This is a genomic window from Leclercia sp. 1548, assembly GCF_050435045.1.
Lineage (GTDB): Bacteria > Pseudomonadota > Gammaproteobacteria > Enterobacterales > Enterobacteriaceae > Enterobacter > Enterobacter adecarboxylatus.
In genome coordinates, this window is sequence record NZ_JBNDJP010000002.1 from 631,812 (window position 1) to 859,737 (window position 227,926).

Annotated in this window: 220 protein-coding genes, 2 tRNA genes, 4 other RNA genes, 4 pseudogenes and 1 other annotated feature (2 of these 231 only partly in view); of the genes and pseudogenes, 129 read left to right on the forward strand and 101 right to left on the reverse strand. The window is 56.3% G+C overall.

Going from position 1 to position 227,926, the window contains the following annotated elements; genetic code table 11:
* From ABIE02_RS08250 to ruvB, 4 genes are all read left to right on the forward strand, one after another.
* Positions 1-359, forward strand: the final stretch of a protein-coding gene (locus ABIE02_RS08250) for a YebC/PmpR family DNA-binding transcriptional regulator (RefSeq protein WP_032611949.1). It extends 382 nt beyond the left edge of the window; only the last 359 of its 741 coding nucleotides appear in the window; its start codon lies off the left edge, out of view; the stop codon is at positions 357-359.
* Between the two features lie 34 nt (positions 360-393).
* On the forward strand, positions 394-915 hold the full coding sequence (ruvC, locus tag ABIE02_RS08255) for a crossover junction endodeoxyribonuclease RuvC (RefSeq protein ID WP_032611947.1): 522 nt from the start codon (positions 394-396) through the stop codon (positions 913-915).
* 82 nt (positions 916-997) lie between these two features.
* Positions 998-1,609, forward strand: coding sequence for a Holliday junction branch migration protein RuvA (gene ruvA, locus ABIE02_RS08260; protein WP_032611945.1), 612 nt, complete (start codon positions 998-1,000; stop codon positions 1,607-1,609).
* A gap of 8 nt (positions 1,610-1,617) precedes the next feature.
* Positions 1,618-2,628 carry a Holliday junction branch migration DNA helicase RuvB gene (gene ruvB, locus ABIE02_RS08265; RefSeq protein ID WP_032611943.1) on the forward strand — a complete coding sequence of 337 codons (1,011 nt, stop codon included), beginning with the start codon at positions 1,618-1,620 and terminating at the stop codon, positions 2,626-2,628.
* 89 nt (positions 2,629-2,717) lie between these two features.
* Here the strand turns inward: ruvB and znuB are convergent, their stop codons facing one another.
* Together znuB and znuC are read right to left on the reverse strand one after the other, a co-directional pair.
* Positions 2,718-3,503 (reverse strand): zinc ABC transporter permease subunit ZnuB, encoded by a 786-nt coding sequence (gene znuB / locus ABIE02_RS08270; RefSeq protein ID WP_032611941.1) that lies wholly within the window; start codon positions 3,501-3,503, stop codon positions 2,718-2,720.
* Positions 3,500-4,255 (reverse strand): zinc ABC transporter ATP-binding protein ZnuC, encoded by a 756-nt coding sequence (gene znuC / locus ABIE02_RS08275; protein WP_032611939.1) that lies wholly within the window; start codon positions 4,253-4,255, stop codon positions 3,500-3,502. The genes znuB and znuC overlap by 4 nt, the downstream gene beginning before the upstream one ends.
* Positions 4,256-4,333: 78 nt before the next feature.
* Here znuC and znuA point away from each other — a divergent pair, with 78 nt between their 5' ends.
* The 3 genes from znuA to lpxM all read left to right on the forward strand — a co-directional run bounded on the left by znuA (position 4,334) and on the right by lpxM (position 7,704).
* Positions 4,334-5,278, forward strand: coding sequence for a zinc ABC transporter substrate-binding protein ZnuA (gene znuA / locus ABIE02_RS08280; RefSeq protein WP_032611938.1), 945 nt, complete (start codon positions 4,334-4,336; stop codon positions 5,276-5,278).
* A gap of 15 nt (positions 5,279-5,293) precedes the next feature.
* Positions 5,294-6,616: a murein DD-endopeptidase MepM gene (gene mepM / locus ABIE02_RS08285; protein WP_032611935.1), complete on the forward strand. Its 1,323-nt coding sequence runs from the start codon at positions 5,294-5,296 to the stop codon at positions 6,614-6,616.
* Between the two features lie 116 nt (positions 6,617-6,732).
* Entirely contained in the window at positions 6,733-7,704 is a 972-nt protein-coding gene (gene lpxM, locus ABIE02_RS08290; RefSeq protein ID WP_059349894.1) for a lauroyl-Kdo(2)-lipid IV(A) myristoyltransferase, read from the forward strand.
* 72 nt (positions 7,705-7,776) lie between these two features.
* Here lpxM and pyk read toward each other — a convergent pair whose 3' ends face one another.
* Positions 7,777-9,219 (reverse strand): pyruvate kinase, encoded by a 1,443-nt coding sequence (gene pyk, locus ABIE02_RS08295; protein WP_032611932.1) that lies wholly within the window; start codon positions 9,217-9,219, stop codon positions 7,777-7,779.
* Between the two features lie 123 nt (positions 9,220-9,342).
* Entirely contained in the window at positions 9,343-10,248 is a 906-nt protein-coding gene (locus ABIE02_RS08300) for a MurR/RpiR family transcriptional regulator (RefSeq protein WP_071886436.1), read from the reverse strand.
* 321 nt (positions 10,249-10,569) lie between these two features.
* On the opposite strand from ABIE02_RS08300, the gene zwf reads away from it, so the two are divergent.
* From zwf to ABIE02_RS08315, 3 genes are all read left to right on the forward strand, one after another.
* Positions 10,570-12,045: a glucose-6-phosphate dehydrogenase gene (gene zwf / locus ABIE02_RS08305; RefSeq protein WP_059307635.1), complete on the forward strand. Its 1,476-nt coding sequence runs from the start codon at positions 10,570-10,572 to the stop codon at positions 12,043-12,045.
* Positions 12,046-12,276: 231 nt separating this feature from the next.
* A complete protein-coding gene (gene edd / locus ABIE02_RS08310; RefSeq protein ID WP_059307636.1) occupies positions 12,277-14,088 on the forward strand; it encodes a phosphogluconate dehydratase in 1,812 nt (603 codons plus the stop codon).
* A 39-nt stretch (positions 14,089-14,127) separates the two neighbouring features.
* Entirely contained in the window at positions 14,128-14,769 is a 642-nt protein-coding gene (locus ABIE02_RS08315) for a bifunctional 4-hydroxy-2-oxoglutarate aldolase/2-dehydro-3-deoxy-phosphogluconate aldolase (protein WP_106993318.1), read from the forward strand.
* A gap of 123 nt (positions 14,770-14,892) precedes the next feature.
* On the opposite strand, the gene purT is transcribed toward ABIE02_RS08315, so the two are convergent.
* The gene (purT, locus tag ABIE02_RS08320) at positions 14,893-16,071 is read right to left on the reverse strand and encodes a formate-dependent phosphoribosylglycinamide formyltransferase (RefSeq protein ID WP_336994510.1); all 1,179 of its coding nucleotides are present in this window, start codon (positions 16,069-16,071) and stop codon (positions 14,893-14,895) included.
* A gap of 149 nt (positions 16,072-16,220) precedes the next feature.
* Here purT and yebF point away from each other — a divergent pair, with 149 nt between their 5' ends.
* The 3 genes from yebF (at position 16,221) to ptrB (ending at position 19,484) form a co-directional block, all read left to right on the forward strand.
* Positions 16,221-16,574 carry a protein YebF gene (gene yebF / locus ABIE02_RS08325; RefSeq protein ID WP_032611916.1) on the forward strand — a complete coding sequence of 118 codons (354 nt, stop codon included), beginning with the start codon at positions 16,221-16,223 and terminating at the stop codon, positions 16,572-16,574.
* Between the two features lie 87 nt (positions 16,575-16,661).
* On the forward strand, positions 16,662-17,312 hold the full coding sequence (locus ABIE02_RS08330; RefSeq protein WP_077227049.1) for a tellurite resistance TerB family protein: 651 nt from the start codon (positions 16,662-16,664) through the stop codon (positions 17,310-17,312).
* 90 nt (positions 17,313-17,402) lie between these two features.
* Positions 17,403-19,484, forward strand: coding sequence for an oligopeptidase B (gene ptrB / locus ABIE02_RS08335; protein ID WP_059307639.1), 2,082 nt, complete (start codon positions 17,403-17,405; stop codon positions 19,482-19,484).
* On the opposite strand, the gene exoX is transcribed toward ptrB, so the two are convergent.
* The 3 genes from exoX to ABIE02_RS08350 form a co-directional block, all read right to left on the reverse strand.
* Complete coding sequence (exoX, locus tag ABIE02_RS08340) at positions 19,466-20,128, reverse strand: exodeoxyribonuclease X (protein ID WP_032611910.1); 663 nt, start codon at positions 20,126-20,128, stop codon at positions 19,466-19,468. The genes ptrB and exoX overlap by 19 nt on opposite strands.
* A gap of 24 nt (positions 20,129-20,152) precedes the next feature.
* Positions 20,153-20,809: a nitrilase-related carbon-nitrogen hydrolase gene (locus ABIE02_RS08345; RefSeq protein WP_144837106.1), complete on the reverse strand. Its 657-nt coding sequence runs from the start codon at positions 20,807-20,809 to the stop codon at positions 20,153-20,155.
* Positions 20,810-20,916: 107 nt separating this feature from the next.
* The gene (locus tag ABIE02_RS08350; protein ID WP_032611906.1) at positions 20,917-21,147 is read right to left on the reverse strand and encodes a DNA polymerase III subunit theta; all 231 of its coding nucleotides are present in this window, start codon (positions 21,145-21,147) and stop codon (positions 20,917-20,919) included.
* Positions 21,148-21,282: 135 nt separating this feature from the next.
* On the opposite strand from ABIE02_RS08350, the gene yobA reads away from it, so the two are divergent.
* The 3 genes from yobA to ABIE02_RS08365 are packed head-to-tail and all read left to right on the forward strand — an operon-like array spanning position 21,283 to position 22,884.
* The gene (gene yobA / locus ABIE02_RS08355) at positions 21,283-21,657 is read left to right on the forward strand and encodes a CopC domain-containing protein YobA (protein WP_032611904.1); all 375 of its coding nucleotides are present in this window, start codon (positions 21,283-21,285) and stop codon (positions 21,655-21,657) included.
* A 1-nt stretch (position 21,658) separates the two neighbouring features.
* A complete protein-coding gene (gene copD, locus ABIE02_RS08360) occupies positions 21,659-22,531 on the forward strand; it encodes a copper homeostasis membrane protein CopD (RefSeq protein WP_336994511.1) in 873 nt (290 codons plus the stop codon).
* A gap of 14 nt (positions 22,532-22,545) precedes the next feature.
* A complete protein-coding gene (locus tag ABIE02_RS08365) occupies positions 22,546-22,884 on the forward strand; it encodes a YebY family protein (protein ID WP_032611900.1) in 339 nt (112 codons plus the stop codon).
* A gap of 400 nt (positions 22,885-23,284) precedes the next feature.
* Here ABIE02_RS08365 and ABIE02_RS08370 read toward each other — a convergent pair whose 3' ends face one another.
* Positions 23,285-24,232, reverse strand: a complete 948-nt coding sequence (locus ABIE02_RS08370; RefSeq protein ID WP_032611555.1) for a VirK/YbjX family protein — start codon at positions 24,230-24,232, stop codon at positions 23,285-23,287.
* A 178-nt stretch (positions 24,233-24,410) separates the two neighbouring features.
* Between ABIE02_RS08370 and pphA the strand changes: the two genes are divergently transcribed.
* On the forward strand, positions 24,411-25,055 hold the full coding sequence (gene pphA / locus ABIE02_RS08375; RefSeq protein ID WP_077227054.1) for a protein-serine/threonine phosphatase: 645 nt from the start codon (positions 24,411-24,413) through the stop codon (positions 25,053-25,055).
* Here the strand turns inward: pphA and ABIE02_RS08380 are convergent, their stop codons facing one another.
* The 5 genes from ABIE02_RS08380 to yebS all read right to left on the reverse strand — a co-directional run bounded on the left by ABIE02_RS08380 (position 25,056) and on the right by yebS (position 31,099).
* Complete coding sequence (locus ABIE02_RS08380) at positions 25,056-25,247, reverse strand: YebW family protein (RefSeq protein ID WP_032611549.1); 192 nt, start codon at positions 25,245-25,247, stop codon at positions 25,056-25,058.
* Positions 25,248-25,350: 103 nt separating this feature from the next.
* On the reverse strand, positions 25,351-25,590 hold the full coding sequence (locus ABIE02_RS08385; protein WP_032611546.1) for a YebV family protein: 240 nt from the start codon (positions 25,588-25,590) through the stop codon (positions 25,351-25,353).
* Between the two features lie 103 nt (positions 25,591-25,693).
* A complete protein-coding gene (gene rsmF, locus ABIE02_RS08390) occupies positions 25,694-27,136 on the reverse strand; it encodes a 16S rRNA (cytosine(1407)-C(5))-methyltransferase RsmF (protein WP_222128264.1) in 1,443 nt (480 codons plus the stop codon).
* 77 nt (positions 27,137-27,213) lie between these two features.
* Positions 27,214-29,847 (reverse strand): PqiB family protein, encoded by a 2,634-nt coding sequence (locus tag ABIE02_RS08395; RefSeq protein WP_032611541.1) that lies wholly within the window; start codon positions 29,845-29,847, stop codon positions 27,214-27,216.
* A complete protein-coding gene (gene yebS / locus ABIE02_RS08400) occupies positions 29,816-31,099 on the reverse strand; it encodes a membrane integrity lipid transport subunit YebS (protein ID WP_059307645.1) in 1,284 nt (427 codons plus the stop codon). The genes ABIE02_RS08395 and yebS overlap by 32 nt, the downstream gene beginning before the upstream one ends.
* A 131-nt stretch (positions 31,100-31,230) precedes the next feature.
* Here yebS and ABIE02_RS08405 point away from each other — a divergent pair, with 131 nt between their 5' ends.
* The 4 genes from ABIE02_RS08405 (at position 31,231) to htpX (ending at position 35,655) form a co-directional block, all read left to right on the forward strand.
* Entirely contained in the window at positions 31,231-31,728 is a 498-nt protein-coding gene (locus ABIE02_RS08405) for a GAF domain-containing protein (protein WP_059307646.1), read from the forward strand.
* A gap of 97 nt (positions 31,729-31,825) precedes the next feature.
* Positions 31,826-32,512, forward strand: a complete 687-nt coding sequence (gene proQ, locus ABIE02_RS08410; protein WP_032611533.1) for an RNA chaperone ProQ — start codon at positions 31,826-31,828, stop codon at positions 32,510-32,512.
* Between the two features lie 19 nt (positions 32,513-32,531).
* Positions 32,532-34,580, forward strand: a complete 2,049-nt coding sequence (gene prc / locus ABIE02_RS08415; RefSeq protein WP_059307647.1) for a carboxy terminal-processing peptidase — start codon at positions 32,532-32,534, stop codon at positions 34,578-34,580.
* Positions 34,581-34,773: 193 nt separating this feature from the next.
* Positions 34,774-35,655 (forward strand): protease HtpX, encoded by an 882-nt coding sequence (gene htpX, locus ABIE02_RS08420; RefSeq protein ID WP_032611530.1) that lies wholly within the window; start codon positions 34,774-34,776, stop codon positions 35,653-35,655.
* Between the two features lie 47 nt (positions 35,656-35,702).
* Here htpX and ABIE02_RS08425 read toward each other — a convergent pair whose 3' ends face one another.
* Positions 35,703-37,076 carry an MFS transporter gene (locus ABIE02_RS08425; protein ID WP_336994512.1) on the reverse strand — a complete coding sequence of 458 codons (1,374 nt, stop codon included), beginning with the start codon at positions 37,074-37,076 and terminating at the stop codon, positions 35,703-35,705.
* A gap of 178 nt (positions 37,077-37,254) precedes the next feature.
* Between ABIE02_RS08425 and kdgR the strand changes: the two genes are divergently transcribed.
* Positions 37,255-38,046 (forward strand): DNA-binding transcriptional regulator KdgR, encoded by a 792-nt coding sequence (kdgR, locus tag ABIE02_RS08430; RefSeq protein ID WP_032611524.1) that lies wholly within the window; start codon positions 37,255-37,257, stop codon positions 38,044-38,046.
* 52 nt (positions 38,047-38,098) lie between these two features.
* Here kdgR and ABIE02_RS08435 read toward each other — a convergent pair whose 3' ends face one another.
* Entirely contained in the window at positions 38,099-38,338 is a 240-nt protein-coding gene (locus ABIE02_RS08435) for a YobH family protein (protein WP_032611522.1), read from the reverse strand.
* Between the two features lie 157 nt (positions 38,339-38,495).
* On the opposite strand from ABIE02_RS08435, the gene mgrB reads away from it, so the two are divergent.
* The 7 genes and pseudogenes from mgrB to rlmA all read left to right on the forward strand — a co-directional run bounded on the left by mgrB (position 38,496) and on the right by rlmA (position 43,723).
* Positions 38,496-38,639 carry a PhoP/PhoQ regulator MgrB gene (mgrB, locus tag ABIE02_RS08440; protein ID WP_032611520.1) on the forward strand — a complete coding sequence of 48 codons (144 nt, stop codon included), beginning with the start codon at positions 38,496-38,498 and terminating at the stop codon, positions 38,637-38,639.
* A 73-nt stretch (positions 38,640-38,712) separates the two neighbouring features.
* Entirely contained in the window at positions 38,713-39,003 is a 291-nt protein-coding gene (locus tag ABIE02_RS08445) for a YebO family protein (RefSeq protein WP_032611519.1), read from the forward strand.
* Positions 39,004-39,022: 19 nt separating this feature from the next.
* The gene (locus tag ABIE02_RS08450) at positions 39,023-40,012 is read left to right on the forward strand and encodes an MBL fold metallo-hydrolase (RefSeq protein WP_077227058.1); all 990 of its coding nucleotides are present in this window, start codon (positions 39,023-39,025) and stop codon (positions 40,010-40,012) included.
* Positions 40,013-40,538: 526 nt separating this feature from the next.
* Positions 40,539-40,677: pseudogene (locus tag ABIE02_RS08455) on the forward strand (DUF2627 domain-containing protein); the annotation flags it as partial.
* An 18-nt stretch (positions 40,678-40,695) separates the two neighbouring features.
* Complete coding sequence (gene cspE / locus ABIE02_RS08460; RefSeq protein ID WP_001062678.1) at positions 40,696-40,905, forward strand: transcription antiterminator/RNA stability regulator CspE; 210 nt, start codon at positions 40,696-40,698, stop codon at positions 40,903-40,905.
* A 217-nt stretch (positions 40,906-41,122) separates the two neighbouring features.
* Positions 41,123-42,841, forward strand: a complete 1,719-nt coding sequence (gene ftsI / locus ABIE02_RS08465; RefSeq protein WP_032611512.1) for a peptidoglycan glycosyltransferase FtsI — start codon at positions 41,123-41,125, stop codon at positions 42,839-42,841.
* 66 nt (positions 42,842-42,907) lie between these two features.
* Entirely contained in the window at positions 42,908-43,723 is an 816-nt protein-coding gene (gene rlmA / locus ABIE02_RS08470; RefSeq protein ID WP_059307651.1) for a 23S rRNA (guanine(745)-N(1))-methyltransferase, read from the forward strand.
* Here the strand turns inward: rlmA and mntP are convergent.
* The 5 genes from mntP to manX form a co-directional block, all read right to left on the reverse strand.
* Complete coding sequence (gene mntP, locus ABIE02_RS08475) at positions 43,720-44,283, reverse strand: manganese efflux pump MntP (RefSeq protein ID WP_032611566.1); 564 nt, start codon at positions 44,281-44,283, stop codon at positions 43,720-43,722. The genes rlmA and mntP overlap by 4 nt on opposite strands.
* 390 nt (positions 44,284-44,673) lie before the next feature.
* Positions 44,674-45,132 carry a DUF986 family protein gene (locus ABIE02_RS08480; protein WP_032611507.1) on the reverse strand — a complete coding sequence of 153 codons (459 nt, stop codon included), beginning with the start codon at positions 45,130-45,132 and terminating at the stop codon, positions 44,674-44,676.
* Between the two features lie 57 nt (positions 45,133-45,189).
* Complete coding sequence (locus tag ABIE02_RS08485; RefSeq protein WP_032611505.1) at positions 45,190-46,041, reverse strand: PTS mannose transporter subunit IID; 852 nt, start codon at positions 46,039-46,041, stop codon at positions 45,190-45,192.
* A gap of 12 nt (positions 46,042-46,053) precedes the next feature.
* Positions 46,054-46,851: a PTS mannose/fructose/sorbose transporter subunit IIC gene (locus tag ABIE02_RS08490; RefSeq protein ID WP_032611504.1), complete on the reverse strand. Its 798-nt coding sequence runs from the start codon at positions 46,849-46,851 to the stop codon at positions 46,054-46,056.
* Positions 46,852-46,897: 46 nt separating this feature from the next.
* Positions 46,898-47,872, reverse strand: a complete 975-nt coding sequence (gene manX, locus ABIE02_RS08495; protein ID WP_144837118.1) for a PTS mannose transporter subunit IIAB — start codon at positions 47,870-47,872, stop codon at positions 46,898-46,900.
* Positions 47,873-48,188: 316 nt separating this feature from the next.
* Between manX and ABIE02_RS08500 the strand changes: the two genes are divergently transcribed.
* Positions 48,189-48,347 (forward strand): protein YoaL, encoded by a 159-nt coding sequence (locus ABIE02_RS08500; protein ID WP_371320486.1) that lies wholly within the window; start codon positions 48,189-48,191, stop codon positions 48,345-48,347.
* Positions 48,335-49,894 (forward strand): CNNM family cation transport protein YoaE, encoded by a 1,560-nt coding sequence (gene yoaE, locus ABIE02_RS08505; RefSeq protein ID WP_032611501.1) that lies wholly within the window; start codon positions 48,335-48,337, stop codon positions 49,892-49,894. Before ABIE02_RS08500 ends, yoaE begins: the two co-directional genes overlap by 13 nt.
* Here the strand turns inward: yoaE and ABIE02_RS08510 are convergent, their stop codons facing one another.
* The 4 genes from ABIE02_RS08510 to pabB form a co-directional block, all read right to left on the reverse strand.
* A complete protein-coding gene (locus ABIE02_RS08510) occupies positions 49,895-51,487 on the reverse strand; it encodes an EAL domain-containing protein (RefSeq protein WP_336994513.1) in 1,593 nt (530 codons plus the stop codon).
* Positions 51,488-51,651: 164 nt separating this feature from the next.
* Entirely contained in the window at positions 51,652-53,016 is a 1,365-nt protein-coding gene (gene sdaA, locus ABIE02_RS08515) for an L-serine ammonia-lyase (protein WP_059307653.1), read from the reverse strand.
* Between the two features lie 183 nt (positions 53,017-53,199).
* Positions 53,200-53,778 (reverse strand): CoA pyrophosphatase, encoded by a 579-nt coding sequence (locus ABIE02_RS08520; protein WP_032611493.1) that lies wholly within the window; start codon positions 53,776-53,778, stop codon positions 53,200-53,202.
* Between the two features lie 3 nt (positions 53,779-53,781).
* On the reverse strand, positions 53,782-55,134 hold the full coding sequence (gene pabB / locus ABIE02_RS08525; RefSeq protein ID WP_144837123.1) for an aminodeoxychorismate synthase component 1: 1,353 nt from the start codon (positions 55,132-55,134) through the stop codon (positions 53,782-53,784).
* Positions 55,135-55,195: 61 nt separating this feature from the next.
* Here pabB and ABIE02_RS08530 point away from each other — a divergent pair, with 61 nt between their 5' ends.
* On the forward strand, positions 55,196-55,381 hold the full coding sequence (locus ABIE02_RS08530; protein ID WP_032611488.1) for a YoaH family protein: 186 nt from the start codon (positions 55,196-55,198) through the stop codon (positions 55,379-55,381).
* A 5-nt stretch (positions 55,382-55,386) separates the two neighbouring features.
* Here ABIE02_RS08530 and ABIE02_RS08535 read toward each other — a convergent pair whose 3' ends face one another.
* Positions 55,387-55,731: a RidA family protein gene (locus ABIE02_RS08535; RefSeq protein ID WP_032611486.1), complete on the reverse strand. Its 345-nt coding sequence runs from the start codon at positions 55,729-55,731 to the stop codon at positions 55,387-55,389.
* Positions 55,732-55,858: 127 nt separating this feature from the next.
* Here ABIE02_RS08535 and ABIE02_RS08540 point away from each other — a divergent pair, with 127 nt between their 5' ends.
* The 5 genes from ABIE02_RS08540 (at position 55,859) to rnd (ending at position 62,245) form a co-directional block, all read left to right on the forward strand.
* Positions 55,859-57,769, forward strand: coding sequence for an ATP-dependent DNA helicase (locus ABIE02_RS08540; RefSeq protein WP_117385407.1), 1,911 nt, complete (start codon positions 55,859-55,861; stop codon positions 57,767-57,769).
* Positions 57,770-57,835: 66 nt separating this feature from the next.
* Positions 57,836-58,531: a tRNA (adenosine(37)-N6)-threonylcarbamoyltransferase complex dimerization subunit type 1 TsaB gene (gene tsaB, locus ABIE02_RS08545; protein WP_103792063.1), complete on the forward strand. Its 696-nt coding sequence runs from the start codon at positions 57,836-57,838 to the stop codon at positions 58,529-58,531.
* A gap of 37 nt (positions 58,532-58,568) precedes the next feature.
* Positions 58,569-59,153: a Slp family lipoprotein gene (locus ABIE02_RS08550; protein ID WP_336994514.1), complete on the forward strand. Its 585-nt coding sequence runs from the start codon at positions 58,569-58,571 to the stop codon at positions 59,151-59,153.
* 204 nt (positions 59,154-59,357) lie between these two features.
* Positions 59,358-61,043 (forward strand): long-chain-fatty-acid--CoA ligase FadD, encoded by a 1,686-nt coding sequence (fadD, locus tag ABIE02_RS08555; protein WP_072250878.1) that lies wholly within the window; start codon positions 59,358-59,360, stop codon positions 61,041-61,043.
* A 74-nt stretch (positions 61,044-61,117) separates the two neighbouring features.
* On the forward strand, positions 61,118-62,245 hold the full coding sequence (rnd, locus tag ABIE02_RS08560; RefSeq protein ID WP_098946244.1) for a ribonuclease D: 1,128 nt from the start codon (positions 61,118-61,120) through the stop codon (positions 62,243-62,245).
* 90 nt (positions 62,246-62,335) lie between these two features.
* On the opposite strand, the gene minE is transcribed toward rnd, so the two are convergent.
* From minE to minC, 3 genes are read right to left on the reverse strand one after another with little or no spacing between them, the layout of a single operon-like run.
* The gene (gene minE / locus ABIE02_RS08565; RefSeq protein ID WP_032611475.1) at positions 62,336-62,605 is read right to left on the reverse strand and encodes a cell division topological specificity factor MinE; all 270 of its coding nucleotides are present in this window, start codon (positions 62,603-62,605) and stop codon (positions 62,336-62,338) included.
* Between the two features lie 3 nt (positions 62,606-62,608).
* Complete coding sequence (gene minD, locus ABIE02_RS08570) at positions 62,609-63,421, reverse strand: septum site-determining protein MinD (RefSeq protein ID WP_223610241.1); 813 nt, start codon at positions 63,419-63,421, stop codon at positions 62,609-62,611.
* Positions 63,422-63,444: 23 nt separating this feature from the next.
* Positions 63,445-64,137, reverse strand: coding sequence for a septum site-determining protein MinC (minC, locus tag ABIE02_RS08575; RefSeq protein WP_032611471.1), 693 nt, complete (start codon positions 64,135-64,137; stop codon positions 63,445-63,447).
* 125 nt (positions 64,138-64,262) lie between these two features.
* Here minC and ABIE02_RS08580 point away from each other — a divergent pair, with 125 nt between their 5' ends.
* From ABIE02_RS08580 to ABIE02_RS08590, 3 genes are all read left to right on the forward strand, one after another.
* Complete coding sequence (locus tag ABIE02_RS08580) at positions 64,263-64,538, forward strand: YcgL domain-containing protein (protein ID WP_032611469.1); 276 nt, start codon at positions 64,263-64,265, stop codon at positions 64,536-64,538.
* Between the two features lie 47 nt (positions 64,539-64,585).
* Positions 64,586-65,245 (forward strand): fumarylacetoacetate hydrolase family protein, encoded by a 660-nt coding sequence (locus ABIE02_RS08585; protein ID WP_032611466.1) that lies wholly within the window; start codon positions 64,586-64,588, stop codon positions 65,243-65,245.
* 93 nt (positions 65,246-65,338) lie between these two features.
* Positions 65,339-65,782: a YcgN family cysteine cluster protein gene (locus tag ABIE02_RS08590; protein ID WP_077227068.1), complete on the forward strand. Its 444-nt coding sequence runs from the start codon at positions 65,339-65,341 to the stop codon at positions 65,780-65,782.
* Between the two features lie 38 nt (positions 65,783-65,820).
* On the opposite strand, the gene dsbB is transcribed toward ABIE02_RS08590, so the two are convergent.
* Together dsbB and nhaB are read right to left on the reverse strand one after the other, a co-directional pair.
* The gene (gene dsbB, locus ABIE02_RS08595; RefSeq protein WP_032611461.1) at positions 65,821-66,351 is read right to left on the reverse strand and encodes a disulfide bond formation protein DsbB; all 531 of its coding nucleotides are present in this window, start codon (positions 66,349-66,351) and stop codon (positions 65,821-65,823) included.
* Positions 66,352-66,493: 142 nt separating this feature from the next.
* The gene (gene nhaB, locus ABIE02_RS08600; protein WP_077227069.1) at positions 66,494-68,032 is read right to left on the reverse strand and encodes a sodium/proton antiporter NhaB; all 1,539 of its coding nucleotides are present in this window, start codon (positions 68,030-68,032) and stop codon (positions 66,494-66,496) included.
* Between the two features lie 198 nt (positions 68,033-68,230).
* On the opposite strand from nhaB, the gene fadR reads away from it, so the two are divergent.
* On the forward strand, positions 68,231-68,950 hold the full coding sequence (gene fadR / locus ABIE02_RS08605; protein ID WP_032611456.1) for a fatty acid metabolism transcriptional regulator FadR: 720 nt from the start codon (positions 68,231-68,233) through the stop codon (positions 68,948-68,950).
* 71 nt (positions 68,951-69,021) lie between these two features.
* Here the strand turns inward: fadR and ABIE02_RS08610 are convergent, their stop codons facing one another.
* Positions 69,022-70,554, reverse strand: coding sequence for a SpoVR family protein (locus ABIE02_RS08610; protein ID WP_032611453.1), 1,533 nt, complete (start codon positions 70,552-70,554; stop codon positions 69,022-69,024).
* 323 nt (positions 70,555-70,877) lie between these two features.
* Between ABIE02_RS08610 and ABIE02_RS08615 the strand changes: the two genes are divergently transcribed.
* Together ABIE02_RS08615 and dadX are read left to right on the forward strand one after the other, a co-directional pair.
* Positions 70,878-72,176, forward strand: coding sequence for a D-amino acid dehydrogenase (locus ABIE02_RS08615; protein WP_280713336.1), 1,299 nt, complete (start codon positions 70,878-70,880; stop codon positions 72,174-72,176).
* Positions 72,177-72,188: 12 nt separating this feature from the next.
* A complete protein-coding gene (dadX, locus tag ABIE02_RS08620) occupies positions 72,189-73,259 on the forward strand; it encodes a catabolic alanine racemase DadX (RefSeq protein ID WP_032611448.1) in 1,071 nt (356 codons plus the stop codon).
* Positions 73,260-73,295: 36 nt separating this feature from the next.
* On the opposite strand, the gene ABIE02_RS08625 is transcribed toward dadX, so the two are convergent.
* On the reverse strand, positions 73,296-75,029 hold the full coding sequence (locus ABIE02_RS08625; RefSeq protein ID WP_032611445.1) for a potassium/proton antiporter: 1,734 nt from the start codon (positions 75,027-75,029) through the stop codon (positions 73,296-73,298).
* 98 nt (positions 75,030-75,127) lie between these two features.
* Entirely contained in the window at positions 75,128-76,042 is a 915-nt protein-coding gene (gene ldcA, locus ABIE02_RS08630) for a muramoyltetrapeptide carboxypeptidase (protein ID WP_059307662.1), read from the reverse strand.
* A gap of 113 nt (positions 76,043-76,155) precedes the next feature.
* Between ldcA and emtA the strand changes: the two genes are divergently transcribed.
* Positions 76,156-76,767, forward strand: a complete 612-nt coding sequence (emtA, locus tag ABIE02_RS08635) for a membrane-bound lytic murein transglycosylase EmtA (RefSeq protein ID WP_032611441.1) — start codon at positions 76,156-76,158, stop codon at positions 76,765-76,767.
* Between the two features lie 36 nt (positions 76,768-76,803).
* Here the strand turns inward: emtA and ycgR are convergent, their stop codons facing one another.
* A complete protein-coding gene (gene ycgR, locus ABIE02_RS08640) occupies positions 76,804-77,535 on the reverse strand; it encodes a flagellar brake protein YcgR (RefSeq protein ID WP_032611439.1) in 732 nt (243 codons plus the stop codon).
* Positions 77,536-77,741: 206 nt separating this feature from the next.
* Here ycgR and ABIE02_RS08645 point away from each other — a divergent pair, with 206 nt between their 5' ends.
* Complete coding sequence (locus ABIE02_RS08645; protein WP_032611437.1) at positions 77,742-77,996, forward strand: GlsB/YeaQ/YmgE family stress response membrane protein; 255 nt, start codon at positions 77,742-77,744, stop codon at positions 77,994-77,996.
* A gap of 471 nt (positions 77,997-78,467) precedes the next feature.
* Here ABIE02_RS08645 and treA read toward each other — a convergent pair.
* Positions 78,468-80,138 (reverse strand): annotated as a pseudogene (treA, locus tag ABIE02_RS08650) (alpha,alpha-trehalase TreA); the annotation flags it as partial.
* Between the two features lie 757 nt (positions 80,139-80,895).
* Between treA and ABIE02_RS08655 the strand changes: the two are divergent.
* From ABIE02_RS08655 to ABIE02_RS08665, 3 genes are all read left to right on the forward strand, one after another.
* Positions 80,896-81,693, forward strand: coding sequence for an OBAP family protein (locus ABIE02_RS08655; protein ID WP_032611435.1), 798 nt, complete (start codon positions 80,896-80,898; stop codon positions 81,691-81,693).
* A 12-nt stretch (positions 81,694-81,705) separates the two neighbouring features.
* Positions 81,706-82,542 carry an MBL fold metallo-hydrolase gene (locus tag ABIE02_RS08660; protein WP_270735916.1) on the forward strand — a complete coding sequence of 279 codons (837 nt, stop codon included), beginning with the start codon at positions 81,706-81,708 and terminating at the stop codon, positions 82,540-82,542.
* Between the two features lie 128 nt (positions 82,543-82,670).
* Positions 82,671-83,420: a phage antirepressor KilAC domain-containing protein gene (locus ABIE02_RS08665; RefSeq protein WP_032611432.1), complete on the forward strand. Its 750-nt coding sequence runs from the start codon at positions 82,671-82,673 to the stop codon at positions 83,418-83,420.
* A 17-nt stretch (positions 83,421-83,437) separates the two neighbouring features.
* On the opposite strand, the gene ABIE02_RS08670 is transcribed toward ABIE02_RS08665, so the two are convergent.
* Positions 83,438-84,394, reverse strand: coding sequence for an AraC family transcriptional regulator (locus tag ABIE02_RS08670; RefSeq protein WP_032611430.1), 957 nt, complete (start codon positions 84,392-84,394; stop codon positions 83,438-83,440).
* A 115-nt stretch (positions 84,395-84,509) separates the two neighbouring features.
* Here ABIE02_RS08670 and ABIE02_RS08675 point away from each other — a divergent pair, with 115 nt between their 5' ends.
* On the forward strand, positions 84,510-85,706 hold the full coding sequence (locus ABIE02_RS08675; protein ID WP_336994515.1) for an MFS transporter: 1,197 nt from the start codon (positions 84,510-84,512) through the stop codon (positions 85,704-85,706).
* Between the two features lie 49 nt (positions 85,707-85,755).
* Here ABIE02_RS08675 and hpaX read toward each other — a convergent pair whose 3' ends face one another.
* Positions 85,756-87,141, reverse strand: a complete 1,386-nt coding sequence (hpaX, locus tag ABIE02_RS08680) for a 4-hydroxyphenylacetate permease (RefSeq protein ID WP_059349897.1) — start codon at positions 87,139-87,141, stop codon at positions 85,756-85,758.
* Between the two features lie 311 nt (positions 87,142-87,452).
* Between hpaX and ABIE02_RS08685 the strand changes: the two genes are divergently transcribed.
* The 17 genes from ABIE02_RS08685 (at position 87,453) to catA (ending at position 101,391) form a co-directional block, all read left to right on the forward strand.
* Positions 87,453-87,917, forward strand: coding sequence for a MarR family winged helix-turn-helix transcriptional regulator (locus tag ABIE02_RS08685; protein WP_032611424.1), 465 nt, complete (start codon positions 87,453-87,455; stop codon positions 87,915-87,917).
* A gap of 335 nt (positions 87,918-88,252) precedes the next feature.
* Positions 88,253-89,377 (forward strand): amidase, encoded by a 1,125-nt coding sequence (locus tag ABIE02_RS08690; protein WP_336994516.1) that lies wholly within the window; start codon positions 88,253-88,255, stop codon positions 89,375-89,377.
* A gap of 106 nt (positions 89,378-89,483) precedes the next feature.
* Entirely contained in the window at positions 89,484-90,611 is a 1,128-nt protein-coding gene (locus ABIE02_RS08695; protein WP_234548769.1) for an acyl-CoA dehydrogenase family protein, read from the forward strand.
* Positions 90,612-90,632: 21 nt separating this feature from the next.
* Positions 90,633-90,989 carry a hypothetical protein gene (locus ABIE02_RS08700; protein WP_032611415.1) on the forward strand — a complete coding sequence of 119 codons (357 nt, stop codon included), beginning with the start codon at positions 90,633-90,635 and terminating at the stop codon, positions 90,987-90,989.
* 11 nt (positions 90,990-91,000) lie between these two features.
* Positions 91,001-91,513: a nuclear transport factor 2 family protein gene (locus tag ABIE02_RS08705; RefSeq protein ID WP_234548768.1), complete on the forward strand. Its 513-nt coding sequence runs from the start codon at positions 91,001-91,003 to the stop codon at positions 91,511-91,513.
* Between the two features lie 28 nt (positions 91,514-91,541).
* Positions 91,542-92,855 carry an aromatic ring-hydroxylating oxygenase subunit alpha gene (locus tag ABIE02_RS08710; RefSeq protein WP_144882879.1) on the forward strand — a complete coding sequence of 438 codons (1,314 nt, stop codon included), beginning with the start codon at positions 91,542-91,544 and terminating at the stop codon, positions 92,853-92,855.
* Positions 92,855-93,334: an aromatic-ring-hydroxylating dioxygenase subunit beta gene (locus tag ABIE02_RS08715; protein ID WP_059309093.1), complete on the forward strand. Its 480-nt coding sequence runs from the start codon at positions 92,855-92,857 to the stop codon at positions 93,332-93,334. Before ABIE02_RS08710 ends, ABIE02_RS08715 begins: the two co-directional genes overlap by 1 nt.
* A 10-nt stretch (positions 93,335-93,344) precedes the next feature.
* Positions 93,345-94,085: an SDR family NAD(P)-dependent oxidoreductase gene (locus ABIE02_RS08720; RefSeq protein ID WP_165718001.1), complete on the forward strand. Its 741-nt coding sequence runs from the start codon at positions 93,345-93,347 to the stop codon at positions 94,083-94,085.
* 9 nt (positions 94,086-94,094) lie between these two features.
* On the forward strand, positions 94,095-95,027 hold the full coding sequence (locus ABIE02_RS08725) for a PDR/VanB family oxidoreductase (RefSeq protein ID WP_151585068.1): 933 nt from the start codon (positions 94,095-94,097) through the stop codon (positions 95,025-95,027).
* 10 nt (positions 95,028-95,037) lie between these two features.
* Complete coding sequence (locus tag ABIE02_RS08730; RefSeq protein ID WP_059307674.1) at positions 95,038-95,532, forward strand: flavin reductase; 495 nt, start codon at positions 95,038-95,040, stop codon at positions 95,530-95,532.
* Positions 95,533-95,556: 24 nt separating this feature from the next.
* Complete coding sequence (locus ABIE02_RS08735) at positions 95,557-96,882, forward strand: MFS transporter (RefSeq protein WP_077227081.1); 1,326 nt, start codon at positions 95,557-95,559, stop codon at positions 96,880-96,882.
* The gene (locus ABIE02_RS08740) at positions 96,879-97,565 is read left to right on the forward strand and encodes a 3-oxoacid CoA-transferase subunit A (protein ID WP_077227082.1); all 687 of its coding nucleotides are present in this window, start codon (positions 96,879-96,881) and stop codon (positions 97,563-97,565) included. The genes ABIE02_RS08735 and ABIE02_RS08740 overlap by 4 nt, the downstream gene beginning before the upstream one ends.
* Before the next feature lie 9 nt (positions 97,566-97,574).
* Positions 97,575-98,237 (forward strand): 3-oxoacid CoA-transferase subunit B, encoded by a 663-nt coding sequence (locus ABIE02_RS08745; protein ID WP_165718000.1) that lies wholly within the window; start codon positions 97,575-97,577, stop codon positions 98,235-98,237.
* A complete protein-coding gene (pcaD, locus tag ABIE02_RS08750) occupies positions 98,238-99,017 on the forward strand; it encodes a 3-oxoadipate enol-lactonase (protein WP_117385420.1) in 780 nt (259 codons plus the stop codon).
* Complete coding sequence (locus ABIE02_RS08755; RefSeq protein ID WP_117385421.1) at positions 99,001-100,116, forward strand: muconate/chloromuconate family cycloisomerase; 1,116 nt, start codon at positions 99,001-99,003, stop codon at positions 100,114-100,116. The genes pcaD and ABIE02_RS08755 overlap by 17 nt, the downstream gene beginning before the upstream one ends.
* 12 nt (positions 100,117-100,128) lie before the next feature.
* Positions 100,129-100,413 carry a muconolactone Delta-isomerase gene (gene catC / locus ABIE02_RS08760; RefSeq protein WP_077227085.1) on the forward strand — a complete coding sequence of 95 codons (285 nt, stop codon included), beginning with the start codon at positions 100,129-100,131 and terminating at the stop codon, positions 100,411-100,413.
* A gap of 51 nt (positions 100,414-100,464) precedes the next feature.
* Positions 100,465-101,391 carry a catechol 1,2-dioxygenase gene (gene catA, locus ABIE02_RS08765; RefSeq protein ID WP_059307679.1) on the forward strand — a complete coding sequence of 309 codons (927 nt, stop codon included), beginning with the start codon at positions 100,465-100,467 and terminating at the stop codon, positions 101,389-101,391.
* A gap of 122 nt (positions 101,392-101,513) precedes the next feature.
* On the opposite strand, the gene ABIE02_RS08770 is transcribed toward catA, so the two are convergent.
* Positions 101,514-102,350: an AraC family transcriptional regulator gene (locus ABIE02_RS08770; RefSeq protein WP_254844086.1), complete on the reverse strand. Its 837-nt coding sequence runs from the start codon at positions 102,348-102,350 to the stop codon at positions 101,514-101,516.
* A 113-nt stretch (positions 102,351-102,463) separates the two neighbouring features.
* On the opposite strand from ABIE02_RS08770, the gene ABIE02_RS08775 reads away from it, so the two are divergent.
* The 3 genes from ABIE02_RS08775 to ABIE02_RS08785 all read left to right on the forward strand — a co-directional run bounded on the left by ABIE02_RS08775 (position 102,464) and on the right by ABIE02_RS08785 (position 104,054).
* The gene (locus tag ABIE02_RS08775; RefSeq protein WP_077227086.1) at positions 102,464-103,198 is read left to right on the forward strand and encodes an AzlC family ABC transporter permease; all 735 of its coding nucleotides are present in this window, start codon (positions 102,464-102,466) and stop codon (positions 103,196-103,198) included.
* A gap of 1 nt (position 103,199) precedes the next feature.
* A complete protein-coding gene (locus tag ABIE02_RS08780; RefSeq protein WP_059307681.1) occupies positions 103,200-103,523 on the forward strand; it encodes an AzlD domain-containing protein in 324 nt (107 codons plus the stop codon).
* 129 nt (positions 103,524-103,652) lie between these two features.
* Positions 103,653-104,054 (forward strand): YybH family protein, encoded by a 402-nt coding sequence (locus tag ABIE02_RS08785; RefSeq protein ID WP_032611372.1) that lies wholly within the window; start codon positions 103,653-103,655, stop codon positions 104,052-104,054.
* Between the two features lie 7 nt (positions 104,055-104,061).
* Here the strand turns inward: ABIE02_RS08785 and ABIE02_RS08790 are convergent, their stop codons facing one another.
* From ABIE02_RS08790 to ABIE02_RS08805, 4 genes are all read right to left on the reverse strand, one after another.
* Positions 104,062-104,757 (reverse strand): RES family NAD+ phosphorylase, encoded by a 696-nt coding sequence (locus tag ABIE02_RS08790; protein ID WP_051915991.1) that lies wholly within the window; start codon positions 104,755-104,757, stop codon positions 104,062-104,064.
* Positions 104,754-105,161 carry an MbcA/ParS/Xre antitoxin family protein gene (locus ABIE02_RS08795; protein ID WP_051915989.1) on the reverse strand — a complete coding sequence of 136 codons (408 nt, stop codon included), beginning with the start codon at positions 105,159-105,161 and terminating at the stop codon, positions 104,754-104,756. The genes ABIE02_RS08790 and ABIE02_RS08795 overlap by 4 nt, the downstream gene beginning before the upstream one ends.
* Before the next feature lie 106 nt (positions 105,162-105,267).
* Positions 105,268-107,541 carry an FdhF/YdeP family oxidoreductase gene (locus ABIE02_RS08800; RefSeq protein WP_336994517.1) on the reverse strand — a complete coding sequence of 758 codons (2,274 nt, stop codon included), beginning with the start codon at positions 107,539-107,541 and terminating at the stop codon, positions 105,268-105,270.
* On the reverse strand, positions 107,534-108,106 hold the full coding sequence (locus ABIE02_RS08805) for a HutD/Ves family protein (protein ID WP_059307683.1): 573 nt from the start codon (positions 108,104-108,106) through the stop codon (positions 107,534-107,536). Before ABIE02_RS08805 ends, ABIE02_RS08800 begins: the two co-directional genes overlap by 8 nt.
* A gap of 216 nt (positions 108,107-108,322) precedes the next feature.
* On the opposite strand from ABIE02_RS08805, the gene ABIE02_RS08810 reads away from it, so the two are divergent.
* Complete coding sequence (locus ABIE02_RS08810) at positions 108,323-109,759, forward strand: purine-cytosine permease family protein (protein ID WP_059307684.1); 1,437 nt, start codon at positions 108,323-108,325, stop codon at positions 109,757-109,759.
* A 23-nt stretch (positions 109,760-109,782) separates the two neighbouring features.
* Here ABIE02_RS08810 and ABIE02_RS08815 read toward each other — a convergent pair whose 3' ends face one another.
* Positions 109,783-110,178 carry a rhodanese-like domain-containing protein gene (locus tag ABIE02_RS08815; protein ID WP_032611361.1) on the reverse strand — a complete coding sequence of 132 codons (396 nt, stop codon included), beginning with the start codon at positions 110,176-110,178 and terminating at the stop codon, positions 109,783-109,785.
* Between the two features lie 109 nt (positions 110,179-110,287).
* Here ABIE02_RS08815 and ftrA point away from each other — a divergent pair, with 109 nt between their 5' ends.
* Positions 110,288-111,268, forward strand: coding sequence for a transcriptional regulator FtrA (gene ftrA, locus ABIE02_RS08820; RefSeq protein ID WP_165717996.1), 981 nt, complete (start codon positions 110,288-110,290; stop codon positions 111,266-111,268).
* Positions 111,269-111,310: 42 nt separating this feature from the next.
* Here the strand turns inward: ftrA and ABIE02_RS08825 are convergent.
* Positions 111,311-112,300 (reverse strand): annotated as a pseudogene (locus tag ABIE02_RS08825) (LacI family DNA-binding transcriptional regulator); the annotation flags it as partial.
* 340 nt (positions 112,301-112,640) lie between these two features.
* Here ABIE02_RS08825 and ABIE02_RS08830 point away from each other — a divergent pair.
* Positions 112,641-113,873, forward strand: coding sequence for an oligosaccharide MFS transporter (locus tag ABIE02_RS08830; RefSeq protein WP_051915985.1), 1,233 nt, complete (start codon positions 112,641-112,643; stop codon positions 113,871-113,873).
* Between the two features lie 11 nt (positions 113,874-113,884).
* Entirely contained in the window at positions 113,885-115,945 is a 2,061-nt protein-coding gene (locus ABIE02_RS08835) for a beta-galactosidase (protein WP_165717994.1), read from the forward strand.
* 64 nt (positions 115,946-116,009) lie between these two features.
* Here the strand turns inward: ABIE02_RS08835 and ychF are convergent, their stop codons facing one another.
* A complete protein-coding gene (gene ychF, locus ABIE02_RS08840; RefSeq protein WP_032611353.1) occupies positions 116,010-117,104 on the reverse strand; it encodes a redox-regulated ATPase YchF in 1,095 nt (364 codons plus the stop codon).
* Positions 117,105-117,230: 126 nt separating this feature from the next.
* A complete protein-coding gene (pth, locus tag ABIE02_RS08845; protein WP_032611351.1) occupies positions 117,231-117,815 on the reverse strand; it encodes an aminoacyl-tRNA hydrolase in 585 nt (194 codons plus the stop codon).
* Positions 117,816-118,089: 274 nt separating this feature from the next.
* On the opposite strand from pth, the gene ychH reads away from it, so the two are divergent.
* Complete coding sequence (gene ychH / locus ABIE02_RS08850; RefSeq protein WP_032611349.1) at positions 118,090-118,365, forward strand: stress-induced protein YchH; 276 nt, start codon at positions 118,090-118,092, stop codon at positions 118,363-118,365.
* Positions 118,366-118,485: 120 nt separating this feature from the next.
* A complete protein-coding gene (locus tag ABIE02_RS08855; protein WP_204231364.1) occupies positions 118,486-119,529 on the forward strand; it encodes a MerR family transcriptional regulator in 1,044 nt (347 codons plus the stop codon).
* On the opposite strand, the gene dauA is transcribed toward ABIE02_RS08855, so the two are convergent.
* The 4 genes from dauA to lolB form a co-directional block, all read right to left on the reverse strand.
* Entirely contained in the window at positions 119,515-121,191 is a 1,677-nt protein-coding gene (gene dauA, locus ABIE02_RS08860; RefSeq protein WP_032611399.1) for a C4-dicarboxylic acid transporter DauA, read from the reverse strand. The two genes, ABIE02_RS08855 and dauA, sit on opposite strands and share 15 nt — an antisense overlap.
* A 120-nt stretch (positions 121,192-121,311) precedes the next feature.
* The gene (gene prs, locus ABIE02_RS08865) at positions 121,312-122,259 is read right to left on the reverse strand and encodes a ribose-phosphate diphosphokinase (protein ID WP_003856663.1); all 948 of its coding nucleotides are present in this window, start codon (positions 122,257-122,259) and stop codon (positions 121,312-121,314) included.
* A gap of 123 nt (positions 122,260-122,382) precedes the next feature.
* Positions 122,383-123,249, reverse strand: coding sequence for a 4-(cytidine 5'-diphospho)-2-C-methyl-D-erythritol kinase (gene ispE / locus ABIE02_RS08870; RefSeq protein WP_163604524.1), 867 nt, complete (start codon positions 123,247-123,249; stop codon positions 122,383-122,385).
* Complete coding sequence (gene lolB / locus ABIE02_RS08875) at positions 123,249-123,860, reverse strand: lipoprotein insertase outer membrane protein LolB (protein WP_103792036.1); 612 nt, start codon at positions 123,858-123,860, stop codon at positions 123,249-123,251. Before lolB ends, ispE begins: the two co-directional genes overlap by 1 nt.
* Positions 123,861-124,129: 269 nt before the next feature.
* Here lolB and hemA point away from each other — a divergent pair, with 269 nt between their 5' ends.
* From hemA to kdsA, 6 genes are read left to right on the forward strand one after another with little or no spacing between them, the layout of a single operon-like run.
* Positions 124,130-125,386 (forward strand): glutamyl-tRNA reductase, encoded by a 1,257-nt coding sequence (hemA, locus tag ABIE02_RS08880; protein WP_336994518.1) that lies wholly within the window; start codon positions 124,130-124,132, stop codon positions 125,384-125,386.
* Positions 125,387-125,428: 42 nt separating this feature from the next.
* A complete protein-coding gene (gene prfA, locus ABIE02_RS08885; RefSeq protein ID WP_032611342.1) occupies positions 125,429-126,511 on the forward strand; it encodes a peptide chain release factor 1 in 1,083 nt (360 codons plus the stop codon).
* Positions 126,511-127,341 (forward strand): peptide chain release factor N(5)-glutamine methyltransferase, encoded by an 831-nt coding sequence (prmC, locus tag ABIE02_RS08890; protein ID WP_032611341.1) that lies wholly within the window; start codon positions 126,511-126,513, stop codon positions 127,339-127,341. The genes prfA and prmC overlap by 1 nt, the downstream gene beginning before the upstream one ends.
* Positions 127,338-127,730 (forward strand): invasion regulator SirB2, encoded by a 393-nt coding sequence (gene sirB2 / locus ABIE02_RS08895; protein WP_032611340.1) that lies wholly within the window; start codon positions 127,338-127,340, stop codon positions 127,728-127,730. Before prmC ends, sirB2 begins: the two co-directional genes overlap by 4 nt.
* A gap of 3 nt (positions 127,731-127,733) precedes the next feature.
* Positions 127,734-128,543 carry an invasion regulator SirB1 gene (sirB1, locus tag ABIE02_RS08900; protein ID WP_032611339.1) on the forward strand — a complete coding sequence of 270 codons (810 nt, stop codon included), beginning with the start codon at positions 127,734-127,736 and terminating at the stop codon, positions 128,541-128,543.
* Between the two features lie 36 nt (positions 128,544-128,579).
* Positions 128,580-129,434, forward strand: a complete 855-nt coding sequence (kdsA, locus tag ABIE02_RS08905; protein WP_059307690.1) for a 3-deoxy-8-phosphooctulonate synthase — start codon at positions 128,580-128,582, stop codon at positions 129,432-129,434.
* A gap of 94 nt (positions 129,435-129,528) precedes the next feature.
* Here the strand turns inward: kdsA and chaA are convergent, their stop codons facing one another.
* Positions 129,529-130,629, reverse strand: a complete 1,101-nt coding sequence (chaA, locus tag ABIE02_RS08910) for a sodium-potassium/proton antiporter ChaA (RefSeq protein ID WP_032611337.1) — start codon at positions 130,627-130,629, stop codon at positions 129,529-129,531.
* Positions 130,630-130,897: 268 nt separating this feature from the next.
* Here chaA and chaB point away from each other — a divergent pair, with 268 nt between their 5' ends.
* Complete coding sequence (gene chaB / locus ABIE02_RS08915; protein ID WP_032611335.1) at positions 130,898-131,128, forward strand: putative cation transport regulator ChaB; 231 nt, start codon at positions 130,898-130,900, stop codon at positions 131,126-131,128.
* Positions 131,129-131,321: 193 nt separating this feature from the next.
* Entirely contained in the window at positions 131,322-132,017 is a 696-nt protein-coding gene (locus ABIE02_RS08920) for a gamma-glutamylcyclotransferase (protein ID WP_130588657.1), read from the forward strand.
* Between the two features lie 42 nt (positions 132,018-132,059).
* Here the strand turns inward: ABIE02_RS08920 and ABIE02_RS08925 are convergent, their stop codons facing one another.
* The 3 genes from ABIE02_RS08925 to ychN all read right to left on the reverse strand — a co-directional run bounded on the left by ABIE02_RS08925 (position 132,060) and on the right by ychN (position 134,758).
* A complete protein-coding gene (locus ABIE02_RS08925; protein ID WP_032611330.1) occupies positions 132,060-132,302 on the reverse strand; it encodes a DUF1883 domain-containing protein in 243 nt (80 codons plus the stop codon).
* 210 nt (positions 132,303-132,512) lie between these two features.
* Positions 132,513-134,297, reverse strand: coding sequence for a methyl-accepting chemotaxis protein (locus ABIE02_RS08930; RefSeq protein ID WP_336994519.1), 1,785 nt, complete (start codon positions 134,295-134,297; stop codon positions 132,513-132,515).
* 107 nt (positions 134,298-134,404) lie between these two features.
* The gene (gene ychN, locus ABIE02_RS08935; RefSeq protein ID WP_336994520.1) at positions 134,405-134,758 is read right to left on the reverse strand and encodes a DsrE/F sulfur relay family protein YchN; all 354 of its coding nucleotides are present in this window, start codon (positions 134,756-134,758) and stop codon (positions 134,405-134,407) included.
* Between the two features lie 70 nt (positions 134,759-134,828).
* Here ychN and nasR point away from each other — a divergent pair, with 70 nt between their 5' ends.
* The 7 genes from nasR to ABIE02_RS08970 all read left to right on the forward strand — a co-directional run bounded on the left by nasR (position 134,829) and on the right by ABIE02_RS08970 (position 147,231).
* Positions 134,829-135,983 carry a nitrate regulatory protein NasR gene (gene nasR, locus ABIE02_RS08940; RefSeq protein WP_204231368.1) on the forward strand — a complete coding sequence of 385 codons (1,155 nt, stop codon included), beginning with the start codon at positions 134,829-134,831 and terminating at the stop codon, positions 135,981-135,983.
* 228 nt (positions 135,984-136,211) lie between these two features.
* A complete protein-coding gene (locus tag ABIE02_RS08945; protein ID WP_144837189.1) occupies positions 136,212-137,459 on the forward strand; it encodes a CmpA/NrtA family ABC transporter substrate-binding protein in 1,248 nt (415 codons plus the stop codon).
* Position 137,460: 1 nt separating this feature from the next.
* Positions 137,461-138,339, forward strand: a complete 879-nt coding sequence (ntrB, locus tag ABIE02_RS08950) for a nitrate ABC transporter permease (protein ID WP_336994521.1) — start codon at positions 137,461-137,463, stop codon at positions 138,337-138,339.
* A 9-nt stretch (positions 138,340-138,348) separates the two neighbouring features.
* Positions 138,349-139,137, forward strand: a complete 789-nt coding sequence (locus ABIE02_RS08955; RefSeq protein WP_336994522.1) for an ABC transporter ATP-binding protein — start codon at positions 138,349-138,351, stop codon at positions 139,135-139,137.
* A gap of 11 nt (positions 139,138-139,148) precedes the next feature.
* Positions 139,149-143,129 (forward strand): nitrite reductase large subunit NirB, encoded by a 3,981-nt coding sequence (nirB, locus tag ABIE02_RS08960; protein WP_336994523.1) that lies wholly within the window; start codon positions 139,149-139,151, stop codon positions 143,127-143,129.
* Positions 143,126-145,636, forward strand: coding sequence for a nitrate reductase (locus ABIE02_RS08965; protein ID WP_336994524.1), 2,511 nt, complete (start codon positions 143,126-143,128; stop codon positions 145,634-145,636). The genes nirB and ABIE02_RS08965 overlap by 4 nt, the downstream gene beginning before the upstream one ends.
* A gap of 191 nt (positions 145,637-145,827) precedes the next feature.
* On the forward strand, positions 145,828-147,231 hold the full coding sequence (locus ABIE02_RS08970) for a YchO/YchP family invasin (RefSeq protein ID WP_336994744.1): 1,404 nt from the start codon (positions 145,828-145,830) through the stop codon (positions 147,229-147,231).
* A gap of 2 nt (positions 147,232-147,233) precedes the next feature.
* Here ABIE02_RS08970 and narL read toward each other — a convergent pair whose 3' ends face one another.
* The gene (gene narL, locus ABIE02_RS08975) at positions 147,234-147,884 is read right to left on the reverse strand and encodes a two-component system response regulator NarL (protein ID WP_032611305.1); all 651 of its coding nucleotides are present in this window, start codon (positions 147,882-147,884) and stop codon (positions 147,234-147,236) included.
* Positions 147,877-149,673 carry a nitrate/nitrite two-component system sensor histidine kinase NarX gene (narX, locus tag ABIE02_RS08980; RefSeq protein WP_144882859.1) on the reverse strand — a complete coding sequence of 599 codons (1,797 nt, stop codon included), beginning with the start codon at positions 149,671-149,673 and terminating at the stop codon, positions 147,877-147,879. Before narX ends, narL begins: the two co-directional genes overlap by 8 nt.
* 309 nt (positions 149,674-149,982) lie before the next feature.
* Here narX and ABIE02_RS08985 point away from each other — a divergent pair, with 309 nt between their 5' ends.
* From ABIE02_RS08985 to narI, 5 genes are all read left to right on the forward strand, one after another.
* Positions 149,983-151,377, forward strand: coding sequence for a NarK family nitrate/nitrite MFS transporter (locus ABIE02_RS08985; RefSeq protein ID WP_032611300.1), 1,395 nt, complete (start codon positions 149,983-149,985; stop codon positions 151,375-151,377).
* A 382-nt stretch (positions 151,378-151,759) separates the two neighbouring features.
* Positions 151,760-155,503: a nitrate reductase subunit alpha gene (locus tag ABIE02_RS08990; protein ID WP_032611299.1), complete on the forward strand. Its 3,744-nt coding sequence runs from the start codon at positions 151,760-151,762 to the stop codon at positions 155,501-155,503.
* Positions 155,500-157,035, forward strand: a complete 1,536-nt coding sequence (gene narH, locus ABIE02_RS08995) for a nitrate reductase subunit beta (protein WP_032611297.1) — start codon at positions 155,500-155,502, stop codon at positions 157,033-157,035. The genes ABIE02_RS08990 and narH overlap by 4 nt, the downstream gene beginning before the upstream one ends.
* Complete coding sequence (gene narJ, locus ABIE02_RS09000; RefSeq protein WP_150871432.1) at positions 157,032-157,742, forward strand: nitrate reductase molybdenum cofactor assembly chaperone; 711 nt, start codon at positions 157,032-157,034, stop codon at positions 157,740-157,742. The genes narH and narJ overlap by 4 nt, the downstream gene beginning before the upstream one ends.
* Positions 157,742-158,419, forward strand: a complete 678-nt coding sequence (gene narI, locus ABIE02_RS09005; protein WP_032611294.1) for a respiratory nitrate reductase subunit gamma — start codon at positions 157,742-157,744, stop codon at positions 158,417-158,419. The genes narJ and narI overlap by 1 nt, the downstream gene beginning before the upstream one ends.
* On the opposite strand, the gene ABIE02_RS09010 is transcribed toward narI, so the two are convergent.
* Entirely contained in the window at positions 158,416-159,312 is an 897-nt protein-coding gene (locus tag ABIE02_RS09010) for a DMT family transporter (RefSeq protein WP_103793300.1), read from the reverse strand. The genes narI and ABIE02_RS09010 overlap by 4 nt on opposite strands.
* Before the next feature lie 107 nt (positions 159,313-159,419).
* Here ABIE02_RS09010 and ABIE02_RS09015 point away from each other — a divergent pair, with 107 nt between their 5' ends.
* Positions 159,420-159,863, forward strand: a complete 444-nt coding sequence (locus ABIE02_RS09015; RefSeq protein ID WP_144882857.1) for an Lrp/AsnC family transcriptional regulator — start codon at positions 159,420-159,422, stop codon at positions 159,861-159,863.
* Positions 159,864-159,992: 129 nt separating this feature from the next.
* Here the strand turns inward: ABIE02_RS09015 and ABIE02_RS09020 are convergent.
* The 8 genes from ABIE02_RS09020 to ABIE02_RS09055 form a co-directional block, all read right to left on the reverse strand.
* Positions 159,993-160,112: non-coding RNA, RtT sRNA (locus ABIE02_RS09020), on the reverse strand.
* Positions 160,113-160,157: 45 nt separating this feature from the next.
* A non-coding RNA gene (locus tag ABIE02_RS09025) (RtT sRNA) lies at positions 160,158-160,288 on the reverse strand.
* Between the two features lie 46 nt (positions 160,289-160,334).
* Positions 160,335-160,465: non-coding RNA, RtT sRNA (locus ABIE02_RS09030), on the reverse strand.
* Between the two features lie 46 nt (positions 160,466-160,511).
* Positions 160,512-160,596, reverse strand: a tRNA-Tyr gene (locus ABIE02_RS09035).
* A 34-nt stretch (positions 160,597-160,630) separates the two neighbouring features.
* Positions 160,631-160,762: non-coding RNA, RtT sRNA (locus tag ABIE02_RS09040), on the reverse strand.
* Between the two features lie 43 nt (positions 160,763-160,805).
* Positions 160,806-160,890 (reverse strand) — tRNA-Tyr (locus tag ABIE02_RS09045).
* 156 nt (positions 160,891-161,046) lie between these two features.
* A complete protein-coding gene (gene purU / locus ABIE02_RS09050; protein WP_032611289.1) occupies positions 161,047-161,889 on the reverse strand; it encodes a formyltetrahydrofolate deformylase in 843 nt (280 codons plus the stop codon).
* 46 nt (positions 161,890-161,935) lie between these two features.
* Positions 161,936-162,394 carry a YchJ family protein gene (locus tag ABIE02_RS09055; protein WP_071886439.1) on the reverse strand — a complete coding sequence of 153 codons (459 nt, stop codon included), beginning with the start codon at positions 162,392-162,394 and terminating at the stop codon, positions 161,936-161,938.
* Between the two features lie 114 nt (positions 162,395-162,508).
* Between ABIE02_RS09055 and rssA the strand changes: the two genes are divergently transcribed.
* The 3 genes from rssA to galU all read left to right on the forward strand — a co-directional run bounded on the left by rssA (position 162,509) and on the right by galU (position 165,627).
* Positions 162,509-163,411, forward strand: a complete 903-nt coding sequence (rssA, locus tag ABIE02_RS09060) for a patatin-like phospholipase RssA (protein ID WP_059307700.1) — start codon at positions 162,509-162,511, stop codon at positions 163,409-163,411.
* A gap of 93 nt (positions 163,412-163,504) precedes the next feature.
* Positions 163,505-164,518, forward strand: a complete 1,014-nt coding sequence (gene rssB / locus ABIE02_RS09065; RefSeq protein WP_032611283.1) for a two-component system response regulator RssB — start codon at positions 163,505-163,507, stop codon at positions 164,516-164,518.
* 200 nt (positions 164,519-164,718) lie between these two features.
* Positions 164,719-165,627 (forward strand): UTP--glucose-1-phosphate uridylyltransferase GalU, encoded by a 909-nt coding sequence (gene galU / locus ABIE02_RS09070; protein ID WP_059307701.1) that lies wholly within the window; start codon positions 164,719-164,721, stop codon positions 165,625-165,627.
* Between the two features lie 205 nt (positions 165,628-165,832).
* Here galU and hns read toward each other — a convergent pair whose 3' ends face one another.
* Entirely contained in the window at positions 165,833-166,246 is a 414-nt protein-coding gene (hns, locus tag ABIE02_RS09075; protein ID WP_032611278.1) for a histone-like nucleoid-structuring protein H-NS, read from the reverse strand.
* Positions 166,247-166,795: 549 nt separating this feature from the next.
* Between hns and tdk the strand changes: the two genes are divergently transcribed.
* Positions 166,796-167,410 carry a thymidine kinase gene (tdk, locus tag ABIE02_RS09080; RefSeq protein ID WP_130588666.1) on the forward strand — a complete coding sequence of 205 codons (615 nt, stop codon included), beginning with the start codon at positions 166,796-166,798 and terminating at the stop codon, positions 167,408-167,410.
* Between the two features lie 85 nt (positions 167,411-167,495).
* Here tdk and adhE read toward each other — a convergent pair whose 3' ends face one another.
* Positions 167,496-170,180 carry a bifunctional acetaldehyde-CoA/alcohol dehydrogenase gene (gene adhE, locus ABIE02_RS09085; protein ID WP_077227831.1) on the reverse strand — a complete coding sequence of 895 codons (2,685 nt, stop codon included), beginning with the start codon at positions 170,178-170,180 and terminating at the stop codon, positions 167,496-167,498.
* A gap of 477 nt (positions 170,181-170,657) precedes the next feature.
* On the opposite strand from adhE, the gene ABIE02_RS09090 reads away from it, so the two are divergent.
* The 6 genes from ABIE02_RS09090 to oppF all read left to right on the forward strand — a co-directional run bounded on the left by ABIE02_RS09090 (position 170,658) and on the right by oppF (position 177,663).
* Positions 170,658-171,305 carry a YchE family NAAT transporter gene (locus ABIE02_RS09090; protein ID WP_032611269.1) on the forward strand — a complete coding sequence of 216 codons (648 nt, stop codon included), beginning with the start codon at positions 170,658-170,660 and terminating at the stop codon, positions 171,303-171,305.
* Between the two features lie 771 nt (positions 171,306-172,076).
* A complete protein-coding gene (oppA, locus tag ABIE02_RS09095) occupies positions 172,077-173,708 on the forward strand; it encodes an oligopeptide ABC transporter substrate-binding protein OppA (protein WP_032611268.1) in 1,632 nt (543 codons plus the stop codon).
* Positions 173,709-173,793: 85 nt separating this feature from the next.
* Positions 173,794-174,714, forward strand: coding sequence for an oligopeptide ABC transporter permease OppB (gene oppB, locus ABIE02_RS09100; RefSeq protein ID WP_032611266.1), 921 nt, complete (start codon positions 173,794-173,796; stop codon positions 174,712-174,714).
* Between the two features lie 14 nt (positions 174,715-174,728).
* On the forward strand, positions 174,729-175,637 hold the full coding sequence (gene oppC, locus ABIE02_RS09105) for an oligopeptide ABC transporter permease OppC (RefSeq protein WP_032611264.1): 909 nt from the start codon (positions 174,729-174,731) through the stop codon (positions 175,635-175,637).
* 11 nt (positions 175,638-175,648) lie between these two features.
* Positions 175,649-176,662, forward strand: a complete 1,014-nt coding sequence (locus ABIE02_RS09110) for an ABC transporter ATP-binding protein (RefSeq protein ID WP_336994525.1) — start codon at positions 175,649-175,651, stop codon at positions 176,660-176,662.
* Positions 176,659-177,663, forward strand: coding sequence for a murein tripeptide/oligopeptide ABC transporter ATP-binding protein OppF (gene oppF / locus ABIE02_RS09115; protein WP_032611251.1), 1,005 nt, complete (start codon positions 176,659-176,661; stop codon positions 177,661-177,663). Before ABIE02_RS09110 ends, oppF begins: the two co-directional genes overlap by 4 nt.
* 58 nt (positions 177,664-177,721) lie before the next feature.
* Here the strand turns inward: oppF and ABIE02_RS09120 are convergent, their stop codons facing one another.
* Together ABIE02_RS09120 and cls are read right to left on the reverse strand one after the other, a co-directional pair.
* Positions 177,722-178,051: an HI1450 family dsDNA-mimic protein gene (locus ABIE02_RS09120; RefSeq protein ID WP_032611249.1), complete on the reverse strand. Its 330-nt coding sequence runs from the start codon at positions 178,049-178,051 to the stop codon at positions 177,722-177,724.
* 37 nt (positions 178,052-178,088) lie between these two features.
* Positions 178,089-179,549: a cardiolipin synthase gene (gene cls / locus ABIE02_RS09125; RefSeq protein WP_032611248.1), complete on the reverse strand. Its 1,461-nt coding sequence runs from the start codon at positions 179,547-179,549 to the stop codon at positions 178,089-178,091.
* Between the two features lie 142 nt (positions 179,550-179,691).
* Between cls and ABIE02_RS09130 the strand changes: the two genes are divergently transcribed.
* Both ABIE02_RS09130 and leuE read left to right on the forward strand, forming a co-directional pair.
* On the forward strand, positions 179,692-179,865 hold the full coding sequence (locus tag ABIE02_RS09130; RefSeq protein WP_098946243.1) for a YciY family protein: 174 nt from the start codon (positions 179,692-179,694) through the stop codon (positions 179,863-179,865).
* Between the two features lie 70 nt (positions 179,866-179,935).
* Positions 179,936-180,571, forward strand: coding sequence for a leucine efflux protein LeuE (gene leuE / locus ABIE02_RS09135; protein ID WP_032611246.1), 636 nt, complete (start codon positions 179,936-179,938; stop codon positions 180,569-180,571).
* Positions 180,572-180,606: 35 nt separating this feature from the next.
* On the opposite strand, the gene ABIE02_RS09140 is transcribed toward leuE, so the two are convergent.
* Positions 180,607-180,903 carry a YciI family protein gene (locus ABIE02_RS09140; protein ID WP_032611245.1) on the reverse strand — a complete coding sequence of 99 codons (297 nt, stop codon included), beginning with the start codon at positions 180,901-180,903 and terminating at the stop codon, positions 180,607-180,609.
* Between the two features lie 221 nt (positions 180,904-181,124).
* Between ABIE02_RS09140 and tonB the strand changes: the two genes are divergently transcribed.
* Positions 181,125-181,862 carry a TonB system transport protein TonB gene (tonB, locus tag ABIE02_RS09145; protein WP_336994745.1) on the forward strand — a complete coding sequence of 246 codons (738 nt, stop codon included), beginning with the start codon at positions 181,125-181,127 and terminating at the stop codon, positions 181,860-181,862.
* A gap of 43 nt (positions 181,863-181,905) precedes the next feature.
* Here tonB and yciA read toward each other — a convergent pair whose 3' ends face one another.
* From yciA to ABIE02_RS09165, 4 genes and pseudogenes are all read right to left on the reverse strand, one after another.
* On the reverse strand, positions 181,906-182,301 hold the full coding sequence (gene yciA, locus ABIE02_RS09150; protein WP_032611243.1) for an acyl-CoA thioester hydrolase YciA: 396 nt from the start codon (positions 182,299-182,301) through the stop codon (positions 181,906-181,908).
* 55 nt (positions 182,302-182,356) lie between these two features.
* A complete protein-coding gene (locus tag ABIE02_RS09155; RefSeq protein WP_336994526.1) occupies positions 182,357-182,896 on the reverse strand; it encodes a septation protein A in 540 nt (179 codons plus the stop codon).
* 56 nt (positions 182,897-182,952) lie between these two features.
* Complete coding sequence (locus tag ABIE02_RS09160) at positions 182,953-183,696, reverse strand: YciC family protein (protein WP_336994527.1); 744 nt, start codon at positions 183,694-183,696, stop codon at positions 182,953-182,955.
* 25 nt (positions 183,697-183,721) lie between these two features.
* Positions 183,722-183,811: pseudogene (locus ABIE02_RS09165) on the reverse strand (YkgJ family cysteine cluster protein); the annotation flags it as partial.
* A gap of 225 nt (positions 183,812-184,036) precedes the next feature.
* Between ABIE02_RS09165 and ompW the strand changes: the two are divergent.
* Positions 184,037-184,669, forward strand: a complete 633-nt coding sequence (gene ompW, locus ABIE02_RS09170) for an outer membrane protein OmpW (RefSeq protein WP_032611237.1) — start codon at positions 184,037-184,039, stop codon at positions 184,667-184,669.
* A 31-nt stretch (positions 184,670-184,700) separates the two neighbouring features.
* On the opposite strand, the gene ABIE02_RS09175 is transcribed toward ompW, so the two are convergent.
* The 9 genes from ABIE02_RS09175 to trpL all read right to left on the reverse strand — a co-directional run bounded on the left by ABIE02_RS09175 (position 184,701) and on the right by trpL (position 193,399).
* Positions 184,701-184,973, reverse strand: coding sequence for a DUF883 family protein (locus tag ABIE02_RS09175; protein ID WP_051915983.1), 273 nt, complete (start codon positions 184,971-184,973; stop codon positions 184,701-184,703).
* 156 nt (positions 184,974-185,129) lie between these two features.
* Positions 185,130-185,363, reverse strand: coding sequence for a sulfurtransferase-like selenium metabolism protein YedF (yedF, locus tag ABIE02_RS09180; RefSeq protein WP_130588714.1), 234 nt, complete (start codon positions 185,361-185,363; stop codon positions 185,130-185,132).
* Positions 185,360-186,571: a selenium metabolism membrane protein YedE/FdhT gene (yedE, locus tag ABIE02_RS09185; RefSeq protein ID WP_059307705.1), complete on the reverse strand. Its 1,212-nt coding sequence runs from the start codon at positions 186,569-186,571 to the stop codon at positions 185,360-185,362. The genes yedF and yedE overlap by 4 nt, the downstream gene beginning before the upstream one ends.
* Before the next feature lie 156 nt (positions 186,572-186,727).
* The gene (trpA, locus tag ABIE02_RS09190) at positions 186,728-187,537 is read right to left on the reverse strand and encodes a tryptophan synthase subunit alpha (RefSeq protein ID WP_117385501.1); all 810 of its coding nucleotides are present in this window, start codon (positions 187,535-187,537) and stop codon (positions 186,728-186,730) included.
* Positions 187,537-188,730, reverse strand: coding sequence for a tryptophan synthase subunit beta (gene trpB / locus ABIE02_RS09195; RefSeq protein ID WP_032611228.1), 1,194 nt, complete (start codon positions 188,728-188,730; stop codon positions 187,537-187,539). Before trpB ends, trpA begins: the two co-directional genes overlap by 1 nt.
* 10 nt (positions 188,731-188,740) lie before the next feature.
* A complete protein-coding gene (gene trpCF / locus ABIE02_RS09200; RefSeq protein WP_059307707.1) occupies positions 188,741-190,099 on the reverse strand; it encodes a bifunctional indole-3-glycerol-phosphate synthase TrpC/phosphoribosylanthranilate isomerase TrpF in 1,359 nt (452 codons plus the stop codon).
* Between the two features lie 3 nt (positions 190,100-190,102).
* Positions 190,103-191,698, reverse strand: a complete 1,596-nt coding sequence (trpD, locus tag ABIE02_RS09205) for a bifunctional anthranilate synthase glutamate amidotransferase component TrpG/anthranilate phosphoribosyltransferase TrpD (RefSeq protein ID WP_059307708.1) — start codon at positions 191,696-191,698, stop codon at positions 190,103-190,105.
* Complete coding sequence (locus ABIE02_RS09210; protein WP_059307709.1) at positions 191,698-193,260, reverse strand: anthranilate synthase component 1; 1,563 nt, start codon at positions 193,258-193,260, stop codon at positions 191,698-191,700. The genes trpD and ABIE02_RS09210 overlap by 1 nt, the downstream gene beginning before the upstream one ends.
* Positions 193,261-193,283: 23 nt before the next feature.
* Positions 193,284-193,378: a sequence feature (Trp leader region), on the reverse strand.
* Complete coding sequence (trpL, locus tag ABIE02_RS09215) at positions 193,355-193,399, reverse strand: trp operon leader peptide (protein ID WP_106993556.1); 45 nt, start codon at positions 193,397-193,399, stop codon at positions 193,355-193,357. (Overlaps the previous feature by 24 nt.)
* A 138-nt stretch (positions 193,400-193,537) precedes the next feature.
* Here trpL and rnm point away from each other — a divergent pair, with 138 nt between their 5' ends.
* The 6 genes from rnm to rluB all read left to right on the forward strand — a co-directional run bounded on the left by rnm (position 193,538) and on the right by rluB (position 197,647).
* Positions 193,538-194,419, forward strand: coding sequence for an RNase RNM (gene rnm, locus ABIE02_RS09220; protein ID WP_059307710.1), 882 nt, complete (start codon positions 193,538-193,540; stop codon positions 194,417-194,419).
* Positions 194,416-195,036 (forward strand): L-threonylcarbamoyladenylate synthase, encoded by a 621-nt coding sequence (locus ABIE02_RS09225; protein WP_032611213.1) that lies wholly within the window; start codon positions 194,416-194,418, stop codon positions 195,034-195,036. The genes rnm and ABIE02_RS09225 overlap by 4 nt, the downstream gene beginning before the upstream one ends.
* 199 nt (positions 195,037-195,235) lie before the next feature.
* Positions 195,236-195,757: a DUF2778 domain-containing protein gene (locus tag ABIE02_RS09230; protein WP_429211245.1), complete on the forward strand. Its 522-nt coding sequence runs from the start codon at positions 195,236-195,238 to the stop codon at positions 195,755-195,757.
* A complete protein-coding gene (locus tag ABIE02_RS09235; protein ID WP_059307711.1) occupies positions 195,732-196,004 on the forward strand; it encodes a hypothetical protein in 273 nt (90 codons plus the stop codon). The genes ABIE02_RS09230 and ABIE02_RS09235 overlap by 26 nt, the downstream gene beginning before the upstream one ends.
* 1 nt (position 196,005) lies before the next feature.
* Positions 196,006-196,497 carry an Hcp family type VI secretion system effector gene (locus ABIE02_RS09240; RefSeq protein WP_059307712.1) on the forward strand — a complete coding sequence of 164 codons (492 nt, stop codon included), beginning with the start codon at positions 196,006-196,008 and terminating at the stop codon, positions 196,495-196,497.
* A gap of 274 nt (positions 196,498-196,771) precedes the next feature.
* On the forward strand, positions 196,772-197,647 hold the full coding sequence (rluB, locus tag ABIE02_RS09245; protein WP_032611205.1) for a 23S rRNA pseudouridine(2605) synthase RluB: 876 nt from the start codon (positions 196,772-196,774) through the stop codon (positions 197,645-197,647).
* 32 nt (positions 197,648-197,679) lie between these two features.
* Here the strand turns inward: rluB and cobO are convergent, their stop codons facing one another.
* Together cobO and ABIE02_RS09255 are read right to left on the reverse strand one after the other, a co-directional pair.
* Positions 197,680-198,270, reverse strand: coding sequence for a cob(I)yrinic acid a,c-diamide adenosyltransferase (cobO, locus tag ABIE02_RS09250; protein WP_032611203.1), 591 nt, complete (start codon positions 198,268-198,270; stop codon positions 197,680-197,682).
* A complete protein-coding gene (locus tag ABIE02_RS09255; protein ID WP_032611201.1) occupies positions 198,267-199,028 on the reverse strand; it encodes a YciK family oxidoreductase in 762 nt (253 codons plus the stop codon). Before ABIE02_RS09255 ends, cobO begins: the two co-directional genes overlap by 4 nt.
* A gap of 249 nt (positions 199,029-199,277) precedes the next feature.
* On the opposite strand from ABIE02_RS09255, the gene sohB reads away from it, so the two are divergent.
* Positions 199,278-200,324 (forward strand): protease SohB, encoded by a 1,047-nt coding sequence (sohB, locus tag ABIE02_RS09260; RefSeq protein WP_032611199.1) that lies wholly within the window; start codon positions 199,278-199,280, stop codon positions 200,322-200,324.
* 34 nt (positions 200,325-200,358) lie between these two features.
* Here the strand turns inward: sohB and ABIE02_RS09265 are convergent, their stop codons facing one another.
* Positions 200,359-200,610 (reverse strand): YciN family protein, encoded by a 252-nt coding sequence (locus ABIE02_RS09265; RefSeq protein WP_032611195.1) that lies wholly within the window; start codon positions 200,608-200,610, stop codon positions 200,359-200,361.
* A gap of 396 nt (positions 200,611-201,006) precedes the next feature.
* On the opposite strand from ABIE02_RS09265, the gene topA reads away from it, so the two are divergent.
* The 6 genes from topA (at position 201,007) to acnA (ending at position 208,483) form a co-directional block, all read left to right on the forward strand.
* A complete protein-coding gene (topA, locus tag ABIE02_RS09270; RefSeq protein ID WP_032611192.1) occupies positions 201,007-203,601 on the forward strand; it encodes a type I DNA topoisomerase in 2,595 nt (864 codons plus the stop codon).
* 187 nt (positions 203,602-203,788) lie between these two features.
* A complete protein-coding gene (cysB, locus tag ABIE02_RS09275) occupies positions 203,789-204,763 on the forward strand; it encodes an HTH-type transcriptional regulator CysB (protein ID WP_032611190.1) in 975 nt (324 codons plus the stop codon).
* 335 nt (positions 204,764-205,098) lie between these two features.
* Positions 205,099-205,239 carry a YmiA family putative membrane protein gene (locus ABIE02_RS09280; protein ID WP_213019257.1) on the forward strand — a complete coding sequence of 47 codons (141 nt, stop codon included), beginning with the start codon at positions 205,099-205,101 and terminating at the stop codon, positions 205,237-205,239.
* Between the two features lie 38 nt (positions 205,240-205,277).
* Positions 205,278-205,412: a hypothetical protein gene (locus ABIE02_RS09285; RefSeq protein WP_072250830.1), complete on the forward strand. Its 135-nt coding sequence runs from the start codon at positions 205,278-205,280 to the stop codon at positions 205,410-205,412.
* Between the two features lie 129 nt (positions 205,413-205,541).
* The gene (gene ymiC, locus ABIE02_RS09290; RefSeq protein ID WP_032611183.1) at positions 205,542-205,640 is read left to right on the forward strand and encodes a small membrane protein YmiC; all 99 of its coding nucleotides are present in this window, start codon (positions 205,542-205,544) and stop codon (positions 205,638-205,640) included.
* 167 nt (positions 205,641-205,807) lie between these two features.
* Entirely contained in the window at positions 205,808-208,483 is a 2,676-nt protein-coding gene (gene acnA / locus ABIE02_RS09295) for an aconitate hydratase AcnA (protein WP_103793313.1), read from the forward strand.
* Between the two features lie 47 nt (positions 208,484-208,530).
* Here the strand turns inward: acnA and ribA are convergent, their stop codons facing one another.
* Complete coding sequence (gene ribA / locus ABIE02_RS09300; protein WP_032611178.1) at positions 208,531-209,121, reverse strand: GTP cyclohydrolase II; 591 nt, start codon at positions 209,119-209,121, stop codon at positions 208,531-208,533.
* 197 nt (positions 209,122-209,318) lie between these two features.
* On the opposite strand from ribA, the gene pgpB reads away from it, so the two are divergent.
* The 5 genes from pgpB (at position 209,319) to yciH (ending at position 212,964) form a co-directional block, all read left to right on the forward strand.
* Entirely contained in the window at positions 209,319-210,083 is a 765-nt protein-coding gene (gene pgpB / locus ABIE02_RS09305) for a phosphatidylglycerophosphatase B (RefSeq protein ID WP_032611176.1), read from the forward strand.
* Between the two features lie 151 nt (positions 210,084-210,234).
* On the forward strand, positions 210,235-210,543 hold the full coding sequence (locus ABIE02_RS09310) for a LapA family protein (protein ID WP_032611172.1): 309 nt from the start codon (positions 210,235-210,237) through the stop codon (positions 210,541-210,543).
* Between the two features lie 6 nt (positions 210,544-210,549).
* Positions 210,550-211,719, forward strand: a complete 1,170-nt coding sequence (gene lapB / locus ABIE02_RS09315) for a lipopolysaccharide assembly protein LapB (protein WP_032611170.1) — start codon at positions 210,550-210,552, stop codon at positions 211,717-211,719.
* A 181-nt stretch (positions 211,720-211,900) separates the two neighbouring features.
* Entirely contained in the window at positions 211,901-212,638 is a 738-nt protein-coding gene (pyrF, locus tag ABIE02_RS09320) for an orotidine-5'-phosphate decarboxylase (RefSeq protein WP_285125837.1), read from the forward strand.
* On the forward strand, positions 212,638-212,964 hold the full coding sequence (gene yciH / locus ABIE02_RS09325) for a stress response translation initiation inhibitor YciH (protein ID WP_285125836.1): 327 nt from the start codon (positions 212,638-212,640) through the stop codon (positions 212,962-212,964). The genes pyrF and yciH overlap by 1 nt, the downstream gene beginning before the upstream one ends.
* Before the next feature lie 113 nt (positions 212,965-213,077).
* On the opposite strand, the gene osmB is transcribed toward yciH, so the two are convergent.
* From osmB to ABIE02_RS09340, 3 genes are all read right to left on the reverse strand, one after another.
* Positions 213,078-213,296, reverse strand: coding sequence for an osmotically-inducible lipoprotein OsmB (gene osmB, locus ABIE02_RS09330; RefSeq protein WP_032611163.1), 219 nt, complete (start codon positions 213,294-213,296; stop codon positions 213,078-213,080).
* 261 nt (positions 213,297-213,557) lie between these two features.
* Positions 213,558-214,313, reverse strand: a complete 756-nt coding sequence (locus ABIE02_RS09335) for a DNA-binding transcriptional regulator YciT (RefSeq protein ID WP_059307719.1) — start codon at positions 214,311-214,313, stop codon at positions 213,558-213,560.
* Positions 214,314-214,381: 68 nt separating this feature from the next.
* The gene (locus tag ABIE02_RS09340; RefSeq protein ID WP_059307720.1) at positions 214,382-214,564 is read right to left on the reverse strand and encodes a hypothetical protein; all 183 of its coding nucleotides are present in this window, start codon (positions 214,562-214,564) and stop codon (positions 214,382-214,384) included.
* A 192-nt stretch (positions 214,565-214,756) separates the two neighbouring features.
* Between ABIE02_RS09340 and ABIE02_RS09345 the strand changes: the two genes are divergently transcribed.
* On the forward strand, positions 214,757-215,626 hold the full coding sequence (locus ABIE02_RS09345; RefSeq protein ID WP_032611157.1) for a crotonase/enoyl-CoA hydratase family protein: 870 nt from the start codon (positions 214,757-214,759) through the stop codon (positions 215,624-215,626).
* Here ABIE02_RS09345 and pdeR read toward each other — a convergent pair.
* The 10 genes from pdeR to pspF form a co-directional block, all read right to left on the reverse strand.
* Positions 215,623-217,614, reverse strand: a complete 1,992-nt coding sequence (gene pdeR, locus ABIE02_RS09350) for a cyclic di-GMP phosphodiesterase (RefSeq protein WP_032611155.1) — start codon at positions 217,612-217,614, stop codon at positions 215,623-215,625. The genes ABIE02_RS09345 and pdeR overlap by 4 nt on opposite strands.
* A 322-nt stretch (positions 217,615-217,936) precedes the next feature.
* Entirely contained in the window at positions 217,937-219,871 is a 1,935-nt protein-coding gene (locus ABIE02_RS09355) for an exoribonuclease II (RefSeq protein ID WP_285125834.1), read from the reverse strand.
* A gap of 88 nt (positions 219,872-219,959) precedes the next feature.
* Positions 219,960-220,967, reverse strand: coding sequence for a CMD domain-containing protein (locus tag ABIE02_RS09360; RefSeq protein WP_230430739.1), 1,008 nt, complete (start codon positions 220,965-220,967; stop codon positions 219,960-219,962).
* 179 nt (positions 220,968-221,146) lie between these two features.
* Positions 221,147-221,935, reverse strand: coding sequence for an enoyl-ACP reductase FabI (fabI, locus tag ABIE02_RS09365; RefSeq protein WP_032611146.1), 789 nt, complete (start codon positions 221,933-221,935; stop codon positions 221,147-221,149).
* A 123-nt stretch (positions 221,936-222,058) separates the two neighbouring features.
* Positions 222,059-222,865: a putrescine export ABC transporter ATP-binding protein SapF gene (gene sapF / locus ABIE02_RS09370; protein ID WP_032611145.1), complete on the reverse strand. Its 807-nt coding sequence runs from the start codon at positions 222,863-222,865 to the stop codon at positions 222,059-222,061.
* Between the two features lies 1 nt (position 222,866).
* Positions 222,867-223,859, reverse strand: coding sequence for a putrescine export ABC transporter ATP-binding protein SapD (gene sapD / locus ABIE02_RS09375; protein ID WP_032611144.1), 993 nt, complete (start codon positions 223,857-223,859; stop codon positions 222,867-222,869).
* Positions 223,859-224,749: a putrescine export ABC transporter permease SapC gene (gene sapC / locus ABIE02_RS09380; RefSeq protein WP_032611143.1), complete on the reverse strand. Its 891-nt coding sequence runs from the start codon at positions 224,747-224,749 to the stop codon at positions 223,859-223,861. The genes sapD and sapC overlap by 1 nt, the downstream gene beginning before the upstream one ends.
* Positions 224,736-225,701 (reverse strand): putrescine export ABC transporter permease SapB, encoded by a 966-nt coding sequence (sapB, locus tag ABIE02_RS09385; RefSeq protein WP_032611142.1) that lies wholly within the window; start codon positions 225,699-225,701, stop codon positions 224,736-224,738. Before sapB ends, sapC begins: the two co-directional genes overlap by 14 nt.
* Positions 225,698-227,338, reverse strand: a complete 1,641-nt coding sequence (gene sapA / locus ABIE02_RS09390) for an ABC transporter substrate-binding protein SapA (RefSeq protein ID WP_032611141.1) — start codon at positions 227,336-227,338, stop codon at positions 225,698-225,700. Before sapA ends, sapB begins: the two co-directional genes overlap by 4 nt.
* 88 nt (positions 227,339-227,426) lie before the next feature.
* Positions 227,427-227,926 carry the 3' portion of a phage shock protein operon transcriptional activator gene (pspF, locus tag ABIE02_RS09395; protein ID WP_164540546.1) on the reverse strand. Its footprint extends 493 nt past the window's final position, so only the last 500 of its 993 coding nucleotides appear in the window; its start codon lies beyond the right edge, outside the window; its stop codon occupies positions 227,427-227,429.

Below are 227,926 nucleotides of genomic sequence, written 5' to 3' on the forward strand. Positions count from 1 at the left end.
GTTCCGTAGCTTACCTGTTCAGCAAAAAAGGCGTGATCTCTTTCGAGAAAGGCGACGAAGATGTGATCATGGAAGCAGCGCTGGAAGCCGGTGCTGAAGACGTGGTGACCTACGACGACGGCGCGATTGATGTTTATACCGCATGGGAAGAGATGGGCGCGGTGCGTGATGCGCTGGAAGCGGCGGGCCTGAAAGCCGACGCGGCTGAAGTTACCATGATCCCGTCCACCAAAGCGGACATGGATGCGGAAACCGCACCAAAACTGCTGCGTCTGATCGACATGCTCGAAGATTGCGACGACGTGCAGGAAGTTTACCACAACGGTGAAATCTCCGACGAGGTTGCGGCAACGCTGTAATGGCTGAGCCTAAACCGACAACCGGAGAGGCGTGATGGCGATCATTCTCGGCATTGACCCCGGCTCACGCATCACCGGTTATGGCGTCATCCGCCAGGTCGGGCGTCAGTTAACCTACCTGGGCAGCGGATGTATCCGCACTAAAGTGGACGATCTGCCGTCACGCCTGAAGCTTATCTATGCAGGCGTGACGGAGATCGTCACTCAGTTCCAGCCGGATTTTTTCGCCATCGAACAGGTGTTTATGGCGAAAAACGCCGACTCGGCGCTGAAGCTCGGTCAGGCCCGTGGCGTGGCGATTGTCGCGGCGATGAATCAGGACCTGCCCGTGTTCGAATACGCCGCGCGACAGGTCAAGCAAACCGTGGTGGGCAATGGCGGGGCAGATAAAAGCCAGGTGCAACATATGGTGCGCACATTGCTGAAACTGCCGGCCAATCCGCAGGCGGATGCCGCCGATGCGTTGGCCATCGCGATAACCCATTGCCACGTCACCCAGAACGCGATGCAAATTAGCGAATCGCGGCTCAATCTGGCCCGAGGTCGATTGCGTTAAATGAAAAATCAGGCTGGATGTTTATCCAGCCTTTTTTTATGATGGCAGCGGTAAATTTTAGTTCTTAACGCAGGAGCGTCACGTGATAGGCAGACTCAGAGGCATCATCCTCGAAAAACAACCCCCGATAGTGCTGCTTGAGACCGGAGGCGTGGGCTACGAAGTCCACATGCCAATGACCTGTTTCTACGAACTGCCGGAAGTGGGTAAAGAGGCAATAATTTTTACCCACTTTATCGTGCGTGAAGATGCTCAGCTGCTGTTTGGCTTCAATGACAAGCAGGAACGAACCCTGTTTAAAGAGCTGATTAAGACCAACGGCGTCGGCCCGAAACTGGCCCTGGCGATCCTGTCCGGGATGTCGGCGCAGCAGTTCGTGAATGCTGTTGAGCGTGAAGAGCTGGCGGCCCTGGTGAAACTTCCTGGCATCGGCAAGAAAACGGCAGAACGCCTGATTGTCGAAATGAAAGACCGCTTTAAAGGTCTGCATGGCGATCTGTTTACGCCAGCAGCCGATCTGGTGCTGACATCCCCTGCGGGTCCGTCTGACGATGATGCGGAGCAGGAAGCGGTTGCCGCGCTGGTGGCGCTGGGCTATAAACCTCAGGAAGCGAGCCGGATGGTCAGCAAAATTGCTAAACCGGACGCCACCAGTGAAACCCTGATTCGTGAAGCGCTGCGCGCGGCGTTGTGAGGTAAAGGATGATTGAAGCAGACCGTCTGGTCTCGGCAGGCAATGTTCAGGCAGAAGATCTGGTGGACCGTGCGATCCGCCCGAAGCTGCTTGATGAGTATATTGGCCAGCCGCAGGTGCGCTCGCAAATGGAGATCTTTATCCAGGCAGCAAAATTACGCGGCGATGCCCTCGATCATCTGCTGATTTTTGGCCCGCCAGGATTGGGGAAAACCACGCTTGCCAACATCGTTGCCAACGAAATGGGGGTCAATCTGCGCACGACCTCCGGCCCGGTGCTGGAGAAGGCAGGCGATCTGGCAGCGATGCTGACGAACCTTGAACCTCACGATGTGCTGTTTATCGATGAGATCCACCGCCTGTCACCGGTGGTGGAAGAGGTGCTTTATCCGGCGATGGAAGACTACCAGTTGGATATCATGATTGGCGAAGGCCCGGCGGCGCGCTCGATTAAAATCGATCTGCCACCTTTCACCCTGATTGGCGCCACCACCCGCGCAGGCTCGTTAACCTCGCCGCTGCGCGACCGTTTCGGCATCGTACAGCGACTGGAGTTTTATCAGGTGCCCGATCTCCAGCACATTGTCAGCCGCAGCGCGCGCTACATGGGGCTGGAGATGAGCGAAGAGGGGGCTTTTGAAGTGGCGAAGCGTTCCCGCGGAACACCGCGTATCGCCAACCGTCTGCTGCGCAGGGTGCGTGATTTTGCCGAAGTGAAGCACGACGGCTCCATTTCGCTGGAGATCGCCGCCCAGGCACTGGATATGTTGAACGTGGATGCCGAAGGGTTTGATTACATGGACCGCAAGCTGCTGCTGGCGGTGCTGGACAAATTCTTTGGTGGGCCGGTCGGGCTGGATAACCTGGCGGCCGCCATCGGTGAAGAGCGGGAAACCATTGAAGATGTGCTTGAGCCATACCTGATCCAGCAGGGCTTTTTGCAGCGTACACCGCGCGGGCGCATGGCAACGGTGCGAGCCTGGGATCACTTTGGCATTACGCCACCGGCGATGCCATGACCCCGATGGAAAAGGCCGGATGGCGATAGCGCCTTATCCGGCTTAGAGCAATTGCAGGCCCGGTAAGCGAAGCGCCACCGGGCATCACATCAGCTGGCAGGTTTCTTCATCATACTGAAGATAAACAGCGTTGCCGCACACAGTACCACTGACGGCCCGGCGGGCGTGTCGTAAAACGCTGAGAAAGTTAACCCACCGGTCACGGCAATCATCCCCACCCCTACGGCAACACCGGCCATCTGCTCCGGCGTGCGGGCAAAACGGCGCGCGGTCGCGGCGGGAATGATCAGCAGTGAAGTGATGATCAGCGCCCCGACAAACTTCATCGCCACGCCAATGGTCAGCGCGGTCACCAGCATCAGCAGTAACTTCACGCGTTGTAACTTCACGCCGTCAACAAAGGCCAAATCCGGGCTGATGGTCATTGCCAGCAGGCTGCGCCACTGCCACAACAGGATAGCCAGCACGATCACCACCCCGATGGCGATGGCGATCAGATCGTCCGGCGTGACCGCCAGCAGATCGCCAAAAAGATAGGCCATCAGATCCACGCGAATATTGGACATCAGGCTGACCACCACCAGACCCAGCGACAGGGCGCTGTGCGCCATAATCCCGAGCAGCGTATCCACTGCCAGATGAGGTCGCTTTTCCAGCCACACCAGACCGGCGGCCAGCAGCAGCGTGACCGCAATCACCGCATAGAACGGATTCACATCCAGTAGTAAGCCAAATGCCACCCCCAACAGGGAGGCGTGGGCGAGGGTATCGCCAAAATAAGACATCCGGCGCCAGACGACAAACGAGCCGAGAGGACCCGCCGCGCATGCGAGCATCATCCCGGCCAGCCAGCCGGGCAATAAAAGTTCAATCATGAGTTACCGTTTCCCCGGCGCAGGACAATGCGTCCCTGCAAATCATGGCGGTGGTTGTGATGGTGGCGATAAATGCCCAGCTGTTCGGCGCCGCGAGGGCCAAACATCGAGATAAACTCAGGGTGCATGGAGACCACTTCCGGTGTGCCAGAGCAGCAGATGTGATGGTTCAGACAAAGCACTTCGTCCGTTTTCGCCATCACCAGATGCAGGTCATGCGAGACCATCAGCACGGCGCAGTCCAGCTCTTTACGCAGCTGATCGATCAGGTCATACAGCGCCACCTGACCGTTGACGTCTACGCCCTGCGTCGGTTCATCGAGCACCAATAGCTGCGGCTTGTTCAACAGCGCGCGAGCCAGCAGCACGCGCTGGGTTTCGCCGCCGGAGAGCTTTTGCAGCGGCGCATCTATCAAGTGCCCGGCCTGCACCCGTTTGAGCGCCGGCAGAATGTCCTCTTTACGCGTGTCGGGACGCAGACGCAGGAAACGGCTTACCGTCAGCGGCAACGTCGCGTCCAGATGCAGCTTTTGCGGCACGTAGCCGATGCGTAGTTGCCGGTCACGCTTGATAAGGCCGCTGTCGGGTGCTACCAGGCCCAGTACCACGCGCACCAGCGTCGATTTACCTGCGCCATTAGGACCCAGCAGCGTTAAAATTTTGCCAGGCTTCAAATCCAGCGAAACGTCAGAGAGGACGCGGCGCTGACCGAATGAAACCGAAATGTTTTCGAGAGATACCAGATTCGTCATATCAATTTTATGCTTGCAGAAGTCAACGAATGTTATAATATCACATTTCGCCCACTCATTACGATGAATAGTCGCATTATGTTACAGAAAAATACGCTTCTTTTCGCAGCATTATCCGCTGCCCTTTGGGGTTCAACAGCACAAGATGTTAACGCAGCTGTTGTCGCTTCGCTTAAACCGCTCGGGTTTATCGCTTCCGCTATCGCAGATGGCGTGACGGAAACCCAGGTGCTCCTGCCTGATGGCGCCTCTGAGCACGATTATTCCCTGCGCCCTTCGGACGTAAAACGCTTACAAAACGCAGACTTAGTGGTCTGGATTGGCCCAGAGATGGAAGCCTTCATGCAAAAGTCGGCAAATCAGTTGCCAGAGGCTAAAAAGGTTACCATTGCTAATCTATCTGGTGTGAAACCGCTTCTAATGAAAGGGTCTGAGGATGACGATCATGACCACGATCACGGTACAGCGGAAGGGGAAAAAGGTGACGAACATCACCATCATGGTGACTACAACATGCACCTTTGGCTGTCCCCAGAAATAGCACGGCTTTCGGCGGTTGCAATCCATGAAAAATTAGTGGAACTTATGCCGCAAAGTCGAGCCAAACTTGACGCCAACCTGAAGGATTTTGAGGCACAACTTGCCGCAACCGACAAGCAGGTGGGTACCGAGCTCGCACCATTGAAAGGTAAAGGATATTTCGTTTTTCATGACGCCTACGGGTACTACGAAAAACACTACGGTCTCACGCCGCTTGGCCATTTCACCGTCAATCCAGAAATTCAACCCGGTGCGCAGCGTTTACATGAAATCAGAACACAGTTGGTTGAGCAAAAAGCGTCCTGCGTTTTTGCTGAGCCACAGTTCAGGCCAGCGGTCGTTGAAGCCGTGGCCAGGGGTACGTCCGTGCGTATGGGCACCCTTGACCCACTTGGTACCTCTATCCAGTTGAGCAAAGCGAGCTATTCGCAGTTTCTCAGCCAACTGGCGAACCAGTATGCGAGCTGCCTGAAAGGAGATTAACGAGGAAGTGAATACGTGCAACAGATAGCCCGCTCTGTCGCCCTGGCATTTAATAATCTGCCCCGGCCCCACCGCGTCATGCTGGGGTCGCTTACTGTTCTCACCTTAGCGGTCGCCGTCTGGCGACCCTATGTTTACCACCCTAATTCCGCGCCAGTTATTAAAACTATCGAACTGGAAAAAAGTGAAATCCGCTCGCTGTTACCCGAAGCCAGTGAACCTATCGATCAGGCTCCACAGGAAGAAGAAGCTATTCCGCAGGATGAGCTTGACGATAAAACGGAAGCTGAAGTGGGCGTGCATGAATATGTCGTCTCCACTGGGGATACACTCAGCAGCATTCTGAATCAGTACGGCATTGAAATGGGCGAAATCAGCCAGCTTGCCGCGTCCGATAAAGAGCTGCGTAACCTGAAAATCGGCCAACAGATCTCCTGGACCCTGACTGACAGCGGCGATTTACAGCGCCTGACCTGGGAAGTTTCCCGTCGCGAAACCCGCACCTACGATCGTGCTGAAAACGGTTTCAAGATGACCAGCGAAATGCAGCAGGGCGACTGGGTTAATAGCGCTATCAAAGGTACGTTAAGTGGCGGCAGTTTTGTTGCCAGCGCCCGTGAAGCCGGGCTGACCAGCGGCGAAATCAGTTCGGTGATCAAAGCCATGCAGTGGCAGATGGACTTCCGGAAGCTGAAAAAAGGCGATGCCTTCTCGGTGCTGATGTCCCGCGAGATGCTGGACGGCAAGCGTGAGCAGAGCCAACTGCTGGGTGTACGTTTACGCTCCAGCGGGAAAGATTACTACGCCATCCGCGCTGAAGATGGCAAATTCTACGATCGCAACGGCACGGGGCTGGCGAAAGGTTTCTTACGCTTCCCGACCTCGAAACAATTCCGTGTCTCGTCGAACTTTAACCCGCGCCGTCTGAACCCGGTGACCGGCCGCGTGGCCCCGCACCGTGGTGTGGATTTCGCCATGCCGCAGGGAACCCCTGTTCTGGCCGTGGGTGATGGCGAAGTGGTGATGGCCAAACGCAGCGGTGCGGCGGGCTATTACGTAGCCGTGCGCCACGGGCGAACCTACACCACCCGCTATATGCACCTGCGTAAGCTGCTGGTGAAGCCGGGCCAGAAGGTGAAACGTGGCGACCGTATTGCGCTGTCAGGCAATACCGGCCGTTCTACCGGCCCGCATCTGCACTATGAAGTGTGGATCAACCAGCAGGCGGTCAACCCGTTAACGGCGAAATTGCCGCGTACCGAAGGGCTGACCGGCAAAGACCGCAGCGATTATCTGGCGCAGGTCAAAGAGGTTATTCCGCAGCTCAGTATTGATTAATTCTGCAGCGTCAGAAGCCGGTGCGTTACTGCACCGGCTTTTTCTTTTGTGCCTTGCGCATGGCCTCGCTAAACTAACGCATTACTCTTTTAAGCATCACCCGCCCTGGAAAAAGCATGGAAACCCAAAAAAACAACAGTGAGTACATTCCTGAATTCGAAAAGTCCTTTCGTCATCCGCGCTTCTGGGGCGCCTGGCTGGGTGTGTATGCCTTTGCAGGCCTGGCGATGCTGCCTGCGTCTGTGCGCGATCCGCTGTTGGGCAAAGTAGGGCGTCTGGCGGGCAAGCTGGGTAAAAGCGCCCGTCGTCGCGCGCAGATAAACCTTTTCTATTGCTTCCCGGAAAAGAGCGAGGCGGAGCGTGAAGCGATCATTGATGAGATGTTCACAACCGCGCCGCAGGCGATGGCGATGATGGGCGAGCTGGCGTTACGCGGGCCGGAAAGGGTCGCCAGCCGCGTTGACTGGAAAGGGCTGGAGATCATCGAGGAGATGCGTCGCAATGACGAGAAGGTGATTTTCCTGGTGCCGCATGGCTGGGGCGTGGATATTCCGGCGATGCTGATGGCCTCGCAGGGGCAGAAAATGGCGGCCATGTTCCACAATCAGGGGAACAAGGTTTTCGACTATGTGTGGAATACGGTGCGTCGCCGCTTTGGCGGCCGCCTGCATGCCCGTAACGACGGCATCAAACCTTTTATTAAATCTGTACGACAGGGCTATTGGGGCTACTATCTGCCAGACCAGGATCACGGGGCGGAACACAGCGAATTTGTTGATTTCTTTGCCACCTATAAAGCGACGCTGCCCGCCATTGGCCGGTTGATGAAGGTATGTCAGGCGCGAGTGATCCCGTTATTCCCGATTTACGACGGCAAAACCCATCGCCTGACGATTGAAGTACGCCCGCCGATGGACGATCTCCTTACCGCCGACGACAACACCATTGCGCGCCGCATGAATGAAGAGGTGGAGATTCTGGTGGGGCCGCATGCGGAACAGTACACCTGGATCCTGAAGCTGCTTAAGACGCGCAGGCCGGGCGAGAAAGAACCGTATAAGCGTAAAGAGCTGTATCCTAAAAAATAAAAAATCCCCCGGTTTCGGGGGATTTTTTTATGGCAAGCTATGTGCGCGCTTCTGGAAAGCCGCGCACAGGGCTTATTCGACGGTCATCACGCGGGTGGTGTTGGTAGAGCCGATGGTGCTCATCACATCGCCCTGGGTCACGATGACGATATCACCGGAAACCAGATAACCCTTGTCGCGCAGCAGGTTCACTGCGTCGTTCGCCGCAGCCACGCCGTCGTTGTTGCTGTCGAAGAACACCGGCGTTACGCCACGATACAGCGCAGTCAGGTTCAGGGTGCGCTCATGACGGGACATAGCGAAGATCGGCAGACCGGAGCTGATGCGCGAGGTCATCAGTGCGGTGCGGCCGGATTCGGTCATGGTGATGATTGCCGTCACGCCCTTCAGGTGGTTTGCGGCATACATCGCAGACATCGCTATGGCTTCTTCCACGTTGTCGAACTGAATGTCCAGACGGTGCTTAGAGACGTTGATGCTTGGGATCTTCTCTGCACCCAGGCAGACGCGCGCCATCGCGGCCACGGTTTCTGCAGGATACTGACCCGCAGCGGTTTCGGCTGACAGCATTACCGCATCGGTACCGTCGAGCACGGCGTTCGCCACGTCCATTACTTCCGCGCGGGTCGGCATTGGGTTAGTGATCATCGACTCCATCATCTGGGTCGCAGTGATCACGGAACGGTTAAGCTGACGGGCACGGCGGATCAGCGCCTTCTGGATCCCGACCAGTTCCGGGTCACCAATCTCAACGCCCAGGTCACCACGGGCCACCATCACCACGTCAGAAGCAAGGATGATGTCATCCATCGCGTCCTGGCTACACACCGCTTCAGCACGTTCCACTTTCGCGACGATTTTGGCATCGCAACCTGCATCACGTGCCAGACGGCGAGCGTAGTTCAGATCTTCGCCGCAACGCGGGAAGGAGACAGCCAGGTAGTCAACGCCGATCTCAGCCGCGGTGAGGATGTCGGCCTTGTCTTTTTCGGTCAGGGCTTCGGCAGAGAGACCGCCGCCCAGTTTGTTGATGCCTTTATTGTTGGAGAGCGGGCCGCCAACGGTCACTTCGGTGAAGACCTTCATGCCCTGAACTTCCAGCACTTTCAGCTGAACGCGACCGTCGTCGAGCAGCAGGATATCGCCTGGAACCACGTCAGCAGGCAGGCCTTTATAGTCGATGCCGACTTTCTCTTTATCGCCTTCGCCTTTGCTCAGGTTAGCGTCGAGCAGGAATTTATCACCGATATTGAGGAAAACTTTGCCTTCTTTGAAGGTCGATACGCGGATTTTAGGACCCTGAAGGTCACCGAGGATAGCGACATGACGTCCCAGTTTTGCCGCAATCTCACGGACCTTATCTGCACGTAATTTATGATCTTCCGGTGTCCCGTGAGAAAAGTTCATACGTACCACGTTGGCACCTGCCGCGATGATTTTCTCGAGGTTATTATCGCGATCGGTAGCCGGGCCTAAGGTGGTAACGATCTTGGTTCTGCGAAGCCTTCTGGACATGTAATACTCCGTTGTCTGAAACAACCTGGTGTTGCGTGAACGATGATTCGGCACGTTGTCCGCCGTAATACCAACAAGAAACTTACCGAATGCCGAAAAAAGTAACAACTTTATCAGTGACGATCAGGGAACTTCACCCTTAATCAACAACGCTTTATCAAAACGCGATTCCTTGAGCGCTTCTTTGACACGCTTCAAGTTATCTCTGAATTTTGCCCCACGGCGCAGGGTAAAGCCGGTGGCCAGGACGTCGATGACGGTTAACTGCGCCAGGCGCGACACCATCGGCATGTAAATATCGGTGTCTTCCGGCACATCGAGCGTGATCGCCAGTGTCGCTTCACGCGCCAGCGGCGTACCGGTGGTGGTGAGGGCAATTACCATGGCATCGTTTTCACGCGCCAGCTGGGCCAACTCCACCAGACTCTTGGTGCGCCCAGTATGCGATATCAACACCACCACGTCATCTTCGTTACAATTCATACAACTCATGCGTTGCAGCACGATGTCGTCGGAATAGATAACCGGGACATTAAAACGAAAAAATTTATTCATTGCATCATGTGCGACGGCGGCTGACGATCCGAGACCAAAGAAAGCAATCTTTTTGGCCTGGGTCAGCAGGTCAACCGCCCGGTTAACCGAACTCATATCCAGGGACTGACGCACCTGGTCCAGCGTCGCCATCGCCGATTCGAAAATTTTGCCGGTGTAGGCCTCTACGCTGTCGTCTTCATCGACATTGCGGTTTACATAGGGAGTGCCGTTAGCCAGACTTTGCGCCAGATGGAGTTTAAAATCCGGGTAGCCACGCGTCTCCATGCTGCGGCAGAAGCGGTTAACGGTTGGTTCGCTGACCCCCGACTCCTGAGCCAGAGTGGCGATGCTGGAATGAATGGCCTGCGCGGGGGCGGCGAGAATTACTTCAGCCACTTTTCGCTCGGATTTGCTAAGGTGTTCCAGTTGAAACTGGATTTTTTCTAGCATGTTCATTATTAACACGGCGCTCATCGGTGGAAACGATTTCATTAATGGGTGAAATCGCGATTCGAATTAGCAAGAATATACGCCTGTGATATGCCAAAAAGGGCAAACCCGGAAAAAATGTTGTTGTTTTTTTTCATTACTTGATCGCGGTCGGATTTTAGCAACAACCTGATAGCGCAAAATTTCACCCATTTGCCCGTTATTACCCTTCGCTGTATCAGCGTCTGGCGAAATTTCGCGGTATCGCACGCGAGGGTAAGTGCAAATGGTTTCGGGAATGACATAAAAGCAGTAGAGTGCATGTAATAAAATTACAACGATATTCTGGCAAAAGCACCAGGATATCCAACTGAGGAGAATGACATGGCGGTAACGCAAACAGCCCAGGCATGTGACCTGGTCATTTTCGGCGCGAAAGGCGATCTTGCACGCCGTAAATTGCTGCCTTCCCTGTACCAACTGGAAAAAGCGGGTCAAATCCACCCGGAGACACGTATCCTGGGCGTGGGCCGTGCCGACTGGGATAAAGACGCCTATACAAAGGTAGTGCGCGAAGCGCTGGAAACTTTCATGAAAGAGAAGATCGATGAAAGTTTGTGGGATACGCTGAGCGGACGTCTCGATTTTTGCAACCTCGACGTTAACGACACCTCCGCCTTTGCCGATCTGAGCGCCATGCTCGATCAGGAAAAGCGCGTCACCATCAACTATTTTGCGATGCCACCAAGCACCTTTGGCGCTATCTGCAAAGGGCTGGGCGAAGCAAAACTGAACGCCAAGCCAGCACGCGTAGTAATGGAAAAACCGCTGGGCACGTCGCTGGCAACCTCCCGCGAAATCAACGACCAGGTCGGTGAATACTTCGAAGAGTGCCAGGTCTACCGTATCGACCACTACCTCGGTAAAGAGACGGTGCTGAACCTGCTGGCGCTGCGTTTCGCCAACTCCCTGTTCGTCAACAACTGGGATAACCGCACCATCGACCACGTAGAGATCACCGTTGCGGAAGAGGTGGGGATTGAAGGGCGCTGGGGTTACTTCGACCAGGCTGGTCAGATGCGCGACATGATCCAAAACCACCTGCTGCAAATCCTCTGCATGATTGCCATGGCACCGCCATCGGATCTCACCGCAGACAGCATTCGCGATGAGAAGGTGAAAGTGCTGAAGTCCCTGCGCCGCATCGATCGTTCCAACGTGCGTGAAAAAACCGTGCGCGGTCAGTACACCGCCGGTTTTGCCCAGGGTAAAAAAGTGCCGGGCTATCTGGAAGAAGAGGGTGCGAATAAAACCAGCAGCACCGAAACCTTCGTCGCCATCCGCGTGGATATCGATAACTGGCGTTGGGCGGGTGTGCCGTTCTACCTGCGCACTGGTAAGCGTCTGCCAGCCAAATGCTCTGAAGTGGTCGTCTACTTCAAAAACCCGGAACTGAACCTGTTCAAAGAGTCATGGCAGGAGCTGCCGCAGAACAAGCTGACCATCCGTCTGCAGCCGGACGAAGGTGTGGATATTCAGGTGCTGAACAAGGTTCCAGGCCTGGATCACAAACACAACCTGCAGACAACCAAGCTGGATCTGAGCTACTCCGAAACCTTCAACCAGACTCATCTGGCGGATGCGTACGAACGTCTGCTGCTGGAGACCATGCGTGGGATCCAGGCTCTGTTTGTGCGCCGTGACGAAGTCGAAGAGGCGTGGAAATGGGTCGACTCCATCACCGAAGCCTGGGCGGCGGATCAGGATGCGCCAAAACCGTATCAGGCGGGGACCTGGGGGCCGGTTGCCTCTGTAGCGATGATCACCCGCGACGGCCGTTCCTGGAACGAGTTTGAGTAACGTGACCGTTAATCCTTAGGGGTTATTTTACCGGTAACATGATCTGGCTCAGGCCAGCGCACATTATTTAATCATTTAAGCTCCGTGTGGATTTCCACCCGGAGCTTTTTTTATTACACTGCCGGAAGCGATTTTGCCCCACAGCTCCGGCTATCAAGCGTTTCAGCGATGTTATAGGCTCGAACACTTTGTTAATTCCAGAGCGCGGACAGATAAATGACAGGAGCTTCTATGAATTCAATTTTGTTACGGGTAACACAACGCATTGTTGAACGCTCGAAAAAGACCCGCTCAGCCTACCTCGCGCGCATTCAGCAGGCGAAGAGCGACACGGTCCATCGTTCGCAACTGGCATGCGGTAACCTGGCGCACGGCTTTGCCGCCTGCCAGCCAGAAGATAAAGCCTCGCTGAAAAGCATGCTGCGTAACAATATCGGCATCATTACCTCCTATAACGACATGCTCTCCGCGCATCAGCCGTATGAGACTTACCCGGACATCATTCGAAAAGCGCTGCACCAGGCCAATGCGGTGGGCCAGGTCGCGGGCGGGGTGCCAGCCATGTGTGACGGTGTCACCCAGGGGCAGGACGGGATGGAGCTTTCGTTGCTGAGCCGGGAAGTGATCGCCATGTCTGCCGCGGTAGGCCTGTCGCATAACATGTTCGACGGCGCGCTGTACCTCGGCGTGTGCGACAAGATCGTCCCGGGTCTGGCGATGGCGGCACTGTCGTTTGGCCATCTTCCTGCGCTTTTCGTGCCGTCAGGCCCGATGGCCAGCGGTCTTGCGAATAAAGAAAAAGTACGTATTCGCCAGCTGTATGCCGAAGGCAAAGTGGATCGCATGGCGCTGCTGGAGTCAGAAGCCGCGTCCTACCACGCGCCGGGCACCTGCACGTTTTACGGTACTGCCAACACCAACCAGATGGTGGTGGAGTTTATGGGGATGCAACTGCCTGGCTCGTCGTTTGTCCACCCGGATGCACCGCTGCGCGAAGCCCTGACTGCCGCCGCGGCGCGTCAGGTGACCCGCCTGACCGGTAACGGCAACGAGTGGATGCCGCTCGGTAAAATGGTTGATGAAAAAGTGGTGGTGAACGGTATCGTGGCCCTGCTGGCGACCGGCGGCTCCACTAACCACACCATGCACATGGTGGCGATGGCGCGTGCGGCGGGGATCCTGATCAACTGGGACGATTTCTCTGACCTCTCCGAAGTGGTACCGCTGCTGACCCGTCTCTACCCGAATGGCCCGGCGGATATTAACCACTTCCAGGCAGCGGGTGGCGTACCTGTGCTGATGCGCGAGCTAATGAAAGGTGGACTGCTGCATGAGGACGTCAACACGGTAGCCGGTTTCGGCCTGCAGCGTTATACCCTGGAGCCGTGGCTGAACGAGGGCGAGCTGGCCTGGCGTGAAGGGGCACAGGCCTCGCTGGATGACAGCGTGATCGCCACCTTCGACAAGCCGTTCTCCCACCATGGCGGCACCAAAGTGCTGAATGGCAACCTGGGTCGGGCAGTCATGAAAACCTCTGCGGTGCCGGTGGAAAATCAGATTATCGAAGCTCCGGCGGTGGTGTTCGAAAGCCAGCATGACGTACTGCCAGCGTTCGAAGCGGGCCTGCTGGATAAAGATTGCGTGGTGGTGGTCCGTCATCAGGGACCAAAAGCGAACGGCATGCCAGAATTACATAAACTAATGCCGCCACTTGGTGTATTATTGGACCGCTGTTTCAAAATTGCGTTAGTAACCGATGGACGCCTCTCCGGCGCATCAGGTAAAGTGCCTTCTGCCATCCATGTCACCCCGGAAGCATACGACGGTGGCTTGCTGGCAAAAGTCTACGATGGCGACATCATCCGCGTTAATGGTCAGACCGGCGAGTTGACCTTACTGGTGGATGAGGCGGTACTTGCCGCACGTAAGCCACATATTCCTGACCTGAGCGCATCGCGCGTGGGCACGGGGCGCGAAATGTTCAGTGCGCTGCGCGAGAACCTCTCGGGCGCAGAGCAGGGCGCGACCTGTATTACGTTTTAAGACGACAAGAATTATCGATCTGGCGAGAGAAAAACTCTGATGAAAAACTGGAAAACAAGTGCAGAAGCAATCCTGAAAACTGGCCCGGTAGTGCCGGTGATCGTGGTTAATAAGCTGGAACATGCTGTGCCAATGGCGAAAGCGCTGGTTGCCGGTGGCGTTCGCGTCCTGGAAGTCACCCTGCGTACCGCCTGTGCAATGGATGCAATTCGCGCCATCGCCAAAGAAGTGCCGGAAGCTATCATCGGTGCGGGTACCGTGCTGAACCCACAGCAGCTGGCTGAAGTTACCGAAGCCGGTGCGCAGTTCGCCATCAGCCCGGGCCTGACTGAGCCTCTGCTGAAAGCGGCAACCGAAGGCTCCATTCCATTGATCCCGGGTATCAGCACCGTTTCTGAGCTGATGCTGGGTCTGGACTACGGTCTGAAAGAGTTCAAATTCTTCCCGGCGGAAGCCAACGGCGGCACCAAAGCGCTGCAGGCAATCGCAGGTCCATTCGCCAACGTCCGTTTCTGCCCGACTGGCGGCATCTCCCCGGCGAACTACCGTGACTACCTGGCGCTGAAAAGCGTGCTGTGTATCGGTGGTTCCTGGCTGGTTCCTGCGGATGCGCTGGAAGCGGGTGACTGGGATCGCATCACTAAGCTGGCGCGCGAAGCGGTAGAAGGCGCGCAGCAGTAAGGTTTTGCTTTGCCGGATGGCGGCTTTGCCTTACCCGGCCTGCAAGTTCAATACCTTGCAGGCCAACGCAAGCGAAGCGTCGCCAGGCAATGCCAACAAAAACGGGCCATTCGGCCCGTTTTTTTATCCTGCTACCTGGACACTTGCGGCGGCCTGTTTCGCCCGCTCAACCGCCTCTTCCACGCTTTCACCCGTCGCCAGCGCCACGCCCAGACGGCGCGAACCTTCGATTTCTGGTTTACCGAACAGACGCAGCTGCAAGCCCGCGCCCACTGCGGCATCGACGTCATCAAAGGTGACGTTCTGGCTGGTCAGCTGCGGCAGGATCACCGCCGACGCTGCCGGGCCATACTGTCGCACGCCGCCGACCGGCAAGCCCAGGAAGGCGCGAACGTGCAGCGCAAACTCGGAGAGATCCTGAGAGATCAGGGTCACCATGCCGGTATCGTGTGGGCGCGGGGAGACTTCGCTGAAGATCACGTCGTCGCCACAGACAAACAGCTCGACGCCAAACAGCCCATGACCACCCAGAGCCAGGACCACTTTGCGGGAGATCTCCTCGGCGCGCGCCCGGGCCAGCTGGCTCATCTGCTGCGGCTGCCAGGACTCACGGTAGTCGCCATCTTCCTGACGGTGACCAATAGGATCGCAGAAATGTACGCCATCGACGGCGCTGACGGTCAGCAGGGTGATCTCAAAATCAAACTGCACCACGCCCTCAACGATTACCCGCCCGGCACCGGCGCGGCCACCCTGCTGGGCGTAATCCCAGGCGTGATCCAGCTGATCGGCGCTGCGGACAAAGCTCTGCCCTTTGCCGGAAGAACTCATCACCGGCTTAATGATGCACGGATAACCAATCTCGTTCACCGCCTGCAAAAAATCGCTTTTGCTGTCGGCGAAGCGATAGCGGGAGGTGGGCAGGGACAGCTCTTCTGCGGCCAGGCGGCGAATGCCTTCCCGGTTCATGGTCAGCTTCGCGGCGCGGGCGCAAGGCACCACGCGCTGGCCTTCGGCCTCCAGCGCCAGCAGGGTGTCGGTGGCGATGGCTTCGATTTCCGGCACCACAAAGTGCGGTTGTTCTGCGGCAATCACGGCGCGCAGGGCATCGCCATCCAGCATGTTGATGACGTGCGAGCGGTGCGCAACGTGCATGGCCGGTGCATCGGCATAGCGATCGACGGCAATAACTTCAATCCCTAACCGCTGGCACTCGATGGCCACCTCTTTGCCCAGTTCACCGGAGCCGAGCAACATCACGCGCGTCGCTGCTGGTCGCAGCGCTGTTCCTAAACGAGTCATAATCATCCCCCTGAAAAAGTTGCGCGCAGTATAAACGAAAACGTTTGCGTCTGTCTTGCTTCGCAGAAATCCGCTGCCTGGACAGGTGGTTATTTGCATCGTGGCCGTTTTCGACCATGCTTTTGGGGAAGCCAATACAGGAGAGCATGATGAACAAAACAGGGGCAGTGATGGCGCTGGCGCTTATGGCCGCCAGCCTGACGGCGCAGGCCGCAAACGAGAAAAAGGTGAAATTTCCGGCCTGTGAAGGGCTGGATGCTAAAGGGATTGCCGCCAGTGTGAAGCGGGACTATCTGCAAAACCGCATCGTGCGCTGGGCAGACGATCAAAAGACGCTGGGAATGGCGGATCCGGTGGCGTGGATCAATCCGAAGGAGGTGAGAGGGGAAAAAGATCAGTGGACTGTTCCGCTGACGGTACGCGGTAAAAACACCGATATCCATTATCAGGTGAAAATTGATTGTAAAGCCGGCAGTGCCCAATACCTCTCACCCAAAAAGTGAATTTTCGCTTCTTTTGTTGCCGCAGACATTTCCTGACATCCCCTCGCTTACGCTGTGAAATTCATGCACCGTTAAGTGAGGGAAATCATGTCAAACTGGTTGAATCAATTACAGTCGCTGCTTGGGCAGAAAACGGGGGCCTCCTCGGGTGAAGGGCTGAGCAAAATGCTGGCGCCAGGCGCACTTGGTGGCCTGGCCGGGCTGCTGGTGGCGAATAAATCTTCGCGAAAGCTGCTGGCAAAATATGGCACCGGCGCTCTGCTGGCGGGGGGCGGTGCCATTGCTGGCAGCGTGCTGTGGAACAAGTATAAGGACAAGGTACGCAACGCCCATCAGGATGAGCCGCAATTTGGTCAGCAGGCCTCACCGCTTGATGTGCGCAGTGAAAGGCTGATCCTGGCGCTGGTCTTTGCGGCGAAGAGTGACGGCCATATTGATGATCAAGAGCGTGCCGCCATCGAGCAACAGCTCCGTGAAGCGGGCGTGGAGGAGCAGGGCAGGGCGCTGGTGGCACAGGCCATTGAGCAGCCACTTGATCCACAGCGTCTGGCCCAGGGGATCAAAAATGAAGAGGAAGCGCTGGAACTCTATTTCCTGAGCTGTGCGGCGATCGATATCGATCACTTTATGGAGCGCAGCTATCTGAATGCGCTGGGTGATGCGCTGAAGATCCCGACGGAGGTTCGCGAGGGGATTGAGCAGGATATTCGCCAGCAAAAACAGGCGCTCCCCGGCTAACTTTTTACGTCCGGGTATCCCGTTTCGCTTGCATCGTGCGCATGTTTTGCCAACCTTATAGGGTGTAAATCGTAAAAGAATCATATTGACATGCCACCTAAAGCCCAACGCATACCGCATGCTCTCACCGCGCACGGTGATACGCGTATCGACAACTATTACTGGTTGCGCGACGATACCCGCTCACAGCCGGAGGTGCTGGACTACCTCCACGATGAAAATGACTATGGCCATCGGGTCATGTCGACGCAGCAGGCGTTACAGGATCGCCTGCTTAACGAAATGGTGGAACGCGTCCCGCAGCGTGATGTCTCGGCGCCCTGGAGTCGAAACGGCTATCGATACCGGCACATCTATGAGCCAGGGAACGAATACGCCATCTATCAGCGGCAGTCGGTACTCTGCGCCGAGTGGGAAGAGTGGGAAACGCTGCTGGATGCCAACCAGCGGGCCTCGCACAGCGAGTTTTATACCCTGGGCGGGATGGCCGTGTCGCCGGATAACGCCATTATGGCGCTGGCGGAAGATTACCTCTCGCGGCGTCAGTATGGCCTGCGATTCCGCAACCTGGAGTCCGGGAACTGGTATCCCGAGATGCTCGATAACGTCTCCCCCGATTTTATCTGGGCCAACGACTCCGAGACGGTCTACTACATTAAGAAGCATGCTACCACGCTGCACCCCTTTCAGGTCTGGCGGCATACGGTAGGCACTGCGTCCACCAGTGACGAGCTGGTCTATGAGGAGAAAGACGAAACCTTTTACGTCAGCCTGCATAAGACCACCTCAAAACACTACGTGATTATTTTCCTCGCCAGCGCCACCACGACCGAGGTGCTGCTACTGGATGCCGAGCTGCCGGACGCCCAGCCGCTGTGCTTTATGCCGCGCCGTAAGGATCATGAATACAGCCTCGATCACTTCCAGCACACCTTCTATTTGCGCTCCAACCGGGAAGGCAAAAACTTTGGCCTCTACAAAACCAAAGTGCGTGATGAACGCAAATGGGAAGTGCTGATCCCGCCACGCGATCAGGTGATGCTCGAAGGCTTTACCCTGTTTACCGACTGGCTGGTGGTGGAAGAGCGCCAGCGTGGGCTGACCAGTCTGCGCCAGATCAATCGCAAAACCCGGGAGGTCATCGGGATTGCCTTCGACGATCCGGCCTACGTGACCTGGATTGGGTATAATCCCGAGCCGGAAACGTCGCGGCTGCGCTACGGCTACTCCTCCATGACCACCCCGGACACCCTGTTTGAGCTGGATATGGATACCGGGCAGCGCAAGGTGCTGAAGCAGGCCGAGGTCAAAGGCTTTGACGCTGACCTCTATCGCAGTGAGCACGTCTGGATCGTGGCCCGCGACGGCACCGAAGTGCCGGTCTCGCTGGTCTACCATAAGCACCATTTTCGCAAGGGCAAAAACCCTATCCTTATCTACGGCTACGGCTCGTATGGCTCCAGCATTGACGCCGATTTCAGTAGCAGCCGCCTGAGCCTGCTTGATCGGGGCTTTGTCTTCGCGATTGCCCATATCCGTGGCGGCGGGGAGCTGGGGCAGAAATGGTATGAAGACGGCAAGTTCCTGAAAAAGAAAAATACCTTCAATGACTACCTGGATGTCTGTGACGGGCTGCTCGAGCTGGGTTATGGCGATCGCAAACAGTGCTTCGCGATGGGGGGCAGCGCGGGGGGCATGTTAATGGGCACCGTCATTAATGAGCGTCCGGGGCTGTTTAAAGGCGTGGTGGCGCAGGTGCCATTTGTCGATGTGCTGACCACGATGCTGGATGAAACCATCCCGCTGACCATCGGCGAATATGAGGAGTGGGGTAACCCCCAGGATGCGACCTACTACCGCTACATGAAATCCTACAGCCCCTACGATAACGTTGAGGCGAAGGCCTATCCGCACATGCTGGTGACCACCGGTTTGCATGACTCTCAGGTGCAGTACTGGGAGCCTGCGAAGTGGGTGGCGAAATTGCGTGAATTGAAGACCGACGATAATTTACTGCTGCTTTGCACCGACATGGATGCCGGACACGGCGGGAAATCCGGGCGCTTTAAATCCTATGAAGGGGTGGCGCTGGAGTATGCCTTTATCGTCGGCCTGGCGCAGGAAACGTTAACAAGCCGGTCGGGAGAGGCGGATCAGGATCCGCCCAGGTAGTGCTTCAGCGTCAGACGTAGCTCAGGACTCATTCTGTCGAGGTTGTTATACAGCCAGCGCAGATAGCCCGGATCTTTGTCCGCCACTTCCGCCACCGCCTTCCCGCGGTATTTACCGAAGGTAAAGGTGGTCAGCAACGCCGGGCGTCCGGTGATGTCGGCCATCTCGTCGGGGGTCCAGCCGGTGGTATTCATAATATCGATCAGCAATGCGGCGGTAATGTAACAGTCGTACAGGGCGCGGTGGTGATGCAGCCCTTCTGGCGTTCTGACGCTGAGTTTGCGCGACTTATAGAGCGCCATATTGCTGTATTTAATGCCCGGCCATAAACGCCGGGCCAGTTTCATGGTGCAGATCCATTCCCCCGGCATTTCGGGCAGAACGCGGCGATCGAAGCTGGCGTTATGGGCCACGTACCACTGACTGCCGTGGTAGTGGGGGATCACCTCTTCAATCCAGGGTTTGTCGGCCACCATTGCCTCTGTGATGCGGTGAATAGCCATTGCCTGCGGGCTAATGGGGCGATCCGGGCGCACCAGATGGCTGCATGGATTGACGATCTGCCCGTTCACAACATCGACAGACGCCACTTCCACAATCCCTCCCTGCAGATCGCAGGTTTCGGTGTCGATGACACGTAGCATGGCTCTCTCCTGGCCGTAAAAGGTTTAGCGTAATGGAATGATCTCACCTTGCCAACTCTGCTCAACATAGCGGCCTGTTAATAATACCTCGCCGCGATCGGCGCGAAGAATTAACTGCCCGCGGGCATCCCACAGGGCGCTGCCGCCGTCGTGGTTTGCCACCAGCACCGCAATGGCATAGCGGTGAGCAAAACGCTGTAACCGGGCAAAAGTGGCAGGTCGTTCAGCTTCACTCAGCGCCATACTGCGGGTAAGCAGCGTGGCGTTGGGGGCGATCCCGGGCTGGTCGGCGTGGGTATCCACCAGGGTCAGGCCGCTGTGTCGGCTCTCCAGACAGGCACCCGCGCCATGCGGATAGACAATGGCCTGAGGCTGGTCCGGGCTAAACCACGCCAGTCCACGCTGGCGCTGGCCGTTTTCGTCTACCGTGATCCCGGCAATAACCGAGAGGTTACACACCTGCGCGGCCTCATGCAGAGGTGCGAGCTGCTGATGAGTGGGTGGGGCAGGGAGTTGGTTGTCTGGTAAGACCGGGCCGGTTAACGAGAGTTCCGGGAAGAGCAACAAATTGCACTGCTGGCGTGCGGCGGCGGTGATAAAACGCAGATGGTGTGTAATGTGGTCATCCACATAATGATGGGTCGGCTGGTATTGAGCAGCCGCAATATTCCAGTGAGACATCGTGATTTCCTTATGCACGGAGTCGCAGAGATTCATAAAGACCCTGAATGAATCAGGGCTTTTTATCCTGCCATAATCTGTGTAAGGAAATGTATCACCGGGTAAGGTTATTTAACTTTCGGCTCCCACGGCAGGCGTGAGAGGGTGACAGAGGTCAAGCGGTGAGCAATCAGACGCTGGCGGAACCAGTCGCGCAGGTGTGCCGGTTGTTCCCGCTCTACCACCTCAGCGATAACGGGCATGTTATAGCGCTCTTTGAATGCCACGCCCGCCGCGGCCAAATCCACATTCACTTTGTCCATCTCCTCCTGGGGGAGGGTGGCGAGATTAATTTTCATAACCGTCTCCTTCATTTGCGGGCAAAGTTACCCAAACGGCGGCGTGTTGACAAGTCCGGGCAGGATGATCCTCGACTGGATCATTATACAGAGTTATTCTCTGACAATCAGGCATAACAAAAAGGAATGTATGTGATGGCGATGCGCCTTTCCCGTGCTGTCTGCACGCTGACTCTGCTACTGACTACGCTGACGACCCCGGTTGTCTTTGCCCATGCGCATTTGAAGCATCAGTATCCCGCGGCCGATGCTGCTGTTGACGCGGCACCCCAGGCATTAACGCTTAACTTCTCCGAGGGGATCGAGCCGCGGTTTAGCGGCGTTTCCGTCAAGGATGCTAATCAGCAGCCCGTTGAAACCGGCGCGGTCAAACGCAATGAAAAAGACCCGACGCAGCTGATCGTGCCGATGGCATCTTCGCTGAAGGCAGGCACTTACCAGGTGGACTGGCATGTGGTCTCCGTAGACGGTCACAAAACCCAGGGTAGCTACCGTTTTAGCGTGAAGTAATATGCTGGCATTTTGCTACGTTACGCTGCGATTTATTCATTTTTCTGCCCTGATGGTGCTGTTCGGTAACGCCCTGTACAGCGCCTGGCTGGCGCCTGCCTCCCTGCGGCGTTTGCTGAAGCGGCGTTTTCGCTGTCGGCAAAAAGCGATCGCGTTCATCAGTCTGCTTTCGGCGCTGATAATGCTTGCGTTCCAGGGGGGGATGATGGGCAGTGGCTGGCAGGATGTGATCAGTCCGCCGACCTGGCAAGCGGTGCTGACCACCCAGTTCGGTCGGGTCTGGCTATGGCAGATGATGCTGGCCTTCGTGACCCTCTGGATTGCCTGGCTGGAGCCATGTAAAGCCGCGCCCCTGCTCCTGCTGTTTACCGCCGCGCAGTTTATTCTGCTGGCGGGAACCGGGCATGCGGCGATGCATGACGGTATTCTGGGCAGGGTGCAGCGCAGCAATCATGCCCTGCATCTGCTGTGTACCGCTGTCTGGCTGGGTGGCTTATTGCCGCTGCTGTTTTGCCTGCGTCTGTCGCACGGGCGCTGGCGGGAGGCAGCCATCCACACCATGATGCGCTTCTCGCGCTACGGTCACCTTGCTGTAGCCGGGGTGTTACTCACCGGGGCGATCAACACCTTGTTGATCCAGGGCTGGGTCGTGCCGTGGCACTCGGGCTGGGGGCGAATGCTGTTGTTGAAATGTGCGCTGGTGGCAATGATGGTGGTAATTGCCCTGGTGAATCGGTATGTTCTGGTGCCGCGATTTCGTTCTGGAGACGGACGCGAGCAACGCTATTTTATCAGGATGACGCAGACTGAGGTTGTGCTGGGGGCGCTGGTTCTGGCGGCAGTCAGCCTGTTCGCGACCTGGGAACCCTTCTGACGAGGTGGAACACAATGAAAAAAACCGTACTTTCTCTCTTACTGCTGGCCTGTTCCGGCACGGCGCTGGCGGCACCGCAGGTGATCACCGTGAGCCGGTTTGAGGTGGGTAAAGACAAATGGGCGTTTAACCGGGAAGAGGTGATGCTCACCTGCCGTCCGGGTCATGCACTGTATGCCATCAACCCGAGCACGCTGGTGCAATATCCTCTGAACGACGTGGCGCAGCAGCAGGTGGACAGCGGTAAGAGCAACGGCCAGCCGATCGCCATTATCCAGGTTGACGACCCGAAAAATCCTGGGCAGAAGATGAGCCTGGCACCCTTTATCGAGCGCGCAAATACGCTCTGCTAGTTTCCCGCTTCCAATAAAAAAAACCGCAGGCTTCTCTTCGGAAGCATTGCGGTTTTTGTGTTTAAGGACAGGCCAACGCTTTTTTTCAGGCCACTTTTGTTGTGGACTGGAAAACCTGGCGTCGTCATCTATTCTTAAAGTGCAAGGCGACTTAGCCTGCATTAATGCCAACTTTTAGCGCACGGCTCTCTCCCAAGAGCCATTTCCCTGGACCGAATACAGGAATCGTATTCGGTCTCTTTTTAGCTGTTGAAAGTAAACGCTTTTTCCCTTTGCGAACTTTAACAGATGGGCAACATTCTCTGTTCTTCGTTAAACCATACCACACTACGCCCGAGGGAAGTCCAGCGCTTTTTAGCGCTTGTGTTAAATTTTTGCCTGTTACCGATGAAAGCAGAGATTAGCGGCAAAAATGGGCGTCGATGGCATGTTCAATCTCATCCAGCAGCTGAAAGCGGCGGCGATATTCGGCGCGTTTTTTACTCGCAATGCTCTCCAGCGATTTACGTTCCATGCCAAATGGCAGGACCCAGCGGAAGGCATTGTCGGGTTTTCCACCCAGTGAGGCCCAGAACTCGTCATAGCTGGCGTGGAGATGGCGACCTTTACTCAAACGATAACGCAGGGCGCGAAAAACATGACCCTCGTCGCTGACGCCATAAAGGGCGCTGATACCAGACTGCTTCGCCAGATTGAAAACGGCTTCCAGAAGAATACGCTTAGGGAACAGGCCGTAACAGGCACGGGTGGCGTTTTTGATCGTCTCCCGCCCGACATCTCGCCGTGGCCCCTGCAGGCCACCAATGACCAGCACGCTGCGGTCGTTTTCCCGGATGACGCTGAAGGTCAGACTCGCCAGCAGAGTGTTATCCCCGGCACGTAACCAGAGCGTGGTTTCGCCCTCGCGTTCAGCCTTAACCGCAGAGGTGGCATAGATCGTATAGCTCGCCTCATCTTTGGTCGCAAACTGCAGCAGGGGAAGCGGCGACGGGCTGGTAAAGAGGTGGGCAAGGCCATTGTCCGGCAGCGCATCAATCCAGGCATAGTGATGCAGGATCGCCTCCGCGCGCTCACTGGCCGTCATTCCGCGGGTCAGGTACTGGCGCTGGGTTTTCACCGGCAGCGTCGGCTGTGCCTTCAGCAAGGTAGAAAAATCATCGCGCCGGGAGATCGTCTCCAGCATACGGGTGGTCGAGGACCAGAAAAGCAGGGTGCGCAGGAAGAATTTCAACCGGTAATCGCGTTTCTGCCACAGCGGCCCGGGCGTCAGATCGCCTTTCGCCAGGGCAAGAATAACGGAAGAACGGTGGGCGTATGACACCTCAACGGGCAGGATGGTATTAGACACGATAAAGACCTCTTTGTAATTCTGCGATTATCTTAAAGGTCATCGGATAATGATTTAACCGTTGCTAAACCTTTATTTCCGCTTCGTTTAATATCGATTGAGGTTATTAAAGAGGACGGCCTTCGCACTTCCTGAGTGGTCCATTCCGCACGGGCTATACTGATCCAGAGGAGGCGCTATGTATCTAAAACTTGATGGTCACAACTGGCGACACGTCTGGGTAGTAAGCGATCTTCACGGGTGTTATCAAATGCTTATGGATGAAATAAAGCAGCGACAGCTTAATCCGTATGAGGATTTACTTATTTGTGTCGGCGACTTAATCGATCGCGGACCAGACAGCGTGAAATGCCTGCAGTTATTAAATGAAAAATGGTTCTATGCCGTACGCGGCAATCATGAGCAGATGGCGTTGGATGCCCTGCATAATAAGAGCTTTGGGCTGTGGTTAATGAATGGCGGCGTCTGGTTTGCCGAATTAAAGGGCGAGGAACAACAGCAGGCTCTCGAGCTGTTCAGGCAATGTGAAAGGCTGCCGTGGATTATTGAGATCACCTGCGCCAACGGTGTGAATGTGATTGCCCATGCCGATTATCCGTCATCGCAGTATGAATGGGATAAACCGGTCCCGAAGCAGCAGATTCTGTGGGACAGGGATCGCCTGCGGGAGTTGATGAGCGGTCAGGAGAAGGGGATCGCCGGAGCCGATCACTTCTGGTTTGGCCATACGCCGCTAGGGAAGCGGTTTGATTGCCAGAACCTGCACTATATTGATACCGGAGCGGTGTTTGGTGGGACGTTGACGCTGGCACAGCTACAGTGATTAAAGGTCGGCATACTCCTGGGCCGGGCGCCAGAAGCCGTCGATGAACTCTTCAACCGGATAGCACCCGCCGTGGCGGATCCGCTGATCGTCCATCGATGCCTCGCACTGGATTTCGGTGCGATAAACATCCACTACCAGGTCTTCGCAACCCGCATCCAGATAACAAATAAACAACACCAGTGCGTACATCATGCCCCTCAGCAATCACTATCGTATTAATATTGTAGGGGATGATCAGGGAAGGGGGAAATAGAGGGACAAATAACCCGCCTGCGGGCGGGTTCTCTCTGAATCATGCAAGGCGCATGATCCAGGCATCGGAACCTTGATCGTAATGCTCACGGTACAGGACAGAGTGTTCGCCATCGAGGAGAGCCGGGACGCTGGTGTCTGCATCCCAGGCATCGAGCTGCATACACAGATCGGGGTCAGACTTGCACGGGATGGTTAACGTTCGTTCGCCCTGCGTATCGCCGTTTAACTCGGCATCATCGATTTCGAATGCGCCAATGCGCACATTGGTTTTCGTCATAATGCTCTCCATTAACTCGCTGTGTTCTGGTACGACCAGTATAGTCGCCCACTTTTCAGCCTGGTCAATGAAGAGCAAAAGCGCCAGTAAAAAAGTGCGTTTTTTAACTCGCGTCGACGTTACCGGTAAACAAGCGACCATCGCGAACCAGCTCGCGCGGGTAGCTATTTTTCAGGCGTGAACCCACTTTTTTCGCCAGCCCAATAGGGAAACCCTGATACGTTACTACCGCATCATCCCCGGCAGGACTCGTCTGGGGATAGACATCACGGCCGCGATACCACTCCTCCGCTTCCTGCTGGGTTAAGGCAAACGTGTTGTCCTGACCAGCCAGCGCAATCACCGCTTCATGCTGCCAGCGGTAACCTTTGTTATGAGTTTCGGCCAGACGGATGCCGACACGAGAGAAGCGCACTTTACCGATTAACGGTTCTATTTCCGTCGGGAACAACCACACCTCTTTATCGCGCTGCCACAGGCGCAGGTGATCTCCCCATTGCAGGCCCGCCAGATTTGCCGCAGCGGTAATCTGCGCGGCTTCGCGGGTTTTAAGCGGCGTGAAGGGGAAATTACCCACCTTGAATGTCGGCGCCGGGAGCGACTCGATAGCAGCGGTTTTGCGCAGCCGCGCCACGAAGAAACCTTCGCAGTCGTAGATATGCGGGAAGACGTGCAGGAACCCTTCTGGGGTCACGCATTCACTGGCGCTGGGGAACAGATCGTTCAGCGGCAGGAACTCCACGGCGTCGGGATATTGCGCTTGTAACCACAGGCAGACGGCTTCGTTCTCGTCGCGGTTCAGGGTGCAAGTGGAGTACACCAGGGTGCCGCCGGGGCGCAGGGCATGGAAAGCGCTGTCGATTAGCTCACGCTGAGTGGCCGCAATCTCCAGATTGCTGGCGACGGACCAGTTCTTCAGCGCGTCGGGATCTTTGCGCACCACCCCTTCGCCGGAGCAGGGGGCATCCAACAGGATCGCATCAAAGGCTTCCGGCAGGGCGGCTCCAAACACGCGGCCATCAAAATGGGTTAAAGCAACGTTGCTGATCCCGCAGCGGCTGATGTTGGCATGCAGCACTTTGACGCGGCTGGCGGAAAATTCATTGGCGAGGATCGCGCCCTGATTATTCATCCGCGCGGCGATTTGGGTGGTTTTGGACCCGGGGGCTGCTGCGACGTCCATCACGCGGTCAGGCGTATTGCCGTCGGCAAAGAGCGCGGCAACCGGCAGCATGGAACTGGCTTCCTGAATGTAAAACAGCCCACTCAGGTGCTCGGCGGTGCTGCCCAGCGGCAGAGCTTCTTCGTCGTCACGTTCGATCCAGAACCCCTCTTCGCACCACGGAACCGGGGTGAGTTGCCAGCCGTAGGGGGCAACAAGCGTGAGGAAATCCGCGACGCTGATTTTCAGGGTATTGACGCGCAGGCTGCGGCGCAGCGGGCGCTGACAAGCCGCGATAAACGCATCGAGAGCGAGAGGATCAGGCAGAGCCTGGCGCATTTGCGCCAGAAATTCATCTGGCAGATAGACGGGACGTTGAGACACGAGCGCACCACAGGGAGTAAAAAGAGGCGCGCAGTGTATCACAAAGGCTCCGGTGCGTTGACACCGGAGCGCAGGCTTTAACGTGGCAGGGCGGTGCCCCAGGTGCGCCACTCTTTCGGCTCGCTCTCCTGTAACAGGAAGTGCTTGCCGGGCTGAGATTTCGGCGCCAGCGGCGTACCCGGCGGCGTCGCGAAGGCGATCCCCCCACGGATAAACTGATTGAAGGTCCCGGTTTTCACTACGCCGCCGGTCAGGCCGAAATCGAGCGAGTAACCGGAGGCCAGCCAGAAGACGGAGTTATTACGCACCAGATGCTGATAACGATCGCTGATGCGCAGGGCCACCATCACCCGGTCGGAGAGCGTCCCGAGCGACAGGCCGGTCACCGTACCCACTTCCATCCCGCGGAACAGTACCGGCGTACCGATATCAAGCGATGCTGCATCCGGCACCTCTACCACAATGCTCAGACCATTGAGATAGCGCGAATCGGTGATGGTCGCTTCCTGCAGCTCAAAGTCGCGTCGCGGTTTGCCCTGTCCTGGCTCGACGTTGATATAAGGCTGGAGGATGGTATCCAGATGCTCAACCCCCGCGGCAGAAATCTGCGGGGTGATCACCGAGAAACGCGTTCCGGTGCGGGCGAAGTTGTCGACATATTCCGGGTACAGCACCGCCGTAGCCTGCACTTCATTGCGGGCGGTAATCAGCTTCAGGCTCTGGACCTGACCAATATCAATCCCCAGATAGCGCACCGGCATCCCTTCTGCGAGCTTGCCCGCATCAAAGGCGTGAAGGGTGATCTGGCTACCGACCGCACGGGCGGCGGTTTCAGACGGATAGAGGATCCGCTTATCACCTTTACGCTGGCTGGCGCTGGCACCGCTCAGGTTGTCAAAGCTGATAGCACCGCGCAGGGCACGAGAGAGCGGAGAAGCCTGCACCGTCAGTCCGCTGCCGTTAAGCTGCACTTTGGCCCCGCCCTCAGCCCAGAACACGCTGTTGCTGGTGAGCAATTTGCGATATTCCGGTTTGATATGCAGTTCGATGTCAAAGGCATTTGCACGTGGACGCACAAGGATCACTTCACCCACTTCGAATTTGCGATACAGCACGACCGAACCCGCCTGCACGTCCGGCAGGGTATCGGCTACCAGCGTGAGGGTGGTAGTCGGCAGATCGCTCAGGCTGTTTTCCAGCGCTTTATCGAGGTTGGCAAACAGCGGGTAGCTGTCGCGCATAGCGCCTTTCTCGCCCGGCAGGATACGGATCCCGCCGCTGATCCACTCGCTGGCGCTGGCCGCCAGAAACTCAACGCCGTCCAGCCCGACTTTGACATCCACCCGGCTGTTGACCACGAATTTGCTGTCGCCATGCACCAGCTCGCGGTACTGCGGATCAATCGCCACCTCAAAGGTGACCCCTTTGCTGGATAATGACCGCTCAAGCACTTGCCCAATCTGCACGCCGTGCAGAATCAGCGGCTGACCCGCGTCGATACCGTAGCTCTCCGGCGCGCTGAGTTTCACGGTCAGGACACCGGGTTTTTGTAACAGCGCCTTATCGGCCGGGGCGATAGTAAACTGGTTGGTCGGTTCGCCGCCGCCGGGGATCAGCTCAAAAGTGCTGCCGGTGAGCAGGCTGCTGATGCTGGGGTTACTGAGCGACAGTTTAGGGCTACGCATTTCAATACGCGTATTTTTCCGCAGCAGATCGACCACGCTGGGGTCAACGGTCATTTCACCAGTGACCAGACCGCCAGGATTTAGCGTCATTTTGGTGAGCTGCCCAACCTGTAACCCCTGATACATCAGCGGCGTGGAGTCCTCCTTCAGGCCATCCGCAGAGGGGAGGGTCAGCTTCACAATCACGCCGCGCTGGCTGTGGGCCAGATCTTTGTACAAGCCGAAATCATCTTCCTGGGTAGCAGGCGCAGAACCCTCCGGCGAATCGAAGGCGATGGCACCGTTCACCAGCGCCGCCAGGCTTTCCAGCTTCACTTTGGCCCCACTCAGGCTGAGATCGGCATCGACGCCAGAAACGTTCCAGAAGCGGCTACCTTTTTTCACCAGGGAGGTGAAGCGCCGTTCAATCAGCACGTCGATGGTCACCCCTTGCTTATTCGGGGTGATGGCGTAGTCATAGACGCGACCAACGGGGATCTTGCGGAAATAGACCACCGATCCGCTGTTCAGTGAACCGAGATCCGGCGCATGCAGATGAATCATCAGATCGCCGTTATTGAGCCGGTATTTCGGCTGTGTATCCAGGGCGGTAAAGTGATCTTTTGGCTCACCTTTGCCCGGCATCATGCCGATGTAGTTACCGCCAACCAGCGCATCCAGCCCGGAGACCCCCGCCAGCGAGGCTTTCGGCGTCACCAGCCAGAACTGCGTCTCTTCCCGTAGGGCGTCCTTCATATCGGACTTGATGCTGGCACGAACCTTAATTTTATTCAGGTTCTTGTCGAGCGAGATATCCTGGACAGTGCCCACCTCAACGCCCTGGAAGCGCACGGGTGTACGACCCGCAACGATGCCATCGGCGCTCTGGAAATCAATGGTAATGGTACTGCCGCGATCTTCGTAACTGGTCCAGATCAACCAGCCGGCGATCATCAGCGCGATAACCGGCAGTAACCAGAAAGGCGAAATACGACGTTTTGTTTTAACTCGCGCTTCAGTCGGCGAAGCTGGCGTTTCCTGACTCATGTGCATCCCAAAGTAAGCGGCTATCCAGCCATTCGACTGCAAGAATAGTCAATATCACCGCAGTGCCAAAATAGAACGCTGCGGGTCCCATAGTAAAAGCAAGGAGCTGATCGCGATTGATCAGCGACATCATCAACGCAATGACAAATAAATCCAGCATTGACCAGCGGCCAATCCAGGTCACAAAACGCAACAGCAGTATGCGGGTTTTCAGCCCCTGTTCACACTTAAAATGAATACTGATGAGCAGGGTAAACATCACAATGACTTTGGTAAAGGGCACCAGAATACTGGCGATGAACACGATGGCCGCGACGGCAATATTGCTCTGCGCCAGCGAAATAATGCCCGACATAATGGTATCTTCCTGCCGCGCCCCGTTGACGTAAATCACCGAGATAGGCAGCAGGTTAGCGGGTAACAGTAGCACCAGCGAGGCGATCAGCGCCGCCCAGCATTTTTGCAGGCTATTGTGGCGTCGCAGGCGCAGCGGAATATGGCAGCGAGGGCAACGGCCGCGCGCGTCGGGTAACCCGGTATAGTGACAGCCCAGACAGACTCGCAAATCAGTGTTGTAGCGGGTGGCGGGGCGCTGGGGATAAAACCGCTCCCAGAGCTGCTCCACGTTCAGATGGATCATCGTAAGAATGCTCAGGATCACCAGCGCGATAAAAGCGAACAGGCCGCTACCGGGCTGTAGCCAGGCGTAATCTTGTACCTTAATAGAGGCCACGACGATCCCCACGAGATAGATATCCAGCATCACCCACTCTTTAAGTCTCTCGAGCATCAGGAGCACCGGGCGCAGGTTCATTCCCAGAATATTGCCAAACCATAGATAGGCGATGGCGGCCACCAGCACCACCGGCGCGCCGACGGTACAGAACAACACCATCGAGGCGGTGAGGGGGTCCCCCTGACGGGTCATCTGCCAGATCCCCTGTAGCAGGTTAGCGTCGATACGCACGCCTAACAGGTGCAAACTGAGCAGCGGTTCGCTCCAGGCAAAAGGCATCAGCAGCATCATGGTGACGGCCATCGCGGCCAGTCGCGTCAGGGACCAGTCACGGCCATCGCGAATTTTTGCGTTACATCGCGGGCAGAAAGCACTTTGGTGTGATTTCATCTTTGGCAACGTAAAAAGCGTATCGCATTGTGGACAACGCTGATAATGTGCACGAGGAAGCGCATCGCCGACCGCATGCACAGTAATCTTTTTCGCCGTTGATATTTTTGGTGTTTTAAGAGCCATCGGTCGCGCTAAAAAAGGATAGTTAATAGTTATCTTAACTCATGAATGGATTCATCTTGAGCATGGGCGTAAATAAAGCTTATTTTAATAGGCTATGCTGTAATTTTGTAAGACAACCAAGTGATTGAATAATGAGCAAAACAGAATTCTACGCGGATTTGAACCGTGATTTTCAGGCATTGATGGCAGGTGAAACCAGTTTTTTAGCCACCCTGGCGAATACCAGCGCGTTGCTTTTCGAACGTCTGTCTGAGGTGAACTGGGCCGGTTTCTATCTGCTTGAAGGCGAGACGCTGGTACTGGGGCCCTTCCAGGGCAAACTGGCCTGCGTACGTATTCCGGTTGGGCGCGGCGTGTGTGGTACCGCAGTAGCGCAAGACCAGGTGCAGCGTGTTGATGACGTCCACGCATTCGATGGGCATATTGCCTGCGACAGCGCCAGCAATGCTGAAATCGTCCTTCCTCTGAAAGTGAATAATCAGATTATTGGTGTACTGGATATCGACAGCACGGTCTTTAATCGCTTTACCCGCGAGGATGAGCAGGGGCTGCGCGAGCTGGTGGCGAACCTTGAAAACGTTCTCGCCGCGACCGATTATCATAAATTCTTTGCGAGCGTCGCAGGATAATCAACGGATAACGTAGCATTTACCGATGGCGTCATTATAATGACGCCTGTTCATGCCTGCGGCTTGTCGGCAACGTCCGTTGTAATCAGGAAATTTCATGGAAAATCAACCTAAGTTGAATAGCAGTAAAGAAGTTATCGCGTTTTTGGCCGAACGTTTTCCTCAATGTTTTAGTGCCGAAGGCGAAGCTCGTCCCCTGAAAATTGGTATTTTTCAGGATCTGGTAGAGCGTGTTGAAGGTGAGATGAACCTCAGCAAAACCCAACTCCGCTCCGCCTTACGTCTTTATACTTCGAGCTGGCGTTACCTGTACGGTATCAAAGCGGGCGCGACGCGTGTTGATCTCGACGGCAACCCTTGCGGTGTGCTGGATGAGCAGCATGTAGAGCACGCTCGTAAGCAGCTCGAAGAAGCCAAAGCGCGTGTTCAGGCTCAGCGTGCTGAACAGCAGGCGAAGAAACGCGAAGCGGCTGCGGCCAATGGCCAGGAAGAAACGCCTCGTCGTGAACGCAAGCCACGTCCTGCACCGCGTCGCAAAGAAAACACCGAGCGTAAGCCACGTGCTGAGCAACCGGCGGCAAAAGCCCCGCGTGCGCCTCGTGAAGAGCCGCGCCATACTCCGGTTTCTGACATCAACGTCCTGAACGTGGGTCAGTCTCTGAAAGTAAAAGCGGGCAACAATGCTATGGATGCCACCGTACTGGAAATCACCAAAGATGGCGTTCGTGTACAGCTGACTTCTGGTCTGTCAATGATTGTACGCGCAGAACACTTGTTGTTCTAAAACGGAGGCCAAGCCCGGCATGAACACATTTTTTAAGCTCACCGCGCTGGCTGGCCTGTTTGCGATAACAGGCCACGCCTTCGCTGTGGACGAGATTACGCGTGTCGATCAAATTCCGGTTCTGAAGGAAGAGACTCAGCACGCAACGGTCAGTGAGCGCGTGACATCGCGCTTCACCCGTTCGCACTATCGTCAGTTCGACCTCGACCAGGCTTTTTCGAAAAAAATTTTCGACCGCTATCTGAACCTGCTGGACTACAGTCATAACGTCCTGCTGGCAAGCGATGTCGAACAATTTGCCAAAAAGCAGTCTGAGGTAGGCGACGAGTTACGCAGCGGCAAGCTCGACCTGTTCTACGACCTGTATAACCTGTCGCAGAAACGCCGTTTCGAGCGCTATCAATATGCGCTTAAGGTGCTTGAACGTCCGATGGACTTCACGGGTAACGACACCTTTAATCTCGACCGCAGTAAGTCGCCGTGGCCGAAAGATGAAGCCGAGCTGAACGCGCTGTGGGACAGTAAAGTGAAGTACGATGAGCTGAGCCTCAAACTCACCGGTAAAGATGAGAAAGAGATCCGCGAAACGCTGACCCGCCGCTATAAATTTGCCATTCGTCGTCTGGCGCAGACCAACAGTGAAGATGTGTTCTCGCTGGCGATGACGGCCTTCGCGCACGAAATCGATCCGCACACCAACTATCTCTCTCCGCGCAACACCGAGCAGTTCAACACCGAAATGAGTCTCTCCCTTGAAGGGATTGGCGCGGTGCTGCAGATGGATGACGATTACACGGTGATCAACTCCATGGTTGCGGGCGGCCCGGCGGCCAAAAGCAAGGCGATTAGCGTAGGCGATCGCATTGTGGGTGTCGGCCAGGTTGGCCAGAACATGGTGGATGTGATTGGCTGGCGCCTGGATGATGTGGTAGCCCTGATCAAAGGGCCGAAAGGCAGCAAGGTCCGTCTGGAAATTCTGCCTGCCGGTAAAGGCACCAAGACCCGTATCGTTACCCTTACTCGCGAACGTATCCGTCTGGAAGATCGCGCGGTGAAAATGTCGGTGAAAACCGTAGGTAAAGACAAGGTCGGCGTGCTGGATATTCCTGGCTTCTACGTAGGCCTGACGGACGACGTCAAGGTTCAACTGCAGAAGCTTGAAAAACAAAACGTGAAGAGCGTGATCATCGATCTGCGCACCAACGGCGGCGGCGCCCTGACCGAAGCGGTTTCGCTGTCGGGCCTGTTTATTCCGTCCGGTCCGGTGGTACAGGTACGTGATAACAACGGTAAAGTGCGTGAAGACGCCGACACCGATGGCGTTGTTTACTATAAAGGCCCGCTGGTGGTCCTGGTCGATCGCTTCAGTGCGTCGGCATCGGAAATCTTTGCCGCCGCGATGCAGGATTACAACCGCGCATTGATTGTTGGCGAACCGACCTTCGGGAAGGGCACGGTGCAGCAGTACCGTTCCCTGAACCGCATTTACGATCAGATGCTGCGCCCGGAATGGCCAGCGCTTGGCTCGGTACAGTACACCATTCAGAAGTTCTATCGTGTGAATGGCGGCAGTACCCAGCGTAAAGGCGTAACCCCGGACATCATCATGCCGACCGGCACCGAAGAGACAGAAACCGGTGAGAAGTTCGAAGATAACGCGTTGCCGTGGGATAGCGTTAATGCTGCCACCTACGTGAAGTCGGGCGATATCACTCAGTTTGGTCCGGCGCTGTTGAAGCAGCACGACGAGCGCATCGCCAAAGATCCTGAATTCCAGTACATCGTGAAGGATATTGCCCGTTTCAATGCCCTGAAAGCGAAACGCAATATTGTCTCTCTGAACTACGCTCAGCGTCTGAAAGAGAACGAAGAGGATGATGCAACACGTCTGGCGCGTATCAACGACCGCTTTAAACGTGAAGGTAAGCCACTCCTCAAAAAACTGGATGATCTGCCGAAGGATTATCAGGAGCCAGATCCGTATCTTGATGAGACGGTGAAGATCGCCATTGACCTGGCGAAACTGGAAAAAGACCAACCTGCCGGAAACCCCGCTCCGGCAAAATAATCCCTCAACAGGCACAAGAAATTGTGCCTGTTTTTTTGTTAACCTCCTCCTGCCGTCAGCCAGTCATTTCATTATGTAAAGTTGTGTCTTTCTGGTGACTTACATCGCTGCAATCCTTGAAAATATGCGGAATACCCATACGATGTGGGTAATCGCATAGTGCGTTTTGTTAAACTGAGGTTAAAAGAATATTATGATGCGAATCGCGCTCTTCCTGCTCACCAACCTTGCGGTCATGGTGGTCTTCGGGCTGGTACTTAGCCTGACAGGAATTCAGTCGAGCAGCGTTCAGGGCTTGTTAATTATGGCGCTGCTGTTTGGTTTTGGTGGCTCCTTTGTCTCGCTGCTGATGTCCAAATGGATGGCGCTCAAGTCCGTGGGCGGCGAGGTTATTGAGCAACCGCGTAACGATATGGAACGCTGGCTGATGAACACCGTCGCCAACCAGGCCCGTCAGGCGGGGATTGCCATGCCGCAGGTCGCGATCTATCACGCGCCGGATATCAACGCGTTTGCTACCGGTGCGCGTCGTGACTCGTCGCTGGTTGCGGTGAGTACCGGCCTGTTGCAGAACATGAGCCGTGACGAAGCCGAGGCGGTAATTGCCCATGAGATCAGCCACATTGCCAACGGCGATATGGTGACCATGACCCTGGTTCAGGGTGTGGTGAACACCTTCGTCATCTTTATCTCACGTATTATCGCACAGATTGCCGCAGGCTTTATGGGCGGGGATCGTGAGGAAGGCGAATCCAGTAACGGTAACCCGCTGATCTACTTTGCGGTCTCAATGGTACTGGAACTGGTGTTTGGTATCCTGGCGAGCATTATCACCATGTGGTTCTCCCGTCATCGTGAGTTCCATGCGGATGCTGGCTCTGCCAAACTGGTGGGCCGCGAGAAGATGATTGCTGCCCTGCAGCGTCTGAAAACCAGCTACGAACCGCAGGAAGCCTCCAGCATGATGGCGTTCTGCATCAACGGTAAATCGAAATCGCTGAGTGAGCTGTTCATGTCTCACCCACCGCTGGACAAGCGTATCGAAGCGCTGCGTAGTGGCGAGTACCTGAAATAACGGCTTCGGCTTGTAAATGAAAAAGCGCGTCCACGGACGCGCTTTTTTTATGCCTGCGGCCGTGGTTGCGTCACCCGCAGCCCGCTGATGATGGCAGCAGCGGCGGCCAGCGTGCCGGCGGTCAGCAGCGCCAGGTGCGTGCCGTTTTGCCCGGCCAGGTTGAACAGTAAGGCCACCAGCGCCGCGCCGGTGCTTTGTCCCAGCAGGCGCGCCGTACCCAGCATCCCGCTGGCTCCGCCGCTGCGATGAGGCGGGGCGGCAGTAATAATCGTATGGTTGTTCGGAGACTGGAACAGACCAAAGCCCGCCCCGCACAAGATCATTCGCCAGATGATATCCAGATCGTGCGGAGCCGCCGGGAGCAGGGCGAGGGCGAACAGACCCGCCGCCATCACTACCATCCCCAGCGCACCCAGCAATCCCGCGTGAACCCGTTCAATCAGATAACCAGCCAGCGGCGCCATTACCATGGTCGCCAGCGGCCAGGGCGTTAACAGGAGACCGGTTTCCACTTCAGAGCGGCCAATAACGCTCTGCAGGAAAAAGGGCAGCGAGACCAGGGCCAGCATCTGCGCGCAGAAAGAGCATATCGAGGTGCCGATGGAGAGGAAGAAGAGCGGAATGCGCAGCAGATCCACCGGCAGCAACGGTACTGGCAGCGCCAGTTGACGACGCACGAAGAAGAAGCCCACCACCAGCAGCGCCACGACCTCGCCCGCGATCAACGTCAGCGACTGCCCCTGGGCGAAACCGCTCAGAGCGGTGATCAGCAGGCCAAAGGTAAGGGCGTTCATTACCGCGCTTGGCAGATCGAATTTAGGCATGCTGCTTTTCGGGCCGTTGGCGGGTAAGTAACGCAGGGCGAACACAAGCGCCACGATACCCAACGGAACGTTGATTAAGAACAGCCACTGCCAGGAAGCCACCGACAGGATCGCTGCGGCGATTGTCGGGCCAGCCGCCGATGATACCGCGACTATAAAGGAGTTGATGCCCATTCCCCGGCCCAGATGCCGCTGCGGATAGATAAGCCGGATCAGCGCGGTATTAACGCTCATCAGCGCCGCGCCGCCAAACCCCTGGATGATGCGCGCCAGCGTCAGGGTGTGCAAGGTGTCGGAAAGGGCGCAGAACAGCGAGGTCAGGGTAAAGACCACCAGTCCGCACTGATACACTCTGCGGTAGCCAAACATGTCGCCCAGAAACGAGAACGACAGTAGGGAGATGACAATAGCTATCTGGTAGGCGTTGACGATCCAGATCGAACTGGCAGGCGAGGCATTCAGATCGCTGGCGATGGTCGGCAGAGCGACGTTCGCGATCGCGCCATCCAGCACGGCCATAGAAATACCGATGATAATGGTCGCAATTGCACCATAGCGCTGCGGTAACGGCAGGCCATCTTTGGGGGTAAGTGTCATGAGAATGAATGAGCAATACAGGTTATTATTAACAGGGTAACGATATTATCACTGTTATTTCGGTTATATGTCGCAGATTTGTAACCAGGTAAGCCAGGATTGATTGCAGCAATGCCACTGCGAATTTATAATAAAAACCGGTTCTAAATTTTATAAAACACTTGCGTTGAGGTGATTAATGGCAATCGCGGATTTGGATAAACAGCCAGATTCTGTTTCTTCTGTGTTAAAGGTGTTCGGCATCTTGCAGGCGCTTGGCGAAGAGCGCGAAATTGGTATTACTGAGCTGTCCCAGCGTGTGATGATGTCAAAAAGCACCGTTTACCGCTTTTTGCAGACCATGAAATCACTGGGTTATGTTGCACAGGAAGGTGAGTCTGAAAAATACTCCCTGACCCTGAAGCTATTCGAACTGGGCGCACGCGCGCTGCAGAACGTCGATCTGATCCGTAGCGCTGATATTCAGATGCGTGAACTCTCTCGTCTGACGAAAGAGACGGTGCATCTCGGTGCGCTGGACGAAGACAGCATTGTCTACATCCATAAGATCGACTCCATGTATAACCTGCGCATGTATTCGCGTATTGGTCGCCGCAATCCGCTCTACAGTACCGCTATCGGTAAAGTTCTGCTGGCCTGGCGCGACCGTGAAGAAGTGAAGCAGATCCTCGAGAACGTCGAGTATAAACGCAGCACTGAACGCACCATCACCACTACCGATGAGCTGTTAGAGGTGCTGGATAAGGTGCGTGAGCAGGGTTACGGCGAAGATAATCAGGAGCAGGAAGAGGGCTTACGCTGCATCGGCGTGCCGGTATTTGACCGCTTCGGTGTGGTGATTGCTGGCCTGAGCATCTCCTTCCCGACGCTGCGTTTCTCTGAAGAGCATCTGCACGAATATGTGGAAATGCTTCACACGGCGGCGCGGAAAATTTCTGAGCAGATGGGTTACAACGACTATCCGTTCTGAGTTTTCCGGTATAAAAAACGCTGCTCTTGGGCAGCGTTTTTTATGTGCGGAATTAGCCGTTATCGACCACTATCTCGCTCTTTCGCAGCAACGGGCAGCGAGTGAGGCCGATAATGCCGCTGTCAGAATGAATGTATTGTGCTGTACTGAATCCGCGCGCGGTAAGGTACTTGCACTGGATACCCAGTCCGCCCGCATTTTCTTTACTGCCCATCAGCACGCCATAACCCGCCAGCAGTAAACCCGTCCAGATCAGGGCTATAACGATCAGTGTACGAATAAAAAAGCGCATTATTGCCTCATTTTTTTAATGACTGCCCCATAGCGTAACCGATACATTTGCGTTAACAAGCCTATGATTCCGAAAGGCTCGTCTTCACGGTACAGTTAGGCATGGTTTAAGTTGCGCATGATAACCTGGCATCAGGCAGTTATGGACGGAGAGTGGAGTGAAAAAAATACGCTGGGTGATTCTGGTGCTGGTATTGCTGGCCTGTGTGTTGCTCTGGACGCAGACCATCAATGTGATGTGTGACCAGGACGTACAGTTTTTTAGCGGTATTTGTTCTGTGAATAAGTTTATCCCGTGGTAACGGGCATTTTTCTCGCAAATGATTTCCTTCCTGAACGCGAGTGGTAATATGAGCGTTTTTATTGGGGGGTGAAATGGGTGAGTTAGTGAATTCCGGGATGCTGAGCGTGGCATCTCTGGCGATCTCGGTGCTATTGCTGGTGGTGGGGCTGGTTTTGTGGTTTTTTATCAACCGTGCAAGCTCCCGTACCAATGAGCAAATTGAACTGCTTGAAACGCTGGTCGATTTGCAGAAACGACAGAACGCGCTGCTGCGCCGCCTGTGCGAAGCCAATGAACCGGAAGAGAAAGTAGCACCAAAAGCGGCAGAAGAGACGGCTAATAGCCAGGACGATGACTTTATTCGTCTGGTAGCTGAACGCTAACCAGTCAGGGGAGGTGAGTATGGCCTGGAGCAATCCCTGGTATAACGCCTCCCTCGCGCATCATACCCCGCAGGGTTTTCGCAATGTCGATGGCGCTGAGCACCAGCCTGGCGATGTCGAACGCTGGCAGAAAGAGCGAAAAGCCGCCCGCCTGCCAAAGCCGCCCGAACAGGGCTATGAGCATTTTATCCGCCAGTGGTGGCAACCTGTCACCCTGAATAACCATGAAGAGGACGGCGTCTGGTGGCTGGGACATGCCAGCTTGCTGCTACGCCTGAACGGGAAATACATTCTCACCGATCCGGTCTTTTCCCGCCGCGCTTCCCCGGTCCCCTTTGCCGGACCTGCCAGAAAAACGCCGTCGGTGATGAGCGTTGCGGCGCTCCCACCGCTGGATGCGCTGGTGATTTCCCATAACCATTATGATCATCTTGACGCCGCTACGGTACGCCAGCTGGTGCGACGTTTTCCGCAGCTCACCTTTTTTGTGCCCTTAGGCCTGGGAGAATGGTGTCGTCGTCGTGGGGCAAAACAGGTTGTCGAGCTGGACTGGTGGCAAAGCTATGTCTTCGAAGGAGTGGTGTTCACCGCCGTTCCGGCGCAGCACTGGAGCATGCGAACCCTGTGGGATCGCAACCGCTCGCTCTGGTGTGGGTGGGTCTTTGAAGGGCAAAACCAGCGCTTCTGGTTCAGCGGCGATACGGGCTACACCCCAGATCTGCTGACTATCCCCCAGCGGCTGGGAAAACTGGATACCATCGCGATACCCATTGGTGCCTATGCACCACGCTGGTTCATGTCGATTCATCATATGGATCCGCAGGCAGCGGTGGCGCTCTGGCAACAGCTGGGCATGCCGCGGGCGATCCCCATCCACTGGGGCGTGTTTGAGCTGACGGATGAGTCACTGGATGAACCGGTCAGAGAGCTGTCTCAGACCCTGAGGGCGTTGTCGCTGCCGGACGATAACTTTCAGCCCTTGCGCATTGGTCAATATTTATCCATATAAACTATTACGAGTTCAGATAGTACTTATTCCGTATTAAACCGACGCGGATCATATTTTAATTTAATCGAAACGTTTTGATTGCCTTTTTTTGAGGCAGGTTCATAAAAATATCATTATTTTGGTGCATAGCGACGAACAACGTTGCGATGTATATAAGTTAAACAAGCGAAGCGCCCAGGGCTGTTTTAAGCAAGGAAACAAATCTCTGCCGTTGCGATTAAAACAGCATAACTTCTTACCAATTGTTCTAACGGAAATAACCCTGTCACGAAATCAGCTTCGCTTGCTGGACGATCTGAAGTTATTGGTCTAAGGTAAAAAAGTCTTTGATAACAGCGTCTCCCCTGACGGTTACTGATCGCGCAACAAACAGGCTCTGTATACACGTAAGTGCATTACTGTGCAGATTGTGGCAAATCAGTCCCCCAATTTGTGCGGCTGATCGAGACACGTTTAAAAATGGCTTGCCATTATTTAAGTTGTATGTGATAACACGGTTTGGGTCAAACGAGGTACAGTTCTGTTTATGTGTGGCATTTTCAGTAAAGAAGTCCTGAGTAAACACGTTGTCGTTGAATACCGCTTCTCTGCCGAACCTTATATTAGTGCCTCATGCAGTAATGTCTCAGTTTTATCTCAGTGAATGCCCACGGGCTAAGAAAACATTCAAAGGAATTTTGCAAATGGCAAAGATTAAAGGTCAAGTTAAGTGGTTCAACGAGTCTAAAGGTTTTGGTTTCATTACTCCTGCTGACGGCAGCAAAGATGTGTTCGTACACTTCTCTGCAATCCAGGGTAACGGCTTCAAAACTCTGGCTGAAGGCCAGAACGTTGAGTTCGAAATTCAGGACGGCCAGAAAGGTCCGGCTGCTGTTAACGTAACCGCTATCTGATCGAACCCCTGCCTTGTCTGAAGCGTTTCGACGTTTCAGTTGCAGAGATAAAGCCTCGCTTGTGCGGGGCTTTTTAATGCAATTTTTTCAAAGTGTTACCACCTGCGTCTCTGTTTGCAGTTTGTTGCAAAGCTGCGAGAGTATTAGCATTGTTTTCCCCATCAGGACGCAAATTTGCCGTTAAATCAGGGCGTTGTTATTCAGCCCTGGAGTTCTGGTGAAAAAGAAACCCGTCAATCCCGCAGCAAACTTCACCCCGTTACGTTTTGCCCTTCTGTGTGTCGCCATTCTTGGCAGCCTGGTTTTCCTGCTCGGGCGCGTCGCCTGGCTGCAGATTGTGAAACCGGATCCCCTCGTTAAGCAGGAGGATATGCGCTCCCTGCGGGAAGTCGCGATTAACGCTCCGAGAGGAATGATAGTCGACAGGGCGGGGCGGCCGTTGGCGGTGAGCGTGCCGGTGCAGGCAGTGTGGGCCGATCCGAAAACGGTGCTGGCGAAAGGTGGGGTCGGATTTGATAATCGCTGGCAGGCGTTAGCCAGTGCGCTGCATTTGTCCCTTCCCAACCTTGCCGCGCGAATCAACAGCAATCCGCAGGGGCGTTTTATCTATCTGGCTCGCCAGGTGGATCCTGCCCAGGCCCAGTGGATCGATAAGCTCCATCTACCGGGTATCAGCCTGCGCGATGAGTCCCGGCGCTTCTACCCGGCCGGGCACGTGGCGGCCAATCTTATCGGCTTTACCAATATCGACGGGCAGGGTATTGAAGGAATAGAGAAAAGCTTTAATGCGCAGTTGACCGGTAAGCCCGGCCTGCGACGCGTCCGCGAAGATCGCTACGGTCATGTGATTGAGAATATTACCGAAGTTCCGCCCGTACCGGCCCATAATATTCAGTTGAGTATTGACGAGCGGCTGCAAACTATCACCGAAGATGCGCTGGACAATGCCGTGGCGTGGAACAAAGCGGAATCGGGCGCGGCGGTGCTGATCAATATCCAGACCGGGGAGATCCTCGCTATGGCCAACTTCCCGGATTTCAATCCCAATAACCGTGACGGTGCCACGCTGAATGATTTTCGTAATCGCGCCATCAGCGACACCTTTGAACCTGGTTCCACCGTCAAGCCACTGGTGCTGATGACCGCGTTACAGCAAGGGCTGGTGCAGCCAGACAGTGTTATCGACACCCATCCCTATACTCTGGCCGGACACCGCATTCGCGACGTCGGTTACTACCCGGAACTGACGCTAACCGGCATCCTGCAAAAATCGAGCGATACCGGCGTGTCCCGCCTCTCACTGGCAATGCCGATCCAGCGTCTGCTGGACACCTATCATGGGTTTGGTTTTGGTCGCTCTACCGGCCTTGGATTAACAGGGGAGAGCAGCGGCCTGCTGCCTGAGCGTAAATTCTGGAGCCAGCTCGATCGCGCTACCTTTGCGTTTGGCTATGGCCTGATGGTAACTCCGCTTCAGCTGGCGCATGTCTATGCCACCATTGGCGGCAATGGCCTGGAACGTCCACTCTCCATTACTCGTATTGATCCGCCGGTGATCGGCACGCAGGTGATGCCAGCATCTATTGTGCAGGAGGTGGAGCACATGATGGAGAGCGTGGCCTTGCCTGGCGGCGGCGGGGTTAAGGCAGCAGTGCGTGATTACCGCGTAGCGGTGAAAACCGGCACCGCGAAGAAAATCGATGACCGCGGCAACTATGTTGATAAATATGTGGCCTATACCGCCGGTGTTGCACCAGCCAGCCGGCCTGTCTTCGCCCTGGCGGTGGTCATTAACGATCCACAAAACGGGGCCTATTACGGCGGGGCGGTCTCTGCGCCCGTGTTCAGCCAGATTATGGGTGACGTGCTGCGCATCGAAAACATCAAACCTGATGGATTACCGGCCGATTCCAGCCATCTCATCGTAATGCGTTAAGCAAGGCGTTTTACAGCGGGGCGATTAGCGGTACACTTTCGCCCTTTATGATTGCCCGGAGTTCCCATGACATTCTGCTGTCCTCTTTGCCACGCGCCGCTGGCGCATACGGATAAAAGTTACGCCTGCCCACAAGGGCATCGGTACGATATGGCGAAAGAGGGCTATGTCAATCTGCTGCCGGTACAGCATAAGCGTTCGCGCGATCCGGGCGACAGCGCAGAGATGATGCAGGCGCGCAGAGCCTTTCTCGATGCGGGTCATTATCAGCCTTTGCGCGACGAAGTTGCCGGGAAGCTGGCGGCGTTATTACCTGCAGGGGCGACATCAATTCTCGATATTGGCTGTGGGGAAGGGTATTACACCGCCGCCTTTGCCGACACCGCCCGGGAAAAAGGCGCGTCGACCTTCGGGCTGGATGTCTCAAAATCCGCCATCCGCGCTGCAGCCAAACGCTATTCGCAGGCCACCTTTTGCGTGGCATCCAGCCACCGTCTGCCGTTTGAACAGAGCAGTATGGATGCGGTGATCCGTATCTACGCCCCCTGCAAAGGCGAAGAGTTAGCCCGGGTAGTGAAAGAGGGGGGCTGGGTGATCACCGTTACGCCAGGTCCACGTCACCTGATGGAGCTGAAAGGGCTGATTTACAATGAGGTTCTGCTGCATGCGCCGCACTCGGAGCAACTGGCAGGCTTTGTACTTCGGGATGAGCAATCGCTGGCTTATAACATGTCCCTGAGCGGAACTGAGGCAGTGGCGCTGTTACAGATGACGCCGTTCGCGTGGCGGGCAAAACCAGAAGTGTGGGAGACGCTGGCAAAACAGGAACTTTTCAGCTGCCAGACAGATTTTAGCATCCACTGCTGGCAGCGCGTCGGTTAACCGGCGAAGTGGCTCCACATAATCTGCACGCCAATACCGATTAACACGATACCGCCGAGGATCTCGGCGCGTTTGCCTAACAGCGGGCCGATAAACCGGCCGACCATCATCCCCAGGGTGGACATGATTAAGGTCGCGCAACCAATGGCCAGCGCGGTGGCAATGATGTTCACCTGCAGGAACGCCAGCCCGACGCCTACCGCCATTGCATCAAGGCTGGTGGCGATCGCCGTGGTGACCAGCAGCCAGAAGCCGTGACGCTGAACCGGCTCGTCGTCACCGACATCATTGCGAATACCTTCGATAACCATACGTCCGCCGAGGAAAGTCAACAGGATAAAGGCGATCCAGTGGTTCCATTCCAGCACGAACTGGCTGGCAAGCATCCCCAGACCCCAGCCGATCAGCGGCGTCAGGGTTTCGATAGCGCCAAAGATAAGGCCGGTACGCAGGGCTTCAGAGAATTTGGGTTTGTGGAGCGTGGCGCCTTTCCCCATGGAGGCGGCAAAAGCATCCATAGACATACCAAAGGCCAGAAGAAGTGTTGCAGAGAGGTTCATCAGCGCGTCCAGACCGGGAATATCCATATGACACATCACTGCCCCCAGTAAACAGCAGTTGATGCGTCTATGGTCTCGCCTGATCCCTCTGCCTGACGCAGAAACAATCCGTACGTGCCACGTTTTGCAACGAGTATGTTGACACGTACATTTCCGGCATACCGGAAATCGGCTACTCCCCAACGACGGGCGCAACCTTAACATATTTTGAGAAGTTAAAACAACAACCGGAAAGTATTATTCGTTCTATTCGATGATAACGATTTTCATTTGGATGCTGTTGTGAAAATAACGTTAAGAATATGGCGTGTATTCACAAAAGAAATATAGCTTTGGCTATAAGGCAGGGTAAAACCCACATCCAAATATAGCCAAGGCTATTATTTTAACTCATTGAGTTTTAACGAGTAAGTGATATATCTTCTCGAGATCGTCGATATTCTTTACCCGGATAAGCAGGCGTCGCTGCTCTAATTGCATCACCAGTACGCCGTCTTCTGATAAATTCATCTCTTTAATGCGGTTATATTCTATCCAGACATTGGCGAAAAAGAACCCAGCAGGTTTGAAGATTATTTTCGGCACCCGCATCCAGAACAGATAAAAGGCCATTAATGCCAGTGCACATAATAACCATGTGGTTAATAAAGCACCCTGGCTCATCACGTTGTTATAAATCAGGATCATCAGCAGGCCAGCAAAGATGACACCATCAACGCGGCCGCGACGCAGCAGGGGGATCGTGAGCAAGGTCGTACCGTTGCGGCGGGGCATGATCAATTCGTCGTAAATGGCATACGCCAGAAGGGCAGCAATAAAGACAACCAGTACGATGTCCGTGACCGTCATTCATCCTCCAGATAAAAAAACGGGGGCATACTTGCCCCCGGTGTATTCAGCAAAAACTTACAGACCCAGCAGACCGATAGCGTAACCCACGATACCGATAACGAAGAAGCCGACGATGATCCACAGCGCATTCACCTTCTTGCGCAGCAGCCACATACAGGCGAAGGTCAACAGCAGCGGCACCAGGCCCGGCATCAGTTGGTCAAGGATGGTTTGTACCGTGGTCACGCGCGTCTGGCCATCCTGGCCGGTGATGGTTGACACCACCAGCGGGATGTTGACGTGCGTCCACTTGTTCACCAACGCCCCCATGACAAACAGGCCGAGGATTGACGCCCCCTCGGTCAGTTTTTGCAGGAAGCCGCCGCCCATATCCTGAACGATATCCACGCCCTTACGGTAGCCGTACGCCACGCCGTAGTAACGGGTCGCCAGACGTACCACGTTGAACAGGATAAAGAACAGCAGAGGACCAAGCAGGCTACCGCTCATGGCAATACCCGCACCCAGCGCTGCAAAGACCGGACGTACAGTCCCCCAGAAGATCGGGTCACCAACGCCTGCCAGTGGCCCCATCAGACCCACTTTGATACCGTTGATGGCACCATCGTCGATCTCAGCACCGTTCGCACGCTGCTCTTCCATCGCCAGCGTTACGCCCAGTACCGGGGCCGCGACGTACGGGTGGGTGTTGAAGAATTCCAGGTGACGCTTAATCGCCTGACGACGCGCGTCGTTGTTTTCCGGGTACAGACGTTTGATCGCCGGCACCATCGAGAAGCAGAAGCCCAGCGCCTGCATACGTTCGAAGTTCCATGAACCCTGGAACAGGTTTGAACGGATGAACACGCCACGAATATCCCCTGGAGTCAGTTTTTTCTGAGGGGTAGTTTTAGTCATATCAACCATGTCGCTCACCTGCTAGTCCAGTTCGTTATCGAGATCGTTATTACCAGCAACCTGTGCACCACCGGCTACGCGGTTATATTTCGGGCTGAGCTGGATGTAGAGGATAGCCATTACCGCACCAATCACGCCCAGTGCAACCAGGTTGAAGTTGGTAAATGCCGCGGTAACAAAGCCGAGGTAGAAGAACGGCATCAGGTAGCCTGCGCGCATCATGTTGATGACCATCGCATAACCCACCACCACGATCATGCCACCTGCAATGTTCAGACCGCCGGTAACCACCTCTGGAATAGCGTTCAGCATGCTCTGCACTTCACTGGTGCCGACAGAGATCGCCACGATAACCGCCGGGATAGCAATACGCATCGCCTGCAGGAACAGGGACGAGACGTGGATCCAGGAGAGCGCCGTCAGGTTGCCATTCTCCGCTGCCTTGTCAGCCGCATGCTGGAACGCAACGGTGATGGTACGCACGATGATGGTCAGAACCTGACCTGCAGCTGCCAGTGGAATAGCCAGCGCGATACCGGCACCGATGTTTTGATGGCCGGCAATAACCAGAACGGTAGAGATGATGGAGGCAAGCGCCGCATCCGGGGCCACGGCGGCACCGATGTTCATCCAGCCGAGGGCGATCATTTCCAGGGTACCACCGATGATGATACCGGTTTTCATATCCCCGAGAACGGCACCGATTAACGTACAGGCAACCAGCGGACGGTGAAACTGAAATTCATCAAGTACGGATTCCATACCCGCTATACAAGCGACGACGAACACCAGCACAATCTGAAGAGTGGTAATCTCCATTGTACTTCTCCTATGACATAAGCTTTATGTGAAAATCAGCGCAGGGTTATTTCCCGACTTTGCCGATCAAATCCATCATTTTCAGTTTCTGATCGGTGGAAACTTTACGAGCCTCGAGCTCAATACCGCGGGCATTGAGTTTTTTAAAGGCTTCGATATCTTTCTCATCGACTGAAATCGCATTGTTCACCTGGGTTTTACCCTGACGGAACGCCATACCACCAATGTTGACGGACGTAATGTTCACGCCGCCTTCGACAACGCGTTCAACGTCTGTCGGATTGGTAAACAACAGCATGATGCGTTCACCCGCATATTTCGGGTTGTTATAAACGCGGATCATTTTGGCAACGTCCACCACGTGGGCGGTCACGCCCGGCGGCGCTACCTGGGTGAGGAGGGTTTTACGGACCGTATCGGCGGCCACTTCATCGCTGACCACGATGATGCGCTGCACGTTGGTCTCTTTGGTCCAGCGGGTCGCAACCTGACCATGAATCAAACGGTCGTCAATACGTGCCAGGCCAATCTGCATGTAATCGTTCGGACCCATCGGCTTTTGCTGGGCGGCGGGTTTCGCAGCCGCTGCGGCGGCAACGGGTGCGGCTTTTGCGACCTCAACCGGTTTCGCTTTCAGCGCTTTCACGCCTTCGCGACCGGTTTCGACCGCCAGCGCAACCAGCTCGTCAAAGGTTGGGTTATCGTCGCGTGCCATCAGGGTTTCAACCAGCATCGGAATATTGACCCCGGCGACCACCTCATACTGCTCTTTATCGACCACAATGCGGCTGGCGGCGTTAAACGGGCTGCCTCCCCATGTGTCAACAAGGAACAATACGCCGCTGCTGGTATCCAGTCTGGACAGTTGAGCCGTGTATTTTTCTATCAGTGTCTCGGCGTTTTCACCGGGAACGAAATCGATCCAGCCGACGTTTTCCTGTTCGCCTAAAAGCATTTCTGCGGTTTTAAGTAACTGCTCTGCAGCCCAACCATGTGTGCCTATAACAATAGCAATAGTCACTTGCTACCTCCTTTTATTATCGTTAATGCCCCGCACGAGTGAGGCATTAGTGATCATCTTCGAAAGAACGAATCGATTCAGATAAGGGTTAGAGTTCAATGAACTAAGACTTACGCGATTTATTTTAGACAGTGAAAAAATAATTTATGTGATGAAGATCCGTAATTTAGCCTAAGCCAACCAGATATTTCTGTGATCGAAATAAGCACGGAAACATCTGTTTGCAAAGGAAAGTAAATCTTTGCCACAAAGCCCAGGTCTCTGATATGTTTAGCTTCCGTTTACTTGTCAGGAGTATTGGGCAGTAGCCCACTGTATGGACCGTCACCGACGCCAGTCACACATCCGGCCAACTCTGGCCAGCCTTACCGGCTATTCACGCCACTCACTGTTTACGCCTTTTACCGTTTCGCCCGAATCTGTCGTGGCGCCGTTTTGCCATTCCTTTAGCAGGAGCTTGTCATGGAATTCTTAATGGACCCGCAAATCTGGGTAGGATTGCTCACGCTGGTTGTGCTTGAGATCGTTCTCGGCATCGATAACCTGGTGTTTATTGCTATCCTTGCCGATAAACTTCCGCCTAAACAACGAGATAAAGCACGCTTAATTGGCCTGTCACTGGCGCTGATCATGCGTCTTGCGCTGCTGTCGGTCATCTCCTGGATGGTGACGCTGACGCAACCGCTGTTCACCGCATTCGATTTCACCTTCTCAGGGCGTGACCTGATCATGCTGCTGGGGGGGATATTCCTGCTCTTCAAAGCCACAACCGAGCTTCATGAACGGCTGGAAAACCGCCAGCATGATGACGGACACGGTAAAGGCTACGCCAGCTTCTGGGTGGTGGTACTGCAAATTGTGGTGCTGGATGCCGTCTTCTCCCTCGACGCGGTGATTACCGCTGTCGGTATGGTGAACCATCTGCCGGTGATGATGGCCGCCGTGATCATTGCGATGGCGGTGATGTTGCTCGCCTCGAAGCCGTTGACACGATTCGTCAACCAGCATCCGACCGTGGTGGTGCTCTGTCTGAGCTTCCTGCTGATGATTGGTCTGAGCCTGGTGGCAGAAGGTTTCGGCTTCCATATTCCGAAAGGCTATCTGTACGCCGCAATTGGTTTCTCCATCATTATAGAGATGTTTAACCAGATTGCCCGTCGCAACTTTATTCGCCAGCAGTCGAACCAGCCGTTGCGTGCCCGTACCGCTGATGCGATCCTGCGTCTGATGGGGGGCCGCCGTGAAGCCAAAGCCCAGCAGGACAGCGATAACCATGTTCCGGTTCCGGTCCCGGAAGGCGCCTTTGTGGAAGAAGAGCGTTATATGATCAACGGCGTTCTGTCGCTGGCCTCGCGCTCCCTGCGCGGGATCATGACCCCGCGCGGCGAGATCAGTTGGGTTGACGCTAGTCTGAGCGTGGAAGAAATCCGCCAGCAGCTGCTCTCCTCCCCGCATAGCCTGTTCCCGGTGTGTCGCGGTGAGCTGGATGAGATCATTGGTGTTGTGCGCGCCAAAGAGATGCTGGTGGCGCTGGAAGAGGGGGCAAACGTTGAAGCCATTGCCGCCGCGTCGCCTGCCATTGTGGTGCCAGAAACCCTCGACCCGATCAACCTGCTTGGCGTACTGCGCCGTGCCCGGGGTAGCTTTGTTATCGTGACCAACGAGTTTGGCGTGGTACAGGGTCTGGTTACGCCGCTGGACGTACTGGAAGCGATTGCCGGTGAGTTCCCGGATGCTGACGAAACGCCAGAAATCATCAATGACGGTGATGGCTGGCTGGTCAAAGGCACCACCGACCTGCATGCCCTGCAACATACGCTGGGTCTGGAACATCTGACCAACCACGATGAGGATATTGCGACGGTGGCCGGTCTGGTGATTGCCGTTAACGGTCAAATCCCGCGTACTGGTGATGTTCTCGAATTACCGCCGCTGAAGATAACGATCGTGACCGCTAATGATTACCGCGTTGACCTGGTGCGCATTGTTAAAGAGCAATCTGCCCACGACGAAGAAGAGTAATCAGGGTAATAGCGGCATCATCGTCCCGTTGTGCGTGGCTGGCGGAGGTGAACTCTCTGCCAGCCACTGCGGGAAATCCCGCAGTGGCATTGGCCGTGCATACAGGAACCCCTGCAGAAACTCCACGCCGTGCAGCCGAAGATGGCTGGCCTGGTCGCAGGTCTCCACCCCCTCCGCCACCAGCTCAATGTTCAGGCGTTGAGCGAGGGCAATAATAATATCCGTCACCGTCGAATTAACGGCATCGGTGCCAATAGCGGCGGTGAAGGATTTATCAATTTTTAGCACCTCAGGATTGAGTTTTTCCAGCCACGAGAGCGAGCTGTTGCCGGTGCCGAAATCATCGATCGCCAGCTTGACCCCTTTCTGATGCAGTGCCTCCACAATGTTGTAATCCATCTCCAGCAGGGTATCGCGCTCGGTAAGTTCAATCACCAGTTGCTGTGCTGGCTGGGCGCTGAACCAGACGTGGTTCAGGTCGTGGAGAAGCACCCCGTCGCGAAAGTGGCTGGCCGCCACGTTAATGCCAATATGAAAACCCGACACGGTGGGGAATATCGGCAGATGGTTGACGGTTTCGATCAGCACGTAGCGGGTGAGGGGGACAATCAGGTTATGCTCCTCTGCCAGCGGAATAAAGATATCCGGAGAAATCCACCCCTGCCGCGGGTTATTCCAGCGCAGAAGAATTTCCACCCCGGCACAATCCTGCTTTTGGGCATCGATCAGCGGCTGGCAAAACAGCTCGAACTCACCGGTCGCCAGCCCGTAATTGATCTCTCGCGTAAAACTCATCCGACTGGCAGTGGCAAGCCAGGCGATATACCCCACAAGCATGGTGAGTATCACCGCCAGCGGCAGCTGTGAGGGCAGGCTTCTCAGCGCCAGGTCCGTCGGGCCGGGGCCGTTCACGGTAATGGTGAAAGGGAAATTGCCGGAGGCCTGCTGATACACCGTCTGGTCGCTGTCAAACACCAGCGCATCCGAGAGCTGGCGGTCATGATTCAGATGTTTTCCGCCCACGCTGAGGTTGACGTCGTTGATGATCGGCAGCTCTGGCTCCAGCAGCAGTCGGGCAATAAGCTCGATATTGACAATTTCCATGACCCCATCGTCACCTTCGCCGGGCACCGGATACCACTGAATAAGCACCGGGCTGCCTTGGAGCAGGGCCTCATCGGTAGTGAGAAACAGTAAAGGTTGGGAGGCGGGCAGTTGGGGCTGGAACTGGCTGATGGGAATATCGCGTTCGCCGAACATGCTGGAACAGTAGAGAATGCCGTCTTTGATCAGGCCAATCGAGCGCACGGTTTGCAGGGAGGCGGCCTGTTTACGCAGTAAGAAATTGACCTCCATGCAGGGCAGGCCGATCAGCGGTTGCACCACGTCGCGCCCGGTCTCCAGAGGCTGCAGGATCTTATCCAGCGTTTCAACCGCATGTGACACGAAGGCGGCGGTAGATTGCTGATTTAAATTGCGCTGTGAAATAAAGCCAATAATTAGCGTGCAAACGAGGGTAGTAAGTGACAACACCAGGCAGACGATAATCCGTTTGCGGCGATAATTGGTAATTATCCTGTGAGCTGTTTGCATGCCACGGCCACCCGAAAAGCCACTGGCGTGAATGCCCGTGGCAACTCAGGTAGTGTAGTGGGCATTATTTCAGGTAACGAGAAAAGTTCATGAAATTCGCCCATCCGTATCAGATGGGCGAAAAGGGTATGAAAGACAATAGTTGCAGGGACGTCGTCAGAGGATTAGTCGCACTGCACCTTGATCGCCAGCCCGCCGCGAGAGGTTTCGCGGTATTTGGCGTTCATGTCTTTGCCGGTTTCATACATGGTTTCGATCACCTTATCCAGCGAGACGCGCGGTTCGCTGGTGCGGCGCATGGCCATGCGTGAGGCGTTGATGGCTTTCACCGAGGCAATGGCGTTACGTTCGATGCAAGGCACCTGCACCTGACCGGCAACCGGGTCGCAGGTCAGACCGAGGTTATGCTCCATGCCGATCTCTGCGGCGACGCACACCTGTTCCGGGCTGGCGCCCAGCAGCTCAGCGAGACCGGCCGCCGCCATCGAACAGGCCACGCCAACTTCACCCTGACAGCCCACTTCGGCGCCGGAAATAGAGGCGTTCATCTTATACAGCGCACCCACCGCGCCCGCGGCGAGGAAGTAGCGGATGTAGATGTCCGGGCTAACCGATTCGATAAAGTGATCGTAGTAGGCCAGTACCGCCGGAACGATACCGCAGGCACCGTTGGTCGGTGCCGTCACGACACGTCCGCCCGCGGCGTTCTCTTCGTTCACCGCCAGGGCAAACATGTTGACCCAGTCGATCACATTCATCGGATCGTTGGAATACTTATCGGTGGTGACCAGCATCCGGCGCAGGGCAGAAGCACGACGCGGTACACGCAGCGGGCCAGGCAACACGCCTTCGGTGTTGATGCCGCGATCGATACAGGCACGCATGGTCTGCCAGACGTTAGCAAAATAGTCTTCAATCTCTTTTTTGCTGTGCAGCGCCAGTTCGTTCTGCATCACCATGCCAGAGAGGGACAGGCCGGTCTCTTTGCAGTAATCCAGCATCTCTTTTGCTGACGAGAACGGGTAAGGCACGTTCACGTCGCCCGCAGTGTCTTTACCGAAATGCTCTTCGTCGACAATAAAGCCGCCGCCGATGGAGTAATAGGTTTTGCTGTAGACCACTTTATCGCCGTTAAAGGCGTGGATCTGCATCCCGTTTTCATGCAACGAGAGGTTGTCGCTGCGAAAACGCATGCCGTCGTCCTGCGGGAAATCCACTTCCTGCCGGCCATTGGCCAGCAGCAGACGACCGCGCGTTTCCACGTCGCGGATAAACGCCGGAATGGCGTCAATATCTACGGTGTCCGGCATATTTCCGGCCAGACCCATAATAATGGCGATATCGGTGTGGTGGCCTTTACCCGTTAATGACAGTGAACCGTAAACGTCCACAGCCACACGAGTAATGCTGTCCAGTAATCCTTTTTCGACCAGGTCATCGACGAACTGTTTACCGGCCTTCATTGGCCCGACAGTGTGGGAAGAAGAGGGACCAATCCCCACTTTGAACATGTCGAATATACTAATCACTTTAACACTCCTGACAGGGTTACCAGTTTTCCAGTAACGATGTAATAACTTCGCATAGTGTAAGAGGGAAGCCCGTCGTCAGCTTAACTATTCACATGAATTAAACTAATGGCTAAGACGGGATTAACTAATAGCGGGAGGCGGATCGCAAAGGAGTAAAAAAGAGCCGAATGTAAAGTATAGTCAAGGTTTCAGGCCGATCTGTAGCGCCAGCTCGCGAATAATTCCCGCGGTCATGCCCCAGACAAAATAATGCTGATACCACGAGAGCCACACCCGATGATCGTGGCCACGGCGTTGAATATCCAGGGGATGATAACGACCCAAACGCAGGGCTTCCGCCAATGGCATTTCGAATACCGACTCCACTTCGTCAACGCTGGCATGGTAGTGCAAATTTGGTGGGATAATCCCGACAACCGGCGTCACCTGAAAACCGGTCACGCTGTCCACCGGTGGCAGGACACCAATCACCTCGACTTTATGCGGCGGGATCGCCACCTCTTCTTGCGCCTCGCGCAGAGCTGCGGCAATCAACGACGCGTCGGTGCTATCCACCGCGCCGCCAGGAAACGCCACCTGACCGGCATGTTTGCGCATCTGCGAGGAACGACGGGTCAGCAGCAGACCCGGTTGCTCCCGACGCACCACCGGGATTAACACCGCCGCCTGACGCTGATTCAATGAGGTGCTGTTCACCTGCGGGCGCAAAAGCTGAAAACGCGATAAAAAGTTGTCGAGGGTCAGGTCGCGGGTATCCACCAGTTAGCTCTCCAGTTGTTGCAGAATACGATTCACTTTATCAAAGGTTTCCTGATATTCCGCCGCCGCCTGGCTGTCAGCCACCAGTCCGCCGCCTGCGGAACAGTAGATCTGTCCGGCCACCGCCGTCAGGGTGCGAATAGTAATGCTGGTGTCCATCCCGCCGCACAGGCTGAGATAGCCGATACTGCCGCACCAGGCGTTTCGGCGATGTGGCTCCAGCTCGTCGATAATTTCCATCGCCCGCACTTTAGGCGCGCCGGTAATCGACCCGCCCGGGAAGGCGGCACGCAGCAGATCGCACGCGGTCTGCGCAGGCGGCAGCCGGGCGGTAATGGTGCTGACCAGATGATGCACAGCAGGGAAAGGCTCCACCACGAACAGCTCCGGCACCCGCACGCTTCCTGGTGCCGCCACCCGGCCAATGTCGTTTCGCATCAGATCGACGATCATCAGGTTCTCGGCGCGATCTTTCGGCGAGGTGGCGAGCTTTTCTGCCTGCTGGCGATCGGCATCTGCCTCCGCCAGCCGCGGCAGGGTGCCTTTGATTGGCCGGGTCTGGATGACGCCCTCCGCCAGATGGATAAAACGCTCCGGCGAAAGACTTAAAATGGCCCCCTCTTCAAGGCGTAAAAAGGCGCTGAACGGGGCGCGGTTGCTGGCATTCAGCCGGGTAAAGGCCTGCCACTCGTCGCCCTCATAGCTGGCCTGAAAACGCTGGGCCAGATTCACCTGATAGCAGTCGCCGCTGTGCAAAAAGGCCTGCACGCGATCGAATTTTTCCCGGTATTCCGCCGCCGTCATATTGGCTTGCCAGCCGGAGGTGAGCCGGAACGCGGGCACCGTGGCGGGGGCGCGATGTGATTCCAGCCACGCCAGCCTGGCTCCGGCATCGCCATGGCACACCAGCGAGACGCTTTGCTGTTGATGATCGACCACGATCGCCCAGTCGTACAGGCCGACAGCCATGTCTGCCAGGGTGATATCGCGCTCGGCCCGTTCCGGCAGCTTTTCAAAGCGGCGGCCAAGGTCGTAGCCAAACAACCCCAGCGCGCCACCCTGGAAGGGCAGGGCCGGATTCGGCGTGCAGGGCAGGCCCATCTCATCAAGCGCCTGCTGGAGCAAACTCAACGGGCAGGCGTCCGAGTGAACACCGTCAATCAGGGTATCCGCGCCATGGGTCACCAGCGTCGTGCGCGGGTCGGCCACCAGAATGTCAAAGCGACTGTAAGGATGATCCGCATGGCCGGAGTGCAGCAGCATTGCCCAGGGGAGATGGCTTATTGGCGCGAACCAGAATTCTGCGGCGTCCGTGCGCCAGGGTAATGTCAAAACAGTGGGGGATAACGGGTTCATGGGTGGTAGACTACCGGGCAGCGTGAAATAATTAGCGCTGATAATTTAGCAGGAGTTGACGATGTTTGCAGGTTTACCTTCACTGAGCCACGACCAGCAGCAAAAGGCCGTCGAGCGTATTCAGGAGCTGATGTCCCAGGGGATGAGCAGCGGACAGGCGATTTCTCAGGTGGCACAGGAGCTGCGCGCCACCCATACCGGCGAGCGGATCGTGGCGCGCTTTGAAGATGAGGATGAAGAAGAGTAACGCGCTTACACCGCGGCGATAATCTTAATCTCAACCTTATACTGCGGTTTCATCAGCGTCGCCTGTACCGTGCAGCGTACAGGCGCGTGACCGGCCACCACCCACTCATCCCAGGCTTTGTTCATCGCCGCAAAATCGTCTTTGCTGGCAAGGAAAATGGTCGCATCCAGAATGCGGGACTTGTCGCTGCCCTGTTTTTCCAGCACCGCGTCGATCTGCGCCAGGGTATTGGCGGTCTGCTCATAGGCCTCAGCATCGAGATTCGCCGGTACGCCGGTGTAGTACAGGGTCTGGTTGTGGATCACAACATCTGACCAGCGGGCTTCGGCATCAATGCGCACAATTGTCATACAGGTTTCCTTATGAATGTCTGTTTCAGCAGGCAAGACTGCCATATTGTTTTGCCTGCGTCACTCTCGACTGGCGCCAGGACGAGCGGCCTGACATAATCCCCTGTGCAAAAATACAGGGGGCAGAGTGGCAGACGATTTCGCAGCAGACGGACAATTAGCAAAGGCAATTCCCGGTTTTAAGCCGCGCGAGCCGCAGCGACAGATGGCGCACGCGGTAGCCGATGCCATCGACAGCGCCCAGCCGCTGGTGGTAGAAGCAGGAACCGGCACCGGTAAAACCTATGCCTATCTCGCGCCCGCGCTGCGCGCCAAAAAGAAAGTGATCATCTCCACCGGCTCAAAAGCGTTGCAGGATCAGCTTTACAGTCGCGATCTGCCCACCGTGGCCAAAGCCCTCAAATACAAAGGCCGCCTGGCCCTGCTGAAAGGGCGCTCTAACTACCTCTGTATTGAACGTCTCGAACAACAGGCGCTGGCGGGAGGCGATCTGCCGGTGCAGACCCTCAGTGATGTGATCATTCTGCGCAGCTGGGCCAACCAGACCCTCGACGGGGACATCAGCACCTGCGCCAATGTGGCGGAAGATTCTGCCGTCTGGCCGCTGGTCACCAGCACCAATGATAACTGTCTCGGCAGCGACTGCCCGTTATATAAAGACTGTTTCGTGGTCAAAGCGCGTAAAACGGCGATGGATGCCGACGTGGTAGTGGTCAACCATCATCTGTTCCTCGCGGATATGGTGGTGAAGGAGGGTGGCTTTGGCGAGCTGATCCCCGAGGCCGACGTATTGATTTTCGATGAAGCCCATCAGCTCCCCGATATCGCCAGCCAGTATTTCGGCCAGTCCCTCTCCAGCCGCCAGTTGCTGGACCTGGCGAAAGATTTCACCATCGCCTACCGCACTGAACTGAAAGATACCCAGCAGCTGCAGAAGTGCGGCGACCGCCTGGCGCAAAGCACGCAGGATTTCCGCATGCAGCTGGGCGATCCAGGCTATCGCGGCAATCTGCGCGAAGTGCTGGCCGATCAGCATATCCAGCGTGCGCTGCTGCTGCTCGACGATGCGCTGGAGCTTTGTTACGACGTGGCGAAGCTTTCTCTCGGCCGCTCGGCGCTGCTGGATGCCGCCTTCGAGCGCGCCACGCTGTACCGTGCCCGCCTGAAGCGGCTGAAAGAGTTTAACCAGCCAGGCTATAGCTACTGGTATGAATGCAATTCACGCCATTTTACCCTTGCCCTGACGCCGCTCACGGTGGCCGATAAGTTCAAGGAAGTGATGGCCCAGAAACCGGGCAGCTGGATCTTTACCTCCGCCACGCTGTCGGTCAACGACGATCTGCACCACTTCACCGAACGTCTCGGCATCACAGAAGCGAAATCCCTGCTCCTGCCCAGCCCCTTTGATTACGCCACCCAGGCGCTGCTCTGCGTGCCGCGTAATTTGCCGCTGCCTAATCAGCCCGGCGCCGCCCGCCATCTGGCGGCCATGCTCAAACCGATGATCGAGGCCAATAACGGCCGCTGCTTTATGCTCTGTACCTCGCACGCCATGATGCGTGACCTGGCGGAGCAGTTCCGGGCCACCATGACCCTGCCGGTGCTGTTGCAGGGTGAAACAAGCAAAGGGCAGCTGTTGCAACAGTTTGTCACGGCAGGCAACGCCCTGCTGGTGGCGACCAGCAGCTTCTGGGAAGGGGTGGACGTGCGCGGCGACGCCCTGTCGCTGGTGATCATCGACAAACTGCCCTTTACCTCGCCGGACGATCCACTGCTGAAGGCGCGCATGGAAGATTGCCGCCTGCGCGGTGGCGATCCCTTTGACGAGGTGCAGCTCCCGGACGCGGTTATCACCCTTAAGCAGGGAGTGGGGCGTCTGATCCGCGACGTGGACGATCGCGGGGTACTGGTGATCTGCGATAACCGGCTGGTGATGCGCCCGTACGGGGCTACTTTTATCGCCAGCCTGCCGCCGGCACCGCGCACCCGGGATATCGATCGCGCGGTGCGCTTCCTGGCGGCGTCTGAGGCGGAGTAATTTACTGACGGGTGTGTTAAAATGCGCGCCTTTTTGTGACTGACCCTTGCGAGAGCGCGACAACACATGCGAATTCTGGCTATTGATACCGCTACAGAGGCCTGCTCTGTTGCCCTGTGGAACGACGGTAAACTCTGTGCTCATTTCGAAGAGTGCCCCCGGGAACATACCCAACGTATCCTGCCTTTGGTGAAGATGATCCTCGCCGAAGGCAACACCTCCCTGAATAATCTCGATGCCCTGGCCTATGGCCGTGGCCCCGGCAGTTTTACCGGCGTGCGCATCGGTATTGGCATTGCCCAGGGGCTGGCGCTGGGTGCCGAACTGCCGATGATTGGCGTCTCGACGCTCGCCACTATGGCCGAGGGCGCCTGGCGTAATACCGGAGCGACTCGCGTGCTGGCCGCCATCGACGCCCGAATGGGCGAAGTCTACTGGGCAGAGTACACCCGCGATGAGCAGGGCGTATGGCACGGTGAAGAGAGCGAAGCTGTACTTACGCCGGAAGCGGCGGGCGAGCGCATGAAGCAGCTTTCCGGCGAGTGGGCAACCGTCGGAACCGGCTGGCCAGCGTGGCCGGAGATGGCAAAAGAGAGCGGCCTGACGCTGGTGGATGGCAAGGTGCTGCTGCCTGCCGCGGAAGATATGCTGCCTATCGCCCGTCAACTGCTGGCCGCAGGTAATACCGTGGCGGTCGAGAAGGCCGAACCGGTTTATTTGCGAAACACCGTAGCGTGGAAGAAACTTCCAGGCCGGGAGTGAATCTCAGTATCAGAGCCTGAGAAAAAGGAGTCGCATCATGGCGGTTCAAAAATATGTAGTTCGTCTGCTGACCGTCGGGGCGCTGGCCCTGGCATTAACAGGATGTGTCTCTGTCCCTGATGCGATCAAGGGCAGCAGCCCTACGCCGCAGCAGGATCTGGTCCGGGTAATGAATGCCCCAGAACTGTATGTCGGCCAGGAAGCACGCTTCGGCGGCAAAGTGGTGGAGGTCTTCAACCAGCAGGGGAAAACCCGTCTGGAAATCGCCACCGTTCCGCTGGACAGCGGTGCGCGGCCGCTTCTGGGTGACGCCTCGCGCGGACGCATCTATGCCGATGTGAATGGTTTCCTCGACCCGGTGGACTTCCGTGGTCAGCTGATCACCGTAGTCGGTACGATCGCCGGCGCGGAGCAGGGCAAAATTGGCAACACGCCGTACAAATTTATGGTCCTGCAGACCAACGGCTATAAACGCTGGCGAGTGGTGCAGCAGGTGATGATGCCGCCGCCGGTCGATCCCTGGTACTGGGGACCGCATCCCTGGCGGTATGGCTATGGTTACGGTGGCTGGCCAGCTTACGGCCCCGGACCCGCTCAGGTTCGGACAGTAGTAACAGAGTAAGTGACTGTTATTATTGAATAAGAAACAGCGGCCAGGCCGCTGTTTCGTTTTTTCCACGGTTATAACAAAAATAAATAGTGACGCGCTTCGCAACCTTAAATCCGGACAATTAATAAACTGGTACGCTGAGTTAATATTATGTTAACGACTTGTTTATTAACCGGGGCTGTGATGACGACGAACACGCATTTCAGAGGTGATGTAGTGAAGAAGGTTTGGCTTAACCGTTATCCTGCGGATGTGCCTGCAGAGATAAATCCTGACCGTTATCAATCCCTGGTTGAACTGTTTGAACATTCCGTCACGCGCTACGCCGATCAGCCTGCGTTTGTGAATATGGGCGAGGTGATGACCTTCCGTAAGCTGGAAGAGCGCAGCCGGGCATTTGCGGCCTACCTGCAACAGGGTTTAGGCCTGAAAAAAGGCGATCGGGTAGCATTGATGATGCCTAATCTGCTGCAGTATCCGGTGGCACTGTTTGGCATCCTGCGCGCCGGGATGATCGTGGTTAACGTCAACCCGCTCTACACCCCGCGTGAGCTGGAGCACCAGCTGAACGACAGCGGCGCGGCGGCGATTGTGATTGTCTCAAACTTCGCGCACACCCTGGAAAAAGTGGTCGATAAGACGCAGGTCAAACACGTCATTCTCACCCGGATGGGCGATCAGCTCTCCACTGCGAAAGGGACGCTGGTTAACTTCGTCGTCAAGTACGTTAAACGTCTGGTGCCAAAATATCACCTGCCGGACGCCATCTCCTTCCGCCGGGCGCTGCACAACGGCTACCGGATGCAGTACGTGAAACCGGAAGTGGTGTCCCAGGATCTGGCCTTCCTGCAGTACACCGGCGGCACTACCGGGGTTGCGAAAGGGGCGATGCTCACCCACCGCAACATGCTGGCGAACCTCGAGCAGGTGAACGCCACCTACGGCCCGCTGCTGCATCGCGGCAAAGAGCTGGTGATCACCGCGCTGCCGCTCTATCACATCTTCGCGCTGACCATGAACTGCCTGCTGTTTATCGAGCTGGGCGGGCAGAACGTCCTGATCACCAACCCGCGCGACATTCCGGGCCTGGTGAAAGAGCTGGCGAAATATCCTTTTACCGCCATGACGGGGGTAAACACGCTGTTCAACGCCCTGTTGAACAACAAAGAGTTCCAGCAGCTTGATTTCTCGACTCTGCATCTGTCGGCGGGCGGCGGGATGCCGGTGCAACAGGCGGTGGCGGAACGCTGGGTGAAGCTCACCGGCCAGTATCTGCTGGAGGGCTATGGCCTGACCGAGTGCGCCCCGCTGGTGAGCGTGAACCCGCACGATATCGATTACCACAGTGGCAGCATTGGCCTGCCGGTGCCCTCCACTGAAGCCAAACTGGTGGATGACGAGGATAACGAAGTGCCGCATGGCGAACCGGGCGAGCTGTGCGTGAAAGGGCCGCAGGTGATGCTGGGCTACTGGCAGCGCCCGGACGCCACCGATGAAATCATTAAGGACGGCTGGCTGCACACCGGGGATATCGCGGTGATGGACGACGAAGGCTTCCTGCGTATCGTCGATCGTAAGAAAGACATGATCCTGGTCTCCGGGTTTAACGTCTATCCGAACGAGATCGAAGATGTGGTGATGCAGCACAATGGCGTGCTGGAAGTGGCTGCGGTGGGCGTTCCGGCGGGCAGCAGCGGTGAAACGGTGAAAATCTTTGTGGTGAAAAAAGATCCTGACCTCAGCGAAGAGGCGCTGATCACCTTCTGCCGTCGCCAGCTGACCGGCTACAAAGTGCCGAAACTGGTGGAGTTTCGCGATGAACTGCCAAAATCGAACGTCGGGAAGATATTACGACGAGAATTACGTGACGAAGCACGCGCCAAAGTAGACAATAAAGCCTGAGCTTCGTGTTAGTCACCCCAAGACGCTGGCCATGCCAGCGTTTTTTTATGGGCGCAAACCAAAGAGAATATGATTTGAATTACCAGATGATCACTACCAACGACGAGCTGGCTTCGCTGTGCGATGTCACCCGTGACGCCCCCGCCATCGCGCTGGATACCGAGTTTGTGCGTACCCGCACCTATTATCCGCAGCTGGGTCTGATCCAGATGTATGACGGTAAACATGTGTCGCTTATCGACCCGCTGGGGATCACCGACTGGGCGCCAATGCGCGAGTTGTTGCTGAATACCGCCATCACCAAATACCTGCATGCCGGCAGTGAAGATCTGGAAGTTTTCCTCAATACCTTCGGCATTATGCCGGAACCGCTGATCGACACCCAGATCCTTGCCGCCTTTGCCGGGCGCCCGCTCTCCTGGGGTTTTGCCGCCATGGTGGAAGAGTATACCGGGCTGGTTATCGACAAGAGCGAATCCCGCACCGACTGGCTGGCGCGCCCGCTGACGGAACGCCAGCTGGATTACGCGGCGGCGGATGTGTTTTACCTGCTGCCGATTGCCGGTCAGCTGATGAAAGAGGCTGAAGCCTCCGGCTGGTTGCCTGCCGCCCTGAATGAGTGTCGCATGACGCAGCTGCGTCGTCAGGAGACCACCGATCCAAAAGAGGCCTGGCGCGATATCAACAACGCCTGGCAGCTGCGCACCCGCCAGCTGGCCTGTCTGCAACTACTGGCCGACTGGCGTCTGCGCAAGGCGCGGGAGCGTGACCTGGCGGTGAACTTTGTGGTGCGTGAAGAGCATCTGTGGGCGGTAGCGCGGTATATGCCGGGCAGTCTGGGCGAGCTGGACAGCATCGGGCTTTCCGGTTCGGAGATCCGCTTCCACGGCAAAACCCTGCTGGCACTGGTGGCGAAAGCGCAGGCATTGCCGGATGAGGCGCTGCCGGAGCCGCTGTTGAACCTGATGGATATGCCGGGCTATCGCAAAGCGTTCAAGGCGATTAAAGCCCTGGTTCAGGAAGTGGCAGCGGAGAGCAAAGTGAGTGCTGAGCTGCTGGCCTCACGCCGTCAGATTAACCAGCTGTTGAACGCGCACTGGAAGCTGAAACCGCAGAACGGTACGCCAGAATTGATGGCAGGCTGGCGTGGGGAACTGATGGCCGCTCGCCTGAACGCCTTGCTGGAAGAGTATCCGCAATAATTGCGGTCTGTAACCCCCGGCGGCGCCAGGCTTGCCGGGGTTACAAACGCTGGGCCGGGCAAACAACCTGCCGCCCGGCAATGCGCTCAATTATGAACGCGACTCTTCCGCTTCCGGCAGGGTCACGTTTAGCTCCAGAATCGAGATATCCCCGTCCTTTTGCTCCAGCTGCACAGTGACCATTTCCGGGTCAATCTGCACATACTTACAGATCACTTCCAGAATATCTTTGCGCAGCTGTGGCAGGTAATGCGGTTCCGCGTCGCTGCGGCGGCGTTCTGCCACGATGATCTGCAGACGCTCTTTTGCGATGTTAGCGGTGCTTTTTTTCCGCGAGAGAAAAAAGTCCAGTAATGCCATAACTTATCCTCCGAACAGGCGTTTGAGGAAACCTTTCTTCTCTTCTTCGATGAAGCGGAAAGGACGTTCTTCTCCGAGCAGACGATCTACCGTATCCGCATACGCTTTACCGGCGTCTGCGTTAGCATCGAGGATAACCGGCTCACCCTGGTTAGACGCGCGCAACACGGATTGATCTTCCGGGATGACGCCAACCAGTTTAATGCGCAGGATCTCCAGCACGTCTTCCATACTCAGCATATCACCTTTATTGACACGACCCGGATTATAACGGGTCAGCAGCAGGTGCTCTTTAATCGGTTCTTCGCCATTTTCCGCACGGCGGGATTTCGAGGCGAGGATCCCTAAAATACGGTCGGAGTCACGTACGGACGACACTTCCGGGTTGGTGGTGATGATCGCTTCGTCGGCGAAGTAGAGCGCCATCAGCGCGCCCGTTTCGATGCCTGCGGGTGAGTCACAGACCACGAAATCGAAGTCCATTTTTTTCAGCTCATCGAGCACTTTTTGCACGCCTTCACGGGTCAGGGCATCCTTGTCGCGCGTCTGCGAAGCGGGAAGAATATAGAGGTTGTCGGTACGTTTATCTTTAATCATTGCCTGATTCAGCGTGGCGTCACCCTGAATCACGTTCACAAAATCGTACACCACGCGGCGTTCACAACCCATAATCAGGTCAAGGTTACGCAGGCCGATATCGAAATCGATAACGACGGTTTTCTTTCCCTTCTGGGCCAAACCAGTAGCGATGGCCGCGCTGGAGGTGGTCTTGCCAACGCCTCCTTTACCCGAAGTAACAACAATAATGCGTGCCATAGAAATTCCTTGTTAAAAAGGGATCAATTCAACGGTTGAACGGTCAAAGCGTTGTCTGCCAGCCGCAGACGTGCCGCTTTGCCAGAAAATTCGGCCGGGATGTTATCACTCAGCCAGTAAACCCCTGCGATGGAGACCAGCTCCGCCTCCAGGTGGGTACAAAAAATTTGCGCATCGCGATCGCCGCTGGCACCCGCCAGCGCACGGCCTCGCATTGAGCCATAAATATGGATATTGCCATCCGCGATCAGCTCCGCCCCAGCGCTGACGTGGTTGGTCACAATCAGGTCACAGTTTGGCGCATAAATACGCTGACCGGAACGCACGGGCAGATCAATCAATCGCGTTTTTGTGACAGGAGTAACAGGGAGTTCTGGTGGAGCAGGGGGTTCGGCGCGCGGAGCTTTGTCTTTGCCTTCGTTCAGCAACGGAAGACCCGCACGATCGATTTCGGCTTTCAGTTCAGCGTCTTTACAGCCGCTGATGCCCACAATTCGCAGGCCGGTAGCGGAGACCGCCTGTTGCAAATGGTGCCAGTTTACCGGCGCCTCAAGGCTGCTGACGTTGATGACCACCGGCGCATGGGTAAGAAATGCGGGCGCCTGCGCAATTTTGTCTTCTAACGCCTGACGAATAACCTCGGGTTTTGCTTCATGCAAATGAACCACTGATAAGGTGAAGCTACTGCCTTTAAGCTCGATGGGCGTGTTTGACATCCTGGCCTTACTCAATTTGCTTTTACCACGACCTGTGCGCCGTGATATTCCGAAGAGTATCAGGCATGTTATAGTCACAATTATATTGAGGCAAGTCACCCTCCCGCTTAATTCAGAGTAAATATATGTTTTGTGTGATCTACAGAAGTACCCAGCGCGACCAGACCTACCTGTATGTCGAAAAAAAGGACGATTTTTCCCGTGTGCCTGAGGCACTGATGAAAAGCTTCGGTAAGCCGCAGCTGGTGATGCTGATGCCGCTCGACGGGCGCAAGCAACTGAGTAACGCCGATCTGGAAAAAGTAAAAACCGCGTTGACGGAACAGGGCTATTATTTACAACTCCCTCCGCCACAAGAGAATTTACTGAAACAGCATCTTGAGGCGCAGGGGAAAAAATAGTTTAGGAGTTTTCTGTCAGCGTCACATTCACCGTTCAGGGGACGTTTATGTATCAACATCATAACTGGCAAGGAGCCTTACTGGATTATCCGGTAAGTAAAGTCGTCTGCGTAGGAAGTAATTACGCAAAGCATATTCAGGAGATGGGAAGTGCGGTTCCAGAAGAGCCTGTGCTGTTCATTAAACCGGAAACGGCGCTCTGTGATATTCGCCAGCCGCTGGCATTACCGCAGGGGCTAGGCTCGGTTCATCACGAAGTGGAGCTGGCGGTGCTGATTGGCGCCACGCTGCGTCAGGCCTCTGAAGATCATGTGCAGAAGGCGATTGCCGGTTATGGTGTGGCGCTGGATCTGACCCTGCGCGACGTGCAGGGCAAAATGAAGAAAGCGGGCCAGCCGTGGGAAAAAGCCAAGGGCTTTGATAATTCCTGCCCAATCTCCGGGTTCGTACCGGCATCGGAATTTCAGGACGATCCGCAGAACACGACCCTGAGCCTGAAGGTAAACGGCGAGGTGCGCCAGCAGGGGTCGACCGCCGACATGATCCACAAGATTGTGCCGCTGATTGCCTATATGAGCCGTTATTTCACCCTGAAACCGGGTGATGTCATTCTTACGGGTACTCCTGAAGGGGTTGGCCCACTCGCCAGTGGCGATGAGCTGGAAGTGGCCGTTAACGGCCTGTCCCTGAAAACCCGCGTGCTGTAATCCCCGCTTGCCGCCCCTTTTGGGCGGCAAAACTTGCATCAAGGTGCCAGACTGGTTATAAGGTGCGCTTTATTTTGACGTGTGGACATCCTTATGAGCGAAACTCCTTTCTGGCAAAGCAAAACTCTCGACAACATGACCGACGCCGAGTGGGAATCGCTGTGTGACGGCTGCGGGCAGTGCTGCCTGCATAAGCTGATGGATGAAGACTCGGACGAAATCTATTTCACTAACGTCGCCTGCAATCAACTGAACATCAAAACCTGCCAGTGCCGTAACTACGAGCGCCGTTTTGAGTTGGAGCCAGACTGCATCAAGCTGACCCGCGACAACCTGCCCACCTTCGAATGGTTGCCGCCGACCTGCGCCTATCGCCTGCTGGCGGAAGGCAAGGATCTGCCGAAGTGGCATCCCTTGCTGGCCGGTTCAAAAGCGGCGATGCACGGCGAGCGAATCTCAGTGCGCCACATTGCGGTGAAAGAGTCAGAGGTGCGGGACTGGGAAGACCATATTCTGAATCATCCCAACCGCGCATAATAAAAAACCCGCCGAGGCGGGTTTTTTATTGTCGGACATTAACGTCCAAAAAGATCGCGTTTTTTCGGTTTGAACGGCTGGGCAATCAGCACCAGCAGCGCCACAACCAGGAAAGCGGCGAAAATCCCAACCAGCCACTGCGGCATCTCGAGAGTCAGAAACTCCCACTGACGCACGGAACAGTCACCGCTTGCCACGAAGACCTGCGGCAGCCATTTGTCCAGCGGCAGCCAGCTCGGGAAGCTGGCGGCAAAATCACAGGTCTGGAACGGCGACGGATGCAGCTGGATCATGGTGTGTTCCCAGGCCAGCTGAAGGCCTTTTCCGGCGCTGTAGAGCCAGATAGCAATCGCACCGTAGCGCAGCGGGCTTTTTGGAGCAATGGCACCGACCAGGCCCGCGCCCATCACGCCAAACAGCGCGCAGCGTTCGTAGATGCACAGCACGCAGGGCTTCAGCAACATCACATGCTGGAACCATAATGCCACCATTTCTAACGCGAAGGCGGTCAGGGCCAACAGCAACCATGCGCCGCGTCCACGCGAGCACTGGTTTAAAAATTTCAACATAATCATTTCCCTGGAGCAGGTATAGAAAGCGCAGTGTAAACGAAAACAATTCGCGCGCCAGCCTCAGCGCGCAAAATATAACGTAATCGGATATTTATCATTCGAAAGTGCAGCCGGGCCATATACGACCCGGCTGACTCTCTTAATGCGCCGTCAGTATACCCGTCTGCAACATCCATTGGGTAAATGGAATAAGGGTAATTTTGACGCACAACAAGCCGACGGTGGTTAATACCACCGTATAGGGCAGCGCCATCCATACCATCCGGCCATAAGAGAGCCTGATTAAAGGAGCCAGCGCCGAGGTGAGCAGGAACAGGAACGCCGCCTGGCCGTTTGGCGTGGCAACGGAGGGCAGGTTGGTGCCGGTATTGATCGCCACCGCCAGCATTTCAAACTGCTGCTGGTTGATCGCGCCGCTCTGCAGTGCGGTTTTGGCCTCATTGATATAGACCGAACCGACAAACACGTTATCAGAGATGGCTGACAGCAGGCCGTTAAACAAATAGAACAGCGTCAGCTGGGCATCCGGTTCGGCCTGTAGCACGTAGCGAATGATCGGCGCAAACAGTTGCTGATCGACAATCACTGCCACCACCGCGAAAAAGACCGTCAGCAGGGCGGTAAAGGGCAGCGCTTCGGTAAAGGCTTTGCCAATCGCGTGCTCATCCGTCACGCCGGTAAAAGAGGTCGCCAGGATAATGACCGACAGGCCAATCAAGCCCACCTCCGCCAGATGAAACGCCAGGGCGATAATCAGCCAGACGCCAATAATGGCCTGAAAGATCATAGCCAGTTTTTGCTGACGGGTACGCTTGCTGCGGCTCTCTTCATCAAAACGTTGTAACACCTCACGTACCGGGGTCGGCAGCAGGGTGCCGTAACCAAACCATTTAAACTTCTCTACCAACCAGCAGGTGAACAGGCCGCACACCAGCACCGGCACGCTGACCGGCGCTACGTGCAGGAAAAAGTCGGTGAAATTCCAGCCGACGGCTTTGGCGATGATCAGGTTTTGCGGCTCCCCGACCATGGTCATCACCCCGCCCAGCGCGGTGCCCACGCCTGCGTGCATCATCAGGCTGCACAGAAACGCACGGAACTGTTCCAGCACTTCGCGCTGCCGGGCATCGACCTGGCTGTCATCCTGCAAATTATCTTTGGGCTGCGCGGAGGCCACCCGATGATAGATCCCGTAAAAGCCCACGGCGACGCTGATCACCACCGCCACCACGGTCAGGGCATCAAGGAAGGCCGACAAAAAGGCGGCGGCTACGCAGAAGGACAGCGACAGCATTGTCTTGGAGGGAATACTCAGCAGCAGGCGGGTAAAGATAAACAGCAGCAGCTGCTTCATAAAGTAGATCCCGGCCACCATAAACATCAGCAGCAGGAGCACTTCCAGATTTGACGCCAGCTCTTCCTTCACGTGTTCCGCGCTGGTCATACCGATCACCACCGCCTCGAAGGCCAGCAGGCCGCCCGGCAGCAGGGGATAACATTTCAGCGCCATCGCCAGGGTAAAGATAAACTCCCCAACCAGCAACCAGCCGGCAACGAAGGGATCGACAACAAAGATAAAGGGGTTAAGAACCAGAAAAACAACCAGGGTCACTTTATACCAGTCGGGGGACTGGCCTAAAAAATTGCGCCACAGTGCGCGGCTATAAGACATTTCCACAACAGATTTCCTTGCCCATCACATAATTACATCCTAAGTATACGCAAACCGCGCCGGGCAGGGGGGCTGAGGCCCGACTTTTAAATGATAAAAATAAAACAGCGATCCCTTTTTTCTCGCCTCGCTGCGCTATCTGCCTCTGTCTGCCTCTGGTATGATGAGTGAAATTTGTAAAAAGCAGTTAATGGAAAATTCACTATGGTCATAAAGGCGCAAAGCCCGGCGGGTTTCGCGGAAGAGTACATTATCGAAAGCATCTGGAATAACCGTTTCCCGCCAGGCTCGATACTTCCCGCAGAACGCGAACTCTCTGAACTGATTGGCGTCACACGTACCACCTTACGTGAAGTGTTGCAGCGACTGGCCCGCGACGGCTGGCTGACGATCCAACACGGCAAACCGACCAAAGTGAATAACTTCTGGGAAACGTCGGGTCTGAATATTCTTGAAACGCTGGCGCGTCTCGACCACGAGAGCGTACCGCAGCTCATCGATAACCTGCTCTCCGTGCGCACCAACATTGCCACCATCTTTATCCGTACGGCGTTTCGCCAGCACCCGGATAAGGCTCTGGAGGTGCTGGCCCGCGCCACGGCGGTGGAAGATCACGCCGATGCCTTTGCGCTGCTGGATTACAATGTCTTCCGCGGTCTGGCGTTCGCTTCGGGTAACCCGATCTACGGCCTGATCCTGAACGGCATGAAGGGACTGTATACCCGCATCGGCCGTCACTACTTTGCCAACCCCGAAGCCCGCAGCCTGGCGCTCGGTTTCTATCACAAACTGAGCGAACTCTGCTCAGAAGGCCAGCACGATCAGGTGTACGACACCGTGCGTCGCTATGGTCGTGAGAGCGGCGAGATCTGGCACCGAATGCAGAAATCCCTGCCGGGCGACCTGGTGATTCAGGGGCGCTAAATAAAAAACCTCTCGTTTGAGAGGTTTTTTTTCGGCTAAGCCAGGCGTAGCCCGGCAACAAACCGCGCGGGTTACAACATATTGCCTTTCACCGGGCACCGTTCCAGCAGCTCCACGCTGCCGTCTTCATTCTGCTGCTCCAGCATAATGTCAAAGCCCCACAGACGATGCACATGCTTCAGCACTTCCTTACGCCCTTTATCCAGCGGCGCGCGGTTATGCGGGATATAGCGCAGCGTCAGGGAGCGATCCCCGCGTAGATCTACATTCCAGACCTGAATATTCGGCTCCAGATTGCTCAAGTTGTACTGCGCCGAAAGGCGGGAGCGGATCTCACGATACCCCTCTTCATTGTGGATCGCCGAAATCTCCAGATAGTTGTTGTGATCGTCATCCAGCACCGTAAACAGGCGGAAGTCACGCATCACCTTCGGCGACAGGAACTGGCTGATAAAACTCTCGTCCTTAAAGTCGCGCATGGCAAAATGCAGCGTTTCCAGCCAGTCGGAACCGGCGATATCCGGGAACCAGTATTTATCCTCTTCCGTAGGATTCTGGCAGATACGCTTGATGTCCTGGAACATGGCAAAGCCCAGCGCATACGGATTAATCCCGCTGTACCACGGGCTGTTGTAAGGCGGCTGGAATACGACGTTGGTGTGGCTGTGCAGGAACTCCAGCATAAAGCGTTCGGTGACTTTACCTTCGTCATACAGGTGGTTGAGGATGGTGTAGTGCCAGAACGTCGCCCAGCCTTCGTTCATCACCTGGGTCTGTTTTTGCGGATAAAAATATTGGCTCACTTTACGCACGATACGCAGGATCTCACGCTGCCACGGCTCCAGCAGCGGGGCGTTTTTTTCCATAAAGTAGAGCAGGTTCTCCTGCGGCTCGGAAGGATAACGGCGAGCTTCGACCACCATTTTTTCTTCTTCGCGTTTCGGCAGGGTACGCCACAGCGTATTCACCTGGCTTTGCAGATACTCTTCCCGGCTTTTCTGCCGCGCTTTCTCCTCCTGCAGGGAGATTTTCTGCGGACGTTTGTAGCGATCCACGCCGTAGTTCATCAACGCATGGCAGGAGTCGAGCAGCTTCTCGACCTCCTCCACCCCATAGCGCTCTTCGCATTGGGTGATGTAGTTACGGGCAAAGATCAGATAATCGACAATCGAACTGGCATCGGTCCAGCTGCGGAACAGGTAGTTATTTTTGAAGAAGGAGTTATGGCCGTAGCAGGCATGCGCCATCACCAGTGCCTGCATGGTAATGGTGTTCTCTTCCATCAGGTAGGCGATGCAGGGGTTCGAGTTGATGACGATTTCATAGGCCAGCCCCTGCTGACCATGCTTATAGAGCCGTTCGGTTTCGATGAACTTCTTACCAAACGACCAGTGGGTATAGTTAATGGGCATCCCGACGCTGGAGTAAGCGTCCATCATCTGTTCAGACGTAATCACTTCGATTTGATGGGGATAGGCATCCAGACGGTAGAGTTTCGCCACCCGGTCAATTTCCGCCAGGTAGGTATCAAGCAGCTCGAATGTCCAGTCGGGTCCATCGCTCAGACGTGTGGTGTCCTTATTCATGGAATCAATAGTAGCCATTAGCGCGCCCTCATTGTTGGTAGCTCTCTCTGTCTGGAGAACCTCTTTTCAAGCATAGAACACGCCATTCAAAAGCGTGCTGGCACGCTATTTTTTTCTTTGCGATTTCCCGTTTTTCCTGTGACAGAAAAGGGGTGTCCGGCAGCACAATATGCTGGTTAAAAATGCCGCGCAGCAGGAGATGCCAAAACCGCGCTACCCGCGTCAGCAGGGGAAGGTGTGAGATGTGTCACCATAAAAAAGGCCTATGTTGAATAATATTTTCGGCTGGGTTATCAATATGTAATCAGAAGATTGTTCTTTTGCTTATAAATGGAGTGGCTATGCATGTTGTCATACTGGGAAGTGGCGTCGTTGGCGTAACCAGCGCCTGGTACCTGAGTCAGGCCGGGCACGATGTAACTGTGATCGATCGTGAGCCGGGTCCGGCACTGGAGACCAGCGCCGCTAATGCCGGGCAAATTTCTCCGGGTTACGCGGCACCCTGGGCGGCGCCGGGTGTGCCGCTGAAGGCGATTAAATGGATGTTCCAGCGCCATGCACCGCTGGCGATCAGTCTTGACGGCACGCAATTCCAGCTCAAGTGGATGTGGCAGATGCTGCGCAACTGCGACACCTCGCACTACATGGAAAACAAAGGGCGGATGGTACGCCTGGCGGAGTACAGCCGCGACTGCCTGAAAGCGCTGCGTGCCACGACCGGTATTCAGTATGAGGGCCGCCAGGGGGGCACCCTGCAACTGTTCCGTACCGCCCAGCAGTATGAAAACGCCACCCGCGATATCGCCGTTCTTGAGGATGCCGGAGTACCGTATCAGCTGCTGGAAGCCAGCCAGCTGGCGCAGGTCGAACCGGCGCTGGCTGAGGTGGCACACAAGCTGACCGGCGGTCTGCGTCTGCCGAATGACGAAACCGGCGACTGCCAGCTGTTTACCCAGAATCTGGCGCTGATGGCCGAGCAGGCAGGGGTGAAATTCCGCTATAACACCTCCGTGGATAAGCTTCTGTACGAAGGGGACAATATTTACGGCGTGCTGTGCGGCGACGAGGTGGTGAAAGCCGACGCCTACGTGATGGCCTTTGGCTCTTACTCTACCGCCATGCTGAAGGGCATTGTGGATATTCCGGTCTACCCGCTGAAGGGATATTCGCTGACTATCCCGGTGAAAGAGGACAGGGGCGCGCCGGTTTCAACTATTCTTGATGAAACATACAAAATCGCGATCACCCGTTTTGACAACCGGATCCGCGTGGGAGGAATGGCGGAAATCGTCGGCTTTAACACCGAGTTACTGCAACCGCGTCGGGAAACGCTGGAGATGGTCGTTGGCGACCTGTTCCCGCGGGGCGGCTTTATCGAACAGGCGACCTTCTGGACCGGGCTGCGCCCGATGACCCCGGACGGCACCCCTGTTGTGGGTCGCACGCCCTTCAAGAACCTGTGGCTCAATACCGGGCACGGTACGCTGGGCTGGACGATGGCCTGCGGTTCAGGGCAGTTACTCAGTGATTTGATCTCCGGGCGCACACCCGCTATTCCGTTTGATGATTTAAGCGTCGCGCGCTACCGTCCGGGGTTCACTCCGTCACGTCCACAGCATTTACACGGCGCGCATAACTAACAAGGAGTCGTCATGTCCCGTCCTGTTGTGGCTCAGCTGGATCTTCAGGCCCTGAAGGATAACCTGCACATTGTCCGGCGCGCCGCGCCCGCTTCACGAGTCTGGGCGGTGGTCAAAGCCAATGCTTATGGCCACGGTCTGGATCGCATCTGGAGCGCGCTAAGCGCGGCCGATGGCTTTGCGATGCTCAATCTGGAAGAGGCGATCCTGCTGCGCGAGCGCGGCTGGAAAGGGCCGATCCTGATGCTCGAAGGCTTTTTTAACAGCGATGAACTACCGCTGTTTGATAAGTACCGTCTGACTACCAGCGTGCACAGCAACTGGCAGGTCAAGGCGTTGCAGAATGCGAAGCTGCACGCCCCGCTCGATATCTACCTGAAAGTGAACAGCGGCATGAACCGTCTCGGTTTTCAGCCGGATCGGGTTCACAGCGTCTGGCAGCAGCTGCGGGCGCTGAAGAATGTCGGCGGCATGACGCTGATGGCCCATTTTGCCGATGCGGAAAAGCCGGAAGGCATTGTTGAGCCGATGAGGCATATTGAGCAGGCGGCGGAAGGGCTGGACTGCCCGCGTTCGCTCTCTAACTCGGCGGCGACCCTCTGGCACCCGGAAGCGCATTTCGACTGGGTACGGCCGGGGATCATTCTTTACGGCGCGTCACCGTCCGGGCAGTGGCAGGATATCGCCAACAGCGGCCTGAAGCCGGTGATGACCCTGCGCAGTGAAATCATTGGCGTTCAGACCCTGAAAGCGGGGGATACCGTGGGCTACGGCAGCCGCTATCGCGCCTCGGGCGAGCAGCGGATCGGTATTGTCGCCGGCGGGTATGCCGACGGCTATCCACGCATTGCCCCGTCCGGCACGCCAGTATGGGTAGACGGCGTACGTACCGGCACGGTCGGCACGGTATCAATGGATATGCTGGCCATCGACCTTACGCCATGCCCGCACGCGGGGATCGGTACGCCGGTTGAGCTGTGGGGGAATGAAGTGAAAGTAGACGATGTTGCTGCCGCGGCGGGTACCATCGGCTACGAGTTGTTAACCGCATTAGCCCCGCGGGTGCCGGTCGTTACGCTCTGAAGGGTTTTCCCCTCTCCCTTGGGAGAGGGGAAAAAGCTACTCCTCGGCATCCTCCGCCACGCGCACGCCCACTTTGCGCACCGTGTTATCTTCTTTCTCTGCCACCGTCCAGATCATCCCGGCAAATTCCACCTGGTCACCCACCACCGGCGCGGCACCCAGCAGCTTCTGGACGATCTCGCCGAGCGTCTGCTGGTTATCGCGATACTCCAGCCCTTCCTCCAGGCCGTAGATCAACGCCACGTCGGCAAATTTGGCGCTGGCTTCGAGAATAAAATCACCAAAGAAGCGCTGATCCAGCGCCACCGGCGGCGACTGGCTGAACAGCTTGCCGAGGGCAGGGAGGTCATGCTCGCGGCCAATCACGCAGAGAATATCCCCTTCACGCAGCCGGGTGCTCCCGGTTGGGTGCAGCAGGGCGTTATCGCGGAACAGGGCAGCAATGCGCGTTTCGGCGGGCATATGCAGATCCCGCAGCGAGGCGCCCACGCACCACTTGTCGGCGCTGAGTTGATAGACGAACTGCTCCCACGGATTTTCCGGGTGCAGGTCCAGCCCTACGCGGGAAACCGGCCAACCCACCGGGGGAATGACGACCCTGGCTTTTTTCGCTGCCCACGACAGGGACGTACCCTGGAACAGCAGCGACACCAGTACCACGAAGAAGGCCACGTTAAAGAACAAACGGGCATTGTCCAGCCCGGCCATCATCGGGAAGACCGCCAGGATGATCGGCACCGCACCGCGCAGGCCAACCCAGCTGATAAACACCCGCTCGCGCAGGTTAAATCCCTTGAACGGTAGCAGCCCGACAAACACCGACAGCGGACGGGCAAAGAAGATCATCCATATCGACAGCAGCAGGGCCGGAACAGCAATCGGCAGCAGGTCCGACGGCGTAACCAGCAGCCCAAGCACCAGGAACATACCGATCTGCGCCAGCCAGGCGAGGCCATCGAAGTTTTGCAGAATGGCATAACGGTTGCGGATCGGGCGATTCCCCAGCAGGAAGCCGCACAGGTAGACCGCCAGAATGCCGCTGCCGTCCATCGCGGTAGTGAGGGCGAAAATCAAAATCCCGCCGCTCAGCGCCAGCAGCGGGTAAAGCCCGCCCGGTAAAGCGATGCGGTTGATCATCTGTTGCAGCAGATAACCGCCAGCCAGGCCAATGATGATCCCCAGGCCAAACTGCTGAATGATGTGCCAGGCAAACATCCAGCTCAGGCTGGTCTCATGCTGCTGGATCATCTCAATCAGGGTGATAGTAAGAAACACGGCCATCGGGTCGTTACTGCCGGATTCGATCTCAAGCGTGGAGCCGACACGCTCGTTCAGTCCTTTGCCGCCCAGCAGCGAGAAGACCGCCGCCGCATCGGTCGAGCCGACAATGGCGCCAATCAGCAGCCCTTCCATGATATCCAGATGAAACAGCCACGCGGCCATCATCCCGGTCAGACCGGAGGTGATCAGTACCCCGACCGTTGACAGCGACAGGGCCGGGCCCAGCGCCACGCGAAACGAGCTGGCCTGGGTGCGCATCCCGCCGTCCAGCAGGATCACCGCCAGCGCGAGGTTACTGATCATGTAAGCAAACGGGTAGTTGTCGAAGGGAATGCCTCCGACGCCATCAACGCCCGCCAGCATGCCGATGGCGAGGAAAATGACCAGAATGGGGATGCCGAGGCGGGAAGAAAACGAACTCAATAAAATACTACAGGTTACAAGAACTGAACCCAGGATAAAAAGACTGATTATTGCTGCGGCATCCAATGTGTGCGTACTCCCTGCGTGACGCGATGACTGTTATTAAAACCCTAACATATTAATGCCGCTTATAACGTGCTAATCCGGCGCTTAAGCGGCTTTTTTTATGCTTTCATCACCGGATGTCCGCTCAGGGTTAAACAGGTCTTACCTGCGGCGTGAACAAGCGAAGCCTGCGCACCGAGGGGTAGGGTGACGGTCTTTTGTTCATGGCCAAAATCGAGTCCACTGATAATCGGCACTGATACCCTGGAGCGCAGGTAATCGATCATGGTCGCCAGATCGTATCCGGCATCGTAATCATTGGCGGTCGCCCCGCTAAAACTGCCGAGCACGATCGCCTGCTGGCGGTCAAGAATGCCCGCATGGTGCAGTTGCAACAGCATGCGTTCAACGCGGAACGGGTGCTCATTGATGTCTTCCAGCACCAGAATGCCGTTCTCAATGGCGGGCAGCCAGGGGGTGCCGATCAACGACACAACCATCGCCAGATTGCCGCCCCACAGCTGGCCTGTGCGTTCACACGCCGGGCCGTCCCCCTGCCACTCAACGGAATAGGTGCTGTTTTGCAGCGCGCGCCAGAAATGCTCCAGGGTAAAGGCATTCAGCTCGGGCGCGCCGAAATTACCCGCCAGCATCGGGCCGCTAAAGGTGATGACGTTATGTAACGCCAGCAGGCCGAGCTGGATAACCGTGAAGTCGCTATGGCCACAAATCAGCAGCGGGTCCTGCTGCTGGCGTTCGGCCAGCCCCTGCCAGTCGATCTGCTCCAGCAGGCGGCTGGCACCGTATCCGCCGCGCACCGCCAGGACAATCTGGTTGGCACCTTCCAGGCGGGTAAGGGCGTTGATGTCGTTCAGTCGCTGCGTCTCGGTTCCGGCAAATCGCTGCTGGCGGCGGGGTATAATTGTCTGATTTTGCACCTGATGCCCGTCGTCCAGTAAACGTGCAACGCCCCGTTGGGCCGCTTCCTGATTAATGCAGTAACCTGATGGTGCGATGAGATGAACCTGAGACATGGCATTTCCTTGCTGACTTATAAATCTAAATGTATATATCATGCCGCCTGAGCGCATCCTTCATCAAGCGGAGGATAGGGTAATAGCGATGAATGACCATAAGGACAGATGACGTGAAATTAAGATGGTTTGCTTTTTTGATTGTGTTGCTTGCTGGATGCAGTTCGAAGCAGGATTACCAGAAACCGGAATGGAACCCGGAAGTCCCGGTGAAACGGGCGATGCAGTGGATGCCGATCAGCGAAAAAGCCGGTGAAGCCTGGGGCGTCAGCCCGCGTCTGGTGACCGCCATCATTGCGGTGGAGTCGGGTGGGAATCCGAATCTGGTCAGTAAATCGAACGCGGTGGGCCTGATGCAGCTGAAAGCTTCCACCGCGGGACGGGAGGTCTACCGGCATATGGGCTGGAGCGGCCAGCCGTCCACCAGTGAGCTGAAGAACCCGGAGCGCAATATCTCGATGGGCACCGCCTACCTGAGCATTCTGGAGCATGGGATCCTGAAGGGAATTGAAGATCCAGAGGTGATGCAGTATGCGCTGGTGGTCTCCTACGTTAACGGGGCAGGCGCGCTGCTGCGCACCTTCTCCTCCGATCGCAAAAAGGCGATTGCTGAGATTAACGATATGGACAAAGACGAGTTCTTCGATCACGTCGTCAATAATCACCCCGCCCCGCAGGCACCGCGCTACATCTGGAAAGTCCAGAAGGCGATGGACGCCATGTAATCCGTTACCGGGCAGCCACGCGCTGCCCGGTCGCGTTTAACGCACCTTGTTGGCGCGCTCCCGCGCTTCACGCTCCAGCGAGTAGATAATTCGCTGCAGTTCACGCTCCGGGCCTGGCCCGACATTGAGAAAACGGAAGCTCAGACGCGGCGTGGTAATGGTTTCGTTTTTGCTGTCCACCACCTTACGTTCGCTCACCGTGATCAGCTGCGCATCAAAGAAGAAGCGACCCCAGCCGCCCATATCCAGTTCGATCTGCGAGAAACGCATCCCCTCGACCAACGCGTCTGGCTTCGCACTATCCATTAAGGCGCCCATGCCGCCGAGGGAGAGATCGTGCAGACGGAAACGAAGCACGCTTTTGTCCGGCATTTTGGCTTTGCAGAAGTAGGCCGGATGCAGCGGGGCATTGATACGGAAAAACTCCCGTCGCTGGATACACCACACCGATGCGGGCAACGAGGTGATAAAGGCGGGCAGCCCCTGCCAGGTTCCCTGTTCCAGTTGCGGCAGGTCGAACTCCACTTTCGCCCCCTGGGTGTCGGCGGCTACGGTAATGATGCCTGCGCGCAGTACCGAGCGGTTTTCGTACTCCTGACTGCCTAAATCCATCACCAGCCGCTCTGGCGTTGCATCCAGAATTTTGCTGATGAACTGGTTGTTCCCCCAACTGATGCGCACCGGCGTGTCTTGTTTTTGTAGATCGCGTAATACCCCTAGTACAGCCAGCGGATTAGTTTTCAGGAACTGCTCACTGTAATTACTCACGCCCCAGGGCTCCTTGATAGATGACAATCTGTGGATGCGTTATCGGCACTTGTCCGCGAAACTTAATACAAACCAGCAAATATTTTTTCGTCAGAGCCGTAATTAAGTCAGTGTACTCAAAATGGTTTTCTGGCTATTGCCTATACTTAATTGACCTGCGCGGGCGGGTGTTCTGCGCAAGCTTAACTCTGCAAGAGGGCATCACTATGGGTATTATCGCCTGGATTATATTTGGTCTGATTGCTGGTGTTATCGCAAAATTCATCATGCCGGGACGGGATGGTGGTGGTTTTATTGTGACCTGTATCCTTGGGGTCGTAGGTGCGGTTGTCGGCGGCTGGCTGGCAACGATGTTTGGCATCGGCGGCACTGTATCCGGGTTTAACCTGCAAAGTTTCCTGGTCGCCGTGGTGGGCGCTATTCTCGTGCTGCTTATCTACAGAATGGTACGACGCGCCTGACCCACGTAAAACGGCTCTTAACTAAGAGCCGTTTTTTTTGGTGTCCCCCGTAATAATGCCGGGTAGCGGCTATGCCTTACCCGGCCTACGCATCACATCGCCTTACTGCCCGACACTTTTCTGCGTTTCTGCCGAATCATCATTCGCAGCTGGCTGTGAGCTGGCGTTGCCGCTGGTCGCCGGTGGCGTGGTGACTGACGGCTGATTGCTCGTGGCCGGTGGCGTGTTTGACGACGGCTGATCGGTTGTCGTTGGCGACGTTGTTGACGACGGTTGATCGGTCGTGGTCGATGGCGACGTTGTTGACGATGGTTGATCGGTCGTGGTCGATGGCGACGTTGTTGACGACGGTTGATCGGTTGTGGCCGGAGGCGTCGTTACCGAAGGCTGATCGCTTGTGGTCGATGGCGTTGTTGCCGCCGGTTGGTCAGTTGTGGTTGGCGCGCTATTCGCCGCCGGTTGATTACCGGTAGCCGCTGGGGCTGTGGTCGCTGGCTCATCATTCGCCGCAGGCTGTGTGGCTGGCAGCTTGTCGCAAGGGTTAGCCTGCGGACAAACCATATCCAGCATCTTCAGCGTCACGCCGTTAGTCCAGCCAAAGCCGTCCTGCAGCGGATATTCGCCACCGCCGCCACCCGTGCCGGTAGTGGAAACATCATATTTCTCCACCAGCTTCTGCTCACGATCGTAGGTATGCTGCACGTTAGTGAGGAAGCGCCAGGTGACGTCCATCGCCACTTTTTTATGCCCGTAGTTCTGCAAGCCTTCGGTGGCCACCCACTGCAACGGTGCCCAGCCGTTTGGCGCATCCCACTGCTGGCCGCTATTTACGGTCGTCGTGGAAATCCCCCCGGCTTTGATCAGCTGGGCCTCGGCGGCCGCAGCCGTTTTATCTGCCCGCTCCTGGGAAGCCGCCTTGACGTACAGCGGGAACAGCGCCGCAGCGGTCAGCTGATTACGCACCTGTTTGGTTTTCAGATCGTAATCCGCATACCAGCCCTCTTTTTCATTCCACAGATAGCGCTCCATCGCCTTCTGGCGATCGGACGCCAGACCCTCGTAGCGGCTGGCGGCAGCGCTATCGCCGCCATCCTGACTGGCCTTCGCCAGCAGTTTTTCCATCTTGAACATCAGGGCGTTCAAATCCACCGGCACGATGCTGGTGGTGCGGATCGTCCCCAGTTGCTGCGGATCGTCCATCCAGCGGGAGCTAAAGTCCCAGCCAGAGGCGGCAGCGGAGCGCAGATCGCGGTAGATCTCGGTCGCCGGGCGGCTGGGGTATTTTTTCGCGGTGTTGATGTCATCCAGCCAGGATTCCGGGCGTGGCGTATCGCGATTGTCCCAGTAGCGGTTAAGCACGGCACCATCGTCCAGCTTGACTACCCGCTGGCTGGACTGACCCGGCTGGAGGGCATCCACCCCTTCCATCCAGTAGGCGTACTCTTTTTCCATCTGAGGACGGTATTTTTTCAGCGCCTGGCTGTCGTGCGTCGCCAGCAGTTCCACCATCAGGGAGAAGAACGGCGGCTGGGAGCGGCTCAGATAGTAGCTGCGGTTCCCGTTGGGAATATGGCCCCAGCTGTCCAGCTCATAAGCAAAGTTATCGACCATGCTGGCGACCTTATCCCAGTGTCCACTCTCCGCCAGACCCAGCATGGTGAAGTAGCTGTCCCAGTAGTAGATCTCCCGGAAACGTCCCCCCGGCACCACGTAAGGTTTAGGCAGCGGCAGCAGCGAATCCCACTTCCCGGCGCTGGAGGTGGTGCGCGTCAGCACCGGCCACAGACCGTCGATATGCGCGCGCAGGCTCTGCCCGGCAGGCGGAACGTATTTTTCCTTTTCGGCTGGCAGGGTAAAGTTCACGTCGACAAAATGACGCAGGTCGAAGCCGGACTGTTTTCGCTGCATGTGGTAATCAGCGAGGATCGTCTGGGGATCGTTTTTCGGCACCGCATCGGCAAAGGTTTTCTGGTCAGGGAAGAGTTTCGCGGTTTGCACATCATTAAACAGGGGGCCAAACAGGATGTCAGGAGGTTGTTTCAAGCTGCCGGATGAGTCGTCCGCATAGCTCACGGCGGTGATGCCAAGCAGGATACCGCCAATCGCCAGCCGCAGGGTTGCGTGCCGTTGAGGTTTGATCATGGTTATTCTCCTTATATAGGCTGAACAGCGTGGCCGTTGTCATCAATCACCTGAAAACCTTAGACGAATCTCAGACAGTTCGCGTGTTGGATGTATCATTTTGCGTAAATACAGATTAATTACCGTTGCGTCTGAGAAGACCTTAAAATTGCGCGTAAATATATAATCGCCTTGCCGGGTTTTGCGGGAGAATATCCACTCATCGTAGGGCTTACATTAAGCAAAAATAATAATTTCGTTGTGTGAAAAATAATTTCGCCGCGCCCTGTGGTAATGGCCAATAGCGCGGCACTCTACATTCGCCGTGCGAAGGGTAACGGCGAGAGGCAGGGCATCTCGGCCATCGAGAGAGTAGAAGTAAAAACAAACCGGCATGCAATGCGTGACGGCAAGTTTTTTTTCGCAACCTGCATTGGTATGTCCCCACTGTTTTTAACATTATGATGCTGAAGGCGACGCTATTCCCGGCAGGGTGTTGGCCGCTGTTAAATATCACCCTGCAAGTATTAGGCAGTCACCGCATGCCGTGCAGACTATTTTCCGGTTATTCACGTTCCTGGCTGCGCCGTTTTATTTCTTACGCCGCTAACATTTAAATTTTCTCGTCTCCATACGCAGAGAGGGAATAGCCGCTACGTTAGACGCGTCCGCGTTAACTATTATTTTGACCGAATGCCAGCCAGAGTGCCTTTACGGCCTGGCTGGCTTTCCGCACCTGCACTACCTTCATAACTTAATGAGATAAAAGGGAGTGCCAATGAAATCATTACCTCTGACTATTCCAGCCCTGGTTTTACTGGTCGGCTGCGGGGCGAACAACTCTCCGCCGCAGGCACCCATCCCCGGTGAAAGCACCTCCGCCAAAATGCGTACTCTGGAAACGGGCGCCCAGGTTATCCAGTCCCGCCCGCCGGTGGAGGCGATCAGCGCCTATCTGGACGGCTTTCATTTTTACAGCGGGGATAAAAACGGGCAGATGGAAGCCCATCACTACGTGACGGTGCTCAATGAGGACGTCATGCAGGCGGTCATCTATGACGGCAATACCAAAGATGCCCGGCTGATGGGCGTCGAGTACATCATCAGTGAACGCTTGTTTAATACCCTGCCGCCGGAGGAGAAAAAGCTCTGGCACAGCCACCAGTATGAAGTGAAATCAGGCAGCCTGGTGGCCCCCGGCCTGCCTGCGGTGGCTGACAAGGCGCTGATGAGCAAAATTGTCAACACCTACGGCAAAACCTGGCACACCTGGCATACGGATCGTGACAAAACCCTGCCGCTCGGCATCCCGGCCCTGATGATGGGCTTTACCGGGGAAGGACAACTCGACCCGGCGCTGCTGGCGGATCGCGACCGGCGTCTGGGGATCGACACCCAGGAGATTAAACGCCAGCGCGCCGATATCGTGGCTCGCCCGGTGGCAAGCGGTGCTAACGCCTGGGAGCGCGGCGAGGTCATTCAGCTTAAGCGCGTGCAGGGGAGCGGTGAGCACGGCCATGGCGACACCACGCATTTTGGCACGTCTGAGCAGAGCCAGCAGGCGCCATCACGTTGATGAGGAGGCGATATGAAGATTCATCACCTTAACTGCGGGTGTATGTGCCCGCTGGGCGGCGCATTTTACGACGGTTTTAGCAAGGGGCTGCATGCGCACCTGGTCTGCCACTGCCTGTTGATTGAAACCGATCGCGACGGGCTGGTGCTGGTGGATACCGGCTTCGGACTGGGCGACGTGCGGGAGCCATCCCGGCTGCCGGGCTTTTTCCGGGTGCTGAATAACATCCAGCGCCGCGAGTCGCTCACGGCACGCGCCCGGGTCGAGGCGCTGGGTTTTAGCGTGGCTGACGTCCGTCACATCATTCTGACGCACCTGGATTTCGATCATGCGGGCGGGCTGACGGATTTCCCCCACGCACGCATTCACCTCATGCAGCAGGAGATCGACACGGCGCAACAGCGCCACAGCTGGCTGCAGCGGGAGCGCTATCGCCCGGGGCAGTGGGGCGGCATTTCCGGCTGGGAGGGCTATGAGGCTCAGGGCGAGCGCTGGTTCGGCTTCGACGCGGTGACGGCGCTACGCGGGCTGCCGCCGGAGATTTTACTGGTGCCGCTGGCCGGGCACACACCGGGCCACGCGGGGATTGCCATCAGCCAGCCCCAGGGATGGTTGCTGCACGGCGGCGACGCCTGGTTTTACCGGGATGAGATGCGCCAGCCGCAGCGCCACTGTACCCCCGGACTGCGCTTTTATCAGTGGATGATGGCGATGGACAATGAGGCCCGGCGGCGGAACCAGCAGCGGCTGCGCGAGCTTTCCTGCGCCCACGATCATGACATCACTTTTTTCTGTAGCCATGATGCGCGGGAACTTGAGAGCCTGGCGGCGCAGCCAAAACCGGCCTGAATACCGGAACTTAGGCGTGGCCTGCTTTGCGAAGAAGTCGCTTAAAAATTATACTGGATATTTGAACAGGTATTTGTATACTATTAGAGCAAATTACCCGAGTAATGTATGAGTGAGGGGTGAAACCTATGGTAATTCCTGTTGAAAATTTCCAGTCCCATGATCAGCTTGCCACCATCAGCAGCCGTGAAATCGCCAGGCTGACCGGCATTACCCATGCCGAGGTGAAGCGCATGGTGACGAGTCTGGAAACAGCGCAGCGTCTTTCGCAGCCGGTAACGGCCAGTCTGTACGAGCGCGAAGGTGAAACGCGGCAGGAGTTTTTGCTGAACAAACGAGACTCCCTGCTGACCGTTTCACGCATCTCCCCGGGCTTTACGGCGGCCATGCTGGATCGCTGGCAGGAGCGTGAACGAAACGCCAATATCCCGGACTTCACTAATCCGGCGGCGGCGGCACGCGCCTGGGCCGAGCAGTATGAAAAATGCCATCGTGCCGAGGAGCAGCTTGCCCTTTGGGCGCCAAAGGCGGCGTTTTTTGACCAGTTCGTCAGGGTCAAGGAGTCAATGGGTTTCCGTCAGCTCTGTAAAATGCTCAAGGCTAAAGAGCCGCAGTTTCGCGAGTTCCTGTTGGAGCGCAATATCATGCAGCGCGTCGGCGGAAATCTGGTTCCGCCGCAGCACCATATCGACGCGGGCTATTTTACGCTGCACAGCGGCGTGGGCGAAAACCAGCACACCTGGTCTCAGGCGCGCTTTACCGCCCGCGGCGTGAAGTGGGTGGCCGATCTCTGGTCCAGACACCTCTCCACGCTGGCCATTGAGCTGCCCCGCGAGGAGCGCAGCGAAGGGAAAATGTCCCAGCAGAGCTGGCTGTAATCTCTGAAGTGAACCGGTCAGATCGCCTCTGGGGTCTGACTGGTTTCGCGTAACGCCCCTGGCGACTGGCCGACAATACGCTTAAATGCCCGGCTGAAGGCGGCCAACGAGCCGTACCCCAGACGCAAGGCCACGGTCTCAATCGCCTGGTTCTCCTGGCCGATATACTGGATAGCCAGCCGCATCCGCAGCTCGGTCAGGTATTTCGCCGGGGTGGTGCCGGTCGCCGAAAGAAAACGCTCGGCAAACACCGACCGGGAGGTGCCTGCCTCCTTGGCCAGCGTCGCCACGCTCCAGTTGACCCCCGGTTGCTGGTGCATGGCGTAGATCGCCCGGCTGAGGCGCGGATCACGCAGCACCTGGATCCAGCCGGTGGCTTTCCCACATCCGGCCTCGACCCAGCCGCGGACAATCAGCGCCGCCACGACGTCTGCCAGACGGGCGAGGATCCCGGCAAACCCCACCTGACGGGCCATTGACTCGCGCTCCATCGCCTCCAGCAGGGGATGGATCTCCGGCCAGGTGGTCATGAGGCGACTCACCATCATCACTTCCGGCATCGCTTTGATCAGCGGCTGCATCCCCCCGAGATCGAAATCCATACATCCGCTGAATATCACCACGTTGTCACTGTCCGGGCACGGCTCGCAATGGATATCGCATACGCTGTTGCAGATCGGCTCGCTGGGAAATGCCGAGACTGGCGTTACCGCCGCGTCATCTTCCGAGAGCAGGGCGTGTGCATCGCCGTTGGGGATAAACACCGCATCGCCGCTGTTCAGCGCGAAACGCGCCCCGCTGTGCATCCGCAATACCGCCGGACCGCGGCTGATAAAGTGAAACTGGGCTTTTCCCGGAGCCGCGCCGAAGGCCACACCGAAGGGCGTGCTGGCCTCTATCCGACGGTATTTCACTCCTGACAGACGCATTCCGCGCAGCAGTTCACTGATCAGATCAGGCGACTTAATCGTCATTTCTCTCTTCCCGGACGAATAATCAATAAGTGGAGATTATATGTCATAGATCGTCCGTGGTGAACTCCCTATGCTTTGCGACATACATCACATTTTTATAACCGGAGAGTAACAGATGCATTCATCCATCGTCGCAAACGAGGCCAGCGCACCGGCCAGACCCGCCTGGCGTGCGGTCTGGTCGCTGGGGCTGGGCGTCTTTGGCCTGATCATCGCCGAGTTCCTGCCTGCCAGCCTGCTGACGCCGATGGCGGCCAGCCTCGGCGTCAGCGAGGGCGTAGCCGGGCAATCAGTGACCGCTACCGCGCTGGTGGCGCTGGTCACCGGCCTGCTGATTACCTCTGCCACCAAAAGCATCGACCGCCGCTGGGTGCTGATGTTCTTTTCAGTGCTGCAAATCATCTCCTGCCTGATGGTCGCCTTCGCGCCGTCCCTGCATGTCCTGCTGATGGGGCGCTTGCTGCTGGGCGTGGCCATTGGCGGCTTCTGGGCGATGTCCACCGCTACCGCGATGCGGCTGGTTCCCGCCAGCGATGTGCCGAAGGCGCTGGCGATCATCTTCTCAGGCGTCTCGATTGCCACCGTGGTGGCCGCGCCGCTGGGGAGCTATCTCGGCAGCCTGATCGGCTGGCGCAACGTCTTTATCCTCTGCGTGGTGCCCAGCGCGCTGGCGCTGCTGTGGCAGCTGTGGGTACTCCCGTCCATGCGCCCGGAGAACAGCGGCAACCTGAGCACCCTGCTGCGGGTGCTGCGTCGTCCGGGAATGATTGGCGGCCTGCTGGCCACCATTCTTATCTTCAGCGGGCATTTCGCCTTCTTCACCTATCTGCGTCCGTTCCTTGAGACGGTAGGGCAGGCCAGCGTTGAAACCATTTCGCTGATCCTGCTGGGCTTTGGCGTGGCGAACTTCGTCGGGACCTCCATTGCCGGGCATCTGCTGGCGCGCAACCTGCGTCTTACGCTGGCGCTGGTGCCATTTGTGATGGGGATCCTTGCCTTGCTGATGGTGACCTTTGGTCATCTGGCGCTGGTTGACGGCCTGCTGGTGAGCCTGTGGGGCTTTGCCTTCGGTCTGGTGCCGGTGGGCTGGTCCACCTGGCTGGCGACGACGGTGACGGACGAGGCCGAAAGCGCAGGCGGCCTGATGGTCGCTTCGATCCAGCTGGCGATAAGCGCCGGTGCGGCAGGGGGCGGGGCGGTCTTTGATCTCAACGGCGCCAGCGGGGTATTTACCGCCAGCGGCGTGCTGCTGCTGGCAGCGATGGTGATGGTGTTTGCCGGAGTAAAGGTGAAGCCGGTAGCGGCAGAGTAATGCAACGCTGAACACCGTCCTCTCTCAGAGGAGAGGACGGTGTAAATCATCAGGCCTGTTGCGCGGTTTTTTTCATCGGAATGAGTGAAATAACGAACGCGCCCAGCACCAGGAACCCGGCCACCATAAAGATCCCGGCGTTGAAGTTGCCGGTGAGGTCTTTCATCATCCCCATCAGCAGCGGCCCCAGCGCGGCACCGGTCATCCCGGTGGCGTTAATCACCGCGATACCCAGCGCACGGGCGCGGAGTGAAATAGCGCGGTCCGGTGTGGTCCAGAAGATCACCATGGCGGCAAAGGCACCTGACGAGGCCATGACGATCCCCATGAACTGCAGCATCGGATCGCTGCTGGTGGCGGTCAGGATCCAGCCTGCGGCGGCAAACAGGTACGGCAGCAGGGTGTGGACTTTACGCTCGTTACGCTTGTCGGAACGCTTACTCCACCAGATCATCGCCACAATGGTACAAACTTGTGGGATGGCGCTCAGGATCCCGATGGTGACGTTACTGCTCTCCTGGCTGATGCTGCGCAGGATCAACGGCGTCCAGACGCTGAGGGCGCTCAGGGTGTTGGTCAGGCAGAAGTAGGCGAGGGTGTAGAGCATGATGGTTGGGGTAAAGAGTTCCCGCATCAGGCTGCCTTGCTTCGGTGCCAGCGCGGCCTGCTCTCGCTGTTTGGTGCTCAGGGCGTTGAGGCGATCCGCCTCCAGCATCTCCTTCAGACAGGCCTTGTCGTCGCTGGTCAGCCAGCGGGCTTTATCCGGGCTGTCGTCCAGCCAGAACCACACCACCAGACCGAGGATCACCGACGGGAAGCCTTCCAGCAGGAACAGCCACTGCCAGCCCTTCAGATTCATCACGCCATCGAGGTTAAGAATATACCCCGAGGCCACGGAACCCAGCGCCATCGTGACCGGCATCGCAATCATAAACAGGGCGTTGGCGCGGGCGCGGTAGTGCGCCGGGAACCAGAAGGTTAAATAGAGCAGCAGGCCCGGCAGGAAGCCCGCTTCGGCGATCCCCACCAGCATGCGCAGCACATACAGGCTGTTAGGGCCGGTGGCGAACATGGTGGCGGTAGAGGCAATCCCCCACACCACCATCAGGATGGCGATCCAGCGACGGGCGCCCACCCTGCTGAGCATCATATTGCTGGGGATCCCGCAGATAACATACATCACGTAAAACAGGGTCGTGGCCAGACCAAACATGGTGCTGGTGAGGCCCAGATCTTTGCCCATCGTCAACCCGGCAAAGCCGATGTTGATCCGATCCAGATACGAGAAGACGAACAGAATGAATAAAAACGTGATCAGCCTGCGGAATAACTTTTTGATCACCCGCTGCTGACGCGGGTCGAGCGTGACGTCTGCAGGCGCAGGAGGAGCCAGCACGTCAGTGCGTGTCTGTTCCATCGATGGACTGTCGTTCATGAAATGCTCCACATTGCGTTAATCGGTAATAACAACCCAGGACGTGTTATGCCAGGGCATTACCTCAGCCCACCCAACGTCAACACGTGCGCTAACGTATAGGAAAGCGCACATATGGACGTCAATGTTATGTTTAAAAAATGATACGCATTTGTTAATCACGTAGCGTTTTTGAATCATAATGCGATATCGATCGGCTTTCGTGGCGCGCAGGCAATAAGAGAAGCCCTTACCGGGTGTGAAGAGGCTATAGCGGGCGGGCAATAGCGGGTATAATTGCGATCATTGCATCACTTCTGGAACGTCATTTAATGAGTCAAACCACTACATCGTCAGACAGCGGGGCCACGTTTCACCGCGAAGAGTTCCCGTTCTACTGGATCGTTAATGTCTATGCGCGCTATACGCAAGTTATGGAAATTACGCTAAAAAAGGCGCAGCTCGATGTTTCCCGCTTTCGGGTGCTGATGATTACCGGGCAGTACGGTAAAGCCAGCATCTCGCAAATCTCTGAATATGCGATGGCCAAAATGCCCACCGTCACCAAAATTGTCGGTCGCCTGCGTGATGACGGCCTGGTGACCACCGCCAGCAGCGTACAGGATGCGAGGGTAACCGAGGTGATGCTGACCGATGCCGGACGTGAAAAAGTGGCCGAAGCGCACCGTCTTGTCAGCAAGGTTTTCGAGAAGGGTTTCAAGGGCATGACCGCCGCCCAGATGGAAAAAATGAACCTCTCCCTGGCAAAGGTACTGGATAACCTTAACGAGCTTTGAGGGTGCCGCAGAGAGAATTGCGGTTTTGTGACAGCCTTAAAAATTCCAGATAATGCAATGTAAAACAACAGGTTAATTTTAGGCCGCGCCGATCTTCAGCGCGGCTTTTTTTTCATTTCCATGCCCGCTTTATTGTTATTTATCATCACCATACCCCCCATTTCCACAAGTGTTATAAAAATGTTTCCATGTTATTTTTACGTAAAATTAACGTGAAATATTACTTGAATATTCATCTAAATCTTCCATGATTGACCTGAGTTCACGTGGGTTGAATCGCAGCGAAGACTGCCCCGCCCAAATATGATTCATTTTTTCTGGTTAAGGTGCGAATTATGCAGCCGGTTACTGAGAGCAATGGTTATGTAGAACGATTTACCCTGGGCGAGGGCGACCTCTGCTTCGCGGTTAAAGACACCCTCGACATCGCAGGCTTCCCGACCCGCGCAGGCTGCCAGGCCCTGGCCGCAAACCCGCCAGCCGAACAGCATGCCGGGGTGGTAAAAACGCTGCTCGGGCAGGGCTGCATCCTGACCGGAAAGACCACCCTGCACGAACTGGCGTTTGGCGTTACCGGGATAAACCCCTGGAGCGGCACGCCGGTGAACCCCCATTTTCCTGAGCTGATCCCCGGCGGCTCCTCCAGCGGCTCGGCTGCGGTGGTGGCCTCGGGCGAGGTGGATTTCGCCCTCGGCACCGACACCGGCGGCTCGGTGCGGATGCCCGCCGCCTGCTGCGGGATCCTCGGTTTAAAACCGACGTACGGCACGCTGAGTCGTGCAGGCGTCATGCCCGCTCACAGTTCGCTGGACTGCGTGGGTATCTTCGCCCGCCATACCGACGTCCTGCGCCAGGTGCTGGCCCGTCTTGCCCTTCCGGTGAATGCACCGCTGGCAACACTGCCTGCCGTCGGCTTTATCCTGACAGCTACCCTTGAAATTGACACCCTGCTGTTGAACGCCCTGGCGCAACGGGGCCTCTGTCCGCAGCAGGTTGAACTGCCCCTGTTGGGCGATGCCCATCGCGCCGGGCTGACGGTCATCAGCCATGAAAACTGGCAGGCGTTTAGCCCGTTACTGCGCAACGCAAGCATTTCCGCCGACGTGGCCGCCCGCGTTCGCGCAGGGGAAAGCATTGATGCCGATGCCCTGCACACCGCAGAGGCCATCCGCCAGAGATTTACCGCGCAGGTGGATGCTCAACTGGCGAAAACCCCGCTGCTCGCGCTGGCAACCCTGCCGGAGCTGCCGCCGACTCTGGAAGAGGCAAAGGACCCGCTCAGCGTGGTGAACCTGACCCGGCTGGTGCGCCCATTTAACCTTAGCGGCCACCCGGCGCTGACCCTGCCGATGGGTGAACTTCAGGGGCGTCCGGTGGCGCTCCAGCTGGTTGCCGCCAAAGGGCAGGAGGGCCTGCTAATCCAGGCCGCCGAATGGCTGGCTGAACGACGACGCTGCTAACCATCCCGTTTTGCCGAATACCGTTTTCACAATAACTCAGTGAGTACCACTCATTGCGGCAGCGCTCGTCTTTTTGCGGGCCGCACACTCTTTTCGGGAGGAAGCTATGTCAGCCGTTCATGTTCGTGAGGAACTCGTTCCACTGCTGAAGGATGTTGCGGCCCGCAGCGCCGATTTCGAGCAACAGCGCCATATCTCTGACGACATCATCGCCCGGTTTAAGCAGATTGGCGTCTACCGGGCGCTCGTCCCCAAAGCCTACGGCGGCGATGAGTGCTCCCCGGCGCAGTTCTGCGAGCTTATCGAGCAGATCGCGACCGCCGATGGCTCCGCAGGCTGGGTGGCCAGCTTTGGTATGAGCCCGTTTTACCTCGGCGCGCTGCCGCCGGACACCCTGAAAGCACTTTACCGCGACGGCCCGGACGTGGTGTTTGCTGGCGGTATCTTCCCGCCGCAGAAAGCGGTGCTGGCCGACGGCGGCTATCGCGTCAGTGGCCGTTGGGGGTTTGCCAGCGGCAGCATGGGAGCCTCGGTATTTGGCGTCGGCATCCTGCCGGAAAGCGGCGAACCCCTGCCGCGGATGGCGGTCCTGCCGCGCGACAGCGTGCAGATCGATCCGGTATGGAACACCGTTGGCCTTGCCGGAACCGGCAGCCACGATCTGGTGGTCAACGATGCGTTTGTGCCGCAGGAGTGGACCTTCGTGCGCGGCGGTGCCCTTAACCTCGACGGCGCGCTCTATCGCTATCCGGTGCTCTCTCTTGCTACCCAGGTGCTCTCGGTGGTGGCGCTCGGCGTGGCCCGCGCCGCGCTCAACGAAATTTACACCATTGCCCATCGCCAGCAGTCCGTCACGGGTGCCCCGCGGCTGGCCGACCGCCCGCAGGCGCAGATGCAAATTGCCCGCTGCGAAGCGGATTTGCGCTCCGCCCGGGCCTGGTTCTACGACGCCATCGACGATGTCTGGCAGTGCATTCTCGCCGGGGATGAACCCGCCTGCGAGCAGATCAACGCCCTGCGATTGTCTTCCACCCACGTTACCCGCGTGGCCGCCGAAGTCACCCGCCAGGCGCTGGCGCTGAACGGCATGGGCGGCATCACCATGACAAGCCCCCTGCAACGCTACGTGCGCGACACCCTGGTGATCACCCAGCACGCCTTTATGGGCGACCTCTCTTATCTCAACGCCGGTACGGTCTACTTCGGTGGCCAGCCTCTGCCGGGTTATTTGTAATTTTGACCAAAGGAGCAACAGATGAGCCAGACAACAACCTTACGCGTGCTGTTTTGCATCGGCGTGAACCAGAACTTCTTTGATGCCACCCCGGCAGAAGCCAAACAGGTGTGGGGCGCTTTCGGCGTGATGATGAAAGGTATCGACGAAACCCAGGGCATCCGCGTGATCGGCAACATGGACGACGACCGTCTGATGGTAGGCCCGTCCACCGCCTCGCCGTGGACCACCTACGTGCTGGCCGATGCCGACAATCTCGACAGCGTGGTGGCTGCCTGCAACCTGTTCCGCACCACCCCGGTGGGCGACGGCGAGAGCAAGCTGTGGAAGTACTGCAAAATCGAAGCCCGCGTGGGCCGTGAACTGATTATTCAGTAACGGAGCAGAAGATGAACCCACAGGATGCGCTGCGTTTACAGCAGCTTGAGGATCAGCAGGCTGCCCGGATCTGTATCAGCAACTACATGCATTTGTGCGATCGGCTGGACAGCATGGAGCGGGTACAGGCCATCGGCGCGCTGTTCAGCGCAGACGCCTGCTGGGAAGGGGTGGGTGAGCCTTACGCCACCCGGCTGGGCAAGCATCAGGGGCGCGAGGCGATTATGGCGATGATGGCGAGCTATGTCCGCCAGCCTGCGCACTTCGCCCTGAATGCCCACTTTTTGTGTTCCGAAGCGCTGTATCAGGATGCCGACGGCGAGCTTCATGGCCGCTGGACGATGCTGCAAACCTCCGCGTTCAATGCCGGAGGCGCACACCTGAATGCCGCAGAGATCGAGATTGTTTTCCGTCGCGAGGCAGGTGAGATGACCATCCACCATTTCACCACCCGCAACCTGTTCAGCAGGCCGGTGAGCCACTGGCATGCGGCGGATGCGTTACCGGTACCTGACAAAAATTAGAACCTCGACGACGAGCAGGAGAAAGATTATGCAGTGTGACCACATCATCAATGTCAAAAATATCGATACCACGGCGCAGCCCGCACCGGGCCGCGAAGAGATTGCCGCCCTGGTACAACCCGATCGCGTCCACACCTCGCTCTACACCTCTGAGGAACTGTTCCAGCTGGAGCTGGATCGTATTTTCACGAAGACCTGGGTCTGGGTTGCGCACGTTAGCGAAATCCCGGAAACCGGCAGCTTCAAAACCACCGAGATCGGCACCCAGCCGGTGATCGTGGTGCGCGATCGCAAGGGCACCATTCACACCCTGCTGAACCGCTGCCGCCACCGCGCCGCTACCGTCTGCGAACACCGCACCGGCAAAACCAACAGCTTCGTCTGCCCGTATCACGGCTGGGGCTACGCCCTCGACGGCAGCCTGCGCGGCGTGCCGCACCCGGAAAGCTATGCCGACCAGCTGGAGAAAAACGAACTGGGGCTGGTGTCGCTGCGCACCGAGCAGTACGCGGGCATGGTCTTCGCCACCTTTAACGAGCAGATCGAACCGCTGGAGGATTTCCTCGGTGCGGCGAAAAAATGGATGGATCTGTTTATGAAGCAGGGGGCGGGCTACCCGATCAAAACCGGGCCTGCGCACCGCTTCCGCTTCCCCGGCAACTGGAAAATCCAGCTCGAGAACACCACGGACGGCTACCACTTCCCGGTGGTGCATCGCTCCTTCCTGAGTTCGGTGGATAAGCAGACTGAAGAGATGCTGAACTTCGTTGATGGCAGCGGCTACGTCGAAGATCTCGGCAACGGCCATAGCGTGATGGTGATGATCCCCGAGCTGGTGGATCTGGAGGCCAACCTCGACGCGCCGATCCCGGAACGCTTTATCGGGCTGGCTGAAGAACTGCGCAAAGAGCACGACGAAGCGCAAGTGCGTCGCATCGTGCGGGCGGTGGGCGGCTCCGGTTTCAACCTCAACCTGTTCCCGAACATTGCCTGCTCCATGGCCTTCTTCCGGGTGTTGCAGCCGGTGTCGGTGATGGAAACCGAAATTCACCACGCGGTGATCACCATGGACGGCGGGCCAGAGATTGCCAACCAGGCGCGTCTGCGTCTGCACGAACACTTCCAGGGGCCGATGGGCTTTGGCACCCCGGATGACTCCGAAGCCTGGGAGCGCGTTCAGCGCGGGGCCACCGCAGGGGATGACCTGTGGATCATGCTCAACCGCGGCCTGGCCGGGGAATACCGCACCGATGACGGTCTGCGCAGCGACGTCAGCGCCGAAACCGGCATGCGTGCGGCCTACCAGCAGTGGAAAAAATTGATGACGGAGAGCGAAAAATGATGACCCCCGATTCTGTCCTGTTTGCGGCCATGTCCGTAATCAACCTGGAAGGCGATCTGCTTGACCAGGGCGAGTTCAATGCCTGGCTGGATCTGTGGCAGCACGACGGCCTGTACGTGGTGCCCATCGACCCGAATGAGCAGGATTTCAAAAACACCCTCAACTACGCCTGCGACGATCACCACATGCGCGAGCGCCGGGTGAAGCGTCTGTACAGCGGGGAGTCGATCTCCACCACGCCGCGCGCCAGAACGCTGCGCACCCTGTCGCGCTTCCGTCTGCTGGAATCCCGCGAGGATCTGATTGTGGTGCGGGGGGCGCAATCCCTGTGGGAACACCGCAAAGGGCACAGCCGCCACTACGCCGCGGATATCACCTGGCACCTGTTGCCCAAAGACGGCAGATTGCTGATTGCCCAGAAAGTGATCCGGCTGGTCAACAGCGACGATGTGCTGCACAGCATCGGTTACATCCTCTGAGGAGCCATTCATGACGCAAACCGTATTAGTGACCGGCGCAGCCGCCGGTCTGGGCAATGTCATCGCCACCAGCCTGCTCAAGCAGGGCTACCAGGTGGTGCTGACCGATGTCGATGCCACCCGAGCCCGCGAAGCCGCGGCGCGTCTTGATGACGGTCAGGACAGGGTGCTGGCGCTGGGGCTGGATATTTGCCAGCCGCAGGATTTCGCGGACGCACTGGACGCGACCATTACCCGCTTCGGCTGCCTGGACGTGCTGGTAAACAACGCCGCGCTGACCCTCGCTACCCCGGTAATGGAGATCGCCGTGGAGGAGTTCGACCGGGTGATTGCCACCAACCTGCGCGGCACCTTTGTCGGCTGCCAGACCATGGGGCGTTACTTCGCCACACGCGGCTACGGCCGCATCATCAACCTGGCGTCACTGGCGGGGCAGAACGGCGGCACGGCCTCCGGTGCCCACTATGCGGCCTCGAAGGGCGGCATCCTGACCCTGACCAAAATCTTTGCCCGCGAGCTGAGCAAATCCGGCGTGACGGTCAATGCCATTGCGCCGGGGCCGCTGGATCTGCCGATGGTTCACGCCCTGGTGCCGGAAGAGAAGATGGCCGGGCTGTTGCAGATGATCCCGGTGGGCACGTTAGGTGAAGCAGAGTTTGTCGCCCAGGCCGTGGCCTTGCTGGCGTCACCGCAGGCGTCGTTTGTCACCGGGGCGACCTGGGACATCAACGGCGGTCTGTTTATGCGTTAAGGAGTCAACATGCTGACATTACAGGTTATCAGGCGGGAGTTGCAGGGCGAGGTTGTGCTGCTGACGCTGGCGCATGCCGACGGTATCGACCTCCCGGCCTTCCGCGCGGGAGCGCATATCGACCTGCATCTGGCAGAAGACCTGGTGCGTCCGTATTCCCTGTGCGGCGACCCGCAGAATCGCCAGCACTACCAGCTCGGCATTCTGAAAGAGAGCCAGTCCCAGGGCGGCTCGCGGGCAGTCCATGCCCTGCGCGAAGGGGATCGGATCCAGGTCAGCGACCCGCGCAACCTGTTTGCTCTGGACGAAACCGCCAGCCACAGCCTGCTGATTGGCGGCGGGATTGGTATCACCCCGATGCTGGCAATGGCGGCGGAACTGCATGCCGCCGGGCGTTCGTTCAGCCTGCACTACTGCGCCCGTTCCCGCGCCCAGGCCGCCTTTATTGCGCAGCTGGAGCAAGCGGCCTGGGCCGACCGCGTGCATCTGCACTTTAGCGATACCCAACGGCTGAACCTGGCGGCGGTACTGAGTGACGTGCCGGCCAACACCCACGTCTACACCTGCGGCCCGACGCGCCTGATGAATGCCGTCACCGACGTGGCATTGGGGCAGGGTTACCGCCCGGAGCAGGTGCACCAGGAGTGCTTCAGCGCCGAAGTGGACACCGGCGGCGCGGCCTTCGAGGTTTTCGCTGCAACCAGCGGGATCACCGTGCAGGTGTTGCAGAACCAAAGCATCGTCGAGGCGCTGGCGCTTGCCGGGCTGAAGGTGTGCGTCTCCTGCAAACAGGGGATCTGCGGCAGCTGCCTGACCGACGTGCTGGAAGGCGAGCCGGATCATCGCGACCACTACCTGACCGATGAAGAGAAAGCCGACGGCGACCAGATTTTGTTGTGTTGTTCCCGGGCGAAAAGTGCCCGTTTAGTCATCGATTTGTGAGGAAGAACTTATGACACTGCAAACCGAATTTCGGAATGCCATGGCGCAGCTGGGGAGTGCGGTCTCTGTGATTACCACCGACGGCCCGGCGGGCAAATTTGGCTTTACCGCCTCTGCCGTGTGCAGCGTCACGGACGCGCCGCCGACCCTGCTGGTCTGTATGAACCGCAACTCCTTTGCCAACGCACACTTCAAACAGAACGGGGCGCTGTGCGTCAACGTTCTCTCCAGTGACCACCAGGATCTCTCCGGGGTGTTCGCTAACGCCAGCCTGCGCTCCGAGCAGCGCTTTGAGTACGACTCCTGGCAGGTGATGGCCAGCGGCGCACCGGTGCTCAGCTCGGCTGTCGCCAGCTTCGACTGCGTAATCGACACCTGCCATGAGGTGGGCAGCCACACCGTTTTCTACTGCCAGGTGCAGGCGATCCGCATCAGCGAAGCCCCGCGCGGGCTGGTCTATTTCAACCGTCGCTACCATGCCGTCGGGCATGACGTGGAAGCGTAAAACCAGACAATAAGGGGAACGCTGATGAGCAATGTCGTGACTGAAACAACCGCCGCGCCGGTGGCTGCCTCGCAGGATGCAAAGCAACTGCGCAAGCTGGTCATCGCCTCGGTGCTGGGGAATGCCCTGGAGTGGTATGACTTCTTCTTGTACGGCACCGCGGCGGCGCTGGTCTTCGGCCCGCTGTTCTTCCCGGTGGGCGGCGACCCGATGCAGGGCACGTTGCTGGCGTTTTCCGGTTTTGCGGTGGGCTTCCTCGCCCGTCCGCTGGGCGGCATCGTCTTCGGGCATATCGGGGATCGCTATAGCCGCAAGATGACGCTGATCATGACCCTGACCCTGATGGGGGCCACCACCTTTATCATCGGCCTGCTGCCGGTCTATGCCCAGATTGGGATCTGGGCACCAGTCTCGCTGATCACCCTGCGCTTTTTACAGGGCGTGGCGTCCGGCGGGGAGTGGGGCGGTGGGGTGCTCATGTTGAGCGAGAACGCCCCGTCGTCGCGTCGCGGCTACTTTACCGCCTGGAGCCAGATGGGCGTGTCCGGTGGGTTTGTCCTCTCGGCCTTCGCCTTTTACCTGGTGCAGAAGCTGCCGGAAGAGGATCTGATGAGCTGGGGCTGGCGCGTGCCTTTCCTGCTCAGCATCCTGATCTTCCTGGTCGGGGTCTACATCCGCAAAAACATCCGCGAGAGCAAGGCCTTCAGCCAGGCAAAGCCGGAAACAAAGCACGAGAAGATCCCGCTGATGGTCCTGATCCGCGAGCATCCGAAGGCACTGTTGCAAGCCATCGCCCTGCGCCTGCCGGAGAATGGCGCGTCCTATATCTTCTTCACCTTCTCGGTGGTCTACGCGAAACACATCGGCATTAGCACCGGGGAGATCATCAGCGCCGTGACCCTGGCGATGCTGGTGGAGTTCTTCTCGATCCTGTTCTGGGGTGCGCTCTCGGATCGCATCGGCCTGAAGCCGGTCTACTACATCGGCGTGATTGGCCTGCTGGTGATGGCGTTCCCGTTCTTCTGGCTGCTCTCCACCGGTGACTACGGCTGGATCATGCTGGCGATGTTCCTCGGCCTGCCGTTCTGCCACGGGGCGATGATCGGCACCCAGCCCTGCATCATGAGCGACCTGTTCCCGGTGCGCGTGCGCTATTCCGGCCTGGCGCTGGGGCATGAAGTTGGCTCGATCTTCTCCGGTGGCCTGGGGCCAATGCTGGCGGTGGCACTGCTGATGCACTTCGACGCCTCGTGGCCGGTCTCGCTTCTGTTGATGGGTTATGCGCTGCTGGCATGGATTGCGTTACGCAGTCTGCCCGCCACGACTAAAAATAACGAGGTAAGCAAATGATTGACAAACGGATTGCTGCCACCGATGGCGCGGTGGCCGACATCTTCGACGGTGCCGTGGTGATGGTGGGCGGTTTTGGCGCAGCCGGACAGCCTGCCGAACTGCTGGATGCCCTGATCCGCCGCAAGCCGCGGGAGCTGACGCTTATCAGCAACAACGCCGGGAACGGTGACTATGGCCTGGCGGCACTGCTGAAGGCCGGTTGCGTGAAAAAAGTGATCTGCTCTTTCCCGCGCCAGACCGACTCCTGGGTCTTTGACGATCTGTACCGTCGCGGTGAAGTGGCGCTGGAGCTGGTGCCGCAGGGCAACCTCGCGGCGCGCATTCAGGCGGGCGGCAGCGGTCTGGGGGCGATCTTCACCCCCACCGGGTATGGCACTGAACTGGCCGCAGGCAAAGAGACCCGCCATATCGACGGCAAAGATTATGTTCTTGAGTACCCGCTGAAAGCCGATTTCGCCCTGATCAAAGCCCTGAAAGCCGATCGCTGGGGCAACCTGGTGTATGACAAAACCGGGCGCAACTTCGGGCCGATTATGGCTGCGGCGGCCAGCTGCACTATTGCCCAGGTGAGCGAGATTGTCGCCCTCGGCGAACTCGACCCGGAAGCGGTGGTGACGCCGGGCATTTTTGTTCAGCGCGTGGTGTCGGTGGCGACGGCCCGCCTGCCGCAGACGGCATAAGGAGATCCCGTGAATAAACTGACTCATCAACAGCTGGCGGAACGCATTGCCCGCGACATCCCGGAAGGGGCGTATGTGAATCTCGGCATTGGCCTGCCAACCCGCATTGCCAACTATCTGCCCGCCGATCGCGAGATTTTCCTCCACAGCGAAAATGGCATTCTCGGCATGGGGCCTGCGCCGGAGCCGGGCTGCGAAGATCCCGAGCTGATCAACGCCGGAAAACAGCCGGTAACGCTCCTGCTGGGCGGCTGCTATTTCCACCACGGCGACTCCTTCACCATGATGCGCGGCGGTCATCTGGATATCTGCGTGCTGGGCGCTTATCAGGTCTCCCGGCACGGCGACCTTGCGAACTGGAGTACCGGCGAGCCGTCCTCCATTCCTGCGGTTGGCGGGGCGATGGATCTGGCGATTGGCGCGAAGCGCGTGTATGTGATGACCGAACATCTGACCCGCCAGGGCGAGTGCAAAATCGTCAACACCTGTACCTATCCACTGACCGGCATGGCCTGTATCGACCGCATCTATACCGATATGGCGGTGATGGACATCACCCCGGAGGGCATCGTGGTGCGCGAACTCTTTGGCGATGTGACCGAAGAGTATCTCCGGTCCGTCACCCCGGTGGCACTGACGTTTGCCCTGAACGCCCAAACCGAGGAGGCGTGAATGGATCTGGACTATCGCCTCGATGGGCCGCAGGAGGCACCGGTGCTGGTGCTCTCTAATTCGCTGGGCACGACCTGGCAGATGTGGCAGCCGCAGATGGCCGCGTTGACGGAACATTTTCGCGTGCTGCGCTACAACACCCGCGGGCACGGCCGCTCTCCGTTACCGGAAAGCGGTATCAGCCTGGCAACGCTGGGGCAGGACGTGATTGCCCTGCTGGATCACCTGGATATTGAGCGCGCCTTCTTCTGCGGCATCTCTCTCGGTGGGATGACCGGAATGTGGCTCAACCGCCACGCGGCGTCGCGTTTCTCGCGCATCGTGGTGGCGAATACCGCAGCGAAGATCGGCGAGGCCAAAGGCTGGTTGCAGCGTGCGGCCACGGTGCGTCAGCAGGGCATGGCTCCGGTCGCCAGCACGGCGGCGGATCGCTGGTTTACCCCGGCATACCGCGAGCAGCACCCCGGCACAGTCCAGCGGCTGATCGACGATCTCGCCCACACCCCGGTCGAGGGCTATGCCGCCTGCTGCGAAGCGCTGGCCGCGGCGGATCTGCGTCCTGACGTGGCGGCCATGCTGCGCCCGATGCTGGTGATTGCCGGCGAGGACGATCCGGTCACCACCGTGCAGGACGCCATATGGCTCGCCGCCCAGGCGAAGCAGACCGAATGGGTCGCCTTACCCGCCTCGCACCTGTCGAACGTGGCCTGCCCGGACGCTTTTAACCATCACGTCGTGACTTTTTTAACCGCAGGAGCTGTACATGACCATCACCATTGAATCCCTGGCCTGCTGGCTGGTGGATATCCCCACCATTCGCCCGCACCGGCTGTCGATGGCGACCATGGGTTGCCAGACGCTGACCATCGTCCGCATGCAGTGCGCCAATGGGATCACCGGCTGGGGAGAAGCGACAACGATTGGCGGCCTGAGCTACGGGGCAGAAAGCCCGGAAGCGATCAAATCCGCGATTGAAACCTATCTGACTCCGCTGCTGTGTGGCCAGTCGTTCCAGGGCGTCGCCGACCTGGCGCAGAAGATGAACGCCAGCGTGAAGGGCAACACCTTCGCCAAATCTGCCCTCGAAACCGCCTTCCTCGATGCCCAGGGCAAAGCGCTGGGGCTGCCGGTCAGCGCGCTACTGGGCGGGGCGCTCACTCAGCGCCTGCCGGTGCTGTGGACCCTGGCGAGCGGCGACACCCAAAAAGACATTGAAGAGGGTAAACGTCTGCTGGCGGAAGGGCGCCACGACACCTTCAAGCTGAAAATCGGCGCGCGTGGACTGGATATGGATGTCCGTCATGCGCTGGCGATCAAAGCCGCGCTGGGGGATGAGGTCAGCGTGCGGGTGGACGTCAACCAGGCGTGGGATCTCACCACCGCCATCAAAGGGATGACGCAGTTGCAGGCGGGCGGGATCGACCTGGTGGAACAGCCGATCCCGCTATGGGATCGGCAAGGGTTAATCACCCTCAGCCAGCGTTTTACGGTGCCGATTCTGGCCGATGAAGCGGTGGCGACCAGCCATGACGGCTATGCCCTGGCGAGCGGCGGTTTTACCGGCGTCTATGCCCTGAAGATCGCCAAAGCGGGCGGCCCGGCTCAGGTTCTGAAGCTGGCGCACGTGGCGCAGGCGGCTGGCGTGGCCTTGTACGGCGGCACCATGCTGGAAGGCACGCTGGGCACCGTGGCCTCGTTGCATGCCTGGTCGACGGTAAAAATGCAGTGGGGCACCGAGATGTTCGGCCCGCTGCTGCTGAAGGATGACATCGTGGTACGTCCCCTGGATTTCAGCCAGGGAGAGGTGACGTTACCGCAGGGGCCTGGATTAGGCATCGACATAGACGAAGACAAGCTGCGTCATTACGCACGCCAATAAAAGGAAAACGCGATGCTCTTTAAAGTGGAAATGACGGTCAACATTCCGTCATCGCTGCCGTCGGCAGAAGTGGAAGCGATCAAAGCGAAAGAGAAAGCCTACTCCCAGCGTTTACAGCGCGAAGGTAAATGGCCGCACATCTGGCGTGTGGTCGGGCAGTACGCCAACGTCAGCATCTTTGACGTGGCAGACAACCAGGAGCTGCACGACATCCTGACCGCGCTGCCGCTCTACCCGTGGATGGCAATCAGCGTGCAGCCCCTGTGCGCGCACCCGTCATCCATTCACAACGAATAATCGTCATCGACATAACTACAACAAACTGAACCCTACAAAGAGGAACATGCAATGTCTGTGAATCCTGTACATCAAACCGAACTGGAATCCTTACTGGCGATCAGCAGCGGCTTAAATTCCACTGGCGGCAACGATCGTCTGAAAAACATCATGCACCAGTTGTTGAGCGACCTGTGCAAGACCATCAGGCAGTTCGACGTGACCGATGAAGAGTTCTGGGTGGCGGTGAACTACCTCAACGAGCTGGGCGGACGCCAGGAAGCGGCGCTGCTGGCGGCCGGTCTGGGCCTGGAGCACTATCTGGATATGCGTGCCGACGAGAAAGAGGCCGCATCCGGCCACGAGGTGGGCACCCCGCGCACCATCGAAGGGCCGCTGTATGTGGCGAACGCCCCCCTGAGCGAGGGCTTTGCCCGCATGGACGACGGCAAAGAGCAGGCCGAAACCATGTGGCTGCAGGGTCAGGTGACCGATCTGCACGGTAAACCGGTGGCCGGGGCGATTGTTGATATCTGGCACGCCAACACCCTTGGCGGCTACTCGTTCTTCGATCAGTCCCAGAGCGAATACAACCTGCGCCGCCGCGTCCGTACCGGCGACGATGGTCGCTACGCCGTGCGCAGCATCGTACCCTGCGGTTACGGCTGCCCGCCGGACGGCCCAACGCAGAAACTGCTGACCGCCATGGGTCGCCACGGCAACCGCCCGGCACACGTACACTTCTTTGTGTCGGCGCCGGGGTATAAGCACCTGACCACGCAGATCAACCTGAACGGCGATGAATATCTGTGGGATGACTTTGCGTTCGCGACGAGGGCGGAGCTGATTGCGGATCCGGTGAAGGTGACAGATCCGGCTGTGGCGCAGTCGCGCGATCTGAGTGGGGAGCATACGGAGGTGAACTTTAATTTTACGCTGGTGGAAGCGACAGACGGTGGGGAAGAGGAGAGAGGGAAGCGGGCGCGTGTTAAGGAGTGACTGCTGAGGATTGAAAGGGCCGGGGCCGCAAAGCGGCCCCGGTTTTGTTATTTTGGGACGGACATTGCGCGCGCAGAAACTGAGTGCGTGAAAGCGTCTTACCGGGAGCGCCCGCTGTGTCCTCACATCGACGCCGCGGCAAACATCCCCGGCGTCGTCCCAAAATGGGCGCGAAACTGTTTGATCAAATGGCTCTGGTCGAAGAAGCCGATATCGCTGGCGACCTGCGCGGCACCCATCCCTCTTGCCAGCAGCCCTTTAGCGCGGATCAGACGGATTTGCGTCAGATACTGATGCACCGACAGGCCGGTCATCTTCTGGAAGGTGCGCATAAAATAGAATTCACTTAGCCCCGCCACCTGGGCAATCTCCTTAACCGTCAGGGGCTGCGCGTAGGCTGAGTGCAAAAACGCGATCGCTTTGCGAATATCAGCCCGCAAAACGCTCAGGCGCGACCCTTTGACGGTGCGCTCCCCGTAATGCCCCACCAGCACATTGAGGATCTGATACATCACGCACTCTTTTTCCAGCGGGTCAGGACTCTGTTTCATCACGCTGGCGGCGTGGAGCATGCGGCGGGCCATCAGTGGATCGTGGCGGATCCCTTGCAGGCCAAAATTCACGTCGCCCTTGCCGCTGAGCACCGTTTGCGCCACCTCGTTAATCAGCTTTTCACCCGGATAGAACGCGCAGTAATCCCAGCCTTCGTCACGCTGCACTGCCTCGCCGGTATGCACCTCGCCCGGGGCGATAATCATCACCGAACCCGCCGCGGCAATGCCGTTTTGTCGGCATACCCGGGTGCGCTGCGCACCGCGGGCAAAGGCAGCGATCACAAACTCATCATGAAAATGGGGTGGGTAGCTGTGCTCATAGCAGGTGGCTTGCAGGATCTCCATGCCGCCGTGCAGCTGACTGTCGCGCCACAGGCTGATCTCATCGCGTTTTTGTTGCCCCACGTTCGCGCCTCCCACAACCTGAGTAAATTTCACTGCTGAGCAGGATTTTACTATAGCGATTGTTGATGATTCTTAAGATAGTTATTGAACTAAGTAATATAAGGGAAGAGATAATGTTAACGAAGTTAAATACCGGGCATCCCGCGTCTGCCGCGGGGGAGTTTCGGGCCGGTATTGCCGCCTGTATTCCGACCATTGCCGGTTACTGGAGCATAGGCTTTGCCGCAGGGGCGATTGGCACGCTATCCGGCTTTACGACCGGACAAATTGCCCTGCTGGCGAGCGCGCTCTATGCAGGCTCGGCGCAGTTTCTGTTTTACTCCCTGTGGGCGGCGGGGGCCGAAATGGCGTCCGTGGTGCTGAGCGTGCTGCTGGTGAACCTGCGTTATCTGCTGATGAGTTCATCGATGAGCGTCTTTTTTCGCGACTACACGACGCTGCAAAAAGTGGTGAGTGGGCTGCTGCTGACGGATGAAACCTTTGGCGTGGCGGTGCAGCGCGCCAGTCCGCAGGGCAAAATTAGCTATAGCTGGATGCTGGGTCTGAATATTACCGCCTGGCTGAACTGGATCATCGCCTGTGTCACCGGAGCCTGGCTGGCCACCACACTGCCGGCATCGCTGATGGAGGGGCTGGGCTTCAGCCTGGTGTCGATGTTTATTGGCCTGATCCTGATGATGTGGTTCGCCAGCCGCAGGAAGGTACTGGAAAGCATCAATATCGCTGTTGCGGTGGTCATTACGCTGTTAACTGCCGGGAGTGGTTCCCTCAGCCTGGTAGTGATTGTGGCCGCGTCCCTTGCTGCCACGCTGGCAACGCTGCTGTTACGCACCCGGAAAGGAAAATAAGATGGAACGCCATATTCTTCTGACTATTCTTGCCTCTGCGTTGGTCACTGCGCTGATGCGTACCGTACCGGTGTTACTGTTATCGCGCTTTCGTCTGCCGGAGGTGATGCTGCAATGGCTGAGCTTTATTCCCACCGCCATCATGGCCGCCCTGGTCGCTGCCGAACTGCAGAGCAAGCCCGCGATGACGGATTCCGGGGTTAGCATCTCGCTGCTGGCTGCGGCCTTTGCCACGCTGGTGGGCATTCTTACCCGCGGGTTATTCGCTACGGTGATTGCAGGTGTGGTGGCGTTCTGCGCGGCGGGGTATTTCCTGGCGCAATAGTCTATAAAGCGTAAGGTCTGCGCGGCGTCTTATCGGAGGGCCTGCGGGGCGTCGCGCGTCTTTGGCCTACATATTGGGCTGGCTGATGGTACAGTGAATACAGGCCGTCATTAACCAGGAGAAATACACATGAACGAACATCCGCTTTGCCAGATCATCAAGTCGTGTGACAGGGCGATCTCAGCTAAAGATTTTGACTCGCTGATGGAGTATTACGCTGAAGACGCCGCGCTGGTCGTAAAGCCCGGCATGATCGTGAAAGGTAAGAATAATATCCGCAACGCCTTTGTTTCTATCGCTGATTATTTTCAGGATCAGCTTATCGTGAAACAGGGCGATATCCAGGTCATTGAAGGCGGGGGAGATGCGCTGGTGATCATGGAAACCCATCTTTTTTTCCCGGATGAACAGGGCGGCACGACAGAAATCACCCGCCGCGCAACCTATGTTTTCCGCCTGGAAAACGATCGTTGGCTGTGCACCATTGATAACTCTTATGGGACATCTGTCCTGGACGCTGAGTCTGCCTGAAGCACTTTTATTTGCTGACTGGCGTGACCAGTCCGATGCTGACAATCCCTTTGTCCCAGATAATCTGGTGCAGAGAGGTCTGAATGATGCTGGTAATAGGTTTTGGCGTGAGTAGCGCCCAGCAGATGCCGCCAGGTTTACGAACCGAGCGATAGGTCACCCCGGTCTCCCCCGCGACGCGCAGCCGAGCGCCAAACTGCTGTGGCTCGTGGTAGTCGGTGGGATGATACCAGGGGTGTGAATCCGGCAGGCCGGTAATATCGGCAAACGCACAGCCCTCCAGTTCGGTCTCCAGGCAGCGGTATTCGAAGCGTTCGAACTTCAGATCCGGCACGTTATGCCAGTAAAGATGGCAGTGGTAGACAATTTCGGCCAGCGCCGTCTCTTTGCTGTCTCCGAGGTAGTAAACGCCATAATCGCCGTTCGAAAAGCGGCTACCGTCCGGGTTAACGTGGGTAAAGGCGGCCATTGCATAGTGCGCCCCGCGGATCCCCAGCACCCACTCTTTACGCGGGAGCAGAGCGAGATTGCCCACCTCCTGGGTCAGGCGCGGATTGGTGAGCTTCTGGATCTCATACAACACATCGAATGCCTCGGGCGTGGCGACGTCTTCGAAGACATAGATGGCAGGATACTTGGTATGCAGCAGCCGGTAGCCCTTGAGGGGAACCACCGCGGTACGGGGGATCTCGGGATGGATCATCCGGCGAGGCCTCCGCGCAGCACGTCCACCCGTTTCGCCACTTCGTGCAGGTTGCCGAACTCACCGCCCTCAATCAGGGATAATGGCGTTGCCCCATTGAAGTAAGCATTGTGGTTTTCCATGGTCATGAATCCGTAGACGTTCTCCGGGTTACTGAACACAATGCGCAGTGCCGAATGCATATTCAGCAGGTAGCTGATTCGGGTCAACTGGTCGTGAGTCAGCGAGGCTGTCTTCGTCTCTTTCTGTCGGTATTTGTAGAGCGCCGCTCTGGAGAGCTGCAGAATGTTCTGCTGCTGCTCTGTCGAGCAGCCCCATTTTTCCAGAATATTCATTGCGGCTCTGATGGCGATCAGATCGCGATCGCCGCGGGCTTCAGAGTCCAGGTTCAGGTGCTTCGTCATGGGATGCTCCCTCAGCGCAGAGTGATTGATATAGTCTTAGCATGAACTAAATATACCAATATGTCTACGTGAAGACATCTTTGCTCCGGGCGACGATCGTGACGTTTTATAAAGGGCGAATCTCCTTTGAACGCAGAGTGATCTGCACCGGCACCGATTTATACGACGGGGTACCGCTCTCTTTATCCAGATAGTTCAGCGGAACCAGCACGTTAGCCTCCGGGTAATAGGCGGCCACCGTACCGGGCGCAATGCTGTACGCCACGACGGTGATGTCGTCGAGGCGCTGCTGACTGTCGGGGAGGGCGGTGGTGATATCCACCCGGTCGCCATGCTCCAGTCCCTGCTGCTGCATATCCTCTTCGTTCATAAACAGCACGTCGCGACGACCGAAAACCCCGCGATAGCGATCGTCGAGGGCGTAGATAGTGGTGTTGTACTGGTCGTGGCTGCGCAGGGTCACCAGACGCAGGACGTTTTCACCTTCCCCCGGGCTGTTCTCGGTTACGCCGTCAAACAGGGAGAACATCGCTTTGCCGGTTGCCGTCGGCCAGACGCGCTCGGTAGGCGGCAGCGGCATACGGAATCCGCCGGGTACCCGGATGCGGGCGTTAAAGTTCTCAAAGCCGGGAAGGGTCTGTTCAATTCGGTCGCGGATGCGGTCGTAATCGGCGACCAGCTCCAGCCAGTCGGTTTTGCTGTTCGTCAGGGTGGCGTGGGCGATCCCGGCGACAATGGCCGGTTCTGAGCGCAGGAAAGGGGAGGCCGGTTTCAGCTTCCCGCTGGAGGCATGCACCATCGACATGGAATCTTCCACGGTGATCGACTGCTGGCCGCTGCGCTGCATATCCAGTTCGGTGCGCCCCAGGCAGGGCAGCAGATACGTCTCTTTACCCACCAGCAGGTGCGTGCGGTTCAGTTTGGTCGCCACATGCACGCTGAGATCCAGCGTTTTCAGCGCCGGGAAAGCCTTGTCGTGATCCGGCATCGCCACGGCAAAATTGCCCCCCAGGCAGAGCAGCGCTTTTGCCTGGCCGTCGATCATCGCCTGCGCGGCCTGCACCGCGTCGTGACCGTGCGCAGCTGGCGGGGTAAAGCCAAACACCGTGCCCAGCCGGTCAAGGAAGGCGGCTGAGGGTTTTTCAGTGATCCCCACCGTGCGGTTGCCCTGCACGTTGGAGTGGCCGCGCAACGGGCAGATGCCCGCGCCGGGCTTACCGATATTGCCACGCAGCAACAGCAGGTCGGCAATCAGGCGCACGTTGGCGGTACCTTTGTTGTGCTGGGTGATCCCCATGCCGTAGGTAATGATGGTGGCGCTGGAAGCGGCGTAGATCTGCGCCACGTTCTCCAGGTCGGCGCGGCTCAGGCCGGACTCGCGTTCTATGGCCTCCCAGGGGGTGGCGGCAATATCGGCGGCAAACGTGGTAAACCCCTCAGTCTGGGTGGCGATAAAATCATGATCCAGCGCGTCCAGGACCAGAAGATGTTTTGCAATCCCTTTTAACGCGGCGGCGTCGCCCCCGGCTTTGACCTGGTAATAGGTTGAGGCGATGTCGGTCGCGCTGTAGGTTGCCATCTCTTTGACGCTTTGCGGATCGGCAAAACGCTCCAGCGCCGTTTCGCGCAGCGGATTAAAGACGATAATCGGTACCCCCCGGCGGGCAAGTTCGTGCAGCGTGCCCATCATCCGCGGGTGGTTGGTGCCCGGATTATGCCCGATGGAGATCACCAGTTCGGTGTGGTCAAAATCCTCCAGCGAGACGGTGCCTTTTCCTATACCGATAGAGCGGGGCAGGCCGACGCTGGTGGCCTGATGGCACATGTTGGAGCAGTCGGGGAAATTATTGGTGCCCAGTTCGCGGGCGAACAGCTGATACAGGAACGCCGCTTCGTTCGAGGCGCGCCCGGAGGTGTAAAACTCCACCTGATCCGGCGAAAGATCGCGCAGTACCTCCCCGATACGGGCAAAGGCGTCGTCCCACTCTACCGGGCGAAAGGTGTCGCTTTGGGGATCGTACTTCATGGGATGGGTCAGACGGCCATAGCCTTCCAGCTCAAAATCGCTTTTCGCCCACAGGTCACTGACGGTGTGCGCCGCGAAAAAGTCTGGCGTGACGCGCTTCGTGGTCGCTTCCCACGTCACTGCTTTGGCCCCGTTCTCGCAAAACTGGAAGGTGGATTTGTGTTCTTTATCCGGCCAGGCGCAGCCCGGGCAGTCAAAGCCGTCGGGCTGGTTGGTGCGCAACAACGTGGCGGGGGCGTCAAAGGCATCCATCTGCGTGCGCACGGCGATTGCCGTCGCCTTTAAGGCTCCCCAGCCGCCCGCCGGACCGGCGTAATGGCGGATCCCGGGAACGTTTCGTCTGTTGTTATTCATTTTTACTCCTGTCGGGTATCTCATTATGGCGGCGAATGTCGGCCAGCAGCAGCGAGGCCTCCTCTGAGTGTGGCATAAACGCCCCCGGCGTCTCTCCCTGCCACCAGATCCCGCTGGCCAGAGAGTAATGATTTCCGGCGAGCTGCCAGTCCCCCTTCAGCACAAAGGCGATGCCTTCTGCGCCGGGTTGCTGAGCGGTAGTGGCAATTGTCACTTGCGCGGAGGCCCGACTGCGCTGGGTCATAACGTTAAAGTCCAGGCCTGGTCCGCTGACGCCCTCGGTGGCAAGACGCCACTCTCCCGGAAATGCCCAGGGAACGCCAGGCTCAAGGCGGTGAAGCAGATCGTCACCGCGCAGCCACAGCCCGCCATCGCCGAGCAACATGATTACCCGATCGACGCCAGGAAAGAGGGAGAAAGGACCCTCCTGGGCAAGCGTGGCAATGCTGGCCCGCCACAGAAAGGGGGCATCTGCAGAGGGAATGCTGACGATCTCCCGGGTTTCACCCGCCCCGTTTTTCCACGGAGTGACCGGCAAGGAAGCGAACGTGAAGGGCGTAATCATATCCTTTTCACCCTGATATTGGGGGTTAATGATCTATCTTCGCTACAGATAATTTTCAAAACAATTACAAATTATTCACAGTTCAGTTCACAAATCCATCATCAGATTCGTGTGGGCAGATGTCAATGGTTGTATATACATGATCTGTCATGTGGCGTTGCCCTGACGCATGCTGGGTGTCTGGCGGTCATTAATCATCCATTCAGAGAGAAAACTATGTCGTCTTTTTCGTCTTCAGAAGAGCAGTCTAAGAAAAACGGGACGCGGTTATCGGAAACGCGCTCCATTGATTACATCCCGGATAATGAACGCCACGGTCATCCCTTCAGTCAGTTTACGCTGTGGTTTGGCGGTAACCTGCAGATTACGGCCATTGTGACCGGGGCGCTGGCGGTCGTGCTGGGCGGCGATGTGGTGTGGTCTATTATTGGCCTGCTGGTGGGACAGGTACTCGGCGCGGTGGTGATGTCGTTCCATGCCCTGCAGGGGCCACGTCTGGGCCTGCCGCAGATGATCATCAGCCGCGCGCAGTTTGGCGTCCTGGGCGCGGTGATCCCGCTGGTGCTGGTATGCGTGATGTACGTAGGCTTCTCAGCCAGCGGCACGGTGCTGGCCGGACAGGCGATGGCGAAACTGCTGTCGGTGTCGAACGTCGCGGGGATGATCCTGTTCAGCGCGATTATAATCGTGATTGCGGTGCTGGGATATCGCGTGATCCACAAGCTCGGCAAGGTGGCGAGCGTGGTAGGGGTGCTGGCGTTTGTCTATTTGTTTATCGCGCTGCTGATGTCCAGCGACCTGGGGGCGATTGTGCAGAATAATCACTTCTCGATGCCGATGTTCTTGCTGGCGGTGTCGCTCTCCTCCTCATGGCAGATCGCCTTTTGCCCCTATGTGTCGGACTACTCGCGCTATCTGCCGCGCAACGTCTCGGGCGTGAAAACCTTCTTCTCGGTCTTTAGCGGTACGGTGCTGGGCACCCAGGCGTCGATGACGCTGGGAGTGATCACCGCGGCGATTGCCGGGAGCGCTTTTAAGGGACATGAGGTGAGCTATATCGTCGGGTTGGGTAAAAGTGAAGCAATGGCGATGGTGATCTACTTTGCCATCTGCTTCGGCAAAATCACCTTTACTACCCTGAACGCCTACGGCAGCTTTATGTCACTGACGACCATCGTGTCCGGTTTTCGCAACCAGACCACGTTGAGCCAGAGAAGCCGGGTGATCTTTGTGGTGCTGATGGTAGCCATCTCCTGCGTAATTGCACTGCTCAGTGAACCCGCATTCCTGAAACACTTCACCCATTTCCTGCTGTTCCTGCTGGCGTTCTTTGTGCCCTGGAGTGCCATCAGCCTGACCGACTACTTCATTATTTCCCGTAAAACGGTAGATATTCCGGCGCTGTTCGATCCCCGCCAACGTTATGGATACTGGAATATGTTTGGTATCAGCGTGTATGCCGTGGGCGTACTGATCCAGTTGCCATTTATCGAGAACCCGCTCTACCACGGTTCGCTGACCTGGATTTTTGCCGACAACGATGTGTCGTGGATCATCGGCTGGTTCTGCACGGCGGCGCTGTACTATGCCTTCAGACGTTTTGATCGCCGGGTGTTGCCGGAACAGACCATCTATCCGGCAACAGGCAGGTAAGGGTGGAGGGCCGACCCGGGGCGTTATGCGGCGTTAAACGCAAAACCTTCGTCGGCCCATCCGGTCAGACCCCCAATCATGATCTTCACCGGGCGGCCCAGTTGTGCCAGCTTCAGCGCCGCGCGATCGGCGCCGTTGCAGTGCGGCCCGGCGCAATAGACCACAAACAGGGTATCGGCTGGCCATTCCGCCATGCTTTGCGCGGTCATATCACGATGTCGCAGATGCAGCGCCCCCGGAATATGACGGCGAGCAAACGCCTCCGGGGTGCCCACCACATGCAGCAATACAAAATCGACATCACCCTCTTTAAGCGCGGTATGGACATCATCGCAATCCGTTTCCACGCTCAGTCGTTGTAAAAAGTGCTTCGCCGCGTTTTCTGCTGACGCAGCAGGGTAATCAGTTACATAGCTCATCATGTCCTCCTGAGTTGAGCCATCACTTTACGATTGTCGCGCTGTTTTGACAGCAGGCAGAAATGCCATATACCATCAGGATCCTGACAAAAATACCCTGAGTGCGGTAATGAACAATCCTCTGGTTGTGGCTCTGGCCTATGACGGCTTATGCACGTTTGAATTCGGCATTGCCGTGGAAATTTTCGGCCTTGCACGCCCTGAAATGGGGGATAACTGGTATCGCTTTGCAGTGGCGGGGGTCGAACCGGGGGCGTTGCGCGCCACAGGCGGCATCCGGCTGGTGATTGACGGCGGGCTGGAGCTGCTGGCGGAAGCCGGGACCATTATCGTCCCCGGCTGGCGGGGCGCGGATGTCCCGGTCCCCGCCGCACTGTGCGAGCAGTTGGTTGCCGCCCACGCGCGTGGGGCGCGGATCCTCTCTATCTGCTCTGGCGTCTTTGTGCTGGCCGCCGCAGGGTTGCTCAACAACCGGCAGGCGACGACCCACTGGCGGTATACTGACGTGCTGCAACAGCGTTATTCCGCCATTCAGGTGACGCCGGATGTGTTGTATATCGATAACGGTGATGTGCTCACCTCGGCCGGAAGCGCGGCGGGGATCGACCTGTGCCTGCACCTGGTGCGACGGGATTATGGTAGCGTGGCGGCCAACCAGGTGGCGCGTCGGCTGGTCGTGTCCCCGCATCGCGATGGGGGTCAGGCACAGTTTATCCAGCAGGCGGTACCCGTCGCCTACGAAGGCCATCGGCTTGGCGCGCTGTTTGATTATTTGCTTGAAAACCTTGCCGCCCCGCACAGCGTCGATTCACTGGCGAAGTTTGTCGGGATGAGTCCACGCACTTTTCTGCGCCGCTTTGCAGCGACGACCGGTAAAACCCCTGCCCAGTGGTTGTTGAAGGCCCGCCTGAGTCGCAGCCAGGATCTGCTGGAGAACAGCCAGCTGTCGCTGGAGCGCATTGCGGAGGAAGTGGGGTTTGGCAGCGTGGCGACGATGCGTCATCACTTCAGAAATCAGCTATCGACCACGCCTGCGGCGTACCGGAGGGGGTTTGCTCAGCCAGCGCGGAGAGTCATTAAGGCTGAGTAGCCCGCTCGCGCGGCTTTTTTATCTCTGTCAGTTCGTCGCAATCGAATCACGTAAAATAAATTCAGCGGGCAAAATGCTGCTGTCAGGTATGCTTTCGGGTGTCGCCGCGAGCACTCTGGCCACCGCTTCTTTACCCTGGGCGTCTAAATCGAGGCGCACAGTGGTAAGGGAAGGGATGAAAAAGGCGCTTTCGTAACTGTCATCGTAGCCGATAATGGAAACCTGATGGGGTACCTCTATCTGCGCCTTATTGAGCGCACTCAAAGCGCCTAGCGCCATCTGGTCGTTACCCACCAGCAGAGCGCTAAATTCGATCTCATTTTCGATAAGCTGCCGCGCGCCATCGTGGCCGCTTTGGGCATCCCAGGTACCAAAAATAACGGCTGCGGGCGTTTTGCCAAATGTCGCCAGGCTGCTTATCCAGTTTTCCAGACGCAGCTTTGCCGAGATAGAGTGCTGAGGGCCCGGCATCAGTACGATGCTGTTATGCCCCAGTTCGCATAAGCGTTTAACGCTCTCCCGGGTACCGTTTGCCGGATCAAAGATGACATGAAACACACCGCTGTCCGGTGCAACGTCGAGAAACAGACAGGTGACGTCGTTATTTTGTTCAGCCAGCTTTCTGGCAGGAGGGGTTTCCAGCGGGACGTTAATCAGGATTTTTTCGATAAACTGGGATTTAAAATCGTTAATCGATTGCTGTATGGCCGTAGGGTCAGCTTCATCAATCATCGAAATCAGGACCTGGTAACCCGCCTCACGGGCGTGCTTTTTCACGGAGGCGGCGATTTGCGACGGCGCATGCAGTGCGAGGGAGGTGGTCACTAACCCCAGCGTCTGGGTGCGTTTACCGACCAGCTGTTGCGCCAGACGGTTAGGAACGTAGCGCAAATCTTCAATCGCCTGCTCGACACGAAGACGCGTTTTTTCGGCAACGTTCACCGATTTATTGAGTACCCGGGAGACGGTCTGGTAGGAGACACCGGCCTGACGCGCCACATCTTCCAGGGTCGCATTTCTGTTCTTGTTCACCCTCAATCCTTTCTGTTTGCGTGGCTGAAAAAACGCCTGTCATCGGTGGCGTGAGCGAAATTATATCAAAATGTCATACCTTCACATGGCGAAATTTGGCGATCTTGCTCACCTTTTTCTGCATTTAAAATTACGTTCTGTGATGTTGATTGCACTTTTCATCAAGGAGAGTTGTTCGCGTCTTTTGTCAGGTATTGTATGTAACACGTTGATGTGAACGTCATACATTTTCACATCATCAGCAATCGGGTGCATATCGTCCCAGGCATTATCCAAAAGAACGCGACTCGCTGAGCCCTCAGTGAAGCACCGACCCTGTTCCTTCTTGAGGAAGAAAAATATGGTTACCGGTAAAAGGAACTATGTCCTTTTAAGTATTTTCGATTTTCTCTATCTGTTTGCCTGGTCGTCAACGATGGCTTTTTTTGTCATCTGGACGACTCAGCATTTAGGCATTAGCGCTACCCAAACGGGGTGGTTGTATGCAATAAACGCCTTTATTGCGCTGACCATGCAGCCATTTTTTGGCTTTATATCAGATAAATTCGGCACAAAAAAATCGCTGATTTTTTTAATTATTGCTTTGCTGCTGCCGGTCGGGCCGTTCTTTATCTATATTTATGCGCCCCTGCTCGTCAGCTCCTTCTGGTTGGGCGCGATTCTGGGCGGCATTTATCTTGGGGTTATTTTTAACTCCGGGTGTGGAGTCATTGACTCGTATATTGACAAAATATCCCGCCGCTACGCTTTCGAATATGGACGTGTGAGAATGTGGGGCTCTTTGGGATGGGCGGCTGCGGCCTATATTGTCGGGCGTAATATTAACGATAATCCCAATCTCTCTTTCTGGCTGGCCAGTATTGCCATTGTCTTAGCGGCTGTCTGCTTTATGCTGACGAAAATCACAGTCACACTGGAAGAAGAGAAGATGACCTCGTCATTGAAAGCGGGGCATGTTTTTGAATTAATGAAAGACAAGCAGTTCTGGATGCTGATTATTTTTACGCTGTTTGTTACCCAAATCTATGATACCTACGACCAACAGTTTGCGCAGTACTTCTCTTTACAGTTCCCGAGCGTTGACGAAGGGAATAAATGGTACGGCACTCTGGCATCCATTCAGGTGTGTGGCGAAACTTTATTCCTTGGGCTGATGCCGTGGTTTGTCAATCGCGTCGGGGCGAAGTGGGCGCTGGTCATAGCCGGGACGATCATGTCGGTGCGTATTCTGGGATCTGCGGTTCCGCTGGGTCCGGTATGGATTGCGGCAGTGAAGATGATGCACGCCATTGAAAAACCCTTAATCCTGATCTCCGTCTTTAAGTTTATTGCCCAGAATTTTGACCATAAATTGTCATCCACAATCTATTTACTGGTGCTGTTTGCAGCATCCATTGCGACGACAGTTTATTCCCCGGTGGTGGGGCATTTATACGACACCATTGGGTTTGCTAATACCTATATCATTCTTGGCGCTGTTTCAGGGCTGTTTACGCTGTTCTCGGTATTTTCGCTCAGGAGCAGAAAAGGAAAAGCCGTTGATCTTTCTCAGGAGAGAGCGTCCTTAGCATAAGGAAGAAAAATATGAGCAAATTATTTACGGACCTCAATTTATTGCACGGTGCCGATTATAATCCGGACCAGTGGCTCAGTCAGCCCGATATTCTTGAGAAGGATATCGCGATGATGAAAGAGACAAAATGCAACGTGATGTCGGTAGGGATATTTAGCTGGTCTAAACTTGAACCCGCAGAAGGTGAATATCAGTTTGGCTGGCTGGATAGCGTTCTGGATACCCTCTACGCCAGTGGGATTTATGTCTTCCTGGCGACACCGAGCGGTGCAAGACCGGCCTGGGTTTCAGAAAAATACCCAGAGGTATTACGGACCAATAAAGATTTGACGAAAAATCTGCATGGGGAGCGACATAATCACTGTGTTTCATCTCCTGAATATTTACGACTGACCGGAAATATTAATAAGCAACTGGCGAAACGTTATGCGCATCACCCGGCAGTGTTGGCCTGGCATATTTCAAACGAGTATGGCGGTGACTGCCACTGTGATATTTGCCAGCAGGCATTCCGCGACTGGCTGAAACAGAAGTATCAGACGTTAGAGAACCTGAACCAGCGCTGGTGGGGTGCATTCTGGAGCCACGAATATTCGAGCTGGAGCCAGATTCATTCGCCGGGGCCACTGGGTGAACAGTCGGTCCATGGACTGAATATCGACTGGCGACGCTTTATGAGTGAGCAGGTTGCGCTGTTTTGCCGTCATGAAATTCAGACGGTGAAAGCCTTCAATCCCACTATGCCTGCCACCACTAATTTTCACGGTGTATTTAATGATTACGATTACTGGCGCCTGGCGCAGGAGGTCGATTTCATCTCATGGGACAGCTATCCGGAATGGCATAAAACTCAACAACAGGAAAATATCGCCTCTTACACGGCCTTCACGTTTGATCTGATGCGAAGCCTGAAGCCCGGATTGCCGTTTCTGTTGATGGAGTCCACTCCCGGGACCACCAACTGGCAGGCAGTCAGCAAACTCAAAAGACCGGGGATGCATCTGCTGTCGGCAATGCAGGCGATTGCCCACGGTTCTGACTCGGTACAATATTTTCAGTGGCGTAAAAGCCGGGGTTCGGTCGAAAAATTACACGGTGCGGTGGTAGATCACGTCGGCCATCTCAATACCCGCGTCGGGCGAGATATCAAGCAGGTTGGCGCTGCGCTTGAGAAACTGGCACCGGTAGCAGGCGGGGATTATCGGGCTGAGGTGGCGATGGTCTATGACTGGGATAATCGCTGGGCGGTCAACGACGCCGCCGGGCCACGTAACTGTGGTATCCACTTTGAAGAGACGGTGCAGCAGCACTACCAGGCGCTGTGGCAGCAGAGTATCCCGGTGGATATTGTTTGCCAACAGTCCGACCTCAGCGCATACCGGGTAATCGTCGCCCCGATGCTCTATATGGTGAATGAAGCCTTTGCCGAACGCGTTAATCAGTTCGTGGCGGCTGGCGGGGTGTTTATTGCGACCTACTGGACAGGTATCGTTAATACGGATGATCTGTGCTTCACAACTGGTTTCCCGGGGCCTTTACGCGACGTATTGGGTATCTGGTCGGAAGAGATCGACGGTCTGTATGACGGCGAAACGAATCAAATCAGCATGACGTCATCAACCTGGCACAGTCCGGGACGCGAGTATGAATGTCGGGAGCTTTGCGATCTTATTCATGCGGAAACGGCAGAAGTCCTGGGCGTCTACCAACAGGATTTTTACGCGGGCCGGCCAGCAGTAACCCGTAACACCTGGGGAAATGGGCAGGCGTATTACCTTGCAGCAAGAACCGATGGGGATTTTCTGCACGATTTTTACCGGATGGTTGCTGATGAAAATTGCATTACCGCCTCTACATCGATGCCCCTGCCAAAAGGTGTGGTTGCAACGGCAAGGCAGAGCGAAGGGCAGGCATATATCTTTGTACAGAACTATGGCAAACAAGCCGTCACGCTTGATTTGGCAGAAGAAAGCCGGACGCTGAAACCCTTACTCAATGGCGATGTGCTGCAGGGGGATCACTATCCGCTGCCTGCATTTGGCGCAGAAGTGTTTTTAGCAGAAAAGGAATAAGGGGCTTTCCTTTTATCAAAAAAAATCCACGCATCGGCGTGGATTTTTTTCAGGTAGCTAAACCTTAAACGTTGAACAGGAAGTTCATTACATCGCCATCTTTAACGATGTAATCTTTCCCTTCTGCACGCATCTTGCCCGCTTCTTTCGCGCCTTGCTCACCTTTATAGGTGATGAAGTCTTCAAACGCGATAGTCTGCGCACGAATAAAGCCTTTCTCGAAATCGGTGTGGATTTTACCCGCTGCCTGTGGAGCGGTTGCGCCTACAGGGATAGTCCAGGCACGCACTTCTTTCACGCCAGCGGTGAAGTAAGTTTGCAGGTTCAGCAGTTCGTAACCGGCGCGGATCACGCGGTTCAGACCTGGCTCTTCCAGGCCCAGCTCGGCCATGAACTCTTCACGGTCGGCATCGTCCAGCTCGGCGATATCGGATTCTACCGCGGCACAGACCGCCACCACCACAGAGCCTTCGGCTGCCGCGATTTCGCGCACTTTGTCGAGGTATGGGTTGTTTTCGAAACCGTCTTCGTTGACGTTAGCGATGTACATGGTTGGCTTCAGGGTCAGGAAGCTCAGGTATTTGATCGCCGCTTTGTCTTCTTCTGTCAGGTTTTTCAGCGCGCGCAGCATGCCGGCGTTTTCCAGCTGTGGCAGGCATTTTTCCAGCGCGGCCTGTTCTGCTTTCGCGTCTTTGTCGCCACCTTTGGCTTTCTTCTGCACGCGATGCAGGGCGCGCTCGCACGTGTCGAGGTCAGACAGGGCCAGTTCGGTGTTGATGACTTCGATATCGTCAGCTGGATCCACTTTGTTGTTCACGTGGATGATGTTGTCGTTTTCAAAGCAACGGACAACGTGGCCAATGGCTTCGGTTTCACGGATGTTGGTCAGGAACTGGTTGCCCAGGCCTTCGCCTTTGGACGCGCCTTTCACCAGGCCTGCAATGTCCACGAACTCCATGGTGGTTGGCAGAATACGCTGCGGCTTAACGATCTCCGCGAGCTGGTCCAGACGCGGATCGGGCATTGGCACGACACCGGTGTTTGGCTCGATGGTGCAGAACGGGAAGTTAGCCGCTTCGATGCCCGCTTTAGTCAGCGCGTTAAACAGGGTGGATTTGCCAACGTTAGGCAGACCAACGATACCGCATTTGAATCCCATTTCTGAATCACCTTAATATCTTGATATTCAACACGTTAACATTAACGAGTCGAAGAAAAGTAAATAACTACGCCTATTATACACGTAACCCGCAGCGTGCGGGGCAAAAAAGGCGCCGCGCCCCGGTTATTGCGCTTTAAAAGCGTGCAAACGGTTGGTGGCTTTGGTTAAGCCATCCTGCAGCCAGATTTCGGTGCAACGCGCCGCTTCGTCTACCGCTTCGTCGATCAGTTTCTGTTCGGAAACCGGAGGCTTACCGAGCACAAAGCCAACAACTTTGTTTTTATCGCCCGGATGACCAATACCGATGCGCAAACGGTGAAAATTAGGGTTATTGCCCAGTTTGCTGATGATGTCTTTTAGACCATTATGCCCACCGTGACCGCCGCCGAGTTTGAATTTTGCGACACCCGGAGGAAGATCCAGTTCGTCATGCGCAACCAGGATCTCATCCGGGTTGATACGGTAGAAGGTCGCCAGCGCGGCCACGGCTTTGCCGCTTAAATTCATAAACGTGGTCGGCACCAGCAGACGCACATCCGCTCCGGCCAGGTTTACGCGAGAGGTATACCCGAAGAATTTCGCTTCTTCGCGCAGGGGAGCGCGCAACCGTTCGGCCAGCAGATCAACATACCAGGCGCCCGCGTTGTGGCGGGTAGCCGCATATTCCGCGCCGGGGTTGGCCAGGCCGACAATCAGTTTAATCGTCACGTTTTTGTTCCTGAAAGTGCTAAGTCTGGCGCGTAGTGTACTGTCTGCCGCGTCGCTTGACAAAATTCTGCACGCCGTTACGTAGAACCTGAATAGTACCCGCTTTGAACCATTAGAATTTCATGCAACTCAAGGGTTTATTTGTAAAGTTTTGTTGCCCGGATGTGCGTAAATGTGATCCCTCACGCAATCAGGCCCAGGGGTGGTGTCTATACTTTACACACAAGGATTAGGGAGATTATTCCCCTGCAACCCAAAGCTACGGAGGTGACACATGAAACGCAGAAACGCTTCGTTACTCGGTAACGTGCTAATGGGGTTGGGATTGATGGTTATGGTGGTTGGCGTCGGGTATTCCATTTTAAACCAGCTACCGCAACTTGACCTGCCGCAATACTTTGCGCATGGCGCGGTCCTGAGCATCTTCCTGGGTGCAGTCTTGTGGCTGGCGGGTGCCCGCGTCAGCGGTCACGAGCAGGTCTGCGACAAATACTGGTGGGTGCGCCACTACGACAAGCGCTGCCGTCGCGATCAGCATAAGCACAGCTAAAGTGCTCACCAATGAACACCGAAACGGCTCCTTCTGGAGTCGTTTTTTTTTGCATCACGTATTGACCCTCACGTAACGTAAGGCCCCAGAGTGACGCCACTGGCATAAGAAGGAGCCGTTATGTTAATTCAGGTCGGGGAACTGGCAAAACGTGCCGGGATCACCGTGCGCACCTTGCACCACTATGAGCAAACAGGATTGTTGCTGCCTTCTGCCAGAAGCGCGGCAGGGTACCGGCTCTATAATCTGGCCGATGTTCAGCGCCTGCATATGATTCAGGCGCTGGCAAAGGCAGGGCTGGAACTTGCTGAAATCCGGGATTTTCTGGAAAAAGATTCCCTCACGTTATCGGAACTGCTCGACGCGCAAATCCGTCTGCTGGATAAGCAGGTGCGCAGCATTACCACGCTGCGCGACAGGCTTGTTGATTTACGCACCGGGCTTGATACCCGTGAGGATCTCGATCTGGAGTCCTGGCTACAGACTCTGGAGTTAATGAACATGTACGATCGCTGGTTTAGTAAAGAAGAGTTACAGCAGTTGCCCTTTGCAATGCACAAAGAGGCATTGGCAGAGATCTGGGCCGCTCTGGTAGTGGAGGTGAAAACCCTGCTGGAGAACAATGTTGAGGTCTCTGATCCCAGGGCGCAGGATCTGGCCACGCGCTGGATGGTGCGCCTTGAGCAGGACACGGCGGGCAAACCGGCGTTTCTGACCCGTCTCAACGAGATGCACAACGTCGAGGCGCAGATGCGCGAGCAAACGGGTATCACGACAGAGATAATGGATTACATAACCCGGGCATTTGCGGAATCAAAACTCGCCATCTGGCAAAACTACCTCTCACCGGAGGAGATGGCGTTTACCCGGGCGCACTATTTTGATCGCATGATGGAGTGGCCACCGCTGGTGGCGAAGCTGCACCGGGCCGAGTCAGAAGCGCTGGATCCCGCCTCTGACGCCGCGCAACAGCTGGCCGAGAACTGGCTGGAACTGTTCCAGTCTTATGCGGGAACCAACCCCGTGACGCAGCAGAAATTTCGACAGGCGATGCAGCAGGAGCCGCATCTGATGAAAGGGACCTGGATGACGCCTGCTGTCCTTGCATGGCTCCAGCAGGCGATAAGTATCATGATGCAGCGGCGGATGTCACAAATCCGCTAACGCGGCCTCGCGGTTCGGATAGAACGCCAGACGACCGGCAATGGGTTGCACTCCTGCGCGCGCCATGGTGCGCAGGGGCTGGAACTCGAGGTTACTCACCCGCAGTTCACAGCCTTCCGGCAGGCGTTGCACAAAGCGCTGGAAGGCGTCCAGCCCGCCCGCATCCAGCACCGGCACTGCATCCCATTTCAGCACCACAATCCGCTTACCCGTAATACGCGACTCCAGATCGCTGAACAGGCCTTCGGCGGCAGCAAAGAACAGGGGGCCGATCACCCGCAACACCAGCACATCGTCCGGAACCGTGACGTTAACCGCTGCCAGACGGGTCATGCGGGCGATACGGCGCATAAACAGCAGCGAGGCCAGCACAATCCCGACACTTATCGCGATCACCATGTCAAACAATACGGTCAGCGACATGCAGATCAGCATCACGATGATGTCGTCCTTCGGTGCGCGGCGCAGCAGGTTCACCACTTTGTGCGCCTCACTCATGTTCCACGCCACCATCAGCAGCAGGGCCGCCATGGCCGACAGCGGTAACCATGAGAGCAGGGGAGCCAGCACCAGCAGGGCGAGGATCACCAGTACCGAGTGGATCACCGCCGAGACCGGGGAGGTTGCCCCAGCGCGCACGTTCGCCGCCGAGCGGGCAATGGCTGCGGTCGCTGTGATTCCACCGAAGAACGGCGCGATAATATTCCCCAGCCCCTGACCGACCAGCTCGCTGTTGGCTTTGTGTTTGGTGCCGGTCATGCCGTCCAGCACCACCGCGCAGAGCAGCGACTCAATCGCCCCCAGCATTGCCATTGAAAAGGCGGCGGGCAGAAGGGCGCGCAGGGAATCCCAGCTTAAGGTGAAGCTGGATCCGGGCAGATTCCAGGGCAGTACCAGCTGCGGCAGAAGCTGCGGGATACCGTTCCCCTGGGAACCATCCGCCAGGACATAGTGGAATTGCGAGCCGATAGTGGCCACGTGGCCGCCCAGCAGGTTCACCACGCCCATCACCGCACAGCCCAGCAGCAGAGCAGGCAGATGGCCGGGCAGGCGAATGCCCAGGCGCGGCCAGAGGATCAGTGTCCCCAGCGTCACCACGCCAATCGCCGCATCCCCCAGGTTTGTTGTCGGCAGCGCCATCGCCAGCGCACCCACTTTTTGCAGGTAGTGCTCTGGCACATGGGCCATCTGCAGGCCGAGGAAATCCTTAATCTGCATGGTGCCGATAGTGATGCCGATCCCCGAGGTAAAGCCCAGGGTCACGGAAAGCGGAATGTACTCAATCAACCTGCCAAAGCGCGCCAGGCCGAACAGAATCAAAAATACCCCGGACATCAGGGTCGCCACCAACAGCCCGGCGAGGCCGAACTGCTGGGATACCGGATAGAGGATCACCACAAAGGCTGCGGTCGGCCCGGAGACGCTAAAGCGCGACCCTCCGGTCAGGGCAATCACAATCCCGGCGACGGCGGCCGTATACAGGCCGTACTGCGGTGCCACGCCGCTGCCAATCGCCAGCGCCATTGCCAACGGAATGGCAATGATACCGACGGTGATCCCGGCGATAAGGTCACGGGTAAAGCGTGACAGGGTGTATTTCTCTTTCCAGCAGGCGTCGATGAGGGCGCGGAAGGGAAGAACATGAGAGGAAGCGTTTTTCACAATCATTATCCAGTTGCGCATCATCTGTCATATCAATGGCAGGTGAAGGAGGCATTAATCATACAAATGAATACCACAGACAAAAAAACCCGCCGTAGCGGGTTTTCAGACTGCGTCCGATTAGTGTTCGAACATTGCAGAGATCGATTCTTCGTTGCTGATACGACGAATCGCTTCGGCCAGCATCCCGGACAGGGTCAAAGTACGCACGTTTGGCAGCGCTTTGATTTCGTCGCTCAGCGGGATGGTGTCACACACCACAACTTCATCAATGACGGAGTTGCGCAGGTTGTTCACGGCATTGCCGGAGAAGATCGGGTGAGTCGCGTAAGCGAATACGCGTTTTGCACCACGCTCTTTCAGCGCTTCGGCGGCTTTGCACAGAGTGCCGCCGGTGTCGATCATGTCGTCAACCAGCACGCAGTCACGGCCAGCGACGTCACCGATGATGTGCATCACCTGAGAGACGTTAGCGCGTGGACGACGTTTGTCGATGATCGCCATGTCGGTATCGTTGAGCAGTTTAGCGATAGCACGTGCGCGAACCACGCCGCCGATGTCCGGGGAAACCACAATCGGGTTGTCCAGGTTCAGCTGCAGCATATCTTCCAGCAGGATTGGGCTACCAAATACGTTATCAACCGGAACGTCGAAGAAGCCCTGGATCTGCTCGGCATGCAGGTCAACCGTCAGAACGCGGTCAACGCCAACACTGGAGAGGAAATCAGCGACAACTTTAGCGGTAATAGGTACACGTGCGGAACGGACGCGGCGGTCCTGACGGGCATAACCAAAGTAAGGAATAACAGCAGTGATACGGCCAGCGGAAGCACGGCGCAGGGCATCGACCATAACAACCAATTCCATCAGGTTGTCGTTCGTTGGAGCACAGGTGGACTGGATGATGAAAATATCACCACCGCGTACATTTTCGTTAATTTGTACGCTGACTTCGCCATCGCTAAAGCGACCTACGGCGGCGTCGCCAAGAGAAGTGTACAGGCGGTTGGCAATACGTTGTGCTAGTTCCGGGGTGGCGTTACCAGCAAAAAGCTTCATATCAGGCACGAGAAGAACCTCAGGCATGCGTCCAGTGGTGGATAGTTCGCCGTAAACTGTGCGGGCCAGGCGAATGCTATCCAGGCGGTGTATTAAAGAGCGCGATGCAACGTCTGGAACAGGGTGACGTTGTCACCGAAACTCAGGTTGCGCCAGAATGGCCTGCTGCAGCGGGGAGACATTCATACCACGCGCTACGAAACCATGCAGCCACTCTGGAGCCAGCTCGAGCACCTGACGTGCAGCGGATTCCGTATCAAATTCAGCAAAGACACAGGCCCCTGTGCCAGTCAGGCGCGACGGCGCGTATTCTAACAGCCAGGAAAGCGCTTCATCAACCTCGCGAAAACGTTTTCTTGCGATATCCTCGCAATCGTTGCTGAATTCACAGTTTAATAACGTTTCTATTGACCTTATTGGGGTATCGCGCGGAAGGTCTGGATCTTTAAAGATAACCGGGGTCGGAATGCTCACGCCAGGGTGGGCCACCAGGTACCATTTTTCTGCAGGTTCTGCCGGAGAGAGGATCTCGCCCACACCTTCAGCGAAGGCTGCGTGTCCGCGAACAAACACCGGCACGTCAGCACCGAGTGTCAGCCCGAGCGCGGCCAGTTCATCTACCGACAGGCCACAGCCCCACAGGTGGTTGAGCACCACCAGCACGGTAGCGGCGTTAGAGGATCCACCGCCGAGTCCGCCGCCCATCGGCAGGCGTTTATCGACGCTGATATCCGCACCGCTGCCCGCGGGCAGACGGCCGGACTCTTGCGCGGCGCGCATCAGCAGGCGGGCGGCGCGCACGATCAGGTTATCTTCGTCGGCCACGCCGTCCACCGGGGTCAACAGGCGGATCTGCCCGTCCTGACGCAGTTCGATGGAAATGGTGTCGCCGTAGTCTACAAACTGAAACAGCGTCTGTAGGGTGTGATACCCGTCAGCACGCTGTCCGGTAATGTATAAAAAAAGGTTCAGTTTTGCGGGCGAAGGCCAGTGGGTCATCATTTGACAATCCAGTTATCCATCTTCAGCTTGATGCGCTGGCTGCCTTCGGTCAGCTCCAGGCTGGACGGCAGGGCCGGTTTGCTGTTGCTGTCGTAGCCGCCGTACACCACTTTCCAGCTTTTACCGTTCTGGCTGTAGTTCACTTCGCTCAGGCGATACTGGTCATCGAGTTTATAGTCGGTGGCGTCGCCCGGCAGGCCGAGGATCCACTGGCGCAGGCTGGTAATAGGAATAGGCATCCCGGTCAGCTTGCCGATCATCTCTTCGGCATCGGTACCGGTATATTTCTGCCCTTTATTGTCGGTGACCTGTGCGCTGCCCGGCTGGGCAATCAGCTCCATTTCGGTGCTGCCCAGCGGGTTCAGCAGCAGCAGGCGATAGCGATCCTGGCCGGTCTGCTGCCAGAAGAAACGGGCATACACTTTCTGCTGATCCGACAGATAAGCAAAGGCGCCGCGGGTTTGATACTGGTTTAACGCACGCACCGCTTGCTGGTGCTGGCGCCACTGTGGCGAATCCGGGCTTTTGCCCGGTCCTTTAGGCGGTGTAATGGAACATGCGGTCAGCACCAGCGCGGCCAGGGGCAGCAGGCGAATCAGTCTGGTCATAATGATGACAAATCCTTGAGATACGTGGCAGTTATAGTTCTTAATGCTAGCGCCCGTATGCCGCAGCGTCTACGCTCAAGTTATCCTAAATCATAGAATTAACCTTCATACTTCATGTTGCAGATGCGTTGGCGGCATAACGAACTTTTTTGGTGAATATGAACTGATAACCTATTACTCCGAAAGGGGGCAGTCTCTTTTATTGATCTCGCGCATCCTGTATGATGCGGCCTGCTAACCTTATTAACGCTGGTACTACTCCCGCTCATATGACCCTTTTAGCACTCGGTATTAACCACAAAACAGCCCCGGTTTCACTGCGAGAACGTGTGACGTTTGCGCCGGATACGCTCGACCAGGCGCTGGAAAGTCTGCTTGCCCAGCCGATGGTGCAGGGGGGCGTGGTGTTGTCAACGTGCAACCGTACTGAGCTTTATCTCAGCGTTGAAGAGCAGGACAACCTGCACGAAGCGCTGATTCGCTGGTTATGCGAGTACCACAATCTGAACGAAGAAGAGCTGCGCAACAGCCTCTACTGGCATCAGGATAACGATGCGGTCAGCCATTTGATGCGCGTGGCCAGCGGTCTCGACTCGCTGGTACTGGGCGAGCCGCAGATCCTCGGGCAGGTTAAAAAAGCCTTTGCCGATTCGCAGAAAGGCCACCTCAAGGCCAGCGAGCTGGAACGCATGTTCCAGAAATCCTTCTCCGTCGCCAAGCGAGTGCGAACCGAAACCGACATTGGCGCCAGTGCCGTTTCGGTTGCTTTCGCTGCCTGTACCCTGGCGCGACAAATTTTCGAATCCCTCTCCACGGTCTCTGTGTTGCTGGTGGGCGCGGGCGAAACCATCGAGCTGGTCGCACGCCATCTGCGCGAGCACAAAGTGAAGAAGATGATTATCGCCAACCGTACCCGCGAACGCGCCGAGACGCTGGCGGATGAAGTCGGTGCGGAGGTGATCGCCCTGAGCGACATCGACGCCCGTCTGCACGAGGCAGATATCATTATCAGTTCCACCGCCAGCCCGCTGCCGATCATCGGTAAAGGCATGGTGGAGCGCGCCCTGAAATCCCGTCGTAATCAGCCGATGCTGCTGGTAGACATTGCCGTTCCGCGCGATATCGAGCCTGACGTCGGCAAACTGGCGAACGCCTATCTGTACAGCGTGGACGATCTGCAGAGCATCATTTCGCACAACCTTGCCCAGCGTAAAGCGGCAGCGGTGCAGGCCGAGACCATTGTTGAGCAGGAAACCAGCGAATTTATGGCCTGGCTGCGCGCGCAAAGCGTCAGCGAGACCATTCGCGAGTACCGCGGTCAGGCGGAACAGGTCCGTAATGAATTGACTGCCAAAGCGATGGCGGCCCTCGAACAGGGCGGCGATCCGCAGGTCATCATGCAGGAACTGGCATGGAAACTGACCAATCGCCTGATCCATGCCCCAACCAAATCACTTCAACAGGCCGCCCGTAACGGGGACGACGAACGCCTGAACATTCTGCGCGACAGCCTCGGGCTGGAATAGCGCGCCATACCCATTTTATTATTATAAGGTGCACTTACGCCTATGAAGCCCTCTATCGTCGCCAAACTGGAAGCATTGCACGAGCGCCATGAAGAAGTTCAGGCGCTGCTCGGCGATGCCGCAACCATTGCCGACCAGGAACGTTTTCGCGCCCTGTCGCGCGAGTATGCTCAATTAAGTGATGTTTCACGCTGCTTTACCGACTGGCAACAGGTTCAGGAAGATATCGAAACCGCGCAGATGATGCTCGACGACCCGGAAATGCGTGAGATGGCGCAGGAAGAGTTGCAGGAAGCCAAAGTTCGCGCGGAAGAGATGGAGCAACAGCTGCAGGTGCTGCTGCTGCCGAAAGACCCGGACGATGAGCGCAACGCCTTTGTCGAAGTCCGCGCCGGAACCGGCGGGGATGAGGCGGCCCTGTTTGCCGGCGATCTGTTCCGCATGTACAGCCGCTATGCCGAATCCCGCCGCTGGCGCGTGGAGATCATGAGCGCCAACGAAGGTGAGCACGGCGGTTATAAAGAAGTGATTGCCAAAATTAGCGGCGAGGGTGTGTACGGTCGCCTGAAGTTTGAATCCGGCGGCCATCGCGTGCAGCGCGTACCGGCCACCGAATCCCAGGGCCGTATCCACACGTCCGCCTGCACCGTGGCGGTGATGCCTGAGTTGCCGGAAGCCGAGCTGCCGGACATCAACCCGGCCGATCTGCGTATCGATACCTTCCGCTCTTCCGGTGCGGGCGGTCAGCACGTTAACACCACCGATTCCGCGATCCGTATTACCCACCTGCCAACCGGCATTGTGGTGGAGTGTCAGGACGAACGTTCCCAGCACAAAAACAAAGCCAAAGCGCTGTCGGTGCTGGGCGCGCGTATTCACGCAGCAGAAATGGCAAAACGCCAGCAGGCCGAAGCGTCGACCCGTCGCAACCTGCTGGGCAGCGGCGATCGCAGCGATCGCAATCGCACCTACAACTTCCCGCAGGGCCGCGTGACCGATCACCGTATCAACCTGACCCTCTACCGTCTGGATGAGACCATGGAAGGCAAGCTGGATTCACTGATTGAACCTATCGTGCAGGAGTACCAGGCCGATCAGCTGGCGGCGCTGGCAGAGCAGGATTAATGGATTTTCAGCACTGGCTACAGCAGGCGGTAAGCGAGCTGGCGGGAGGCGAAAGCCCCCGTCGCGACGCGGAGATCCTGCTCGGGCATGTGACCGGGAAAGCACGGACTTACATTCTCGCCTTTGGCGAAACAGAGCTAACCGCCGACCAGCAAGCCCGGCTTGAACAGCTCCTGGCCCGTCGTAAAACCGGCGAGCCGGTAGCGCATCTGGTGGGGGAGCGTGAGTTCTGGTCGCTGCCGCTGTATGTCTCTGCAGCCACCCTGATCCCCCGGCCCGACACCGAGTGTCTGGTGGAACAGGCGCTGGCGAGACTACCCGCTGCGCCTGCGCGCATTCTTGATTTAGGCACCGGCACCGGGGCCATTGCCCTGGCGCTGGCCAGTGAGCGCCCGGACTGTCAGGTCACTGCGGTGGATGTGATGCCCGATGCGGTGGCGTTGGCCCAGCGCAATCTTGAGCGCCTGGCGTTGCCAAATGTGACGGTGCTGCACAGCAGCTGGTTCACCGCGCTTGCCGACCGGCAGTTTGAAATGATCGTCAGTAACCCGCCCTATATTGATGAAGCAGATCCCCATCTCGCCGAAGGGGATGTGCGTTTCGAGCCGCTCAGCGCGCTGGTTGCCGCCGATCAGGGGCTGGCCGATCTCAGCCATATCATTACTCAGTCTCGTCACCATCTGGTGAGCGGCGGCTGGCTGCTGCTGGAGCACGGCTGGACCCAGGGCGAAGCCGTGCGTACGCTCTTTTTGCAGGCAGGTTTTGACCAGGTTGAAACCTGTCGTGATTATGGCGGGAATGAGCGTCTGACCGCAGGCAAGCTGCCATGAATAGCTTCTCTGTGCTGATCGCCTTGCATTTGGCCGCCGTCACCCTGACCATCAGTTTTTTTGCGCTGCGTTACTGGTGGCGTTACAGCAATAATCAGCTGATCAACGCCCGCTGGGTGCGGGTACTGCCGCACTGCATCGATACCGTTCTCTTTGTGTCGGGGGCAGGATTAATGTGGGTGACGGGTTATCTGCCATTTACTGATAACGGTACATGGCTGACTGAAAAGCTGTTTGGCGTTATCATCTACATCGTTTTGGGTTTTATTGCGCTGGGGCGTCATCGCCCGCGCAGCCAGCAGGTGGGGTTTATCGCCTTTCTGCTGGGGCTGGTGGTGCTGTACATCATCATTAAACTCGCCACCACAAGAATACCGTTACTGGGGTAAGTCATGGAGTCCTTGGCCGATTTCGAATTTAACAAAGTGCCGTTGTGCGATGGAATGATCAAAGTATCAGAGATGATCCGCGATGATTTTATTTCACAATACGTCTACGACGAGCTGGAGAATCTGGTGAGTCTGGCGCGTGAAGAGATTAATCAGGCGCGCCCGCAGGACTGGCAACTGGAGAAACTGATTGAGCTGTTCTACGGCGAATGGGGCTTTTGCGATACGCGTGGCGTGTATCGGCTCTCCGATGCGCTGTGGCTCGATCAGGTACTGAAAAACCGTCAGGGTAGCGCTGTCTCCCTGGGGGCCATTTTATTATGGGTGGCGCACCGCCTGGATATCCCGCTGGTGCCGGTCATCTTCCCGACGCAGATGCTGCTGCGCGCCGAGTGGCTTGATGGTGAAATGTGGTTAATCAACCCGTTCAATGGCGACACCCTCGACGATCACACGCTGGATGTCTGGCTGAAGGGCAACATCAGCCCAATGGCAGAGCTGTACAACGAAGATCTGGACGAAGCGGATAACGCTGAAGTGGTGCGCAAACTGCTGGACACCTTAAAGTCGGCGCTGATGGAAGAGCGGCAGATGGAGCTGGCGCTGCGTGCCAGCGAGGTGCTGCTGCAGTTTAACCCGGAAGATCCGTATGAGATCCGCGACCGCGGTCTGATCTACGTCCAGCTTGAGTGTGACCACGTTGCGCTGACTGATTTGAGTTATTTCGTTGAGCAGTGCCCGGAAGATCCTATCAGCGAGATGATTCGCGCGCAGATTAATTCCATCGCGCATAAACAGATTACACTGCATTAATCTTAATTCCGATTCACCCCTGAATAAGGCGATCCTATGAAACAAAAAGTGGTTAGCATTGGCGATATCAACGTGGCGAACGACCTGCCGTTCGTGCTGTTCGGCGGCATGAACGTTCTGGAATCCCGCGATCTCGCGATGCGTATCTGCGAACACTACGTGACCGTGACCCAGAAGCTGGGCATTCCGTATGTGTTTAAGGCCTCTTTTGACAAAGCCAACCGCTCCTCTATTCGCTCTTACCGTGGCCCAGGCCTGGAAGAGGGGATGAAGATTTTCCAGGAGCTGAAGCAGACCTTTGGCGTGAAAGTGATCACCGACGTCCATGAAGCAAGCCAGGCGCAGCCTGTAGCCGACGTTGTCGATGTGATTCAGCTGCCAGCCTTCCTTGCGCGTCAGACCGACCTGGTTGAAGCGATGGCGAAAACCGGTGCAGTGATCAACGTAAAAAAACCGCAATTCGTTAGCCCGGGCCAGATGGGCAACATCGTCGATAAATTTATCGAAGGCGGTAACGACCAGGTGATCCTGTGCGACCGTGGCGCAAACTTCGGGTATGACAACCTGGTTGTGGATATGCTGGGCTTCAGCGTGATGAAGAACGTTTCTAACCAGTCGCCAGTGATCTTCGACGTAACGCACGCTCTGCAGTGCCGCGACCCGTTTGGCGCAGCCTCCGGCGGCCGTCGTGGTCAGGTGACTGAACTGGCGCGCGCCGGTATGGCTACCGGCCTGGCGGGGCTGTTTATCGAAGCCCACCCGGATCCAGCCAACGCGAAATGCGATGGCCCGTCTGCGCTGCCGCTGGACAAACTGGAACCGTTCCTGAAACAAATCAAAGCCATTGACGACCTGGTTAAGAGCTTTGATGAGCTGGATACCAGCAACTAATTAAGAACCACCCCATAAAAGTAAAACGGCAACCTGAGGTTGCCGTTTTTTTTGTGTTCTTCCTCAGCCTGCGGGAGAGGAGAGACTGGAAGCATCAGGCAAATATCGTCATCAAATAGGCCGCAAATAGTGCCATATGCGCAGCGCCGTTAAGCACATTGGTGCGCCCGGTTGAAAACGAAATCTGGCACAGCAGCAGCGACGCTACCATCACAATCATCTCCGGTGCCCCAAGGCTGAACTGCAGCTCATTGCCGGTGAGGAAGGCGATCAGCGTCACCACCGGAACGGTCAAAGAGATGGTCGCCAGCACCGAACCAAAGAACAGGTTCATTGCGCGCTGCACCTGATTGTTCAGCACTGCACGCAGCGCGCCCAGACCTTCAGGAGACAGGATTAACAGGGCCACCAGGAAACCGGTAAAGGCCACTGGCGCGTTCAGTTCGGTCAACAGCGTTTCCAGCGGGGCCGCATTCATCTTGGTCACCGCAATCACCGCAATCAGATGCACGATCAGCCAGAGGGTATGCCAGAGGTTGCTGTGCGCGGACGGCTTGCCGTGATGCGGGTCATCGTCGTCGCCCTCATCTTCATGCTCATACACAAACAGGCTCTGGTGCGTTTTGGTCTGAATAAGCAGAAACACGCCGTACATGGCCGCTGAGATCAGCGCTACCAGCAGAGCCTGGCCGGTGGAGAAGTTAGCGCCCGGCAGCGCCATCGGGAACACCAGCACGATAATCGCCAGCGGGAAGAGGGCGATGAGATACTGCTTAATACCAAACAGGTTCACGTACTGGGTAGCGAATTTGCGCCCGCCCAGCAGCAGTGAGAAGCCGACCAGTCCCCCGGTGACAATCATAATGATGGAGTAGAGCGTATCGCGCATCAGGGTAGGTGCCGCATCGCCGGTGGCCATCAGGGCAGAAATGAGGCTTACTTCGAGAATAACGACGGAAAGACTTAAAATCAGCGAGCCGTAAGGCTCTCCCAGGCGGTGAGCCAGCACGTCGGCATGACGGACAACGCTGAAGGCGCTGCTCAGAATACCAACAAGTGCAAGGATATTAATGCCGATGACCACTGGCAGCGACTGACTACTTCCCCAGAAGAGCAGCACGGCCAGTGCCAGCACCGGGAAAATGAGAGACGTCTCCTTGTGACGGGTTTTCACCGTCTCGTGTGCGGTTGTCATGTGATTCTCCAGAGTTGCAGGTGCTTGTCATTATAGATAGAAAAAGAGGGCGTTAAATTAACAGATTACCGTTAAATTCTGGCTATCTTTTACCTGATTTTACGGTATTGATAAAATATCGTCTGAAAACCTCATAATAGCTGTTTATTGTTAAATATATTCTTAATAACAGTGAATTAAGAAAAATAGTTACACGATTATCATTTCGACTGGAAGCCTCTGGCATTGTCGACCACACTTAATAATTGATTAAAAAGAGGGGTTTGCTATGCCATATAAATCGAAAAGCGATTTACCAGATAACGTCCAGCATGTTCTGCCAGCCCATGCACAGGAAATTTATAAAGAAGCGTTCAACAGCGCCTGGGATCAATACAAGGATAAAGAAGATCGCCGGGGCGATGCCAGCCGGGAAGAGACCGCCCACCGCGTGGCCTGGGCGGCCGTGAAGAACGACTACGAAAAGGGCGACGATGATAAGTGGCACCCGAAGAAATAGCCTGTTTACACTGGGCTGTGTTTAAAAATTTGCACGCTGCGCGTTAGCTTTTAAGGCGGTTGCGCTGGAGTTGTATTGCACCCGGCGAGTTTATTGCATATCGTCACGTTACTGCTTTCTAATTGAGCAGTAAAAGGACCTGGAAGGTTCACAAAAGTGTGCGCAAGGAAGCAGGCAGTGGCGGAGGTGCAATATGTTAACGCGTGATTTTCTTATGAAGGCCGACTGTAAAACGGCCTTCGGTGCGATTGAAGAATCGCTTCTGTGGTCAGCCGAGCAGCGTGCGGCGTCGCTGGCTGCAACCCTTGCCTGTCGCCCGGACAACGGTCCGGTGTGGCTTTTCGGCTATGGCTCGCTGATGTGGAACCCGGCGCTGGAGTTTGTCGAATCGGCAACCGGAACCCTGCCGGGCTGGCACCGCGCGTTCTGTCTGCGCCTGACCGCCGGTCGCGGTAGCGCCTGCCAGCCTGGACGTATGCTTGCACTGAAAGAGGGCGGACGCACCACGGGCGTGGCCTATCGCCTGCCAGATGCAACCCTGGAAGAGGAGTTGTCTCTGCTGTGGAAGCGCGAAATGATCACCGGCTGCTATATGCCGAGCTGGTGCAAGCTGGAACTTGATGACGGACGCACCGTCAATGCGCTGGTATTCATTATGGATCCGCGCCATCCGCTGTTTGAAGCCGACACCCGTGCGCAGGTCATCGCGCCACTGATTGCTACGGCCAGCGGCCCGCTTGGGACTAATGCCCAATACCTGTTCTCGCTCGATCAGGAGTTGACGCGACTGGGCATGCGGGATGATTGTCTGAATGAGCTGGTATCGCGTGTGCGGGCCTTGCTGGACGGCGCCCAGCCTGACAGCCCGCTGACCCCAGGCTTTGCCTGAAAAAACGCCCGGTAGCTTTACAGCATACCGGGCGATCTCGCCTCAGGCGGCAACGTAGCTAATGGAGTGCTCAAGCGACTGGCTGTGGCTGTCGATGAGCACCTCCCAGATGCCGGTATAAGGCACCGTGAGCCAGGCGCTATCCCGGTTCTGCACGCTTAGAATATCTGCCTGCGTTTTGCGTGGGGCTTTGTTACTCATCAGATGAATATGACAACGCTCTGAGCAACGTACCACCACCGTATCCCCACCAAACAACTTCAGACTTGCTTTTACCAATGCCATTTTTTACCCCTGTATGGAAACAACGCTCTCCTTGCGGTTAATCCTGAGCGTGATGTTGTTCACAATTCACTCATGGCATAACACCAAAGGGGAAGGTCAGGGGTGCTGATTTTGATCAAAAAATGGCATAACCCTTAAACAAAAATGACAATATGCCTGAAAGCGTTCAGCCAGCATCGCTTTACACCGCCTTCAGGCATCGGGTTAACATTAAATGCGGAAATGTCCGGCGGTTTCAGCCAGCTCGCCTGCCTGACCCTGCAGAGCGCTGGCCGCGGCGGCCGACTGCACCACCAGTTCGGCGTTCTGCTGCACCATGCTGTCGAGATGCGTTACCGCCCGGTTGATCTCCTGAATGCCTTTCATCTGCTCGCTGGTGGCGACGGTGATCTCTCGCATGATGCCCGACATACTGCCGATGCTGGTGACAATCTCATCCATGCTCTGTCCGGCCAGGTGTACAAAGCGCGAACCGGTCGCCACGCTGTCGGTGGTGGAATCAATCAGGCTCTTAATCTCTTTGGCTGCCTGGGCGCTGCGGCTGGCAAGGTTACGTACTTCCCCTGCGACAACCGCAAAACCACGACCCTGTTCACCCGCCCGCGCGGCTTCAACCGAGGCGTTCAGTGCCAGAATATTGGTCTGGAAGGCGATGCCGTCAATCACGCTGGTGATGTCGCCAATTTTGGTGGATGCGGCTTCGATGGACTGCATGGTGGTGATCGCCTGGGAGACGACGCTGCCGCCACGGGTGGCTGCCTCGGAGGCTTTGCCTGCCTGCGCATTGGCAATGGCGGCCGATTCGGTTGACTGGGCGACAGAGGCGGTGATCTGCTCCACGGCGCTGGCGGTTTCGCGCAGGCTGGAAGCGGCCCGCTCGGTGCGGCCAGAGAGATCCTGGTTACCGGCGGCGATCTCCTGAGCGGCGTTTTTCACCGAGGCGCTGGCATCACGCAGCTGCACCATCACCACCGCGAGCTTGTCACTGAAGGCGTTAAAGGCATGGGCAATCTGCGCTACCTCATCCTCACCTTTCTCCGGCAGACGCTGGGAAAGATCGTTAGTGCCGTTAGCGATGGCGTGCATCGCATCGCGAATATCCGACAGGCGTTTCAGCAGGCGGGCAATCACGAAATGAACCACAACGGCACTGAGCAGAACCAGGATCACCAGCGACAGGGAAGAGGCTTTCAGCAGGGTACGCATCCCGGAGGTCGCATCATCTCTGTCAAGGGCGACCACCAGTTGCCACTGGGTCCCGGCTATTGGGGTGGCGGCAAAGGTTTTCGCCGCGTCGTTAAACTGACCTTCGGCGCGCTTTCCGCTTTTCAGGATATTCAGGTCAACGCCGTGGATGACATCGGCAAAGGGTTTCAGGGTCAGGGCAGGATCGTTGGCGGCGATCACTGTGCCGTCGCTGTCTATCAGCAGCCCGCTGCTGGCCGGCGTTGGATGAATGCCGCGCACGTTGGCAATCACGCTGTCCATCGCCACGTCTCCCGCCAGCACCGCTTTCAGCTCGCCGTTCTCTTTCACCGGGACCGCAAAGGTGACCACCAGCTTTTTGGTTCCGGTATCAACATAAGGGGCGGTAACAATCGCGCGATCCTCGTTTACCGCCTGCTGATACCACGGACGCACCGTGGGATCGTAGTCGGCGGGCACGCCGTCAGGATTGGAGAACTTCGCGGTTTTGCTGGCATAGCCAACATAGACGTTGATAAACCCGCCCGCCTGCGCCAGCTGTTTAAACATCGGCACCGGATCGTCGCTCAGGGCTACGCTTTGCAGGGAGTTAATAATGGTGGTTTTGCTGCTAACCCAGTCGGCTATCGCCAGGCTGTGGCTGGCGCTGGTGCTGGCCAGCATGTCGCGTTGCGACTGTTGATTATCCTGACGCGTGACCTGGAAATTAATCACGGTGTTCAAAATGAGCGCGGCGATAAGACATCCGACCGTCGCCGCAATAATACGAGCGCGAATTGACCTGAACATAATTGTTATACCTGCTGTGTTGTTGTAAGAAGCCTATCGGCATTGGGCAGGCAAACTTGATGCTGGAACCGCGCTCATAAGAAAATAATATTTTAGTTAAATCATTATTAGAAAGTTAATAGTTTATGCGCGGATAACGTCCACTGCGCCAGCTCCACCAGGGTGCCGATTTCCACCCCGTCAATCAGCGGCAGGGCGCTAATGCCGCGGCCGTCGGTGCAGGTCTTGCACAGCTTTACCGGCACGTTTTGCGCAGTGAGGATCTCCAGCATCTGCTGGATGTTGTAGCCCTCGGCAGGCTTCTGGCCGCGCAGCCCGGCGGTGACCGCATCGGACATTAAAAACAGGCGCAGATCCAGCTCGCTCTCCTGCTCGCGTAGAGCAATTGCCAGCCGCAGGCTGTTGAACAGGGACTCACTGCCATAGGCCGCGCCATTGGCGACGATCACGATCTTCTGCATCTTGACTCCTGAAAATTAAAAAGGCATGAAAATTGCTTCTCTCTGTCAAACACTGACCCGGAGAGTAAGCATGACGATTATCACCGGCGCCACCGCATGGTTTCAGCACGCCAGACTGATGCGTAAACAGCAGCTGTGCAAACTGGCCCAGTTAGGCCAGCTTGTTAGCCGGATCAGCCATCTTGCACACATGCTACAGTGCGAGCGCGGGGCTTCCAATATCTGGCTCTGCTCACAGGGCACGCTGTATGCCCTGGAGTGTAAAGCCAGCCGCGCACTGGTGGACGATCATCTTAAGGCGCTGCTCCAGGCCCTCGGTACGCCGTTGATGGCCAGCGGCGCCCTCAGCGAGCGGGTCGCAAACGCCCTGCAAAGCCTGGAGCAACTTCCTGCGCTGCGCGAGGCCATTACCGCCTGTGCGCTGCCCGCCGATGTCGCGATGGAGCGCTACAGCCGCACGCTGCGCAACCTGCTCAGTATCGTGCCGCAACTTAACGACAGCATTGACGATCCGCAAATCGCCGGCAGGTTTGTCGCGCTTTACAGCCTGATGCAGGGCAAAGAGCTGGTCGGGCAGGAGCGGGCGCTGGGGGCGATAGGCTTCACCCAGGGCTATTTCAGCGATGAGATGCGCCAGACCCTGGTGGACCGCATCGACGGGCAGCAGGCCTGCTTCGACGTTTTTCTCTCCCTGACGCCCGCCAGCCTGCATGACCACTTCACCCTCAGCGTGCCGGGCGCCGAAACTGAACAGCTGCGACGACTGGCCTGCACCCGGCAGCCTGCGGCAGATAAGGGCGTGCTGGCGCTGCTCTGGTTTTCGCTCCAGACCGAGCGCCTCGAACACCTGCGCACCCTCGAAGAGATGCAGATTGCCGATCTGATGCTGGCGGTGGAGACGCTGATTGGCCGGGCCGACGACGACCTGCCGGAGGAGCCGTCAACGGAAGAGCCGCTGGCCCTCTATCCGCAAAAGCCGCTCCTGCCGCTGGTGCGCCAGCAGGCGCGGGAGATCGAACAACTCTCCCGCCAACTGGCTTCAATGCGCGACACCCTGGAGGAGCGCAAGGTGATCGATAAAGCCAAAAGCGTGCTGATGACCCATCAGCAGATGAGCGAGGAGCAGGCCTGGTGCCAGCTGCGCAAGATGGCGATGGACAAGAACCAGAGAATGGTGGATATCGCCCGGGCGCTACTCACGGTGAAGGCGCTCTGGCAGCAGTAGTTGCACTCCCGATGGGCAACCTTTGCATGATTGAGGTGCGCTGCCAGCGCCCACCATTAAAAAATGCCCGTCTGGCAAGGCGTTAAAAGCTGGCATCCCCTTTGCATTAGATAATTAACAATTTGAGACCACGCGCCAACGGCGGTGCGACGGTCTTCAGGATAAAGGCGTCCTGCAGTGCTTCGGCACTGCCGGGCGCTTTTTTTTGGCTTTTTTTCAGGAGTGAGCATGGTGGAATGGACAAGGCGGCGTTTTTTACAGGCCAGTGCGCTGGCAGGCGGGGCGCTGATGTTACCGGGCGTCATGCAGGCCGCATGGGCCGCAGGCTCCGATAAACCGGAACTCGATACGGTGCGGGTGGGTTTCATCCCGCTCACTGACTGCGCGCCGCTGGCGATCGCGGCATATAAAGGGTTCGATAAAAAATATGGCTTCACCCTGGTGCCCACCAAAGAGGCCAGCTGGGCAGCGGTTCGCGACAAGCTGGTGACCGGGGAGCTGGATGCCGCGCACATTCTCTATGGCCTGCTGTACGGCCTGGAGCTGGGGATCGCCGGCAAACCTAAGCCCATGGCCAACCTGATGACCCTCAACCAGAACGGGCAGGCGATTACCCTGTCGAGCGATCTGGCGCAGCAGGGCGTGCGCGACGGCGAGGGGCTGAAGAGGCTCATCGGCCAACAGGCACCGGGCACGTTCACCTTTGCCCATACCTTTCCCACCGGCACCCATGCCATGTGGCTCTACTACTGGCTGGCCAGCGCGGGCATTAACCCCTTTGACGACGTGCGCACCGTGGTGGTACCGCCGCCGCAGATGGTGATGAACATGCGCATCGGCAATATGGTCGGCTTCTGCGTTGGCGAACCGTGGAACGCCCGCGCCATTAACGATCGCATTGGTTTTACCGCTGCCACCTCCCAGTCCATCTGGCCGGAACACCCGGAAAAAATCCTGGGCACCCGACGGGAGTGGGTAGAGAGCTATCCCCATACCGCCCGGGCGCTGGTCAGCGCCCTGATGGAGGCGCAGCGCTGGATCGATGCTTCGCCACAGAACAAGCAGGAGACCGCTCAACTGCTGGCCCGCCGCGCCTGGCTCAACACCAAAGAGCAGTACCTCACCGGCCGCATGCTGGGGGAGTACGACAATGGCGTAGGTCAGCGCTGGCAGGATGCCCATCCGATCCGCTTCTTTGAGGATGGGGCGGTCAGCTACCCGTGGCACTCCGACGGGATGTGGTTCTTAACCCAGTTCCGCCGCTGGGGGCTGCTGAAAACCGACCCGGACTACGCCGCCATCGCCCGGCGCATCAATCGCACCGACGTCTGGCAGGACGCCGCCAGCGCGGTGGGAGGCATTCGCGCACCTTCGTCGCCGCTGCGTAGCAGCACCCTGATGGACGGCACCGTCTGGAACGGCACCGATCCTCAGGGGTACGCCAACCGTTTCGCTATTCACCGTACAGGGGCTTGATATGAAAAACGTAAACACCAAAGCGGCACCCGCTGCGCCGGTCAGCGGGGAAGTGATCGCGCTGCCGCCGGTGCAGGCGCGCCGCCGCACTCCCGCTTTTGCCCGCCGGATGAACGACCTGCTGCAACGCCTTATCCCGGCGCTGCTCGGCCTCGGGCTGCTGGTCATCGCCTGGCAACTGGCGGCAATCAACAGCAAAGGCTTCCCGACGCCGCTCAGCACGCTGGATTCGGCCATCACCCTGTTTGCCGATCCGTTCTACCGCGACGGGCCGAACGACATGGGGGTGGGCTGGAACGTACTGGCCTCGCTGCAGCGTGTCGCGATGGGCTTTGGCCTGGCGGCGCTGGTCGGGATCCCGCTGGGCTTTATGATTGGCCGCTTTACTTTTCTGGCGCGCATGTTTAACCCGCTGATTGCCCTGTTGCGCCCGGTCAGCCCGCTGGCCTGGCTGCCGATTGGCCTGCTGCTGTTCCAGAAAGCCGAACCCGCCTCCAGCTGGACCATTTTTATCTGCTCAATCTGGCCGATGGTCATTAACACCGCCGAAGGGGTACGCCGTATTCCTGAGGATTACCTCAACGTGGCGCGGGTGTTACAGCTCTCTGAGTGGACGGTGATGCGCCGCATTCTGTTTCCCGCCGTGCTGCCCGCGGTATTGACCGGGGTGCGCCTCTCTATCGGCATCGCCTGGCTGGTGATTGTCGCCGCCGAGATGCTTACCGGAGGCCTGGGGATCGGCTTCTGGATCTGGAATGAGTGGAACAACCTCAACGTCGAAAACATTCTCATCGCCATCGTCATTATCGGCGTGGTGGGTTTGCTGCTGGAGCAGGGGCTGATGCTCATCGCCCGTCGTTTCAGCTGGCAGGAAAAATAAGGAGCGCATATGAAACCATTAATTCAGGTCCAGGCCGTCAGCCAGCGTTTTTCCACGGCCAGCGGCGAGTTTCTGGCACTGCAGAACGTCTCTTTTGATATCCACGAGGGGGAGACCGTCAGCTTGATCGGCCATTCCGGCTGCGGCAAATCGACGCTGCTGAACCTCATCGCCGGTATCACCCTGCCCAGCGAAGGCGGGCTGATCTGCGATAACCGCGAGATCGCAGGCCCGGGGCCGGAGCGGGCGGTGGTGTTCCAGAACCACTCCCTGCTGCCGTGGCTGACCTGCTTCGACAACGTGGCGCTGGCGGTGGATCAGGTATTCCGCCGCAGCATGAGCAAGGCCGAGCGTCGGGAGTGGATTGAACACAACCTCGATCGTGTGCAGATGGGGCATGCCATCGACAAGCGTCCGGGAGAGATCTCCGGCGGCATGAAGCAGCGGGTCGGCATTGCCCGCGCCCTGGCGATGAAGCCGAAAGTGCTGCTGATGGATGAGCCGTTCGGTGCCCTCGACGCCCTGACCCGCGCCCATCTGCAGGATTCGGTGATGAAAATTCAGCAGGAGCTAAACACCACCATCGTGCTGATCACCCACGACGTTGACGAGGCGGTGCTGCTCTCGGATCGGGTATTCATGATGACCAACGGCCCGGCGGCAACGGTAGGGGAGATATTGCGCGTCGACCTGCCGCGCCCGCGTAACCGGGTGCAGCTGGCGGAGGAGAGCCGCTATCACCATATGCGCCAGCAGATCCTTCATTTCCTCTACGAAAAACAGCCGAAAGCGGCCTGAGGAGCACCACCATGCGCCTGGTCATCATTGGAAACGGGTTGGCGGCAACGCGACTGATTGAGTCGCTTACTGACCTTGCGCCCGGTCGCTACGCGATCACCGTCATCGGTGACGAACAGATGCCAGCCTACAACCGTATACAGCTGTCGCCAGTGCTGGGAGGCGAGAAAAAGGCTGCCGCCATCCGGCTGCACGATGAGGCCTGGTATCAGCAGCGCGGCGTTACGGTGCTGAGCGGGGAGCGGGTCCTGGCGGTGGAGTGCGCGGCGCGGATGCTGCGCACCGATAAACGACTGATGGGGTGGGATGAGCTGGTGTTCGCCACCGGGTCGCAGCCTTTTGTACCGCCGATATCTGGCAGTGGTCTGCCGCACGTCTTTACCTTCCGCACCCTCGACGACGTGAACGCCATTCTGACGACACCCGGCCCGGCGGTGGTGCTGGGGGGCGGGGTGCTCGGGGTGGAAGCGGCCGCGGCGTTACAACGTCACGGTGACAACGTCACTTTGGTTCATCGTGGTCCGTGGCTGATGGAGCAGCAGCTGGATCAGCAGGCCGGGCTGCTGCTGGAGCAGGCGCTTGCAGAGCGGGGCATCGGCTGTGAATTGAATAGCGGCCTGACGGCGATTGCTGCCGACAGCGTCACCCTCAGTGACGGGCGCACCTTAGCGGCCACGCGGGTGGTGCTGGCGACCGGCGTGACCCCCAACATTGCCCTGGCCCAGGCCAGCGGGGTGCCGTGCGGGCGCGGGATCCGGGTGGATGACCAGATGCGCAGCGCGCTAAGCGGCATCAGCGCCATCGGCGAGTGCTGCGAAATAGACGGGCAAACCTGGGGGCTGGTGGCTCCGTGTCTCGCCCAGGCCGGGATCCTCGCCGCGCGTCTGGCCGGAGAGAGTGTGACGCCCTTTACCCCGATGCAAACCGGCATGCGCCTGAAAGTGACCGGGGTTGAGCTGTTCAGTGTGGGAGAAATCACTGCCCGGGAAAATGATGCGGTGTGGACCAGCTGGGATCCGCTGACCCACCACTACCGCCGCTTACTGGTTCGCAACGGCACGCTGGCAGGCGTGCTGCTGATGGGGGAGTGTCGCAGTGCGGCCACCCTTACCGATTTACTGGCTACGTCAGAACCCGCTCAGGCGGACTGGCTGTTCGATCGATTCACTACGCAGCCGCAGGTTGCAGGACAAAACGCGATGACAAAACCTACTCTGATTGTGGTTGGGCACGGTATGGTCGGCCACCATTTTCTTGAAGACTGCGTGAACCGCGGTTTGCATCAGCAATACCAGATTGTGGTCTTCGGTGAAGAGCGCTACGCCGCCTATGACCGCGTTCATCTGTCGGAATACTTCGCCGGACGCAGCGCCGACTCACTGTCGATGGTGGCCGGCGACTTCTTTGCCGACAACGGTATTGAGCTGCGCCTGTCGCAGCAAATTATCGCCATCGATCGCGACGCCCGGGTGGTACGCACCGCTGGCGGACATGAAACCCACTGGGACAAACTGGTGCTGGCCACCGGCTCTTATCCGTTTGTGCCGCCGGTGCCGGGGCGCGAGCTGCCGGGCTGCTTTGTCTACCGCACCCTTGACGATCTGGATAACATCGCTGCGCACGCCAAAGGCTCACGTACCGGGGTGGTGATCGGCGGCGGGCTGCTGGGGCTGGAGGCGGCCAACGCCCTGAAACAGCTTGGGCTGGAGACCCACGTGGTGGAGTTCGCCCCGAACCTGATGGCGGTGCAGCTCGATAACGACGGCGCTGCCATGCTGCGGCGCAAAATCGAAGCCCTCGGCGTGGGGGTGCATATCAGCAAAGCCACCACGGAGATCGTTGATACCGGGGCGGGCAAGGTGCTGCGTTTTGCCGATGGCAGCGAGCTGGCCACCGACATGGTGGTCTTTTCTGCCGGGATCCGCCCGCAGGACGCGCTGGCCCGGGGCTGCGGTCTGGTGCTGGGCGAGCGCGGCGGGATCGCCATCGACAACCACTGTCGCACCTCCGATGAGGACATTTTCGCCATCGGCGAGTGCGCCCTGTGGGAAGGGAAAATCTACGGCCTGGTGGCACCAGGCTATCAAATGGCCCGGGTAGCCTCGGCCACCCTGGCCGGAGAGGCGAATGCCTTCACCGGGGCAGACATGAGCACCAAACTCAAGCTGCTGGGGGTGGACGTGGCCTCGTTCGGCGATGCCCACGCCCGCACGCCGGGGGCGCAAAGCTACCAGTGGACCCATGGCCCGCAGCAGATCTACAAAAAGATCGTGGTCAGCGCCGACAGCAAAACCCTGCTCGGCGGGGTGCTGGTGGGGGATGCCAGTGAATACGCGACCCTGGTGCAGATGATGCTTAACGATATCCCCCTGCCGAAGGATCCCGAGACCCTGATCCTGCCCGCGGTGGCAGGCAGCGCGCCGAAAGCGCTGGGGGTCGCGGCCCTGCCGGAGAGCGCGCAGATCTGCTCCTGCCATAACGTCAGCAAAGGCGATATCTGTCAGGCGGTGAGCAACGGCGCGACCGACATCGGGGCGGTAAAACAGTGCACCAAAGCGGCCACCGGCTGTGGCGGATGCAGCGCGCTGGTGAAACAGGTGATGGAATTCCAGCTGGCAGCCCAGGGCGTGGAGGTGAAAAAGGACATCTGCGAGCACTTCGCGTACTCGCGTCAGGAGATTTACCACCTGGTGCGCGTCAACCGCATCCATACCTTTGAACAGCTCATCAGCCGCTACGGGCAGGGCCACGGGTGCGAAATCTGTAAGCCGCTGGTGGGATCGGTGCTGGCCTCCTGCTGGAATGAATACCTGCTGAAACCGGCCCATCTGCCGCTGCAGGACACCAATGACCGCTATTTTGCCAACATCCAGAAAGACGGTACTTACTCCATCGTGCCGCGCATGGCCGCCGGGGAAGTGACTGCCGACGGGCTGATCGCCATCGGCCAGATCGCCAAACGCTATCAGCTCTACAGCAAAATCACCGGCGGGCAGCGTATCGACCTGTTTGGTGCCCGGCTGGAGCAACTCCCGGAGATCTGGCAGCAACTGATCGATGCCGGGTTTGAAACCGGGCATGCCTATGGCAAATCCTTACGCACGGTGAAATCCTGCGTCGGTTCCACCTGGTGCCGCTACGGCGTGCAGGACTCCACCGGGCTGGCGGTGATCCTCGAGAATCGCTACAAGGGGCTGCGCGCGCCGCACAAAATCAAGATGGCAGTGTCGGGCTGTACCCGCGAGTGTGCCGAAGCCCAGAGCAAGGACGTGGGGGTGATCGCCACGGATAAGGGCTGGAACCTGTACCTGTGCGGCAACGGCGGCATGAAGCCGCGCCACGCGGATCTGTTTGCCAGCGATCTCGATGACGCCACGCTCCTGCGCTATGTCGATCGCTTCCTGATGTTTTACATCCGCACCGCCGATCGCCTGCAGCGCACCAGCACCTGGCGGGATAACCTCGAAGGCGGGCTGGAGTACCTCCGCGAAGTGATCATCGACGACAGCCTCGGCATTGCCGACGAGCTGGAGCAGGAGATGCAGCGCGTGGTGGATACATATCAGTGCGAATGGCAGACCACCTTGCAGGATCCTGGTCGTCTGGCGCAGTTCCGCACCCTCGATGCCGCCCCGGTGGCAACAAAACGCTGGCAGGCGGTCTGCACCCTCGATGAGATCCCCCAAGAGGCCGGAATTGGCGCCCGTCTGGGTGGGGAGCACATCGCGCTGTTCCGCTTTGGTAAGGCGGTTTATGCGCTGGAAGATCGGGAGCCGGGCGGCAGCGTCAGCGTACTCTCCCGCGGCATTCTCGGCGATGCTGGCGGTGAGCCGGTAGTGATCTCCCCGCTGTACAAAACACGCATCCGCCTGCGCGACGGACGGCAGGTCGATACAGGCGAAGTGGCGGTACGCGCCTGGCCGGTGAAAATTGACGGTGATCGGGTGCTGGTAGGAAGCGAAGAGCTGGTGATGCGTGCGGAGGCCTCATGAGTGAAACCCGGACTACCTGCCCTTACTGCGGCGTAGGCTGCGGGGTGATCGCCCGCGTCGAAAACGGCGAGGTAAGCGTGCGCGGCGACGACCGCCACCCGGCCAACTTCGGAAGACTGTGCGTCAAAGGCTCGGCGTTAGGGGAGACAACGGGCTTAGCGGGCCGACTGCTGCACCCGGAGGTGGACGACCAGCCGGTGAGCTGGGAACAGGCTCTGGATACCGCCAGCACCCGCCTGCGGGCGATCATCGACACCTACGGCCCCCAGGCGGTGGCGTTCTATGCCTCCGGCCAGCTGCTGACCGAGGATTACTACGCCGCCAACAAGCTGATGAAAGGCTTTATCGGCGCGGCGAACATCGACACCAACTCCCGGCTCTGCATGTCCTCGGCGGTGGTGGGCTACAAGCGCGCCTTCGGGGAGGATATTGTCCCGTGCAGCTACGAGGATCTTGAGCAGACCGACCTGGTGGTATTGGTCGGCTCTAACGCCGCCTGGACCCACCCGGTGCTTTATCAGCGGCTGGTGCAGGCGCGGGCGGCTAATCCGGCGATGAAGGTGGTGGTGATCGACCCGCGGCGCACCGCGACCTGCGAGATTGCAGACCTGCATCTGGCCCTGGCGCCGGGCAGCGATGCCGGGCTGTTTGTCGGCCTGCTGAACGCTATCGAGCCAGGGCAGGGCAGCGACTGGTCGATTGAGCGGGTCGCGGCGTTTTGCGGGCTGCCGTCTGACGACGTCGCCACGTTTTACGCCTGGTTTATCGCTGCCCCGCGGGCGGTAACGCTCTATACCATGGGGATCAACCAGTCCACCAGCGGCAGTGACAAGTGCAATGCGATTATTAATGTCCATCTGGCGAGCGGCAAAATCGGCCGCCCCGGCTGCGGACCCTTTTCGCTGACCGGTCAGCCCAATGCGATGGGCGGGCGCGAGGTGGGTGGGCTGGCCAACCAACTGGCGGCGCACATGCACTTTACCCCGGACGATCTGAGCCGGGTGGCGCGTTTCTGGGGAACTGAACGGCTGGCGCAAACGCCCGGATTGATGGCGGTGGAACTGTTCGAGGCCATTGCCCGCGGAGAGGTGAAAGCGGTATGGATCATGGGCACTAACCCGGCGGTGTCGCTCCCGGACAGCCATGCGGTCTGTCAGGCGCTGGCGGCCTGCCCGCTGGTGATGGTTTCGGAAGTGATGCGCGACACCGACACCAGCCGCTTCGCCCACATCCGCTTTCCGGCGCTCGGCTGGGGAGAGAAGGAGGGGACGGTAACCAACTCCGAACGCCGTATTTCCCGCCAGCGGGCCTTTTTATCCGCCCCCGGCGAGGCAAAACCCGACTGGTGGATCATCGCCCGCATTGCACAGCGTCTGGGCCACGGCGCGGCCTTTGCCTGGGATCATCCCCACGCCATCTTTAGCGAGCACGCCGCGCTGACGGCCTTTGAGAACCACGGCGAGCGGCAGCTGAACCTGGCGGCGCTGGCGCAGCTCACCCGCGCAGAGTGGGATGCCCTGGCGCCCTGGCAGTGGCCGATTAATCGCGAGGCGTTAAGCCACGCCCGCCGGGTGCAGGTCACCCCGCAGCCGCACGGCGCGACGCCAAATCTGCTTTATCCCCTGATGCTCAACAGCGGGCGTCTCCGCGACCAGTGGCACACCATGACCCGCACCGGCTATGTGCCGCGCCTGATGCAGCACCTCGCTGAGCCGACGGTGGATATCTCCCCGCAGGACGCCGCCCGGCTGGGGGTGCAGGAGGGGCAGTTGACGCGCATCAGCGCCCCGCGCGGCTTGATGGTGGCTCGCGCGAAGATCAATCCCGGCCAGCGGGACGGGGAGCTGTTTGTTCCGATGCACTGGAACAGCTGTTTCTCCCGTCAGGGCAAGGTGAATGCGCTGGTGGAGGGGCGTTGCGATCCGCATTCCGGTCAGCCAGAGAGCAAGCAAACCGCAGTGCGGCTTATGCCGTGGCAACCTGCCTGGCAGGGGGAGCTTTACAGCCGGGAAGAACTGACGCTGCCGACCTGGGTTCACTGGTGGCGGAAGGCGACGGCCGGGGTATCACGCATGACCCTGGCGGCAGATAAGCCGCTGCTGGAATGGCTGATGGCGCACTGCACCGGGCAGGGCTGGCAGCTGCAAATCGCACAAACCGGCGAGCGAAGCAGCGTGCTGGCCTGGCATGACGGGGCACTGATGTTAGGATTCTGGCAAGGCACCGGGTTGCCGGTGCTGGCGCATACCTTTATCGAAGAGGCTTTTCGTACCGCGCCGGTGCAGCTGGCTGAACGTCACGCCCTGCTGAACGGGCAACAGCCTGGTGAGCACGTCGAGCCTGGACGCATTATCTGTAGCTGTTTCAGCGTGGGAGAAAACGCTATCCGCGAAGCGATGGCGGGAGGATGCGACTCGGCGGCGGCGCTGGGGGCGAAACTCCGCTGCGGCACCAACTGCGGCTCCTGCGTGCCGGAGCTGAAAGCGATGCTTTCTGTACGGGTGTAACTGCCTGATGGCGCTACGCTTATCAGGCCAGCAGGGCGCACAGGCCGGGTAGGTGTAGCGTCATTCGACACTTATCGCCTGAACCCTTTCAGGTTATTCCTGAAATTTCCCTTATGGCTGAAAATTTTCCCCAATCGCGCTAAGGTGTTTACTCTATTTTTTATTAACACAGGTGCCCTTTCCCGACGGTGATGGTTGTTTCCCCCCGCATTCGTTTGCTGTGCCTTCTCCTCTGTTATGCCGGAGCCGTTCAGGCTGCCCCGAATTCCTTTGTTCATCAGGCGCAAAACCCCTTTGATAATAACGGCGACAGCCTGCCGGATCTGGGTATGGCGACCCCCACCGGGGAAGCGGAAAAGCACCTGGCGGAAATGGCGAAAGCCTTCGGTGAGGCCAGCATGACCGACAATGGCCTCACCACCGAAGAGCAGGCCCGGCAGTTTGCCCTCGGGCAGGTGCGGGATGCGGTCAGTCAGGAGGTCAACCAGCACATCGAGTCGTGGCTCTCTCCCTGGGGAAACGCCAGTGTGGATCTGCTGGTGAACGACGAAGGGCGTTTCACCGGCAGCAAGGGCAGCTGGTTCATCCCCTGGCAGGATAACAACCACTATCTGACCTGGAGCCAGTTGGGTCTCACCCAACAGGAAGACGGCCTGGTGAGCAACGCGGGCATCGGCCAGCGCTGGGTGGCGGGCAAATGGCTGCTGGGTTACAACACCTTTTACGACAACCTGCTGGATGAGAACCTGCAACGCGCCGGGCTGGGTGCCGAAGCCTGGGGCGAATACCTGCGGCTGTCGGCCAACTACTATCAGCCCTTCGCCAGCTGGCGTGACAGCTCGGCAGTAGAGGAGCAGCGCATGGCGCGCGGCTACGACATTACCGCCAAAGCCTGGCTGCCGTTCTATCATCACCTCAATACCAGCGTCAGCTTTGAACAATACTACGGCGACAATGTCGATCTGTTTCATACCGGTACCGGCTATCGTAATCCACTGGCGGTTAATCTGGGGCTGGATTATACCCCGGTGCCGCTGGTGACCCTGTCCGCCGCACACAAGCAGGGGGAGAGCGGGGTGAGTCAGAACAATCTCGGCCTGAAGCTCAACTATCGCTTTGGCGTGCCGCTGAAAAAACAACTCTCTGCCAGCGAAGTGATCGACAGCCGCTCGCTGCGGGGCAGCCGCTACGATCCGCCGGAACGCGAGAATCTGCCGGTGCTGGAGTTCCGGCAGCGTAAAACCTTGTCGGTGTGGCTGGCGACGCCACCATGGGATCTGAAGCCGGGTGAAACGGTGGTGCTGAAACTGGATATTCGCAGCCGTCATGGGGTGCGTACCCTGAACTGGCAGGGAGACACGCAGGCGCTGAGCCTGACCTCACCGGCGAAGGCTAATGACAGCGAGGGCTGGAGCATTATTCTGCCAGCGTGGGATAACCGCGAGGGGGCGACTAATCGCTGGCGGTTGTCAGTGGTGGTGGAAGATAAAGCCGGGCAGCGTGTCTCTTCCAATGAGATCACGCTGGCTCTGACGCAGCCGCTACTGGCCCTGCCCGAAGCGGATCCGCGCTGGGCGCTGCTGCCGGACGAGTAAACTCAGAAAATGCGCTCCTGATGCACCCACACCGCAGCTTCCACCCGTGATTTAAGCTTCATCTTTTTCAACATATGCTTCACATGCACCTTGACCGTGCTTTCGGTGATATCAAGACGGCGGGCGATCATCTTGTTCGGCAGGCCCTGGGCAATCAGCTTAAGGATATCGCGCTCGCGCGGGGTGAGCTGGCTCACGTCGCGGTCGGAGGTGGCGCGGTTAGCGCGCAGGCTGGCCGCCAGCACCGGGGTCAGGGCTTCGCTCAGCACCATGTCACCCGCCGCCGCCTGTTGCAGGGATTTCAGCAGATCTTCCGGCTCCATGTCTTTCAACAGGTACCCATCGGCGCCGCGTTTCAGGGCAGTGACCACGTCCTCTTCATGATTGGAGACGCTGAACACCACCACGCGCCCGGAGAGCGATTTCTCGCGCAGTTTATCGAGCGTTTCCAGGCCGTTCATACCGGGCATATTCAGGTCAAGCAGGATCAAATCAGGATCGAGCGCTTCGGCCAGTTCAATGCCCTGTTCGCCGTTACTGGCTTCGCCCACGACGGTGATATCCGAGGCCATGCTGATAAGTTGTTTTACGCCGGTGCGCAGCATCGGATGGTCGTCGATTAGCAGGATTGTGGCTGGCTCCTGATTAGACATGGTGTTCTCCTTGGGCAGTGAAAAGAGGCTTTTCGGGAATAAAGGTGACAATAACGTCCGTTCCGCCAGACTCGCCGGGACGGACCTGGCAATCTCCACGCAGACTCTGCGCGCGGTCACGCATAATAATCAGACCGTAGTGGTTACTTCGTTCGGCGTTGGCCGGTAAGCCGCGGCCGTTGTCACGTACCACCAGTTTGACCTGGTTGTCGTGTTGACTGACGGTGAGCGAAACCGCCGTCGCCCCGGCGTGTTTCAGCGCGTTGCTTAACGCTTCCCGGGCGATCTGCAGCAGATGAATGGCCTGGTGAGAAGGCACAAAACGCGGCGGCAACTGGTAGTCCAGCGACACGGTAAAGCCGAGTCGGGCGCTGAACTCCTGACAGCTGGCCTCCAGCGCCGGACGAAGGCCGGGTTCTGTCAGCTGCAGGCGGAAGGTGGTCAGCAGTTCACGCAACTGCACCCAGGAGGTGTTCAGCTCGTTGCGGATCTGGCTCAGCAGTTGTTTGCTACTCTCGGGCAGGTCGGTATCCTGCATCTGCAGGCAGCTGACCTGCATCTTCATGCAGGAGAGCGACTGGGCGATGGAGTCATGCAGCTCGCGGGCGATGGTGGCGCGCTCTTCCATGACAATCAGCTGCTGCTGTTTTTCCTGGTGGCGGTCGAGCGCCAGCGTGGCGGTCAGTTGCTCTACCAGGGTATCCACCAGTTGCTGCTGATCGTGGCTAAGATGGCGTCCGGCGGGGAGGGTCGCCAGTAAAATACCGTACTGCGTCAGGTTATCGGCCAGGCGCCATTTCAGGGTTGTTCCGCTGGTGGTCAGCGGCGGCAGGCCGCGCGGGCAGAGACGGCAGCCAATCTCATCGCAACTGGCGTCGGACTGACAGGTAAACTCCTGGTGATTTTTTTCATCTTCACTGTCATACACCCGCAGCTCAATATCGTGCAGTTGGGTCAGATTCTGTAGCCCATTTAGCACCGGCGAGAGGCGCTCGCACAGCGGCACCTGGGAGTGCAGGCGGCGGTTGGCCTGCCAGAGGAAAGAGAGGATCTCGTTTTTCTGCTCCAGCCCCGCGGTTTTTTCCCGCACCCGCTGCTCCAGCACTGCATAGCTTTCGGCCAGCTCGCCGGACATGGTGTTCAGCGCTTCGCCGAGCATAGCCATCTCATTGCGCCCGTTGATGTGGGTGCGTTGGGTAAAATCGCGCTGGGTAACGGCGCGGGCTACCGCCAGCAACTGCCGCCAGGGGTGCAGCAGCCTGGCACGTAGCCAGAGGATGGTAAACACCAGCAGCAGCGCCATAAACAGCACCATCAGCCGTTGCATCAGCACCACCCGTTCAATGCGTTGTTCGGTATTGCTGTCGAAGGCGGAGACCAGGTTATCGATGCGACTGACAAAAGCCGCGACGTCACTGGCGACCGCGTCAGGCTGTTGCGCCTGCTGAAGCCCCGGTGCCAGCTGATTTTGCCAGTAATCCTGGAGGGCTTTCAGCTGCGCCTGTTGATTATCGCGTTGTGCTGCGCTTTCCAGTGCCGGGCTGAACGCCGTTGCGTTCATCTCTGTAAGAAGGCCCTGATCTTTGGCTTCCAGCGGGATCGCCGCCAGCAGACGATAGCTCTGCATGCGCAGCGAACCGGCTTTGTTGATAGCGTGCGCGCTGCCCTGAACGCCCTGGACCAGCCAGCCGGAAATTGCCATCCCCGTCACCCCAATTGCGGTGGACAGCATGACAATCAATACCAGTTGGTTAACCAGCGTTAGCGGTGAAAAGCAGCGTTTAAACATAGGGCAGTCTGGCTCCTGACAATGCCTGAATCCGGCAAGCGGCCTATTCTCAGGCATCCCCTGGAGTATACCCATACCCCAAAAGGATTACCCACTAATTGCCATTTATCGGACGAATGGAAGGAGGGGGGTAGTCAGGAGTAGCAGCGCCGTGAAAAACCACACCTTTTTTAACGGAATACGCTACTCACCAGGGAGTATAGCGACTTTTTGGCGCAGAATCTGCCCGCCTTCCCCTTGATTTACATCAACTTCCTGTCTGCTTAAAACCCTGATCTTTGTAGCATCTTTTAAGAATCAGAGGTGTCTATGAGTCACTCAACTACCCCCGAAAGGGATTCTGGCCCGGTTATTACGGAGTGGCGCCCGGAAGATCCGGCGTTCTGGCAACAGCGCGGCCAACGTATAGCCAGTCGTAATCTATGGATTTCGGTTCCCTGTCTGCTGCTGGCGTTCTGCGTCTGGATGTTGTTCAGTGCCGTCGCGGTTAACCTGCCAAAAGTGGGGTTCAAATTTACCACCGACCAGCTGTTTATGTTAACGGCGCTACCGGCGCTCTCCGGTGCGTTGCTGCGTGTGCCTTATGCCTTTATGGTGCCGCTTTTCGGCGGTCGCCGCTGGACTGCCTTCAGTACCGGGATCATGATTATTCCGTGCGTATGGCTGGGCTTTGCGGTACAGGATACCTCTACTCCTTTCAGCACCTTTGTGATTATCTCCCTGCTGTGCGGCTTTGCAGGCGCTAACTTTGCCTCCAGCATGGCGAACATCAGCTTCTTCTTCCCGAAACAGAAACAGGGTGGGGCGCTGGGCATCAACGGCGGCCTGGGCAATATGGGCGTGAGCGTGATGCAGTTGATTGCGCCACTGGCGATCTCCGTCTCTATCTTTGCAGCCTTTGGTGGCGCGGGCGTTGAGCAGGCCGATGGCTCGTACCTGTTCCTGCAAAATGCGGCGTGGATCTGGGTGCCGTTCCTGGTGGTATTTACTCTGGCGGCCTGGTTCGGTATGAACGATCTGGCGGCGTCTAAAGCCTCGTTGAGCGAACAGCTGCCGGTGCTGAAGCGCGCCCATCTGTGGATCATGGCGTTGCTTTATCTGGCGACGTTCGGATCCTTTATCGGCTTCTCTGCCGGGTTTGCGATGCTGTCGAAAACCCAGTTCCCGGACGTGCAGATCCTGCACTATGCCTTCTTCGGCCCGTTCATTGGCGCACTGGCGCGCTCCACCGGGGGGATGATTTCTGACCGTCTGGGCGGCACCCGCGTGACACTGGTGAACTTTGTTGTGATGGCGATCTTCTGTGCCCTGCTGTTTATGACCCTGCCGGTTAACGGCGTGGGCGGTAACTTTGGTGCCTTCTTCGCGGTGTTCATGGTCCTGTTCCTGACCGCCGGACTGGGTAGTGCCTCGACCTTCCAGATGATTTCCGTCATCTTCCGTAAGCTGACGATGGATCGCGTAAAAGCGCAGGGCGGCAACGAACAGCAGGCGATGCGTGAAGCGGCCACCGACACCGCAGCCGCGCTGGGCTTTATCTCTGCGATTGGCGCAATCGGTGGGTTCTTTATTCCTAAAGCCTTTGGCATCTCTCTGGATCTGACCGGTTCACCGGCGGGCGCCATGAAAGTGTTCCTCGTTTTCTATATCGTCTGCGTGTTTGTCACCTGGCTGGTATACGGACGCAATTCTAATAAAAAGTAAGTAAGTTGATTATCCGTTTGCGCGGCCTGGTGCCGCGCTTTTTTTAGAGCACATTTAGTTACAACATACTGATGGTGGTTACCGCATCTATCGTGGTCGCCACTGTGATCGCCATCGCTGAACAGGATGTTCTACCCCTTAATACCACCGCGCCTGTCTGCTTCGCGCTCTTTTGTAGGATAAATAAAAAATAACGATATATAACAGATGGTTGCGGTGAATATGCTTGTACCGCTTTAGGGGTAGACAAGGATTAGCCTCCTTTTACATCCCCCGTTCCACTTGATCGTTATCAATTCCCACCATCTTTCATAGCGTTACCTTCGCTGCAAATCAGCAATGTCGATTTAGAGAGCCACAGGCTCCACACAGGAGATACCCGATGAGCAAATTTTTGGACCGGTTTCGCTACTTCAAACAGAAGGGCGAGACTTTTGCCGATGGGCACGGCCAGGTTCTGGAAACCAACCGGGACTGGGAAGACGGTTACCGTCAGCGCTGGCAGCATGACAAAGTTGTCCGTTCCACCCACGGCGTAAACTGCACCGGCTCATGCAGCTGGAAGATTTTCGTGAAAAACGGTCTGGTGACCTGGGAAATGCAGCAGACTGACTACCCGCGCACCCGCCCGGATATGCCGAACCATGAACCGCGCGGCTGCCCGCGTGGCGCCAGCTACTCCTGGTATCTCTACAGCGCCAACCGTCTGAAATATCCGCTAATGCGTAAACGCCTGATGAAAATGTGGCGTGAAGCGAAAGTGCAGCACAGCGATCCGGTTGATGCCTGGGCATCCATTATCGAAGACGCCGACAAAGCGAAAAGCTTCAAGCAGGCTCGCGGTCGTGGCGGCTTTGTACGCTCCTCCTGGCAGGAAGTGAACGAGCTGATTGCTGCCTCTAACGTCTATACCGTCAAAACCTACGGCCCGGACCGTGTCGCGGGCTTCTCGCCAATCCCGGCGATGTCGATGGTCTCCTATGCTTCTGGCGCGCGTTACCTTTCCTTGATCGGCGGCACCTGCCTGAGCTTCTACGACTGGTATTGCGATCTGCCGCCAGCGTCTCCGCAGACCTGGGGTGAGCAGACCGATGTGCCTGAATCCGCTGACTGGTACAACTCCAGCTACATCATCGCCTGGGGTTCTAACGTTCCGCAGACCCGTACCCCGGACGCCCACTTCTTTACCGAAGTGCGTTACAAAGGCACCAAAACCGTTGCCGTGACCCCGGACTACGCTGAAATCGCCAAACTGTGCGACCTGTGGCTGGCACCGAAGCAGGGTACAGATGCCGCGATGGCGCTGGCGATGGGCCACGTAATGCTGCGTGAATTCCACCTCGATAAGCCAAGCCAGTACTTCACCGATTACGTGCGCAAATATACCGACATGCCGATGCTGGTCATGCTGGAAGAGCGCGACGGTTACTACGCCGCTGGCCGTATGCTGCGTGCCGCCGACCTGGTGGATGCGCTGGGCCAGGAAAACAACCCGGAATGGAAAACCGTTGCCTGTAACAGCAACGGCGAGCTGGTGGCGCCTAACGGTTCTATCGGTTTCCGCTGGGGTGAAAAAGGTAAATGGAACCTTGAACAGCGTGATGGTACGACAGGCGTTGAGACCGAACTGCGCCTGAGCATGCTGGGCAGCCAGGATGAGATCGCCGATGTTGGCTTCCCTTATTTTGGCGGTGAAGGCTCTGAGCACTTCAACAAGGTCCAACTGCAAAACGTCCTGATGCACAAACTGCCGGCAAAACGCCTGCAGCTGGCGGATGGTTCCACCGCGCTGGTGACCACTGTTTACGACCTGACCCTGGCCAACTACGGCCTGGAGCGCGGTCTGAACGATGAAAACTGTGCGACGCACTATGACGACGTGAAAGCCTACACCCCGGCCTGGGCAGAGCAGATCACCGGCGTACCGCGGGCGCAGATCATCCGCACCGCACGTGAGTTTGCCGATAACGCGGATAAAACTCACGGTCGTTCGATGATCATCGTGGGTGCCGGTCTGAACCACTGGTATCACCTCGATATGAACTATCGTGGGCTGATCAACATGCTGATCTTCTGCGGCTGCGTCGGTCAGAGCGGCGGCGGCTGGGCGCACTATGTCGGCCAGGAAAAACTGCGTCCCCAGACTGGCTGGCAGCCGCTGGCGTTTGCCCTTGACTGGCAGCGTCCGGCGCGTCACATGAACAGCACCTCCTACTTCTATAACCACTCCAGCCAGTGGCGTTACGAGACGGTCACCGCGCAGGAGTTGCTGTCGCCGATGGCAGATAAATCCCGCTACAGCGGCCACCTGATCGACTTCAACGTGCGTGCAGAGCGCATGGGCTGGCTGCCGTCTGCACCACAGCTGGGAACCAACCCGCTGCGCATCGCAGAAGAGGCGAAGAAAGCAGGCATGACGCCGGTTGATTACACCGTCAAATCCCTCAAAGAAGGCTCGATTCGTTTCGCGGCGGAACAGCCGGAAAACGGTAAAAACCACCCGCGTAACCTCTTCATCTGGCGTTCCAACCTGCTCGGCTCGTCCGGTAAAGGCCACGAGTACATGCTCAAGTATCTGCTGGGCACTGAAAACGGTATCCAGGGCAAAGATCTTGGCAAGCAGGGTGGCGTGAAGCCAGAAGAGGTGGAGTGGAAAGATAACGGTCTGGACGGCAAGCTGGATCTGGTGGTGACCCTGGACTTCCGTCTGTCCAGCACCTGCCTGTACTCCGATATCGTGCTGCCTACCGCCACCTGGTATGAAAAAGACGACATGAATACCTCGGATATGCATCCGTTTATTCATCCGCTCTCAGCCGCCGTTGACCCGGCCTGGGAATCCAAAAGCGACTGGGATATCTATAAAGATATCGCGAAGAAATTCTCCGAAGTCTGTGTAGGACATCTGGGCAAAGAGACCGACGTGGTGACGCTGCCAATCCAGCACGACTCCGCCGCTGAACTGGCCCAGCCGCTGGACGTGAAGGACTGGAAAAAAGGCGAATGCGACCTGATTCCGGGCGTGACCGCACCGCACATCATCCCGGTTGAACGCGACTATCCGGCAACCTATGAGCGCTTTACCTCTATCGGCCCGCTGATGGAGAAGATCGGTAACGGTGGTAAAGGCATTGCCTGGAACACCCAGAGCGAAATGGATCTGCTGCGTAAGCTCAATTACACCAAAGCAGACGGCCCGGCCAAAGGCCAGCCAATGCTGAACACGGCGATTGATGCGGCAGAGATGATCCTTACCCTGGCACCGGAAACCAACGGTCAGGTGTCGGTGAAAGCCTGGGCGGCGCTGAGTGAATTTACCGGTCGTGACCATACGCATCTGGCACTGAATAAAGAAGACGAGAAGATCCGCTTCCGCGATATTCAGGCCCAGCCGCGCAAAATTATCTCCAGCCCGACCTGGTCAGGACTTGAAGATGAACATGTGTCTTACAACGCCGGCTACACCAACGTTCATGAGCTGATCCCATGGCGTACCCTGACTGGCCGTCAGTCGCTGTACCAGGATCATCAGTGGATGCGTGATTTCGGTGAAAGCCTGCTGGTTTACCGTCCACCTATCGACACCCGTTCGGTGAAAGCCGTGATGGGCAAGAAATCTAACGGTAACCCGGAGAAGGCGCTGAACTTCCTGACGCCGCACCAGAAGTGGGGTATTCACTCGACCTACAGCGACAACCTGCTGATGCTGACCCTGTCGCGCGGCGGCCCGATTGTCTGGATGAGCGAGGCGGATGCTAAAGATCTGGGGATTGAAGATAACGACTGGATCGAAGTGTTCAACAGCAACGGGGCGCTCACCGCCCGTGCGGTAGTGAGCCAGCGTGTGCCTGCCGGGATGACCATGATGTACCACGCGCAGGAACGTATCGTGAACCTGCCGGGTTCAGAAATCACCGAGCAGCGCGGCGGGATCCACAACTCCGTGACCCGTATTACGCCGAAACCGACCCATATGATTGGCGGCTATGCGCAGCTGGCCTACGGCTTTAACTACTACGGCACCGTAGGATCGAACCGCGATGAGTTCGTGGTGGTACGTAAGATGAAGAATATTAACTGGTTAGACGGCGAAGGTAATGACCAGGTACAGGAGAGCGTAAAATGAAAATTCGTTCACAAGTCGGCATGGTGCTGAATCTGGATAAATGCATCGGCTGTCACACCTGCTCAGTCACCTGTAAAAACGTCTGGACCAGCCGCGAAGGTATGGAATACGCCTGGTTCAATAACGTGGAAAGCAAGCCGGGTACCGGCTTCCCCACCGACTGGGAAAACCAGGAGAAGTGGAAGGGCGGCTGGATCCGTAAAATCAACGGTAAACTGCAGCCACGTATGGGTAACCGCGCGCTGCTGCTGGGTAAAATCTTCGCTAACCCGCATCTGCCGGGCATCGATGATTACTACGAGCCGTTTGATTTTGATTATCAGAACCTGCATAACGCGCCGGAAAGCAAACACCAGCCGATCGCCCGCCCACGCTCGCTGATCACCGGCCAGCGCATGGACAAGATCACCAGCGGGCCAAACTGGGAAGAGATTCTGGGGGGCGAGTTCGAAAAACGCGCCAAAGACCAGAACTTCGAAAACATGCAGAAGGCGATGTACGGCCAGTTCGAAAACACCTTCATGATGTATCTGCCGCGCCTGTGCGAACACTGCCTTAACCCGGCCTGTGTTGCTACCTGCCCGAGCGGCGCCATCTATAAGCGTGAAGAAGACGGCATCGTACTGATCGACCAGGATAAGTGCCGCGGCTGGCGTATGTGCATCACCGGCTGCCCGTACAAAAAAATCTACTTCAACTGGAAGAGCGGTAAGTCCGAGAAGTGCATCTTCTGCTATCCGCGTATCGAAGCCGGGATGCCAACTGTCTGCTCCGAAAGTTGCGTAGGGCGTATCCGTTACCTGGGTGTGCTGCTGTATGACGCAGACGCCATTGAGAACGCGGCAAGCACCGAACATGAGAAAGATCTCTATCAGCGTCAGCTGGACGTGTTCCTCGACCCGAACGATCCGAAAGTGATCGCTCAGGCGCTGGCAGACGGCATTCCGCAGAGTGTAATCGACGCGGCGCAGCAGTCTCCGGTGTACAAAATGGCGATGGACTGGAAGCTGGCCCTGCCGCTGCACCCGGAATACCGTACCCTGCCAATGGTCTGGTACGTGCCGCCGCTGTCACCGATTCAGTCTGCGGCGGATGCGGGCGAGCTGGGTAGCAACGGTATTCTGCCGGATGTCGAAAGCCTGCGTATCCCTGTGCAGTATCTGGCGAACCTGCTGACCGCAGGTGACACCCAGCCGGTCCTTCTGGCCCTGAAACGTATGCTGGCGATGCGCCACTTCAAACGTGCGGAGACCGTTGACGGCGTCATCGATACCCGCGCGCTGGAAGAGGTGGGCTTAAGCGAGGCGCAGGCCCAGGAGATGTATCGTTATCTGGCCATTGCTAACTACGAAGATCGTTTCGTGGTGCCAAGCAGCCATCGTGAGCTGGCCCGTGAAGCCTTCCCGGAAAAAAGCGGGTGCGGCTTTACCTTCGGCGACGGTTGCCACGGTTCAGACAACAAATTCAACCTGTTCAACAGCCGCCGCATTGATGCGATGGATGTGACCAGCAAAACGGAGCCGCACCAATGATTGAACTCGTCATTGTTTCGCGTCTGCTCGAGTACCCGGATGCTGCGCTCGCGCAGCATCAACAGGAACTCTTCGATGCACTCGCGTCATCGGAAAACCTGGAGAAAGAGGATGCCCAGATTCTGGGCGTTTTCCTGCGCGATCTGTTGGCGCGCGATCTGCTGGATGCCCAGTCTGACTACAGCCAGCTGTTTGACCGCGGCCGCGCCACCTCGCTGCTGCTGTTTGAACACGTTCACGGCGAATCCCGCGATCGCGGTCAGGCGATGGTCGATCTGATGTCACAGTATGAGCAGCATGGTATGCAGCTCGACAGCCGCGAGCTGCCGGATCACCTGCCGCTGTACCTTGAGTATCTGGCGCAACTGCCGAAAGAGGAGGCGCTCGGCGGATTGCAGGATATCGCGCCAATCCTGGCGTTGCTGGGAGCGCGTCTGCAACAGCGTGAAAGCCGCTACGCAGTGCTGTTCGATCTGCTGGTGAAGCTGGCAAATGCCTCGGTCGACAGTGAAAAAGTGGCGGAGAAAATCGCGGATGAAGCCCGGGATGATACTCCCCAGGCGCTGGATGCCGTCTGGGAAGAGGAGCAGGTGAAGTTCTTTGCTGACCAGAGCTGCGGCGAGTCGGAAATCTCTGCTCACCAGCGTCGTTTTGCCGGTGCCGTTGCCCCGCAATATTTGAATATCTCTAACGGAGGACAGCAATAATGCACTTCCTGAATATGTTCTTCTTCGATATCTATCCGTACATTGCGGGTTCGGTATTTCTGATTGGTAGCTGGCTGCGTTACGACTACGGTCAGTACACCTGGCGTGCCGCCTCCAGCCAGATGCTGGATCGCAAAGGGATGAACATGGCATCGAACCTGTTCCACATCGGGATCCTGGGTATCTTTGCCGGTCACTTCCTCGGGATGCTGACGCCACACTGGATGTATGAATCCTTCCTGCCGATGGACGTAAAACAGAAGATGGCGATGATTGCCGGGGGCGCCTGCGGCGTGATGACCCTGGTGGGTGGCCTGATGCTGCTGAAGCGTCGTCTGTTCAGCCCGCGTGTGCGGGCCACTACCACCGGGGCAGACATTCTGATCCTCTCCCTGCTGATGGTGCAGTGCGCGCTGGGCTTGCTGACCATTCCATTCTCTGCGCAACACATGGATGGCAGCGAAATGCTGAAGCTGGTGGGTTGGGCGCAATCCGTGGTGACCTTCCACGGCGGTGCGTCTGAGCATCTGGACGGTGTGGCCTTTATCTTCCGCGTACACCTGGTGCTGGGTATGACGCTGTTCCTGCTGTTCCCGTTCTCCCGTCTGGTGCACATCTGGAGCGCGCCGGTGGAGTACCTGACGCGCAGATATCAGATCGTGCGTGCCCGTCGCTAATCCGCTGTTTTAATCTGAACCCCGCTCTGGCGGGGTTTTTTTTCGCCCCAGCCGAGATTATTTCCCGCTGCCGCCAGCAGAATTAACGCCCCGCCAGCTAACTGGGTGACGCTCAGCGCGTGGTTAAACACCAGATTATCGACAATCAGCGCGACAACCGGATAGATAAACGACAGCGATCCGATAATGGGGGTAGGGAGCTTCTGAATGGCGCTATAAAGCAGTTGGTACATGACCCCGGTGTGGACAATGCCCAGCGTCAATAAAATCCCCCACGGGAAATCGGTCGAGAAGGCTGGCATCTGCGCCAGCGGCAGGAGCATCACCACGCCAGTCAGGACCTGAATAAAGGCAATATGCTGAGGCGCGATGGTCTTTAATTTTCGGGTGATAATGGCGGTGAGGGCGTAAAAGAAGGCTGCGGCCAGCGCCAGGCCGATACCTGCCAGCCATCCGGCTTCATGTCCGCCAGTCAGTTCGCTGGAGAGCAGAATAACGACGCCGCCAAAGGCGAGAAGTAACCAGCCCCATTTCACCAGGCTCACCCGTTCACCCAGCAACATGCCCATCAGTACCAGCATAAAGGGCTGGGTGTTATAGACCACCGTAGACAGACCGATTGAGATACGTTCGAAGGCGGCAAACAGCAGCAGCCAGTTAACCACCAGCGCGACGCCGCCGAGAACAGCGAGACCCAGTGTGACTTTGGTTAACGGGCTAAAAGGGTGCTTACTGAATCGAATAAAGAGAAACAGTGCAATGGCGCCGATGAGACAGCGCCAGAATACCACTTCTGTTACCGGCAAGCCTGAAAGCAAAACAAACGCGCCGATGGAACCGGAGATAAGCATCGCCAGGCTCATTTGCCAGACGCCCTGTTGAATTTCACGCATCGTACACCTCCTGATTAATGCTTTTATTGTTGAAAAAAAGCGTGCGGTTTAACAGCGCTGAATTAAGGTGGTAGGGGTGATTTGCTTTTATAAATTAGGTGAATGTTATGGATTACCTTATCGATGAGATCGACCGCCAGATTCTGGCCTGCCTGGTGGAGGACGCGCGGATGTCGCTGAAGGTGCTGAGCGGGCGGGTTGGGCTGACTTCACCCAGTACGGCAGAGCGGCTTAAAAGGCTGGAAGAGCGGGGCGTCATCCAGGGATATGGCGCCCGGGTGAACCTGGCGGCGTTAGGGTATACCCTGCAGGCGATGGTGCGCGTGCGGCCATTGCCGGGGTTATTACATAAGGTAGATAACTATATCCAGGCGATGCCGGAGTGCATAGAAAGTGACAAAGTGACCGGCGAGGACTGTTTTGTCATCAGACTGGTGGTGCGCTCGATAGAGCAGCTGGATACATTGCTGGATGGACTGGCAGAACATGCCCAGTGTAATACCTCGATTGTGAAGAGCTCCCCGGTCACGCGTCGGCTGCCGCCGTTGTAGGGATTTACCGGGGTGCAGCTATCATGCCGGGTGACGGCGTTGCCTGACGTGGCAAGCGACCAGGGTGCGATTATTTTGTAACTGTTGTGAGGTGGAGCGAATATGGAGTTTAAAGCAATCTGGAAGTGATGGTAGTGGGGGAAGGATAATTCGTCGCTTCGCTCCTCACCCTTCGGGTCGTTGCCTGCGGCAACGCTTTCTCGCTACGCTCGAATCGAACCTTCTCATCCTTCCCTGCATTGGAAGAGTATGAGGCATGGTGCAAACAGGAAGTTTATAGCAATCAGGAAGTGATGGTGGTGGGGGAGGGATAATTCGTCGCTTCGCTCCTCACCCTTCGGGTCGTTGCCTGCGGTAACGCTTTCTCGCTACGCTCGAATCGAACCTTAGTCGAAGATTCTCATCCTTCCCTGCATTGGAGGATGTATGAGGCATGGTGCGAACAGGAAGTTTATAGCAATCAGGAAGTGATGGTGGTGGGGGAAGGATAATTCGTCGCTTTGCTCCTCACCCTTCGGGTCGTTGCCTGCGGCAACGCTTTCTCGCTACGCTCGAATCGAACCTTAGTCGAAGCTTCTCATCCTTCCCTGCATCGGAAGATGTATGAGGCATGGTACGAACAGGAAATCTTGATTAATCTGGAAGTGATGGTGGTGGGGGAAGGATTCGAACCTTCGAAGTCGATGACGGCAGATTTACAGTCTGCTCCCTTTGGCCGCTCGGGAACCCCACCAGGGGTAATTCATATTTTGAGGTATTACTGGAGATGGTGGTGGGGGAAGGATTATTCGTCACTTCGTTCCTCACCCTTCGGGCCGTTGCCTTTGGCAACGTTGTCTCGCTTACGCTCGACTCGAACCTTGATCGAAGATTCTCACCCTTCCCGATAAGTGCAAACTTTGCTGCATCTCATCGGTGTTACCACATCGCTGTGGTGAATAATGGTGGTGGGGGAAGGATTCGAACCTTCGAAGTCGATGACGGCAGATTTACAGTCTGCTCCCTTTGGCCGCTCGGGAACCCCACCACGGGGTAATGCTTTTACTGGCCTGCTTCCTTGCGGGAAGCGGGGCGCATCATATCAAATGACACGCCCCTGTAAAGACTTCCTTTGCTAAATTGAATCGTTTGCCTGCTTTTTACGCACAAAGACGTAAAGCTAATCAATTCATTTTATAAAGGATTAAAGAATAATCGTTCTGTTACCGTAGACAAAGACACGCTGCGCCAGCACCTGATACAGCGCACGGCTTAAGACATTTTTTTCAACGTCGCGTCCGGCACGCATCATATCTTCTGCCGTGTAGGTGTGATCGACATGAATCACGTCCTGCATGATGATTGGACCTTCATCCAGGTTGTCATTCACGTAGTGGGCCGTAGCGCCGATGATCTTCACGCCGCGCTCGTAAGCCTGGTGATAAGGGCGCGCGCCGATGAAAGCCGGCAGGAACGAGTGGTGAATATTAATGATCTTGTTCGGGAAGCGGGCCACGAAGGATGGCGTCAGGACACGCATGTATTTCGCCAGCACCACATAATCCGGGTTATGCGCTTCGATGGCCTGCGCCATTAAATTGTCATGCTCTTCGCGGGTATGCCCTTCATGGCTGACCAGCTCAAACGGAATATCAAAGCGCTCGACCAGGGTGCGCAGCGTCTCATGATTGCCGATGACCGCGGCGATCTCCACATCCAGACCGCCGTAGTTAGCTTTCATCAGCAGATCGCCAAGGCAGTGCGCCTCTTTGGTGACCAGGATTACCACCCGGCGACGACCGGCTGGGGTCAGCTCGCGCACAGATCCTTCTGGCAGCGCGCCGTCCAGATCGGCCAGTAGCGTCGCGTCGTTGAAAATGCCTTCCAGCTCGGTACGCATAAAGAAGCGACCGGTACGGTGATCAACAAACTCGTTGTTCTGCACGATGTTCAGTTCATGCTTATAGCAAATATTGGTAATACGGGCGATCAGCCCTTTCTGGTCGGGACAAATGGTGCGCAGCACTTTGCGTTGTGTTGATTGCATTGCCGGAAAATCCTTTGCGTGTTTGCTGAAAAGGTGTCGTCAGGCCTTATTGCCCGCAACACTTTTTAAATTTTTTACCCGAACCACAGGGGCAGGGGTCATTACGACCGAACTGTGGACGCGTACCGTCAATATAGTACCACCGTCCACCCTCCTTTAAGAAACGTGAGCGTTCGATGATGGCACCTGCCTTACCATGCTCGGTAAAACGGGCAACAAAACTGACGAATCCTTCGTTCTCATCCTTACCCGTTGCCGTTTCGTACTGAGTCAGGCCGGACCACTGCGTATTCGCAAAGCCGGACTCGATCTCCTGACGAAAATCAGTAGCATGGCAGGAGGGATGCCAGGTCTTAACCAGGTAGTCTGCGTCCCGCATCACAAAAGCGGCATAACGGGACCGCATAAGTGAGGCCGGGTCCGGTGCAACCTGTTCTCCAGTAAGATATCGCTGGCAACATAGGCTATACTCCAGAGCGCTACCGCAGGGACAGAGTTGTGACACAATGCTCTTCCTGAAATTAAAAATGAATGGCGCGTAACGCCAGGGTAGCACTATGTTAACTGAGCGGTTGCAATGACGCTATGCCAGGAATCCAGGGGACATTAAACAGGGCTAATGAGAAAAGTAAAAATCGGACTGGCGTTGGGCTCAGGAGCAGCCCGGGGCTGGTCGCATATTGGTGTGATCAATGCCTTACAACGTTTAGGTATCGAAATAGATCTTGTCGCAGGCTGCTCAATAGGTTCTCTGGTAGGGGCCGCCTATTCGTGTGGCAAACTCCCCGAGCTGGAAACCTGGGTACGATCCTTTAGCTACTGGGACGTCCTTCGCCTGATGGACCTCTCCTGGCAACGTGGCGGATTATTACGCGGTGAACGCGTCTTTAACCGTTTTCGCCAGGTAATGCCGCTGACCGAATTCTCCAGCTGCCTGATGCCTTTCGGTGCGGTCGCAACCAACCTCAGCACCGGCCGGGAAATCTGGTTCACCGAAGGCGATATCCATCTTGCCGTTCGTGCCTCCTGTAGTATGCCGGGTCTGATGGCGCCGGTTCCGCACAATGGCTACTGGCTGGTGGACGGCGGTGTTGTAAATCCTGTTCCAATTTCTCTGACACGCGCCATGGGGGCCGATATCGTGATTGCGGTCGATCTCCAGCATGATGCGCATCTGATGCAGCAGGACCTGATGCCGGTAAATACCCAAACGGATGACGGCGCACTCGACGATCTCGCGTGGCATGAGCGCTTGCGTGGACGCCTGAGCAGGGCGGCGACACGTAAACGGGTTGCCGCGCCCACAGCGATGGAAATTATGACGACCTCCATTCAGGTGCTGGAAAACCGCCTGAAACGCAATCGAATGGCGGGCGACCCGCCAGATATATTGATTCAACCTTTTTGTCCACAAATTTCAACACTTGATTTCCATCGTGCTGAAGCGGCAATAGCTGCTGGCGCGCAGGCAGTCGAAAAGAAAATGGATGAATTATTACCTTTGGTGCGGGCTTCTGCCTGAGCACGCTTTTTTTTGATTACTTCAGCAAAATCTGACAGGCGATAGTACCGATAGCATGCCACTATTGATCTATTGTCAGCGCCGGGAGAAACCATGACACAGCCATTAGCCGGGAAACAAATTCTTATAGTTGAAGACGAGCCTGTTTTCCGCTCACTACTGGATTCGTGGCTTTCATCACTGGGAGCAACTACAGCACTCGCAGGGGATGGAGTCGACGCTCTGGAAAAAATGGCAGGGCTTAAGCCCGATCTAATGATTTGCGATATCGCTATGCCGCGTATGAACGGCCTGAAGCTGGTGGAGCATGTCCGTAATACGGGAAACCAGATCCCAATCCTCGTCATTTCTGCGACCGAAAATATGGCGGATATCGCGAAAGCGTTGCGTCTGGGCGTGCAGGATGTCCTGCTCAAGCCGGTGAAGGATCTTAACCGCCTGCGTGAAACTGTCCTCGCATGCCTGTACCCCAATATGTTTAATTCGCGGGTAGAAGAAGAAGAGCGACTTTTTCAGGACTGGGATGCACTGGTTAATAACCCAACGGCGGCGGCAAAGCTTTTACAGGAGCTGCAACCGCCGGTGCAACAGAACATCTCCGGGTGCAAAGTTAATTACCGTCAGTTGATGGCCGCCGATCAACCGGGCTTGGTGCTGGATATCGCCCCACTCTCTGATAACGACCTGGCGTTTTATTGTCTGGACGTTACCCGTGCGGGGGATAATGGCGTGCTGGCGGCGTTATTATTACGCGCTCTGTTTAATGGCTTGCTCCAGGAACAACTTTCTCATCAGGGACAACGCCTGCCAGAGTTAGGGAGTTTACTTAAACAGGTAAACCAGCTGCTGCGTCAGGCAAGTTTGCCCGGGCAATTTCCGTTACTGGTTGGTTATTACCACAGCGGCCTGAAAAATTTGATTTTGGTCTCTGCCGGACTGAATGCCACGCTTAATACTGGCGAACATCATATTCAGGTGAGTAACGGCGTTCCGTTAGGAACGTTAGGCAATACGTATCTCAACCAAATAAGCCACCGCTGCACCTCATGGCAATGCCAAATTTGGGGGACGGGAGGGCGGTTGCGCTTAATGTTGTCCACGGAATAATCAGTTGCGATTTAAACGGTAGATAGCTTTACCGCCGTTTCAGCGGCAATGCTACTATCGGTGTACGTTTTCTTCGTATTTATCCTAATTAAGCGGTAGCGCGTCCTTTTCAGACCCGGACCTCAACTTCTGGCTGATATACTGAACGCGTTATTAATGCAGACTAAAGTTCAAAACATGAACAGTACAGGAGAGTTTCAATGGCTGCCGTAAATTCGAAAGTGACAAAGGCCGTTATCCCGGTTGCCGGGTTGGGGACCAGGATGTTGCCAGCAACGAAGGCAATTCCAAAAGAGATGCTGCCACTCGTTGATAAGCCATTAATCCAGTATGTGGTCAACGAATGTATTGCCGCTGGCATTACTGAAATTGTGCTGGTAACGCATTCATCCAAAAACTCTATCGAAAACCATTTCGATACCAGTTTTGAACTCGAAGCCATGCTGGAAAAACGTGTTAAGCGTCAGCTTCTGCAAGAAGTACAGTCTATTTGCCCACCGCACGTCACTATTATGCAGGTTCGTCAGGGTCTGGCAAAAGGTCTTGGCCATGCAGTGCTGTGTGCCCATCCGGTTGTTGGTAACGAGCCAGTGGCGGTTATTTTACCGGACGTTATTCTCGACGAATTCGAATCCGATTTGTCCCAGGATAACCTGGCAGAAATGATTAAACGTTTCGACGAAACGGGCAGTAGCCAGATCATGGTTGAGCCGGTTGAAGATGTGACCGCTTACGGCGTGGTTGATTGCAAAGGCGTGGACATGAAGCCGGGCGACAGCGTGCCAATGGTAGGCGTGGTTGAGAAGCCAAAAGCCGATGTAGCGCCGTCTAATCTCGCTGTAGTAGGGCGTTATGTCCTGAGTGCAGAGATTTGGCCACTGCTGGCGAAAACACCTCCAGGTGCTGGCGATGAAATTCAGCTGACCGATGGCATCGATATGCTGATCGAGAAAGAGACCGTTGAAGCCTACCATATGAAAGGTAAGAGCCATGACTGCGGTAATAAACTCGGTTATATGCAGGCCTTTGTTGAATATGGTATTCGCCACCAGTCTCTGGGTGAGGAATTTAAAGGCTGGCTGCAAGAGACGCTGGGCATTAAAAACTAACCAGGCGCTGATGCGCTAAGCAAAAAACCGGTGATAGCCTGGCTACACCGGTTTTTTTATGCGGCTTTCCAGCCTTAACGTGCGGGAAGAAGCTTATAGAAAGGCTTAACGCTTATATGACAGCATGTAACGGAATGTCACACCGTATAAAATACAGGCATAAAAAATCCCGCATTAAGCGGGATTTTTCGGACAACTGGCTGAATTAATCCTTAATCAGGAAGTCGTCCAGTTGTTTGCCTTGCTCGTCCATGGCTTTTTTGATAACCGCTGGAGTACGGCCCTGGCCGGTCCAGGTTTTAGATTCGCCATTCTCATCGATGTAGCTATATTTAGCCGGACGTGCAGCGCGTTTAGCTTTGGTGCCTGTTTTAGCGGCAGCCATGCTGTTCAGCAATTCGTTTGGATCAATACCATCAGCAATCAGCATTTCACGATATTGCTGCAGTTTACGTGTACGTTCTTCGATTTCAGCTGCTGCGGCGTTTTCTTCTTCACGACGCTCATTAACAACAACTTCTAATTTTTCCAGCATTTCTTCCAGCGTTTCCAGAGTACATTCTCTCGCCTGGGCACGAAGAGTACGGATGTTGTTCAGAATTTTAAGTGCTTCGCTCATTGTAGTAATCTCAAACTTATAATGTGGGGGGTTTGTTGAAGTAATAATAGAGGCATAAATTCATATATGCAATAGGCCAGAATGTAAGGAATTCAAAAAACACCTAATATTTGTCTCTATTATTAATACCGCTAACTTAAATTCTAAGGGTGAAATGAGGACCGCGTTATCAAAAGATGCGTTGTAAACCTGACGGTGAACTCTTTTTTGAGGGGCAATTTTGTTCGCGATTATTCTTACTCCGGATAAATATCAACCTTTTGTATTAGTGTTGAAAAGACAACTGCTCGCTGAAATTGCTAATTATTCCTGCTTCATTTTTGGCCCGGTCACGCCATTAAAATAATAGGATTTTCCTGAACTTACCGTTTTTAATACTGTACTTCAATTCATGCTCTTACACTCTCATCACACCGCCTGGTGTATATCCTGCACGTGATAAAAATGCGTCACATCGCCCGCAAAGCGCGCTACAGCACGGAAGACCAGACAAAATATGGTACAATCGCGCATCGGTAATAATACACAATGATTAGGGTTTAACGGCCAATGGCACAACTGTATTTCTACTACTCAGCAATGAACGCAGGTAAGTCGACCGCATTACTGCAATCCTCGTACAATTACCAGGAGCGCGGTATGCAGACCCTGGTTTACACCGCAGAGATAGATGACCGTTTTGGTAGCGGAAAGGTTAGCTCGCGAATTGGTCTCTCCTCACCGGCCAAGCTATATAACCCGCAAACCAATCTGCTGGAAGAGATCCGCGCAGAGCTTGCCAGACAGCCTGTACATTGTGTTCTGGTGGATGAGAGTCAGTTTTTAACCCGTCAGCAGGTTCATGAGTTATCAGAAGTGGTGGACGAGCTGGATATTCCGGTGCTTTGTTACGGCCTGCGTACTGATTTTCGTGGCGAACTCTTTATTGGCAGCCAGTATTTACTGGCCTGGTCAGATAAACTGGTTGAATTGAAAACCATCTGTTTCTGCGGCCGTAAAGCGAGTATGGTGCTGCGCCTGGATCAGGCTGGTAAACCTTATGCAGAAGGCGAACAGGTGGTGATTGGCGGTAATGAACGCTATGTATCCGTGTGTCGTAAGCATTATAAAGAGGCGCTGGTTGTAGGCTCCCTGACGGCCATTCAGGATGCCTGCCGTCGTTAACCCCGCTATTTCTGCGCCCTCTGTTCTTTTCTGAATAACAGACATAAAAAAACCCGCCGAGGCGGGTTTTTTATTTAACGATTAATTAAGCGCTTTTCTTCGCTTTCTTATCTGCTTTAACTGGCGCGACTACTGCAGGTTGTGCCGCTGGTGCAGCTACGCCTTCAGAGTATTCACGGCCGTAGTAGGTATCCAGCAGGATCTGTTTCAGCTCGGCGATCAGTGGGTAGCGCGGGTTCGCACCAGTACACTGGTCATCAAATGCATCTTCAGACAGCTTGTCTACGTGTGCCAGGAAGTCAGCTTCCTGAACACCAGCTTCGCGAATAGACTTAGGAATACCCAGTTCAGCTTTGATGCTATCCAGCCAGCCCAGCAGCTTCTCGATCTTCGCCGCAGTGCGGTCACCAGGTGCGCTCAGGCCCAGGTGATCAGCGATTTCTGCATAGCGACGACGAGCCTGTGGACGGTCATACTGGCTGAATGCAGTCTGCTTGGTCGGGTTGTCGTTAGCGTTATAACGGATAACGTTAGAGATAAGCAGGGCGTTCGCCAGACCGTGAGGAATGTGGAACTGAGAACCCAGCTTGTGCGCCATCGAGTGACACACACCCAGGAAGGCGTTAGCAAACGCGATACCGGCGATGGTTGCAGCACTGTGCACACGCTCACGGGCAACCGGGTTTTTAGAGCCTTCGTTATAAGACGCTGGCAGGTTCTCTTTCAGCAGTTTCAGTGCCTGCAGAGCCTGGCCGTCAGAGAACTCAGACGCCAGAACAGAAACGTAAGCTTCCAGGGCGTGAGTTACCGCATCCAGACCACCAAACGCACAGAGTGATTTCGGCATGTCCATGACCAGGTTGGCATCAACAATCGCCATATCTGGGGTCAGGGCATAGTCTGCCAGTGGGTATTTCTGACCGGTTGCATCGTCGGTTACAACCGCAAACGGCGTTACTTCAGAACCGGTACCGGAAGTGGTGGTGACGGCGATCATTTTCGCTTTCACGCCCATTTTCGGGAACTTGTAGATACGTTTACGGATATCCATAAAGCGCAGCGCCAGTTCTTCGAAGTGCGTTTCTGGATGCTCGTACATAACCCACATGATTTTGGCTGCATCCATAGGGGAGCCGCCGCCCAGCGCGATGATCACGTCTGGTTTGAAGGAGTTCGCCAGCTCTGCGCCTTTGCGTACAACAGAAAGGGTTGGGTCAGCTTCAACTTCGAAGAACACTTCAGTTTCCACGCCCGCGGCTTTCAGAACAGAGGTGATCTGGTCTGCGTAGCCGTTGTTGAACAGGAAACGGTCAGTGACGATGAGCGCACGTTTGTGGCCATCAGTAATCACTTCATCCAGCGCGATTGGCAGAGAGCCACGACGGAAGTAGATAGATTTCGGAAGTTTATGCCACAACATGTTTTCAGCTCGCTTAGCAACGGTTTTCTTGTTGATCAGGTGCTTAGGACCAACGTTTTCTGAGATGGAGTTACCACCCCATGAACCACAACCCAGAGTCAGGGAAGGCGCGAGTTTAAAGTTATACAGATCACCGATACCACCCTGAGAAGCAGGGGTGTTGATCAGGATACGTGCAGTTTTCATCATCTGGCCGAAGTGCGCCACACGCTCAGGCTGGTTATCCTGGTCAGTGTACAGGCAGGAGGTATGACCGATACCGCCCATGGCGACCAGTTTCTCCGCTTTAACAACGGCGTCGTCGAAATCTTTGGCGCGGTACATTGCCAGCGTTGGTGACAGTTTTTCGTGAGCAAACGGCTCGCTCTCGTCAACCACTGACACTTCGCCGATCAGGATCTTGGTGCTAGCTGGAACGGTGAAGCCTGCCAGTTCAGCAATTTTGTACGCTGGCTGACCAACGATGGCGGCGTTCAGTGCGCCATTTTTCAGAATGATGTCCTGAACGGCTTTGAGTTCCTGGCCCTGCAGCATGTAGCCGCCGTGGCTGGCGAAACGTTCGCGGACAGCATCGTATACCGAGTCCACAACCACAACGGACTGCTCGGAAGCACAGATAACGCCGTTATCGAAGGTTTTAGACATCAGTACGGATGCCACAGCACGTTTGATATCGGCAGTTTCGTCGATAACTACTGGGGTGTTACCTGCCCCTACGCCGATAGCCGGTTTACCGGAGCTATAAGCAGCTTTAACCATGCCTGGACCACCGGTCGCAAGGATCAGGTTAATGTCAGGATGGTGCATCAGTGCGTTAGACAGCTCCACAGAAGGTTGATCGATCCAGCCGATCAGGTCCTTTGGTGCGCCTGCAGCGATCGCGGCTTGCAGAACGATATCGGCCGCTTTATTGGTCGCATCTTTAGCACGTGGATGTGGAGAGAAAATGATTGCGTTACGCGTCTTCAGGCTGATGAGCGATTTGAAGATAGCAGTAGAAGTTGGGTTGGTTGTTGGAACGATACCGCAGATGATGCCGATTGGCTCAGCGATAGTGATAGTACCGAACGTGTCATCTTCAGACAGGACGCCACAAGTCTTCTCATCTTTATAGGCGTTGTAGATATACTCTGAAGCAAAGTGGTTTTTAATCACTTTATCTTCAACGATACCCATACCGGATTCGGCAACGGCTAATTTAGCGAGAGGGATTCGAGCATCTGCAGCAGCCAGAGCGGCGGCGCGGAAGATTTTATCAACCTGTTCTTGGGTGAAATTGGCATATTCACGCTGGGCTTTTTTTACGCGCTCTACGAGTGCGTTAAGTTCAGCGACATTAGTAACAGCCATAATGCTCTCCTGATAATGTTAAACTCTTTTAGTAAATCAGCTGCTCGACACGGAAACAGTATAGTCAGCGCCTCTGCCACTTGCTTAACTTACATAAAAACAAGGTGTTAACGTTTTTATCTTACCCCTGATTTACTAAAAGAGCCTCCCATCAGTAGCCTACGTTCAGATACTGAATCTCCGTGGTGGCGTCATCAAGATTACTCACTTCTGAGTACGGAAAACATGATCTGTATCAATTTATCCATAAGCTGATACCTTTCAGCAGGGGTATTTTGGGGCATTGCCAAAGATGTTAAATAATTGCAAAAGCAATTGAACTACAGGTATGCATTTAGTACACAAATATTTTACAGCGTCAAATCACTATAATTTGCAATATTGTCGTGAAGTACATGCATAAAAAGCGTATCTTCTGCGCGGTTATTGGCGTTGCCATAACGTTGTCTTGAGTCTTGCTTATCAGCGGAGCTAACTGTGAGCCTATCGCTCTTTGATTTACCAACCTATTTCAAGTTTTTTATCGGGCTTTTCGCGCTGGTCAATCCGGTGGGCATCATTCCCGTCTTTATTAGCATGACCAGCTATCAAACCGCGCTGGCCAGGAATAAGACCAACCTGACGGCAAACCTGTCGGTGGCGATCATCCTGCTGACCTCTCTCTATCTTGGCGACTCTATATTGCAGATTTTTGGCATCTCTATTGATTCGTTCCGTATTGCCGGGGGGATCCTGGTGGTGACAATCGCGATGTCGATGATTAGCGGCAAGCTGGGAGAGGATAAACAAAACAAGCAAGAAAAATCAGAGACCGCTATTCGTGAAAGTATCGGTGTGGTGCCGCTGGCCTTGCCATTAATGGCGGGGCCGGGTGCCATCAGTTCCACTATCGTCTGGGGAACGCGCTACCATAACCTGATGCACCTTATTGGCTTCTCGATTGCCATTGCGCTGTTTGCGTTCTGCTGTTGGGGCGTATTCCGTATTGCCCCCTGGCTGGTACGACTGCTTGGCCAGACCGGCATTAACGTGATCACCCGTATTATGGGGCTGCTGCTGATGGCGCTGGGGATTGAATTTATTGTTACCGGGCTGAAATCAATTTTCCCCGGGTTATTGAATTAACATTTTCAAACGAAAGAGCGGCGCCAGCTGGCGCCGTTTTTTTGTCAATATTAGCAAATCATATAATGAAAGTTGAAAAACGCGTTAACTATAATAAATTTTGCTAATAATTTTGTTTTGTTAACTATCAACGACTTGCCAACCCTACCTGTATCGCACTGTACACAATCCACGCAATATCACTGTTATTTTACTCACACGATACTCTGGGGCTTGCTGCGAGATAACTGAGATGATATTAGTAATTTGGTAAATGATTTAGATGAATGTGCTAAATAATAGACAGTTGTTAATTTTTTGTACAAACAACGCTTCGTCTTCAGCACAGCGACGCAATCGTCGAGTAAACCTTCTACATCCCATTGAATAGCGAAGCTTTTTTCCGCTTTTGATGCGCGGCAGGGTAGCCCACCGAGTAACGGTATCTCCCGTAAAAGAGAATTGGTTAACAAATTTGCAAAATGTATTGGCACCCGTGAAAACCATTTGATACTTTCCGGCCTTATATTTTTCGCAGAAATCTATTAGATGAGAATCTTTTTCATTAACGGTTCTGATCTAAAAGAATTAAGACAGGCTTCGACAGGGGAAGTCTGTTAAGAATCGACGCAAGGCGGCCAGACGAGCCGTTAGTAATAGTAAAGTCGGTGATAGCGAGAAGTAAAAACGCCTGACAGCAGCATAAACTCCTACGTTGTCAGGGAACCCCAAAAAGGGGAATTAAACAGGCTGGTAAAAACCAGTAATTATAAAGAGTGGAGTATCAACACAATGTCCATCATCACAAAAAAAAGTCTGGTCGCGGCGGGAATTCTAACTGCGCTAATCGCGGGCAACGTTGCAATGGCTGCTGACGTACCTGCTGGGGTTCAACTGGCGGAGAAGCAAACGCTGGTGCGTAACAACGGTGCTGAGGTTCAGTCTCTGGATCCGCACAAAATTGAAGGTGTACCGGAGTCTAACGTTAACCGCGACCTGTTCGAAGGTCTGCTGGTTACTGACGTAGACGGCCACCCGGTTGCCGGGGTTGCCGAAAAATGGGAAAACAAAGATTTTAAAGTCTGGACCTTCCACCTGCGTAAAGACGCAAAATGGTCTGATGGTTCCCCGGTTACCGCACAAGATTTCGTTTATAGCTGGCAGCGCCTGGCGGATCCAAACACCGCCTCTCCGTACGCGAGCTATCTGCAGTATGGCCACATCGCCAATATTGATGACATCATCACCGGCAAAAAACCGATTACCGACCTCGGCGTAAAAGCGATCGATGACAATACCTTCGAAGTCACCCTGAGCGAGCCAGTACCTTATTTCTACAAACTGTTGGTACACCCGTCCGTTTCCCCGGTGCCTAAAGCCGCGGTTGAAAAATTCGGTGAGAAGTGGACCCAGCCTGCCAATATCATTACTAACGGCGCCTATAAGCTGAAAGCCTGGGTTGTTAACGAACGTATCGATCTGGAGCGTAATACCAACTACTGGGATAACGCGAAGACCGTTATCAACCAGGTTACCTACCTGCCAATCTCGTCTGAAGTGACTGACGTTAACCGCTACCGCAGCGGCGAAATCGACATGACCTATAACAACATGCCGATCGAACTGTTCCAGAAACTGAAAAAAGAGATCCCAGCTGAAGTGCACGTTGACCCGTATCTGTGTACTTATTACTACGAAATCAACAACCAGAAAGCGCCATTCACCGACGTTCGCGTGCGTACCGCACTTAAGCTGGCACTGGATCGCGATATCATCGTGAACAAAGTGAAAAACCAGGGCGACCTGCCAGCCTACAGCTACACCCCACCGTACACCGATGGTGCAAAACTGACTCAGCCAGAGTGGTTCGGCTGGTCACAGGAAAAACGTAACGAAGAAGCGAAGAAACTGCTGGCCGAAGCCGGTTATACCGCTGACAAGCCGTTGACCTTTAGCCTGCTGTATAACACCTCCGATCTGCATAAAAAACTGGCTATCGCCGTCTCCTCCATCTGGAAGAAAAACCTGGGTGCGAACGTGAAGCTGGAAAACCAGGAGTGGAAAACCTTCCTGGACAGCCGTCATCAGGGCACCTTTGATGTGGCGCGTGCAGGCTGGTGTGCGGACTATAACGAACCGACCTCCTTCCTGAATACCATGCTGAGCGACAGCTCGAACAACACTGCACACTATAAGAGCGCAGAGTTCGATAAGCTGATCGGCGATACCCTGAAAGTCACGGACGAAGCGCAGCGCGCTGAGCTGTATTCGAAAGCTGAACAGCAGCTCGATAAAGACTCTGCGATCGTCCCGGTCTACTACTACGTGAACGCCCGTCTGGTGAAACCGTGGGTGGGTGGTTATACCGGTAAAGACCCGATGGATAATATCTACGTCAAAAACTTGTATATTATCAAGCATTAATGGCAATGAGTGGGGCGGGCGATGCTCGCCCCACGGTGTCTACTCATCGTAATACTATATAGGCACACGCCAGAAGGTACGGGCAATGTTGAAATTTATCCTACGTCGCTGTCTTGAAGCGATCCCAACGCTTTTTATTCTTATAACGATCTCGTTCTTTATGATGCGTCTCGCGCCGGGCAGTCCATTTACCGGTGAACGTACGCTGCCGCCAGAAGTGATGGCGAATATTGAAGCGAAATATCATTTAAACGATCCGATCTCCACCCAGTATTTCAATTATCTGAAGCAGCTGGCGCATGGCGATTTTGGACCGTCATTTAAATATAAAGATTATTCCGTAAACGATTTGGTGGCTTCCAGCTTCCCCGTTTCGGCTAAATTAGGCGCCGCGGCATTTTTACTGGCCGTTATTCTTGGCGTTACGGCGGGCGTCATTGCCGCGCTGAATCAAAATACCAAATGGGATTATGCCGTTATGGGGGTGGCAATGACCGGTGTCGTCATACCGAGTTTTGTCGTCGCGCCCTTACTGGTGATGATATTTGCCATCACCCTGAAATGGCTGCCCGGCGGTGGCTGGAACGGTGGGGCACTGCAGTACATGATCCTGCCGATGGTGGCCTTATCACTGGCCTATATCGCCAGCATCGCGCGTATCACCCGTGGTTCGATGATTGAAGTCCTGCACTCTAACTTCATTCGTACCGCGCGCGCAAAAGGGCTGCCGATGCGTCGGATTATTTTCCGTCACGCATTAAAACCTGCGTTATTGCCGGTTCTCTCTTATTTAGGCCCGGCGTTCGTCGGTATCATTACCGGTTCAATGGTTATCGAAACCATCTATGGTCTGCCAGGTATCGGTCAGCTGTTTGTTAACGGTGCCCTGAACCGCGACTACTCACTGGTACTGAGTCTGACCATTCTCGTCGGTGCGCTGACCATTTTCTTTAACGCGATTGTTGACGTGCTGTATGCCGTTATCGATCCGAAAATCCGCTACTGACACTGGAGCTCGCCATGATGTTAAGTAAGAAAAACAGCGAGGCGCTGGAAAACTTCAGTGAAAAACTGGAAGTCGAAGGACGCAGTCTCTGGCAGGATGCCCGCCGTCGCTTTATGCACAACCGTGCGGCGGTTGCCAGCCTGATTGTACTGGTGATTATCGCTCTGTTCGTGACCTTTGCACCTATGCTGTCGCAGTTCACCTACTTCGATACCGACTGGGGCATGATGTCCAGCGCGCCGGATAGCGAATCGGGTCACTATTTTGGTACCGACTCCTCCGGGCGTGACCTGCTGGTCCGTGTGGCCATCGGTGGGCGTATCTCGTTGATGGTGGGGATCGCCGCAGCCTTCGTGGCGGTGATTCTGGGTACGCTGTACGGATCGCTCTCAGGCTATCTCGGCGGTAAAGTAGACTCAGTGATGATGCGTATCCTTGAGATCCTCAACTCCTTCCCGTTCATGTTCTTCGTGATCCTGCTGGTGACCTTCTTCGGTCAGAATATCCTGCTGATCTTCGTTGCCATCGGCATGGTCTCCTGGCTGGATATGGCGCGTATCGTGCGTGGTCAGACCCTGAGCCTGAAGCGCAAAGAGTTTATCGAAGCAGCGCAGGTGGGTGGGGTCTCTACCGGCAATATCGTGGTGCGTCATATCGTGCCGAACGTACTGGGTGTGGTGGTGGTCTATGCCTCCCTGCTGGTGCCAAGCATGATCCTGTTTGAATCCTTCCTCAGCTTCCTCGGCCTGGGTACCCAGGAGCCACTGAGTAGCTGGGGTGCGCTGCTGAGCGATGGCGCGAACTCGATGGAGGTTTCACCGTGGCTGCTGCTGTTCCCGGCAGGTTTCCTGGTCGTGACACTGTTTTGTTTCAACTTTATCGGCGATGGCCTGCGTGATGCCCTCGACCCGAAAGACCGTTAAGGAGCGCCGCCATGACCATTATTGAAACGGCATCTGCGCCACAAATGCATCAGCAGGGCAATGCTCTGCTGGATGTGAAAGATCTGCGCGTCACCTTTAAAACGCCGGATGGCGATGTGACCGCCGTAAACGATCTCAACTTCAGTCTGCGGGCCGGTGAAACGCTGGGTATCGTGGGTGAGTCCGGTTCCGGTAAATCCCAGACCGCTTTTGCGCTGATGGGCCTGCTGGCGCAAAATGGCGTCATCGGAGGGTCTGCCACCTTTAACGGCAAACAGATCCTTAACCTGCCGGAGAACGAGCTGAACAAGCTGCGTGCCGAGCAGATCTCGATGATTTTCCAGGATCCGATGACCTCCCTGAACCCGTACATGCGCGTCGGCGAGCAGCTGATGGAAGTCCTGATGCTGCATAAGGGGTTGAGCAAAGCCGAAGCCTTTGAAGAGTCGGTCAAAATGCTCGATGCGGTGAAAATGCCGGAAGCGCGTAAGCGTATGCGCATGTTCCCGCATGAGTTCTCTGGCGGTATGCGCCAGCGCGTTATGATAGCCATGGCGCTGCTGTGCAGACCAAAACTGCTGATTGCCGATGAGCCAACCACCGCGCTGGACGTTACCGTTCAGGCGCAAATCATGACCCTGTTGAACGAGCTGAAGCGCGAGTTCAATACGGCGATCATTATGATTACCCACGATTTGGGCGTAGTGGCCGGCATCTGCGATAAAGTGCTGGTAATGTATGCTGGCCGCACCATGGAGTACGGAAACGCGCGGGATGTGTTCTACCACCCGGCGCACCCGTACTCTATCGGCCTGCTGAATGCCGTACCGCGTCTTGATGCGGAAGGCGAGTCGCTGCTGACTATTCCGGGCAACCCGCCAAACCTGCTGCGTCTGCCAAAAGGCTGTCCGTTCCAGCCGCGTTGTCCACACGCGATGGAGATCTGCAACAGCGCGCCACCGCTGGAAGAGTTTGCCCCAGGCCGTCTGCGTGCCTGCTTTAAGCCGTACGAGGAGCTGGTATGACTGTCATTGACGAAAAACGTAACGTCCTGCTCGAAATCGCGGATCTGAAAGTCCACTTTGACATTAAAGATGGCAAGCAGTGGTTCTGGCAGCCGGCAAAAACCCTGAAAGCCGTGGATGGCGTAACCCTGCGTCTGTACGAAGGGGAGACGCTCGGCGTGGTGGGCGAGTCGGGCTGCGGTAAATCCACCTTTGCCCGTGCGATTATCGGGCTGGTCAAAGCCACAGACGGCAAAGTGGCCTGGCTGGGTAAAGATCTGTTGGGGATGAAGCCTGACGAGTGGCGCGACGTGCGCAGCGACATTCAGATGATTTTCCAGGATCCGCTGGCCTCCCTGAACCCGCGCATGACCATTGGCGAGATCATCGCCGAGCCGCTGCGCACCTATCATCCGAAAATGCCACGTACCGAAGTGCGCGATCGCGTGAAGGCGATGATGATGAAAGTGGGGCTGTTGCCAAACCTCATCAACCGTTATCCGCACGAGTTCTCAGGCGGCCAGTGCCAGCGTATCGGGATTGCCCGTGCGCTGATCCTCGAGCCGAAACTGATTATCTGTGACGAACCGGTCTCGGCGCTGGACGTATCTATCCAGGCGCAGGTGGTTAACCTGCTGCAAAAACTGCAGCGTGAGATGGGGCTGTCGTTGATCTTTATCGCTCACGATCTGGCGGTGGTGAAGCACATCTCCGATCGCGTGCTGGTGATGTATCTCGGCCATGCGGTAGAGCTGGGCACCTATGATGAGGTGTACCACAACCCGCTGCACCCTTATACCAAAGCCTTGATGTCTGCGGTGCCGGTCCCGGATCCCGATCTGGAGAAGAATAAAACTATTCAGCTTCTGGAAGGGGAACTGCCGTCGCCGATCAATCCGCCGTCCGGCTGCGTATTTCGTACCCGTTGCCCGATGGCCGGGCCGGAATGCGCGAAAACCCGTCCGGTGCTGGAAGGCAGCTTCCGTCATGCGGTCTCCTGTCTGAAGGTCGACCCGCTCTGAGTGGTTAACATGTAATAAAAAAGGCTGCATTCGCAGCCTTTTTTATTCGCGGCAGATGTTATTCCCGCCAAAGAATGTGGCACAGCTTGTGGTCTTTCTCGCGACACAGCAGGACGCGGGCAAAGATGTCGTTAATCTCACCGCCGTCGGTATCGGCCAGACCAATGACGACTTCAGCGAAGAAGTCAGGGTTCAGGTCATAATCCACATGCTCGGCCCAGTCTTCAGACGGGTCGAACAGCTCGGCACCGCCGCGCTCTTCAAACTGCAGATTAAAGAGAATGACATCTGCCGGGTCGAGATTATCGACGGCCAGTTCAAGAAAGATATCGTAAGCCTGCTCGAGCGTTTCGTCTTCGGTCAGGCGATTGTTCAGATCCATTTCCATGATGACTACCTGTTAAACATCGTTGGTTGGGCACGTTTTACAGCAACGGACTAAAGAAGTAAAACAGTCGTTCGGTAATTCGCTGCCACAGCGGCCTTTTCACCCACAAACGCGCGTCCAGCAGGCGCGAGCGCGAGATATAGTCATCCTGTACCGCGGCTAAATCCCCGCCAAATCCGGCGTCATCGATGACCAGGGTGATCTCAAAATTGAGCCACAGACTGCGCATATCGAGGTTAACCGTCCCCACAAGACTGAGTTCGCCATCCACCAGCACGCTTTTGGTGTGCAGCAGCCCACCTTCAAACTGATAGATCTTTACCCCGGCGGCCAGCAGCTCGCTGAAGAAGGCCCGGCTGGCCCAGCCTACCAGCACCGAATCATTTTTGCGCGGCAGAATAATGCTGACATCAACCCCGCGCTGGGCGGCGGTACAGATGGCGTGCAGCAGATCGTCGCTCGGCACAAAGTAGGGGGTGGTCATGATCAGGTATTCACGGGCGGAATAGGCCGCAGTGAGCAGCGCCTGGTGGATAAGGTCTTCCGGGAAACCGGGGCCGGAGGCAATGGTGTGAATCGTATGCCCGCTGGCTTGCTCAAACGGCATGATATTGGCATCAGGCGGCGGGGGCAGAATGCGTTTACCGGTTTCGATCTCCCAGTCGCAGGAGTAGACCACGCCCATCGCGGTCGCGACCGGGCCTTCCATACGGGCCATCAGATCGACCCACTGGCCCACGCCAGCGTCCTGTTTAAAGAAGCGCGGATCCACCATGTTCATGCTGCCGGTATAGGCGATGTAGTTGTCGATTAGCACCATTTTGCGGTGCTGGCGCAGGTCCATCCTGCGCAGGAACACACGCAGCAGATTCACTTTTAAGGCTTCGACCACCTCCACCCCGGCGTTGCGCATCATCGACGCCCAGTTGCTGCGGAAAAAGGTCACGCTACCGGCGGAGTCGAGCATCAGACGGCAGTGAATGCCCCGGCGCGCGGCGGCCATCAGAGACTCAGCAACCTGATCGGCCATGCCGCCCGGCTGCCAGATGTAAAACACCATCTCGATGTTATGGCGCGCTAGCTGAATGTCGCGGATCAGCGCATTCATCACGTCATCGGAGGTGGTCATCAGCTGAAGTTGATTGCCTTTCACCCCGGCAATGCCCTGGCGGCGCTCACAGAGCTGAAACAGGGAGGCGGCGACGTCGCTGTTCTCTTCGGCAAAGATATGTTTGCAGGATTTGAGATCGTTGAGCCATTTTGCGGTGGAGGGCCACATGGCGCGGGCGCGCTCCGCCCGGCGTTTACCGAGATGAAGCTCACCAAAGGAGAGATACGCAATAATACCCACCAGCGGCAGGATAAAAATGATCAACAGCCATGCCATGGCGGAGGGAACGGCTCGGCGCTTCATCAGGATGCGTAATGTTACACCTGCGATGAGCAGCCAGTATCCCAGAATGAGCAGCCAACTCACCACGGTGTAGAAGGTTGTCATAATAAAAAATCCTTTTGAAAGCGTATTGTTAAGAGTTTACGCGTCAGGATATTTCTGGCAAATAAAAACCCCAGATAAAAGCACTGGTTTGCCGCAGGCAAGGGTCTATAATGAGCGCTCTGTTTTAGTAAGAGTTGTTAACATGAAGCGCAGTAGAACAGAAGTAGGGCGCTGGCGCATGTTGCGACAGACAGGTCGTCGCAAAGCGCGTTGGCTGGAAGCACAATCCCGCCGTAATATGCGTATCCACGCCATCAGAAAATGCAGTATGAACCGTCATCGCAATGCGTTACTGTTCGCCGTTCAGGATTACTGAATGACACAAGGGCACCCTCAGAGGTGCCCGATGTTTTTTATTTATTCGCTGTTTCGAAAAGGAGGATGAAATGTTTGCGGATTTCGGTGTGCTTAATTTCTGGACCTACGTTGTCGGGGCCATTTTCATTGTTCTGGTTCCAGGGCCGAATACGCTGTTTGTCTTAAAAACCGGTATTGGTCACGGCGTGAAGAAAGGCTATCTGGCGGCCAGCGGCGTGTTTATTGGTGATGCGGTGCTGATGTTTCTTGCGTGGGCAGGTGTGGCGGCGCTTATTCAGACTACCCCTGTGCTGTTCAATATTGTCCGCTATCTTGGGGCGTTCTATTTATTATGGCTGGGCGGCAAGATGCTCTGGTCGGTTATCAAACATAAACAACAAGGCGAAGCGGGCGGTATCGAGCCGGCAAAAACCATTATGAAACGCTCGCTGGTGCTGAGTATGACCAACCCGAAAGCGATCCTGTTTTATGTTTCGTTCTTTGTGCAGTTTATTGACGTTCAGGCTAATAACACCGGCGTGGCGTTTATGATCCTCGCGGTCACGCTGGAGATCATCAGCTTTATCTATATGAGCTTCCTGATTTTCTCCGGGGCGTTTGTCACCCGCTACCTCAAGACAAAAAAGAAACTGGCGAAGCTGGGGAATGGATTGATAGGTTTGTTATTTGTCGGGTTCGCGGCGCGGCTGGCATCGCTGCACTAACAAAAAAGGCTCCTTGTAAGGAGCCTTTTTTTATCCTAGAAAACTTTTTTAAAGGGCTTCACCACGACGTTATCATACACGCCAGCTGCCACGTACGGATCGTCCTGCGCCCAGGCCTGTGCCGCTTCCAGCGATTCGAACTCGGCAATCACCGTCGAGCCGGTAAAGCCTGCCGCACCCGGATCGTTGCTGTCGACGGCAGGCATTGGCCCGGCGGTCAGCAATCTGCCTTCGTCATGCAGCAGTTGTAAGCGCGCCAGATGGGCAGGACGCACGGAGAGGCGTTTTTCCAGAGAATCAGCAACATCTGCAGCAAAAATCACATAAAGCACGGCAAAGCTCCTTAGCCAATAAAAGTAGGAATTACGTTATGTGAAAGTGCAGGGGACTGCAATGCAAAGATAGCGACATTGTTAAAACCCTGCTCGCTACGTGCCTTTTTTCGCCTGTTGGACGGTTAATTCGGGCGAAGTGTAACTGCCTTATTGAATATGATTGCTATTTGCATTTAAAATCAGGGCCTGGCTTTTTAACTGAAACGATTATGACTTCAATGACCCTTGAACTCCCTCGCCGCTTTCCCTGGCCGACGCTGTTGTCTGTCGGAATTCATGGAGCCGTCGTGGCGGGTCTGCTTTACACATCGGTACATCAGGTTATTGAAATGCCAGCGCCCGCGCAGCCGATTTCTGTGACCATGGTAACGCCTGCAGAGCTGGAGCCTGTACAGGTTGCGCCACCACCAGAACCAGAGCCTGTTGCAGAACCCGAGCCGGAACCGGAACCAGAAATCGTTCCTGAACCCCCTAAAGAAGCGCCTGTGGTGATCCATAAACCGGAGCCGAAGCCTAAGCCAAAACCGAAGCCGAAACCAAAACCGGAGAAAAAAGTGGAAGAGCGTCCGAGGCGTCAAGAGCGTCCGGTCGAGCCTCGCACCACCCAGCCGGTTGAGAGAGCGGCCCCGGCTCGCCCGGTGATGAACTCGTCCCCGGCCACCGCGAAGCCCGTTGTGACGACCCCTTCCGGCCCACGTGCGCTGAGCCGTAACCAGCCGGTCTACCCGGCGCGTGCGCAGGCTTTACGCATCGAAGGGCGTGTTCGCGTGAAGTTTGACGTGACCGCAGACGGACGGGTGGATAATGTCGAAATCCTTTCCGCGCAGCCATCGAATATGTTTGAGCGGGACGTGAAAACCGCAATGCGCAAATGGCGTTACGAACCCGGTAAGCCAGGCCGCGGGCTGATCGTGAATATCGTCTTCCGCCTCAACGGCGGGGCACAGATGGAATAAAATAAAAAAGCCTCCAGATGGAGGCTTTTTTTTGGCCTGAATGTCAGGCCTGAGGCAATGGACGTGGTTTCCCGTCGTTATCCACCGCGACATAGATAAACAGCGCTTCGGTCGCTTTGTAACGCTGGCCGATAGGCTCAGAGGAGACCTTTTTTACCCACACTTCGATGTTGATCGACACCGAGGTATTCCCACGCTTTACGCATCGCGCGTAGCAGCACACCACGTCCCCAACCGCGACAGGGCGCAGAAAGGTCATGCCGTCAACCCGGACCGTCACCACGCGGCCCTGAGCAATTTCTTTGGCGAGGATTGCCCCACCCATATCCATTTGCGACATCAGCCAGCCGCCAAAAATGTCACCGTTCGCATTGGTATCGGCAGGCATTGCCAGCGTACGTAAGACCAGTTCGCCCTGCGGGGCGTCTTGTGTTGTCATTATTTTCTCAGCTTATAACGAAGTGGCCAGCGCGGGATGTGCGCTGGCCGGTGGATCAATGCTTATCGTCTTGCGGCATATGGCGGTAGATATAGACACCGCTCAGGAGGGTAAAGATCAGCGTTAACGCGGTCAGACCAAACACTTTGAAGTTGACCCAGATATTCTGCGGCAGCCAGAAGGCGATATAGATATTCGCCAGGCCACAGAGAATAAAGAACACCGCCCAGGCGATATTCAGACGCGACCAGACGCTCTGCGGCAGGTCCAGCTCTTTACCCAGCATGCGCTGAATAAGGGGCTTTTTCATGACCCACTGGCTGAACAGCAGGGCACCGGCAAACAGCACGTAGATGACGGTCACTTTCCATTTGATGAACTCATCGTTGTGGAAAAAGACGGTCAACCCGCCAAAAAAGGCCACCAGCACGAAGGTAATTAAGGCCATCTTTTCGACCTTGCGGTAGCGCACCCAGCTGTAGATCAGCACCACTGCGGTGGCAACGATCAAAGCGGTGGTTGCCGCGTAGATGTCATACAGCTTGTAGAAGGCAAAAAAGACAACCAGGGGTAAAAAATCAAGAAACTGCTTCATTCTTCGATTCCATCATCTGCGATGGCCCGGGCGTGGCGCCGGAGCCATCAGAAAAATTACTGGCGAATTAAGGTATACAGGCGGAACAAATAGACCAGTAATACCGCTGAGATCAGATTGCTAACCGTATTGGCCACCACGGCACCGACGTTCGGGGTCAGCACGGACAGGTTCGGGGCAAACAGCAGCAGCAAGGTCTTAGCCAGCAGCCAGCTCATCACCGCCGGGGCAACCAGACGCATATTAGACCATGCCAGTCGGATGCTGCTACGCATGGCGACAAAAATGCCCATTCGGTCCTGCACCACCATAATCGGCGCGAAGGCGAGCACAATCGATAACAGCACGCCCGGCACCACAACCAGCATAATCCCCAATTGCACCAGCATGGTGGTCAAAAAGATCAGGATAAACAGTTTCGGCAGCAGCGGCGCGCTGGCACCAATCGCCCGCAGGGCGCTGACGCGGTGCCCGGCAGACACCAGCTGGATCATTAACAGTACGCCACCTGCCAGAATGGCATTGCCGATCAATCCTGAGAAGGTGGTGGCCGCAGAGGCGCGCAACAGGATCTGCTGTTGCTCTGGGGTCATATTTTGCACCATCTCAAACAGCCCGACGCTGCTGGCGATCTGATCGCCTTGACTCAGGCTGGCAATTTGCTCCTCACTCGGCGAAAAGGCATGACCAAGTACCACCGTGATTAATGCGCACAACAAGGCGATCAGTAAAAAGGTAATGAACTGATTGCGGAAGAAATTCCCCGTGTCACGGTAGACAGACTTCGCCGTGATAGACATGCACTCTCCTTGAGTATTGCAGGTGTTAATTAGCGGGCAATTGTACCCTGGATAACTGCCCGGTGGCAGTATCAAGGGTTGTATGGAAAAGCATATCTTTGTAAAGCGCCCGTAATGCGTCGCTGGAATTTTGCGCGTGTGTTTTCCCACTGCGCTTTATTTGTCCGAAAGCGCGAAATTGATCCAGACACCGACTACCAATTTTTGCCTACGGTTAAAAAAATTAATTTAGATCAATGAATGTTAAATTGCTGAATTTAATGTGATCCCTGCGAGATCACTTATTAATCATTTGTAGGTATATTCCGTTCTCGAATAAAACCATAACGAGGGAGTGGATATGAAAAAAGCAGTGATAGCAGCGCTGATTCTGGGTACGTTTTCCGGCGGTGCCGTTGCACACGAAGCCGGTGAGTTCTTTTTCCGCCTGGGATCTGCCACGGTACGTCCTACGGAAGGCTCGGATAATGTTCTGGGCCTGGGCGGATTCAACGTCAGTAACAATACCCAGGCCGGAATGACCTTTACCTGGATGGCCACCGACAACGTTGGCGTTGAATTGCTGGCAGCCACGCCGTTTCGTCACAAGGTCGGGACTGGCCCAACCGGGGACATCGCCACGGTTCATCATCTGCCGCCCACGTTGATGGCCCAGTGGTATTTCGGTGACGCCAGCAGCAAAGTGCGCCCCTATGTGGGAGCCGGGGTCAACTACACCACCTTCTTTGACGAAAAGTTTAACGACACCGGTAAAGCCGCGGGCCTTTCCGATCTGAGTCTGAAAGATTCATGGGGCATGGCGGGGCAGGCGGGCCTGGATTATCTCATCAACCGCGACTGGTTGATTAACATGTCGGTCTGGTACATGGATATCGACACCGAAGTGCGCTTTAAGGCGGGGGATCAGCAGCAAAATATCAATACCCGTCTGGATCCGTGGGTGTTTATGTTCTCGGCGGGATATCGCTTCTGACGTAAAAAAGGCCCCGAAGGGCCTTTTTTATTTATCTACGACCCAGCAACAGGCCGAGGACAATACCTACTGCGCCTGCGGCAATCAGGCCGGTAAGGGGATTATTTTTCACTGCATCGGTAACATCAGTCACTACGTCACTTGCCTGCGCGGCATATTTGCGCCCGGCACCTTTTAACTGATGTTTTGGCGAATCAACAAATTCACCAAACTGCTGCTGCGCAGCACCAGCCGCCTCATCCAGCTTGTTCTTCGCTTTTTCACCAGCATATTGTGCATCATTATCAAGATTTTGGTCTGACATAACGTTCTCCTTTTGTAGTCAATGTTAAGCATAGACTCAATGGGGATATCCTGAAGAAAATGAGATTAATACTTAAGACCCTACGGTATAAGTCAAATCTAAATAGGCGGGTATTAGCGGGGGGATAAAAAAGGGTGGCCTGTCGCCACCCTGTCGTTATTTCAGGATGAGATAGCGGATCGTCGGTCCATCCTGTTGAATATCCAGCACGGTGTAGCCATGATTTTTGGCATCCAGCGGGATATTGTTGATGGATTGGGGACAGTCGCTCACCACCTCAAGGATCTCACCTTTTTTCAGCTGCGGCATCGCTTCAAGGGTCGCGACAGCCGGGTAGGGGCAAGGCTCACCCACCATATCGAGGCGGTAGTCAGGAACGATCTCTTTCATGCGGCATCCTCACGAAGTTCAGTTTTCACGGCAGCACGACGGAAGAAGCGTTTCTCCTGCGCCAGCACCAGTAAAAAGGCGATCAACAACAAAAGATAGGTCACCAGCAGCCCGCCCAGCGGACCAAAGGTGTTCAGAAGATTGACTTTGTCCCAGTTGGTAGCCAGCGCAGGCGCGAAATCATCCCAGTAGAAGGCCAGCAGCGTGGAACCAATCACGTTACCCAGGCCCACCCACCAGTAGTGCACCTGGCCTTCCACCGCGCGGTACATCCAGCCCGTTTCGCAGCCGCCTGCCAACACAATCCCAAAGCCAAACAGCAGCCCGCCGATAATGGCGTTTGGACCTGCCCACATGATTTTGGGCGCCACGCCCAGTTGAACGTAGCTGAAAATACCGATGGCGCTCACTGCCATTCCGGCGATGATGGCTTTGGCCATCATGGTGCGCCCGGTGATCCACATGTCGCGAAACGCCGAGGTAAAGCAGATCTGCGCCCGCTCGATCAACAGGCCAAAGCCGACGCCGAACAGCATTGCCAGACCAAGTTTAGGCTGATTCAGCGCGGTACAGAGCGCCCAGGCCAGCATCCCGAAGAACACCAGCATTCCCAGACGAAAGCGGCGACGCGCCTGATCCGGCTTCTGGGTCAGCGGCGAAGCGGCACTCACTTTTTGTATTTTGACCGGAATACGGAACAGCGGCAGCAGCGTGAAGCGTGCGCCAAAGTATGAGCCGACGGCGGTGGCCAGAGCAAAGAACCAGGCGTGCAGAGAGAACTGGGGGATCCCGGTAAAGAAGGCGGCCAGGTTACACCCCATCGCCAGACGCGCGCCAAATCCGGCAATAATGCCGCCAACAACCGCCTGGGCAATGCGGATCCGGCTGTGCGGCATACGCAGTTTAACGTTGTTGGCCCACAGCGCGGCGGCGAAACAGCCCCCGAACATGCCGATGATCATCATGCCGTCGATACGGGTGAGCGGGGTGCCTTCAAGGTGGATCAGTTTAAAGTAGCCCCACTCTTCGGTATGAACACCTGCCAGTTGCAGTAACTGTCCGCCCCAGCGGGTGAATTCGCCGGTAACGGCCCAGAAGGTACCGGTGATGCCAAAGTAGTAGGTGGAGAGGATGCCTGCCGCAATGACCGCAGGAACGGGGGACCAGAACTTAATTAAATAAGTCTGTTTAAAGTGTTGCCATGACATAGTTAAGCCTCTGAACTCAGAAGGTTTAAGGAGGAAGCCTTATTAGAGGAGGGGATAATACGCCGGGAAACATATTTGAAAAGGGTTAAATGCAGGAAAGCACGACAGGATCAATTTATGCGAACCGCCGTCTGGCAAAACCAGACGGCGGTTCGGTTATTGTGGACGGGTCGCCGCTTTCATGGCGCTGGCGAAGCTTTTCAGCTCGCTCAGCATTTTCTCAGGTGTATTGACGTTGTTTTCGATGATTTTCACGATTGCCGAACCGGAAATGGCCCCCGCCGCGCCGGCACCCAGCGCCGCAGAGACCTGCTCAGGGGCCGAGATACCAAAGCCCTGCAGCGGTGGGGCAGCGTTGTACTCTGACAGTTTTTCCACCAGATGATGCAGGGGCAGGGCCGCTTTGTTCTCTGCACCTGTTACCCCGGCACGGGACAGCAGATAGGTATACCCGCGGCCGTGAGAGGCGATCTGGCGCAACAGTTCATCGTCGGCGTTCGGCGGACAGATAAAGATCGGCGCGACGTTATGACGCATCGCCGCCTGACGGAACGGGGCTGACTCCTCTACCGGCACATCTGCCACCAGCACCGAATCGACTCCCACGCGCGCGCATTCGGCGTAGAACTCGTCGATGCCGCGGTTGAAGACCAGGTTGGCGTACATCAGAAGGCCGATGGGGATAGTCGGGTATTTCTGGCGAATGGTCGCCAGCATCTCAAAGCACTGGGACGGGGTCACGCCTGCCGCAAAAGCGCGCAGGGTGGCAGCCTGGATGGTCGGGCCGTCAGCCAGCGGATCAGAGAAGGGAATGCCCAACTCCAGCGCATCGGCACCCGCTTCAATCAACGTGTCGATGATTTTCAGCGACTGCTCAGGAGACGGATCTCCCAGTGTAACGAAGGGAACAAAGGCGCCTTCCTTGCGGGCTTTCAGCTCAGCAAACACGTTATCGTAACGTTCCATCAAATTTCCCCTCGTGCTTTCAGAATATCGTGAACGGTGAAGATGTCTTTATCACCGCGACCGGAAAGGTTCACCACCAGCAGTTGCTCTTTTTCCGGGTTGTCTTTAATCATTTTCAGGGCATGGGCCAGCGCGTGAGAAGACTCCAGCGCCGGGATGATCCCCTCTTTGCGACACAGGGTCTTAAACGCGTCCAGCGCCTCATCATCGGTAATCGACACGTATTCGGCGCGACCGATACTATTCAGGTGTGCGTGCTGCGGCCCAACGGACGGGAAATCCAGCCCGGCAGAAATGGAGTAAGACTCTTCGATCTGCCCTTCGTCGGTCTGCATCATCGGCGCTTTCATACCGAAGTAGATGCCAACGCGACCATGCTTCAGCGGTGCACCGTGTTCACCGGTCTCAATCCCGTGACCTGCTGGTTCAACGCCAATCAGCCCCACGCGGGCGTCATCAATAAAATCAGCAAACATGCCGATGGCATTGGAGCCACCGCCCACGCAGGCGATCACCGCATCCGGCAGACGCCCCTCTTTTTCGAGGATCTGCGCTTTGGTCTCTTCGCCAATCATGCGCTGGAATTCACGCACGATGGTCGGGAACGGGTGCGGGCCAGCCGCGGTGCCCAGCATATAGTGGGCATTTTCATAGTTGCCGGACCAGTCGCGCAGCGCCTCGTTACAGGCATCTTTCAGGGTGGCCGAGCCGCTGTGCACCGGGATCACTTCCGCGCCCATCAGACGCATACGGAAGACGTTCGGTGACTGACGCTCAACGTCTTTTGCCCCCATATAGATGCGGCATTTCAGGCCGAGCAGGGCGCTGGCCAGCGCCGAGGCCACGCCGTGCTGACCGGCGCCGGTTTCGGCAATGATTTCGGTTTTACCCATCCGTTTTGCCAGCAACGCCTGACCCAGCACCTGGTTGGTCTTATGCGCGCCGCCGTGGAGCAGATCTTCACGCTTCAGGTACAGCGTGGTGTTCGTGCCCTCGGTCAGGTTGCGGCATTTGGTCAGCGCCGTTGGACGACCGGCATAGTTTTTCAGCAGGTCGGTAAATTCAGCCTGGAAGAGCGGATCTTTTTGCGCGCTCACGAACGCCTCTTCCAGCTGACGCAGGGCGGGCATGAGGATCTGCGGCACATACATGCCACCGAATTCGCCAAAGTAAGGGTTTAATAATGTGGTCATCTTCTCTTCCTTAATATGCACGCAGCGTTTTGAACACCGAAGCCAGTTTGCTGGCATCTTTTATGCCCGGCTGCGACTCAACGCCTGAATTGAAATCGAGACCTGCGCAGCCCGCTTTAGCGGCTTCAACGCAGTTGTCCGGGCTTAAACCTCCGGCAAGCAGGACGTTATCCAGCTTCTCACCGTCAAGTAGCGACCAGTCAAAGCGCTGCCCGGTTCCGCCCTGGCCGTTATCCAGAACATATTTATCGATATGCTGCAGCGTGCGCGGCGGCAGGATCTCGGCCACGCTCAGTGCTTTCCAGATTTGCACCTGGGGTTCCAGCACTGCGCGCAAGGCATTGATATAGTCCTGATCCTCGCTGCCATGCAGCTGTACGGCAGCGAGAGAGAGTGCCCCGGCAGTGGCCGCCACTTTTTCGATGGCGGCATTGCGGAATACGCCCACGTACTGCAGTGGGGCGGCGGCGATCACGTCGCGCGCCTGGGACTCGCTGACGTTACGCGGGGAGGACTCAACAAAAATCAGCCCGCCGTAAATCGCGCCTGCTTCATATGCCGCGGCGGCATCCTGGGGACGCGTCAGGCCGCACACTTTATTCTCACCCAACAGAACGCGACGTACCGCCGCGCTAAGATCTGCCTGCTCCATCATGGCAGAGCCAATCAGGAAGCCATTAGCGAAGTGACTCAGCTCGCGAACCTGGGCATAACTGTTAATGCCGGACTCGCTGATCACCGTCACGCCTGCCCCCAGACGCGGCGCCAGCTGGCGGGTGCGGTTAAGGTCGATAGAGAGATCGCGCAGGTCGCGGTTATTAATGCCCACCACTTTTGCCTCCAGAGCAATGGCGCGCTCCAGCTCCTCTTCATTGCTCACCTCGGTCAGCACGCCCATGTTCAGGCTGTGTGCGACGGCAGCGAGCTGGCGGTACTGTTCATCATCCAGCACCGAGAGCATCAGCAGGCAGGCATCGGCCTGATAAAAGCGCGCCAGCCAGATTTGATACGGTTCGATAATAAAGTCTTTGCACAAAATCGGCTGTGGGGCGATCCCGCTGACGATCGGCAGGAAATCAAAACTGCCCTGGAAATATTTCTCATCGGTCAGCACCGAAATGGCCGAGGCGTGGTGCTTATAAATGGCGGCAATCTGTGCCGGATCGAAATCATCGCGGATCACCCCTTTCGACGGGGAGGCCTTTTTGCACTCCAGGATAAACGCGGTGCGCGCGCCCCGCAGGGCGTCATAAAAACGACGGCTGCTCGGTACCACTTCATTCTGGAAGCTGGCGAGCGGTTGCTGCTGTTTACGCGCTTCAACCCAGATGGCCTTATCGGCAACGATTTTCGCTAATACGGTCTGCATTGTTTACCCTCTTGCCGCAAGTGCGGTCACTCGGTCGTAGGCTGCGCCAGAGCGCAACACGGCCATCACTTTTTGCACATTAATCTGGAGATCTTCTTCGCCGTGCAGACGCATCAGCATGGCGACGTTGGCGGCAACAGCGGCCTCATGCGCTGGCTCACCTTTACCTTGTAACAGGCGCGTCAGAATGTCACGGTTTTCTTCCGGGGTGCCGCCTGCCAGCTGCGCCTGGTGATAGGGCGTTAGGCCAAAGTCTGCCGCTTCAAGCTGATAGCTTTTGATTTCGCCGTTATTCAGTTCGGCCACCAGGGTTGGCGCATGCAGGGAAACTTCGTCCATCCCACCGCTGTGCACTACCGCGGCACGCTGATATCCGAGCACGCGCAGGGTTTCGGCAATCGGCAGCACCAGTTCCGGGCTGTAGACGCCAATCAGCGCCAGCGGCGGATGCGCCGGGTTGATCAGCGGCCCGAGTACGTTAAACAGGGTGCGGGTTTTTAGCTGCTGACGCACCGGCATCGCATGGCGGAACCCGGTGTGGTATTTCGGCGCGAACAGGAAGCAGACGCCCAGTTCGTCCAGCGCGTCACGGGATTTCTCTGCATTCATATCCAGATTGATACCGAAGGCGGCCAGCAGATCCGAGGAGCCGGAACGGCTGGAGACGCTGCGGTTGCCGTGTTTCGCCACCTTCAGCCCACAGGCCGCCGCCACAAAGGCGCTTGCGGTGGAGATGTTGATACTGTTGCTGCCGTCGCCACCGGTCCCGACGATATCTGCGAACAGATAATCAGGACGTGGGAACGGAGCGGCGTTTTCCAGCAGGGCGGTGGCAGCACCGGCGATCTCCTGCGGCTGCTCGCCACGCACTTTCATGCTTACCAGCGCGGCGGCCAGTTGCTCGGGCTTCAGCTCTCCGCGCACCACGGCGGAGAACAGCTGATGGCTCTCCTGCTGGCTCAGGGTCTGCGCCTGATAGAGTTTTTCCAGAATCGGCTGGAGGCTGTTGGTCTGCTCCAGCTTCTGCAGCGCCCAGTTGAGCGTTTGCTCCAGCAGACGCGCGCCCTGAGAGGTCAGAATGGATTCCGGGTGGAACTGCATGCCGCAAACCCGGTCAGCATCGTGACGCACCGCCATCACCATCCCGTTGTAATGGGCGTTAATGGTCAGCCCCGCCGGGATATCGCTGCCCACCAGCGAGTGATAGCGCGCCACCGGCAGCGGGTTCATCAGCCCGGCAAACATGGCCTGGCCGTCATGCTCAATGCTGGAGGCTTTCCCGTGCAGGATCTCGCCGGCCTGGCCGACGTAACCACCGTAGGCCTCGACAATCGCCTGGTGGCCCAGACAGATACCAATGATGGGCAGCTTACCGCGCATGCGGGTTAACAGCTCCGGCATACAGCCCGCCTCGCTTGGCGCGCCTGGCCCCGGGGAGAGCATCAGCACCGGGTTTTGCATGGTCGCCAGACGATCGATTAAGGTCTGGGCCGGGACATGGTTACGGTAAATCACCACGTTGTGACTGTTAGCACGCAGCTGATCCGCCAGGTTGTAGGTAAATGAGTCGATATTATCGAGCAGCAGAATGTCAGCCATCAGAAAATCTCCTGTGCGTGATGGGCAGTCGCAATTGCGCGTAGTACCGCGCGGGCCTTATTGCGGGTTTCGTCAGCTTCAGATTGCGGAACAGAGTCGAGCACGATGCCTGCTCCCGCCTGGACGGTGGCAATGCCCTCTTCGACGTAGGCCGAGCGGATCACAATGCAGGTATCGAGATCGCCGTGGGCGGTGAAATAGCCCACCGCACCACCGTAGCTGCCGCGACGGCGGCCTTCGGCCTGGGCGATAAGCTGCATGGCGCGTACTTTCGGCGCGCCGCTCAGGGTGCCCATGTTCATGCAGGCGCGATAGGCGTGCAGCACATCCAGATCCTGACGCAGCTCGCCCACCACGCGGGAGACCAGGTGCATCACGAAGGAGTAGCGGTCAACTTTAGTTAAATCGGCTACGTAACGGCTGCCCGGCGTACAGATGCGCGCCAGGTCATTGCGTGCCAGATCCACCAGCATCAGGTGTTCGGACATCTCTTTCTGGTCGGTGCGCATCTCCAGTTCAATCCGGCTGTCCAGATCGCGGTCCAGAGAACCGTCTGCACGGCGGCCGCGCGGGCGGGTACCAGCGATCGGGTAGATTTCAATCTGGCGGCTGGTGGCGTCATACTTCAGGGAGCTTTCCGGCGAGGCGCCGAACAGCGTAAAATCATTATCCTGCATAAAGAACATGTACGGGCTGGGGTTGCTTTTCTTCAGCACGTCGTAGGCCGCCAGCGGAGACGGGCAGGGCAGGGAGAAACGACGGGATGGCACCACCTGGAAAATCTCGCCCGCACGAATGGCTTTTTGCATCTGGCGAACCACCACGCCGTACTCGTCGTCCGTCTGGCTGACATCGCAACGCATCTGCTCCACGCGCTGTACCGGCAGCTCCGGTGGCGCTTCATTCATCTGCTCCTGCAACTGGGCAATGCGCTGCTCCAGACGCTGTTTCTCAGACAGTAACGGCGTAAACAGGCTGGCCTGAATGCGGGTGTATTTTTTCTGGTGGTCGATCACCAGTAAGGTTTCTGCCAGGTAGAAGCAGTAGTCCGGGCAGCGGTTACCTTGTTCAAGCTCAGGCAGCTCTTCGAAACCGGCCACCAGGTCATAGGCAAACAGCCCGCCGAAGAACATTGCTTCGCGTTCATGTTCCGGCACATTCACCAGGTTCTGCAACAGGCGGAAGGCGTCAAAGACCGACAGCGAGCAGAGGCGGGCATCTTCGTCCAGCAACTGGCTGACCGGCGGAAAATGCAGGATCCGCATATCCGGGCGATGCTCATTCTCAATGCCTGCAGGCAGCACGTCATCCAGCAAACAGAGCAGCGCTGCGCCGTTTTCGGACAGTGCTTTCAGGGTAACGGTGTCGCCCAGGGCGGTGATGCGCAGGGCGCTATCCACCAGCAGCAGGCTTTTCAGGTCATCCTTACTGTCGATATCCGCAGACTCCAGCAGCAGCGTGGCAGGGCGCGCGCCGCAGACCTGATGGAACAGAGTGGTAGGGTTGTGGCGATAGGCCGCCTCACGGGTCAGCAGTTCGAGGTTCGGTTTGGCTGTTTGCATTTTTTGTTCTCTTTATTCTGTTCAAAAAAAAGCCCGCTCAGTGGCGGGCCAGGTATCTGTTTGCACATTGCAGACGTACGACACTGCCCGAATTTCAGGAAGTGCGCCACCAGCCATGCAGAGTGAAATGTGCGGTCATTTTCAGATACCTCGTTGAGTGAACTTTCGTACTAGTTAACTAGTTCGATGGTGTAATGTCAACCCCCCGATTTCAGAATTTCACCACATACCGTTATTATGGCGGCGCAGATATTGAAGAAGAGTGACGGGAGCCGCTTTGAGCGACACGAATTACGCAGTGATTTACGATTTACATAGCCATACTCAGGCCTCTGACGGCCTGCTTACGCCCGAAGAACTTGTCCATCGCGCCCACGAGATGCGTGTGGGCACGCTGGCGATCACCGATCACGATACCACCGAGGCCATTGCAGCCGCGCGGGCAGAAATTGTCCGCACTGAATTGCCGCTTACGCTGATAACGGGCGTGGAAATTTCCACCGTCTGGGAAAATCATGAGATCCATATCGTCGGGTTGAACATCGATATTGAGAACCCTGCCATGCGTACGTTGCTGGACGAGCAGAAGGCGCGTCGCGTGCTGCGGGCCGAACTGATCGCCGAACGGCTGGACAAAGCCCATATTCCCGGTGCCTGGGAAGGGGCACTCCGCCTGGCAAAAGGCGGCGCGGTAACCCGGGCGCACTTTGCCCGTTTTCTGGTTGAGGCCGGAAAGGCGAATAACATTGCGGATGTGTTTAAAAAATACCTCGCACGGGGGAAAACCGGATACGTTCCTCCCCAGTGGTGTACAATAGAACAAGCTATTGATGTCATTCATCATTCTGGCGGCAAGGCGGTGCTGGCCCATCCCGGTCGGTATAACCTCTCCGCCAAATGGCTGAAACGTCTGCTGGCATACTTTGCCGAACACGGCGGAGACGCGATGGAAGTCGCGCAGTGTCAGCAGGCGCCCAACGAGCGCAGTCAACTGGCTGAGTATGCCCGCCAGTACGGCCTCCTTGGCTCCCAGGGCTCTGATTTCCATCAGCCTTGTCCCTGGATCGAGCTGGGACGCAAGCTGTGGTTACCCGCCGGCGTCGAGCCAGTGTGGCAGCTCTGGGAACAGCCAACGCCAATTGAAGAGAGGGAAGTATGAGTCAATTTTTTTATATCCATCCTGACAATCCGCAGCCGCGTTTGATTAATCAGGCCGTGGAGATCGTGCGTAAGGGCGGGGTTATCGTCTATCCAACCGATTCGGGCTACGCGCTGGGCTGTAAGATTGAAGATAAAAGCGCGATGGAGCGCATTTGCCGGATCCGCCACCTCCCGAACGGGCATAACTTCACCCTGATGTGTCGCGATCTCTCTGAGCTGTCTACCTACTCTTACGTCGATAACGTGGCGTTTCGGTTGATCAAAAATAACACCCCGGGTAACTACACCTTTATCCTGAAGGGAACCAAAGAGGTGCCGCGCCGCCTGCTGCAGGAAAAACGCAAAACCATCGGGATGCGAGTGCCCTCTAATCCGATTGCGCAGGCGCTGCTCGAAACGCTGGGTGAGCCGATGCTCTCCACATCCCTGATGCTACCGGGTAGCGACTTTACCGAGTCTGACCCGGATGAGATCAAAGACCGTCTGGAAAAACAGGTGGATTTAGTGATTCACGGCGGCTACCTTGGCCAACAGCCGACCACGGTCGTCGATTTAACCGAAGATGCCCCGGTCGTGCTGCGCGAAGGGGTAGGTGACGTAAAACCTTTCCTGTAATTCCTATTTTTATGGGCCATCTCATTAGCGTTTTTTCCTCGCTATAATGGCCCATTACTCATCTCTGCTTATTTACGCCTTCCTTTACTTATTATCTTATTATTATCTGAAAATCTTTCTGTGCACGGAATAGTCTTGCCCATGCCTGAATATGTAGATATATGATAAGCGAATACCATTTTTAGATATGGAAATGTCGATGGCGTTACATGGAAAGTTGATTCTGAACGGGGCAGATTATGTACCTTTTAATCTGTATGGCGTGGGCGTGTTTATGGCTCACTCGGGTAAAGGAACATGCCGTAATAATGGGGGATGTAGGAATATTCCTGACAATGGCCCAATTCCTCCTGGTAAGTATTGGATTGTAGATCGGAAAGAGGGTAACCGGTTATCACAAAAGAAACTGGAAATTATAGATTCAACCCGGAGAGCATTTAACATCAGCCCTTTTGGGAAATCGGATTGGTTTGCGTTGTGGCGAGATGATTGGGGAATCGACGATGAAACCTGGATAGATGGCGTAAAGCGCGGTAGCTTCCGTTTGCACCCCGGTATGTCGTCAAAAGGCTGCATAACAATCGCCCATGCTTCTGACTTTGCGATGATTCATAATGCGCTTATGAATACCTCCCTCGTTCAGGTGCCCTGTATGCGACGGTTGATGGCACGAGGATGGGTGGAGGTAATAGCTGGTGGCTATAACAATACTTGTTCTTAAGTTAAGTAAATTTATTTACTTTATAATACTGTTTGTGATTGTTGGTCGCTGTACGGGTGATCCTGAGCTTTGGTTCAACGATGACATGGCGACACATATTGGTCATGCTATTTATGGGCCTGGCGAAATTGGTGCGGATAATTTTTATGATCTTTATTTTTACATTCATCTAACCGCTATCCTGCCTGTCACTCTATTTATCTATGTAATGACAATGAAGTTAATAAAAAAATTAAGGAAAAAATAAAATGCCAATCCCTCCGTATATGTGGCTGAAAGACGATGGCGGTGCAGATATTAAAGGCTCCGTAGATGTCAAAGATCGTGAAGGCAGCATAGAGATAATCGGGTTAAGCCACGGCATTAACCTGCCAGTAGACAGTGCCAATGGGAAAATCACCGGAACCCGCCAGCACTCATCCATGATGATTGAAAAGGAAGTGGATAGCTCAACGCCCTATCTGTATAAAGCAGCCGCTACAGGCCAGACGTTAAAAAGCGCGGAAATCAAGTTTTACCATATCAACGATGCCGGGCAGGAAGTCTGCTATTACACGGTGTTTATGGAAAACGTGAAGATCACCGGCGTGAACTGCGCTGTGCCGAACGTTAAACTCACGGGCAACGACAAAATGAACCATGTAGAAAGCGTCAGCATTCAGTATGAAAAAATCACCTGGCGCATAGTGGATGGCAACATTCAGCACACAGATGCCTGGAATGAGCGCCCTACGGCATAACATAATCCGACAGCCCATCTGTACGAGAGGGTCAATCCGTTGGGTTTACTTCAGGTTAACAGTGCCAGAACGCCGCCGCGCAAAACTTGTTGAATCATTTAGTCTAAAATTCATGTAGTATGTGCGGCCATGAATCACTGGGTGCGACACCTTGTCCGCCATTTTGTGTGCTATGAAATAGTTGCAGATCAGTGAGTTAATGTTTTTTAAACTTAACTCATTGTTTTCGAAAGTATACCAGACGCCTGTGAAGGCGACACCTGAAGGAAGCTCAATGAGCGAGAAATTACAGAAAGTGCTGGCCCGCGCCGGCCACGGTTCACGCCGTGAAATCGAAACCATTATCGAAGCAGGTCGTGTCAGTGTGGACGGTAAAATCGCCACCCTGGGCGATCGTGTGGAAATCGTACCAGGCCTGAAAATTCGTATCGATGGCCATCTTATCTCGGTAAAAGAGTCTGCCGAGCAAATCTGCCGCGTGCTGGCGTACTACAAGCCGGAAGGCGAGCTTTGCACCCGCAACGATCCTGAAGGCCGTCCTACCGTGTTTGACCGCCTGCCAAAACTGCGCGGTGCGCGCTGGATCGCTGTAGGTCGCCTGGACGTGAACACCTGCGGGCTGCTGCTGTTCACCACCGACGGTGAGCTGGCAAACCGTCTGATGCACCCAAGCCGTGAAGTGGAGCGTGAGTACGCGGTTCGCGTGTTTGGTGAAGTTGACGACAGCAAAATCCGCGACCTGTCCCGGGGCGTACAGCTTGAAGATGGCCCGGCCGCCTTCAAGACCATCAAATTTACCGGTGGGGAAGGGATTAACCAGTGGTACAACGTCACCCTGACCGAAGGTCGTAACCGCGAAGTACGTCGTTTGTGGGAAGCCGTTGGTGTGCAGGTGAGCCGCCTGATCCGCGTGCGTTACGGTGACATTCTGCTGCCGAAAGGGCTGCCGCGTGGCGGCTATACCGAGCTGGATTTAACCCAGACCAACTACCTGCGTGAACTGGTGCAGCTGACCCCGGAAACCACCTCTAAAGTGGCGGTGGAAAAAGATCGGCGTCGCATGAAAGCGAATCAGATCCGCCGGGCAGTCAAACGTCACAGCCAGGTCAGCAGCAATCGCCGCTCTGGCAGCCGTAACAACAACGGCTAAAAAAACAAAACCCGGCATTGCCGGGTTTTTTCTTAATAGTCGATACCGATTTGCGCTTTCACGCCAGCATCGAAGGCATGTTTGACCGGGCGTAGTTCGCTGACCGTGTCCGCCATCTCCAGAATATCCCGATGACAGCCGCGCCCGGTGATAATCACCGTCTGGTGCGCCGGACGGTTGTTCAGCGCGTCCAGCACCTCCTGCAAAGGCAGATAGTCGTAAGCCACCATATAAGTGATTTCATCCAGTAGCACCATGTTCAGCGTGGGATCGGCCAGCATACGCTTCGCCTGCTCCCAGACAGCCAGACAGGCAGCGGTGTCGGTATCGCGGTTTTGGGTATCCCAGGTAAAGCCGGTTGCCATCACCTGAAACTCAACGCCGTGAGGCTCAAGCAGATTACGCTCGCCGTTTGGCCACTCTCCCTTGATAAACTGGATCACGCCTACCTTTTGCCCGTGACCGACGGCGCGGGTCGCCGTACCGAAGGCGGCAGTGGTTTTGCCTTTGCCGTTGCCGGTGAAGACGATAATAATCCCGCGCTCATCCTGCGCGGCGGCAACACGGGCATCGACCTGCTCTTTCAGGCGCTGCTGGCGCTGCTGATGACGTTCATCACTCATTGCGAAATTCCTGGTTTACGGCCGGGTTGGGCATCGAAGGTCATGCCGGTTTTACGGCGGCTGTCATCCCCCATCAGCCACAGATAGAGCGGCATGATGTCGGCGGGCGTTTTCAGTTTAAGCGGATCTTCGCTCGGGAACGCGCTGGCGCGCATGCCGGTGCGGGTGCCGCCGGGGTTGATACAGTTGACGCGCAGGTGGCGGCTCTGATACTCCTCAGCCAGCACCTGCATCATCCCTTCGGTGGCAAATTTCGAGGCGGCATAAGCGCCCCAGTTGGCCCGTCCCTGGCGTCCGACGCTGGACGAGGTAAACACCAGCGAGCCAGAATCAGATTGCAGTAATAAAGGAAGCAGCGCCTGGGTGAGGAAAAAAGTGCCATTGACGTTCACTTGCATCACCTGCTGCCAGATCTCCGGGGTTTGCTCCTCCATCGGGCGCACCTCGCCCAGGAAACCGGCATTGTGCAACACCCCGTCCAGACGCGGGTAATCCTCGGCAATGCGCCCGGCAAGCTGTTGACACGTCTCTGGCGTACAGGTTAACAGGTCAAGTGTATATTCATGTGTCGGCGCGCCGCCCTCGCTGGCGATGGTTCTGGCGACGTCACGCAGTTTTTCTTCATTACGCCCCAACAGGATAACGCGCGCGCCATGGCGTGCGTAGGTCAGCGCCGCCTCACGGCCAATACCGTCGCTGGCACCCGTGACCAGGATAATACGGTTTTGCAGTAGATCTTTCTTGGGTTGATAGTGCAAGGTCACTCCTCTGGCTCGCGCTGTCGCGGCCCATGCTGTGCGGTCTCTTTTCGGCTTTATGCCCGAAAGCGACAAGGATTTCAATCAGTCATCCGGAGAGTTCACTGTAAAATTAACAATTTGCAAATGTTTTTCCGTGAAATTCCCATTCCTGAAGACGCCTCGCAAGGATATCGTCAGATGAGAGACGCCTGGTGAAGGCTGTTGTACACTGGGTGTGAAAACAAGTGGTTAAACCAAGGTGGACGCGTGGAATTACTTTCTGAATACGGTTTATTTTTGGCCAAAATTGCAACAGTGGTGATGGCCATTGCGGTGATCGCAGTTCTGATTGTCAACCTGACGCAGCGCAAACGTCAGCGCGGCGAATTGCGGATTACCCGGCTGAGCGAGCAGTACACGGAGATGCAGGAAGAGATGTCGGTGGCGTTGCTCGACGCGCATCAGCAAAAGCTGTGGCACAAAGCGCAGAAGAAAAAGCACAAGCTTGACGCGAAAGCCGCAAAGCAGAAAGCAAAACTTGAGCAGCGCCCGGAAGCGGCAAAACCGCGGGTCTATGTGCTCGATTTTAAAGGCAGCATGGATGCGCATGAGGTTTCATCTCTGCGCGAAGAGATCACCGCCGTGCTGGCGGTGGCCAGAGCCGAAGACCAGGTTGTGCTGCGTCTTGAAAGTCCGGGTGGGGTGGTGCATGGCTACGGTCTGGCCTCGTCGCAGCTGCAACGCCTGCGCGACAAGCAGATCCCACTGACGGTAGCGGTAGATAAGGTCGCCGCCAGCGGTGGCTACATGATGGCCTGCGTGGCCGACAAAATTGTCGCCGCACCTTTCTCTATTATTGGTTCGATTGGCGTAGTAGCGCAGATCCCTAACTTCAATCGTTTCCTGAAAAACAAAGATATTGACGTCGAGTTACACACCGCAGGTCAGTACAAGCGCACCCTGACCCTGCTCGGCGAAAATACTGAAGAGGGGCGTCAGAAGTTCCGCGAAGATCTTAATGACACCCATCAGCTGTTCAAAAGCTTTGTGCAGCAGATGCGTCCAACCCTGGATATCGACCAGGTCGCCACTGGCGAACACTGGTACGGCACCCAGGCGCTGGAGAAAGGGCTGGTGGATCAGGTGGGAACCAGTGACGATCTCCTGCTGGGACTGATGGAGGGCCGTGAACTGGTCGGCGTGCGCTATACGCGACGCAAAAAGCTAATGGATCGCTTTACCAACAGCGCCGCAGAGAGTGCGGACCGTCTTCTGCTACGCTGGCTGCAGCGTGGACAAAAACCCCTGCTGTAAATAAAAACGCGAGGCCAGTGCCTCGCGTTTTGCATCAGTCGACCAGGTGATACTTTTCCGAGAGCGCGTGGGCCAGGTATTTAAACATGTTAAATACCGCCGTGCTGCGTGGGGTGGGTAACCCCTGCTCATCGAGAAAGTACTCGCCGCTGAATACCAGCACGCCGTTGCGCTGTTCCACCCCAGTGGCTTCGATCCCTGCCAGGGTGTCTTCATGTTCGCGAATAAGTTTATTGGCTTCGGCAAGCAAGGTTACGCGGTCGATGGGTTGGGTTGTTTGCTGCATTATCCCCTCCTTAAACAGTGGTATTAGTCTACGCCGCCGCGGTCTCAGGAGCAAATTTTCCCCATTTTTCGGCATGCAGGGCAAGACGGACAGCGCTGGCGTGATTTGCTTTTGCATGCTAATAAAGTTGCGTAACGGATTTTATCAGGTAGAGTGTGCGCTTTCGTCATTCTGGCAATAGATTTGCTTGACATTCGACCTAAATCTCGTCGTGCAGTCACACCGGAGCGAGAAAAAGCCCGTAAACTCAACTACCTGGCTGAGGTCGTTTTTAGCGACTTGCCCGAAAAGGGGTTGATAACCACTGATGGCGTCGTTATATAGATGACTCGTCGCCAGTGGAAGGTGAACTCACGCGACGTATTCCTGGAAGAAACAAATTAGGTAAAGGTGAATATGGGTAAAGCTCTCGTTATCGTTGAGTCCCCGGCAAAAGCCAAAACGATCAATAAGTATCTGGGTAGTGACTACGTGGTTAAGTCCAGCGTTGGTCATATCCGCGATCTGCCGACCAGTGGCTCAGCCAAGAAGAGCGCCGACTCTACCTCCACCAAAGGGGCCAAAAAGCCTAAAAAGGATGAACGTAGCGCGCTCGTTAATCGTATGGGAGTTAACCCATGGGATAACTGGCAGGCACAGTACGAAGTGCTGCCGGGTAAAGAGAAAGTCGTCTCCGAGCTGAAACAGCTGGCGGAAAAAGCCGACCACATCTATCTCGCAACCGACCTTGACCGCGAAGGGGAGGCCATTGCATGGCACCTGCGGGAAGTGATCGGGGGAGATGACACCCGCTACAGCCGCGTGGTGTTCAACGAAATTACTAAAAACGCGATCCGTCAGGCATTTGAAAAGCCGGGCGAGCTGAATATCGACCGCGTTAACGCCCAGCAGGCGCGCCGCTTTATGGACCGCGTCGTGGGTTACATGGTCTCTCCACTGCTGTGGAAAAAGATTGCCCGTGGTCTGTCAGCAGGCCGCGTACAGTCCGTTGCCGTACGTCTGGTGGTCGAACGTGAACGCGAAATCAAAGCGTTTGTGCCGGAAGAGTTCTGGGAAATTGACGCCAGCGTGACCACGCCGAGCGGCGATACCTTGCCGTTGGAAGTGTCGCACCAGAACGATAAGCCGTTCCGCCCTGAAAACCGCGAACAGACAATGGCCGCGGTGGCGCTGCTGGAGAAAGCCCGCTATCAGGTCCTGGATCGTGAAGACAAACCGACCAGCAGCAAGCCGGGCGCGCCTTTTATTACCTCCACGCTGCAACAGGCGGCAAGTACCCGTCTGGGTTACGGCGTGAAGAAAACCATGATGATGGCTCAGCGTCTGTATGAAGCTGGTCACATTACTTATATGCGTACTGACTCTACCAACCTGAGCCAGGACGCCGTCAACATGGTGCGTGGTTACATTGGCGATAACTTCGGCAAAAAATATCTGCCGGAGAGCGCCAACCAGTACAACAGCAAAGAGAACTCGCAGGAAGCGCACGAAGCGATTCGTCCTTCCGATGTTGCTGTGCTGGCCGAATCCCTGAAAGATATGGAAGCCGATGCGCAGAAGCTGTATCAGCTGATCTGGCGCCAGTTTGTCGCCTGTCAGATGACGCCAGCGCAGTACGACTCCACCACGCTCACCGTCGGTGCGGGCGATTTCCGCCTGAAAGCGCGTGGTCGTATTCTGCGTTTCGATGGCTGGACGAAGGTGATGCCTGCGCTGCGTAAGGGCGATGAAGATAAAACGCTGCCAGCGGTCAACGCAGGGGATGAGCTCTCCCTGATTGAGCTGACCCCGGCTCAGCACTTCACCAAGCCACCGGCACGCTTCAGCGAAGCTTCGCTGGTGAAAGAGCTGGAAAAACGCGGTATCGGTCGCCCGTCTACCTATGCGTCGATCATTTCGACCATTCAGGATCGCGGCTATGTGCGTACGGAAAACCGTCGTTTCTATGCCGAGAAAATGGGTGAAATTGTCACCGATCGTCTGGAAGCTAACTTCCGCGATCTGATGAACTACGATTTTACCGCGCAGATGGAAAACAGCCTTGACCAGGTGGCTAACCACGAAGCCGAGTGGAAGAAGGTGCTCGATAGCTTCTTCGGCGACTTCACCGACCAGCTGGAAAAAGCAGAGAAAGACCCTGAAGAGGGTGGTATGCAGCCGAACCAGATGGTGCTGACCAGCATCGACTGTCCGACCTGCGGACGCAAGATGGGGATCCGTACTGCGACCACCGGCGTGTTCCTCGGCTGCTCAGGCTATGCCTTATCACCGAAAGAGCGCTGCAAAACCACCATCAACCTGGTGCCGGAAAACGAAGTCCTGAACGTGCTGGAAGGCGACGACGCGGAAACGAACGCATTACGTGCCAAGCGCCGTTGTAACAAGTGCGGCACCGCGATGGACAGCTACCTGATCGATCCGAAACGTAAGTTGCACGTCTGCGGTAACAACCCGACCTGTGACGGCTACGAGATCGAAGAGGGCGAATTCCGCATTAAGGGCTATGACGGTCCGATCGTGGAGTGTGAAAAATGTGGCTCTGAAATGCACCTGAAGATGGGGCGTTTTGGTAAATACATGGCCTGCACCAACGACGAGTGTAAAAACACACGTAAGATCCTGCGTAACGGTGAAGTGGCACCGCCGAAGGAAGATCCGGTTCCATTGCCGGAGCTGCCTTGCGAGAAGTCCGATGCCTATTTCGTCCTGCGTGACGGCGCGGCGGGTGTCTTCCTGGCAGCTAACACCTTCCCGAAATCACGTGAGACCCGTGCGCCGCTGGTGGAAGAACTGTACCGCTTCCGCGATCGCCTGGCCGAAAAGCTGCGCTATCTTGCCGATGCGCCGCAGCAGGATCCTGAAGGCAATAAGACGGTCGTGCGTTTTAGCCGTAAAACCAAGCAGCAGTACGTTGCTGCTGAAAAAGACGGTAAAGCGACCGGCTGGTCAGCATTTTATGTTGACGGAAAATGGGTTGAAGGTAAGAAATAATCCTTAATTACCGTAACTTACCTGTAAAAGGGCCGGACATCCGGCCCTTTTTTATTGCCTGTTTATTATTTTTTGTTACGGGCTATACAGCAAAGATATAAATGATATAGTGGTTATAGTTAATCCTTTTCTTATTATCAAATCGTCTTAAGCGATTGCCCGTGTGCGCTCAATCGGATGGTCCGGCATGAAACTACAGCAGCTTCGCTATATCGTTGAGGTGGTCAACCACAACCTTAACGTCTCTTCCACTGCAGAAGGTCTTTATACCTCGCAACCCGGCATCAGTAAGCAGGTGCGTATGCTTGAAGATGAGCTGGGGATCCAGATTTTCGCCCGTAGCGGCAAACACCTCACTCAGGTTACCCCTGCGGGGCAAGAGATTATCCGTATCGCTCGCGAAGTGCTGTCGAAGGTCGATGCCATCAAATCGGTGGCAGGCGAGCACACCTGGCCTGATAAAGGTTCCCTGTATATCGCCACCACCCACACGCAGGCGCGCTACGCACTGCCTGGCGTGATCAAAGGCTTTATTGAGCGTTATCCTCGCGTTTCGTTGCATATGCATCAGGGCTCACCGACGCAGATTGCTGAGGCAGTATCCAAAGGCAATGCGGATTTTGCAATCGCCACCGAGGCGCTGCATCTTTATGACGATCTGGTCATGCTGCCTTGCTATCACTGGAACCGCTCGATTGTGGTGACCCCGGAACATCCTCTGGCGGCTAAAACATCGGTTTCTATTGAAGAGCTTGCCCAGTATCCGCTGGTGACCTACACCTTTGGCTTTACTGGCCGCTCTGAACTGGATACGGCCTTTAATCGCGCAGGCCTGACGCCGCGGATCGTCTTCACCGCCACCGATGCCGACGTGATTAAAACCTATGTGCGACTGGGGCTGGGGGTAGGGGTCATTGCCAGCATGGCGGTAGATCCGGTTGCCGATCCCGATTTAGTACGCCTCGATACCCAAGGAGTGTTCGGCCATAGCACCACGAAAATCGGCTTCCGCCGTAGCACCTTCCTGCGTAGCTATATGTATGATTTCATTCAGCGATTCGCGCCGCATTTAACCCGTGATGTCGTGGATACGGCAGTTGCCCTGCGTTCTAATGAAGACATCGAAGCGATGTTTAAAGATATTAAGCTGCCAGAAAAATAATCCCCTCCGGTATCTTTCCTGCGGGAAAGATACCGTTATTCCCGCCCTCATCTGTATTAAAGCCCGCTTTCCGCTGTTTGATCATCAGATTAGCCAGAGCGTTATGACGCTTTTTGCCCGACCCGCTTACAAAAAGACAACAAAAATAGAAAATAAATAGCCGCTACGCAAACACCTCGTTTCATTTATATATTTCCGCTCAAAAGATTAGATATTTCACGGTACAGAGTTCGTAAATTCGCTGGATTTTCAACTAAAGTTTCTTTAGGATTTATCTCAACCATGATTACTTATACCAATTGTTTGGTATCTAAATGATAAGTGATATCGATTGTATGAGGTTAGCAATGCCGTCAGGACGTCACGAGCCGCAACGGGACCCAGGACTTAAGCGTAAAGCCTGGCTGGCGGTGTTTCTCGGTTCCACCCTGTTTTGGGTCGTGGTGGCATTACTGGTCTGGAAATATTGGGGTTAAAGATGACGGTACAGGGGCGTAGTGAAGCAGTGAAACCTATGTGTCAGCAACGTGACACTCGCCGCAAAGTCCGTAAAGCCGTGACAGATCACATTCCGGCTTCCTGGACGCTGTCGCCGCAACAGCAAGCTTTCATTGATTCGTTCGCAGAAGACGATACCAAAAAACAATAATTCTGCCGCTCAGGCATAGCGCGTTAATAATCCAGTGCGCTTTTGTACTCTTACATAAATACACATTAGCAATACCGAACTGAGCCAGACTCAGCCGTAAACAAATAAATAAAGACAGGTGTCACAATCATGAACAATATATCTGGAGCCAAATACTGGTCGTGGATCGCCGCGTTTTCCCTGTCGATTCTCTTCTGGTGCCAGCTGATCTGGCTCACCCTACACTGAAATAAAAGCCTCGCTTAAGCGGGGCTTTTTGTTTTTCACCCTTCCATAAGTCTGCAAATTTGTCCATTTGGGTTGTTATCAAATCGTTACGGTGACGATGTGTTATCTTTAATTACGGCCCTGATAAAGGTCAGGGCATCGCAATCCCGGTAATTAAGGAGGAGCTTATGTCGTTAACCTTACGCGAAGCCAGTAAGGACACATTGCAGGCCGAGAACAAAACTTATCACTACTACAGCCTGCCGCTGGCCGCCAGGGAACTCGGGGACATCGCACGTTTACCCAAGTCGCTTAAAGTATTACTGGAAAACCTCCTGCGCTGGCAGGATGACGTCTCTGTCACCGCGGAGGATATTCATGCGCTCGCCGGGTGGCTGCAAAATGCCCATGCCGACCGGGAAATAGCCTATCGTCCGGCCAGGGTCCTGATGCAGGACTTTACTGGCGTTCCGGCGGTGGTCGATCTGGCGGCGATGCGTGAAGCGGTTAAACGTCTTGGCGGCGATACTGCCAAAGTGAACCCGCTTTCTCCTGTGGACCTCGTCATCGACCACTCGGTCACCGTGGACCACTTTGGCGATGATGAAGCGTTCGAAGAGAACGTGCGCCTGGAGATGGAGCGTAACCACGAGCGTTATGTGTTTCTGAAGTGGGGCCAGCAAGCCTTCAGCCGCTTTAGCGTTGTCCCGCCCGGCACCGGTATCTGCCACCAGGTCAATCTCGAATACCTTGGCAAAGCGGTGTGGAGCGAACTGCAGGATAAAGAGTGGGTGGCCTACCCGGATACGCTGGTCGGCACCGACTCGCACACCACCATGATCAATGGCCTTGGCGTACTGGGCTGGGGGGTAGGGGGTATCGAAGCCGAGGCCGCCATGCTCGGTCAGCCGGTTTCCATGCTCATCCCTGACGTGGTCGGCTTTAAGCTGACCGGTAAACTGCGTGAAGGCATTACCGCCACCGATCTGGTGCTCACTGTTACCCAGATGCTGCGTAAGCACGGGGTAGTGGGCAAATTCGTTGAATTCTATGGTGACGGGCTGGACACCTTGCCGCTGGCAGACCGGGCCACCATTGCTAACATGGCGCCAGAATACGGCGCGACCTGTGGCTTCTTCCCAATCGACGGTGTGACGCTGGAGTATATGCGCCTCTCCGGGCGCAGCAGCGAGCAGGTTGCGCTGGTTGAAGCCTATGCCAAAGCGCAAGGGATGTGGCGTAACACGGGTGATGAACCGGTGTTCACCAGCACCCTGGCGCTGGATATGGGCGAAGTGGAAGCCAGTCTCGCCGGGCCGAAACGGCCGCAGGATCGCGTGGCGCTGGCCGATGTGCCGAAGGCGTTTGCCGCCAGCACAGAGCTTGAGGTCAATACCGCGCAAAAGGATAGCCGCCCCATTGATTACGTAATGAACGGCCATCAGTACCAGCTCCCGGATGGTGCGGTGGCGATCGCGGCCATTACCTCCTGCACCAACACCTCGAACCCCAGCGTGTTGATGGCGGCCGGACTGCTGGCGAAAAAAGCCGTTACCCTTGGGCTGAAACGCCAGCCGTGGGTAAAAGCCTCGCTGGCCCCTGGCTCTAAAGTAGTGTCCGATTATCTGGCCCAGGCCCGGTTAACGCCGTATCTGGATGAGCTTGGCTTTAACCTGGTGGGTTATGGGTGTACCACCTGTATTGGTAACTCGGGGCCGCTGCCGGAGCCAATCGAAACGGCCATCAAGCAGGGCGATCTGACGGTAGGGGCAGTCCTGTCCGGCAACCGAAACTTCGAAGGTCGTATTCATCCGCTGATCAAAACCAACTGGCTGGCGTCACCACCGCTGGTGGTGGCCTACGCCCTGGCTGGCAATATGAACATCAACCTGGCGACCGACCCACTGGGACACGATCGCAAAGGGGATCCGGTTTATCTGAAAGATATCTGGCCCTCGGCGCAGGAGATTGCCCTGGCGGTGGAAAAAGTCTCTACCGATATGTTCCGCAAAGAGTATGCCGAGGTGTTTGAGGGCACGCCAGAGTGGAAAACCATTGAAGTGGCGCGCTCGGATACCTACAGCTGGCAGGATGATTCTACCTACATCCGTCTGTCGCCTTTCTTCGACGAAATGCTGGCGGAACCTAAGCCGCTGGAAGATATTCACGGCGCTCGCGTGCTGGCCATCCTTGGCGATTCGGTGACGACCGACCATATCTCCCCGGCGGGGAGCATTAAAGCGGATAGCCCGGCAGGACGGTATCTGCAGAGTCGTGGCGTTGAGAGACGTGACTTCAACTCCTACGGATCTCGTCGCGGTAACCATGAGGTGATGATGCGCGGCACCTTCGCCAATATTCGTATCCGCAACGAAATGGTCCCTGGCGTAGAAGGGGGGATGACCCGCCATCTGCCGGGCAGCGAAGTGATCTCGATTTACGATGCCGCCATGAAGTATCAGCAGGAAGGCACGCCGCTGGCGGTGATTGCCGGGAAAGAGTACGGTTCCGGCTCCAGTCGCGACTGGGCAGCAAAAGGGCCTCGACTGCTGGGCGTACGCGTGGTGATCGCCGAGTCCTTTGAACGTATCCACCGTTCAAACCTTATCGGGATGGGGATTTTACCGCTGGAGTTCCCGCAAGGGACATCGCGTAAAACACTGGGGCTGACGGGGGAAGAGCGGATCGATATCGCGGATCTGCAAAATCTGACGCCAGGCGCCACCGTGCCAGTCAAACTGACCCGGGCGGATGGGCAGACGGAGATGCTGGACTGTCGCTGCCGAATTGATACCGCAACTGAGCTAACCTACTACCAGAACGACGGCATTTTGCACTATGTGATTCGTAATATGCTGAAGTAAAGCGCGTTAATCAGCCCGGCACACGGCGTGTTGCCGGGCTGTTATTGTTACTCGCTAAGCAGGTGCCCGAGCTTCGCCGCTTTGGTATCCAGATAATGTTCGTTGTTCGGGTTACGGCCCACGATCAGCGGCACACGTTCCACGATGTTGATCCCGGCTTCGGTGAGGATCTCGACTTTACGCGGATTATTAGTCAGCAGACGCACTTCATCCACGCCCAGCAGCTTGAACATATCGGCGCACAGGGTGAAATCACGCTCGTCGGCTGCAAAACCTAACTGGTGGTTGGCTTCTACGGTGTCGTATCCTTGATCCTGCAGGGCATAGGCGCGGATCTTATTCAGCAGGCCGATATTACGACCTTCCTGGCGGTGATACAGCAGGATGCCGCGGCCTTCTTCCGCGATATGCGACAGGGCGGCTTCCAGTTGAAAACCACAATCGCAGCGCAGGCTAAACAGGGCATCACCCGTCAAACACTCGGAATGAACGCGAGCAAGTACCGGCGTCTGCCCGGAGGTATCTCCGTACACTAACGCAACGTGATCCTGCCCGGTTGCCAGTTCTTCAAAACCCACCATCAGGAAATCGCCCCATGGGGTTGGCAGATTGGCTTCTGCCACACGTTTAAGCTGCATGTGATTCTCCAGAAAATGCTGACACGCCTTGTGTCTGTTGCCTGTTTGGCTGTCGGTATTGACTTATTTTGCCACAAGCTGCGCGGGTTCACCTAATCACCGCCAGCTTAACGAACGTTAAACGCACAATCCGACATTTTTACGCAGCCGTAATTTTTCGGTTATGATTGTGGGGCTTACCGAAAAAAGGAGATGACATGCTTTCTATTGCCCGCCGTACGGCGGTTGGCGCAGGGATATTACTCATTATGCCTGTGGCTGTATGGATATCAGGCTGGCAATGGGAGCCTGGCACAAATAGCGCCTGGCTGAAGGCATTGTTCTGGATCACGGAAACGGTCACCCAACCCTGGGGCATTATTACGCATGCGCTCTTGTGCGGTTGGTTTTTATGGTGCCTGCGTTTCCGCCTGCGGCCCGCCATCATGCTCTTTGCCATTCTCGCTGGCGTGATTCTGGTCGGCCAGGGACTCAAATCCTGGGTGAAAGATCGGGTGCAGGAGCCGCGTCCATTTGTCGTCTGGCTGGAAAAAACTCACCATGTGCCGGTCGACGACTTCTACAATTTAAAGCGTAAAGAACGCGGTGAGCTGGTGAAAGAACAGCTTACTGAACAGCAGGCTGTCCCGACATTCTTACGTAAGCACTGGCAAAAAGAGACTGGCTTTGCCTTTCCGTCCGGGCACACGATGTTTGCCGCAAGCTGGGCATTGTTGGGGGTAGGGCTGCTGTGGCCGCGTCGGCGCACATTAACCATCGCGTTTCTGCTGGTGTGGGCGACGGGAGTCATGGGGAGCCGCCTGCTGCTCGGCATGCACTGGCCGCGGGACCTGGTGGTAGCCACTCTGATGTCATGGCTACTCATCACCTGCGCCACCTGGCTTGCTCAGCGCGTCTGCGGCCCACTCACGCCGCCGGTAGAAGAGAAGCGGGAAATAGCCGACAGAGACCAGGAAAGCTGACAGCGGTTGAAATTCTCATATTTAGTCGCACATCTAACCGTGGCGCGATGCTTTTTCCGTTTCGCGCCCGTCCTGAAAATGGTAGTTTATAAGGCTGGCTACGCTATGTTGAACACTCTTTATTCGCTCAAACCACATAACGGGAAGTAATGTGAAATATTTACTCATTTTCTTACTGGTGCTGGCGATTTTTGTCATTTCCGTCACATTGGGTGCGCAAAACGATCAACAGGTAACGTTTAATTATCTGCTGGCGCAAGGCGAATATCGGATTTCCAGCCTGCTTGCGGTACTTTTTGCGGCAGGGTTTGCAATCGGCTGGCTTATTTGCGGCCTGTTCTGGCTGAAAGTGCGAGTATCGCTGGCGCGTGCCGAACGTAAAATTAAACGTCTTGAATACCAAATTGCGCCCCCGACCGACGTTCCGGTAAGTTCAGGTGTGCCGGTAGCGAAGGAATAATCGAAGATGCTGGAGTTGTTGTTTCTGCTTTTGCCTGTAGCCGCAGCCTATGGCTGGTATATGGGCCGCAGAAGTGCGCAACAAACAAAACAGGATGAAGCTAACCGCCTTTCACGCGATTATGTCGCCGGGGTTAACTTCCTTCTGAGCAACCAACAAGATAAAGCGGTAGACCTGTTCCTCGAGATGTTGAAAGAGGATACCGGGACCGTTGAGGCCCATCTTACTCTCGGTAATCTGTTCCGCTCCCGCGGAGAAGTTGACCGCGCCATCCGCATCCACCAGACCTTAATGGAAAGCGCCTCATTAACCTATGAGCAGCGTCTGCTGGCTGTACAGCAACTTGGTCGCGACTACATGGCGGCAGGGTTGTACGATCGCGCCGAAGAAATGTTCAACCAGCTGGTGGACGAAACCGATTTCCGTATCAGCGCCCTGCAACAGCTTCTCCAGATTTATCAGGCTACCAGCGAATGGCAGAAAGCGATCGATGTTGCGGAACGCCTGGTGAAGCTGGGTAAAGATAAACAGCGTGTTGAAATCGCCCATTTCTATTGCGAGCTGGCTCTGCAGCAGATGGGCAATGAAGACATGGATAAAGCCATGGCGCTCCTCAGGAAGGGCGCAGCCGCCGATCGCAGCAGCGCACGCGTCTCCATCATGATGGGTCGCGTTTACATGGCAAAAGGCGATTATCAGAAGGCGGTAGAGAGTCTGCTGCGGGTGATCGATCAGGATAAAGAGCTGGTCAGCGAAACCCTCGAGATGCTGCAAACCTGCTATCAGCAACTGGGTATGGTTGAAGAGTGGGTAGCCTTCCTGCGCCGCTGCGTGGAAGAGAATACCGGCGCTTATGCGGAGCTAATGCTGGCGGATGTCGTCCAGGATCACGAAGGCACTGACACGGCGCAGGTCTATATTACACGGCAGCTTCAGCGCCATCCCACCATGCGCGTCTTCCATAAGCTGATGGATTATCACCTGAACGATGCGGAGGAGGGGCGCGCTAAAGAGAGCCTGATGGTGCTGCGCGACATGGTTGGCGAACAGATCCGCAGTAAGCCGCGCTATCGCTGCCAGAAGTGTGGTTTCACCGCCTATACGCTCTACTGGCACTGTCCGTCGTGCCGCGCCTGGTCCACCATTAAGCCGATTCGCGGCCTGGATGGGCAGTAATTTTTAAAAAAAACCATTTTAGTTACAACATACTTATAGGCGTTTTTCGTTCTGGCTGGTGCGCGCTGTGGCCTGGCAGGAATGGAAATGGAACCTGTTAATTTCAGCGATGCACAGGTAGAATGCACGCCGTTTAACATTCCCGCGCCGATGCGGCGCCCATCGACGAGAAGGTCCGGTCATGACGTCTGTAGCTCCCTCTTCTTCCCGCGCAGTTACTGAATCTCCTGTTGTTGTCGCCCTGGATTATAACAATCGCGATAACGCGCTTGCGTTCGTTGATCGTATTGACCCACGCGACTGCCGCCTGAAAATCGGCAAAGAGATGTTCACGCTTTTTGGCCCGCAAATCGTGCGTGATATGCAGCAGCGCGGCTTCGATGTCTTTCTGGATCTGAAATTCCACGATATTCCTAACACGACGGCCCATGCGGTCGCGGCGGCAGCCGAGCTGGGAGTGTGGATGGTGAACGTTCATGCCTCCGGAGGGGCAAGAATGATGACCGCAGCCCGTGAAGCCCTGCTGCCGTTTGGTAAAGACGCGCCATTACTGATTGCTGTCACCGTGCTGACCAGCATGGAAGCCAGCGACCTGCTGGATCTGGGGGTGACACTGTCACCCGCCGAACATGCTGAGCGTCTGGCAAGCCTGACCCACAACTGCGGACTTGATGGCGTGGTTTGCTCTGCCCAGGAAGCGGTGCGCTTCAAAAACGCCATCGGGCAGGACTTTAAGCTGGTCACGCCAGGTATTCGTCCTCAGGGTAGCGATGCCGGCGATCAGCGCCGCATTATGACCCCGGAGCAGGCGCTGGCGGCGGGCGTGGACTATATGGTTATTGGTCGTCCGGTGACCCAGTCTGCGGATCCGGCGCAAACCCTGAAAGCCATCAACGCATCACTTCACAAGGGGGCGTAATGCGCGATACCAACAGTCGCTTGGTCTATTCGACCGATACCGGGCGCATTGATGAACCAAAAGCGGTTGCTGAGCGCCCGAAAGGCGACGGCATTGTACGCATTCAACGCCAGACCAGCGGGCGTAAAGGGAAGGGCGTATGCCTGGTGACCGGCATTGATGCCGATGATGCTACCCTCGCATCGATTGCCGCAGAGCTGAAAAAAAAATGCGGCTGCGGCGGGTCAGTTAAGGATGGCGTAATTGAAATCCAGGGCGATAAGCGGGATCTCATTAAATCCCTGCTGGAAGCGAAAGGAATGAAAGTGAAATTAGCGGGCGGCTGACGCTAAACAATAAAATAAGCCACGGCCGGAGCCGTGGCTTAATATTCTTATATTTTTATAAGACTATAAATAACAATGTCTTATAATTGACTGCGATGGCAATCGGTATTACTTTACTTACTTACCTCGTGACCGATAATCCCACCCACCGCGGCACCACCTAAGGTACCCAGGGCGCTACCATCAGTTAAGACAGAACCACCGATTGCGCCAGCACCAGCACCAATCGCTGTGTTACGACTTTGTTTGCTCATGCCAGAGCATGCGCTCAGTGATAACGCCAGCGTGACAGCCAGCATAGCAGCGGATAATTTTTTGCTGTTAATTGACATAACTCATTCTCCTGAAATAGTGATCCATGGAAATGACTCTGCCTAAATAAGTGTAAAACTATTTAGCCCGTTTTCCATGAAACTGTTCGCGCAGGCGTTACGAAATCACGCAGGTGATAGTTACTTCCTGTTATATCGCTAACATTAATTTTACGTCTTTATCACTGATCCAACAGGTAAATAGTCTTAAAGGATGGTTCAGAATAATCTCAGAGCGAAAGGGCAGTAACACGCCCGACGAACCGGGCGCAGGGAGGGGGATCAGACAGGTTTTTTAACGATGTCGACGATCAGTCCGTCATGCTGCAATTTCTCACTGTGGACCGCTTTAATACCCTCGTCGGTAATTACCCGGCTAAAGCGGGAGGCAGGCCCCATAGTGTAGGGATGCACTGCGCCAAACTTGGTACTGTCGGTCAGCACAATCGTCTCGCCACCTTTCTCAAGCACCGCGTTCACCACATCCGAGCGCATCATGTCACGCCCGGTAAAACCGGTCTCCGGCTGCCAGCCATCAATGCCGATAAAGGCCTTGCTGAAATGAACCTGCTGAACATACTGGCGCGTAAGCGGACCCACCATGCTTTCGCTTTTTTTCTGATAAATGCCGCCCAACAAAATGACTTCACTGCGCGTCTCTTTCAGAAGATGAGCAATGTAGCTGCTCACCGTCACGATGGTGACTTCCTCTTTCTGCTCGGCCAGGGTACGTGCGAGCAGAGCGTTACAGCTGCCGTTCTCGATAAACACCGTTTCGCCGTTATTCACCAGGGAAGCGGCAAACTCCGCCAACTCACGTTTCAGGGCGTAGTTGTTCATCATGCGCGTTTCGACATCTTCGCTGTCCAGCGGCACGGCATAGCCATGCGCGCGGCGCAGATAACTCATTTTTTCCAGAAGATTGAGGTCCTGGCGGATAGTGACTTCAGACACGCCAGTGCTTTTAGCCAGATCAACGACGCTTACACGTCCTGTGTCGATCACCATCTGTAATATTATTTGTTGTCGGGAATTCATAGTATCCAAATTAAAACGGCGCAGCCGTTAGTTGAAAACTGACATAACTACGTGAGCTGCTGAGGTCTTTAAACTTCCCACGGCGATTTAGGCGGGACTTCATCGGTATCTTTCTGCGCACCCGCCTGAGCCAGTAATTCTGATTTTAATATTTCGAGATTACGCAGAGCAGAGTTCACATCACCTGCAACCAGAATATCCAGCACAGTATCAATACGTTGGGCAACTTTCAGTGCATCGATATCAGACATAACCTCATCCCTAAATGAAAAGTGAATAAATTCAATGATGCAGAAATTGAAGGCAAAAGAGAAGGGAAAAAGTGTGCAAACGAAAGTCCATTAATGGTAGTGATATTTTGATACTTCTTTATACAGGGGAGTTAGGTAGTGGATTAGTCTAATTCTGCGCGCAAGGCGCTTTTTTCTATGAGGAATTAGACTATGACAATTATCAATCAGGCTACCTGTAAACTGTTTACTGATTCTGCACGATTCACCCAGCTCGCAGGTTACTACGAAGAGGAAAGACGTACTGTGTGGATGATGCTGCGAGCACAGCCACGCCCTTGCTTCAATCATGCTTTGATTGAGGAGATCATGAACCTGTCCTGGCTGGTCAGGCAGTCCGGGTTTGACGTTGATTTTTGGGTGACCGGATCGCTGGTGCCGGATATGTACAACACCGGCGGTGATTTACGCTTCTTTGTTGACTGCATTGAGAATGGCCGTCGCGAAGCGCTACGGGCGTATGCCCGCGCCTGTGTGGACTGTGTTCATGCTGCGTCGCGAGGCTTCGATACCGGGGCGATCACCCTGTCGATGGTAGAAGGCAGTGCGCTTGGCGGTGGATTCGAAGCCGCGCTGGCGCACCACTTTTTACTGGCGCAGCGGGACGCGCGCTTAGGCTTCCCGGAGATCGCCTTTAATCTGTTCCCGGGCATGGGAGGCTACTCGCTGGTGGCACGCCGTTCCGGCATGAAATTGGCCGAGGAGCTGATCTATAAAGGGGAGTCACACACGGCGGAATGGTATGAGCAGCAGGGGCTGGTGGATGTTCTGTTCGAACCCGGTCAGGGCTACGTGGCGACACGTACCTTTATCGACACGTTACAGCCTAAAATGAACGGCGTCAGAGCCATGCTGCGCGCCCGTCAGCGGGTCATGCAGTTGCCACGCAGTGAGTTAATGGACATCACGGAAGACTGGGTGGAGGCTGCATTCTGCCTGCAGCCGAAAGACGTGGCCTATATGCAGCGGCTGGTTCAGCTCCAGGACCGCCACACCGCATCAGGCCTGCGTAAAGCCAGCTAACGCGCATTGCGTGACTGATAACGTTTAAACCATCGCTCGAATGCGACAACGGGCATGGGCTTAGCAAAAAGAAAACCCTGTCGTTCGTTGACGCCATTCTTCGTCAGAAAGGCGTCTTCTTTAGCACTCTCTACCCCTTCGGCTATGACCTGCAAATTCAGCGCCTGGGCGACGGCAACAATCGCGCGCACCAGCGACTGCGAAACCGACTGCTTATGAATATCACGTACAAACGCCTGATCGAGCTTTATGGCATCGATGGGGAAGCGGGCCAGTTGCGACAGCGAGGAGTAACCGGTGCCAAAATCATCGAGATGGATCTGCGCCCCCAGCTTGCTGAACTGCTGAATTACCGATAGCGCCAGCTCTTCGTTCTCAATCAGGCAGCTTTCCGTCAGCTCCACATCAATCGGGCAGTACTCAAAATTAAGGTCCTTCAGGGCCTGTTTCAAATCGCTGAAGATGGTCTGATCGGCCAGCTGGCGGGCCGAGACGTTAACGGCGACCCGCAGGTTAATACCTTTATCGCGCCATTTAGCGACCTGGCGCACCACATCAAGCATGACCCAGCGGCCCAGCGGCACGATAAGCCCGGACTCTTCGGCATAGGAGATAAATTCGAGCGGCGGGATAAGCCCGCGCTCCGGCGACTGCCAGCGAACCAGCGCTTCAAGGGTCTTGACCTCGCCGCGCCAGGTGATTTTTGGCTGATAGTGGATCACCAACTGGTCGTTATCCAGAGCCTTGCGCAGGTTGGTGTCCAGCCACAGGTATTCAAAAACACGCTGATTCATTTCTGGCGAAAAGACGCAGAACGTACCGCGCCCGTTCTCTTTGGCGGTGTACATGGCGGTGTCGGCATTGCGGATCACGCTTTCGCGATCGGTCCCGTGCTGCGGGGCGAGAGAAATACCCAGCGAACAGCCGGTATAGACTTCGATTAAACCAATGCGGAAGGGCTGGCGCAGGCGGGTCAGGATCCGCGAGGCCATAGCCTCCAGCGCGCCCTGCGAGGTATTCGTCGCCAGCACGATGAACTCATCGCCACCCAGACGAGCCAGAAGCTGGCCCTCTTCCAGACAGCTGAGGATCGCCAGCGCCACGGCCTGTAAAAGCTGATCGCCAAACATATGTCCGTAGGCGTCATTCACTTTTTTGAAATTATCGAGGTCAAGGTAGACCACACCCACCTGGCCCTCGCCACGCGTGTCGATCGCAGCACTGATCAGATCGTGTATGGCATTGCGGTTTGGCAGGCCGGTGATGGTATCGGTATTGGCGAGCACCCGGAGTCGCTCCTGGGCGCGGCGCTCTTCAGTAATATCCGTCCCGGAACAGATAAGGAAAATTTCATTTTTGCCGCTGCCGCTGTGCACAAATTTATTGCGAAACAGGAACAGGCGCTGCCCTTTGCGCGTTTTGATCCAGCGTTCCACTTCATAGGAGCTACCGTCACGAAAAAAACCGCTGATATTACGGCGGGAGGCGGCGGCTTCGCTACGGCTCATGAACAATTTGAAGACGTTCTGGCCGATAACTTCATGCTCTTTCATCCCGGTATACTCTTCGCTCAGACGATTAAAGCGTTGAATATTGCCGTGTCGGTCAAGGATGACAATGACTGAATTGGCTTCGGAAACCACCTGTTCAGCAAAAGATAAACCTTGCGCCAGGTCGCGGGCAACAGAAGGGGTGTCGTGCCAGGCAGAGGCGGTGCCGGCCCACTCTTTTTTAGTAATCTTGCGGCCCACCAGATGCACAGGTACTTCGGAACCGTACAGGGAGAGCGTCATGGTAATGCTGGAGGTAATCACCGTCATCTGGCGAATATGATTTGCCTGTTCGTCGGTCAGGGCGACTACTTGCGTCGTATCTGCGCTTTCACTGGCCGCAAGATGAAGCGCATTGCTGTCTGCCGTTAACCGCCACCAGGGACTGTGGGTGCCCATGTAACGAAACAGCAAATTTTGCTCCACATCGTCAATCATGCTCTCTCCCAGGCGCACTCAATTGCACACAATGTGCATTTTCAGTCGGTTTAATCACGTTAAAACGGCGCTGATTCAAGGCTAAACTTATTGTTTTTTCCCAGTATTCTTATATTAGAACGAGAATGGCGAAAAAGGATACAGGCGAATGAATATTCTGAGAACACAAAATGGCGTGAACCCGCCCGTCGCAAATAATTGTGATCGCTTTTGGCAAATTTGGCAGGAAAAGATAAGTAAAAGTGATGAGTATCAGGTTTTAGAGGTAATAAAAAAGTCGGACCACCCGGTGGGGTGAGTCCGACTTTTTCGCAGCGAACTATCAGACCGCAGGGCGGGCGATAACGCTGCGTGTTTCCATGCGGACTTCAGCGATAGTAACGTCGATAACCTCGGTCACCTTGTAAGCCACTTCGCCTTTAATCTGAACAGTGCCGTTCTCCTGGCTGCAGACCAGTTCATCACGCACGGCGTGCAGGAACGGTGCCGGAATAAATGCCACGGCGCCGTTATCCACCAGACGAACGCGCATACCGCCGCGGCTGATATCGATGATTTCAGCCGCAAAACGGGTGTCAGTCCCGGCTTTGTCTTTCAGGAAGCGGGCATACAGCCAGTCACCCACATCGCGCTCCGCCATGCGGTTAAGACGACGACGCTCTGCCATCTGCACGGTGGTCTCGTCCTGCGGACGGGCAATGGTTTCACCTTTGACGATAGCTTTAAGCAGGCGGTGGTTCACCATATCGCCATACTTACGGATCGGTGATGTCCAGGTTGCATAAGCTTCCAGACCCAGACCAAAGTGCGGGCCAGGTTCGGTGCTGATCTCCGCGAAAGACTGGAAACGGCGAATGCGGCTGTCGAGGAAGCCAGATGGCTGTGCATCCAGCTCACGACGCAGCTTGCAGAAGCCGTTTAGCGTCAGCACTTCCTGCGGATCGACATGCACGTCGTGGGTCTTCAGCAGGGCAGCCAGCGCTTCGCTGTTTGCCGGATCAAAGCCGGTATGCACGTTATAAATACCGAAACCGAGCTGGTCGCGCAGCACGCGGGCCGCACAGATGTTGGCCGCAATCATTGACTCTTCAACGATGCGGTTAGCAATGCGACGCGGCTCAGCAACGATATTCAGCACTTCGCCTTTTTCACCGAGGATAAAGCGGTAGTCAGGGCGATCCTTGAACACCAGCGCATGGGTCTTACGCCACTCGCTGCGGCTCAGGCAGACGCGCTGCAACAGACGGATCTGTTCGGCAATGGCGTCGTTGGCAGGCTGCCAGCTACCGCTGTTTTCCAGCCAGTCAGAGACTTCGTCGTACACCAGCTTGGCTTTCGACTCGATGGTTGCGGCAAAGAACTCAATGTTCTCTTCGATAGTGCCATCGCTGGCGATGGTCATACGACAGGCGAGGACCGGACGCACGGCGTTGGCTCGCAGCGAGCATAAGTCATCAGACAGCTCGCGCGGCAGCATCGGAATGTTAAAGCCCGGCAGGTAGTTGGTGAAGGCGCGGATTTTAGCCGATTCATCCAGCGGGGTGCCTTCAGCAATCCAGGCCGTCGGATCGGCAATCGCCACGGTTAACAGCAGTTTGCCGTCAGCCTGCTCTTCCACATACAGCGCGTCATCCATATCTTCGGTGCTGGCGCTGTCGATGGTGACAAAATTGAGCGCAGTGAGATCGCGACGCGTCAGACCTTCGTCCAGCATCTCCGTCGCCGCGCCTTCAGGGGCTTCTTTTTCCAGGTTATGACGTGCAAGCGTAACCCACCATGGCACGAAATGATCGTCGCCAAACGTAATAAACTGGGTCAGTTCAGCATAAAAACCGCGGTCGCCCTTCAGAGGGTGACGGCGCATTTCAGCCACGGCCCAGTCACCTTCTTTGAAATCATGCGCGACACCGCGCTCGGCGCGGCAAGGGATGGCGTCTTTCAGCAGGGGATGGTCCGGGATGATGGACAGACGGTCATCTTTACGCAGTACCTTACCGACAAAACGGGTCAGGAAGGGTTCGATCAACGCTTCAGGCTCGGCGGATTCACGATCCTTTTCGCTATGGATCACAGCGGTAATACGATCGCCGTGCATCACTTTCTTCATCTGCGGAGGCGGGATGAAGTAGCTTTTCTGCGCATCGACTTCAAGGAAGCCAAAGCCTTTTTCCGTGGCTTTTACCACCCCTTCAGCACGTGGCGTCTGGGAATGCAGTTGCTGTTTAAGCTGCGCTAGCAGCGGGTTGTCCTGGAGCATAGTGATCTATTTTCGTAGCCATTGAGCGGCTGACAGTTTTACGCGAATCTCACTGCTACAGCAAGCGCTCTTTAGGTAATTAGTATGGTTATTCGCCTCTGCCAATGGCGATCTTCAGACGGTTCAACCAGCCGCAAAAAGCGCTCCAGGTCAGCAGGTTGATAGCCTGAGCCGGGGAAAGCCCCTCATCCGTTAACGGGGTAAATTGCGCAGCGCTGAACTGATCCGGCGAGCGCGCCAGCTGCTCTATCGCGCGTCTCACTGGCTCATCCAGGGCAGGAGATGTCTGTGCGGCATGGATCCCGCTGACCAGAATTTCACCTGTGTAATCGAGGATCGCCGGTTCATGACACAGCACCGGCGTGAGCTGCTGCAACAGCGGCTCGGCCTGCCAGCGCTCAAGCGATGCCAGCTGTTGTGCACTGGCATTGCATTGCTCAACGCCCGGGACAACAGGCTCCCAGGCGTCCATGTTCAGCACATTATCGTCTATCAGAGCGTGCGGCGGGATGTGGTGTCCGGGCAGCCAGCGAACAGGATGCCCGAGCAGGGCCTGGAAAACCGCCACGACTCGCGCCTGAAAGCCAACAAAGCCGATAATCTGATTGATGGTCACAATGTCGTAGACCGTCAGGCCCACGTCATCCAGCTCCTGCTGTGCCTTGCTGTCGATCACATCGGGTGAGCTGGCAAGCTGGCGGGCATACTGAGTGATTTGGGCGAGGCGGCGATTACTTTCACGGGAGGAGTCAGGACCGGGGAGGGGGGCAAGTAGCGCGGCATAGTGATTACAGAGCCGCTGCACGCCGCACACCTGTGCCACGGTCAGGGCCGTGCTGAACCGGTCATACGCGCTGAACGTGCGCAGGCGATTTACCGGCACGGCGCGTGGGAAAAAGAGGTCGCACAGCGCCCGGGCCGGGGTCAACCAGCGCTCACAGGCCGCCAGCAGCGAGGCCGGTAAGGCGAGGTTCAACAAAAAACGATCCGCCACCTGTGCGGCTTCGGGAACCAAAGGCAGGACTTCCGTCGGGCTGCTACTGGACTGGGTCTCATGATACCAGTGGCCTTTGCCAGAAATACGGCGTTGTTCCATGTGCATTCCTTGATCTCAACATAGCGATCAATATCCTGGCGTAAGGCGGATAAGCGGAAAAATATTGTTAGGTGATAACAAATAGCGGAACGGAATAACGAGGGGAAAAACAGCGGGAGAAACCCGACAGACAGGTGCTGCCGGGCACACCTTCCCGCCGGAGCGGGAAGGGCACGAACTTATTTGATTTCCAGCTCGTTCATTGCAGCGATGTTGAAACCGCCGTCAACGTGAACCACTTCGCCAGAGATGCCAGCAGAGAGGTCAGAGCACAGGAAGGCTGCGGAGTTACCCACGTCTTCGATGGTAACGGTGCGACGGATTGGGGTAACGGCTTCGCAATGCGCCAGCATTTTACGGAAGTCTTTGATGCCGGAAGCGGCGAGAGTACGGATTGGACCCGCAGAGATACCGTTGACGCGCACGCCTTCAGGACCCATAGCGTTCGCCATGTAGCGCACGTTTGCTTCCAGAGAGGCTTTCGCCAGGCCCATCACGTTGTAGTTCGGGATGGCGCGCTCAGCACCCAGGTAGGACAGGGTCAGCAGAGCAGAACCCGGGTTCAGCATGCTGCGGCAGGCTTTCGCCATCGCCACAAAGCTGTAGGAGCTGATGTCGTGGGCAATTTTGAAGCCTTCACGGGTGACCGCGTTCACGTAGTCGCCATCCAGCTGATCGCCTGGTGCGAAACCGATGGAGTGAACGAAACCGTCAAATTTCGGCCAGGTTTTTGCCAGCTCAGCGAACATGCCGTCGATGCTTTCATCTTGTGCAACGTCGCATTCCAGAATGATGCTGGAATCCAGCTGCGCGGCAAACTCTTCTACGCGGCCTTTCAGCTTGTCGTTCTGGTAGGTGAATGCCAGCTCAGCGCCTTCGCGATGCATAGCCTGTGCGATGCCGTATGCGATGGACAGTTTGCTGGCAACGCCAGTCACCAGAATGCGCTTACCGGAAAGAAAACCCATAGCTCTAATCCTTATATTCATTGTTGTGGCGGCTGTCATCTGTTTGGACAACCGTCGTTAAAACGCGGCGATAATAGCATGTGTCGCGTACAGTGTTAATCCGACCACTCCATACGGGGCAGGTCAGCGGTCTTTTCGCCATGCATCGGCGGTTAAGGCTTCGCCAAAATGCCCGGCAATTAAACGTTTTGTCAGGTCGTGAAGCGGCGAGGCCAACACCGATGCGGTACTGCCGCGCTCCACTACCGAGCCTTCATGCATCACCATCACCTGATCGCTGATGTGCTTCATCATCCCCAGATGCTGGGTCACGTAGATATACGAGATACCCTGTTTCTCCTGCAACTCCAGCATCAGATTGATTAACTGTGAACGCATCGACATATCCAGCGAGGCCAGCGCTTCGTCAGCGATGATGACTTTTGGCCGCAGGATCAGCGCGCGGGCAAGGCCGAGACGCTGCTTTTGGCCGGGTGCCAGCATATGCGGATAATAGCTGACATGATCCGGCAGTAGCCCAACCATCCGCAGGGTCTCAATTATCTGCTTACGGCGCGCTTCGAACTCCAGATCGGTATTCAGACGCAGTGGAAAATCGAGGATCTGCGAGATACGCTGGCGCGGGTTCAGCGAGGTCGAAGGATCCTGAAAAATCATGCGGATCCGCTGACTGCGGAACGAGTAATCACCAAATTTCAGCAGATGGTCGTCAATCAGTACGTCGCCATCAGAGGGTTCGATCATACCGGCCAGCATTTTTGCCAGCGTTGATTTCCCCGAACCGTTCTCGCCGATGATCGCCAGGGTCTGCTTTTCCCGCAGGGTAAAGCTCAGCGGCTTTACCGCTTCGACGGTCTGGCGATGGAACAAACCGGTGCGATAGCGAAAGGTCTTACTCAGGTTGCGCACTTCCAGCAAGGTTTCGACCATGTCACTCTTTCTCCATGTTCAGCGGGAAATGGCAGGCAAAGAGGTGGTTCCTCGGCCCGGCAAGGCGCGGGGTTTCAATGCATTTACGCTGCGCATAGGGGCAGCGTGGCCCCAGGCGGCAGCCAATCGGCAGATGCTCAAGAAGCGGGATCGCCCCCGGCAAGGTGTTGAGGCGGCTTTTATGCGGCATGGCGCTGCCAAAATCGGGGATCGCCCGGATCAGCGCCTGGGTGTAGGGGTGATGTGGCATGGTAATCAGATCTTCGCTGCCGGCGGTTTCCACGGTCTGTCCGCAGTACATCACGTCAATTTTATCTGCCCATTTGCTCAGCATCTGCAGGTCATGGCTGATCAGCAAAATAGTGGTGTTGTTGTTCTGGTTCAGCCGCGTGAGCAGGCGGAAAATTTGCGCCTGGGTGGTGGGTTCCATCGCATTGGTCGGTTCATCGGCAATCAGCAGGCGTGGCTGGTTGGCCAGCGCAATGGCGATCATCACTTTCTGACACTCGCCGTCGGTCAGCTCATACGGGAAGCTGCGCATGGCGTCTTTGTGATCCTTAATGCCCACCCGGTGCAATAGCTCGATGGTCCGGCGTTTGCGCCAGCCAAAACGCTGCCACCAGCGGCCTTTATAGGTCCAGCCGGGAATGTTCTGCATCAGCTGCTTACCAACACGTTCGGACGGATCGAGGCAGGACTGCGGCTCCTGAAAAATCATCGACACGTTGTGGCCCACCAGCTTACGCCGCTCGCGGGCGGAGAGGCGCAGCAGGTCGATATCATCAAAACGCATCCGGTCGGCGGTGACGCGCCAGTTATCTTTCGCCACGCCGCATATGGCTTTGGCAATTAAACTTTTGCCCGAGCCAGACTCGCCCACCAGTCCGCGGATCTCGCCTTCGCTCAGGGTAATGCTGACGCGGTCAACCGCTTTCACCCAGCCTTCGCTGGTTTTTATTTCAATCGTCAGATTACGAATGTCCAGTAATGGCATTATTCCACCCCCGCCACAATGGCGCGACGAATGCCGTCGCCAAGCAGGTTCACCAGTAACACACTTATCATGATCGCCGCGCCCGGCAGCATCACCGTCCACGGCGCCACGTAGATCAATTCCAGCGCGTCGCCCAGCATTGCCCCCCATTCCGGGGAGGGAAGTTGCGCGCCCAGGTCGAGAAAACCGAGCGCAGCGATATCGAGGATCGCCATCGACAGCGCGCGGGTGATCTCGGTCACCATCCCGGAGGCGATATTAGGCAGCACCGCGAACCACAGAATATTTAAGGTAGTGGCGCCATCCAGACGGGCGGCAACCACGTACTCTTTTTCCAGCTCATCGTGAACCAGGCTATAGACCGAGCGCACCATGCGCGGCAGCAGCGCCAGCCACACCGCAAACATAGCGTGGGTCAGGTGCGGGCCTGAGAACGCCACCACGATGATCGCCAGCAGCAGCGACGGAATCGACAGCAGGGTGTCGAGAATGTGGTTTGTCACTGCCGAGCGCAGGCCGTGGGTTGACCCGGCGACAATGCCCAGCACCAGCCCACACAGGGTGGCCGCCAGGGTGACCACAAACGCGCCGCCGACCGTGGGTGCTGCGCCGCTCAGCAGGCGACTTAAGACATCGCGCCCGAGATCGTCGGTACCGAGGAAGAACGAGACTTCGCCGTAACGTGACCAGGAGGGCGGTAACAGCTGATAGCCGAGGAACTGTTGGTCGATACCGTAGGGCGCAAACCAGGATCCCAGGACGCAGAGCAGCGCCAGGCCGCCGCAGCCGTACAGGCCGATCATCGCCGTGGTATCGCCATAAAAGTTACGCCACACGGTGCGCAACGCCCCGGGCGTGCGCTTTTCACTGTATACGCTATCGTAAGGCATACCATTCCTTATGTTTCAGCGGGTTAGCCATAGCGCCCAAAATATCGGATATCACGTTAACAATAATCACCAGCGCGCCAATCACCATCACACCTGCGGAGATCGCGGCGTAATCCTGCTGGCGGATGGCGTTAATCAGCCAGCGGCCCAGGCCCGGCCAGCTAAAGACCATCTCGGTGATCATCGCCAGGGTCAGCATGGTGGAAAACTGCAGGCCTAGCCGCGGGATCACCGGCGGCAGGGCATTATGTAGAACATGGCGACGTAAAATCGTCAGCCGCGACAGCCCGCGCGTAGCAGCGGCTTTGACATAGTTCTTATCAAACACCTCGATGGTGCTGATGCGCATCAGTCGGATCACCTCGGTGGTCGGCGCAACGGCCAGCGCCAGCACCGGCAGCACCATGTGGCGCACGGCGCTGATAATCATCTCATGCCGCCAGACCGAATCTGAGAGCCAGGCGTCAATAATGGCGAAACCGGTCACCGTCTTCACCTCATACAACAGGTCAAAACGCCCGGACACCGGCAGCCAGCCCAGCGTCAGTGAGAAAAAGAGCGTCAAGAGCAGCGCCAGCCAGAATACCGGTACCGAAAAGCCGAGCAGGGCGATGGCACTGATGAATTTATCCTGCCATTTGTTGCGGGTGATCCCGGCGAGCATCCCCACCGGGATGCCTACTACCAGCGCAAAACCGAACGCCAGAATGCACAGCTCCATCGTGGCGGGGAACACCTCTTTCAGCTGTTCAGCGATGGGCTGGCCGTTAATGCTGGAGACGCCAAAGTCAAAGTGCAGCACCCCTTCAAACCAGAACCACCACGCATTCCACAGGGAGGCGCCCTGTAGCGGCGCATGCGGCGTGAAATAGCTCAGACTGAAGCCGACAAAGGTCAGGAAGAAGAGAGTGATGAGCAGCAACAGCAGCCGACGTAAGGTAAAAATAATCACGGTTTTTTCACCTCTTCTTGCTTCTCACGAGAGACACCGGCAAAGGACGCGTTGCCAAACGGGCTAAGCACCAGCCCTTTAATATCGTAACGGTACGCCTGCAGACGCAGAGAGGAGGCCAGCGGCAGCACCGGCAACTCTTTGGCCAGAATCGTTTGTGCCTCATCGTAGGCATCGATGCGTGACGCCAGCTGCTGAGTTGACAGCGCTTTGCGCAGAATGTCATCAAACTCGCGGTGGCACCAGTGGGCATAGTTGGTCTGCGAATCGATCGCTGCACAGCTCAGCAGTGGCCGGAAGAAGCTGTCCGGGTCGTTACTGTCGGTTGCCCAGCCTGCCAGGGTTAAATCATGGTTCATATCCATCAGGCGCGCCTCCTGAAAACGGCCTTCCACCGGAACGATCACCACGGTGACCCCCACCTGAGCGAGATCGGCTTGCAGCAACTCAGCGGTCTTAAGCGGGCTGGGGTTCCAGGCCTGAGAACTGGTAGGGACCCACAACTGCAGGGTGAGATTATCCGCCCCCAGCGCTTTGAGTTGTTCGCGGGCTTTATCCGGGTTGTATTCGGTAATTTTAGCCTCGCTATCGTAAGCCCACGAGGCGCGGGGCAGGATTGAGGCGGCGGTTTCTGCTGTACCGTAATAGATGGACTGCATCAAACGCTGGTTATTGATCGCCAGCGCCAGAGCGTGCCGCACCGCCGGGTTATTGAGCGGTGGCTTATTGGTATTAAATGCCAGATAGGCAATGTTCATGCCCGGACGCAGGGTCAGGCGCAGACGCGGATCGTCACGCAGGATGGTCAGCTGGCTGGCGGCCGGCCAGGCCAGCACATCGCACTCACCGGTGAGCAGCTTCGATAATCGGCCCGTGCCGCCGGAACCTAAATCCACCACGACCTGTGGCATCAGCGGTTTGCCGCGCCAGAATTTGTCATGACGTTGCAGACGCACATATTGCCCGGCGCGATACTCTGCAACCTGGAACGGACCGGTGCCCACCGGCTGGCGGTCCATCAGCTCCTGTTTATCCTGCAGGGTCAGTTGGGTGGCATATTCGGCGGACATCACCGAGGCGTAATGCGTTGCAAGATGCCACAGGAAGGAGGCATCCGGGCGAGCGAGGGTAAACTCCACCGTGCGGTTGTCCAGCTTGCGCACGTTTTTCACCGTATCGGCAAATTGCAGGCTGTCGAAATAGGGGAAGCTGCCGCCGTTAACGTAGTGCCACTCATCGTCGCGGTTAAAAATGCGCTGGAAGGTGAAGACCACATCATCCGCATTGAGTTTACGGGTAGGTTTAAACCATGACGTGGACTGGAAGCTCACATCGTCGCGCAGACGGAAACGGTAGGTGGCGCCGTTGTCTAAGACTTCCCAGCTTTCGGCCAGCTCTGGCACCAGGCGGTACGTATAAGGATCTACATCCAGCAGGCGGTCGTACAGCTGTGCGGCGAGAGTATCAACAATCAGGCCGCTGCTCGCTTTTTGCGGGTTGAAGGTGTTGACCTGCCCACTGACGCAGTAGACAAAGCCGCTGTCGCGAATATCAGCGCCATCCACAGACGTGGGGGCAGCAAAAGCCTGGCTACATAACAGGCCGAGCGCAATCAGGGACGAGAAAACCAGACGCATAATTTTTAAGGTTTTTAGTGACGATCTGCAAAGTGTATCGCACTTACACCTGCTTCGTAAAAATGTCTGCGGATAAGTGCTGATATTGTCAGCGCATTTGATGCTTTTTGAGCAATGCCCTTAGCTGGTGATAGGTCAGCCCCAGCAGTTCAGCCGCGCGTTTCTGATTGTATTTTGCCTCCCGCAGACTCTGCTCCAGCAGCTGCTTCTCCTGCGTCTGCTGGAACTGGCGTAAATCCAGCGGCAGGACCGGCGACGCCGCGGAATGGGGCTTATCGGCGGGAGAGGGGGTGGAACGACTGAACGGATCGATCACAATCTCATCCAGCTCGGTTTCGCTGCTGCCATGGCGATAGACGGAACGCTCAACCACATTTTTCAGTTCACGGATGTTCCCCGGCCAGCGGTAGTCGAGCAGCGTGTCACGGGCGCGCTGACTGAAACCGGGAAACAGGGGCAGCCCCAGCTCGCGGCACATCTGAATGGCAAACTGCCCGGCCAGCAGCATGATATCGCTGCGCCGCTCGCGCAGCGGTGGCAGATTGACGACATCAAAGGCCAGCCGATCCAGCAGGTCGGCGCGAAACC

Bases quoted from the DNA above. Each gene is read 5' to 3' on its own strand.
- ABIE02_RS08380 (WP_032611549.1), bottom strand. From the start codon at position 25,247: ATGTACGCACTGGTGTTGTTTATTTGTTATCTGGATGCGGGTTGCGAA.
- ABIE02_RS09155 (WP_336994526.1), bottom strand. From the start codon at position 182,896: ATGAAGCAGTTTCTTGATTTTTTACCCCTGGTTGTCTTTTTTGCCTTC.
- ABIE02_RS08445 (WP_032611519.1), top strand. From the start codon at position 38,713: ATGGGTGAGTTAGTGAATTCCGGGATGCTGAGCGTGGCATCTCTGGCG.
- ABIE02_RS08665 (WP_032611432.1), top strand. From the start codon at position 82,671: ATGGTAATTCCTGTTGAAAATTTCCAGTCCCATGATCAGCTTGCCACC.
- znuC (WP_032611939.1), bottom strand. From the start codon at position 4,255: ATGACGAATCTGGTATCTCTCGAAAACATTTCGGTTTCATTCGGTCAG.
- ptrB (WP_059307639.1), top strand. From the start codon at position 17,403: ATGCCACCTAAAGCCCAACGCATACCGCATGCTCTCACCGCGCACGGT.
- ychF (WP_032611353.1), bottom strand. From the start codon at position 117,104: ATGGGATTCAAATGCGGTATCGTTGGTCTGCCTAACGTTGGCAAATCC.
- ABIE02_RS08805 (WP_059307683.1), bottom strand. From the start codon at position 108,106: ATGATTACGCCCTTCACGTTCGCTTCCTTGCCGGTCACTCCGTGGAAA.
- catA (WP_059307679.1), top strand. From the start codon at position 100,465: ATGTCTGTGAATCCTGTACATCAAACCGAACTGGAATCCTTACTGGCG.
- cls (WP_032611248.1), bottom strand. From the start codon at position 179,549: ATGACAACCTTCTACACCGTGGTGAGTTGGCTGCTCATTCTGGGATAC.
- chaB (WP_032611335.1), top strand. From the start codon at position 130,898: ATGCCATATAAATCGAAAAGCGATTTACCAGATAACGTCCAGCATGTT.
- ABIE02_RS08385 (WP_032611546.1), bottom strand. From the start codon at position 25,590: ATGACGAAAACCAATGTGCGCATTGGCGCATTCGAAATCGATGATGCC.
- ABIE02_RS08810 (WP_059307684.1), top strand. From the start codon at position 108,323: ATGTCGTCTTTTTCGTCTTCAGAAGAGCAGTCTAAGAAAAACGGGACG.
- ABIE02_RS08945 (WP_144837189.1), top strand. From the start codon at position 136,212: ATGGTGGAATGGACAAGGCGGCGTTTTTTACAGGCCAGTGCGCTGGCA.
- ABIE02_RS08990 (WP_032611299.1), top strand. From the start codon at position 151,760: ATGAGCAAATTTTTGGACCGGTTTCGCTACTTCAAACAGAAGGGCGAG.
- ABIE02_RS08835 (WP_165717994.1), top strand. From the start codon at position 113,885: ATGAGCAAATTATTTACGGACCTCAATTTATTGCACGGTGCCGATTAT.
- ABIE02_RS09230 (WP_429211245.1), top strand. From the start codon at position 195,236: ATGGCGTTACATGGAAAGTTGATTCTGAACGGGGCAGATTATGTACCT.
- chaA (WP_032611337.1), bottom strand. From the start codon at position 130,629: ATGACAACCGCACACGAGACGGTGAAAACCCGTCACAAGGAGACGTCT.
- sapA (WP_032611141.1), bottom strand. From the start codon at position 227,338: ATGCGTCTGGTTTTCTCGTCCCTGATTGCGCTCGGCCTGTTATGTAGC.
- rluB (WP_032611205.1), top strand. From the start codon at position 196,772: ATGAGCGAGAAATTACAGAAAGTGCTGGCCCGCGCCGGCCACGGTTCA.
- exoX (WP_032611910.1), bottom strand. From the start codon at position 20,128: ATGCTACGTGTCATCGACACCGAAACCTGCGATCTGCAGGGAGGGATT.
- pyrF (WP_285125837.1), top strand. From the start codon at position 211,901: ATGACGTCTGTAGCTCCCTCTTCTTCCCGCGCAGTTACTGAATCTCCT.
- ABIE02_RS08395 (WP_032611541.1), bottom strand. From the start codon at position 29,847: ATGAGTCAGGAAACGCCAGCTTCGCCGACTGAAGCGCGAGTTAAAACA.
- ABIE02_RS08830 (WP_051915985.1), top strand. From the start codon at position 112,641: ATGGTTACCGGTAAAAGGAACTATGTCCTTTTAAGTATTTTCGATTTT.
- ABIE02_RS09265 (WP_032611195.1), bottom strand. From the start codon at position 200,610: ATGCAGCAAACAACCCAACCCATCGACCGCGTAACCTTGCTTGCCGAA.
- purU (WP_032611289.1), bottom strand. From the start codon at position 161,889: ATGCAATCAACACAACGCAAAGTGCTGCGCACCATTTGTCCCGACCAG.
- ychN (WP_336994520.1), bottom strand. From the start codon at position 134,758: ATGCAGAAGATCGTGATCGTCGCCAATGGCGCGGCCTATGGCAGTGAG.
- ruvC (WP_032611947.1), top strand. From the start codon at position 394: ATGGCGATCATTCTCGGCATTGACCCCGGCTCACGCATCACCGGTTAT.
- ABIE02_RS08985 (WP_032611300.1), top strand. From the start codon at position 149,983: ATGAGTCACTCAACTACCCCCGAAAGGGATTCTGGCCCGGTTATTACG.
- narJ (WP_150871432.1), top strand. From the start codon at position 157,032: ATGATTGAACTCGTCATTGTTTCGCGTCTGCTCGAGTACCCGGATGCT.
- purT (WP_336994510.1), bottom strand. From the start codon at position 16,071: ATGACTCGTTTAGGAACAGCGCTGCGACCAGCAGCGACGCGCGTGATG.
- cysB (WP_032611190.1), top strand. From the start codon at position 203,789: ATGAAACTACAGCAGCTTCGCTATATCGTTGAGGTGGTCAACCACAAC.
- ABIE02_RS09360 (WP_230430739.1), bottom strand. From the start codon at position 220,967: ATGGAACAACGCCGTATTTCTGGCAAAGGCCACTGGTATCATGAGACC.
- ABIE02_RS08490 (WP_032611504.1), bottom strand. From the start codon at position 46,851: ATGGAGATTACCACTCTTCAGATTGTGCTGGTGTTCGTCGTCGCTTGT.
- ABIE02_RS08330 (WP_077227049.1), top strand. From the start codon at position 16,662: ATGTCAAACTGGTTGAATCAATTACAGTCGCTGCTTGGGCAGAAAACG.
- pgpB (WP_032611176.1), top strand. From the start codon at position 209,319: ATGCTTTCTATTGCCCGCCGTACGGCGGTTGGCGCAGGGATATTACTC.
- ABIE02_RS08365 (WP_032611900.1), top strand. From the start codon at position 22,546: ATGAAAAAAACCGTACTTTCTCTCTTACTGCTGGCCTGTTCCGGCACG.
- ABIE02_RS09355 (WP_285125834.1), bottom strand. From the start codon at position 219,871: ATGCTCCAGGACAACCCGCTGCTAGCGCAGCTTAAACAGCAACTGCAT.
- fabI (WP_032611146.1), bottom strand. From the start codon at position 221,935: ATGGGTTTTCTTTCCGGTAAGCGCATTCTGGTGACTGGCGTTGCCAGC.
- ychH (WP_032611349.1), top strand. From the start codon at position 118,090: ATGAAACGCAGAAACGCTTCGTTACTCGGTAACGTGCTAATGGGGTTG.
- ABIE02_RS08705 (WP_234548768.1), top strand. From the start codon at position 91,001: ATGAACCCACAGGATGCGCTGCGTTTACAGCAGCTTGAGGATCAGCAG.
- adhE (WP_077227831.1), bottom strand. From the start codon at position 170,180: ATGGCTGTTACTAATGTCGCTGAACTTAACGCACTCGTAGAGCGCGTA.
- ABIE02_RS08510 (WP_336994513.1), bottom strand. From the start codon at position 51,487: ATGCAAACAGCTCACAGGATAATTACCAATTATCGCCGCAAACGGATT.
- cobO (WP_032611203.1), bottom strand. From the start codon at position 198,270: ATGAGTGATGAACGTCATCAGCAGCGCCAGCAGCGCCTGAAAGAGCAG.
- pdeR (WP_032611155.1), bottom strand. From the start codon at position 217,614: ATGATTGACGATGTGGAGCAAAATTTGCTGTTTCGTTACATGGGCACC.
- ABIE02_RS08615 (WP_280713336.1), top strand. From the start codon at position 70,878: ATGCATGTTGTCATACTGGGAAGTGGCGTCGTTGGCGTAACCAGCGCC.
- prfA (WP_032611342.1), top strand. From the start codon at position 125,429: ATGAAGCCCTCTATCGTCGCCAAACTGGAAGCATTGCACGAGCGCCAT.
- narH (WP_032611297.1), top strand. From the start codon at position 155,500: ATGAAAATTCGTTCACAAGTCGGCATGGTGCTGAATCTGGATAAATGC.
- ABIE02_RS08855 (WP_204231364.1), top strand. From the start codon at position 118,486: ATGTTAATTCAGGTCGGGGAACTGGCAAAACGTGCCGGGATCACCGTG.
- ABIE02_RS09175 (WP_051915983.1), bottom strand. From the start codon at position 184,973: ATGTCAGACCAAAATCTTGATAATGATGCACAATATGCTGGTGAAAAA.
- pyk (WP_032611932.1), bottom strand. From the start codon at position 9,219: ATGTCCAGAAGGCTTCGCAGAACCAAGATCGTTACCACCTTAGGCCCG.
- ABIE02_RS08350 (WP_032611906.1), bottom strand. From the start codon at position 21,147: ATGAAAATTAATCTCGCCACCCTCCCCCAGGAGGAGATGGACAAAGTG.
- ABIE02_RS08300 (WP_071886436.1), bottom strand. From the start codon at position 10,248: ATGAAATCGTTTCCACCGATGAGCGCCGTGTTAATAATGAACATGCTA.
- minE (WP_032611475.1), bottom strand. From the start codon at position 62,605: ATGGCATTACTGGACTTTTTTCTCTCGCGGAAAAAAAGCACCGCTAAC.
- zwf (WP_059307635.1), top strand. From the start codon at position 10,570: ATGGCGGTAACGCAAACAGCCCAGGCATGTGACCTGGTCATTTTCGGC.
- ABIE02_RS08970 (WP_336994744.1), top strand. From the start codon at position 145,828: ATGGTTGTTTCCCCCCGCATTCGTTTGCTGTGCCTTCTCCTCTGTTAT.
- ABIE02_RS09335 (WP_059307719.1), bottom strand. From the start codon at position 214,313: ATGAATTCCCGACAACAAATAATATTACAGATGGTGATCGACACAGGA.
- oppF (WP_032611251.1), top strand. From the start codon at position 176,659: ATGACTGTCATTGACGAAAAACGTAACGTCCTGCTCGAAATCGCGGAT.
- lolB (WP_103792036.1), bottom strand. From the start codon at position 123,860: ATGACCAGACTGATTCGCCTGCTGCCCCTGGCCGCGCTGGTGCTGACC.
- yebF (WP_032611916.1), top strand. From the start codon at position 16,221: ATGAACAAAACAGGGGCAGTGATGGCGCTGGCGCTTATGGCCGCCAGC.
- ompW (WP_032611237.1), top strand. From the start codon at position 184,037: ATGAAAAAAGCAGTGATAGCAGCGCTGATTCTGGGTACGTTTTCCGGC.
- ABIE02_RS09210 (WP_059307709.1), bottom strand. From the start codon at position 193,260: ATGCAAACAGCCAAACCGAACCTCGAACTGCTGACCCGTGAGGCGGCC.
- ABIE02_RS08730 (WP_059307674.1), top strand. From the start codon at position 95,038: ATGACACTGCAAACCGAATTTCGGAATGCCATGGCGCAGCTGGGGAGT.
- ftrA (WP_165717996.1), top strand. From the start codon at position 110,288: ATGAACAATCCTCTGGTTGTGGCTCTGGCCTATGACGGCTTATGCACG.
- rssB (WP_032611283.1), top strand. From the start codon at position 163,505: ATGACACAGCCATTAGCCGGGAAACAAATTCTTATAGTTGAAGACGAG.
- ABIE02_RS08815 (WP_032611361.1), bottom strand. From the start codon at position 110,178: ATGAGCTATGTAACTGATTACCCTGCTGCGTCAGCAGAAAACGCGGCG.
- rlmA (WP_059307651.1), top strand. From the start codon at position 42,908: ATGACATTCTGCTGTCCTCTTTGCCACGCGCCGCTGGCGCATACGGAT.
- yedF (WP_130588714.1), bottom strand. From the start codon at position 185,363: ATGAAAGAGATCGTTCCTGACTACCGCCTCGATATGGTGGGTGAGCCT.
- ABIE02_RS09120 (WP_032611249.1), bottom strand. From the start codon at position 178,051: ATGGAAATGGATCTGAACAATCGCCTGACCGAAGACGAAACGCTCGAG.
- osmB (WP_032611163.1), bottom strand. From the start codon at position 213,296: ATGTCAATTAACAGCAAAAAATTATCCGCTGCTATGCTGGCTGTCACG.
- ispE (WP_163604524.1), bottom strand. From the start codon at position 123,249: ATGACCCACTGGCCTTCGCCCGCAAAACTGAACCTTTTTTTATACATT.
- ABIE02_RS08715 (WP_059309093.1), top strand. From the start codon at position 92,855: ATGACCCCCGATTCTGTCCTGTTTGCGGCCATGTCCGTAATCAACCTG.
- lpxM (WP_059349894.1), top strand. From the start codon at position 6,733: ATGGAAACCCAAAAAAACAACAGTGAGTACATTCCTGAATTCGAAAAG.
- ABIE02_RS08480 (WP_032611507.1), bottom strand. From the start codon at position 45,132: ATGACGGTCACGGACATCGTACTGGTTGTCTTTATTGCTGCCCTTCTG.
- sapF (WP_032611145.1), bottom strand. From the start codon at position 222,865: ATGGTCGAAACCTTGCTGGAAGTGCGCAACCTGAGTAAGACCTTTCGC.
- ABIE02_RS08435 (WP_032611522.1), bottom strand. From the start codon at position 38,338: ATGCGCTTTTTTATTCGTACACTGATCGTTATAGCCCTGATCTGGACG.
- ABIE02_RS08675 (WP_336994515.1), top strand. From the start codon at position 84,510: ATGCATTCATCCATCGTCGCAAACGAGGCCAGCGCACCGGCCAGACCC.
- trpCF (WP_059307707.1), bottom strand. From the start codon at position 190,099: ATGCAGACCGTATTAGCGAAAATCGTTGCCGATAAGGCCATCTGGGTT.
- ABIE02_RS08345 (WP_144837106.1), bottom strand. From the start codon at position 20,809: ATGTCTCACTGGAATATTGCGGCTGCTCAATACCAGCCGACCCATCAT.
- ldcA (WP_059307662.1), bottom strand. From the start codon at position 76,042: ATGTCTCAGGTTCATCTCATCGCACCATCAGGTTACTGCATTAATCAG.
- kdsA (WP_059307690.1), top strand. From the start codon at position 128,580: ATGAAACAAAAAGTGGTTAGCATTGGCGATATCAACGTGGCGAACGAC.
- topA (WP_032611192.1), top strand. From the start codon at position 201,007: ATGGGTAAAGCTCTCGTTATCGTTGAGTCCCCGGCAAAAGCCAAAACG.
- ABIE02_RS08695 (WP_234548769.1), top strand. From the start codon at position 89,484: ATGTCAGCCGTTCATGTTCGTGAGGAACTCGTTCCACTGCTGAAGGAT.
- prmC (WP_032611341.1), top strand. From the start codon at position 126,511: ATGGATTTTCAGCACTGGCTACAGCAGGCGGTAAGCGAGCTGGCGGGA.
- ruvB (WP_032611943.1), top strand. From the start codon at position 1,618: ATGATTGAAGCAGACCGTCTGGTCTCGGCAGGCAATGTTCAGGCAGAA.
- dsbB (WP_032611461.1), bottom strand. From the start codon at position 66,351: ATGTTGAAATTTTTAAACCAGTGCTCGCGTGGACGCGGCGCATGGTTG.
- copD (WP_336994511.1), top strand. From the start codon at position 21,659: ATGCTGGCATTTTGCTACGTTACGCTGCGATTTATTCATTTTTCTGCC.
- ABIE02_RS08740 (WP_077227082.1), top strand. From the start codon at position 96,879: ATGATTGACAAACGGATTGCTGCCACCGATGGCGCGGTGGCCGACATC.
- ntrB (WP_336994521.1), top strand. From the start codon at position 137,461: ATGAAAAACGTAAACACCAAAGCGGCACCCGCTGCGCCGGTCAGCGGG.
- leuE (WP_032611246.1), top strand. From the start codon at position 179,936: ATGTTTGCGGATTTCGGTGTGCTTAATTTCTGGACCTACGTTGTCGGG.
- trpD (WP_059307708.1), bottom strand. From the start codon at position 191,698: ATGGCTGACATTCTGCTGCTCGATAATATCGACTCATTTACCTACAAC.
- ABIE02_RS08590 (WP_077227068.1), top strand. From the start codon at position 65,339: ATGAGCGAAACTCCTTTCTGGCAAAGCAAAACTCTCGACAACATGACC.
- minC (WP_032611471.1), bottom strand. From the start codon at position 64,137: ATGTCAAACACGCCCATCGAGCTTAAAGGCAGTAGCTTCACCTTATCA.
- pcaD (WP_117385420.1), top strand. From the start codon at position 98,238: ATGGATCTGGACTATCGCCTCGATGGGCCGCAGGAGGCACCGGTGCTG.
- ABIE02_RS08485 (WP_032611505.1), bottom strand. From the start codon at position 46,041: ATGGTTGATATGACTAAAACTACCCCTCAGAAAAAACTGACTCCAGGG.
- ABIE02_RS08585 (WP_032611466.1), top strand. From the start codon at position 64,586: ATGTATCAACATCATAACTGGCAAGGAGCCTTACTGGATTATCCGGTA.
- kdgR (WP_032611524.1), top strand. From the start codon at position 37,255: ATGGCAATCGCGGATTTGGATAAACAGCCAGATTCTGTTTCTTCTGTG.
- oppC (WP_032611264.1), top strand. From the start codon at position 174,729: ATGATGTTAAGTAAGAAAAACAGCGAGGCGCTGGAAAACTTCAGTGAA.
- ABIE02_RS08930 (WP_336994519.1), bottom strand. From the start codon at position 134,297: ATGTTCAGGTCAATTCGCGCTCGTATTATTGCGGCGACGGTCGGATGT.
- sapD (WP_032611144.1), bottom strand. From the start codon at position 223,859: ATGCCATTACTGGACATTCGTAATCTGACGATTGAAATAAAAACCAGC.
- ABIE02_RS08790 (WP_051915991.1), bottom strand. From the start codon at position 104,757: ATGATCCATCCCGAGATCCCCCGTACCGCGGTGGTTCCCCTCAAGGGC.
- edd (WP_059307636.1), top strand. From the start codon at position 12,277: ATGAATTCAATTTTGTTACGGGTAACACAACGCATTGTTGAACGCTCG.
- ABIE02_RS08645 (WP_032611437.1), top strand. From the start codon at position 77,742: ATGGGTATTATCGCCTGGATTATATTTGGTCTGATTGCTGGTGTTATC.
- cspE (WP_001062678.1), top strand. From the start codon at position 40,696: ATGGCAAAGATTAAAGGTCAAGTTAAGTGGTTCAACGAGTCTAAAGGT.
- ABIE02_RS08530 (WP_032611488.1), top strand. From the start codon at position 55,196: ATGTTTGCAGGTTTACCTTCACTGAGCCACGACCAGCAGCAAAAGGCC.
- znuA (WP_032611938.1), top strand. From the start codon at position 4,334: ATGTTACAGAAAAATACGCTTCTTTTCGCAGCATTATCCGCTGCCCTT.
- sapC (WP_032611143.1), bottom strand. From the start codon at position 224,749: ATGCCTTACGATAGCGTATACAGTGAAAAGCGCACGCCCGGGGCGTTG.
- ABIE02_RS08725 (WP_151585068.1), top strand. From the start codon at position 94,095: ATGCTGACATTACAGGTTATCAGGCGGGAGTTGCAGGGCGAGGTTGTG.
- yebS (WP_059307645.1), bottom strand. From the start codon at position 31,099: ATGGCTCTTAAAACACCAAAAATATCAACGGCGAAAAAGATTACTGTG.
- ABIE02_RS08550 (WP_336994514.1), top strand. From the start codon at position 58,569: ATGGCGGTTCAAAAATATGTAGTTCGTCTGCTGACCGTCGGGGCGCTG.
- pabB (WP_144837123.1), bottom strand. From the start codon at position 55,134: ATGAACCCGTTATCCCCCACTGTTTTGACATTACCCTGGCGCACGGAC.
- ABIE02_RS08785 (WP_032611372.1), top strand. From the start codon at position 103,653: ATGAACGAACATCCGCTTTGCCAGATCATCAAGTCGTGTGACAGGGCG.
- mntP (WP_032611566.1), bottom strand. From the start codon at position 44,283: ATGAACCTCTCTGCAACACTTCTTCTGGCCTTTGGTATGTCTATGGAT.
- ABIE02_RS08800 (WP_336994517.1), bottom strand. From the start codon at position 107,541: ATGAATAACAACAGACGAAACGTTCCCGGGATCCGCCATTACGCCGGT.
- fadR (WP_032611456.1), top strand. From the start codon at position 68,231: ATGGTCATAAAGGCGCAAAGCCCGGCGGGTTTCGCGGAAGAGTACATT.
- hemA (WP_336994518.1), top strand. From the start codon at position 124,130: ATGACCCTTTTAGCACTCGGTATTAACCACAAAACAGCCCCGGTTTCA.
- rssA (WP_059307700.1), top strand. From the start codon at position 162,509: ATGAGAAAAGTAAAAATCGGACTGGCGTTGGGCTCAGGAGCAGCCCGG.
- ABIE02_RS09280 (WP_213019257.1), top strand. From the start codon at position 205,099: ATGAGGTTAGCAATGCCGTCAGGACGTCACGAGCCGCAACGGGACCCA.
- hns (WP_032611278.1), bottom strand. From the start codon at position 166,246: ATGAGCGAAGCACTTAAAATTCTGAACAACATCCGTACTCTTCGTGCC.
- nirB (WP_336994523.1), top strand. From the start codon at position 139,149: ATGCGCCTGGTCATCATTGGAAACGGGTTGGCGGCAACGCGACTGATT.
- sirB2 (WP_032611340.1), top strand. From the start codon at position 127,338: ATGAATAGCTTCTCTGTGCTGATCGCCTTGCATTTGGCCGCCGTCACC.
- htpX (WP_032611530.1), top strand. From the start codon at position 34,774: ATGATGCGAATCGCGCTCTTCCTGCTCACCAACCTTGCGGTCATGGTG.
- ABIE02_RS09130 (WP_098946243.1), top strand. From the start codon at position 179,692: ATGAAGCGCAGTAGAACAGAAGTAGGGCGCTGGCGCATGTTGCGACAG.
- yobA (WP_032611904.1), top strand. From the start codon at position 21,283: ATGGCGATGCGCCTTTCCCGTGCTGTCTGCACGCTGACTCTGCTACTG.
- ABIE02_RS08670 (WP_032611430.1), bottom strand. From the start codon at position 84,394: ATGACGATTAAGTCGCCTGATCTGATCAGTGAACTGCTGCGCGGAATG.
- ABIE02_RS08925 (WP_032611330.1), bottom strand. From the start codon at position 132,302: ATGGCATTGGTAAAAGCAAGTCTGAAGTTGTTTGGTGGGGATACGGTG.
- hpaX (WP_059349897.1), bottom strand. From the start codon at position 87,141: ATGAACGACAGTCCATCGATGGAACAGACACGCACTGACGTGCTGGCT.
- ABIE02_RS08735 (WP_077227081.1), top strand. From the start codon at position 95,557: ATGAGCAATGTCGTGACTGAAACAACCGCCGCGCCGGTGGCTGCCTCG.
- ABIE02_RS08450 (WP_077227058.1), top strand. From the start codon at position 39,023: ATGGCCTGGAGCAATCCCTGGTATAACGCCTCCCTCGCGCATCATACC.
- lapB (WP_032611170.1), top strand. From the start codon at position 210,550: ATGCTGGAGTTGTTGTTTCTGCTTTTGCCTGTAGCCGCAGCCTATGGC.
- ABIE02_RS09160 (WP_336994527.1), bottom strand. From the start codon at position 183,696: ATGTCTATCACGGCGAAGTCTGTCTACCGTGACACGGGGAATTTCTTC.
- ABIE02_RS08660 (WP_270735916.1), top strand. From the start codon at position 81,706: ATGAAGATTCATCACCTTAACTGCGGGTGTATGTGCCCGCTGGGCGGC.
- ABIE02_RS08610 (WP_032611453.1), bottom strand. From the start codon at position 70,554: ATGGCTACTATTGATTCCATGAATAAGGACACCACACGTCTGAGCGAT.
- oppB (WP_032611266.1), top strand. From the start codon at position 173,794: ATGTTGAAATTTATCCTACGTCGCTGTCTTGAAGCGATCCCAACGCTT.
- ABIE02_RS08965 (WP_336994524.1), top strand. From the start codon at position 143,126: ATGAGTGAAACCCGGACTACCTGCCCTTACTGCGGCGTAGGCTGCGGG.
- tonB (WP_336994745.1), top strand. From the start codon at position 181,125: ATGACCCTTGAACTCCCTCGCCGCTTTCCCTGGCCGACGCTGTTGTCT.
- ABIE02_RS09015 (WP_144882857.1), top strand. From the start codon at position 159,420: ATGGATTACCTTATCGATGAGATCGACCGCCAGATTCTGGCCTGCCTG.
- ABIE02_RS08755 (WP_117385421.1), top strand. From the start codon at position 99,001: ATGACCATCACCATTGAATCCCTGGCCTGCTGGCTGGTGGATATCCCC.
- trpA (WP_117385501.1), bottom strand. From the start codon at position 187,537: ATGGAACGTTACGATAACGTGTTTGCTGAGCTGAAAGCCCGCAAGGAA.
- ribA (WP_032611178.1), bottom strand. From the start codon at position 209,121: ATGCAGCTTAAACGTGTGGCAGAAGCCAATCTGCCAACCCCATGGGGC.
- ymiC (WP_032611183.1), top strand. From the start codon at position 205,542: ATGAACAATATATCTGGAGCCAAATACTGGTCGTGGATCGCCGCGTTT.
- ABIE02_RS08690 (WP_336994516.1), top strand. From the start codon at position 88,253: ATGCAGCCGGTTACTGAGAGCAATGGTTATGTAGAACGATTTACCCTG.
- ABIE02_RS08425 (WP_336994512.1), bottom strand. From the start codon at position 37,076: ATGACACTTACCCCCAAAGATGGCCTGCCGTTACCGCAGCGCTATGGT.
- ABIE02_RS08920 (WP_130588657.1), top strand. From the start codon at position 131,322: ATGTTAACGCGTGATTTTCTTATGAAGGCCGACTGTAAAACGGCCTTC.
- ABIE02_RS09285 (WP_072250830.1), top strand. From the start codon at position 205,278: ATGTGTCAGCAACGTGACACTCGCCGCAAAGTCCGTAAAGCCGTGACA.
- prc (WP_059307647.1), top strand. From the start codon at position 32,532: ATGAACACATTTTTTAAGCTCACCGCGCTGGCTGGCCTGTTTGCGATA.
- ABIE02_RS08700 (WP_032611415.1), top strand. From the start codon at position 90,633: ATGAGCCAGACAACAACCTTACGCGTGCTGTTTTGCATCGGCGTGAAC.
- ABIE02_RS08720 (WP_165718001.1), top strand. From the start codon at position 93,345: ATGACGCAAACCGTATTAGTGACCGGCGCAGCCGCCGGTCTGGGCAAT.
- ABIE02_RS08775 (WP_077227086.1), top strand. From the start codon at position 102,464: ATGTTAACGAAGTTAAATACCGGGCATCCCGCGTCTGCCGCGGGGGAG.
- nasR (WP_204231368.1), top strand. From the start codon at position 134,829: ATGACGATTATCACCGGCGCCACCGCATGGTTTCAGCACGCCAGACTG.
- yciA (WP_032611243.1), bottom strand. From the start codon at position 182,301: ATGACAACACAAGACGCCCCGCAGGGCGAACTGGTCTTACGTACGCTG.
- minD (WP_223610241.1), bottom strand. From the start codon at position 63,421: ATGGCACGCATTATTGTTGTTACTTCGGGTAAAGGAGGCGTTGGCAAG.
- yoaE (WP_032611501.1), top strand. From the start codon at position 48,335: ATGGAATTCTTAATGGACCCGCAAATCTGGGTAGGATTGCTCACGCTG.
- ABIE02_RS08685 (WP_032611424.1), top strand. From the start codon at position 87,453: ATGAGTCAAACCACTACATCGTCAGACAGCGGGGCCACGTTTCACCGC.
- znuB (WP_032611941.1), bottom strand. From the start codon at position 3,503: ATGATTGAACTTTTATTGCCCGGCTGGCTGGCCGGGATGATGCTCGCA.
- ABIE02_RS08780 (WP_059307681.1), top strand. From the start codon at position 103,200: ATGGAACGCCATATTCTTCTGACTATTCTTGCCTCTGCGTTGGTCACT.
- ABIE02_RS08655 (WP_032611435.1), top strand. From the start codon at position 80,896: ATGAAATCATTACCTCTGACTATTCCAGCCCTGGTTTTACTGGTCGGC.
- ABIE02_RS08535 (WP_032611486.1), bottom strand. From the start codon at position 55,731: ATGACAATTGTGCGCATTGATGCCGAAGCCCGCTGGTCAGATGTTGTG.
- ABIE02_RS08500 (WP_371320486.1), top strand. From the start codon at position 48,189: ATGGACCGTCACCGACGCCAGTCACACATCCGGCCAACTCTGGCCAGC.
- narL (WP_032611305.1), bottom strand. From the start codon at position 147,884: ATGTCTAATCAGGAGCCAGCCACAATCCTGCTAATCGACGACCATCCG.
- ABIE02_RS09225 (WP_032611213.1), top strand. From the start codon at position 194,416: ATGAGTCAATTTTTTTATATCCATCCTGACAATCCGCAGCCGCGTTTG.
- ABIE02_RS09010 (WP_103793300.1), bottom strand. From the start codon at position 159,312: ATGCGTGAAATTCAACAGGGCGTCTGGCAAATGAGCCTGGCGATGCTT.
- oppA (WP_032611268.1), top strand. From the start codon at position 172,077: ATGTCCATCATCACAAAAAAAAGTCTGGTCGCGGCGGGAATTCTAACT.
- dadX (WP_032611448.1), top strand. From the start codon at position 72,189: ATGTCCCGTCCTGTTGTGGCTCAGCTGGATCTTCAGGCCCTGAAGGAT.
- ABIE02_RS08405 (WP_059307646.1), top strand. From the start codon at position 31,231: ATGAGCAAAACAGAATTCTACGCGGATTTGAACCGTGATTTTCAGGCA.
- acnA (WP_103793313.1), top strand. From the start codon at position 205,808: ATGTCGTTAACCTTACGCGAAGCCAGTAAGGACACATTGCAGGCCGAG.
- sirB1 (WP_032611339.1), top strand. From the start codon at position 127,734: ATGGAGTCCTTGGCCGATTTCGAATTTAACAAAGTGCCGTTGTGCGAT.
- tsaB (WP_103792063.1), top strand. From the start codon at position 57,836: ATGCGAATTCTGGCTATTGATACCGCTACAGAGGCCTGCTCTGTTGCC.
- narI (WP_032611294.1), top strand. From the start codon at position 157,742: ATGCACTTCCTGAATATGTTCTTCTTCGATATCTATCCGTACATTGCG.
- ABIE02_RS08710 (WP_144882879.1), top strand. From the start codon at position 91,542: ATGCAGTGTGACCACATCATCAATGTCAAAAATATCGATACCACGGCG.
- ABIE02_RS08795 (WP_051915989.1), bottom strand. From the start codon at position 105,161: ATGACGAAGCACCTGAACCTGGACTCTGAAGCCCGCGGCGATCGCGAT.
- ABIE02_RS08315 (WP_106993318.1), top strand. From the start codon at position 14,128: ATGAAAAACTGGAAAACAAGTGCAGAAGCAATCCTGAAAACTGGCCCG.
- catC (WP_077227085.1), top strand. From the start codon at position 100,129: ATGCTCTTTAAAGTGGAAATGACGGTCAACATTCCGTCATCGCTGCCG.
- ABIE02_RS08580 (WP_032611469.1), top strand. From the start codon at position 64,263: ATGTTTTGTGTGATCTACAGAAGTACCCAGCGCGACCAGACCTACCTG.
- tdk (WP_130588666.1), top strand. From the start codon at position 166,796: ATGGCACAACTGTATTTCTACTACTCAGCAATGAACGCAGGTAAGTCG.
- ABIE02_RS09340 (WP_059307720.1), bottom strand. From the start codon at position 214,564: ATGTCTGATATCGATGCACTGAAAGTTGCCCAACGTATTGATACTGTG.
- galU (WP_059307701.1), top strand. From the start codon at position 164,719: ATGGCTGCCGTAAATTCGAAAGTGACAAAGGCCGTTATCCCGGTTGCC.
- ABIE02_RS09240 (WP_059307712.1), top strand. From the start codon at position 196,006: ATGCCAATCCCTCCGTATATGTGGCTGAAAGACGATGGCGGTGCAGAT.
- ABIE02_RS09345 (WP_032611157.1), top strand. From the start codon at position 214,757: ATGACAATTATCAATCAGGCTACCTGTAAACTGTTTACTGATTCTGCA.
- narX (WP_144882859.1), bottom strand. From the start codon at position 149,673: ATGTTTAAACGCTGCTTTTCACCGCTAACGCTGGTTAACCAACTGGTA.
- proQ (WP_032611533.1), top strand. From the start codon at position 31,826: ATGGAAAATCAACCTAAGTTGAATAGCAGTAAAGAAGTTATCGCGTTT.
- ABIE02_RS08955 (WP_336994522.1), top strand. From the start codon at position 138,349: ATGAAACCATTAATTCAGGTCCAGGCCGTCAGCCAGCGTTTTTCCACG.
- trpB (WP_032611228.1), bottom strand. From the start codon at position 188,730: ATGACCACATTATTAAACCCTTACTTTGGCGAATTCGGTGGCATGTAT.
- yedE (WP_059307705.1), bottom strand. From the start codon at position 186,571: ATGTCATGGCAACACTTTAAACAGACTTATTTAATTAAGTTCTGGTCC.
- ABIE02_RS09110 (WP_336994525.1), top strand. From the start codon at position 175,649: ATGACCATTATTGAAACGGCATCTGCGCCACAAATGCATCAGCAGGGC.
- yciH (WP_285125836.1), top strand. From the start codon at position 212,638: ATGCGCGATACCAACAGTCGCTTGGTCTATTCGACCGATACCGGGCGC.
- pphA (WP_077227054.1), top strand. From the start codon at position 24,411: ATGTATCTAAAACTTGATGGTCACAACTGGCGACACGTCTGGGTAGTA.